This is a genomic window from Mycolicibacterium sarraceniae, from assembly GCF_010731875.1.
GTDB lineage: Bacteria > Actinomycetota > Actinomycetes > Mycobacteriales > Mycobacteriaceae > Mycobacterium > Mycobacterium sarraceniae.
In genome coordinates this window covers 3,127,271-3,354,571 of record NZ_AP022595.1, presented here as the reverse complement: position 1 = coordinate 3,354,571, position 227,301 = coordinate 3,127,271, and the positions used below count along the sequence as shown (strand labels likewise).

228 protein-coding genes, 4 tRNA genes and 21 pseudogenes (2 of these 253 only partly in view) are annotated in these 227,301 nt (G+C 66.5%); 112 read left to right on the top strand and 141 right to left on the bottom strand.

All coding sequences use genetic code 11. From position 1 onward, the window contains the following. Together G6N13_RS16780 and G6N13_RS16775 are read left to right on the top strand one after the other, a co-directional pair. Positions 1-416 carry the 3' portion of a DUF1990 domain-containing protein gene (locus G6N13_RS16780; RefSeq protein WP_163698771.1) on the top strand. Its footprint begins 82 nt before the window's first position, so the window shows 416 of its 498 coding nt (coding positions 83-498); the start codon falls outside the window, past its left edge; the stop codon is at positions 414-416. Positions 417-454: 38 nt separating this feature from the next. Then, on the top strand, positions 455-1,111 hold the full coding sequence (locus G6N13_RS16775) for a GAF and ANTAR domain-containing protein (RefSeq protein ID WP_163698769.1): 657 nt from the start codon (positions 455-457) through the stop codon (positions 1,109-1,111). Between the two features lie 156 nt (positions 1,112-1,267). Here G6N13_RS16775 and G6N13_RS25255 read toward each other — a convergent pair whose 3' ends face one another. From G6N13_RS25255 to G6N13_RS16740, 6 genes are all read right to left on the bottom strand, one after another. Beyond that, positions 1,268-1,477 (bottom strand): hypothetical protein, encoded by a 210-nt coding sequence (locus G6N13_RS25255; protein ID WP_235677793.1) that lies wholly within the window; start codon positions 1,475-1,477, stop codon positions 1,268-1,270. A 494-nt stretch (positions 1,478-1,971) separates the two neighbouring features. Beyond that, positions 1,972-2,211: a microaggregate-binding protein 1 gene (mbp1, locus tag G6N13_RS16765; protein WP_163698767.1), complete on the bottom strand. Its 240-nt coding sequence runs from the start codon at positions 2,209-2,211 to the stop codon at positions 1,972-1,974. 185 nt (positions 2,212-2,396) lie between these two features. Further along, the gene (locus tag G6N13_RS24355; protein ID WP_179965000.1) at positions 2,397-3,869 is read right to left on the bottom strand and encodes a DUF7159 family protein; all 1,473 of its coding nucleotides are present in this window, start codon (positions 3,867-3,869) and stop codon (positions 2,397-2,399) included. Between the two features lie 61 nt (positions 3,870-3,930). Continuing rightward, positions 3,931-4,587, bottom strand: coding sequence for a TetR/AcrR family transcriptional regulator (locus G6N13_RS16750; RefSeq protein WP_163698761.1), 657 nt, complete (start codon positions 4,585-4,587; stop codon positions 3,931-3,933). A 1-nt stretch (position 4,588) separates the two neighbouring features. Continuing rightward, complete coding sequence (locus G6N13_RS16745) at positions 4,589-5,656, bottom strand: NAD(P)H-dependent amine dehydrogenase family protein (protein WP_163698759.1); 1,068 nt, start codon at positions 5,654-5,656, stop codon at positions 4,589-4,591. Beyond that, positions 5,653-6,519 carry an SDR family NAD(P)-dependent oxidoreductase gene (locus G6N13_RS16740; RefSeq protein ID WP_163698757.1) on the bottom strand — a complete coding sequence of 289 codons (867 nt, stop codon included), beginning with the start codon at positions 6,517-6,519 and terminating at the stop codon, positions 5,653-5,655. Before G6N13_RS16740 ends, G6N13_RS16745 begins: the two co-directional genes overlap by 4 nt. A 91-nt stretch (positions 6,520-6,610) precedes the next feature. Between G6N13_RS16740 and G6N13_RS16735 the strand changes: the two genes are divergently transcribed. Together G6N13_RS16735 and G6N13_RS16730 are read left to right on the top strand one after the other, a co-directional pair. Beyond that, positions 6,611-7,816 carry a thiolase family protein gene (locus G6N13_RS16735; RefSeq protein ID WP_163702221.1) on the top strand — a complete coding sequence of 402 codons (1,206 nt, stop codon included), beginning with the start codon at positions 6,611-6,613 and terminating at the stop codon, positions 7,814-7,816. Between the two features lie 2 nt (positions 7,817-7,818). Then, the gene (locus tag G6N13_RS16730) at positions 7,819-8,229 is read left to right on the top strand and encodes a Zn-ribbon domain-containing OB-fold protein (protein WP_163698754.1); all 411 of its coding nucleotides are present in this window, start codon (positions 7,819-7,821) and stop codon (positions 8,227-8,229) included. A gap of 1 nt (position 8,230) precedes the next feature. Here G6N13_RS16730 and G6N13_RS16725 read toward each other — a convergent pair whose 3' ends face one another. Both G6N13_RS16725 and G6N13_RS16720 read right to left on the bottom strand, forming a co-directional pair. After that, positions 8,231-8,701, bottom strand: a complete 471-nt coding sequence (locus G6N13_RS16725) for an ATP-binding protein (protein WP_163698752.1) — start codon at positions 8,699-8,701, stop codon at positions 8,231-8,233. Between the two features lie 30 nt (positions 8,702-8,731). After that, the gene (locus G6N13_RS16720; RefSeq protein WP_163698750.1) at positions 8,732-9,121 is read right to left on the bottom strand and encodes an STAS domain-containing protein; all 390 of its coding nucleotides are present in this window, start codon (positions 9,119-9,121) and stop codon (positions 8,732-8,734) included. A 311-nt stretch (positions 9,122-9,432) separates the two neighbouring features. Between G6N13_RS16720 and G6N13_RS16715 the strand changes: the two genes are divergently transcribed. After that, a complete protein-coding gene (locus G6N13_RS16715; RefSeq protein WP_163698748.1) occupies positions 9,433-10,791 on the top strand; it encodes a cytochrome P450 in 1,359 nt (452 codons plus the stop codon). 101 nt (positions 10,792-10,892) lie between these two features. Here G6N13_RS16715 and G6N13_RS16710 read toward each other — a convergent pair. Further along, positions 10,893-11,706, bottom strand: a pseudogene (locus tag G6N13_RS16710) (IS1595 family transposase). A 113-nt stretch (positions 11,707-11,819) separates the two neighbouring features. Here G6N13_RS16710 and G6N13_RS16705 point away from each other — a divergent pair. Next, positions 11,820-12,242, top strand: a complete 423-nt coding sequence (locus tag G6N13_RS16705) for a DUF6319 family protein (protein WP_407663743.1) — start codon at positions 11,820-11,822, stop codon at positions 12,240-12,242. 74 nt (positions 12,243-12,316) lie between these two features. Continuing rightward, positions 12,317-12,592 (top strand): hypothetical protein, encoded by a 276-nt coding sequence (locus tag G6N13_RS16700; RefSeq protein ID WP_163702217.1) that lies wholly within the window; start codon positions 12,317-12,319, stop codon positions 12,590-12,592. Positions 12,593-12,762: 170 nt separating this feature from the next. On the opposite strand, the gene G6N13_RS16695 is transcribed toward G6N13_RS16700, so the two are convergent. Then, positions 12,763-12,834: transfer RNA gene (locus G6N13_RS16695), tRNA-Val, on the bottom strand. 175 nt (positions 12,835-13,009) lie between these two features. Between G6N13_RS16695 and G6N13_RS16690 the strand changes: the two genes are divergently transcribed. The 3 genes from G6N13_RS16690 to G6N13_RS16680 all read left to right on the top strand — a co-directional run bounded on the left by G6N13_RS16690 (position 13,010) and on the right by G6N13_RS16680 (position 13,268). Beyond that, positions 13,010-13,082 (top strand) — tRNA-Gly (locus G6N13_RS16690). Between the two features lie 26 nt (positions 13,083-13,108). Beyond that, positions 13,109-13,182 (top strand) — tRNA-Cys (locus tag G6N13_RS16685). 11 nt (positions 13,183-13,193) lie between these two features. Beyond that, positions 13,194-13,268 (top strand) — tRNA-Val (locus G6N13_RS16680). A 26-nt stretch (positions 13,269-13,294) separates the two neighbouring features. On the opposite strand, the gene G6N13_RS16675 is transcribed toward G6N13_RS16680, so the two are convergent. From G6N13_RS16675 to G6N13_RS16660, 4 genes and pseudogenes are all read right to left on the bottom strand, one after another. Continuing rightward, positions 13,295-13,849, bottom strand: coding sequence for a GNAT family N-acetyltransferase (locus tag G6N13_RS16675; protein ID WP_163698746.1), 555 nt, complete (start codon positions 13,847-13,849; stop codon positions 13,295-13,297). Continuing rightward, positions 13,846-14,121: a type II toxin-antitoxin system TacA family antitoxin gene (locus G6N13_RS16670; protein WP_163698744.1), complete on the bottom strand. Its 276-nt coding sequence runs from the start codon at positions 14,119-14,121 to the stop codon at positions 13,846-13,848. Before G6N13_RS16670 ends, G6N13_RS16675 begins: the two co-directional genes overlap by 4 nt. A gap of 191 nt (positions 14,122-14,312) precedes the next feature. Continuing rightward, positions 14,313-14,561: pseudogene (locus tag G6N13_RS16665) on the bottom strand (IS1634 family transposase); the annotation flags it as partial. Between the two features lie 487 nt (positions 14,562-15,048). After that, entirely contained in the window at positions 15,049-15,558 is a 510-nt protein-coding gene (locus tag G6N13_RS16660; protein ID WP_163698742.1) for an Rv2253 family sensor-like surface protein, read from the bottom strand. A 126-nt stretch (positions 15,559-15,684) separates the two neighbouring features. Here G6N13_RS16660 and G6N13_RS24350 point away from each other — a divergent pair, with 126 nt between their 5' ends. Together G6N13_RS24350 and G6N13_RS24345 are read left to right on the top strand one after the other, a co-directional pair. Then, positions 15,685-15,825, top strand: a complete 141-nt coding sequence (locus G6N13_RS24350) for a hypothetical protein (protein WP_179964999.1) — start codon at positions 15,685-15,687, stop codon at positions 15,823-15,825. A gap of 103 nt (positions 15,826-15,928) precedes the next feature. Then, the gene (locus G6N13_RS24345; RefSeq protein ID WP_179964998.1) at positions 15,929-16,150 is read left to right on the top strand and encodes a hypothetical protein; all 222 of its coding nucleotides are present in this window, start codon (positions 15,929-15,931) and stop codon (positions 16,148-16,150) included. A 53-nt stretch (positions 16,151-16,203) separates the two neighbouring features. Here G6N13_RS24345 and G6N13_RS25245 read toward each other — a convergent pair. From G6N13_RS25245 to G6N13_RS16645, 3 genes and pseudogenes are all read right to left on the bottom strand, one after another. Next, positions 16,204-16,452: pseudogene (locus G6N13_RS25245) on the bottom strand (EF-Tu/IF-2/RF-3 family GTPase); the annotation flags it as partial. A 9-nt stretch (positions 16,453-16,461) separates the two neighbouring features. Continuing rightward, a complete protein-coding gene (locus G6N13_RS16650; RefSeq protein WP_163698740.1) occupies positions 16,462-16,953 on the bottom strand; it encodes a hypothetical protein in 492 nt (163 codons plus the stop codon). Positions 16,954-16,955: 2 nt separating this feature from the next. Beyond that, entirely contained in the window at positions 16,956-18,794 is a 1,839-nt protein-coding gene (locus G6N13_RS16645) for an AMP-dependent synthetase/ligase (RefSeq protein WP_163698738.1), read from the bottom strand. Positions 18,795-18,919: 125 nt separating this feature from the next. Here G6N13_RS16645 and G6N13_RS16640 point away from each other — a divergent pair, with 125 nt between their 5' ends. Beyond that, the gene (locus tag G6N13_RS16640) at positions 18,920-19,654 is read left to right on the top strand and encodes a Clp protease N-terminal domain-containing protein (protein WP_163698736.1); all 735 of its coding nucleotides are present in this window, start codon (positions 18,920-18,922) and stop codon (positions 19,652-19,654) included. Between the two features lie 111 nt (positions 19,655-19,765). Here the strand turns inward: G6N13_RS16640 and G6N13_RS16635 are convergent, their stop codons facing one another. Further along, on the bottom strand, positions 19,766-19,963 hold the full coding sequence (locus tag G6N13_RS16635; RefSeq protein ID WP_163698734.1) for a hypothetical protein: 198 nt from the start codon (positions 19,961-19,963) through the stop codon (positions 19,766-19,768). 10 nt (positions 19,964-19,973) lie between these two features. After that, on the bottom strand, positions 19,974-20,081 hold the full coding sequence (locus G6N13_RS24585; RefSeq protein ID WP_322789273.1) for a DUF6307 family protein: 108 nt from the start codon (positions 20,079-20,081) through the stop codon (positions 19,974-19,976). Positions 20,082-20,343: 262 nt separating this feature from the next. Here G6N13_RS24585 and G6N13_RS16630 point away from each other — a divergent pair, with 262 nt between their 5' ends. The 3 genes from G6N13_RS16630 to G6N13_RS16620 all read left to right on the top strand — a co-directional run bounded on the left by G6N13_RS16630 (position 20,344) and on the right by G6N13_RS16620 (position 26,160). Next, complete coding sequence (locus tag G6N13_RS16630) at positions 20,344-21,525, top strand: N(5)-(carboxyethyl)ornithine synthase (protein WP_179964997.1); 1,182 nt, start codon at positions 20,344-20,346, stop codon at positions 21,523-21,525. A gap of 211 nt (positions 21,526-21,736) precedes the next feature. Beyond that, on the top strand, positions 21,737-25,849 hold the full coding sequence (locus tag G6N13_RS16625; protein ID WP_163698730.1) for a SpoIIE family protein phosphatase: 4,113 nt from the start codon (positions 21,737-21,739) through the stop codon (positions 25,847-25,849). Next, a complete protein-coding gene (locus G6N13_RS16620; RefSeq protein ID WP_163698727.1) occupies positions 25,846-26,160 on the top strand; it encodes an STAS domain-containing protein in 315 nt (104 codons plus the stop codon). The genes G6N13_RS16625 and G6N13_RS16620 overlap by 4 nt, the downstream gene beginning before the upstream one ends. 3 nt (positions 26,161-26,163) lie before the next feature. Here G6N13_RS16620 and zapE read toward each other — a convergent pair whose 3' ends face one another. After that, a complete protein-coding gene (gene zapE, locus G6N13_RS16615) occupies positions 26,164-27,180 on the bottom strand; it encodes a cell division protein ZapE (protein WP_163698725.1) in 1,017 nt (338 codons plus the stop codon). Positions 27,181-27,215: 35 nt separating this feature from the next. On the opposite strand from zapE, the gene G6N13_RS16610 reads away from it, so the two are divergent. From G6N13_RS16610 to msrB, 4 genes are read left to right on the top strand one after another with little or no spacing between them, the layout of a single operon-like run. Next, positions 27,216-28,001 (top strand): pyrimidine reductase family protein, encoded by a 786-nt coding sequence (locus G6N13_RS16610; protein WP_163698723.1) that lies wholly within the window; start codon positions 27,216-27,218, stop codon positions 27,999-28,001. A 36-nt stretch (positions 28,002-28,037) separates the two neighbouring features. Continuing rightward, the gene (locus G6N13_RS16605; protein ID WP_163698721.1) at positions 28,038-29,612 is read left to right on the top strand and encodes an alpha/beta fold hydrolase; all 1,575 of its coding nucleotides are present in this window, start codon (positions 28,038-28,040) and stop codon (positions 29,610-29,612) included. A gap of 20 nt (positions 29,613-29,632) precedes the next feature. Further along, positions 29,633-30,928: an arabinofuranan 3-O-arabinosyltransferase gene (gene aftC / locus G6N13_RS16600; protein ID WP_163698719.1), complete on the top strand. Its 1,296-nt coding sequence runs from the start codon at positions 29,633-29,635 to the stop codon at positions 30,926-30,928. A gap of 4 nt (positions 30,929-30,932) precedes the next feature. Next, positions 30,933-31,352: a peptide-methionine (R)-S-oxide reductase MsrB gene (msrB, locus tag G6N13_RS16595; protein WP_163698717.1), complete on the top strand. Its 420-nt coding sequence runs from the start codon at positions 30,933-30,935 to the stop codon at positions 31,350-31,352. On the opposite strand, the gene G6N13_RS16590 is transcribed toward msrB, so the two are convergent. The 4 genes from G6N13_RS16590 to hemE form a co-directional block, all read right to left on the bottom strand. After that, positions 31,312-31,602: an EAL domain-containing protein gene (locus G6N13_RS16590; RefSeq protein WP_163694289.1), complete on the bottom strand. Its 291-nt coding sequence runs from the start codon at positions 31,600-31,602 to the stop codon at positions 31,312-31,314. The genes msrB and G6N13_RS16590 overlap by 41 nt on opposite strands. A gap of 163 nt (positions 31,603-31,765) precedes the next feature. After that, entirely contained in the window at positions 31,766-32,470 is a 705-nt protein-coding gene (hemQ, locus tag G6N13_RS16585; RefSeq protein WP_163698715.1) for a hydrogen peroxide-dependent heme synthase, read from the bottom strand. 60 nt (positions 32,471-32,530) lie between these two features. After that, positions 32,531-33,883: a protoporphyrinogen oxidase gene (locus G6N13_RS16580; RefSeq protein ID WP_163698712.1), complete on the bottom strand. Its 1,353-nt coding sequence runs from the start codon at positions 33,881-33,883 to the stop codon at positions 32,531-32,533. A 37-nt stretch (positions 33,884-33,920) separates the two neighbouring features. Next, positions 33,921-34,967, bottom strand: a complete 1,047-nt coding sequence (gene hemE, locus G6N13_RS16575; RefSeq protein WP_163698710.1) for a uroporphyrinogen decarboxylase — start codon at positions 34,965-34,967, stop codon at positions 33,921-33,923. A gap of 131 nt (positions 34,968-35,098) precedes the next feature. Here hemE and G6N13_RS16570 point away from each other — a divergent pair, with 131 nt between their 5' ends. After that, complete coding sequence (locus tag G6N13_RS16570) at positions 35,099-35,680, top strand: DUF3000 domain-containing protein (RefSeq protein WP_163698708.1); 582 nt, start codon at positions 35,099-35,101, stop codon at positions 35,678-35,680. Position 35,681: 1 nt separating this feature from the next. After that, complete coding sequence (locus G6N13_RS16565) at positions 35,682-36,971, top strand: HRDC domain-containing protein (protein WP_163698706.1); 1,290 nt, start codon at positions 35,682-35,684, stop codon at positions 36,969-36,971. A 10-nt stretch (positions 36,972-36,981) separates the two neighbouring features. On the opposite strand, the gene dxs is transcribed toward G6N13_RS16565, so the two are convergent. Genes dxs through G6N13_RS16545 form a run of 4 tightly spaced genes read right to left on the bottom strand, consistent with a single transcriptional unit; the run spans position 36,982 to position 43,431 of the window. Further along, on the bottom strand, positions 36,982-38,901 hold the full coding sequence (gene dxs / locus G6N13_RS16560; RefSeq protein ID WP_163698704.1) for a 1-deoxy-D-xylulose-5-phosphate synthase: 1,920 nt from the start codon (positions 38,899-38,901) through the stop codon (positions 36,982-36,984). A 28-nt stretch (positions 38,902-38,929) separates the two neighbouring features. Beyond that, entirely contained in the window at positions 38,930-40,231 is a 1,302-nt protein-coding gene (gene nhaA, locus G6N13_RS16555) for a Na+/H+ antiporter NhaA (protein WP_163698701.1), read from the bottom strand. 1 nt (position 40,232) lies between these two features. Continuing rightward, positions 40,233-41,453 carry a class I SAM-dependent RNA methyltransferase gene (locus G6N13_RS16550; protein ID WP_163698699.1) on the bottom strand — a complete coding sequence of 407 codons (1,221 nt, stop codon included), beginning with the start codon at positions 41,451-41,453 and terminating at the stop codon, positions 40,233-40,235. Further along, entirely contained in the window at positions 41,428-43,431 is a 2,004-nt protein-coding gene (locus G6N13_RS16545; protein WP_179964996.1) for an APC family permease, read from the bottom strand. The genes G6N13_RS16550 and G6N13_RS16545 overlap by 26 nt, the downstream gene beginning before the upstream one ends. 78 nt (positions 43,432-43,509) lie before the next feature. Here G6N13_RS16545 and G6N13_RS16540 point away from each other — a divergent pair, with 78 nt between their 5' ends. Then, the gene (locus tag G6N13_RS16540) at positions 43,510-44,187 is read left to right on the top strand and encodes a potassium channel family protein (protein ID WP_163698695.1); all 678 of its coding nucleotides are present in this window, start codon (positions 43,510-43,512) and stop codon (positions 44,185-44,187) included. Continuing rightward, entirely contained in the window at positions 44,187-44,870 is a 684-nt protein-coding gene (locus G6N13_RS16535; protein WP_163698693.1) for a potassium channel family protein, read from the top strand. Before G6N13_RS16540 ends, G6N13_RS16535 begins: the two co-directional genes overlap by 1 nt. Here G6N13_RS16535 and G6N13_RS16530 read toward each other — a convergent pair. Both G6N13_RS16530 and G6N13_RS16525 read right to left on the bottom strand, forming a co-directional pair. Then, positions 44,860-45,561 carry a DUF3159 domain-containing protein gene (locus G6N13_RS16530; protein WP_163698691.1) on the bottom strand — a complete coding sequence of 234 codons (702 nt, stop codon included), beginning with the start codon at positions 45,559-45,561 and terminating at the stop codon, positions 44,860-44,862. The two genes, G6N13_RS16535 and G6N13_RS16530, sit on opposite strands and share 11 nt — an antisense overlap. Further along, positions 45,558-45,929 carry an OB-fold nucleic acid binding domain-containing protein gene (locus G6N13_RS16525; protein WP_163698689.1) on the bottom strand — a complete coding sequence of 124 codons (372 nt, stop codon included), beginning with the start codon at positions 45,927-45,929 and terminating at the stop codon, positions 45,558-45,560. The genes G6N13_RS16530 and G6N13_RS16525 overlap by 4 nt, the downstream gene beginning before the upstream one ends. 142 nt (positions 45,930-46,071) lie before the next feature. Here G6N13_RS16525 and G6N13_RS16520 point away from each other — a divergent pair, with 142 nt between their 5' ends. Next, entirely contained in the window at positions 46,072-46,791 is a 720-nt protein-coding gene (locus G6N13_RS16520; RefSeq protein WP_163698687.1) for an alpha/beta fold hydrolase, read from the top strand. Here the strand turns inward: G6N13_RS16520 and G6N13_RS16515 are convergent. Continuing rightward, positions 46,788-47,588 (bottom strand): DUF3710 domain-containing protein, encoded by an 801-nt coding sequence (locus G6N13_RS16515; RefSeq protein ID WP_163698685.1) that lies wholly within the window; start codon positions 47,586-47,588, stop codon positions 46,788-46,790. The genes G6N13_RS16520 and G6N13_RS16515 overlap by 4 nt on opposite strands. Continuing rightward, positions 47,588-48,052 (bottom strand): dUTP diphosphatase, encoded by a 465-nt coding sequence (gene dut, locus G6N13_RS16510; RefSeq protein ID WP_163698682.1) that lies wholly within the window; start codon positions 48,050-48,052, stop codon positions 47,588-47,590. Before dut ends, G6N13_RS16515 begins: the two co-directional genes overlap by 1 nt. Before the next feature lie 25 nt (positions 48,053-48,077). Here dut and G6N13_RS16505 point away from each other — a divergent pair, with 25 nt between their 5' ends. Next, positions 48,078-48,554 (top strand): DUF3093 domain-containing protein, encoded by a 477-nt coding sequence (locus tag G6N13_RS16505; RefSeq protein WP_170310454.1) that lies wholly within the window; start codon positions 48,078-48,080, stop codon positions 48,552-48,554. Positions 48,555-48,563: 9 nt separating this feature from the next. On the opposite strand, the gene G6N13_RS16500 is transcribed toward G6N13_RS16505, so the two are convergent. Continuing rightward, positions 48,564-48,866: a DUF4193 domain-containing protein gene (locus G6N13_RS16500; protein WP_163698678.1), complete on the bottom strand. Its 303-nt coding sequence runs from the start codon at positions 48,864-48,866 to the stop codon at positions 48,564-48,566. A gap of 168 nt (positions 48,867-49,034) precedes the next feature. Between G6N13_RS16500 and cei the strand changes: the two genes are divergently transcribed. After that, positions 49,035-49,685: an envelope integrity protein Cei gene (gene cei / locus G6N13_RS16495; RefSeq protein WP_163698675.1), complete on the top strand. Its 651-nt coding sequence runs from the start codon at positions 49,035-49,037 to the stop codon at positions 49,683-49,685. A gap of 20 nt (positions 49,686-49,705) precedes the next feature. Here the strand turns inward: cei and G6N13_RS16490 are convergent, their stop codons facing one another. Beyond that, entirely contained in the window at positions 49,706-50,566 is an 861-nt protein-coding gene (locus G6N13_RS16490; protein WP_163698673.1) for an inositol monophosphatase family protein, read from the bottom strand. A gap of 81 nt (positions 50,567-50,647) precedes the next feature. Between G6N13_RS16490 and ppgK the strand changes: the two genes are divergently transcribed. The 13 genes from ppgK (at position 50,648) to G6N13_RS16425 (ending at position 61,200) form a co-directional block, all read left to right on the top strand. Further along, positions 50,648-51,427: a polyphosphate--glucose phosphotransferase gene (gene ppgK, locus G6N13_RS16485; RefSeq protein ID WP_163698671.1), complete on the top strand. Its 780-nt coding sequence runs from the start codon at positions 50,648-50,650 to the stop codon at positions 51,425-51,427. Positions 51,428-51,596: 169 nt separating this feature from the next. Further along, the gene (locus G6N13_RS16480) at positions 51,597-53,108 is read left to right on the top strand and encodes an RNA polymerase sigma factor (RefSeq protein ID WP_407663742.1); all 1,512 of its coding nucleotides are present in this window, start codon (positions 51,597-51,599) and stop codon (positions 53,106-53,108) included. Between the two features lie 92 nt (positions 53,109-53,200). Then, positions 53,201-54,109 carry a tyrosine-type recombinase/integrase gene (locus G6N13_RS16475; RefSeq protein WP_163698667.1) on the top strand — a complete coding sequence of 303 codons (909 nt, stop codon included), beginning with the start codon at positions 53,201-53,203 and terminating at the stop codon, positions 54,107-54,109. Further along, complete coding sequence (locus G6N13_RS16470; protein ID WP_163698665.1) at positions 54,106-54,597, top strand: hypothetical protein; 492 nt, start codon at positions 54,106-54,108, stop codon at positions 54,595-54,597. Before G6N13_RS16475 ends, G6N13_RS16470 begins: the two co-directional genes overlap by 4 nt. 113 nt (positions 54,598-54,710) lie before the next feature. Then, on the top strand, positions 54,711-54,971 hold the full coding sequence (locus G6N13_RS16465) for a hypothetical protein (protein WP_235677790.1): 261 nt from the start codon (positions 54,711-54,713) through the stop codon (positions 54,969-54,971). A 349-nt stretch (positions 54,972-55,320) separates the two neighbouring features. Beyond that, positions 55,321-56,415 (top strand): AAA family ATPase, encoded by a 1,095-nt coding sequence (locus tag G6N13_RS16460; protein WP_163698663.1) that lies wholly within the window; start codon positions 55,321-55,323, stop codon positions 56,413-56,415. A 298-nt stretch (positions 56,416-56,713) separates the two neighbouring features. Next, positions 56,714-57,271: a helix-turn-helix domain-containing protein gene (locus G6N13_RS24340; RefSeq protein WP_179964995.1), complete on the top strand. Its 558-nt coding sequence runs from the start codon at positions 56,714-56,716 to the stop codon at positions 57,269-57,271. A gap of 23 nt (positions 57,272-57,294) precedes the next feature. Continuing rightward, positions 57,295-57,561 (top strand): recombinase family protein, encoded by a 267-nt coding sequence (locus tag G6N13_RS16450; protein ID WP_163698661.1) that lies wholly within the window; start codon positions 57,295-57,297, stop codon positions 57,559-57,561. 291 nt (positions 57,562-57,852) lie between these two features. Next, positions 57,853-58,959 (top strand): phage major capsid protein, encoded by a 1,107-nt coding sequence (locus tag G6N13_RS16445; protein ID WP_163698659.1) that lies wholly within the window; start codon positions 57,853-57,855, stop codon positions 58,957-58,959. A 164-nt stretch (positions 58,960-59,123) separates the two neighbouring features. Beyond that, positions 59,124-59,270, top strand: a complete 147-nt coding sequence (locus G6N13_RS16440; protein ID WP_163698657.1) for a hypothetical protein — start codon at positions 59,124-59,126, stop codon at positions 59,268-59,270. Positions 59,271-59,533: 263 nt separating this feature from the next. Beyond that, positions 59,534-60,058, top strand: coding sequence for an HK97 family phage prohead protease (locus G6N13_RS16435; RefSeq protein WP_235677789.1), 525 nt, complete (start codon positions 59,534-59,536; stop codon positions 60,056-60,058). Between the two features lie 183 nt (positions 60,059-60,241). Then, positions 60,242-60,463: a hypothetical protein gene (locus G6N13_RS16430; protein ID WP_163698655.1), complete on the top strand. Its 222-nt coding sequence runs from the start codon at positions 60,242-60,244 to the stop codon at positions 60,461-60,463. Continuing rightward, positions 60,448-61,200 (top strand): phage major capsid protein, encoded by a 753-nt coding sequence (locus tag G6N13_RS16425; protein WP_163698653.1) that lies wholly within the window; start codon positions 60,448-60,450, stop codon positions 61,198-61,200. The genes G6N13_RS16430 and G6N13_RS16425 overlap by 16 nt, the downstream gene beginning before the upstream one ends. Before the next feature lie 399 nt (positions 61,201-61,599). Here the strand turns inward: G6N13_RS16425 and G6N13_RS16420 are convergent, their stop codons facing one another. Continuing rightward, entirely contained in the window at positions 61,600-62,217 is a 618-nt protein-coding gene (locus G6N13_RS16420; protein ID WP_220096759.1) for a hypothetical protein, read from the bottom strand. A gap of 143 nt (positions 62,218-62,360) precedes the next feature. Here G6N13_RS16420 and G6N13_RS16415 point away from each other — a divergent pair, with 143 nt between their 5' ends. After that, positions 62,361-62,768: a RidA family protein gene (locus G6N13_RS16415; RefSeq protein WP_163698649.1), complete on the top strand. Its 408-nt coding sequence runs from the start codon at positions 62,361-62,363 to the stop codon at positions 62,766-62,768. On the opposite strand, the gene G6N13_RS16410 is transcribed toward G6N13_RS16415, so the two are convergent. Further along, positions 62,717-63,082, bottom strand: coding sequence for a DUF952 domain-containing protein (locus G6N13_RS16410; protein ID WP_163698647.1), 366 nt, complete (start codon positions 63,080-63,082; stop codon positions 62,717-62,719). The genes G6N13_RS16415 and G6N13_RS16410 overlap by 52 nt on opposite strands. A 161-nt stretch (positions 63,083-63,243) precedes the next feature. On the opposite strand from G6N13_RS16410, the gene G6N13_RS16405 reads away from it, so the two are divergent. Continuing rightward, positions 63,244-63,435 (top strand): DUF7455 domain-containing protein, encoded by a 192-nt coding sequence (locus G6N13_RS16405; protein ID WP_163698645.1) that lies wholly within the window; start codon positions 63,244-63,246, stop codon positions 63,433-63,435. A 60-nt stretch (positions 63,436-63,495) separates the two neighbouring features. Then, a complete protein-coding gene (locus G6N13_RS16400) occupies positions 63,496-64,491 on the top strand; it encodes a YihY/virulence factor BrkB family protein (protein WP_163698643.1) in 996 nt (331 codons plus the stop codon). Here G6N13_RS16400 and G6N13_RS16395 read toward each other — a convergent pair. Then, positions 64,478-64,717: a DUF3039 domain-containing protein gene (locus G6N13_RS16395; protein WP_163698641.1), complete on the bottom strand. Its 240-nt coding sequence runs from the start codon at positions 64,715-64,717 to the stop codon at positions 64,478-64,480. The two genes, G6N13_RS16400 and G6N13_RS16395, sit on opposite strands and share 14 nt — an antisense overlap. A 59-nt stretch (positions 64,718-64,776) precedes the next feature. Here G6N13_RS16395 and G6N13_RS16390 point away from each other — a divergent pair, with 59 nt between their 5' ends. From G6N13_RS16390 to G6N13_RS16380, 3 genes are all read left to right on the top strand, one after another. Further along, entirely contained in the window at positions 64,777-65,190 is a 414-nt protein-coding gene (locus G6N13_RS16390) for a DUF3099 domain-containing protein (RefSeq protein WP_163698639.1), read from the top strand. 147 nt (positions 65,191-65,337) lie between these two features. Continuing rightward, positions 65,338-66,297: a sigma-70 family RNA polymerase sigma factor gene (locus tag G6N13_RS16385; protein ID WP_163698637.1), complete on the top strand. Its 960-nt coding sequence runs from the start codon at positions 65,338-65,340 to the stop codon at positions 66,295-66,297. 121 nt (positions 66,298-66,418) lie between these two features. Beyond that, on the top strand, positions 66,419-67,108 hold the full coding sequence (locus tag G6N13_RS16380) for an iron-dependent transcriptional repressor DtxR (RefSeq protein WP_163698635.1): 690 nt from the start codon (positions 66,419-66,421) through the stop codon (positions 67,106-67,108). A 6-nt stretch (positions 67,109-67,114) separates the two neighbouring features. Here G6N13_RS16380 and G6N13_RS16375 read toward each other — a convergent pair whose 3' ends face one another. Next, complete coding sequence (locus tag G6N13_RS16375) at positions 67,115-68,173, bottom strand: DUF4192 domain-containing protein (RefSeq protein ID WP_163698633.1); 1,059 nt, start codon at positions 68,171-68,173, stop codon at positions 67,115-67,117. A 181-nt stretch (positions 68,174-68,354) separates the two neighbouring features. Here G6N13_RS16375 and sthA point away from each other — a divergent pair, with 181 nt between their 5' ends. Further along, on the top strand, positions 68,355-69,767 hold the full coding sequence (sthA, locus tag G6N13_RS16370; RefSeq protein ID WP_163698631.1) for a Si-specific NAD(P)(+) transhydrogenase: 1,413 nt from the start codon (positions 68,355-68,357) through the stop codon (positions 69,765-69,767). 1 nt (position 69,768) lies between these two features. On the opposite strand, the gene G6N13_RS16365 is transcribed toward sthA, so the two are convergent. Further along, positions 69,769-70,554 carry a trypsin-like serine peptidase gene (locus G6N13_RS16365; RefSeq protein ID WP_163698630.1) on the bottom strand — a complete coding sequence of 262 codons (786 nt, stop codon included), beginning with the start codon at positions 70,552-70,554 and terminating at the stop codon, positions 69,769-69,771. A 189-nt stretch (positions 70,555-70,743) separates the two neighbouring features. Here G6N13_RS16365 and G6N13_RS16360 point away from each other — a divergent pair, with 189 nt between their 5' ends. From G6N13_RS16360 to G6N13_RS16350, 3 genes are read left to right on the top strand one after another with little or no spacing between them, the layout of a single operon-like run. Next, positions 70,744-71,718 (top strand): proteasome assembly chaperone family protein, encoded by a 975-nt coding sequence (locus G6N13_RS16360; protein WP_163702212.1) that lies wholly within the window; start codon positions 70,744-70,746, stop codon positions 71,716-71,718. Positions 71,719-71,749: 31 nt separating this feature from the next. Further along, positions 71,750-72,772, top strand: coding sequence for an alpha/beta fold hydrolase (locus G6N13_RS16355; RefSeq protein ID WP_163698628.1), 1,023 nt, complete (start codon positions 71,750-71,752; stop codon positions 72,770-72,772). A 52-nt stretch (positions 72,773-72,824) separates the two neighbouring features. Then, entirely contained in the window at positions 72,825-73,511 is a 687-nt protein-coding gene (locus G6N13_RS16350) for a PhzF family protein (RefSeq protein ID WP_163698626.1), read from the top strand. A gap of 7 nt (positions 73,512-73,518) precedes the next feature. Here the strand turns inward: G6N13_RS16350 and nrdR are convergent, their stop codons facing one another. After that, the gene (gene nrdR, locus G6N13_RS16345) at positions 73,519-73,983 is read right to left on the bottom strand and encodes a transcriptional regulator NrdR (RefSeq protein ID WP_163698624.1); all 465 of its coding nucleotides are present in this window, start codon (positions 73,981-73,983) and stop codon (positions 73,519-73,521) included. A gap of 164 nt (positions 73,984-74,147) precedes the next feature. After that, positions 74,148-74,639: a LysM peptidoglycan-binding domain-containing protein gene (locus tag G6N13_RS16340; protein ID WP_163698622.1), complete on the bottom strand. Its 492-nt coding sequence runs from the start codon at positions 74,637-74,639 to the stop codon at positions 74,148-74,150. Positions 74,640-74,860: 221 nt separating this feature from the next. On the opposite strand from G6N13_RS16340, the gene lexA reads away from it, so the two are divergent. Further along, positions 74,861-75,529: a transcriptional repressor LexA gene (gene lexA / locus G6N13_RS16335; protein WP_163698620.1), complete on the top strand. Its 669-nt coding sequence runs from the start codon at positions 74,861-74,863 to the stop codon at positions 75,527-75,529. Positions 75,530-75,532: 3 nt separating this feature from the next. Here lexA and G6N13_RS16330 read toward each other — a convergent pair whose 3' ends face one another. Beyond that, positions 75,533-77,623 carry an LGFP repeat-containing protein gene (locus tag G6N13_RS16330; protein ID WP_235677788.1) on the bottom strand — a complete coding sequence of 697 codons (2,091 nt, stop codon included), beginning with the start codon at positions 77,621-77,623 and terminating at the stop codon, positions 75,533-75,535. A 261-nt stretch (positions 77,624-77,884) separates the two neighbouring features. After that, complete coding sequence (locus tag G6N13_RS16325) at positions 77,885-79,057, bottom strand: acyl-CoA dehydrogenase family protein (protein ID WP_163698616.1); 1,173 nt, start codon at positions 79,055-79,057, stop codon at positions 77,885-77,887. A gap of 109 nt (positions 79,058-79,166) precedes the next feature. Here G6N13_RS16325 and G6N13_RS24580 point away from each other — a divergent pair, with 109 nt between their 5' ends. After that, on the top strand, positions 79,167-79,433 hold the full coding sequence (locus G6N13_RS24580) for a hypothetical protein (RefSeq protein WP_220096788.1): 267 nt from the start codon (positions 79,167-79,169) through the stop codon (positions 79,431-79,433). Here the strand turns inward: G6N13_RS24580 and hflX are convergent. From hflX to G6N13_RS16300, 5 genes are all read right to left on the bottom strand, one after another. Continuing rightward, positions 79,378-80,778 carry a GTPase HflX gene (gene hflX / locus G6N13_RS16320; RefSeq protein ID WP_163698614.1) on the bottom strand — a complete coding sequence of 467 codons (1,401 nt, stop codon included), beginning with the start codon at positions 80,776-80,778 and terminating at the stop codon, positions 79,378-79,380. The genes G6N13_RS24580 and hflX overlap by 56 nt on opposite strands. Positions 80,779-80,841: 63 nt before the next feature. Then, positions 80,842-81,720: a diaminopimelate epimerase gene (dapF, locus tag G6N13_RS16315; protein ID WP_163698611.1), complete on the bottom strand. Its 879-nt coding sequence runs from the start codon at positions 81,718-81,720 to the stop codon at positions 80,842-80,844. A gap of 4 nt (positions 81,721-81,724) precedes the next feature. Continuing rightward, a complete protein-coding gene (gene miaA, locus G6N13_RS16310; protein ID WP_163698609.1) occupies positions 81,725-82,645 on the bottom strand; it encodes a tRNA (adenosine(37)-N6)-dimethylallyltransferase MiaA in 921 nt (306 codons plus the stop codon). After that, positions 82,642-83,328, bottom strand: coding sequence for a class III extradiol ring-cleavage dioxygenase family protein (locus tag G6N13_RS16305; RefSeq protein ID WP_163698607.1), 687 nt, complete (start codon positions 83,326-83,328; stop codon positions 82,642-82,644). The genes miaA and G6N13_RS16305 overlap by 4 nt, the downstream gene beginning before the upstream one ends. Before the next feature lie 20 nt (positions 83,329-83,348). Further along, complete coding sequence (locus tag G6N13_RS16300; protein WP_163698605.1) at positions 83,349-84,236, bottom strand: DMT family transporter; 888 nt, start codon at positions 84,234-84,236, stop codon at positions 83,349-83,351. Between the two features lie 216 nt (positions 84,237-84,452). On the opposite strand from G6N13_RS16300, the gene G6N13_RS16295 reads away from it, so the two are divergent. Then, positions 84,453-85,781 (top strand): DUF349 domain-containing protein, encoded by a 1,329-nt coding sequence (locus G6N13_RS16295; RefSeq protein ID WP_163698603.1) that lies wholly within the window; start codon positions 84,453-84,455, stop codon positions 85,779-85,781. Here G6N13_RS16295 and G6N13_RS16290 read toward each other — a convergent pair. After that, the gene (locus G6N13_RS16290; protein ID WP_163698601.1) at positions 85,778-86,407 is read right to left on the bottom strand and encodes an Rv2732c family membrane protein; all 630 of its coding nucleotides are present in this window, start codon (positions 86,405-86,407) and stop codon (positions 85,778-85,780) included. The genes G6N13_RS16295 and G6N13_RS16290 overlap by 4 nt on opposite strands. Beyond that, positions 86,404-87,930: a tRNA (N6-isopentenyl adenosine(37)-C2)-methylthiotransferase MiaB gene (gene miaB, locus G6N13_RS16285; protein ID WP_235677787.1), complete on the bottom strand. Its 1,527-nt coding sequence runs from the start codon at positions 87,928-87,930 to the stop codon at positions 86,404-86,406. The genes G6N13_RS16290 and miaB overlap by 4 nt, the downstream gene beginning before the upstream one ends. 117 nt (positions 87,931-88,047) lie before the next feature. Between miaB and G6N13_RS16280 the strand changes: the two genes are divergently transcribed. The 9 genes and pseudogenes from G6N13_RS16280 to G6N13_RS16245 all read left to right on the top strand — a co-directional run bounded on the left by G6N13_RS16280 (position 88,048) and on the right by G6N13_RS16245 (position 93,891). Beyond that, positions 88,048-88,776, top strand: a complete 729-nt coding sequence (locus G6N13_RS16280) for an amino acid ABC transporter ATP-binding protein (protein WP_163702208.1) — start codon at positions 88,048-88,050, stop codon at positions 88,774-88,776. Positions 88,777-88,796: 20 nt separating this feature from the next. Further along, the gene (locus G6N13_RS16275; RefSeq protein WP_163698600.1) at positions 88,797-89,615 is read left to right on the top strand and encodes a glutamate ABC transporter substrate-binding protein; all 819 of its coding nucleotides are present in this window, start codon (positions 88,797-88,799) and stop codon (positions 89,613-89,615) included. 12 nt (positions 89,616-89,627) lie between these two features. After that, the gene (locus tag G6N13_RS16270) at positions 89,628-90,308 is read left to right on the top strand and encodes an amino acid ABC transporter permease (protein WP_163698598.1); all 681 of its coding nucleotides are present in this window, start codon (positions 89,628-89,630) and stop codon (positions 90,306-90,308) included. Then, positions 90,305-91,168, top strand: coding sequence for an amino acid ABC transporter permease (locus G6N13_RS16265; RefSeq protein WP_163698596.1), 864 nt, complete (start codon positions 90,305-90,307; stop codon positions 91,166-91,168). Before G6N13_RS16270 ends, G6N13_RS16265 begins: the two co-directional genes overlap by 4 nt. Positions 91,169-91,208: 40 nt before the next feature. Next, positions 91,209-91,676 (top strand): annotated as a pseudogene (locus G6N13_RS16260) (IS630 family transposase); the annotation flags it as partial. A 5-nt stretch (positions 91,677-91,681) separates the two neighbouring features. Further along, positions 91,682-92,008, top strand: a pseudogene (locus G6N13_RS16255) (MMPL family transporter); the annotation flags it as partial. 92 nt (positions 92,009-92,100) lie between these two features. Continuing rightward, a complete protein-coding gene (locus G6N13_RS16250; protein ID WP_163698594.1) occupies positions 92,101-93,387 on the top strand; it encodes a cytochrome P450 family protein in 1,287 nt (428 codons plus the stop codon). An 88-nt stretch (positions 93,388-93,475) separates the two neighbouring features. After that, positions 93,476-93,637: pseudogene (locus G6N13_RS25240) on the top strand (DJ-1/PfpI family protein); the annotation flags it as partial. Further along, positions 93,614-93,891 (top strand): annotated as a pseudogene (locus G6N13_RS16245) (hypothetical protein). The pseudogenes G6N13_RS25240 and G6N13_RS16245, both read left to right, overlap by 24 nt. On the opposite strand, the gene recX reads toward G6N13_RS16245, so the two are convergent. From recX to G6N13_RS16225, 4 genes are all read right to left on the bottom strand, one after another. After that, positions 93,888-94,406 carry a recombination regulator RecX gene (gene recX, locus G6N13_RS16240; protein ID WP_163698592.1) on the bottom strand — a complete coding sequence of 173 codons (519 nt, stop codon included), beginning with the start codon at positions 94,404-94,406 and terminating at the stop codon, positions 93,888-93,890. The pseudogene G6N13_RS16245 and the gene recX overlap by 4 nt on opposite strands. Further along, positions 94,375-95,427 (bottom strand): recombinase RecA, encoded by a 1,053-nt coding sequence (recA, locus tag G6N13_RS16235; RefSeq protein ID WP_163698590.1) that lies wholly within the window; start codon positions 95,425-95,427, stop codon positions 94,375-94,377. Before recA ends, recX begins: the two co-directional genes overlap by 32 nt. Before the next feature lie 145 nt (positions 95,428-95,572). After that, positions 95,573-95,767, bottom strand: coding sequence for a DUF3046 domain-containing protein (locus G6N13_RS16230; protein ID WP_163698588.1), 195 nt, complete (start codon positions 95,765-95,767; stop codon positions 95,573-95,575). 9 nt (positions 95,768-95,776) lie between these two features. Next, positions 95,777-96,949, bottom strand: a complete 1,173-nt coding sequence (locus G6N13_RS16225; protein ID WP_163698586.1) for a glycosyltransferase — start codon at positions 96,947-96,949, stop codon at positions 95,777-95,779. 42 nt (positions 96,950-96,991) lie between these two features. On the opposite strand from G6N13_RS16225, the gene G6N13_RS16220 reads away from it, so the two are divergent. After that, the gene (locus tag G6N13_RS16220; protein WP_163698584.1) at positions 96,992-97,435 is read left to right on the top strand and encodes a limonene-1,2-epoxide hydrolase family protein; all 444 of its coding nucleotides are present in this window, start codon (positions 96,992-96,994) and stop codon (positions 97,433-97,435) included. On the opposite strand, the gene pspM is transcribed toward G6N13_RS16220, so the two are convergent. The 4 genes from pspM to pgsA all read right to left on the bottom strand — a co-directional run bounded on the left by pspM (position 97,432) and on the right by pgsA (position 100,456). Next, positions 97,432-98,262: a phage shock envelope stress response protein PspM gene (gene pspM / locus G6N13_RS16215; protein WP_163698581.1), complete on the bottom strand. Its 831-nt coding sequence runs from the start codon at positions 98,260-98,262 to the stop codon at positions 97,432-97,434. The two genes, G6N13_RS16220 and pspM, sit on opposite strands and share 4 nt — an antisense overlap. 14 nt (positions 98,263-98,276) lie before the next feature. After that, complete coding sequence (pspA, locus tag G6N13_RS16210; protein ID WP_163702206.1) at positions 98,277-99,077, bottom strand: phage shock protein PspA; 801 nt, start codon at positions 99,075-99,077, stop codon at positions 98,277-98,279. A gap of 110 nt (positions 99,078-99,187) precedes the next feature. Continuing rightward, positions 99,188-99,523: a transcriptional regulator ClgR gene (gene clgR, locus G6N13_RS16205; protein ID WP_163698580.1), complete on the bottom strand. Its 336-nt coding sequence runs from the start codon at positions 99,521-99,523 to the stop codon at positions 99,188-99,190. A gap of 327 nt (positions 99,524-99,850) precedes the next feature. Beyond that, positions 99,851-100,456 carry a CDP-diacylglycerol--glycerol-3-phosphate 3-phosphatidyltransferase gene (pgsA, locus tag G6N13_RS16195; protein ID WP_163698578.1) on the bottom strand — a complete coding sequence of 202 codons (606 nt, stop codon included), beginning with the start codon at positions 100,454-100,456 and terminating at the stop codon, positions 99,851-99,853. A gap of 54 nt (positions 100,457-100,510) precedes the next feature. On the opposite strand from pgsA, the gene G6N13_RS16190 reads away from it, so the two are divergent. Continuing rightward, positions 100,511-101,011 carry an amino-acid N-acetyltransferase gene (locus G6N13_RS16190; protein ID WP_163698576.1) on the top strand — a complete coding sequence of 167 codons (501 nt, stop codon included), beginning with the start codon at positions 100,511-100,513 and terminating at the stop codon, positions 101,009-101,011. A 6-nt stretch (positions 101,012-101,017) separates the two neighbouring features. Here the strand turns inward: G6N13_RS16190 and G6N13_RS16185 are convergent, their stop codons facing one another. Continuing rightward, a complete protein-coding gene (locus tag G6N13_RS16185; RefSeq protein ID WP_163698574.1) occupies positions 101,018-103,540 on the bottom strand; it encodes an FtsK/SpoIIIE family DNA translocase in 2,523 nt (840 codons plus the stop codon). 198 nt (positions 103,541-103,738) lie between these two features. On the opposite strand from G6N13_RS16185, the gene G6N13_RS16180 reads away from it, so the two are divergent. Genes G6N13_RS16180 through G6N13_RS16160 form a run of 5 tightly spaced genes read left to right on the top strand, consistent with a single transcriptional unit; the run spans position 103,739 to position 107,311 of the window. Beyond that, a complete protein-coding gene (locus G6N13_RS16180) occupies positions 103,739-104,053 on the top strand; it encodes a putative quinol monooxygenase (protein WP_163698571.1) in 315 nt (104 codons plus the stop codon). A 3-nt stretch (positions 104,054-104,056) separates the two neighbouring features. Further along, a complete protein-coding gene (locus G6N13_RS16175; RefSeq protein ID WP_163698569.1) occupies positions 104,057-104,872 on the top strand; it encodes a mycofactocin-coupled SDR family oxidoreductase in 816 nt (271 codons plus the stop codon). A 17-nt stretch (positions 104,873-104,889) separates the two neighbouring features. After that, the gene (locus G6N13_RS16170; RefSeq protein ID WP_163698567.1) at positions 104,890-105,402 is read left to right on the top strand and encodes a dimethylamine monooxygenase subunit DmmA family protein; all 513 of its coding nucleotides are present in this window, start codon (positions 104,890-104,892) and stop codon (positions 105,400-105,402) included. Continuing rightward, complete coding sequence (locus G6N13_RS16165; RefSeq protein ID WP_163698565.1) at positions 105,399-106,322, top strand: PDR/VanB family oxidoreductase; 924 nt, start codon at positions 105,399-105,401, stop codon at positions 106,320-106,322. The genes G6N13_RS16170 and G6N13_RS16165 overlap by 4 nt, the downstream gene beginning before the upstream one ends. A gap of 5 nt (positions 106,323-106,327) precedes the next feature. After that, the gene (locus G6N13_RS16160) at positions 106,328-107,311 is read left to right on the top strand and encodes a heme-dependent oxidative N-demethylase family protein (RefSeq protein WP_163702204.1); all 984 of its coding nucleotides are present in this window, start codon (positions 106,328-106,330) and stop codon (positions 107,309-107,311) included. Here the strand turns inward: G6N13_RS16160 and G6N13_RS16155 are convergent. The 3 genes from G6N13_RS16155 to thyX all read right to left on the bottom strand — a co-directional run bounded on the left by G6N13_RS16155 (position 107,298) and on the right by thyX (position 110,653). Beyond that, positions 107,298-108,977 (bottom strand): ribonuclease J, encoded by a 1,680-nt coding sequence (locus G6N13_RS16155; protein WP_163698563.1) that lies wholly within the window; start codon positions 108,975-108,977, stop codon positions 107,298-107,300. The two genes, G6N13_RS16160 and G6N13_RS16155, sit on opposite strands and share 14 nt — an antisense overlap. Beyond that, positions 108,974-109,822, bottom strand: coding sequence for a 4-hydroxy-tetrahydrodipicolinate synthase (gene dapA, locus G6N13_RS16150; protein ID WP_235678087.1), 849 nt, complete (start codon positions 109,820-109,822; stop codon positions 108,974-108,976). The genes G6N13_RS16155 and dapA overlap by 4 nt, the downstream gene beginning before the upstream one ends. Positions 109,823-109,900: 78 nt before the next feature. After that, positions 109,901-110,653 carry an FAD-dependent thymidylate synthase gene (gene thyX, locus G6N13_RS16145; protein ID WP_163698559.1) on the bottom strand — a complete coding sequence of 251 codons (753 nt, stop codon included), beginning with the start codon at positions 110,651-110,653 and terminating at the stop codon, positions 109,901-109,903. Positions 110,654-110,881: 228 nt separating this feature from the next. Here thyX and G6N13_RS16140 point away from each other — a divergent pair, with 228 nt between their 5' ends. After that, positions 110,882-112,534, top strand: a complete 1,653-nt coding sequence (locus G6N13_RS16140; protein ID WP_163698557.1) for a purine-cytosine permease family protein — start codon at positions 110,882-110,884, stop codon at positions 112,532-112,534. Positions 112,535-112,542: 8 nt separating this feature from the next. On the opposite strand, the pseudogene G6N13_RS26220 reads toward G6N13_RS16140, so the two are convergent. From G6N13_RS26220 to G6N13_RS16120, 4 genes and pseudogenes are all read right to left on the bottom strand, one after another. After that, positions 112,543-112,683, bottom strand: a pseudogene (locus tag G6N13_RS26220) (type I restriction enzyme endonuclease domain-containing protein); the annotation flags it as partial. Between the two features lie 171 nt (positions 112,684-112,854). After that, the gene (locus G6N13_RS16130; RefSeq protein ID WP_163698555.1) at positions 112,855-114,063 is read right to left on the bottom strand and encodes a winged helix-turn-helix domain-containing protein; all 1,209 of its coding nucleotides are present in this window, start codon (positions 114,061-114,063) and stop codon (positions 112,855-112,857) included. Further along, positions 114,060-114,539 carry a dihydrofolate reductase gene (locus G6N13_RS16125; RefSeq protein ID WP_163698553.1) on the bottom strand — a complete coding sequence of 160 codons (480 nt, stop codon included), beginning with the start codon at positions 114,537-114,539 and terminating at the stop codon, positions 114,060-114,062. The genes G6N13_RS16130 and G6N13_RS16125 overlap by 4 nt, the downstream gene beginning before the upstream one ends. Continuing rightward, positions 114,536-115,336, bottom strand: a complete 801-nt coding sequence (locus tag G6N13_RS16120; protein WP_163702202.1) for a thymidylate synthase — start codon at positions 115,334-115,336, stop codon at positions 114,536-114,538. The genes G6N13_RS16125 and G6N13_RS16120 overlap by 4 nt, the downstream gene beginning before the upstream one ends. Positions 115,337-115,379: 43 nt before the next feature. Here G6N13_RS16120 and G6N13_RS16115 point away from each other — a divergent pair, with 43 nt between their 5' ends. Further along, positions 115,380-116,123, top strand: a complete 744-nt coding sequence (locus G6N13_RS16115; RefSeq protein WP_163698551.1) for a dienelactone hydrolase family protein — start codon at positions 115,380-115,382, stop codon at positions 116,121-116,123. Here the strand turns inward: G6N13_RS16115 and G6N13_RS16110 are convergent. After that, positions 116,112-116,567 carry a hypothetical protein gene (locus G6N13_RS16110; protein ID WP_163698549.1) on the bottom strand — a complete coding sequence of 152 codons (456 nt, stop codon included), beginning with the start codon at positions 116,565-116,567 and terminating at the stop codon, positions 116,112-116,114. The genes G6N13_RS16115 and G6N13_RS16110 overlap by 12 nt on opposite strands. A 198-nt stretch (positions 116,568-116,765) precedes the next feature. Here G6N13_RS16110 and G6N13_RS16105 point away from each other — a divergent pair. The 6 genes and pseudogenes from G6N13_RS16105 to G6N13_RS16080 all read left to right on the top strand — a co-directional run bounded on the left by G6N13_RS16105 (position 116,766) and on the right by G6N13_RS16080 (position 122,027). Further along, positions 116,766-117,219: pseudogene (locus G6N13_RS16105) on the top strand (carboxymuconolactone decarboxylase family protein). Then, entirely contained in the window at positions 117,216-117,503 is a 288-nt protein-coding gene (locus G6N13_RS16100; RefSeq protein ID WP_163694288.1) for a hypothetical protein, read from the top strand. The pseudogene G6N13_RS16105 and the gene G6N13_RS16100 overlap by 4 nt, the downstream one beginning before the upstream one ends. A gap of 103 nt (positions 117,504-117,606) precedes the next feature. Then, a complete protein-coding gene (locus G6N13_RS16095) occupies positions 117,607-119,283 on the top strand; it encodes an HsdM family class I SAM-dependent methyltransferase (RefSeq protein WP_163698547.1) in 1,677 nt (558 codons plus the stop codon). Beyond that, a complete protein-coding gene (locus tag G6N13_RS16090; protein ID WP_197746802.1) occupies positions 119,270-120,013 on the top strand; it encodes a hypothetical protein in 744 nt (247 codons plus the stop codon). The genes G6N13_RS16095 and G6N13_RS16090 overlap by 14 nt, the downstream gene beginning before the upstream one ends. A gap of 628 nt (positions 120,014-120,641) precedes the next feature. Next, complete coding sequence (locus G6N13_RS16085; RefSeq protein ID WP_197746801.1) at positions 120,642-121,238, top strand: TetR/AcrR family transcriptional regulator; 597 nt, start codon at positions 120,642-120,644, stop codon at positions 121,236-121,238. Positions 121,239-121,250: 12 nt separating this feature from the next. Next, complete coding sequence (locus G6N13_RS16080; protein WP_163698545.1) at positions 121,251-122,027, top strand: hypothetical protein; 777 nt, start codon at positions 121,251-121,253, stop codon at positions 122,025-122,027. On the opposite strand, the gene G6N13_RS26215 is transcribed toward G6N13_RS16080, so the two are convergent. The 5 genes from G6N13_RS26215 to dapB form a co-directional block, all read right to left on the bottom strand. After that, entirely contained in the window at positions 122,008-122,187 is a 180-nt protein-coding gene (locus tag G6N13_RS26215; protein WP_220096758.1) for a hypothetical protein, read from the bottom strand. The genes G6N13_RS16080 and G6N13_RS26215 overlap by 20 nt on opposite strands. Positions 122,188-122,393: 206 nt before the next feature. Then, positions 122,394-122,693, bottom strand: a complete 300-nt coding sequence (locus tag G6N13_RS16070) for a hypothetical protein (RefSeq protein ID WP_163698543.1) — start codon at positions 122,691-122,693, stop codon at positions 122,394-122,396. 83 nt (positions 122,694-122,776) lie between these two features. Then, positions 122,777-123,229, bottom strand: a complete 453-nt coding sequence (locus tag G6N13_RS16065) for a flavodoxin family protein (protein ID WP_163698542.1) — start codon at positions 123,227-123,229, stop codon at positions 122,777-122,779. Further along, on the bottom strand, positions 123,226-123,648 hold the full coding sequence (locus tag G6N13_RS16060; RefSeq protein ID WP_163702193.1) for a tetratricopeptide repeat protein: 423 nt from the start codon (positions 123,646-123,648) through the stop codon (positions 123,226-123,228). The genes G6N13_RS16065 and G6N13_RS16060 overlap by 4 nt, the downstream gene beginning before the upstream one ends. A gap of 35 nt (positions 123,649-123,683) precedes the next feature. Continuing rightward, entirely contained in the window at positions 123,684-124,418 is a 735-nt protein-coding gene (dapB, locus tag G6N13_RS16055; RefSeq protein WP_163698540.1) for a 4-hydroxy-tetrahydrodipicolinate reductase, read from the bottom strand. Between the two features lie 305 nt (positions 124,419-124,723). Between dapB and G6N13_RS25730 the strand changes: the two genes are divergently transcribed. Further along, a complete protein-coding gene (locus G6N13_RS25730) occupies positions 124,724-128,176 on the top strand; it encodes a hypothetical protein (RefSeq protein ID WP_163698538.1) in 3,453 nt (1,150 codons plus the stop codon). A 149-nt stretch (positions 128,177-128,325) separates the two neighbouring features. After that, a pseudogene (locus G6N13_RS16045) lies at positions 128,326-129,695 on the top strand (HNH endonuclease signature motif containing protein). A 25-nt stretch (positions 129,696-129,720) separates the two neighbouring features. Here the strand turns inward: G6N13_RS16045 and G6N13_RS16040 are convergent. Next, the gene (locus G6N13_RS16040) at positions 129,721-129,948 is read right to left on the bottom strand and encodes a hypothetical protein (protein WP_163698536.1); all 228 of its coding nucleotides are present in this window, start codon (positions 129,946-129,948) and stop codon (positions 129,721-129,723) included. Between the two features lie 125 nt (positions 129,949-130,073). Here G6N13_RS16040 and G6N13_RS16035 point away from each other — a divergent pair. Both G6N13_RS16035 and G6N13_RS25205 read left to right on the top strand, forming a co-directional pair. Beyond that, positions 130,074-130,490 (top strand): annotated as a pseudogene (locus G6N13_RS16035) (ISL3 family transposase); the annotation flags it as partial. Positions 130,491-130,836: 346 nt separating this feature from the next. Then, positions 130,837-131,124 carry a hypothetical protein gene (locus tag G6N13_RS25205; protein ID WP_235677783.1) on the top strand — a complete coding sequence of 96 codons (288 nt, stop codon included), beginning with the start codon at positions 130,837-130,839 and terminating at the stop codon, positions 131,122-131,124. On the opposite strand, the gene aldR is transcribed toward G6N13_RS25205, so the two are convergent. Continuing rightward, positions 131,121-131,636 (bottom strand): HTH-type transcriptional regulator AldR, encoded by a 516-nt coding sequence (gene aldR, locus G6N13_RS16025; RefSeq protein WP_163698534.1) that lies wholly within the window; start codon positions 131,634-131,636, stop codon positions 131,121-131,123. The genes G6N13_RS25205 and aldR overlap by 4 nt on opposite strands. Before the next feature lie 94 nt (positions 131,637-131,730). On the opposite strand from aldR, the gene ald reads away from it, so the two are divergent. Continuing rightward, on the top strand, positions 131,731-132,846 hold the full coding sequence (ald, locus tag G6N13_RS16020) for an alanine dehydrogenase (protein ID WP_163698532.1): 1,116 nt from the start codon (positions 131,731-131,733) through the stop codon (positions 132,844-132,846). A gap of 79 nt (positions 132,847-132,925) precedes the next feature. Here the strand turns inward: ald and G6N13_RS16015 are convergent. The 6 genes and pseudogenes from G6N13_RS16015 to rpsO form a co-directional block, all read right to left on the bottom strand. After that, positions 132,926-133,284 (bottom strand): annotated as a pseudogene (locus tag G6N13_RS16015) (VOC family protein); the annotation flags it as partial. Positions 133,285-133,451: 167 nt separating this feature from the next. Continuing rightward, positions 133,452-134,366 (bottom strand): class A beta-lactamase, encoded by a 915-nt coding sequence (bla, locus tag G6N13_RS16010; RefSeq protein WP_163698530.1) that lies wholly within the window; start codon positions 134,364-134,366, stop codon positions 133,452-133,454. Beyond that, positions 134,363-134,865, bottom strand: a pseudogene (locus G6N13_RS16005) (hypothetical protein). Before G6N13_RS16005 ends, bla begins: the two are co-directional and overlap by 4 nt. 2 nt (positions 134,866-134,867) lie before the next feature. Then, positions 134,868-136,214: a M16 family metallopeptidase gene (locus G6N13_RS16000; protein WP_163698528.1), complete on the bottom strand. Its 1,347-nt coding sequence runs from the start codon at positions 136,212-136,214 to the stop codon at positions 134,868-134,870. Next, on the bottom strand, positions 136,192-138,453 hold the full coding sequence (locus tag G6N13_RS15995; RefSeq protein WP_163698525.1) for a polyribonucleotide nucleotidyltransferase: 2,262 nt from the start codon (positions 138,451-138,453) through the stop codon (positions 136,192-136,194). Before G6N13_RS15995 ends, G6N13_RS16000 begins: the two co-directional genes overlap by 23 nt. A gap of 302 nt (positions 138,454-138,755) precedes the next feature. Next, on the bottom strand, positions 138,756-139,025 hold the full coding sequence (gene rpsO / locus G6N13_RS15990; RefSeq protein WP_163698523.1) for a 30S ribosomal protein S15: 270 nt from the start codon (positions 139,023-139,025) through the stop codon (positions 138,756-138,758). A gap of 164 nt (positions 139,026-139,189) precedes the next feature. On the opposite strand from rpsO, the pseudogene G6N13_RS15985 reads away from it, so the two are divergent. Then, positions 139,190-139,396, top strand: a pseudogene (locus G6N13_RS15985) (ArsR/SmtB family transcription factor); the annotation flags it as partial. Continuing rightward, positions 139,386-139,696, top strand: a pseudogene (locus G6N13_RS15980) (SRPBCC family protein); the annotation flags it as partial. The pseudogenes G6N13_RS15985 and G6N13_RS15980, both read left to right, overlap by 11 nt. On the opposite strand, the gene G6N13_RS15975 reads toward G6N13_RS15980, so the two are convergent. Beyond that, the gene (locus tag G6N13_RS15975) at positions 139,697-140,674 is read right to left on the bottom strand and encodes a bifunctional riboflavin kinase/FAD synthetase (protein WP_179964994.1); all 978 of its coding nucleotides are present in this window, start codon (positions 140,672-140,674) and stop codon (positions 139,697-139,699) included. It lies immediately after the preceding pseudogene. Positions 140,675-140,754: 80 nt separating this feature from the next. Here G6N13_RS15975 and mntR point away from each other — a divergent pair, with 80 nt between their 5' ends. The 3 genes from mntR (at position 140,755) to G6N13_RS15960 (ending at position 142,339) form a co-directional block, all read left to right on the top strand. Further along, the gene (gene mntR, locus G6N13_RS15970; protein WP_163698519.1) at positions 140,755-141,459 is read left to right on the top strand and encodes a manganese-binding transcriptional regulator MntR; all 705 of its coding nucleotides are present in this window, start codon (positions 140,755-140,757) and stop codon (positions 141,457-141,459) included. 242 nt (positions 141,460-141,701) lie between these two features. Continuing rightward, on the top strand, positions 141,702-141,878 hold the full coding sequence (locus tag G6N13_RS15965) for a hypothetical protein (protein WP_163698518.1): 177 nt from the start codon (positions 141,702-141,704) through the stop codon (positions 141,876-141,878). Further along, complete coding sequence (locus G6N13_RS15960) at positions 141,875-142,339, top strand: hypothetical protein (RefSeq protein WP_163698515.1); 465 nt, start codon at positions 141,875-141,877, stop codon at positions 142,337-142,339. The genes G6N13_RS15965 and G6N13_RS15960 overlap by 4 nt, the downstream gene beginning before the upstream one ends. Before the next feature lies 1 nt (position 142,340). On the opposite strand, the gene truB is transcribed toward G6N13_RS15960, so the two are convergent. Genes truB through G6N13_RS15945 form a run of 3 tightly spaced genes read right to left on the bottom strand, consistent with a single transcriptional unit; the run spans position 142,341 to position 144,831 of the window. Further along, positions 142,341-143,180: a tRNA pseudouridine(55) synthase TruB gene (gene truB / locus G6N13_RS15955; protein ID WP_163698513.1), complete on the bottom strand. Its 840-nt coding sequence runs from the start codon at positions 143,178-143,180 to the stop codon at positions 142,341-142,343. Positions 143,181-143,230: 50 nt separating this feature from the next. Next, positions 143,231-143,899: a 4'-phosphopantetheinyl transferase PptT gene (gene pptT / locus G6N13_RS15950; protein ID WP_163698511.1), complete on the bottom strand. Its 669-nt coding sequence runs from the start codon at positions 143,897-143,899 to the stop codon at positions 143,231-143,233. Continuing rightward, positions 143,896-144,831, bottom strand: coding sequence for an ACP phosphodiesterase PptH (locus tag G6N13_RS15945; protein WP_163698508.1), 936 nt, complete (start codon positions 144,829-144,831; stop codon positions 143,896-143,898). The genes pptT and G6N13_RS15945 overlap by 4 nt, the downstream gene beginning before the upstream one ends. 72 nt (positions 144,832-144,903) lie before the next feature. Between G6N13_RS15945 and G6N13_RS15940 the strand changes: the two genes are divergently transcribed. Continuing rightward, positions 144,904-146,580, top strand: a complete 1,677-nt coding sequence (locus G6N13_RS15940) for a CocE/NonD family hydrolase (RefSeq protein ID WP_163698505.1) — start codon at positions 144,904-144,906, stop codon at positions 146,578-146,580. Here the strand turns inward: G6N13_RS15940 and G6N13_RS15935 are convergent. Then, positions 146,539-147,084, bottom strand: a complete 546-nt coding sequence (locus G6N13_RS15935; RefSeq protein ID WP_163702191.1) for a DUF1802 family protein — start codon at positions 147,082-147,084, stop codon at positions 146,539-146,541. The genes G6N13_RS15940 and G6N13_RS15935 overlap by 42 nt on opposite strands. Positions 147,085-147,105: 21 nt before the next feature. After that, positions 147,106-147,186, bottom strand: a pseudogene (locus G6N13_RS15930) (DUF2277 family protein); the annotation flags it as partial. Positions 147,187-147,290: 104 nt separating this feature from the next. On the opposite strand from G6N13_RS15930, the gene G6N13_RS15925 reads away from it, so the two are divergent. Next, a complete protein-coding gene (locus tag G6N13_RS15925; RefSeq protein ID WP_163698503.1) occupies positions 147,291-147,833 on the top strand; it encodes a TetR/AcrR family transcriptional regulator in 543 nt (180 codons plus the stop codon). A gap of 50 nt (positions 147,834-147,883) precedes the next feature. Then, entirely contained in the window at positions 147,884-148,642 is a 759-nt protein-coding gene (locus G6N13_RS15920) for an enoyl-CoA hydratase (protein ID WP_163698501.1), read from the top strand. Between the two features lie 7 nt (positions 148,643-148,649). On the opposite strand, the gene G6N13_RS15915 is transcribed toward G6N13_RS15920, so the two are convergent. The 8 genes from G6N13_RS15915 to rimP all read right to left on the bottom strand — a co-directional run bounded on the left by G6N13_RS15915 (position 148,650) and on the right by rimP (position 159,711). Then, positions 148,650-151,184, bottom strand: a complete 2,535-nt coding sequence (locus G6N13_RS15915; protein ID WP_235677782.1) for a Calx-beta domain-containing protein — start codon at positions 151,182-151,184, stop codon at positions 148,650-148,652. Positions 151,185-151,325: 141 nt separating this feature from the next. After that, positions 151,326-152,660, bottom strand: coding sequence for an MATE family efflux transporter (locus tag G6N13_RS15910; RefSeq protein WP_163698497.1), 1,335 nt, complete (start codon positions 152,658-152,660; stop codon positions 151,326-151,328). Beyond that, positions 152,653-153,651, bottom strand: a complete 999-nt coding sequence (locus G6N13_RS15905) for a DHH family phosphoesterase (RefSeq protein ID WP_163698495.1) — start codon at positions 153,649-153,651, stop codon at positions 152,653-152,655. The genes G6N13_RS15910 and G6N13_RS15905 overlap by 8 nt, the downstream gene beginning before the upstream one ends. Continuing rightward, a complete protein-coding gene (gene rbfA, locus G6N13_RS15900; protein WP_163698493.1) occupies positions 153,626-154,117 on the bottom strand; it encodes a 30S ribosome-binding factor RbfA in 492 nt (163 codons plus the stop codon). Before rbfA ends, G6N13_RS15905 begins: the two co-directional genes overlap by 26 nt. Then, positions 154,117-156,906 carry a translation initiation factor IF-2 gene (infB, locus tag G6N13_RS15895; RefSeq protein ID WP_163698491.1) on the bottom strand — a complete coding sequence of 930 codons (2,790 nt, stop codon included), beginning with the start codon at positions 156,904-156,906 and terminating at the stop codon, positions 154,117-154,119. The genes rbfA and infB overlap by 1 nt, the downstream gene beginning before the upstream one ends. 80 nt (positions 156,907-156,986) lie before the next feature. Continuing rightward, on the bottom strand, positions 156,987-157,688 hold the full coding sequence (locus G6N13_RS25200) for a YlxR family protein (RefSeq protein WP_235677781.1): 702 nt from the start codon (positions 157,686-157,688) through the stop codon (positions 156,987-156,989). A gap of 482 nt (positions 157,689-158,170) precedes the next feature. Next, the gene (gene nusA, locus G6N13_RS15885; RefSeq protein WP_163698489.1) at positions 158,171-159,184 is read right to left on the bottom strand and encodes a transcription termination factor NusA; all 1,014 of its coding nucleotides are present in this window, start codon (positions 159,182-159,184) and stop codon (positions 158,171-158,173) included. Continuing rightward, entirely contained in the window at positions 159,181-159,711 is a 531-nt protein-coding gene (rimP, locus tag G6N13_RS15880; RefSeq protein ID WP_235677780.1) for a ribosome maturation factor RimP, read from the bottom strand. The genes nusA and rimP overlap by 4 nt, the downstream gene beginning before the upstream one ends. Before the next feature lie 125 nt (positions 159,712-159,836). On the opposite strand from rimP, the gene G6N13_RS15875 reads away from it, so the two are divergent. Then, the gene (locus G6N13_RS15875) at positions 159,837-160,364 is read left to right on the top strand and encodes a hypothetical protein (protein ID WP_235677779.1); all 528 of its coding nucleotides are present in this window, start codon (positions 159,837-159,839) and stop codon (positions 160,362-160,364) included. Continuing rightward, positions 160,361-160,846, top strand: a complete 486-nt coding sequence (locus tag G6N13_RS15870; RefSeq protein WP_163698486.1) for a ferritin-like domain-containing protein — start codon at positions 160,361-160,363, stop codon at positions 160,844-160,846. The genes G6N13_RS15875 and G6N13_RS15870 overlap by 4 nt, the downstream gene beginning before the upstream one ends. Before the next feature lie 124 nt (positions 160,847-160,970). On the opposite strand, the gene G6N13_RS15865 is transcribed toward G6N13_RS15870, so the two are convergent. Both G6N13_RS15865 and G6N13_RS25915 read right to left on the bottom strand, forming a co-directional pair. Continuing rightward, complete coding sequence (locus G6N13_RS15865) at positions 160,971-162,719, bottom strand: proline--tRNA ligase (RefSeq protein WP_163698483.1); 1,749 nt, start codon at positions 162,717-162,719, stop codon at positions 160,971-160,973. A 23-nt stretch (positions 162,720-162,742) separates the two neighbouring features. Continuing rightward, positions 162,743-163,165: a VOC family protein gene (locus tag G6N13_RS25915; protein ID WP_163698481.1), complete on the bottom strand. Its 423-nt coding sequence runs from the start codon at positions 163,163-163,165 to the stop codon at positions 162,743-162,745. Positions 163,166-163,345: 180 nt separating this feature from the next. Between G6N13_RS25915 and G6N13_RS15855 the strand changes: the two genes are divergently transcribed. From G6N13_RS15855 to G6N13_RS15845, 3 genes are all read left to right on the top strand, one after another. Then, entirely contained in the window at positions 163,346-163,999 is a 654-nt protein-coding gene (locus G6N13_RS15855) for an ATP-binding cassette domain-containing protein (RefSeq protein ID WP_179965160.1), read from the top strand. A gap of 2 nt (positions 164,000-164,001) precedes the next feature. Beyond that, positions 164,002-166,008 (top strand): YhgE/Pip domain-containing protein, encoded by a 2,007-nt coding sequence (locus G6N13_RS15850; protein ID WP_179964993.1) that lies wholly within the window; start codon positions 164,002-164,004, stop codon positions 166,006-166,008. 107 nt (positions 166,009-166,115) lie between these two features. Next, positions 166,116-167,450 (top strand): purine-cytosine permease family protein, encoded by a 1,335-nt coding sequence (locus G6N13_RS15845; protein ID WP_163698477.1) that lies wholly within the window; start codon positions 166,116-166,118, stop codon positions 167,448-167,450. Positions 167,451-167,455: 5 nt separating this feature from the next. Here the strand turns inward: G6N13_RS15845 and G6N13_RS15840 are convergent, their stop codons facing one another. The 8 genes from G6N13_RS15840 to mqo all read right to left on the bottom strand — a co-directional run bounded on the left by G6N13_RS15840 (position 167,456) and on the right by mqo (position 177,730). Beyond that, on the bottom strand, positions 167,456-168,949 hold the full coding sequence (locus tag G6N13_RS15840) for an MFS transporter (RefSeq protein WP_163698475.1): 1,494 nt from the start codon (positions 168,947-168,949) through the stop codon (positions 167,456-167,458). Positions 168,950-169,036: 87 nt separating this feature from the next. Beyond that, positions 169,037-170,602: an MFS transporter gene (locus G6N13_RS15835; protein WP_163698473.1), complete on the bottom strand. Its 1,566-nt coding sequence runs from the start codon at positions 170,600-170,602 to the stop codon at positions 169,037-169,039. Between the two features lie 22 nt (positions 170,603-170,624). Continuing rightward, positions 170,625-171,854, bottom strand: coding sequence for a uroporphyrinogen-III C-methyltransferase (gene cobA, locus G6N13_RS15830; protein ID WP_163698471.1), 1,230 nt, complete (start codon positions 171,852-171,854; stop codon positions 170,625-170,627). Further along, a complete protein-coding gene (locus tag G6N13_RS15825) occupies positions 171,851-173,227 on the bottom strand; it encodes a cobyrinic acid a,c-diamide synthase CobB (RefSeq protein WP_163698468.1) in 1,377 nt (458 codons plus the stop codon). Before G6N13_RS15825 ends, cobA begins: the two co-directional genes overlap by 4 nt. A gap of 2 nt (positions 173,228-173,229) precedes the next feature. Continuing rightward, positions 173,230-173,844, bottom strand: coding sequence for a cob(I)yrinic acid a,c-diamide adenosyltransferase (gene cobO, locus G6N13_RS15820; protein WP_163698466.1), 615 nt, complete (start codon positions 173,842-173,844; stop codon positions 173,230-173,232). Positions 173,845-173,862: 18 nt separating this feature from the next. Then, positions 173,863-175,692 carry a magnesium chelatase subunit D family protein gene (locus G6N13_RS15815; protein ID WP_163698464.1) on the bottom strand — a complete coding sequence of 610 codons (1,830 nt, stop codon included), beginning with the start codon at positions 175,690-175,692 and terminating at the stop codon, positions 173,863-173,865. Beyond that, complete coding sequence (locus G6N13_RS15810) at positions 175,689-176,162, bottom strand: GNAT family N-acetyltransferase (protein ID WP_163698463.1); 474 nt, start codon at positions 176,160-176,162, stop codon at positions 175,689-175,691. Before G6N13_RS15810 ends, G6N13_RS15815 begins: the two co-directional genes overlap by 4 nt. Next, positions 176,159-177,730 carry a malate dehydrogenase (quinone) gene (gene mqo, locus G6N13_RS15805; protein ID WP_163702184.1) on the bottom strand — a complete coding sequence of 524 codons (1,572 nt, stop codon included), beginning with the start codon at positions 177,728-177,730 and terminating at the stop codon, positions 176,159-176,161. Before mqo ends, G6N13_RS15810 begins: the two co-directional genes overlap by 4 nt. Positions 177,731-177,923: 193 nt before the next feature. Here mqo and G6N13_RS15800 point away from each other — a divergent pair, with 193 nt between their 5' ends. Beyond that, a complete protein-coding gene (locus G6N13_RS15800; protein WP_163702182.1) occupies positions 177,924-178,886 on the top strand; it encodes an alpha/beta hydrolase in 963 nt (320 codons plus the stop codon). Between the two features lie 10 nt (positions 178,887-178,896). Continuing rightward, positions 178,897-180,309 (top strand): mycothione reductase, encoded by a 1,413-nt coding sequence (gene mtr, locus G6N13_RS15795; RefSeq protein ID WP_163702179.1) that lies wholly within the window; start codon positions 178,897-178,899, stop codon positions 180,307-180,309. 107 nt (positions 180,310-180,416) lie between these two features. On the opposite strand, the gene G6N13_RS15790 is transcribed toward mtr, so the two are convergent. From G6N13_RS15790 to G6N13_RS15765, 6 genes are all read right to left on the bottom strand, one after another. Then, the gene (locus G6N13_RS15790; protein WP_163698461.1) at positions 180,417-180,782 is read right to left on the bottom strand and encodes a hypothetical protein; all 366 of its coding nucleotides are present in this window, start codon (positions 180,780-180,782) and stop codon (positions 180,417-180,419) included. A gap of 164 nt (positions 180,783-180,946) precedes the next feature. Beyond that, positions 180,947-181,687, bottom strand: coding sequence for an energy-coupling factor ABC transporter ATP-binding protein (locus tag G6N13_RS15785; protein ID WP_163698460.1), 741 nt, complete (start codon positions 181,685-181,687; stop codon positions 180,947-180,949). Continuing rightward, entirely contained in the window at positions 181,684-182,460 is a 777-nt protein-coding gene (gene cbiQ / locus G6N13_RS15780) for a cobalt ECF transporter T component CbiQ (RefSeq protein ID WP_163698458.1), read from the bottom strand. Before cbiQ ends, G6N13_RS15785 begins: the two co-directional genes overlap by 4 nt. A gap of 4 nt (positions 182,461-182,464) precedes the next feature. Continuing rightward, positions 182,465-182,821, bottom strand: coding sequence for a PDGLE domain-containing protein (locus G6N13_RS15775; protein WP_163698455.1), 357 nt, complete (start codon positions 182,819-182,821; stop codon positions 182,465-182,467). After that, positions 182,818-183,501, bottom strand: coding sequence for an energy-coupling factor ABC transporter permease (locus G6N13_RS15770; RefSeq protein WP_407663933.1), 684 nt, complete (start codon positions 183,499-183,501; stop codon positions 182,818-182,820). The genes G6N13_RS15775 and G6N13_RS15770 overlap by 4 nt, the downstream gene beginning before the upstream one ends. 128 nt (positions 183,502-183,629) lie before the next feature. Beyond that, positions 183,630-183,962, bottom strand: coding sequence for an ArsR/SmtB family transcription factor (locus G6N13_RS15765; protein ID WP_163698451.1), 333 nt, complete (start codon positions 183,960-183,962; stop codon positions 183,630-183,632). A gap of 79 nt (positions 183,963-184,041) precedes the next feature. Between G6N13_RS15765 and G6N13_RS15760 the strand changes: the two genes are divergently transcribed. Then, positions 184,042-184,767, top strand: a complete 726-nt coding sequence (locus G6N13_RS15760; protein ID WP_163698449.1) for a zf-HC2 domain-containing protein — start codon at positions 184,042-184,044, stop codon at positions 184,765-184,767. Between the two features lie 10 nt (positions 184,768-184,777). Here the strand turns inward: G6N13_RS15760 and G6N13_RS15755 are convergent, their stop codons facing one another. Then, positions 184,778-185,437 (bottom strand): DUF5134 domain-containing protein, encoded by a 660-nt coding sequence (locus G6N13_RS15755; RefSeq protein ID WP_163698447.1) that lies wholly within the window; start codon positions 185,435-185,437, stop codon positions 184,778-184,780. Positions 185,438-185,543: 106 nt separating this feature from the next. Here G6N13_RS15755 and G6N13_RS15750 point away from each other — a divergent pair, with 106 nt between their 5' ends. After that, complete coding sequence (locus G6N13_RS15750; protein ID WP_163698444.1) at positions 185,544-187,454, top strand: cytochrome c oxidase assembly protein; 1,911 nt, start codon at positions 185,544-185,546, stop codon at positions 187,452-187,454. A gap of 74 nt (positions 187,455-187,528) precedes the next feature. On the opposite strand, the pseudogene G6N13_RS15745 reads toward G6N13_RS15750, so the two are convergent. From G6N13_RS15745 to G6N13_RS15735, 3 genes and pseudogenes are all read right to left on the bottom strand, one after another. Next, positions 187,529-187,761, bottom strand: a pseudogene (locus tag G6N13_RS15745) (hypothetical protein); the annotation flags it as partial. Between the two features lie 36 nt (positions 187,762-187,797). Then, a pseudogene (locus G6N13_RS15740) lies at positions 187,798-188,002 on the bottom strand (SDR family NAD(P)-dependent oxidoreductase); the annotation flags it as partial. A 115-nt stretch (positions 188,003-188,117) separates the two neighbouring features. Continuing rightward, a complete protein-coding gene (locus G6N13_RS15735; RefSeq protein WP_163698440.1) occupies positions 188,118-188,744 on the bottom strand; it encodes a TetR/AcrR family transcriptional regulator in 627 nt (208 codons plus the stop codon). Positions 188,745-188,810: 66 nt separating this feature from the next. Between G6N13_RS15735 and G6N13_RS15730 the strand changes: the two genes are divergently transcribed. Beyond that, positions 188,811-189,836 (top strand): Rieske 2Fe-2S domain-containing protein, encoded by a 1,026-nt coding sequence (locus G6N13_RS15730; protein ID WP_163698438.1) that lies wholly within the window; start codon positions 188,811-188,813, stop codon positions 189,834-189,836. 86 nt (positions 189,837-189,922) lie between these two features. Further along, positions 189,923-190,951, top strand: coding sequence for an NAD(P)H-dependent amine dehydrogenase family protein (locus G6N13_RS15725; RefSeq protein ID WP_235678086.1), 1,029 nt, complete (start codon positions 189,923-189,925; stop codon positions 190,949-190,951). Between the two features lie 6 nt (positions 190,952-190,957). On the opposite strand, the gene G6N13_RS15720 is transcribed toward G6N13_RS15725, so the two are convergent. Together G6N13_RS15720 and G6N13_RS15715 are read right to left on the bottom strand one after the other, a co-directional pair. Beyond that, positions 190,958-191,176: a heavy-metal-associated domain-containing protein gene (locus G6N13_RS15720; protein ID WP_163698433.1), complete on the bottom strand. Its 219-nt coding sequence runs from the start codon at positions 191,174-191,176 to the stop codon at positions 190,958-190,960. A 19-nt stretch (positions 191,177-191,195) separates the two neighbouring features. Next, on the bottom strand, positions 191,196-193,364 hold the full coding sequence (locus tag G6N13_RS15715; protein WP_407663932.1) for a heavy metal translocating P-type ATPase: 2,169 nt from the start codon (positions 193,362-193,364) through the stop codon (positions 191,196-191,198). A 215-nt stretch (positions 193,365-193,579) separates the two neighbouring features. On the opposite strand from G6N13_RS15715, the gene sigC reads away from it, so the two are divergent. Both sigC and G6N13_RS15705 read left to right on the top strand, forming a co-directional pair. Beyond that, positions 193,580-194,131: an RNA polymerase sigma factor SigC gene (gene sigC / locus G6N13_RS15710; RefSeq protein ID WP_163698429.1), complete on the top strand. Its 552-nt coding sequence runs from the start codon at positions 193,580-193,582 to the stop codon at positions 194,129-194,131. A gap of 104 nt (positions 194,132-194,235) precedes the next feature. Next, a complete protein-coding gene (locus tag G6N13_RS15705) occupies positions 194,236-194,991 on the top strand; it encodes an ABC transporter permease (RefSeq protein ID WP_163698427.1) in 756 nt (251 codons plus the stop codon). Between the two features lie 234 nt (positions 194,992-195,225). Here G6N13_RS15705 and zwf read toward each other — a convergent pair whose 3' ends face one another. After that, complete coding sequence (gene zwf, locus G6N13_RS15700; protein WP_235677778.1) at positions 195,226-196,740, bottom strand: glucose-6-phosphate dehydrogenase; 1,515 nt, start codon at positions 196,738-196,740, stop codon at positions 195,226-195,228. A 49-nt stretch (positions 196,741-196,789) separates the two neighbouring features. Further along, a pseudogene (locus G6N13_RS15695) lies at positions 196,790-197,275 on the bottom strand (DUF222 domain-containing protein); the annotation flags it as partial. Positions 197,276-197,489: 214 nt separating this feature from the next. Here G6N13_RS15695 and G6N13_RS15690 point away from each other — a divergent pair. Then, positions 197,490-198,500 (top strand): hypothetical protein, encoded by a 1,011-nt coding sequence (locus G6N13_RS15690; protein ID WP_456320135.1) that lies wholly within the window; start codon positions 197,490-197,492, stop codon positions 198,498-198,500. A 4-nt stretch (positions 198,501-198,504) separates the two neighbouring features. Beyond that, positions 198,505-198,981, top strand: a complete 477-nt coding sequence (locus G6N13_RS15685; protein WP_179964992.1) for a putative immunity protein — start codon at positions 198,505-198,507, stop codon at positions 198,979-198,981. 114 nt (positions 198,982-199,095) lie between these two features. Here the strand turns inward: G6N13_RS15685 and G6N13_RS15680 are convergent, their stop codons facing one another. Genes G6N13_RS15680 through G6N13_RS15660 form a run of 5 tightly spaced genes read right to left on the bottom strand, consistent with a single transcriptional unit; the run spans position 199,096 to position 204,077 of the window. After that, positions 199,096-199,824 carry a FadR/GntR family transcriptional regulator gene (locus G6N13_RS15680; RefSeq protein WP_163698425.1) on the bottom strand — a complete coding sequence of 243 codons (729 nt, stop codon included), beginning with the start codon at positions 199,822-199,824 and terminating at the stop codon, positions 199,096-199,098. 5 nt (positions 199,825-199,829) lie between these two features. Next, on the bottom strand, positions 199,830-200,603 hold the full coding sequence (locus G6N13_RS15675; protein WP_163698423.1) for a 3-oxoacyl-ACP reductase: 774 nt from the start codon (positions 200,601-200,603) through the stop codon (positions 199,830-199,832). Further along, entirely contained in the window at positions 200,604-201,965 is a 1,362-nt protein-coding gene (locus G6N13_RS15670; protein ID WP_163698421.1) for an aldehyde dehydrogenase family protein, read from the bottom strand. It lies immediately after the preceding gene. Beyond that, on the bottom strand, positions 201,962-202,705 hold the full coding sequence (locus G6N13_RS15665; RefSeq protein ID WP_163698419.1) for a gamma-glutamyl-gamma-aminobutyrate hydrolase family protein: 744 nt from the start codon (positions 202,703-202,705) through the stop codon (positions 201,962-201,964). Before G6N13_RS15665 ends, G6N13_RS15670 begins: the two co-directional genes overlap by 4 nt. Further along, positions 202,692-204,077 (bottom strand): glutamine synthetase family protein, encoded by a 1,386-nt coding sequence (locus G6N13_RS15660; protein ID WP_407663740.1) that lies wholly within the window; start codon positions 204,075-204,077, stop codon positions 202,692-202,694. Before G6N13_RS15660 ends, G6N13_RS15665 begins: the two co-directional genes overlap by 14 nt. A 215-nt stretch (positions 204,078-204,292) precedes the next feature. Here G6N13_RS15660 and G6N13_RS15655 point away from each other — a divergent pair, with 215 nt between their 5' ends. From G6N13_RS15655 to G6N13_RS25190, 3 genes and pseudogenes are all read left to right on the top strand, one after another. Next, positions 204,293-205,849 carry an amino acid permease gene (locus G6N13_RS15655; protein WP_163698417.1) on the top strand — a complete coding sequence of 519 codons (1,557 nt, stop codon included), beginning with the start codon at positions 204,293-204,295 and terminating at the stop codon, positions 205,847-205,849. A gap of 10 nt (positions 205,850-205,859) precedes the next feature. Next, positions 205,860-206,008: pseudogene (locus tag G6N13_RS15650) on the top strand (hypothetical protein); the annotation flags it as partial. Between the two features lie 91 nt (positions 206,009-206,099). After that, positions 206,100-206,329 (top strand): annotated as a pseudogene (locus G6N13_RS25190) (N-acetylglutaminylglutamine synthetase); the annotation flags it as partial. Between the two features lie 16 nt (positions 206,330-206,345). On the opposite strand, the gene G6N13_RS15640 reads toward G6N13_RS25190, so the two are convergent. The 5 genes from G6N13_RS15640 to G6N13_RS15620 form a co-directional block, all read right to left on the bottom strand. Beyond that, complete coding sequence (locus G6N13_RS15640) at positions 206,346-206,909, bottom strand: alpha/beta hydrolase (RefSeq protein WP_163698415.1); 564 nt, start codon at positions 206,907-206,909, stop codon at positions 206,346-206,348. 64 nt (positions 206,910-206,973) lie between these two features. Beyond that, positions 206,974-207,639, bottom strand: coding sequence for a hypothetical protein (locus G6N13_RS15635; RefSeq protein WP_163698413.1), 666 nt, complete (start codon positions 207,637-207,639; stop codon positions 206,974-206,976). Between the two features lie 10 nt (positions 207,640-207,649). Beyond that, a complete protein-coding gene (locus G6N13_RS15630) occupies positions 207,650-209,155 on the bottom strand; it encodes a cobyric acid synthase (protein ID WP_163698410.1) in 1,506 nt (501 codons plus the stop codon). Then, positions 209,152-210,012, bottom strand: a complete 861-nt coding sequence (gene map / locus G6N13_RS15625; RefSeq protein WP_163698408.1) for a type I methionyl aminopeptidase — start codon at positions 210,010-210,012, stop codon at positions 209,152-209,154. The genes G6N13_RS15630 and map overlap by 4 nt, the downstream gene beginning before the upstream one ends. Positions 210,013-210,021: 9 nt before the next feature. Further along, entirely contained in the window at positions 210,022-210,597 is a 576-nt protein-coding gene (locus G6N13_RS15620; protein ID WP_163698406.1) for a DUF1707 SHOCT-like domain-containing protein, read from the bottom strand. A 69-nt stretch (positions 210,598-210,666) separates the two neighbouring features. Between G6N13_RS15620 and G6N13_RS15615 the strand changes: the two genes are divergently transcribed. Beyond that, positions 210,667-211,056, top strand: a complete 390-nt coding sequence (locus G6N13_RS15615; RefSeq protein WP_163698404.1) for a QcrA and Rieske domain-containing protein — start codon at positions 210,667-210,669, stop codon at positions 211,054-211,056. A gap of 187 nt (positions 211,057-211,243) precedes the next feature. Here G6N13_RS15615 and G6N13_RS15610 read toward each other — a convergent pair whose 3' ends face one another. From G6N13_RS15610 to dxr, 5 genes are all read right to left on the bottom strand, one after another. After that, entirely contained in the window at positions 211,244-213,067 is a 1,824-nt protein-coding gene (locus tag G6N13_RS15610; RefSeq protein ID WP_163698402.1) for a penicillin-binding transpeptidase domain-containing protein, read from the bottom strand. Positions 213,068-213,246: 179 nt separating this feature from the next. After that, positions 213,247-214,101, bottom strand: coding sequence for a GNAT family N-acetyltransferase (locus G6N13_RS15605; RefSeq protein ID WP_163698399.1), 855 nt, complete (start codon positions 214,099-214,101; stop codon positions 213,247-213,249). A 45-nt stretch (positions 214,102-214,146) separates the two neighbouring features. Further along, positions 214,147-215,286 carry a flavodoxin-dependent (E)-4-hydroxy-3-methylbut-2-enyl-diphosphate synthase gene (ispG, locus tag G6N13_RS15600; protein ID WP_163702174.1) on the bottom strand — a complete coding sequence of 380 codons (1,140 nt, stop codon included), beginning with the start codon at positions 215,284-215,286 and terminating at the stop codon, positions 214,147-214,149. Positions 215,287-215,316: 30 nt separating this feature from the next. After that, positions 215,317-216,555, bottom strand: a complete 1,239-nt coding sequence (locus tag G6N13_RS15595; protein WP_163698397.1) for a M50 family metallopeptidase — start codon at positions 216,553-216,555, stop codon at positions 215,317-215,319. Beyond that, positions 216,552-217,718 (bottom strand): 1-deoxy-D-xylulose-5-phosphate reductoisomerase, encoded by a 1,167-nt coding sequence (gene dxr, locus G6N13_RS15590; protein WP_163698395.1) that lies wholly within the window; start codon positions 217,716-217,718, stop codon positions 216,552-216,554. Before dxr ends, G6N13_RS15595 begins: the two co-directional genes overlap by 4 nt. Positions 217,719-217,794: 76 nt before the next feature. Between dxr and G6N13_RS15585 the strand changes: the two genes are divergently transcribed. Beyond that, a complete protein-coding gene (locus G6N13_RS15585) occupies positions 217,795-219,153 on the top strand; it encodes a cryptochrome/photolyase family protein (protein ID WP_163698393.1) in 1,359 nt (452 codons plus the stop codon). Positions 219,154-219,217: 64 nt separating this feature from the next. Then, positions 219,218-219,472: a DUF2631 domain-containing protein gene (locus tag G6N13_RS15580; RefSeq protein WP_163698391.1), complete on the top strand. Its 255-nt coding sequence runs from the start codon at positions 219,218-219,220 to the stop codon at positions 219,470-219,472. A 3-nt stretch (positions 219,473-219,475) separates the two neighbouring features. Here the strand turns inward: G6N13_RS15580 and rlmN are convergent, their stop codons facing one another. From rlmN to G6N13_RS15550, 6 genes are all read right to left on the bottom strand, one after another. Then, the gene (rlmN, locus tag G6N13_RS15575; protein ID WP_163698389.1) at positions 219,476-220,567 is read right to left on the bottom strand and encodes a dual-specificity RNA methyltransferase RlmN; all 1,092 of its coding nucleotides are present in this window, start codon (positions 220,565-220,567) and stop codon (positions 219,476-219,478) included. Positions 220,568-220,599: 32 nt separating this feature from the next. Beyond that, the gene (locus G6N13_RS15570; protein ID WP_163698386.1) at positions 220,600-221,490 is read right to left on the bottom strand and encodes a phosphatidate cytidylyltransferase; all 891 of its coding nucleotides are present in this window, start codon (positions 221,488-221,490) and stop codon (positions 220,600-220,602) included. Next, complete coding sequence (gene frr, locus G6N13_RS15565; RefSeq protein WP_132163407.1) at positions 221,490-222,047, bottom strand: ribosome recycling factor; 558 nt, start codon at positions 222,045-222,047, stop codon at positions 221,490-221,492. Before frr ends, G6N13_RS15570 begins: the two co-directional genes overlap by 1 nt. Positions 222,048-222,059: 12 nt before the next feature. After that, complete coding sequence (gene pyrH, locus G6N13_RS15560; protein ID WP_163698384.1) at positions 222,060-222,797, bottom strand: UMP kinase; 738 nt, start codon at positions 222,795-222,797, stop codon at positions 222,060-222,062. 125 nt (positions 222,798-222,922) lie between these two features. Next, positions 222,923-223,276: a Fe-S protein gene (locus tag G6N13_RS15555; RefSeq protein ID WP_163698382.1), complete on the bottom strand. Its 354-nt coding sequence runs from the start codon at positions 223,274-223,276 to the stop codon at positions 222,923-222,925. A 31-nt stretch (positions 223,277-223,307) separates the two neighbouring features. Continuing rightward, positions 223,308-223,991, bottom strand: a complete 684-nt coding sequence (locus G6N13_RS15550; protein ID WP_163698380.1) for a class I SAM-dependent methyltransferase — start codon at positions 223,989-223,991, stop codon at positions 223,308-223,310. A gap of 46 nt (positions 223,992-224,037) precedes the next feature. On the opposite strand from G6N13_RS15550, the gene G6N13_RS15545 reads away from it, so the two are divergent. After that, positions 224,038-224,454, top strand: a complete 417-nt coding sequence (locus tag G6N13_RS15545; protein WP_163698377.1) for a MarR family winged helix-turn-helix transcriptional regulator — start codon at positions 224,038-224,040, stop codon at positions 224,452-224,454. Between the two features lie 3 nt (positions 224,455-224,457). Here the strand turns inward: G6N13_RS15545 and G6N13_RS15540 are convergent, their stop codons facing one another. Next, a complete protein-coding gene (locus tag G6N13_RS15540; protein WP_163698375.1) occupies positions 224,458-226,437 on the bottom strand; it encodes a primary-amine oxidase in 1,980 nt (659 codons plus the stop codon). 6 nt (positions 226,438-226,443) lie between these two features. Further along, positions 226,444-227,301, bottom strand: partial view of an APC family permease gene (locus tag G6N13_RS15535; RefSeq protein WP_163698373.1) — the 3' portion only. Its footprint extends 663 nt past the window's final position; only the last 858 of its 1,521 coding nucleotides appear in the window; the start codon falls outside the window, past its right edge — the gene reads right to left on this strand; the stop codon is at positions 226,444-226,446.

The following is a 227,301-nucleotide window of genomic DNA, read 5'->3' as shown; positions in this document are numbered from 1 at the left end:
ACCATGTGCGGCTGTCCTCGCGGATCGGCGACGGCCGGGCCCGGTTCGAGCAGGCGGCCGACGCGGTGATGCGGTACGCAATGTTGCGCGGAGCGGGGCTGCGGGTCACCGCGACCACCGAGGTGGCGCAGGTCGGCACCGACGTGCTGGGCCGGCTGGGGCCCTTTTCCGCGCCCTGCCGTGTGGTCTATGTGGTCGATGAGCCCCATCGCCGGGGGTTCGCGTACGGCAGCCTCCCCGGCCACGCAGTGTCCGGGGAGGAGATGTTCGGGGTGCGCTTCGAGCCCGCCGATGAATCCGTGCATGCCGAGGTGGTGGCGTTCTCCACGCCCGCGACGTGGTGGAGCCAGATCGGGGCACCGGTCGCCTCGATCGTTCAGCGGGTGATCACCCGGCGCTATTTGTCGGTGGTGTGAAGGTTGGGCTTGGCCCGGCGATGGGTATGGGCTGAACCATGCCGGCCGACCATGGTGCCCTACCTCCGGATACCGCCAGTCGAATCGCCGAGATCGCCCACCATGCGGCGGCCGAATTACCCGGTGCCGACTACGTGAACGTCACGGTGACATCTGGCCAGTACGGCATCGACACTCCCGCATCAACGCATCCGTGGGCGGAACGCATCGATGCAATCCAGCGCCGCCACCGGGAGGGCCCCTGCGTGTCCTCGAGTCGGCAGCCCCACCCCGTTCACGTCGAAGACCTGACGCTTGAGACCCGCTGGCCGAGGTTTCGCGCCGAAGCCCTGGACAGCACACCGGTGCGCAGCATCATGGGCTTCCCACTGTTCGTGAACGGCGAATCCATGGGGACGCTGAACGTGTTTGCCGAACGCCCCCATGCGTTCGGCGAACGCACCCGGCAGCTGGGTTCGCTGTTCGCCGACCACGTGGCGCTGGTGTGCGAAGCGGCTCGGCGCGAGTCGCAGTTCCAGGAGGCGCTGGCCAGTCGCGACATCATCGGGCAAGCCAAAGGCATGATCATGGAGCGCTACTCGATGGACGCCGATCAGGCATTCGAGATGCTGCGCCAACTGTCGCGCAATGCCAATGTTCCGCTGGCGGAGGTGGCCGCCAAGATCATCGAAGCGGCACAAGCGAATCGGCGTTGAGTCGGGTTGTGCTGCCGGTCCCCGGCATGGCCTTGCCCGCGGCGACGTCGAGTTGATAGGCCAGGATCGCCAAGCCGAACAGGCCGATCGACAGTGTGATCAGGGCCGCGAATCCCTCAGTGGCGAAGTGGACGAGGGCGCTGAGAAGCGTGAACGTCAGCGCCGCGCTTCGCAGAAAGCGCAGCGGCCACAGCCGCGAGCCATTCTGTCAGCGGCGATCGAGGCGGCCGACGCCAGGCATTCATGCGCGCGAAGCGGCCGGCCGCCGCCGATTTGCGGGTAGCCAGTGAGCCTGAGATAGAGCCGGGTCAGCAGGATCGTCGTGATGGCAATGCTGACAAACGCTTCGGCGTTCGCCGGCCCCACGGCGTTACGGGCGATCGGGCCACGGCGGGCGTGACGGTGGTTGTCGGAAAGTGATCGTCATCCCCGCACACAATGACGTGAAAGCGCTGCCGGATTGCCTGGCCGCCGTCCTGGCGGCAGCGCGCTCGTAGATCGGTTCGGTACGACCCCAGCGTCGAGGGCGCATACGGGCGCTCGAAGAGGGTGCCCATCGCGCCGTGGCGCAACAGGGCCATGTCATCGATGCTGTCGGCGCCGGCCACCATCCCCGCAGATAGTCACATCTACGAGATGGCCTTCGTTCTGGCCGAATGTCACAGTGATCGAGGCGCATTGGCGTCATCCGGTGGCTGACTACCCCGCTCTCCAGTGACGTTGCCACTGGGATCATCAGCGCCACCAGGCGTCTACCCCAGATCTGCGTTGCGTGATCGCAAAGGTTCTGCGCCCTCAGCCGCAACAACGTCAACAATCCCGGCACCGTATCGGGTGCCGGGCTTGTTGACTGTGAGTTATTAGTTCTGCTCAGCCTTTTCGCGCGCTTCGCTCACCTTCGCGGCGGCGCGGGCGCTCTCGGCCTCTGCTTCCTTCTGCGCAGCCTCACGCTGAGCATCGGCCTTGTCCTGCTGGGCCTGCCCCTCGCGCTGGAGATCATCGCGGCCGGTGACGGCGCCGACGACTTCCTTGGCCTTACCCTTGACACCTTCGACGATGCCCTTGATGGCTTCTTCCGGTCCGCTATTGTGCTCGCCCATATCGGTTTTCCTCTCGGTGTGGCGCCACGCCCGTAGAGCGTGTTGGGGAGATTCCCCGCTGGCCTTGATCTCGTCTTCCCGTCAACGGGCCGGCGCAAACGGCTTCACCGCGCTTGAGCGCGTGAAATCAGCTGTGGCGTCCCACACATCACCCGTCTAGCTGCGGGTTGTCGGAATCGAGCCGCTCAGCTCACGTTGAGGTTTGGCAGCGGCGGCAGCCCCGGGATGTGCGGTGGCGGGGGCAGCCCGGGGATCAACGGCTTTCGCGTCGTCGTGGTGTCCCACTCCATGGTGGTGGTCGTCGGCGTCGTCGTGGTCGGAGTCGTCGTGGTCGTTGTTGTCGTCGTGGTGGTCGTCGGCGGCGTCGTCGTTGTTGTCGTGGTCGTGGTCGTGGTCGTCGGTTCCACAGTCACGATGGTGGTGTGAGGTGGCGGCGCCTGCTCAGTGATGGTCTGGATCGGCGGATTGGTCATCGTGACGGTCTCGGTCGGCACCGGTGGTGGCACTGCAGGACTCTGCTGCACCGGGGTCACCGCGGTGACGGGGGTCGCCGGCGCCGGGTTCACCGATTGGGTGGTCGGGGTGTCGGGAGTGCTGGTGCCGGTGAGGGTGTAAGCGAAACCGCCGACGGCCACGGCCGCGACCGCTGCGGCACCGCCAAGCAGCAGCGGCACGCTGCGAGTCAGGCCCGACTCGGGCCGGGCGGGTGGGTCACCGCCCAGGATGGACAGCTCGTCGTCGGTCTGGTCATCCCCGTAACCGCGATAGTCGAAGTCGTTGTAGGCATAGGACTGGTCTTGCGGGAGTGGCTCATCGGGGGTGTCGTCACTCGACCAGGCCAGGGCGGCGGCCATGGTCTGCGACTGCGGGCCCACGTCCGCGATCAGCGGCGCGGGCGCCAAACCGGTCGGCGCGTCAGCCGCCAGCTGTCGGGCGGCGGCCAGGCCCGCACCCAATGCCGCGTCGAGCTGCGGGTGCGCCGACACAGTGACCGGAAGCTGCAGATGGCTCGAGATTTGTTGAGCGACAACAGCTATTCCCTGGCCATCACCGATTGCGGCGACGGCGCTGATGGTTTCGCGGGAGACCCTGGCCTGGTTCAGAGCGTCATCGATGAACGCCGCGAAATCGGCGGGCAGGCCAGGCCGATGCACGGTCTCACCGATCTGGCGGTAGTCGGCACCGGCGTCTGCCACAGTCACCGAGCTGTCGTCGGCGTCGATACCGCATACCACGACCACTCCGTGGCGCGGCAGTCCAGGATCGCTCTGCAGCGAGCGCAGCGCGGCAGTCGAGTCCGACACCAGAAGCGGCGGTGCCGCGACACCGGCCAGCGCGGGCAGGCGCCACATGGCCTCACGCAGCGCATCGCGACGGCCCGGCCCCCAGTGGGCGGGAACCGCCACGGCCGCCACCGCAGCGAGACCGGCGCCCGCGGCATCAGCGAGCGCGGACAGGGCTAGGGCCAGCAGCTGTTCGGCGCGGTAGACGACCCCGCCCTCGCCGACCAGCGGCGACGGGTCGCCGACCCGCTCGACAAAACCGGTCCACACCTGATCGCCAAGCACCAACTCGGCGGGGCAGATGAACGGGGGGTCCCCAGCTCGGGCGGCAACCAGGCTGGTTGCGCCCACGGAGATACCCAGTGGTGCAGTCATTCAGCCATGATCACCACGGCGCACAACGAATGTCACTCAGGCGCGCCGATTGGCCGCAGGCCTATGACCTAACTGTGACTGTGCTTGGTAAGCATTGCGTTTGCCCATGTCGATCGAGGTATGAGCAGATCACGTCGACCAGCGCGGTCAGTTCTCGGCTGTTGCGCATCGGGCCCGCCATCACCAGTTGCGTGATCACCAGACCGCGCATGGTGGCCCAGATCAGATCCCCGATGGCCGCCGCGTGTGGGCTGTCCAGCCCCTCGGCGATATCACCACTCAAATTGGTTATGGCCCTTTGCAACTCGACGAGATGGCGAGTCGCTCGTTTATCTCGCATCGCTCGGGTGCCGATGAGGATCTCCAGCGAGGCGCGCGACGTCGGGCTGGAGAACGCCTGCCAGGCGGCGTGCACCACCAGCTCGACCCGTTTGCGGTGGGTTTGCGTCGGTGACGGGGGCGGCAAGCTGCGCAGCAACTCGAGCATTTCGGTGAATCCCCGATCGACGACGGCCATCAACAGGGCGTCGCGATCGCCGAAGTGGTACTGCACCACACCCCAGGTCACCCCGGCTCGTTCCGCGATGTGCTTGGCGCTGGCCGCGGCGAAGCCCTCCTCCACCACGCAGCGCACCGTCTCGTCCAGAACCGCCTCGCGGGTCCGGTCGGCACGCAGCTGGCTGCCGCCAGGTGGGCGGCGCGGCGCAATCTTCGTCACGTCACCACATCACCGTGTCAGCGTGTGCGGTCGGCAAGTCCTTGACGGACAAGACACCTGGCGGTGCGGCACATACCGCGTCGATCGCGTTGACCGCGCGTGCGGCGGTGGAGATCACTCCGCCGTCGTTGTGGTCGACACCGCCGAGGCCGAGGTGGGTGTTGATCTCGACCCCCGGGTTGCCGTGGACGACCACCCGGTGCACACCGAGTCGGCCGTCCGGCGGGTAGGGCCAGTGCGGTGCGGTCACCGGGGTGAGCCGGTTGACGTGCTCCATGGTGATCACCGGTTGCCCGTCGCGGATGCCCTCGACCGCGAAGCGGACGGCGGCCACATGCCCGGGCGCCACGCTCATCATCGTGCAGTCGATCGGCTCGGGCGTCACCCAGCTTTCGTGCCGCTCGCGCACCTCGTCGAGGGTGACCCCAAGAACCTCGGCCAGCGAGCGGACCTGCCCTCCCCACAGCGAGGACAACACGCCGGGGGCGAACATGATCGGGGTGTGGTCTGGCGTGGTGCCGAAACCGAAACTGACACCGGTGAATTCGGCATCATCGTAGCTTCCGTAGTCGCAGATCTCTGACACCGTGACCGCGGTGGCCCGCCCGGCGAGGGTCAGCGCGGTGTAGACCAGGCTGTCACCGGAATAGCCGGGGTCGACGCCGTTGATGTACAGCGAGGTGCCACCTTCTGCGCAGGCCGCGGCCAGCGGATCGCGAATCCACGCGTCGGCGTGGTACGGGGCGACCAGCCACACCATCGACGTGCCGACGACGTTGGTGCCGGCCCGCAGGAAACGGCAGATCTCGGCGATGGCTCGTTGCGGCCGCATCTCGGCCTGCGAGGTGTAGACCACGCAGTCGGCGCCCAGCTCCACCAGCGCGTCGATATCGTTGGTGGCGATGACGCCGGTGGGCTCGGATAGCCCGCAGATTTGTGCGGCGTCGCGACCCACCTTGTCGGCGCCGTGGGCGTGTAACCCGACAAGCTGCAGGTCGGGCCGCTCGATGATCATCGGCAGGGCATGCTTGCCGACATTACCGGTGGCGAACTGAATCACCCGATTCACAGCAGGTCCGTAATGGTCTTAAGCCCTGCCTCGTACAGCACGCCAGGCATCATTCCTCCGTCTATCTCGATAGTGGTGCCGTTGATGAAATCGGCTGTGCCACCGCATAAAAAGACAACCGCACGGCCCACCTCGGCGGGCTCACCGGCCCGATTCATCGGCACGGCGTGGAAGTACCTCTCCCCCGTCGGGTCGTCCTTGGGTAGCACGAACGATTTGAAGTTGTCGGTCATCGTCGGCCCCAGCGCCAAACAGTTGACTCGCACTTTCGGTCCCCATTCCTCGGCAAGTGATCGGGTGAGATGGTTCAGCCCGGATTTAGCCGCGCCGTAGGACACCAAGGTCGGCGATCCGGCGGGATGGCCCGCGCCGCTGGAGATGTTGACGATCGAGCCGACGCCGTCCTGTTCGCGCATCTGTCGAAACACCCTGATGGCAAACCACATCGGGCTGATCAGATTCATCTGAATGGCGAAGGCGTGGAACAACACCGTGCGCTCGTAGTCGCAGTCGGCCGCGGGCGCGCCCTGGATACGCGAGACGAGTTCCGGGATGTCCTCGACATGCGGTGCGGGAACCGTGCCGCCGGCGTTGTTCACCAGGATGTCGATACGACCGTAGTCGGCCACCACTGCGTCAACGAACGCGTCGATGGCCCGGTAGTCGCCCTGATCGCAGACCCGCTGCGATGAACGGGCCAGCCACTGTGGGTTGTCGGCCGTGCCGGGGATGGCATCCAACGGCCCTCGCGAGCAGCCGATCACCGTGGCCCCGGCCCGCAGCAGCTCGTGCGCGATACCGAGTCCCACGCCGCGGCTGGTGCCGGTGACGACGGCGACCTTGCCGTCCAACGGTGTTGACACTGTGAGCTACCCGTCCCGCAATTCTCAATGAGTGCCCAATATGATTACATGCTTAATGTTCTTGGGCAACGACGTGATGAAGGGCGGCGGCATGGGTCTGCGCGGAGAGGCCGCGATCGTCGGCTACACCGAACTCCCCTCCACCAAGCGACCGACCGGTCCGCTGGAGTTCAACCTCGAGCAGTGGGCCCGGCTGGCGGCGGCGGCGCTCGCCGACGCGAGCCTGTCGGCCTCCGACGTCGACGGTATCTGCACCACACACCTGGCCGAGTCGCAGATCTTCGTGCCCTCCACCGTCATCGAATACCTGGGCATCAAAGCCAATTTCGCGGAGAAGGTCGACCTCGGCGGAGCCAGCGCGGCGGCGATGGTGTGGCGAGCGGCAGCGGCGATCGAGCTGGGGCTGTGCAACGCCGTGCTGTGCGTCATCCCCGCTACGCCGATGACGCCGGTGAGTGCGCAGAAGCCGCTGGACCTGACCGAGTTGATGTACTTCGGGGCGTCGAGCAACCGATACGGTTCGCCGCAAGCCGAGTTCGAGATCCCTTACGGCAATCTCGGCCAGAACGGGCCCTATGGCCAGGTTGCCACCCTCTACGGCGCGACCTACGGCTATGACGAACGCACGATGGCCAAGATCAGCGTGGACCAGCGCGTCAACGCCAATCACACGCCGGGATCGATCTTCTACGACACCCCGATCACCGTCGATGATGTGGTGAACAGCCCCGTCATCGCATCTCCGCTGCACATGCTGGAGATCGTCATGCCGGTGATGGGCGGTTCAGCGGTCGTCGTGACTAATGCCGATCTGGCCAGTCGCAGCACGAACCGACCGGTGTGGATCAAGGGATTCGGCGAGCGCGTGCCCTACAAGACGCCCACCTACGCACACGAGCTACTGCAGACACCGATGATCAAGGCTGCTGCGCAAGCGTTTTCGATGGCCAACCTGACGCCGGGCGATATGGACATGGTGTCGATCTATGACTGCTACACCATCACGGTGCTGCTCAGCCTGGAAGACGCGGGCTTCTGCCAGAAGGGCAAGGGGCTGCAGTTCGTCGCCGAGCACGACCTGACGTTCCGCGGCGACTTCCCGATGAACACCGCGGGCGGTCAGCTCGGCTACGGCCAGGCCGGCACTGCCGGGGGGATGCACCACATTTGCGATGCGACCCGCCAGATCATGGGCCGCGCCTGTGCCACGCAGGTGGCCGACTGCAATCGTGCGTTCGTCTCCGGCAACGGCGGCATCTTGAGTGAACAGACCACCCTCGTTCTGGAAGGCGATTAGTCATGGGCGATTTCGACAGGCCGATGCCGATCCCGACACCGACCACCCAGCCGTTCTGGGATGCGCTGGCCGAGCACAAGGTTCGTATCCAGTATTCGCCATCGGCGCGGCAGTACGTGTTCTATCCGCGAGTGCTGGCGCCGGGCACACTGGCCGATGACCTGGAGTGGCGAGAGATCTCCGGGGCGGCTTCGCTCTACACCTACACCGTGGCCTACCGGCCGACGGCGCCGCACTTCGCCGGCGATGTGCCGCAGTTGCTGGCCGTGGTGCAGTGGGATGAAGGTCCGCGATTCTCCACCGAGATCGTCAACGTCGAGCCGGGCGGTCTGGAAGTCGGGATGCGGCTACGACCGGTGTTCTACGACTATCCCGATTCCGGTGTGACAATGCTGCGCTACGAACCGGCCTGAACTAGCCGAGGATCGAGTCCGCGTCGTCGCGACGGATGACATAAATATGCTCGAAGCGCAGGCACATGGTGGTGCCCAGCGCTGATGAGTCGATGGTGAGGTCGTCGGACAGCGCCCGCATCAGCGGGATGCCGCGACCGCGCGAGCGGCTCTGATTGGCCGGCGTTGATTCACGCCAGCGACCCTGGTCGGCGATGGTGATGGTGAGAGTGGCGCCGTCACGGACAGCTTCCACATCGATAGTGCCGGGCCCGCCGTTGTTCAGATAGGCGAACTCGGCTGTATTGGCGAGCGCTTCGTTGACTGCAAGGACGACGTCACTGAACCGACCCCCGTCAAGATCCCCGCGCGCCCGCAGCCAGGTGGCGAACTCGTCACGGACCCTGGCTGCGTTGTACGCATTAGCGACGACATCGTTACGAATGAAACGGTCACCGTCAGCTGAAGGGCAGGGGTAGCTCGGCGTCGTCATGGCAAATCTCTTGTACCCAACTTCCGAGGATTACTCACCCAATGCGGCGCGTGCCTCTTTCAGAGTCTCGTACAAGCCGACGATATCGGCCAAACCGACGAGTTTCAGGGGCCGGCTTGTCGCGGGCCCGCTGGCCACGACGCCGAAGCCGATCTCCGCCGAAGCTTTGTCGCGGGCCGCGACCAGGACGCCCATGCCTGCCGATGCCAGGAAGTCGACGTCGGAGAGGTCGACGATGATTGCCTTCGGGTCCTTCGTCAGCGCGCCAGCAATGCTGGTCTCCAGTTGCGGTGACGTCAGCATGTCGACGACGCCTGCGGCGGAGATGACGACGGTGCGGCCGAACCACTCCTCGGAGATCTCGCACCCGGTGTTGGCAGCGGTCGTCGTGCCCGTGGCCGCAGTGGCTTGCTCGTCCAAGATTCACCTCATTACCGCGCGCCGGACGGCGCACTCGCGGATCGATTGTGTCTGCGAGGCTGCCGTCTGAACCTGGCAATTACGTAGGAGCGGTTGTGCGCCGGCTTTTCTTGCGGCGCGAGTCAGCATCGGAAAAAACCGGCGAGACCACCAAAGGCTAACGTACACCGCCTTCAAACGTGGGATCGAGGGCGCATGCCAGCGCGCCCGACCGGTCCGCCCAATCCGACAAACCGCCGCCTTTGTCCCAGTAAAACGGGCCTTTTTATCGATCTCGGTGAGTGAACCTGTGTGGTTCCTATGCTGACGTCATGGCTAATTCTCCGACGCCGACGCTGCCGCCGGGACCTTCACTTCCACCTGTTGTTCAGGCCGTGCTGATGTTGCGCTACTGGCCGCGCTTCGTGTCCGCCTGCCGGCGCCGTTATGGGCGGACCTTCACACTGCGGATCGCCCAGATGGGCACGCTGGTCTATCTGGACGACCCGTCCGACATCAAAGAGGTGTTCGCCGGGGATCCGGCGGTCTTCCATGCCGGCGAGGACAATTCCATGCTGTCCGGGCTGCTGGGCCCGGCTTCGGTGCTGGTGGTCGATGACGAGGTGCACCGCGATCGCCGGCGGTTGATGTTAGCGCCGTTCCATCGCGACGCAGTAGCGCGCCAGACTGAGCTGATGGCGCAGATCGCTGCGTCCAACATCGCCGGCTGGCCGGTGGGCAGGCCGTTTGCGGTGGCACCGAAGATGTCGGAGATCACCCTCGAGGTGATTCTTCGGCTGGTCATCGGCGCGAGCGACCCCGCCCGGTTGGCCGCGTTGCGCGAGGTCCTGCCCAAGCTGCTCAACCTGACGGCGTTCGAATTACTCGCAATCGGTGCGCCCAGCCTGCAGCGGCGACTGCCGTGGCGTGGGGTGCGCCAGCGCATCGAAGAGGCCGACCGGCTGCTGTACGCCGAGATCGCAGAACGCCGGGCTGATCCAGCCCTGGCCTCGCGCACTGATGCGCTGGCCATGTTGGTGCTCGCTGCCGATCAGGATGGGCGCACGATGACCGATGCGGAGTTGCGCGACCAGCTGATGACGCTGCTGGTGGCTGGGCACGACACCACGGCCACCGGTTTGGCGTGGGCGCTGGAGCGGCTGACGCGGCATCCGGCGGCGCTGGCCAAGGCCGTGCGGGCGGCCGAAGCGGGCGACGACGAGCACCTGGATGCGGTGGCCAAGGAAACGTTGCGCAGCCGGCCCGTGGTCTTCGACGTGGGCCGGATCTTGAAACAGCCGGTGGAGATCGCGGGCTATCGGCTGCCCGCCGGGGTGATGGTGGCGCCGGGGATCGGACTGGTGCATTCCGATGACCGGGTCTATCCGGACGCGGATCGGTTCGATCCGGACCGGATGATCGGGGCAACGCTGAGCCCGACGACCTGGCTGCCGTTCGGTGGCGGGGCGCGGCGGTGTCTCGGGGCGACGCTCGCGATGGCCGAGATGCGGGTGGTGCTCGGTGAGGTATTGCGCCGTGTTGATCTGGCGTGCACCTCTGCACGTGGCGAGGGTCAGCGGGTCAAGCATGTGATTCTCACGCCGAACCGCGGTGCGCGAATCACGGTGTCGCGGTTACGAACCCTGCGACAACACCGAAAGCCGCTCAGCGACAACGCCATTCATCAGTAATCTGATGCGAACTCTTCGCGACAGGCCAGCGCGAGTCGCTTGGCCTCGAATCGAACGTGTGCGCTGCTTATCTGCTTATCTGCTTAAGCGGACTTCGCGGTTCAGAAGTCGCCGAATGTGTCTCTGGCTAGGACTTCTTTGTCAGAGGCGTCATCGTGAACCGCAGCGGTCGGCGGCGTGTCGGTGCCGCCGATGAGTTCGTGCAGTGGGTGTGAGTCAGTGTTGACGCTTTGTTGCAGCAGGCGGTAGAAGAGCATGCCGCGGGCGGGGTGACATGCCCGGGTTCGGGTGAGCTGTAGCCGGAGGTGTCTTCGTGGGTGTAGCCCTCGGTGGCCAGCACGCGGAACATCCGGGCACCGTCGGTACGGATCAGTGACCCCGGTGCGGCGGTCGCGCGGGCGAAGTCGACCACTTGCTTGGAGCCCGGACTGTCCGCGACGCCGAGGCGCACGCGCCCCAGCCGTAGTTCCCTATTCACTTGTTTACCAACATTTTCCACCGAGATCATGACGGGAACCTTGTCGGTGGACGCGCCCTGCTTACCGGTCGCGCGCCCACCGACGAAGGACTCGTCAACTTCGACCACGCCGGACAGCAGCTCACGATCCGGGCGCACCATGGCTCGGCGCAACGTGTGTAACCACGCCCACGCGGTCTCATAGGAGCCCAGGCCGAGCATGCCGTGCAGGTTCTGGGCAGAGGAACTGTTGCGCTGCGAGGTCACCAACCAGATCGCGGCGAACCACGTGCTCAACGGGGTGCGGTCGAGGTCTGCCAGGCCCGATCACCGTCGCAGACCGGACACCGGAAACCATCTGGCCAGCGCAGAACCGCCAAATACGCTGCGCACGAAGCATCGTCGGGAAACCACGCGCGGAACTCCTGGTAGGTCCGCGGGTAGTCCACCCCGCCCACCGGATCGGTACCCGCACCCACGCTGACCAGCATAAGTCCACTTAAGCAGTACGTGTGTACGGCTGATCTCAAGCGAGCTCGCGACCGCGGGCCCAGTTCAGGAGGAGATCGGCTTGACCATGACTGTAGACACGCTGCTAGTCGAAGCGCCGGCCACTGGCTCCGGCAGCCCGGAGCCGCTGCTTAGCCCGCTCGGAACTGAGATGCCGAAGATCACGCCGGCACCGTCGCCCGCTCCCACCGAGCACACGAGGGGTCCCGCCAAGAAGACCAAGACGCTCGAACTCACCCTCACGGTCACCGGCACTGCCGACGGTGAATGGCACGCGGAGCTCAAGCGCGGCAGCACGTGTCTCGCACGCAATCTCGCCGTCGCGGCGGCCGCGGTGTCCCGAGCGGCCAAGGAGTTGCATGAAGACCTGGCCACGCCGATCGACGAGATCATCAAGGAAGCACGGTCGGAACAGGCCGCCCGAGTGGCCGCGCTCGAGGCTGAGCTGGAAGCGGCACGTGAGGCACTCGCGAATTTGGATTGACGTTTCGATTCGCCGAATTCTGTGAATCATCGGCGAGCAGTTTCCCCAGCGAGAGAAGGTTCACAGTGAAGCGAATCGTCCACTCCATCCTTGCAGTGTCGGCGGCGGCAGCCGTTCTGAGCGGTTGCTCGGCCTCGGAGGTCATCAACACCGGCGGCGACACCAAGTGCAAGGACTTCCTCACGCAAGACGAGAAGAAGCAGAACGACGAGATCAGCAAGATGCTCAAGGACAAGAGCGGCCAGGATCCGTCGAACTTGGAAATCACCGCAACGAAGGCCTCGGCCACGATCTACTGCCAGACCCTCGGCAAGGAAGACACCAAGATCTCTGAGGCTCCGCACGGCTAATCGGCTCGTGGGCTGATTTCGGGCGATGAGCATGCCCCGAGATTCATGAACGTGGTTGCCGCCCAGTTGAATTCGCTGGGCGGCACGGGGTGGAGAGGTGATACGAGACCGGGGCTGATGGTGATGATGACGCGCGGAGCGAAACGGCGCTCCGCCGGCGATGATCTGAGTGGTCCCGGCTGGTATCGAACCAGCGACCTTCCGCGTGTGAGGCGGACGCTCTCCCACTGAGCTACGAGACCCGGGGCGGCGGACACCATCAGAGGTGGCGTGCTCGCCGGATTGGAACACTAGCACGGCACGAGCATCCAGCCGGAAATGCGCTCTCGAAGGCGTGTGGACGACGTGATTTGTGCGGCTTCGCTTTTGTGGTCTATTGTCGTTTTTCGCAGCGGGCGACGATCTCGTCCGAGGCGCGCGGACGTAGCGCAGTTGGTAGCGCATCACCTTGCCAAGGTGAGGGTCGCGGGTTCGAATCCCGTCGTCCGCTCGAAGATGTTAGGGCATCAGACCCACGGTGGAGTGGCCGAGTGGTGAGGCAACGGCCTGCAAAGCCGTGCACACGGGTTCGATTCCCGTCTCCACCTCCAAGATGAGGCCGGCGCGATTAGCTCAGCGGGAGAGCGCTTCCCTGACACGGAAGAGGTCACTGGTTCAATCCCAGTATCGCGCACCAGAGTTTGTGCAGGCTGACTTAGGTTTTTAATCCCTGTCGATAAATTCGCCGCGTTGGTCGGCCGCGTCGTTTTCTCCCCGCAAGCTCGCCACGCTCGCCTTGACGTCTTTGACCAGCAGCATCAGTTGCAGTGGGTCGGTGGGCGACGGCTCGAACCCGTAGCGGAGGTAGAACTGACGGGCCTCGTCGTGAAGTGCATGCACGAGGATGGCGCGAACACCTACTTGCTCGGCGACTAAGACGCTGCGCGCAATGGCATCGCGGAGGAGGCTCTCACCCAGCCCACGGTGCTGGTGCTTGACGTCGATAGCCAGGCGCGACAACAGGATCACCGGGATCGGATCAGGCATGTTGCGACGAAATCTTCCGCTGCAGCCATCGTGCGACACCGCTCCCGTTGCGAGCGCGTAGTAGCCGACGACGCGACCATCGCAGCATGTGACGAAGCAACGAGATGCACCGGTGACATGGTTGGCCAGAGCCCTCTTGCGCAGATACGAGTCCAGGCTGGACGCGCCGCTGTCGAATGTGGTGGAGTCGTCGCTGTCAGTGATCGGCCGCGGGAGGCTGTAGCGGCTCACAGCTCGGGATCGAACAGCGATGGCTTCGCGAACAGCTTCGCCAACGCAGGCTTGTACTGAACGGGGCGCTCGAGCAACGCGTTGAACTCGGTCCATGCCGCGTCGTCGAGCTGAAAGTGCCGGCGATCTGCGAGCACGTCGCGGGCGTGAGCGACGGTCGCACTCACGGTGAACGTGGTGAGATCGATGCCTTCGACCTCGGCGGCATGGCGAATCAGTGCGTCCTGCGCGGGAGTCAGGCGCACCGCGAATCGTTCGGACTTCGTAGCCATGCCTCCATTGTGTGCCCGATAGGCGTACACGTCAATCGGGCCTCGCGCGCGTGCGCTAGCCTGCGCACGCCAGCGCGAAATCTTGGCCGCATGAGTCTGAGTGTTGATTTCAACCAAGGGGAAGACCCGATATTCAGGAATCCAAGCCTGCGTCGACGTCGTATTCGGCGCGCTGCATCGCCGGTAAACCATCATTGACCTGCTCGTAGACCGCGAAGATGCCATCTAGCGGCGTGGAGGTCGTCTGGTAGCGGGTCGGCGGCGGTCAAGGTTTGGTTGCCTGCCTTGATTCTCACCGTGCGGTAGCGGCGTGTGGTTCGGACGAATTTCTCGATGCTCCCGCCAGTTTGGTGCTCAATGTAGTGGCTGACGGCCATCGCGCCGACGACGATGCTCAGGCGGGCTTCGATCGTGTCACGGGTCCGGTGGTAGATCAGGCGGCCGTTTCCCCAGGCCGCTCGCCGAACCCGCCGTGCGACTTTCATCGCAATGGGCTCTCCATGGTTTCTGCGGTCGGGTCGGTTCAGGCAGCGGCCCAGGGACTCGGGATGCGGTTGCCCCGGTTACCCGCGACCCGGTCCCACGCCACGATCAACGTGGCCGGCTCACACACGAACGTGAACAGATCGTCGAACCGGCGACCAGCAAGCGGCCGCCGCCCAACAGTGAAGCTTGGCCAGACCACGAATGCCCAGTCCTCAGGGACTGAGAACAACCGTGCCGCGATGACTTGGCACAACGCGGCGCGGGGTGGCCTCACCGAAATGCGCGCGTATCCCCAGCGGATGGTTTTGCGGCACTACAGGAGCTGGTGATAGATGAGGACACTCCGCGTTGCTGGAGCCGGACACCGCCGCGCCCAGTCTCTTGACCTCGACGCGCAGTTTCGCGACTCACGACTGACAGCAGTTTGCGGAACACCAGGACTCAGGTGCGCTCAGCCGTCATGTTCATATCGACGCTGCCCTGGCACGCGCCGCTGAGGATCTCGGTGTGCATGCTGCCGGCAAGAGACCCGTCAGCCTGAGGCGTGTACCGCACCTGAGCGTGGGCTGGATTCCACTGAGCCGTCTCGTCGGGCATCCTGCATTCCCATTGGAAATCGCTGGCTTGCGTCCACGACGACCCATCCCAGGTGAACGTGACGGGCTGGGGAACCGTCGGGTTGCTGGGCGGCGGACCGCTCGTGATGGTGGCAGTGCACGTCCCACCCGCACAGCTCGATTGGAACCCGTAGGTCTCGGTGTGCTGCTGCTCGGGCTGACCGGCCGCCATACTCGTTCCGGCTTTGGGGCCCACGATGAATGTGATCGCGTATTGACCGTTCCAGGACGGCGGCTCCGCGGTGGCAGGCGCGGGAGGGCAGACGGCGATCGCCAGCGCGGCGGCGCTCAGCCCGACGACAGTGCCCAAACTGCGCCGATCCCTGTGAGCCACGGCTCGATACTAAAGGCCCCCCACCAAACAAGAGTCTTAAACATTCATCGCCGAGCGCCCGCCCCGTCGTACGCCGCCCACCATGACCGCCACCGGGCAGTTGCCGTTCCGAGAGGCAGGGAACTGGTGACCGCCAAGCGCGCGCACCCCGACGGCGACGTCATCTCCCGGTTGTGCGACGAGCCCGACCTCGCCGATTTCGAGATCGCCACGCTGGCGATGCAATTGCTGTTCGCCGGACACGAGACCACGGTGACCCAGATCTAGGTGGGCTCACTGCTGTTGCTCACCAATCCCGACCAGTGGCAGACCCTGCTCGCCGACCCCGACGTGATCCCCCAAAGCCGTCGAGCAAATCCTGCGCGCCGGCATGACGGGCGGCGTCGGGGTCCCCCGCCACGCGCGAGCCGATATCGACGCCGAGTTCTTCGCCCACCCCGACCGTCTCGACCTCACCCGCACCGGCGCGGCCCACGTCGGCTTCGGCTACGGCCTGCACTACTGCGTCGGGGCGGCGCTGGCGCGGCTGGAGCTCAAGACCTTCCACTCCCCGCTCATCCCCCGGGTTCCCGACCCTGCAGCTGCGCGCTGACCCCTCGACGATGACCGCGGGTTTCCATTCCCTGTCTCACGGTCTGGTCGCACTGCCGATGTCAGCACCGCGCCCGGCGACAGCTCACTGCGCTGCAGGCTGGAGAACAACAATCCGATGTTGTCCCCGGCCACCGTCTCGTCCACCTTCTTGCGGAACTGTTCGATGGCCTCGACCCGGACCGCGCGCACCGTTGATCCGGACCTCGTCGCCGACGCGGAGCTCTCCTTGTTCGACGCGGCCCGTCGCGACGAGGCCGCGATCCTTGATGAAGAACACGTCTGAACCGTCAGACGAAACATGTGCGGCAGCTACCCGCTCGCCTGCACCCATAGGCAGTTACCGCTGAGCACGATCGTGAACAGCTTGGGCAGCACCTCTAGCTCCAACGGCTGGCCCGGTTGCCCCTGCGAATGCACCAGGGGGGCAAGCTCTCCCGCAGCCACCACGGTCACCTGGTCGGCACCACATACCGTCGCCGGGTCAAGCGGGGTGGCGGTCCACCGGCCCGAGCGCAGGTTGGGGTTGCGAAACCCCTGCCCGTGCAACGTGATCTCCGGCCCGTAGCTCAGCCACCGGCTGCTCGGATCGAATGGTGCCAGGACCGGCGCCCAGCGTCCCGGCCGATCCGGAACAGCCTGGCACACCAGGTACTCCGCGCCGCCGGGCAACTGCGTCATGACATCGCTGAGTTCCCGCGGACACGTAGCACCGGCCTGCGGGACGTCAGCGTCGGCACCGGCGGGCCCCGAGAACGACAGCGCGGCAGCCGCCACCGCGATCAGCGCGCCCCACCGTCGCACGGCTATGCGTAGAGCCTGTCGATGTTGTCGGAGAAGTTTTCCACGACAGCCTTGCGCTTGAGCTTCAGGCTCGGCGTCAAATCGCCCGCCTCAACCGTCAATTCGCGATCGATGATGGCCACGCGCTTGACCTGCTCCCAGCGATTGAGATGCTTGTTGAGGGTCTCCACGTAGCCTTCGACCATCGCCTTGGTCTTCTCATGACGCGCAACCTCATCGAACGGCTTGCCTTCCAAGCCATTTCGGTCAGCCCACTCTCGGATGGCGTCACCGTCCAGACTCACCAGCCCGACGCAGTACGGCTTGCCCTCGCCGTAGACGATGATCTCGCTGGCGAACGGGCACAAACCCCTGAACGACGCCGAGATCGCCGAGGGCGCCACATACTTGCCCTGCGAAGTCTTGAACATGTCCTTCTTGCGGTCGGTGATCCGCAGGTATCCCTCTGCGTCGAGCTCACCGATATCGCCGGTGTGGAACCAACCGTCACTGGTGATGGACTCGGCAGTGGCCTCGGGCAGGTCGTGATAGCCGCTCATCACGCCAGGCCCCTTGAGCAGCACCTCGCCGTCGTCGGCGATCTTGACGTCGGTCCCCGGTAACGTCCAGCCCACGGTGCCGAACCGGTAAGCCTCCGGGCGATTCAGCGTCGACGCCGCCGACGTCTCAGTCAGGCCGTACCCCTCCAGCACGACGGTGCCCACGGCATCGAACCACTGGGCGACATCGCGATCCAGCGCTGCCGATCCGGAGATGAAGAAGCGCAGCCGTCCACCGAATCGCTGACGAATCGTGGAGAACACCAGCCGGTCGGCGATCGTGCGCTGCAATGCCAGCCCCGCACCGATCCGGTGACCGGCCTGATTGGCGCGCGAGACCCGCAAGCCGACATCGATCGCCCAGTCGAAGAGAGTCTTCTTGAATCCGCCCTCTTCCTCGATCGTCTCGTTGATCCGGCCGTGCACCTTCTCGAAGATGCGCGGTACCGCGCCCATGAACGTCGGCTTGATGATCGCCAGGTTCTCGACGATCTTGTCGACCCGGCCGTCGATGACGGTCGGGAACCCCATCACCAGCGGCATGGCCAGCATCACCTTGCCGAACGAGTGCGCCAACGGCAGCCACAGATAGTTGAGGTCCTTATCCGACAGCACATTCAATGACTGCAACGCGGCCGCGGTGTAGGTCCAGGCCTCATGATTGAGCCGGACGCCCTTGGGCTTGCCGGTGGTGCCGGAAGTGTAGATCAGGGTGGCCAGCTGACCGGGCGGGATCGCGTCGATCCGATCGGTCACCGCACTGGGGTTGTCGGCCAACAGCTGCTTACCCAGCTGTTCGAGATCCTCGAGCGTGATCACCCAGTCATCGGCGCTCGTGCCGTCGATGATCACCACCTTCTCGACGGCCGGCAGGTCAGCGCGGTGCGCGACCAGCTTGTCGACCTGAGACTGGTTCTCCGCCACCACAACCCGGCTGCCCGAGTTGGCCACGATGAACGCGGTGTCTTCGGCGTTGGTGCTCGAATACACCGTCGTCGTGGCCGCTCCCGCCGCCAAGATGCCGAAGTCGACGACCACCCAGTCGTAGCGCGTCCCCGATGCCAGTGCCACCCGATCCTCGGGGTTGATCCCTAAGGCGATCAAGCCAGCCGCGATCAGGTCGACGCGATCACGGACCTGCTGCCAGTTGACGCTGGTCCACCCGTCATTGTCGGGGTAGCGGAACGCTTCGTTCGTGGGCGTTGCCGCGACGCGGTCAAGAAACATCCGGGGCACCGACGCCGCCCGGTTGTCGATCTTGCTCAAGTCGGGCTGCTCTTGGGATTTACGCAGGCATGCCATGACGCGAGTTTATGGACTTTCGCCGCGCGACCGGTAGCAAATCGGGAAGCGGGTCGGACGCGCGCCGAACAAGCCTCCGTCAACTTGTAGTTGACGGACCACTACCGTCAACCTACGGTTGACGCATGGAAGAGCCGGCCCGCATTGCCCACCCCGTCCGCCTCGACGATCTCATCGACGGGGTCAAACGCGTTCACACCGGTGCCCTCGAGCAGTTGAGCGATGCCGTGCTGACCGCTGAAGCCCTCGGGGACCTCGCCGATCACCTCATCGGTCACTTCGTCGACCAGGCCCGGCGCTCGGGTGCCTCGTGGACCGATATCGGTAAGAGCATGGGCGTCACCAAACAGGCGGCACAAAAACGCTTCGTACCTAAGATGACCAACCTGAACGCCAACGACCTCGACCCGGCCCAGGGCTTCGCCCGCTTCACCCCCCGGGCCCGCGGCGCCGTCGTCGCCGCACAGAACGCCGCTCGCCAGGCCGGCAACGCCGAGATCACCCCCGACCACCTTCTGCTCGGCCTCCTCACCGACCCCGCGGCCCTGGCCACCCCCGTGCTGCGCGCCCAACAGATCACCCCCGACGCGGTTCACCAGGCCATCACACTCCCGCCGCCTGCCGCCGAGATGCCCGCGCTGATCCCGTTCGACGCCCCTGCGCGCAAGGTTCTGGAGCTGACCTTCCGCGAAGCACTTCGCTTGGGCCACAACTACGTCAGCACCGAACACCTGCTGCTGGCGCTAGCCGAAGCCGAGGACGACGGCGGTACCCTGCACCTGCTCGGATTCGACAAGGCGCGCGCCGAGGCCGATATCGCCGAGACCTTCGCTGCGATCACCACCGCCCGGGAGTCCTGAGTCGAGCTACCACACGGTAGGGCGTCCGCCGCTGGTCGCGGTCGCCGATCTGTTATCCCATCACTGCGATGTCAGTGAATCTGTTGATTCCCAACACCTTTGATATGGTAATCAGCCAAAGAGCCGGGGTTTCTTCCACGCCTTCGCGTCCCCCGACACGTCGGTCCACTGCCCCGTTTCGTACCGGTGCGGCTTTCTCTCACCGCGGCGGACGACATCGAGAGAGCCGTCGTGGTGCTTCACATACGAGTCACCGAAGCGCATGTACGCGTCGCATTCGCCACCGGGCAGCGTCACAGTAACGGTCATGCCGGATACCTCAACGAATCTTCTCGGGGACCGAATTGAGCACGCGCAGGACCTGCACGGCCAATTCGTTCGCATCCTTGTCGCCAAGCTTGGCATGGGTCTTGATGACGTCCGTCACGAGGTCAACTCGATGAAGGTAGGGCGAACGGACGGTTGTTGGCGAAGCCATGAGGTTCCTTCTTTGTCGGGCATCTTGGCTCGTAATCGAGCTGCCCGGTACTGCTGACACTACGCGCATTCTCGCGTTGGCGATGACGATCAGCGGTACGAATCGCCTTGGTTGTCAAGATCTCTCAATACACGGCGTAGAGTCAAATCATCGGCGCCACCGAGGCCTCGTGATCGAGGTCTACAAAATCATTACTGCACAACCGCTTTCGATGGGCATTCTCGCCCACTCCCGCAAGGAGAACGAGCGACGATTGCCGATCCATCCCGCACATATCAGCAGGATCGATCCACAGCTGCGGTCGCGGATATTCCTGGAACACGGCTACGGCTCCGACTTCGGTGCCACGGATAACGCCCTGAGCCGTCTCGTTGGCGGCGTCGGCACCCGCGCGCAACTCCTCGCCGACTGCGACGTGATTCTGTTGCCCAAGGTCCAGGCCGAGGACCTCGCGGAAGTCAAAGAGCGGCAAGTAGTTTTGGGCTGGCCGCATTGTGTGCAGGATGCCGCGCTCACTCAGGTCGCCATTGACCGGCGGTTGACGCTGATCGCATTCGAGTCCATGAACCACTGGCGACCCGACGGCGGATTCGGGTTGCACGTCTTTCACAAGAACAATGAGCTCGCCGGCTACTGCTCGGTCTTGCACGCTATGCAACTCACCGGCGTCACCGGCAGCTACGGTCGCCGGCTACGGGCCGCCGTCATCGGCTTCGGCGCGACCGCACGCGGCGCCGTCACCGCGCTCAACGCCCACGGCGTCGACGACGTTCGGGTGCTGACCAACCGCGATGTCGCCGCCGTCGGCTCGCCGATCCCCTCAACCCAGATCATCCAGATGGGCCACCACCCGGATCGGCCGGAGCGGGTCTGGGCCGACGCGGGCGACGGTCCAATCCCGGTGGCTCGGTACCTCGCCCGCAACGACATCGTCGTCAACTGCGTTCTTCAGGATCCGGTCGCGCCGCTGACGTTCGTCACCGAAGACGAACTGGGGGCGTTCGCACCCGGCAGCCTGATCATCGACGTCTCCTGCGACGTGGATATGGGCTTCAACTGGGCGCGCCCGACCTCATTCAGTCATCCGATCGTCGAACTGGGCGATGGCGTGCAGTACTACGCCGTCGACCACAGCCCCTCGTACTTGTGGAACTCGGCGACGTGGGAGATCAGCGAGGCGCTGGTGCCACACCTGGAGATCCTCTTGGCCGGGGCGGCGGCGTGGACGACGAGTCCGACGATCTCGCGGGCCGTCGAGATCCGCGACGGGATCGTGCTCAATCCGAAGATCCTGTCGTTCCAACATCGTGACGAGTCCTATCCGCATGCGGTACGTATCGGCAGGCACCGCCCGCCCGGGTCAAAGTCGTTGGGCGCGTCGGCTGTGAACTGACCGCTATCAACGGTGCCCTACCAAGAGCGGCTTGACCATTGCCGGTACCAAGACGTTCACGCTGGCTGCGCACGCCGACCATGACTTCGTGCTGATTCGCCTGCTCTAGTCCCACACGCTGCGCCGACTGGCCCCTGGTTGAGCGATCTGGCCGTAATGTGAACTCCGTTGCCTGATCGCACAACGCCGGATCCGGTCGAAAGGACGCGTGGTGGACGTTGGCTCGGCTTCGGGCCCCAACGATCCCGTGGGTCGCGATCTGTCGCACGTCGACTGGACAGCGACCCCACTGGGGGCATCCGACGGTTGGCCGCAGAGCCTGCGAACCGCGGTCAGCATCCTGCTGTCCTCCCGTTTTCCCATGTGGATGGCCTGGGGATCCGACCTGACGTTCTTTTGCAATGACGCCTACCGGCGCGACACGCTCGGCCGTAAATACCCGTGGGCGCTGGGCCGGCCCGCCCGGGACGTGTGGGCCGAGATCTGGGACGACATCGGCCCCCGGATCGACCATGTGCTGTCGTCGGCCGAGGCGACCTGGGACGAAGCCCTGCTGCTGTTCCTCGAACGCTCGGGCTACCCCGAGGAGACCTACCACACGTTCTCCTACAGCCCGCTGCGCGACGACGCCGGAGACATCGTCGGCATGCTGTGCGTCGTCAGCGAGGACACCGACCGGGTGATCGGCGAACGCCGGATGTCCACGCTGCGCCACCTCGGCTCCGATCCCTCGACGCTGCGCACCGAGCGGGAAACGCTGACCTTTTCGTCCCGTCAGCTCGAGCGCAATCCGCGAGACCTGCCGTTCACCCTGACCTACCTGCTAAACGACGACGGCACCGCCCGCCTGGCCGGAGTCACCGGATTCCGGGCCGGCCACCCCGCCGCACCGGCTGTGCTCCCCGCAGATGGGTCGAGCATCTGGCCCATCGACAAGCCGGCGCACGGCCATGTGGTGGTCGTCGACCTCGACGGCGACGGATTCTCCGACCTGCCGACCGGTGAATGGGCGGAGCCGCCCCGCCAAGCGTTCGTGACACCGCTTCTGACACAAGGCGGGACGCCGTCCGGCTTTCTGGTCGCCGGCCTGAATCGCTTCCGGCCGTTCGATGACCAGTACCGCGGTTTCATCGACCTGGTCGCGGGCCATATCGCGAGCGGGATCTCCAGTGCCCGCAACTACCGCGAGCAGCAGCGGCAAGTCGAGGAACTCGCAGAGCTGGACCGCGCCAAGACGACGTTCTTCTCCAACATCAGCCACGAGTTCCGCACACCGATCACCCTGATCCTGGGCCCGGTCGCCGAGCTGCGCACCCGCACACCAGCGCTCGACGAACACGCCCAAAAAGAGCTGGACGTGATCCAGCGCAACGGGTTACGCCTGGCCAAACTGGTGAACACGCTGTTGGACTTCTCCCGGATCGAGGCCAACCGGGTGCAGGCCCATTACGAGCCGGTGGATGTGGCCACCGTGACGGCGGAGCTGGCCAGCGTGTTCCGCTCGGCTATCGACCGAGCCGGCCTGCAGCTGATCGTGGACTGCCAGACCCTGGACGAGCCGGTCTACCTCGATCACGACATGTGGGAAAAGGTGGTCCTCAACCTGCTGTCCAATGCGCTGAAGTACACCTTCGACGGCACGATCACAGTCCGGGTGTTCCGCGACGGCGACGACGCGGTGGTGAGCATCGCCGATACCGGTATCGGTGTGTCCGTCGCCGAGATGCCCCGGCTGTTCGAGCGCTTCCACCGGATCGAAAATGCCCGCGCCCGCTCCACCGAAGGCAGCGGCATCGGGCTGGCGCTGGTGAAGGAGCTCGTCGGCTTGCACGGTGGCACGATCGGCGCCGAGAGCGTCGCGGGTGCGGGCACGACCTTCACCGTCCGGCTGCCGATCGGAGCGGGGCACCTGCCCGCCGACGCAGTGACCTCGCCTGGTGAAGGCTGGGGATCCTCCGGGATCGCCGAACCCTATGTTCAGGAAGCTCTGCGCTGGCTGCCGAACAACGACACCGCAGACATGTCACACGTCCCGGACCCCCCGCCAGGGGGTGCCGCGCCGCGCCGCGTACTTGTCGCCGACGACAACGCCGATATGCGCGAATACCTGGTCCGGCTGCTGCGCGGCGCCGGCTACCAGGTCGACGCGGTGGCCGACGGTCAGCAGGCACTGGAACGAATCTGGACCGAACTGCCCGACCTCGTGGTCAGCGATGTGATGATGCCCCGACTCGACGGGCTGGCGCTGGTGGCCGCGCTACGCACCAACAGCCGCACCGTCGGCGTCCCTGTTCTGCTGCTGTCGGCGCGGGCCGGCCAGGAAGCGTCCAGCGAAGGACTGCGAGCAGGCGCCGACGACTATCTGGTGAAACCGTTCGCTGCGGCCGATCTGCTGGCTCGGGCGCGGGCCAATATCGAGCTGGCCCGCCTGCGCACCCACCACACCCGCTGGCGCGCGGCGCTGGTCGAGTCTCTGCAGGAGGCGTTCTTCGTCTGCAACGAAGTCGGCGTGGTGATCGAGATCAACAACGCCTTCACCGATATCCTCGGTTTCGGCCCGGAGGATCTGCCCTATGCCCCGCAGCATCCATGGTGGCCCGACGCCGAGACCGAACCCGACGCACATCAGCAGATCGTCGAGGCCTTCGCCGGTATCCCCACTCACCCGCACGGTAGCTACACCGTTCCGGTGAATCACCGAGACGGCCACCGGGTGTGGATCACGGCGAACATCGCACACGCCGAGGATCCCGACACCGGCCGAGGCGTCATGGTCGGAACCTTCCGCGATGTCACCGCCGAGCATTACAGCGGTCAACGCCAAGTCGCCCTCGCGACCTTGAATCAGCAACTAGCACAGGCCGATACCGCTGACGGTGCGCTGCGCACCGCGATCGAACAGCTGCGTGGCCAATGGTCGGCCCGACGGATACTGGGGGCCATCTTCTCGGGACCGGATACCCGGGAGCTGCTCGGCGACGTTGACGATGCGCAGTGGGCTGCGCTGCCGGATGAGGTTCGAGACCGCATCACCGCGCTGGGCAGCAGCGGGGACCTGCTGACCGCGGATACTACCGTCAACGGTTCGGCGGGTATCGCACTGCAGCACCCGCGCGGCACCCTGGTGATCTGGATCGATCTTCCCAACGAACGCCCCTTCACCTCCGAAGACCAGACCTTGCTGACTGTGCTGGCCGGCCGACTCGGACAAGGCCTACAGCGTGTCCACCAAGTGGATCAGCAGCGCGAAACTGCTCTGGCACTACAACATTCAATTCTGGGACCGGCCTATCTGCCCGCCGGTTTCGCGGTCCGCTATCAGCCCGCATCACACCCGCTACAGGTCGGTGGCGACTGGTATGACGTCATCGCCCTCGACGACGGCCGCATCGCCCTGGTCGTCGGCGACTGCGTCGGCCACGACCTGAGTGCCGCGACGGTGATGGGCCAGCTCCGTAGCGCCTGCCGCGCATTGCTACTGGAAAACTCAAGCCCCGCTGCGGCATTGGCCGGTCTAGACCGCTTCGCGGCCCGCCTCCCCGGTGCCCAATCCACCACCGCGTTCTGCGCAATTCTGGACCCCGACACCGGAGAACTGACGTACTCCAGTGCCGGCCATCCGCCGGCCATCCTGGTGAACGCCGACGGCACCACCCAACTGCTCGAGGGCGGGCATTCCATCGCACTCGGCATCCGCCCGGACCGGGAGCGCCCCCAGGCTCAGGCGACCGTACCGGCGCAGGCCACCCTGCTGCTCTACACCGACGGGCTGGTCGAGCGCCGGCGTAGTTCGCTCGACGACGGAATAGACCGGGCCGCCAACCTCATTCGCGATGACAGCGTGCTCGATCTCGACCCGCTGGCCGATCAGATCATGGAACGCCTGGCACCCGAGGGCGGATACCAGGACGATGTCGCCATGTTGCTCTACCGTCATCCCGCGCCGCTGGAAGTGACGATCCCCGCCGACCCATTGCACCTGGCTCCTGCGCGGGCGGCGTTACGCGATTGGCTCAATGCCGCGGGCATCGACCAAGATCAGGCGCAGGATGTGTTGGTCGCCGCCGGCGAAGCGGTCACCAACTCCATCGAGCACGGTTATCGCCACAGCCAGGGCAGCGGAACGATCACCCTGCAGGCCATCTCGGAGGTCGACCAGCTGCGCCTCACCATCATCGATGCCGGGTCGTGGAAACCCAAGGACACCGGGTATAGCCACCGCGGCAAGGGTATTCAGATCATGCAAGCACTGATGGAGGACGTCTCGATCCTGCGAGACACCACCGGCACCATCGTGCACCTCGCGACCAGGATCCGCCGATGAGCACGCCATTGACAGTTCGTATCGACCGCGCAGCCGACGGCCAACTGGTGCTGTTCGCCACCGGCGAGATCGACGCCAGCAACGTGGCCGACTTCGCCAAGGCCCTTGACGCCGGTATCGATAGTGACGCCGACAGCCTGACCGTGGACCTCAGCGCCGTCGAGTACCTGGACAGCGCGGCGATCAATGCCCTTGCGCCCCATGCGGAATCGCTGGAGATCATCGCGAACCCCGTGTTGATGCGGGTGCTCATGGTCAGTGGCCTCACCGAGCTGGCCAAGATCCGGCCCGCTCCTGACGCGGACAGCTAGCAGCTAGAGTCCGCCGGGGCTCGTCAGCGCAAGCAGTCGTGACGTCGCGCGCAGGTACTTTTTGCGGTAGCCGCCGGCCAGCATCTCCTCGGAGAAGACGGTGTCCAGTTTGGCACCCGATGCCACTACCGGAATGCCCGCGTCGTACAGCCGGTCGGTCAACGCGACGAGGCGCAGGGCCACATTCTGGTCGTCGATCGGGTGGACGCCGGTGATGAAAACCCCCGGTACGCCTTCGATCAGGGTGAGGTAGCGCGAGGGGTGCATGGTCGCCAGGTGCGCGCAGAGCGCGTCGAAATCGTCGAGGGTGGCCCCGGACACCTCGGCTGCCCGAGCGGCCACCGCTTCGTCGGACAGCGGTTCGGGTGCCGGCGGCAGACCACGGTGCCGGTAGTCCGGGCCTTCGATCCGTACGGTGGTGAAAATGCTTGCCAGGGAGCTGATTTCACGGAGGAAGTCCTGGGCGGCGAAGCGCCCCTCGCCGAGTTGCTCGGGCAGCGTGTTCGACGTCGCCGCGATAGACACCCCGCGCTCGACGATTTGCGACAGCAGCCTCGAGACCAGCGTGGTGTTGCCCGGATCATCGAGCTCGAACTCATCGATGCAGACCACCACGTAGTCGGCCAGCAAGTCGATGCACTCGAGGAAGCCGAAGACCCCGGCCAGCTGGGTGAGCTCGCCGAATGTCGCGAACGCCTTGGGGTGTTCGGCCGCGTCCGGCAGCTGCCGATAGATCGACGCCAGCAGGTGCGTCTTGCCGACACCGAACCCGCCGTCGAGGTAGATGCCCACCCCGGGCAGGGTCTCCCGCTTGCCGAACAGCTTCTTCTTGCCGGCCCTGCGGCGCTGCGCCTCGGCACAGAAGCCGCGGCAGGCGTCCACGGCGGCGGCTTGGCTGAGTTCGGCAGGATCGGGCCGATACGTGTCGAAGCGGACGTCGGCGAAGGTGGGCGGCGGGACGAGCTGGGCCACCAACCGGTCCGGGGAGACCGTCGGATGCCGATCGACAAGGCGGTCCATGACAGGCACCCTATCCGCGTGCTGCAATCGTGCGTATGCCCGACCCAATCCCCACTGATCTCGATGGGACGCACTTCACACTGCTCGGCGAAAACGCCGTCGTCGATGACGACCGCCTCACCGCGCTCTACGCCTACCCGGCCGGACTGACCCGCTGCTTCGTCCGCGGCAACATGATCGCCAGCCTGGACGGCGGTGCCGCAACCGACGGAAAGTCGGGCGGGTTGGGCGGCGCCGGCGACCGGCGGGTATTCCGGACCCTGCGCGAGCTCGCCGACGTCATCGTCGTCGGCGCCGGTACCGCCCGCGCCGAGAACTACTCCGGCGCGCAGATGACGCTCGCGCAGCGCGCGCAGCGGCAACGGCGCGGCCAGAGCGAGGTCCCTCCGATCGCGTTGGTCACCCGCTCCGGGCACATCGAGCACGACTTACCCGTACTGACCCGCACCGAGGTGACACCGCTGGTGCTCACCTGTGCCGACGCCGCCGATGACACCCGCACCCGGCTCGCCGGTGCGGCCGAGGTGATCACCTGCTCGGCAACCGATCCCGCCGAGGTCGATCCCGCCGCCATGCTGGCCGCACTCGGCGACCGCGGATTATTGCGGGTGCTGTGCGAAGGCGGACCCACCCTGACGGGGACGTTCGTCGACCACGAGCTGCTCGACGAGCTGTGCCTGACCACCGCGCCCAAGCTCGTCGGCGGCGCGGCGCCGCGGATCGCGACCGGCTCCGGTCACGTGCTGACGTCGATGCACCGCGCGCACCTCATCTCCGATGCCGACGGCTATCTGTACAGCCGCTACACGCGCGTCGGCTGACCGGTATCGCGCAGCCGTATCGCTACTGTGGTGGGCATGCGCGATCGTCGGGTCTGGGCCTCCCAGGCCATAGTCGGCCTCGGCACCGCGGTACTAACCGCTTTGCTGACCGGATGTGCCCCGTGGCTGGCTGCCAACCCGCAGTTCGCCAGCGATAAGGCGTACAACCCGGCGGCCCCGGCCACCGCCACAACAGCCGGTGGCCCGCCGGCCATCGCCGCCCCCAAGAACGAGCTCGGCTGGAAAGACTGCACCTCGAAGGTCTTCGGCGACGCCGGCACGCCGCCCGCCCCGGGGGTGACCCTGGAGTGCGCCACCTACGACGCCGACCTCGACCCGGTCGCCGGCGCGACCGGCACCGTGAGCGTCGGAGTGGTGCGCGCCCGGTCCGGGCAGACCCCGCCCGACGCCGGCCCGCTGGTGTTCACCACCGGCACCGACATCCCGTCGTCGATGCAGCTACCGGTGTGGCTGTCGCGCTCGGGTGCCGATGTGCTCAAGAGCCACCCCATCGTCTCGGTGGACCGTCGCGGCCTCGGGATGTCCAGCCCGGTCGACTGTCGTGACGCGTTCGACCGCCAAGAAATGCGCGACCAGGCCCAGTTCGAGTCCGGTGACGACCCGGTGGCCAACCTCGGCGCGATCACCATGACCGCGACGACGAGCTGCACCGACACCATCGCCCCCGGCGACTCGGCCTACGACAATGCCCGCGCCGCCGAGGATCTCGAGCGGCTGCGCAGTACCTGGGACGTGCCGTCGCTGGCACTGATCGGCGTCGGCAACGGCGCGCAGATCGCGCTGGCCTACGCCGGCTCCCACCCCGACAAGGTCGCCCGCCTGGTGCTCGATTCGCCTGTGCCGCCCGGCGTCAACGCCGAAGCAGCCGCCGAAGAGCAGGTCAAGGGCCAGCAGGCCGCACTCGATGCGTTCGCACAACAATGCGTCGCGGTCAACTGCGCGCTCGGCCCCGACCCCAAGGGCGCCGTCGACTCGCTGCTGGCCGCCGCCCGTGCCGGCCGCGGCCCCGGCGGGGTATCGACCGCGGTGCTCGCCAATGCGATCGTCACCGGTATGGGCTTCCCCAGCGGCGACCGCGTCGGCAGTACCGTCAGCCTGGCCAACACTCTGGCCGCGGCCCGGGGCGGCGACACCAACCAGCTCAACAGCCTGATCAACCAGGCCGAGGCGATGCGCGACAGCGACGGCCAGTTCATCAATTCGTGCAGTGACGCCCTGAACCGCCCGACACCGGACCGGGTGCGCGAACTCGTCGTCCAATGGGGCAAGCTCTACCCACAGTTCGGTACGGTCGGCGCACTCGGCCTGGTCAAATGTCTCAACTGGCCCAGCGGCTCGGCGCCCAAGGAACCCAAAGACCTCAAGGTCAACGTGCTGCTGCTCGGCGTGCAGAACGATCCGATCGTCGGCAACCAGGGTGTCCCGGCGTCAGCAGCCACCGTCATCAACGCCGGCGCGGCCAGCAAGCGGGTGATGTGGCAGGGCCTCGGGCACGGCGCCAGCGTCTACTCGGCGTGCGCACTGCCACCGATGATGGGGTATCTCGACAGCGGCAACATGCCGCCCACCGACACCTACTGCCCCGCCTAAGCGTCTGACGCATCGCGCCGGTGTACGGTGCGGACGTGGCGCCAGCTGACTCATCGCGATCCGGCCTGCTGGCCGTATTTCGCTCCCGGACCAGCCCACCCTCGGCGGCGGCGGTCCTACGTTCTGCACTATGGCCGATCGCCATCATGTCGATCATTCACCGCAGTTACGTGCTGTCGACCAACGGCTACATCACCGATGACTTCGGGCCCGTCTACCGCGCGGTGTCCAATTTCCGCCGCGGACTCGCCATCTACAACGAGCACTTCGACTACGTCGACCCGCACTACCTGTACTTCCCGGGCGGCACGCTGCTGCTCGCGCCGTTCGGGTACCTGCCCGTGTTCGCCTCGCACAACTGGTTCGTGTTCTTCAACACCGCGGCCATGATCATCGCCGCCTGCCTGCTGGTGAACCTGTTCAGGTTCTCGCTGACCTCGGTGGCCCTGCCCGCCCTGCTGCTGGCGATGTACTGCACCGAGTCGGTGACCAACACCCTGGTGTTCACCAACATCAACGGCTGCATCCTGCTGTTTGAGGTGCTGTTCTTCCGCTGGCTGCTCGACGGCAAGGTCAGCCACCAGTGGTGGGCCGGTGTCGCGATCGGGCTGTCGCTGGTACTCAAACCCGTGCTTGGCGTGCTGCTGCTGCTGCCGCTACTCAAAGGGCAGTGGCGGGCCGTGGTGGCGGCCATCGCCGTGCCGGTGACGTTCAACCTGGCGGCCTGGCCGCTGGTGGCCGATCCGATGAACTTCGTCGAACGCACGCTCCCCTACATCTTCTCCACCCGGGACTACTTCAACAGCTCGGTGCTGGGCAACGGCGTCTATTACGGCCTGCCGGGGTGGCTGATCCTGGCGCTGCGCGTGCTGTTCCTGGCACTGGCCGTGGCCAGCCTGTGGCTGCTGCACCGCTACTACAAAGACCGCGACCCGCTGTTCTGGATGCTGACCTCATCCGGTGTGCTGCTGATCGCGTCGTGGCTGGTGCTGTCCCTGGCCCAGGGCTACTACTCGATGATGCTGTTCCCGTTCCTGATGACCGTTGTGCTGCCCAACTCGGTGGTGCGTAACTGGCCGGCATGGCTGGCCACCTACGGGTTCTTGACGATGGACCGCTGGCTGATGTGGCGCTGGCCGACGACCGGACGCTTCCTGGAGTACATGAAGATCACCTACGGCTGGTCGCTGATGCTGGTGGTGGTGTTCTGCGTGTTGTACTACCGCTATTCCGACGCCAAGGCGCAGGGCCGACTGGCCGACGGTATCGATCCGCCGTGGATGCGTGAACCCCGCGCCGACCCCGCGGTAACGTGAACGCATGAGCTCGATTCCAGCCCCGAAGCTCGAACTGGCCGACGACGAGTGGCGCAAGCGGCTCAACCCCGCCGAGTACGCGGTGCTGCGTCAAGCCGGCACCGAGCGCCCCTTCACCGGTGAATACACCGACACCAAGACCGAAGGCATCTACGCCTGCCGCGCGTGCGGGACCGAATTGTTCCGCAGCACAGAGAAATTCGAGTCCCACTGCGGCTGGCCGTCATTCTTCGACCCATCGCACTCCGAGGCGGTGATCCTGCGGCCGGACGACTCCGGGGGTATGCACCGGGTGGAGGTGCTGTGTGCGAACTGCCACAGCCACCTGGGCCACGTGTTCAGCGGTGAGGGATACCCGACGCCGACCGATCAACGCTATTGCATCAACTCGATCTCGTTGAAACTGGTGCCGTCGCAGGAGTAGTCAGCGGCGAGGTGCTCGTGCCGTCGGCGCGCGCTGTGACCAGAGGCAGCACCTCTTCGGGCGGTAGGTCGCGCAGATACGACAGCGCCGAGTAGCCGCTGCCGAAATCGTCGATGGCGATGATCGCGGGCAGGCCGGCGTTGGCTATCGCCGGGGCGAACACGTTGACCGCCACCGGCACATCGGCACCGGCACGGTGCCAGGTCAGCGCGTGCCGGGTCCGCGACGTACGGCTGAATCCAGACGACACAGCAGCAACAGCGCGATCGCACTGGCGATCGGGAGCAACAGATAGGCAGCGTCCGCCCCCCGTCATGCGGGCCTCCCGATAGTCCCGGCCGCGCAAAAAAAAGACGGCCCGACAGTCGTAGCGAACTTTTGTTTCCCGGACGGTGATGACGCAGCTGGGTCAGCTACGGCAACTTGGCGACGAGTTCCTCGACACCGATACGGGGCCCGGTGAAGAACGGGATCTCTTCGCGCACATGGCGGCGAGCTTCGGTGGCCCGCAGGTCGCGCATCAGATCGACGATGCGGTAGAGCTCAGGGGCTTCGAACGCCAGGATCCACTCGTAGTCACCCAGAGCGAAGGCCGGCACCGTGTTGGCGCGGACGTCCTTGTAGCTGCGGGCCGCCATGCCATGGTCGGCCAGCATCTTGCGGCGCTCGTCATCGGGCAGCAGGTACCAATCCAGCGAACGCACGAACGGGTACACGCAGATGTAGTTGCCCGGCTCCTCGCCGGCCAGGAACGCCGGGACATGGCTCTTGTTGAATTCGGCCGGTCGGTGCAGCGCTACCGCACTCCACACCGGCGAGACCGACCGCCCCAGCGTGGTGGTGCGACGGAAATCGCTGTAGGTGGCCTGCAGCGTCTCGATCCGCTCGGCGTGCGTCCAGATCATGAAATCGGCGTCGGCACGCAGGCCCGCGACGTCGTACAGACCGCGCACCACGACACCGTTGTCCTCCTGCTGCTTAAGGAATGTCGCGGTCTCGTCGACGACGGCGGCACGGGATTCTTCGTCGTACCCCAGCTCACCGGGCTCCGCTGCGAACACCGAAAACATGATGTAGCGGATTGTGGCGTTGAGCTCGTCGTAGTCCAGTTTGGCCATGGCAGCTATCGTGCCACGCAGGGGTGCAGCTATCGGCGAATGGTGGCGGCCACGCGGTGTCTATCTTTGTGTGGCGGCCGCCACGGTATCGGCCGCCCGACCTGCCACCGCCACGCAGGCGGGCACTCCGATGCCATCGAGATAGTTGCCCGCAAGCGCCAACGTGGGCGGCAGATCCGTTCGCAAACCGATGGTCAGCTCACGATGACCTGGGCCGTACTGCGGCATCGCATCCAGCCAGCGGTGCACCAGGACCTCGATCGGATCGACCGTGATGCCGAACACCGACCGCAGGTCCGCCACCGCCCACGCCTGCAGGTCGGCATCGGAAGTCTTCTGCGCGATATCGTCACCGAACCGGCCGAACGACAGGCGCAACAACTCCGCGTTGCCGCGTGCCCCCCACTTCCGGGTGGACAGCGTAATTGCCTTGGTGTGCAAGCGTTCTCCGCTGGCAACCAGTACACCGGACTGCTGCGGCAGCGGCGTTGCGCCGGGCACGGCCAGTGCCAGTACCGCCGCTGACGCCATCGGGATCGCCGCGGCCGCGGCGGCCGCATTCGGTGCGACGTCGGCCAGCAGCGGCACCAGCCGCGGCGCCGGTACGGCCACGATCACCGCGTCGGCATAGTGGTGCCGATTGTCGTCATCGCGCAGGGTCCAGCCGTGGGCGTCGGGCGCGATATGCGTTACCGACGTCTGCAGCCACCGCAGCCGGCTGCGCGCCACCAACTCGTCCAGCAGCACCTGATAGCCGCCCGCGATGGCACCGAATACCGGCCCGCTCGTGCTGCTCGGCAGCGCGCGCCGGCCGGCGTCGGTAAGGCTGGTGGCACCGGCGTCGAGGGCGGCGGCCAGCGTCGGTGCCGCGGAGCGGATGCCGATGGTGGCCGCCGAGCCGGCGTAGACGCCGGACAGCATCGGGTCCACCGAGCGGGCGACGACCTGGTCGCCGAAGCGGTCGGCCACCACCGCGCCGACGGCCGGGTCGGCACCCGGTTGCCAGCGCAGCGGCCGGTTGGGCTCGGCGGCCATCTGTGCGATCGTCGCGTCGTCGACCAGTCCGGTCACCGAGGAGGCCGAGGTCGGGACGCCGTTGACGGTGTCCGCAGGTAGCGGGTGGATACGGCCCTGGCTATAGATCGTCGGGCGCACCCCGGTGGTGCTGATCTGGCGGCCGGCCAGGCCGAGCTCGGCCAGTAGTGCAGGCACCTCCGGGCGACGTACGACGAAAGCTTCCGCGCCGACGTCCATGGGCTGGCCACCCAGGCGTTCGGTGCGCAGGATCCCGCCGAGCCGGTCGGCCGGGTCGAACACCGTGATATCGGCGTCGCCACCGGCCAGCACGCGGATCCGATAGGCCGCGACAAGACCCGAAATGCCGCCCCCGACAACGCAATACCGTTTAGTCACGATAATCCCCGGTCGCTTCGCGCCTGCCCGCCGGACGTCACAGCGAATGCAGGAGGCCGACCAGATCTGTCAGCACACCCGGATCGGTGCCCGGCAGCACACCGTGACCGAGGTTGAAGATGTGTCCGGCAGCGCCGGCATCGACCGCCAGCCGGCCGTCGTCGACCACCGAACGCGCGGCGCGCTCGACCGCCGGCCACCCGGCCAGCAGCACGACGGGGTCCAGGTTGCCCTGCAGAGCCTTGGGGCCCACACGTCGCGCGGCGTCAGCCAACGTCGTCCGCCAGTCAACGCCGACGACGCCGGCGCCCGCCTCCCCCATCGCGCCGAGCAGTTCGGCGGTCCCGACACCGAAATGGGTCATCGGCACGCCGTAGTCCACCAGCGCGGCGAACACCCGCGAGCTGTGCGGCAACACCTGGCTGCGGTAGTCGGCCAGCGAGAGGGTGCCCGCCCAGGAGTCGAACACCTGGATGGCGTCCACCCCGGCGTCGAGCTGCACCTTCAGGAAGGCGATGGTCACATCGGTCAGCAGCTCCATCAGCGCATGCCAGGTCGACGGGTCGGCCAGCATCATCGCCTTGGTCCGCTCGTGGAGCTTACTGGGTCCGCCCTCGATCAAGTACGACGCGAGAGTGAACGGGGCACCGGCGAAACCGATCAGTGGCACCTCGCCGAGCTCGGCCACCAGCAGGCCCACCGCATCGGATATCGCACTGACCCGCTGCGGCTCAAGGCCTTTCATCGCAGCCACATCGGCGGCCGTGCGCACCGGATGGTCGATCACCGGGCCGACGTCGGGCACGATGTCCAGATCGATGCCCGCGCCACGCAACGGCACGACGATGTCGGAGAACAGGATCGCCGCGTCGACCCCGTGGCGGAGGATCGGCTGCATGGTGATCTCACAGACCAGCTCCGGGTCGAAGCAGGCTTGCATCATCGTGTTCCTGGCCCGCAGTTCGCGGTATTCGGGAAGTGATCTCCCGGCCTGGCGCATGAACCACACCGGGACACGGCTGGGTTTGCGGCCAGTGGCGGCGGCCAGATAGGGCGCCTCGGGCAGCTGGCGACGGGTACTCATCGCGTCCATGGTCCCATGAGCCCGGGAACCCAGCCCACGAGACCGCCGACCCCATCCCTCAAGGCACCCGATGTCACGAAATCGGCGCGCCTGCGCCCTCGACCTCGACGATGGGACTAGCGTCAATTGCCGTGACCACTGCGGAACCGGATCAATTCCGCGAGGCGGTGGCGGCAATGAACACCGCCGAGGTACGGCCGGAGATCGAACTCGGTCCCATCCGCTCACCTCAACGTCTCGCGCCGTACAGCTATGCGTTGGGCGCGGAGGTCAAGCACGCCGAGACCGAAATTGTCCCCGAGAACTCCGACGGTGATGCCTTCGGCCGGCTGATCCTGCTGCACGACCCGGACGGCTCAGAGGCCTGGGACGGCACCATGCGCCTAGTCGCCTACATCCAGGCCGACCTGGACTCCAGCGAGGCCGTCGACCCGCTGCTGCCCGAAGTGGCCTGGAGCTGGCTGGTCGGCGCGCTGGAAAGCCGCTCCGAACACGTCACCGCCCTCGGCGGCACCGTCACGGCCACCACTTCGGTGCGCTACGGCGATATCTCCGGCCCGCCACGCGCCCACCAGCTCGAAATGCGCGCATCCTGGACGGTCACCACAATGGCATTCGACACCCATGTCCAGGCCTTCTGTGAGGTCCTCGAGCACGCCGCGGGCCTGCCTCCGGTGGGCGTGACGGATCTGAGTTCCCGCTCCCGCGCCTGACATGTCCGAACTCGATGATGACGCCGCAGCCTCGGTGTCCGATACCCCTGCCGATGATGCCCCCGAGGCGACTCCCCTGCTGTGCCCGGCCGAGGGCGTGCCGCCGCTGTCGACCAGCGTCGACGAGATCGCCCGGGCGGCAGAGCAGCTGGCGAAGGGCACCGGCCCGTTCGCTGTCGATGCCGAGCGGGCGTCGGGTTTCCGCTATTCCAACCGCGCATACCTGATCCAGATCCGGCGCACCGGCGCGGGCACGGTGCTGATCGACCCGGTCAACCACGGCAACAGCCCGATCGACGTGTTGCGACCGGTGGCAGAGGTACTGGCCGAAGACGAATGGATCCTGCACGCCGCCGACCAGGATCTGCCGTGCCTGGCCGAGGTCGGGATGCACCCGCCCTCGCTGTACGACACCGAGCTGGCGGGCCGGCTGGCCGGCTTCGAACGGGTGAACCTGGCGGCCATGGTGCAGCGCCTGCTCGGGCTGGGCCTGGCCAAGGGGCACGGCGCGGCGGACTGGTCCAAGCGCCCGCTGCCCGACGCCTGGCTGAACTACGCCGCCTTGGACGTCGAGGTGCTCGTCGAGCTGCGCGACGCCATCGCCGGCGTGCTGGCCGAACAACACAAAACCAGCTGGGCGGCCGAGGAATTCGAGTATCTCCGATGCGCCGACCCGACACCCACGCGGCGCGACCGGTGGCGGCGCACGTCGGGGATCCACAAGGTCCGCAACCGGCAGGCACTGACCGCAGTCCGGGAGTTGTGGACCGTGCGCGATCAGATCGCCCGCCGCCGCGATATCGCCCCCGGCCGCATCCTGCCGGATTCGGCGATCATCGCCGCCGCGCAGGCCGATCCCAAGACTGTCGACGACTTGGTCAAGCTGCCGATCTTCGGCGGGCACAAGCAGCGCCGCAGCGCTGCGGTCTGGCTGGCCGCACTGGAGTCGGCCCGCACCAACCCGGAACCCCCGGACACCACCGAGCCGCAGAACGGTCCGCCGCCCGCGGTGCGCTGGGCCAAGCGCAAACCCGAGGCGGCCGCCCGGCTGGATGCCGCGCGCGCGGGACTGGCCGAACTCTCCGAGAAGGTGCACGTCTCCACCGAGAATCTGATCTCCCCCGAACTCATCCGCAGGCTGTGCTGGGACTGGCAGGACAACGCCGATACCCGCGGGACGATCGAAACCATCCTGCGCGACGGCGGGGCCAGGGAATGGCAACGCACACTTGTGGTTCCGGTGCTGGCGGCGAAGTTGGCGCCGGCCGCTGAGGCCAACGAGTCAGTGTGACTCGACGTGGCTAGTCGAGATGCTCGCTGGCCTGGTGCTCGTCCGCGTCGATCGCACCGAGTGCGGCCACCCAGCCAGTGACCTGGCGGGCGATGTTCTGCTCGGTCAGGCCGACCGACTCAAGCACCTCACCACGGCCGGCGTGATCCAAGAACTGTTGCGGCACAGCGATATCGCGGCATGGGACGTCGATCTCGGCAGCACGCAACGTGGCGGATACCGCTGAGCCCACTCCACCCCGAACGCCGTTGTCTTCCATCGTGACGACCAGCTTGTGCGACTTGGCAAGGGGCGCAACCGGATCAGGCACCGGAATCACCCAGCGCGGATCGACGACGGTCACCCCGATCCCCTGATTACGCAGCCGTTGGGCGACCTTCAATGCCATCGGAGCGAATGACCCCACCGCGACGAGCAGCACATCCTTGCTCAAACCCTCCGCCGGGCGAGCCAGGACGTCGATACCACCGGACACTCGCTCGAGTGCGGGAATATCTTCGCCCACTTCACCTTTGGGGAAGCGGATGGCGGTCGGGCCGTCGTTGATCTCCAGCGCCTCGCCGAGCTCCTCGCGCAGCCGGGTGCCGTCACGCGGCGCCGCCACCCGGATCCCGGGAACGACGTTCAGCAGCGACAGGTCCCACATACCGTTGTGGCTGGCGCCGTCGTTGCCGGTCACTCCGGCCCGGTCGAGCACCATGGTGACGGGAAGCTTGTGGAGCGCAACGTCCATCATGATCTGGTCGAAAGCACGGTTGAGGAACGTCGAATAGATGGCCACCACCGGATGCAGCCCGCCCATCGCCAGCCCGGCGGCCGACGTCATCGCGTGTTGCTCGGCGATACCGACGTCGAACAACCGGTCCGGGAAGCGTTCCCCGAACTTCGATAAGCCGGTCGGGCCGGGCATCGCGGCGGTGATCGCGACGATATCGCGACGCTTGGCGGCATAGGAGATCAGCGATTCGGAGAACACCGACGTCCAGCCGGGCGCCGCGGACGTGGTCGCCAGCCCGGTATCGGGATCGATGACGCCGCAGGAATGCATCTGCTCGGCCTCATCGTTCTCGGCCGGCGCATAGCCCATGCCCTTACGGGTCACCACGTGCACGATCACCGGGGCGTTGAAACCGCGGGCGTGGCGCAACGCGGTCTCCACCGCGTGCTCGTCGTGTCCGTCGATCGGGCCGACGTACTTCAGACCCAGGTCGGTGAACATCACCTGCGGGGACAACGCGTCCTTGATACCGGCCTTCACACTGTGCATGGCCTGATAGCAGGCCTCACCGACGACCGGCACCCCGCGCACCGCAACCCTGCCGCGCTCCAGGAACCGCTCGTAACCCGGCTGCAGCCGCAACCCGGCCAGGTGATCGGCCAGACCACCGATGGTCGGGGCGTACGAGCGCCCGTTGTCGTTGACGACGATCACGACCGGCCGACGCGCCGCCGCGATGTTGTTGAGCGCCTCCCAGCACATGCCGCCGGTGAGGGCACCGTCGCCGACGACCGCGACGACGTGGCGGTTGCGGTGGCCGGTCAACTCGAAGGCTTTGGCCAGCCCGTCGGCGTAGGACAGTGCGGCCGAGGCGTGGCTGGACTCGACCCAGTCGTGCTCGCTCTCGGCCCGCGACGGGTAGCCCGACAGACCATCACGCTTGCGCAGCGTGTCGAAATCGGCCGCGCGACCGGTGAGCATCTTGTGGACGTAGGCCTGGTGTCCGGTGTCGAAAAGAAGAGGGTCGTGCGGAGAATTGAAGACTCGGTGCAGCGCCAGCGTCAGCTCGACAACCCCGAGGTTGGGCCCGAGATGTCCGCCCGTGGCAGCGACCTTGTGGATCAGGAACTGGCGAATTTCGGCCGCCAGCTCGGTCAGCTGCGCTTGGGACAGGTGCTGCAGATCGGCGGGGCCGCGAACCTGTTCAAGCATTTGGCCAGTCTACGCACCCGTCCGTAGGTCAGTCCTGATGAGACTCGTAGATGTCGGGCACACCGTCGTGGTCTTCGTCGCGGTTCTCCAGCTCCCACACGCTGCGGTAATGCCGGTTGCGCAGGCGCAGTACGACCGCCGCGAACACCGCGGCCAGCAAACTTCCGGTGAGCACCGCCACCTTGACGATGTCATGGCGCGGCGAACCCGGTTCGTAGGCTAATTCGCCGATCAGCAGGGATACCGTGAAACCGATCCCGGCCAGCATCGAGATGCCGAACACGTCGATCCAGCGCAGTGCCGAGTCCAGACTCGCCCGGGTCAGTTTGGCCAGAGTCCAGGTGGTGCCGAACACGCCGACCGTCTTACCGGCGACCAGGCCGAACACGATGCCCATCGCAATCGGATCACTCAGAGCTGTGATCAAACCGTGATAGCCGCCGAACGTCACACCGGCGGCGAAGAATGCGAACACCGGGACCGCAAAGCCCGCCGACAGCGGCCGCATCCGGTGCTCAATGTGCTCGGCGAGTCCGGGCCCGGCGTCGGGGCCGCCGGCCGCGGCACTGCGCAGCACCGGCACAGTGAAGCCGAGGAGCACCCCCGCCACCGTGGCGTGCACTCCGGACTCGTGGACGAATACCCACGTGAGCACCGCTAGCGGGATGAGCAGCCACCAGGGGCTGATCCGGCGCTGGACGAGGACCGCGAACAACGCCAGCGGGATCAGCGCGACCAGCAGCGCGACGATGTTGATCTTGTCGGTGTAGAACACCGCGATCACGGTGATGGCCAGCAGGTCGTCGACGACAGCCAGCGTGAGCAGAAACGTGCGCAGGGCCCCGGGCAGGTGGGTCGACAGGACGGCCAGCACGGCGACCGCGAACGCGATATCGGTGGCGGTCGGGATGGCCCAGCCGCGGGTGGCGCCGCCACCCTCGTGCACCGTGAAGGCTACGTAGATGGCTGCCGGTACGACCATGCCACCCACCGCAGCGGCGATCGGCAACGCGGCGCGGCTGGGGTCACGCAGATCGCCGGCGACGAACTCCCGCTTGAGTTCGAGCCCAACGACGAAGAAGAAGATCGCCAGCAGCCCGTCGGCCGCCCAGTCGCCCAGGCCCAGGTCCAGGTGCAGCCCGAGCCGGTCAGTCCCGACGTGCAGGTCGCCCAGGCGGTCGTAAGCCGCCGACCACGGCGAGTTGGCCCAGAACAGGGCGATCGCGGCGGCCAGCAGCAGCAACACCCCGCCGACGGTCTCCTTGCGCAGGATCGACGAGGTACGCGAGGTCTCCGACCACGACCCTCTGGCGAATAAGGAGTGACGCATCTCACCGCACCAGTAGCGCCACGCACTCGACGTGGTGCGTCAGCGGGAACGAGTCGAATACCCGGATCTGTTCGACGGTGTAGCCGCGGGCCCGGTACAGGCCGATGTCACGGGAGAAGGATGCGGCCTCGCAGCCGATGTGGATCACCCGCGGCACCCCGGCCTCGGCGAGCAGGTCGATGATCTCGCGTCCGGCGCCCGAGCGCGGGGGGTCAAGCACGGCGATATCGGCGCCCTTGCGCTGCGCGGTCAGCGCCCGGCGCACCGAATCGGTGAGCACCTCGACCCCGGGCAGGTCGGCCAGTGCGGCACGCGCCGCGCCGGAGGCCGCCCGTGAGGTGTCCACCGTCAGCACCCGGCCGCCGTCGCCCACCGCGTCGGCAAGCACCGCGGCGAACAAGCCAGCGCCGCCATATAGATCCCACGCCGTCGAACCCGCTATGCCTTGCGCCCAGCCGCCAACCAACGCGCTGTAGGTCGTCGCGGCGTCGCGGTGCGACTGCCAGAACCCGGTCACCGGCACCTGCCAGGCCCGGCCCCCCACGCGCTGCACCGACTCGAATTCACCCTCAGCGCGGTGACCGCGCCGCTGCTGCTTGTTGTTACACACCACATGCCGGGTGTCGTCGTCGTCGGCGACCACGTGGATCTGATCGCCGGGCTTCCAGCGCGGTCCGTCCAGACCGTCGATCAAGCCGTCGCGCAGCTGACCGCAGCGCAGGTCGGTGACCAGTTCGGCACTGTGGTAGCGGTGAAATCCCGCGTGGCCTGCGGCATCCACGGCCAGCCTCACCCGGGTGCGCCAGCCACGGGCTGCGCCGTCACCGAGTGGTTCGGCCACCCCCTCCCAGGCGAAGTCACCGAGGCGGGCCAGCTGATTGGCCACCACCTGACCCTTGAGAACACGAGCGGCCTCGGGCCTCGCGAAAGCCAGGTCGCAGCAGCCTGCCTTGCCGACACCGGCGATCTCGCACAAGGATTCCACCCGGTCCGGAGACGGTTCGTGGATCTCGATTGCCTCAGCGTGCCAATAGGATCCGCGGTCACCTGTCACCCGGGCCCGCACCACTTCGTTCGGCAAGGCGTAGCGCACGAACACGACACGCCCTTCATGGCGTGCCACGCAACTGCCCCCGTTGGCGGCCGCGCCGGTGGTGAGCACCAGCTCGACCGCATCCCCCTGCGTCACTGTTGATTCACTCCAGGAATCCTCGGCGCACATCGCCGGGTGCGTTCTGCGCCTCCAAATCATGCACCCGCTCCGACGAATTGAGTTGCCACGGAACCGAAGTCACCATCACGTTGGGCATGAACAGCAGCCGGCCCTTGAGCCGCAACGCACTCTGGTTGTGCAGCACCTGCTCCCACCAATGGCCGACGACGTACTCGGGGATGAACACCGTCACCACCGTGCGCGGGGCTTCCTTACTGATCCGCTTGACGTAGTCCAGCACCGGTCGGGTGACCTCACGGTACGGGGAGGCAACGACTTTCAGCGGGACAGTGATGTCACTGTCCGCCCATTTGTGCACCAGCTGACGGGTTTCGGAATCGTCAACGTTGACGGTGATGGCCTCCAGCACGTCGGGCCGGGTTGCCCTGGCGTAGGACAACGCCCGCAGCGTCGGCATGTGCAGCTTGGAGACCAGCACGACGGCGTGGTTGCGGCTGGGCAAGATCACCTCGCCCTGTTCGGCCTCCTGCTCGGCCAGCTCGCGCGCCACCGTGTCGTAATGCTTGCGGATCGCCTTCATCAACACGAAAAGGCTTGACATGGCCAGGATTGCTATCCAGGCACCGGCGACGAACTTGGTGACCAGGACGACGATCAGGACGGCACCGGTGGCGATGAAGCCGATGGTGTTGATCACCCGTGAGCGCATCATGTGCCGGCGCATCCGCGGGTCGGTCTCGGTACGCAGGTGCCGCGTCCAGTGCCGGACCATGCCGATCTGGCTCAGTGTGAACGATACGAACACACCCACGATGTAGAGCTGGATCAGCGCGGTGACTTCGGCGTTGAATGCGACCACGAACGCGATCGCGGCCGCCGCCAGGAACAAGATGCCGTTGGAGAAAGCCAGCCGGTCACCGCGGGTGTGCAGCTGGCGCGGCAGGTAGCGGTCCTGGGCCAGGATCGAGCCGAGCACCGGGAATCCGTTGAAGGCGGTGTTGGCAGCCAGTACCAGGATCAGCGCGGTCGCACCAGCGATCAGCCACAGACCCAAGGGGAAACCGGCGAACACCGTCTCGGCGAGCTGAGCCACCAGCGTCTTCTGGTGATAGTTGGCCGGCGCCCCACCGAGTTGCTCCTCCGGCCGTTCGGCGATCTTCACGCCGATCTTGGTCGCCAGCACGATGATGCCGATCAGCAGCGCGACCGCGATCGTCCCCAGCAGCAGCAGCGTGGTCGCGGCGTTCTTGGACTTGGGCTTGCGGAACGCCGGCACGCCATTGCTGATCGCCTCCACGCCGGTCAGCGCGGCACAGCCCGACGAAAACGCCCGCGCCACAAGGAAGACCATCGCGAAACCCATGACGTCGCCGTGCTCGGAGTGCATCGAGAACTTGGCCGACTCGGCCTGCAGATTGTCACCAAGCACGTAGATCTGGAAGAAGCCCCAGATCAGCATGATGAACATCCCGACGATGAAGGCATAGGTCGGAATCGCGAACGCGGTGCCCGACTCCCGGATACCGCGCAGGTTGGCCGCCGTCAGGAGCACGATGGCCACAACAGCGAACCACACTTTGTGCTGGGCGATGAACGGGACCGCCGACCCGATGTTCGACATCGCCGAGGCCATCGACACCGCGACCGTCAGCACGTAGTCGACCAATAGCGCGCTGGCCACCGTCAGGCCCGCTGTCGGCCCCAGATTGGTGGTCACCACCTCGTAATCGCCGCCGCCGGAGGGGTACGCGTGCACGTTCTGCCGGTAGGAGGCCACCACCACGAGCATGACCAGCGCGACCATGACGCCGATCCAGGGCGCCATCGCATAGGCCGACAGACCCGCCACCGAAAGCACCAGAAAGATTTCCTCGGGTGCGTAGGCCACCGATGACATGGCATCGGAGGCGAAGACCGGCAAGGCAATGCGCTTTGGCAGCAGCGTGTGCGCGAGCTTGTCGCTGCGGAACGGCTGCCCTAGGACCAGCCGACGGGCGGCGGTCGAAAGCTTAGACACGAGTGCCAAGAGTAGGCCCATGGCGGTTTGGCTGTAGCGTTCCCCGTACGGTCGGGTCGGCGCGCAGCGAAGTCGAGAGGACGCCAGGTGCGGGTAGTGGTGATGGGATGCGGCCGAGTAGGCGCCTCGCTGGCCGACGCGCTGTCCCGGATCGGCCATCAGGTGGCCGTCATCGACCGGGATGCGACGGCGTTTCACCGGCTGTCGCCGGACTTCTCCGGCGAGCGGGTGCTCGGTATGGGATTCGACCGAGAAGTGCTGCTGCGCGCGGGAATCGAAGGCGCCGACGCTTTCGCCGCGGTCTCCTCCGGCGATAACTCCAACATCATCTCCGCACGGCTGGCCCGCGAGACGTTCGGGGTACAGCGGGTCGTCGCGCGGATCTACGACGCCAAGCGGGCCGCGGTTTACGAGCGGCTCGGCATCCCCACGGTGGCGACGGTGCCCTGGACCACCGATCGGCTGCTCAACGCGCTCGTGCGCGACACCGAGACGGCCAAATGGCGTGATCCGACCGGCACGATGGCCGTTGCGGAAGCCACACTGCACGAAGGCTGGGTCGGGCATCGGCTGACCTCTCTGGAGGTAGCCACCGCCGCGCGGGTCGCCTTCGTGATCCGGTTCGGCACCGGCATCCTGCCCGAGCCCAAGACCGTCGTGCAGGCCGGCGACCAGGTCTACATCGCGGCGGTGTCGGGGCGCGCCGCCGAAGCGCTGGCGATCGCCGCGCTGCCACCCGGCCCGGACGTCGGAGAGGGGCACTGATGGGCGAGAAACGGCTCAAAGTGGCGATCGCCGGTGCGGGTGCGGTCGGCCGCTCGATCGCCCGCGAGCTGCTCGAGAGCGAGCATGAGGTGACGCTCATCGAGCGCAACGCCGAACATCTCGATGTCGACGCGATCCCGGCCGCCCACTGGTGCCTCGGTGACGCCTGCGAGATCAGCCTGCTGGAATCGGTTCACCTGCATGATTTCGACGTCGTCGTCGCCGCCACCGGTGATGACAAGGCGAATGTGGTGCTGTCGCTGCTGGCCAAGACCGAGTTCGCGGTGTCGCGGGTGGTGGCCCGGGTCAACGACCCCCGCAACGAGTGGCTGTTCGACGACTCCTGGGGCGTCGACGTCGCGGTGTCCACACCGCGGATGCTGGCCTCATTGGTGGAAGAGGCCGTCGCGGTGGGCGATCTCGTGCGGCTCATGCAGTTCCGCCAGGGTCATGCCAACCTTGTCGAGATCACCCTGCCTGACGACACCCCGTGGGGCGGGCGGCCGGTGCGCAAACTGATCCTGCCGCGCGATGCCACGCTGGTGACAATCCTGCGCGGCCCGAGGGTGATCGTGCCCGAAGCCGACGAACCGCTGGAAGGCGGTGACGAGCTGTTGTTCGTCGCGGCCCCTGAGGTGGAAGACGAACTGCGCACGACGGTGCTATCGGCCGCTACGGGCTAGTGTCGCCGGCCTGAGCCGCGTGGACCGCCTTCTGCGCGACGCGGATCGCCAGGTAGGTGACCAGCGCGGCCACGCCGGTCAACGGCCAGCCCATCGCGATGCGGGCCACCCCCAGCCAGCCGGTCTGGTCAAGGTCGTAGAGGTGACGCTGCACCACGAATCGGGAGGCGAACACCAGCACCCACGTGACCGTCGCGATATCGAAAGCAATGACGGCACGGCGGCTGCTGCGCCAGCTGCGGTCATGGCTTTGAATCCAGCTCCAGGCGTAACCCACGATGGGCCGGCGGATCAGCACGGACACCGCGAAGACCGCCGCCCAGATCAGCGACGTCCAGATGCCCAGCAGGAAGTAGCCTTTCGACGCCCCGACCAGCCAGGCGATCAGCGCACTGATCCCGACGCCGATGAAACCGGAGATCGCGGGCTGTACGGAGTCGCGGCGGATCAGGCGCCACACCAGGATCAGGGCGGCGACGCCCAGTGCCGCAGAGATCGCGGGCACCAGACCCCACGCGGTGTTCACCGGAACCAGCACGGCGACCGGCAGGGCCGAATAGATCAGTCCGCTGACCCCACCCATCTGAGCCAGCAGCGCCTGGGCCGGGGTCTTCTCGGCAGGCGTCGGCTCGAGGGCGTCCGGCTCTAGGGAATCCGGGGAGCGATCGCTATCTTCGACGGGAAGGCTCAAGTCTGAATCTCGTAATGCGGGTTGTAGATGGCCTTGGTGCCGCCCTCCAGCGTGCCCAGCCGACCGCGCACACGCAGGGCGCGACCCGATTCGATGCCCGGGATGCGGCGCTGCCCCAGCCATACCAGCGTCACGGTGTCGGTGCCGTCGAACAGCTCGGCGCGCACTCCACCGGCGCAGCCTTTGGCGTTCATGTCCACACTGCGCAGGGTGCCCACCATGGTGACCTCTTGGCCGCGCTGACAATCGATGGCTCGCTGCGCGCCGGTCTGGGCGGCCTCATCGGTGAGTTCTTCGACATCGCGCTGCTCAGGATTCTCCGTCAAGCGACGGGTGAGACGGCGGACAAAACTTTCGGCCGTAGCCATGGCCTCTCCTGATGCTCCAGCGGATCACAATGCCAACGCAACGGTAGACCTGTTGGTTCCGCGGCGCCATCGCGCGTGGCCGCGGGTCCATGCGGCATACCCGCGGCGACCATTGCCAATCCGTCACGGGCAGGATCATGAGATGACCATCACACTCCGCGGCGCCACAGCGGTGCTTCTGGCCGGGACGGGTTCCGACGACGACTACGTCTACCGGGCCTTCGCTGGGCCGCTGCACGGGGTCGGTGCGTTGGTGACGACGCCGCCGCCGCAGCCGGCCCGGCTGGTCGCCGGCTACCTCGACGCGCTCGATAACGCCGCTCGTCAGGGGCCGATCATCGTCGGCGGGGTGTCCATCGGAGCCGCGGTGACGCTCGCGTGGGCGTTGGCGCACCCGAGCCACGTGGTCGGGGTGCTGGCCGCGCTGCCGGCCTGGACCGGCGCCGCCCCGTCGGCGCCCGCCGCGTTATCGGCCCGGCACACCGCCCACCAGTTGCGCACCGTGGGTTTGGTCGCCACCACGGCGCAGATGCGGGCGTCCAGTCCGGCCTGGCTGGCCGACGAGCTCACCCGCAGCTGGCTGGGCCAGTGGCCCGAATTGCCCGACGCGATGGAAGAAGCCGCCGGCTATATCGCGCCGAGCGTCGCCGAATTGGAACGGCTGAGCGCGCCGATGGGCGTGGTGGGCGCATCCGACGACCCGATCCATCCCCTTGAGGTGGCGCTGGAATGGGCGTCGGCAGCGCCGCGCGCCGCGCTGCGGACGGTCAGCCTGGATGATTTCGGTCCCGAGCCGTCCGTGCTGGGCGCGGCGTGTTTGGCGGCACTGGAAGACGCGGCAGGCTCAGCCGGGACGAGCTAGCCGCCCGTGCTGGTGCTGCGCAGCTGCTGCATGGCCGATCCCGACGCGCTGCGCCGCTCGCTCGGCGGCTGGCTCTGCGCCTGCTGCTCCTGCACCAGCGCCTGCTGGGCGGCCGCCATCTGAGCCTGCTGAGCGGCGGCCTGACGCAACTGCTCGAGCATCGGCTCGGGCAGGTTGACCGGCAGCGGGGTACGCACCGGCAACGGGGTCTCACCTCGCCGGACGACGGTGTCGGCCAACGCTTCTCGTGCTTCGGCGACCAGGTTCGACATGGCTTCGGGGGCGCCGTTGACCACGCAGCGGATCATCCAGCGGTAGCCGTCGACCCCAATGAACCGCACTACGCCCGCACCGGTGCCCACCACCTCACGGCCCCAGGGACCGGTCTCGATGGACACCTGGGCGTTGTCCTTGCGCAGGGAGTCGGCCAGCTCCTTGGCCACTTCGCGCCACAGGCCGGGCGACTTCGGCGCCGCGTAGGCGGCGATGGTGAACCGGCCGTTGGACGTGACCACCCACACCGCGCTCGGCACGCCCTGCTCGTTCAGCTCCACCTGAATCTGGCCACCCGCCGGCATCGGGACCAGCACCGAACCGAGGTCGAGCCGTGCTTCCGCGGCGTGGTCGGGGTTGTCGAAATCCTCGACATCGAATGGCCCGCCCTCGAAGTCGCCGTCGACGTCATCGTCGGGCTCGTCGGCCGCGGCCGCCTCGGTGATCTCCGTGGCGTCAGCGCCGTCTTCGGGCTTGTCCTCCGCCTTGACCTGAGGTTCGTTCTTACGTCTGCCGAATGCCATCACAAACTCGCATGTCCGCCGGAGGATCCGTGGCCGCCCTCGCCACGAGTGGTGTCAGCCAGTCCGGCCTCGTCGAACGAGGCCACCTCGACCAGCTCTGGAAGTTCGACCCGCTGGACCAGCAATTGGGCAATGCGGTCACCGCGCCGGATGGTGATCGGCGTAACGGGGTCGAGGTTGATCACGGAAATCTTGACTTCGCCGCGATAGCCGGCGTCGATCGTGCCGGGGCTGTTTACAATCGAAAGTCCTACGCGCGCAGCCAAACCGGAGCGCGGATGGACCAGACCGACCATGCCGTGCGGGATCGCCACGGCGATCCCGGTGCGCACCAGAGCACGATGACCGGGCGCGAGGTCGATGTCTTCGGCACTAAACAAATCCGCGCCCGCGTCGCCATCGTGGGCGCGACTGGGCATCGGGAGATCGCGGTCGAGGCGAACCACCGCGAGACTGATTGGCACGATGGCACAGACTACCCTTGGCCCCGTGTCTGGTTCGCGTGTGACCTCGCAAACCGTGCGGTACCGCGAGCGGCTATGGGTGCCGTGGTGGTGGTGGCCGCTCGCTCTAGCGGTGGCGGCGTTGATCGCCAAGGAAGTCACCATGGGTGTGCGCACCCTGCCCATCTGGCTGCCCTACACGCTGCTCGGCGCGGTCGCGGCGGGTGTGCTGCTGTGGCTGAGCCGTACCGAGGTGCGCGTCGTCACCGATGGCGCCGAGACGCAGCTGTGGGCAGGTCAAGCCCATCTGCCGACATCGGTGGTGTCCCGCTCGGCCAAGATCCCGCGAACGGCGAAGTCAGCGGCTCTAGGCCGCCAGCTCGATCCGGCCGCCTACGTGCTGCATCGTGGCTGGGTCGGGCCATTGGTCTTGGTTGTGCTCGACGATCCCGACGATCCGACGCCGTACTGGCTGGTCAGCGCCCGACACCCAGATCGGGTGCTTTCAGCGTTGCGAAGCTGACGTGCGCCGTCAGGCCGCGCAGTCGGTACAGATCAGCACGCCGTTCTTATCGCTGGCCAGCCGGCTGCGGTGATGCACCAGGAAACAGCTCGAGCAGGTGAACTCGTCGGCCTGCTTGGGAACCACTCGTACCGAGAGCTCTTCGCCAGACAGATCCGCGCCGGGCAGCTCGAAATTCTCCGCGGAATCGGTTTCGTCGACATCGACAACCGCCGACTGCGCCTCATTGCGGCGAGCCTTCAGCTCCTCGAGCGAGTCCTCGGACAGCTCATCGGTCTCAGTGCGCCGTGGCGCGTCGTAATCGGTAGCCATCGTTGTGCCCTCCAAACCTCAGCATGGCTTTGTATCAGCGTCGAACGGATCCGCCAAACGATTCGTGCCAAGATCGGCCATATTTGGGTGTGATTTACATCACATAGATTGATCTGAATCGACGGGCGTGTTCGGCCGGCACCCATCAGGTGCCTCTAGAGTGCATCCGTGGTCGCTCACATCACCGAGGGCACGGCCTTCGACAAGAACGGTCGTCCGTTCCGTCGGCGCAACTACCTGCCCGGCATCATCGCCCTTGGTGTCATGTTCGCCATTACCGCGGTGGTGTGGGCTTTTGTGCTGACCCGCCCGGTCGATGTGCGGGAGGCAGCGGCCTGCAACCCGCCCCCGCCCGCGGCCGATCCGGGTGCCCCCACACTCGGCCAGCAGGTGTCGCACGCCTCGATGCTCGATGTCTCCCCGGCCAAGCTCGTCGACACCAAGATCAGGGTGCTCAACGCCAGCGGCCAGAGCGGGCAGGCCGGTGAGGTAGCCGGCGCTCTGCGGGACGTCGGCTTCGCCCAGCCCACCGCGGCCAACGACCCGATCTACGCCAGCACGCGGCTGACCTGCCAGGGGCAGATCCGCTTCGGTTCCAGCGGCCGGGCCGCCGCGGCCGCGGTGTGGCTGGTGGCGCCCTGCGTCGAACTCTTCCAGGACGACCGCAAGGACGACTCGGTCGACCTATCGATCGGCACCGACTTCACCACCCTGGCGCACAGCGACGATATCGACGCCGTCCTGGCCGGCCTGCGCCCGGACGCCACCGCACCCGCCGACTCGGCGCTGATCAGCAAGATCCACAACGGCACCTGCTGAGTCGACTACCGCTGGGCCAGCTATCCGAGGGGGCGCAGTCCCCCGGCCCGGTCCAGGGCGTCGATGAGTGCGGCCGCGATGCCCGGCGCGGCGGCCACCGCCAAGCCGCCCTCGTCCTCGACGGGCGGCAGCACCGCTACCGCACCCGCCTCGGCAGCGATCAGCGCACCCGCCGCCCAGTCCCAGACGTGCAGGCCGTGCTCGTAGTGGGCGTCGAGGCGGCCCGCGGCGACCAGACACAGGTCCAGGGCGGCCGACCCGATCCGCCGCACGTCACGCACCTGCGGCAGCAACTGGGCCAGCAACGCCGCCTGTTTGGCGCGCCGATCTGCCGCGTAGCCGAATCCGGTGCCCACCAACGCCATCGATAACTCGGTCACCGTGCTGCAGCGCAGCGTCCGGCGCTGGGCGCCGCTGAGCACGTGAGCGCCGTGACCGGCCGCCGCCGAATAGACCTCGCCACTGACCACATCGGCGACCGCACCCGCCACCGACGCGCCGTCGATCTGTGCGGCGATCGAAATCCCGTACGCCGGAATGCCATAGACGAAGTTGACCGTTCCGTCGATCGGGTCGAGCACCCAGCAGACCGAGCCGTCGGCGGTGGGCGCCGGCCCGCCGCCTTCCTCGCCGAGGATCGCGTCGGCCGGCCGCAGCGCGCCCAGTCGATCTCGCAGCAGCAGTTCGGTTTCGGTGTCGACGATCGTCACCGGGTCGGTCGGCGTGCTCTTGGTTTGGACCAACCCAGCGTGGGCCGACGCCGGGATCATGTCCTCTCCGTCGCCGAGAAGCTCCGCCCGGCGCCTGCGGACGAAGGCGCCGGCTTCGGCGGCCAACTGCTCGGCCACCACCCGCAATTGCTCAGGCCGGCTGTCGGTCACCGGACTATCGCAGCACAGACCGGCGCGCAGCCACTAGTGTGGGCAATCGCGCGAACCCCCCGCCTCGCCGAGGAGCAGCCCATGCCCAAGACCGAATCCCCCACCCCTGGACAGAATTGCGGCTTTGGCGTCGATGTCGGTGGCAGCGGAGTCAAGGGCGGCGTCGTCGATCTCGATACCGGCCAACTCATCGGCGAGCGCTTCAAGGTGCCCACCCCACAACCGTCCACCCCGGAAGCGGTGGCCGCGACGATCGCCGAGGTGGTCCGCCACTTCGACTGGACCGGCCCGCTCGGCGTCACCTACCCCGGGGTGGTGGTCAACGGCGTGGTGCAGACCGCGGCCAATGTCGACAAAGGCTGGATCGGCACCAACGCCGCCGAGGTCATCAGCGGCGCGCTGGGCGGTCAGCGTGTCACCGTCCTCAACGATGCCGACGCCGCCGGCCTGGCCGAGCAGCGTCACGGCGCCGGACGCAATAAGGACGGCGTCATCGTGCTGCTCACCTTCGGCACCGGAATTGGCTCGGCCGTGATTCACAACGGTCAGCTGCTGCCCAACACCGAGTTCGGCCACCTGGAGGTGGGCGGCAAAGAGGCCGAGCACCGCGCTGCCTCCTCGGCGAAGGAACGCAAGGACTGGAGCTACGAACGCTGGACCGAGGAAGTCACAAAAGTACTGGTCAGCATCGAGAATGCGATCTGGCCTGATCTGTTCATCGCCGGCGGCGGTATCAGCCGCAAGGCCGACAAGTGGATCCCGCTACTGAAGAATCGGACTCCGGTGGTGGCCGCGGAACTCCTGAACGAGGCGGGCATCGTGGGCGCAGCAATGGCCGCCCACGCTGACGCCACACGCTGATTTTCGCCGCTCGGCGCGGTAGCGGCTCTCAACTGTCGTTACAATGGTCGACGGCGGCCGCCTACCGGATAGCGGCGAGAATCCGCAACCGAGATCCACGCCAACAGTCCTCATAGCCGACGCTTTCGGTGGAGCCCCGCGCCCACCGCGAGCCAGCACGACCGAAAGGGTGTACGTGGCAGCGACCAAAGCAAGCCCGGCAACCGACGAGCCGGTGAAGCGCACCGCCACCAAGACTCCCGCAAAGAAGCCTGCAGCCAAGGCCGCCAACGGTCCCGCGCCCACCAAGCGCGTCACCAAGGCCGCGCCGCGCGCGGCCGCTGCGGGAGCCGACGACTCCGAGATCATCGGCGGCGCGGACGCCCCCGCCAAGGCCCGCGCCACCAAGGCTCCTGCGAAGAAGGTGCCGGCCGCTGTCGGTCGCGCCAAGAAGGAGACCGCGGCCGACGGCAGTGCCGAGGCTGGCACCGATGAGGATGTCGACACCGATCTCGACGGCGAACCCGAAATCGACGTCGTCGAAGACGACCTGGAGCTCGACGATCTCGAAGTAGTCGTCGACGACACCGAGGACACCGAGGAAGCTGCCGACGAGGACGGCGAGGAAGCGACCGCCGCCCCGAAGAAGGCCCCCGCCACCGCAGGCGAAGACGAGGACATCTCCGAGCCGTCCGAAAAGGACAAGGCCTCCGGCGACTTCGTCTGGGACGAAGAGGAGTCCGAGGCGCTGCGGCAGGCCCGCAAAGACGCCGAGCTGACCGCATCGGCCGACTCGGTTCGCGCCTACCTCAAGCAGATCGGCAAGGTCGCGCTGCTCAACGCCGAGGAGGAGGTCGAGCTCGCCAAGCGGATCGAAGCCGGCCTCTACGCCACGCAGCTGATGGCCGAGAAGACCGACAAGGGCGAGAAGCTGCCCGTGCAGCAACGCCGCGATATGCAGTGGATTTGCCGCGACGGCGATCGTGCGAAAAACCATCTGCTGGAAGCGAACCTGCGTCTAGTGGTGTCGCTGGCCAAGCGCTACACCGGCCGCGGCATGGCGTTCCTGGATCTGATCCAGGAGGGCAACCTCGGTCTGATCCGCGCGGTGGAGAAGTTCGACTACACCAAGGGCTACAAGTTCTCCACGTACGCCACCTGGTGGATTCGTCAGGCGATCACCCGGGCCATGGCCGACCAGGCCCGCACCATCCGTATCCCGGTGCACATGGTCGAGGTCATCAACAAGCTCGGTCGTATCCAGCGTGAGCTGCTTCAGGATCTGGGCCGCGAGCCCACCCCCGAAGAGCTGGCCAAGGAAATGGACATCACGCCAGAGAAGGTGCTGGAGATCCAGCAGTACGCGCGTGAGCCGATCTCGCTGGACCAGACCATCGGCGACGAGGGCGACAGCCAGCTGGGCGATTTCATCGAGGACTCCGAGGCTGTGGTGGCCGTGGACGCGGTGAGCTTCACCCTGCTACAGGATCAACTGCAGTCGGTGCTCGAGACGCTGTCTGAGCGTGAAGCCGGCGTGGTCCGGCTGCGGTTCGGCCTGACCGATGGTCAGCCCCGCACGCTCGACGAGATCGGTCAGGTCTACGGGGTCACCCGTGAGCGGATCCGTCAGATCGAGAGCAAGACCATGAGCAAGCTGCGCCACCCCAGCCGTTCCCAGGTGCTGCGCGACTACCTGGACTGAGCGACACTCCGGTTAACGGTCCTGACCTGCATGTTTGCTGGTCAGTCCAGAAATAGTAGACACGCACAGCGCTCTAAGTCAAGATATTCGGCATGGCGCGCCGTGTTTCTGCACCCCTCGATCTTGCCGTCCTGCTGCCCTCCTGGGAGCTTGCGCTGCGTTCTGAACGCAAGTCACCGGCCACGGTCAAGGTCTACGGCGACGCGGTCCGGGCGTTCCTAAGGTGGTGCACCGAGCACGACCACTCCCCTGCGCTGGACCGCGAACTGATGAAGGCGTTCGTGGCCGATCTCCTCGACGCCGGTGCCGAGGCGGCCACTGCCCGCTCGCGCCAGTTGGGCATGCGCCGGTTCTCGGCGTGGCTCGAGGAGGAAGGCGAGATCGCCGAGGATCCACTGCTCGGACTCAAGGCGCCCAAGCTCGACGCCAAGGTGACCGAATCGCTGTCCGAAGACGAGCTACGCAGGCTGATCAAGGCATGCGGCGGCAAGGAGTTCCGGGACCGCCGCGACGATGCGATCGTGCGACTGATGACAGAGACAGGGATGCGCGCCGGTGAAGTCGTCGGGCTCACCGTCGATGACGTCGACCTGACCCGTGGGCTAGTCACCGTGCGCCGCGGCAAGGGCGGTAAGGGCCGGGTGGCGCCGTTCGGCCCGCAGACCGGGGTCGCGATCGACCGCTACGTCCGGATGCGCCGCAGCCACCTGCTCGCCGATACCGCGCCGCTGTGGCTCGGTGACCGCGGCAAGGGATTCAACTACGACGGCCTGCACAAGTCGCTGAAATACCGTGCCGAGCTGGCCGGGCTGAAAAACTTCCATCCGCACCTACTGCGCCACACGGCGGCATCGCGCTGGCTGGCCGCCGGCGGATCTGAGGGCGGCCTGATGGCAGTAGCCGGCTGGTCGACCCGCGACATGATCGACCGCTACACACGGTCGACTGCATCCGACCGCGCTGCGGCCGAGGCACGCGGGCTCGGGTTGGGAGACCTGTGAGCGGCGGCGTCGGCCCGTTCGAGGGCATGCAGGACGAGAAAACTGGCGAGATCACCGTGTTCTGCGATGCGCAGTCGCACCAGCTGTGGGAGCTGGTGTTGTCACGGCGCGGCGACGGACCGTGGATGCCTGACCCCTTCGAGTCAATCGGCGAGGACCATATCAGGACCACGCGCCGCGGCGGAGGTATCGAGTTCATCGACGCGGCCGGCCAGGTGGTCCGGTTCTGGGATTCCGGCCGCGGCATCAATGATCGCGCAGGGATGGCTCGAATTATCGCCGAGGTCGACCGCGCCCGAAAGATGGCCGGAATGGATGCTGAGGCTTTTCTTCCGCTCGGTCGGCGATACCAGCTGCGCTGTCCGCTCTGTTCCGACACGGTTCGACGCGCGGAGCCCAAGCTCCGCGAACACCTGAATCATCTTTGGGAACAAGACATTACGAGAATTTCGCTGAACGGCCTGCGGGAGCTCGACAGGCTGTTGTGAGTTCAGCTGCATAGCGTTGGTGTACGCTATGCAGCTAGCGAGCCGGATGTCCCTCCGGCCGGAGCCTCCGAAGAAGGTGTGGTCAATCACGCCTGAAAGCCGGAGGCATTTTCATGCCAGATACCCACGAACGGTCTCTGCGCGCGCAGATCGCCGCTCACGAATCTTGGGCAAAAACCGAAAACCGTTCCGCGCGAACCGCACCCGCACGAAAAGCTCTGCTCGACAAGTTTGAACGGCAAGTCGACCCCCATGGCACGCTCACCCCCGCCGAACGCGCCACCAGAGCCGAGCACGCGCGTAAGGCCTATTTCAAGCGGCTCGCGCTCAAGTCCGCCCAGGCTCGCCGCAACCGCAAGGGCGGTGCCGCGTGACATACGAACGAGGAAGCCGCCCCACGGGCAGCGAGGCGGCTTCATCAGAATCCACGGCAGCGGATACCCCACAGCATAGCGGCGTCGCAGCCTGGAAACGCCGCCACGACACCTCTTGCCGCCTGGTGCCGCTCGACTGCGGGTGCCCCGATCCTTGGCCCTGCACCTGCACCGAACCGCCCCTGTCGGACAAGACGATCGACGGCGGTCGGGATGCTGCGCTGCATGTCCTGGAATCCGGACGGATTCCCTTACTTGAAGCTGAAGTGCTGCAATCACTTTGGAGACGCGGGGGTAAGGATCGCGAACTTGCCGAACTGTTGCACCAACTGTCGGGCGGTGCGCTCGCGTGACCGCCCGCGTTGACCCCGGCCTCGCCTCTGCGCGGCGCATGGCCGCGGTCGTCGACTTCGATCCCGGCCCACCCGAACCGCCACCCGACGACGGCAACGGTTCCGCGATCGTGTCGGCGGCCGCGACGTCGGCGCACAAGCGATACCCGGTCGTTGACTGGCAGCGAGCATTCGACGGCGCCCGCGATGAAATCGATTGGCTGGTAACCGACTTCATCGCTCGCGGCCAGTCCTACGCCCTGGTGTCGACGGCGAAGGCCGGCAAGAGCCTGCTGATGCTCGACGTCGCCGCCGCGATCGCGGCGGGCCGCCCGGCCTTCGGCCAGAAGCCACAGCCACCAGTCCGAGTCCTCTACGTCGATCACGAGAACACCGACTTCGACATTATCGAGCGGCTACGCGACATGGGTTACGGCCCAGCTGATCTGAGTAACCTGCGCTATCTGTCGTTCCCGTCGATGCCGCCCCTCGACGGCCCAGTCGGGGGACTCGACCTCGCGGCGGTTGCTGAGCACCACGGCGCCGCCCTGGTCGTCATCGACACCGTGGCCCGTGTCGTCGCTGGCGAAGAGAACAGCGCCGACACCTACCGGGCGCTGTACCGGCACACACTGGCCCCACTGAAAGCCGCTGGCCGCGCCGTCGTGCGGCTCGACCACCGCGGCCACGGCACCAAGACCACTGCCCGCGGATCAAGCGCCAAATCCGATGATGTGGACGCGGTGTGGACGCTCGACACCCAACCCGGCGGCGAAGACGGAGAAGTGTTCGTCAACCTCGGCCTCGAACGACAGCGCGGCAACGCCCACCCTGACCGCATTCTGGTGCTCCGCCAGTACGACCCGCACCTGCGGCACATCATCCGGCCGAAGTCGCTGCCGGACGCTGAACGCCGCCGGATCGGCGCGTGTATCGACGCGATGATCCAACTTCGATTGCCCGTCGAGGCGGGCAACCGCAAGGCACGGGAGGCACTTCGCCTGGCGGGCCACACGTTTCCGAACGCCACGATCGCCGAAGCTGTGCGCACACGAAAGTCCGTTCCAACGTTTCCGGGAGTGGGCGCGGAAACGTCAGAAGGGATGTTCTGACGATGGTTCGGGCGAACGCAAAAGGCCAGGTCAACGTTTCCGTCGATCGGCGCGGAAACGTCGGAACGGACGTTTCCGTGATGTCAGACACCGGCTTTTCACGCTGGCCCGTAAAAAGCCTGGTCAGGCGTTTCCGTGGATGGGCACGGAAACGTTGCGGAACCGTATGCGTCGCAGCGTCTCCAACGTTTCCGCGGGGGGTGTGTCTCTTAAGAGACACCCCGCGGACGAGGACGCACGGCCGGTGCGCCGCCGGCCTGGGTTGCGTTTCAAACGCGACCCTTCCGAAGTCCGGGCGGTGGAAGTGAGCTGCACGACGTGCAGCATCGACGGATGCGGCAAGGCGCCCTATGCGCGCGGTATGTGCTGCGCCCACTACAAGAAATTCCTCAAGGCCCGCTCGCCCGGTACCGCTCGGCCGCGGCCCGCCGCCACTGAAGCCGAGCCGGCCCTGACCGCTCGGGTATCGCTGCCCGAGTTCCTGGCCGGCTTGGCTGCCGCGTGCCCGCCGTTGCCTGGCGCCCGCTGTCGCGACCAGGTCGACCTTTTCGACCGCACGGCCGCGAAGGACCAAGCGGCCAGCACAGCCGCGCTCGCACTCTGCCGCGCCTGCCCAGCCAGGGAAGCCTGCCGTGCTTGGTTCGACAACCTGCCGCCCGACCAGCGACCCATCGGTGTCGTCGCCGGCCAGATCGTGGCAGAAGACAAGACCACGAGCGGATTCCAACGCGAGAAAGCAGAGCGCGACAAGCGCATCGCCGAGCTGCACGCGGCCGGCCTCACCAACTCCGAGATCGCGGCCGTGACCGGGTGCTCCAAGACGACAGTGCTCCGAGCACTCACCGGCCACCGATGACAACCCCACCCAAAGGAGATCTGATGCCTGACCCGAGAATCCCCACGAACAAAGACCGCGCCCGCGCGATGCGCGCCGTCATGGCGATGCTCCACAACGACGGGACGACGCTGCGATTCGTCATCGACGAGGCCAGAACACCGGAGGAAATCGACCGGCTGTTCCTGGCGCTCATCGACATGTTCGCCGCGTTCATGCGACGCAAGCTCAAAGATCCCCACGGCTACGCCGCGTCGTGGATCGCGCACGAGCTCATGCAGGACACTGACACGCCGGGCAAGCCGTCGTGATGGCAACTTGTCGCCGCGGCGCGCTATGGTCGGAATCGTCCCTTTCGGAGGGATGGTGGTGGTTTCGACCAAACCCGTCGCCGAGACTGGCCCGTACAGCCAGGTCTCGCAGCGACCACATACGGTCGAGCCGCCGCCATCTCCGAACCGCGGGGATAAGACTTGGCCTGACCAGCGGTAAGGAACCGTCCCTCGTACAAGGGACCACGCCGAATCCGTCCGTCCTCCAAGCGAATCCACTTCAGTGCGCGCATTCGGCGCGCGGATTTCGCGTCTAGGAGGCGCTCAACCATGAACCCCAAGGAAGAACTCGAGTCGCTGAAGAAGGCGGCTCTGGCCATCGCGACCAAGGCCAAGAACGAGAACCGCAACTTCACGCCCGAAGAGCAGACCGACATCGACGCCAAGATGGCGCGCATCGAGGAACTGAGGGGCATCATCGCAGAGGCCGAGAAGTCCGCGGCGACGCTGGCCGCGCTCGACGCCATGGCCGGTGGTCGGAACATCGACGGTAATGCCGAGTTCCTCAGCTTCGGCAAGTCGTTCGGCACCAAGGCCGTCGACAAGCTGATGCCGATCGGCCAGAAGTCGCTCGCCGCCAACTCGTCGGTGTTCGTCGATGTGGAGCTGACGCCGACGCCAATCCCGATGGGTCGGCCGGCCACCTCGCTGCTCGACCTACTGCCGGCCATCCGCCACAGCCAGCCGGCCTACTCGTACATCCGTCAGACGGTGCGCACCAACAACGCCGCGGTCGTCGCTCCGGGCGCTGTCAAGCCGACATCGACGTACACCATCGACAAGATCGACGGCGCGCTGAGCGTCATCGCCCACATGTCGGAGCCCGTGCACCGGTACTGGTTCGAGGACGCCGCATCGCTGCGACCCTTCATGCAAGAGGAGCTCGCATACGGAATCGGCCTTGCTGTCGAGGCCAAGGTACTGGCCGACATCCACGCCACATCAGGACTTCAGACCCAGGCATTCGACACCAGCGCACTCGCCACACTGCGTAAGTCGATCACCAAACTGGAGACATTCGGATACAAGCCCGCGGCGGCCGTCGTGCACCCGAACGACTGGGAATCCATCGAGCTCGCACTGACCACGACCACAGCCGTCGAGTACCGGGGCCTGCCTTACGATCCCGTGGCCCGCCGCCTCTTCGGTGTCCCGATCGTCGTCGCCAACGTTCAAGCCGCCGGCACCGCAGACGTCATCAGCACCGGCGCCGTCGCCGTCGACACCGACAGCCTCGGCGTGCTCGTGCAATGGACAGAGACCAGCAACGCCGACGACTTCAGCAAGAACCTGGTCAGAGCGCGAATGGAAGGCCGCTTCGGCACATCGGTCTTCACACCGATGGGTGTCGTAAAAGCAACGCTCGTCGACGACTGACGCTCACCGTGGCACTCGGGGCCAGCACGGCAGCTCCCAGCACAGGTAAGGGGGTTGCCGCCACAGGAGGTCCGTCGGCGGCCCCCCGCCACGGTGGGCTTGCATTTTTCTGCACAACCCCGCGACATGGGGGGGTTACCCAACAACCCGGAAGGACAACGGCATTGAGCGCCGAGCTTGACATCACGATCACCCCGACCCACCAACGCTGCGCGGCCACACTCGCGCAGGGCTTCGTCGAGCTCGTCGGCACCGAAGCCGCGTTGCGGCAACTCGAACGAACTCGACTCGACGCCGCTGTAGCCGAATGAGTCAACCCGACGAAACAGATGCCGATGATGACGAGTCGTCGGTGCCCACAGTTTTGGTGCCGACGCGGTACGGATGGCGGCAGGTGCCGGAGGACACTGCCTCGCAATGGTCCGAGCAGGTGTGGCACGACAGGCCGCCACGGTGATCCGGTTCTGTCTCGGTGCGGCGGTGAAGGTGCCGGTGGCATCGTCAGCGGTCTTGATCGACAACGCAACAGACTTGCGTTTCATGGGACGTCCTCTCGGACAACGGTCTGGCATCAGTGTTCGACAACGTCGACGCGCACGGCGACATCGTTCGCCCCGGCGCATTCACGAAATCGATTGCCGCCGGCCAACCGATCCCACTGTTGTGGGAGCACAAGGCCGACGACCCGCGCAACTACGTCGGTGACGTGATCGCGGCGGCCGAAACCGCCGAAGGATTAGCGATCACCGGGAAGTTCGACCTCGACACCGATCACGGTGCCGCCGCCTACCGAAACGTCAAGGGCCGCCGCGTCGGCGGCCTGTCGATCGGCTACGGCATCCGCAATTCAACCAAGACCGCGGCCGGCAACGAGCTGACCGAACTCGACCTGATCGAGATCTCGGTGGTCGCTCGCGGCGCCAACGACCGGGCTCTGATCGGCGCCGTCAAGTCCGCCGGCCGACCCACCGCCCCTATCCGCTCGGCGCTGGCCAAGGCCAACGCCACCCGTTACCTCCAGGAGACACCCGACATGATGACCACCGCGAAACTGCAAACCCTAACGAAGGACCGCGACAGCCAACTGGCGCTCGTTTAAGCAGATCATCGACACCGCCGACGAACTCGGACGGGACCTGACCGCCGACGAGTCCGGCAGGGTCGACGAAGCCACCAACGAGGCGAAGTCGCTCGACTCGCAGATCATTACCGCCAAGGCCCGATCTGGCCATCCTCGACGGCGCGAAGTCGCTCGCTGGCGACATCGGCAAGCCGCTCGTTGATGGTGCGGACCCGGCCGCCGCGGGCGATGGGCACCTGGCCCCTCAACGGCAAGCACACCAAGACACTGGCCGCGAAGATGGTCAAGGCATGGCCGCGCCAGGCCGTCAGTGACGGCACCGTGAACGGCACCCGAACCAAGGCACTGGCCTCGGGCCAGCAGACCACCAGCACGATCGTGCTGCCCGAGATCGTCGAGCTCGGCCGGTGGTCTCGCTGCTAGACGTGCTGCCCGCGCGCATCGTGCCGCCGAGCTACACGTTCATACGGCAGTCGACGCGCACCAACAACGCGGCCCCCGTCGCGGTCGCTGGCACGAAGCCGACGACCGTCCTGGGCATCACCTCGGTGGAGAACCGCCTGCGGGTCGTCGCCCACGTGTCCGAGCAACTCGACCACTACATGCTCAGCGACGCACCGAACCTCGAAAAGTTCGTTTCCGACGAGATGCTCTACGGTCTGCGCAAAGCCGTTGAGACAGAGGTTATCTCGGGCGATGGCACTGGTGAGCACTTCACCGGCATCCTGAACACCAGCGGCGTCGTCACGCAGGCGTTCGCCACCAACGCACTCACCAGCATCCGCAAAGCACTGACCGCACTGTCGGTGTCGGACTACGCACCGGCGGCAATCGTCCTCAGCGCCGGCGACTGGGAGGCCATCGAACTCCTCGCGGTGACCAGTGGAGCCACCGACGTGCAGGGCGCGCCGATCGACCCCACCGCCCGACGACTCTGGGGCGTGCCGGTGGTCCTGAATCAGGGCCTCGGCGCCAAGACCGGGCTGGTGCTCGGTGAGGGCTCGGTGACGATCGACCACGACGGCGAGCTCGACACCCGCTGGTCTGAGAACGTCGGCACCGACTTCACGTCGAACAGCTTGCGCTGCCGCGTGGAAGGCCGGTTCGGAGTCTCGGTCAACCAGCCCGGTGCCGTCGTCAAGGTCGCCACCGCAGCATAAGGACCGGGTGCGGCGGGCAGGCTCAACACGGGGTGGTTCCCCTCCAGCGCGCCACCCGCCGCACCCACCCGGGGAGTAGGGGTCCAGATCGCTAAGGCCCGACACCGGTGCCACCTTCCACCGGTTAGGGGTCCTCTCCCCCCGAACGAAACTGGACATGGGAAGGGGGCGCGACGGGTGCGGACAGCGGAACGGCTTGCGCGCGATGATCGGAGTGCTGTGGCTGTTCTTCGCGGGCGAGAGTTACCGGGCGATCGCGCGGGAAGTGGTAATGACTGACCGAGGTGGGGGCACCTGGACTATCACGGAGAAACCGGGCTTCCAACTGACGCTGGTCACCGACTAACAGAACAGCCACCGAAGCAATTGCTTCGGTGGCTGTTCGATGTCTGCGCCGTGTCAGGTGGTCAGTCGCTCAAACTCGTCTGCGGTGTCGGTCAACATCACCGCATACTCGCGGATCTGCTCTGGTGTGACTTCGTCGTCCTTCGCATATGCGGTGACCCACCAGCGGACCGATCCATCTGCGGACTGCACGCCGCCAATGCTGACCGACAGCGGACCGGTCGAACGACTGCGGCCATCGACGACTCGCGACCAGTTGCCGTCACCGTCGTCATTCCACAGGTCGGCACACCCGGTTGCCGCTGCTGGCAGCGCCACGTGGGCGAACGACACCTGATTCCTCGCCTCCTCGAACAGCATTTGCCGGTCCTTGCGGATGACCTCTGTGGGGTCTTCTCCGGGGAATGCGAGGGGTCCGTGAAGCTCGGTCAACAGTTCGTGTCGCTCGAAACGCTGGATCACGTGGGGCGGCAGCTGTTCGGCGAAGTCGCGCCAGGTGGTCGCGTTGTCGGGTGTGGTCAGTGCGGTCATGGTGCCGCCTTCCTGTTGGGGAGGCTCACCGTCGCACCGCGCACCGACAACCTCGGAGGGCGTAGTGCAGTCGCGTGCGTGCCGGCCGATGCCGCGGCAGCAGGTGTGGGCAGTTGAGTCGACGGGGTACTTGGTGGTCATTGGTACGCTCCCTTGCTATTGGCCAGGGAATGCAGTCAGTCCAAGATATTCAGGCTCTCCACGCTCTGAGCCGAACAGCATTTATACAGGTCAGGTACAGCGCAAAGTCGCCCCTAGTGCGCGACTACCTGGACTAGCCCGGCATGTCGTCACAGCGGGTGAACATCGGATCGGGCTCCGAATTCGAGGAATTGGTCGGGTACTCCCGTGCGGTGCGCACGGGCCCGTTCGTGGCCGTCGCGGGCACGACCGGTGCCGGCAAGGACATCGCCGATCAGACCCGAAATGCGTTGCAGCGCATCCAGACAGCGCTATCCGATCTGGGCGCCGGCCTGCCGGATGTGATCCGCACCCGGATCTACGTCACCGACATCTCCCGGTGGCGGGAGGTCGGCGTCGTGCACGAGGAGTTCTTCGGTGCGGTCCGGCCGGCTGCCACCATGGTGGAAGTCTCGGCCCTCGTCGAACCCGGGCTGCTGGTGGAGATCGAGGCCGACGCCTACGTCGCGGACTCGAACGCCGGAAACGTGCCGTCGGGCCCCGTACGGTAGCGCGTGACGTTCGTCACGGCCGCGGTGGGCAACGCGCCGTACAGATGCGGGAACCGCATCGACTCGGGATCCGTTGACGCTCCGGGTTCCCACCGCACGGGCGCGTCCAGTCTTTGCGGGTCGATATGCAGCAGCAGCACATCAGTTCGATCGGCATAGAGCCGGTTAGCGGGCAGGTGTACCTGCTCGCGTGTCGACAGGTGGACGAACCCGACTTCGGTCAGTGACTCGGGGCAAAGCCGGCCGACGGCTTGGGCGGCTTCCCAGTCCCGCTGTCCGCACAGGTGGAGTAAGAATTCCGGATTCGGGTACATACGAACACACTGCACCACCCGCAACAGCACAGGGCGTGAGACACGACACAGCGTTAAACCCCCGGGGAACAAGGCCGAAACGAAGAACGTCTGAGACAGTGGACATACGTGACGATGACGCCAAGCCACCGAAGCGCTGAGCACCTTACGGAGGAGCCCAAATGAACGCGACCCTGACCAGTCCGGAATTGACCAAGGCTGATCGCTGCGACCGCTGTGGTGCGGCTGCTCGGGTCCGCGCGAAGCTCCCCTCTGGCGCCGAACTCCTGTTCTGCCAGCATCACGCCAACGAGCACCAGGCCAAGCTTGTCGAACTGGCCGCGGTGATCGAAGTCGCGACGTCGGAGGCATAACCGCAACTCACGGCCGCGGTGCTGGGCAGGATCGCTGTCGTCAGGAATGCTGGTCTGGTCATGACCGACCAACCCGCTAAGCCATCTCGCCATCACATATGGCGGATCTCCAAACGGACATTGTCCAAGAGCTGGGACGACTCGATCTTCGCGGAGTCGGCCCAGGCTGGATTCTGGTCGGTGCTGTCGCTGCCCCCATTGCTGCTCGGGATGCTGGGCAGCCTCGCCTACATCGCGCCGTTGTTTGGGCCAGACACCCTGCCCACGATCCAGAGCCAGCTGATCAAATTCGCCGACAGCTTCTTCTCCAAGAACGTGGTCAACGAGATCATCGAGCCGACCGTCCACGACATCGTCCAGGGCGCGCGCGGCGAGGTGGTCTCGTTGGGCTTCGTGATCAGCCTGTGGGCCGGTTCGTCAGCCATCTCGGCGTTCGTCGACTCGGTGGTGGAAGCCCATGACCAGACACCGCTGCGCCATCCGGTGCGGCAGCGTATCTTCGCGTTGGGCCTCTATGTGGTGATGCTGGTGTCCGTCATCGCGGCAGCGCCATTCATCGCGGTCGGTCCGCGCAAGATCTCGTCTTACCTGCCTGACAGCTGGGACAACGTCCTGCAATACGGCTACTACCCAATGCTTACGCTGGCGTTGATCGTGGCGGTGACCATCCTCTACCGGGTGTCGCTGCCCAGCCCGCTGCCCACACATCGCCTGGTGTGGGGCGCGCTACTGGCGGCGACGGTGTTCGTGGTCGCCACCATGGTCCTGCGCTTCTACCTGACCTGGATCACCAGCACCGGTTACACGTACGGGGCGTTGGCGACACCGATCGCGTTCCTGCTGTTCGCATTCTTCCTCGGCTTCGCAATCATGATCGGCGCTGAGCTCAATGCCGCCATCGAGGAGGAGTGGCCGGCCCCGACCCCGCACGCCGATCAGGTGCGCAGGTGGTTGCGGCACAAGGCGAAGTCGTTGGGCGACAAGGATGCCGAACACCGCAACCAGGCGCCGCGGTCCGAACAGCCCGACGAGAAGGCCCCGGTCAGCCCTTCTTGAGGCCTTCGTAGACGCGCTTGCAATCGGGGCAGACCGGCGAGCCCGGCTTGGCCGCTTTTGTCACCGGGAACACCTCACCGCACAGCGCGACGACGTGGGTGCCCATCACAGCGCTCTCGGCGATCTTGTCCTTCTTCACGTAGTGAAAGACCTTAGGCGCGTCATCATCGGTGCCGTCGTCGACGCGTTCGTCGGAGTCGGGGCGCTCGATCGTCTGGGTCCGCATGGAAGACATTGTGCCCGGTTGAGCGGCTGTAAGAAACTACCCTGCATATCGAGCACGGAATGTGGAACAGTGGAGCTATGAAGCGTGAGCTGGGGTTCGACGACGAAGGTCGGCCCGTGCTCATCACCGCGGCCGCGACTCCCTATGAGGAGCAGCATCGTGCGCGGGTGCGAAAGTACTTGACGATCATGTCATTTCGGATCCCGGCGCTCATTCTGGCTGCGGCGGCCTACGGGTTGTGGCACAACGGGCTGATCTCGCTGGCGATCATCGCGGGGTCGGTGCCGCTGCCGTGGATCGCGGTGCTGATCGCCAACGACCGGCCGCCGCGCAAGGCCGAGGAACCGCGCCGGTTCAATGACACCCTGCGCCGGACTCAGCTGTTCCCGCGCCCCGAACCTCCTGCTCTCAATCCCGGTATCTCCGCGGCGCAACCGCATACCGCCGGCGGCGGCAACCACAGTTCCCACTGACCGTCAAGGGCGTTGTTTCTCAGGACATTCTCAGGGCCTCGCAGCATTCCTGCACTTCAGAGGGTGTGAGATAGCGACCTCGTGGGAACTCTTTGCTCCGATCGAACGTTGAACCGTTTGACAGTTGCAGCCGATCAGGAGGCCACCATGGCAAATGCCACCACTAGCCGATTTGACAGCGACCTGGACGCCCAGAGTCCGGCCGCGGACCTGGTGCGCGTGTATCTGAACGGGATCGGCAAGACCGCTCTACTCACCGCCGAGGACGAGGTCGAGCTGGCCAAGCGCATCGAAGCGGGCTTGTTCGCCGCGCATCTGCTGGCGACCCGCAAGCGCCTATCCGACAACCGCAAACGTGACCTGGCCACCGTGGTTCGCGATGGGCAGGCCGCCCGAAGCCACCTGCTCGAGGCCAACCTGCGCCTGGTGGTGTCGTTGGCCAAGCGCTACACCGGACGCGGTATGCCACTGCTGGATCTCATCCAGGAGGGCAACCTGGGCCTGATCCGGGCGATGGAAAAGTTCGATTACACCAAGGGTTTCAAGTTCTCCACCTACGCCACCTGGTGGATCCGTCAGGCAATCACCCGCGGTATGGCCGACCAGAGCCGCACCATCCGGCTGCCAGTGCACCTGGTGGAACAGGTCAACAAGCTGGCGCGGATCAAGCGTGAGATGCACCAGAGCCTGGGGCGCGAGGCCACCGACGACGAACTGGCCGAAGAGTCGGGCATCCCGGTCGAGAAGATCAACGACCTGCTCGAGCACAGCCGCGACCCGGTGAGCCTGGATATGCCGGTCGGCAGCGACGAGGAGGCTCCGCTGGGCGACTTCATCGAAGACTCCGAAGCCATGTCGGCCGAGAACGCCGTCATCGCCGAGCTGCTCCACACCGATATTCGCCACGTGCTCGCCACGCTCGATGAGCGTGAGCAGCAAGTGATCCGGCTGCGGTTCGGTCTCGATGACGGCCAGCCACGCACTCTCGATCAGATCGGCAAGCTGTTCGGCCTGTCTCGCGAACGGGTCCGCCAGATCGAGCGCGAAGTGATGTCCAAGTTGCGCAACGGTGACCGGGCTGACCGGCTGCGGTCCTACGCCAGCTAAACAAGCAACCCCCTAAGTGTGCCCGTCGGCGATGCCGGCGGGCACGCTGCTTCCCCCGATGGTGTTGCACAACCATTTCCGCAGCTAGCCAAGTAGACTCGGGACCGACGAAGGGTGCCTTATGAACGACCTGGTCGATACCACCGAGATGTATCTCCGCACGATCTACGACCTCGAAGAAGAGGGCGTGATTCCCCTGCGCGCGCGCATTGCCGAACGGCTCGATCAGAGCGGCCCGACGGTCAGTCAGACCGTGGCCCGCATGGAGCGCGACGGCCTGCTACATGTGGCCGGCGACCGGCACCTCGAACTGACCGACAAGGGCCGCGGACTTGCCGTATCCGTGATGCGCAAGCACCGGCTGGCCGAACGGTTGCTCGTGGACGTCATCGGACTGCCCTGGGAAGAGGTGCACGCCGAAGCCTGTAAGTGGGAGCACGTCATGAGCGAGGACGTCGAGCGCCGCTTGGTGCAGGTTCTCGACGACCCCACGGTGTCCCCCTTCGGCAACCCCATTCCGGGTCTGTCCCTGCTGGGTCTGGAGATGGGCCTGCACGAGGACGCCCATCTGGTGCGGCTGACCGAGCTCCCGCCAGGCACGCCGGTCGCGGTGGTCGTGCGCCAGCTGACCGAACACGTCCAGGGTGACGTCGAGCTGATCGGCATGCTCAAGGCCGCCGGCGTTGTACCCAATGCCCGCGTGCAGGTCGAGAACAACACGACCGGCAGCGTGACGATCGTGATCGCCGGCCACGAGAACGTCGAGCTCCCCCACGAAATGGCGCACGCGGTCAAGGTCGAGAAGGTCTGACCCGACTCACACGGCGCGGCGGCCGAACGACCGCCGCGGCGGAAGCCTCACCCCAAGCTGTTTGGCCAGCCGATACCCGGTGACGGCCAACTCGCGAATCTGCTCGGGCCGCATAACGGATTGCAGCGCGGTGTCGAGCATGCTTGCCATCCGATGGTCGGGATCGCCGCGCAACGCCGCTTCCAGCGACAGCCCGGCCAGCGGGCCATCACCACGGGCGTAGGCCGAAAAAGCCAGCAGCACAAGCGCTTCCGCTCGCCACGGATCAGGAAGTGTGCGCGCCAGCAGGGCCCACAACGCCTCGGCGGCTGCCGCGCCGGTGCCCACGGCCAACGCGTACAACGTATCGCGCACATTGACATCGGTGAGTGCGCACGCCAGCGCTGCCAGCTCGCCGTCGCCCAGCGTGCCGCCGTCGCTCACCCAGCCACCCCAAGCGATCGCCGCCTCCACGTCGCGCCGGCCGCAGCCGTCGGGATCGGCTCGCCAGTCCGCCTCGCGCAGCTCGGCGTGGTCATTGATCGCCGGAACCAGTGCCGCACTCCGATTTTCGTCGGCAACCGCGATCACCGCCTGCAGATCGCCCCGGCGCCGGTACAGCCGCCGGCCATCGAGAACGGCGGCAGCTGCCAACGGAGACGCCATCGGATCCTCCACCGCGCCGGCGGACCCGCACCCGTCGACGCAATGCCAGCGACCGCCCGCTTCGACCCGGTCGACGATATGGCCCGCGCACAGGTCCATGCCGTGGGCGGACAGTGCCGCCGTCAGCTCGTCGCACAGGTCACGGTAATTCTGGTTGCACATGGGGCACCCCGCGCCATCGTCGTCCACGATCACCGCCACCATCGTGTCCGCACCCGAAGCCGACGCAAGCTCGGCCAGGTGGCTGAGGTCACCACCGAGCGCCTGGGACAGGTCGAGGCGCATCACCGCACCCATCTCGCCGCGTTCGAGGGATACCAGCACCAGCGACTCTTCGGGCACGAAGCCGAGCACAGCGGGCAGGGCAGCGATCAGCGCGCCGGGTCTGGTGAAGCGGAAGTCAGGTTCGTGTGTGGTCATGGGCGTGACGCTGTCAATCAGCACCGACGAGACCGCTCGGCCGACGCCTACAGAGGCCCGCCCCTGTGGATGAAATCGAGGCTGGGGATCAGCGCCGATGCGCGCGGTAGAGCGGATTGTTCATGTCGTATTGACATCGTCGGCATGCGAGCTTCGGCAAACCGGCGTACACCTTGTCCTCATGGGTTTGGAATACGACCTCGTCGTCATCGGCTCGGGACCCGGCGGCCAGAAGGCCGCCATCGCCGCGGCCAAGCTGGGCAAGTCGGTAGCCATCATCGAGCGGGGCCACATGATCGGCGGTGTCTGCGTGCAGACCGGCACCATCCCGTCCAAGACGCTGCGCGAGGCCGTCCTGTACCTGACCGGAATGAGCCAACGCGAACTCTACGGAGCCAGCTACCGAGTCAAGGACAAGATCACCCCTGCTGATCTCCTCGCGCGCACCCAGCATGTGATCGGCAAAGAAGTCGACGTCATCCGAAACCAGTTGATGCGCAACGGGGTTGAGCTCTACATGGGCCGTGGCCGGTTCCTGGACGAGCACAATCTGATCATCGAGGACCCCACCCGCGCCGAACACTTCACCATCAGCGGCCGCTATATCGTCATCGCCACCGGCACCAAGCCGGCGCGACCGGCCGGCATCGAATTCGACGAGAACCGGGTGCTGGACTCCGACGGCATCCTCGACCTGAAGAACATCCCGAGCTCGATGGTTGTCGTCGGCGCCGGAGTCATCGGCATCGAGTACGCCTCGATGTTCGCCGCGCTGGGCACCAAGGTCACCGTTGTGGAGAAGCGCGACACGATGCTGGACTTCTGCGACCCCGAGATCGTCGAGGCGCTGCGCTTTCATCTGCGCGATCTGGCGGTGACCTTCCGGTTCGGTGAGGCAGTGACCGCCGTCGACGTCGGGGCGGCGGGCACCGTCACCACGCTGGCCAGCGGCAAGCAGATTCCGGCCGAGACCGTCATGTACTCGGCCGGCCGGCAGGGCCAGACCGATCACCTGGATCTGGAGAACGCCGGCCTGGAGGCCGATAACCGCGGCCGGATCTTCGTCGACGAGAAGACGTTCCAGACCAAGGTCGACCACATCTACGCCGTCGGCGACGTCATCGGGTTCCCGGCCCTGGCGGCGACCTCGATGGAGCAGGGCCGGCTGGCCGCCTACCACGCCTTCGGTGAGCCGACGGCCGGTATCACCCAGCTGCAGCCGATCGGCATCTACTCGATCCCCGAGGTGTCCTACGTCGGTGCCACCGAGCAGGAGCTGACCAAGGATTCCGTTCCCTACGAGGTCGGGGTGTCCCGCTACCGCGAACTGGCCCGCGGCCAGATCGCCGGCGACTCGTACGGCATGTTGAAACTGCTGGTGTCCACCGAGGATCTCACGGTGCTCGGTGTCCATATCTTCGGCACCGCCGCCACCGAGCTGGTGCACATCGGCCAGGCTGTGATGGGCTGCGGCGGGACGATCGAATACCTCGTCGACGCCGTCTTCAACTACCCGACGTTCTCGGAGGCCTACAAGGTCGCGGCGCTGGACGTGATGAACAAGCTGCGGGCGCTCAACCAGTTCCGCAAATAACTCAGCACGTGCCATCCAGCGCCGTGGGCGCGTCGTCACCGGCACCGCCCGCCTCGGCACGGGTCAGCAGGGCGGCTGTCGCCGCGCCGAACGGCGCCGAGTAGGAGATGTTGTCCTGGCAACCGCCGCCGTCGCGGCCGCCGATCACACCGATCACCGTCGAGCCGGTGATCCACGGACCGCCGCTTGTGCCGTCGACCAGACCGCCGCAGCGCAGCCAGGGATATCCGCCCGAGGCCATGGCGGCGCTGGTCTCGCAGCCGATCGGCGGTCCCCCGACGCCGAACGGGTACCCGATGACCGTCACCGGGGCGGAGCCGCCAGGCGCCACCCCAAGGGTCAGCGCCTGCCCGGCCACAGATTCGACATTCCCACCCGCGGAGCGGCTGACACGCGCGAACGCGTAGTCGGTCTTGGGGTCCTGGGAGGCGACCCACCGGGGGTCGAGGTAGACGGCGTCGACGGTCCACACAGCGTCGGGGGCCGCCTCGTCGTTGAACCCCGGCACGAACGTGGCCGGCACGCCCGGTGTGAGGCAGTGCGCCGCGGTCAGGATCAGATCCTGGGTCGTGGAGTGGACCACCGAGGCGGTACAGGTGTGGGCATCGGTGCCGCCGAGGAACAATGCGCCCACCGCCGGTTGAGGCGAGACCGGCCGCGCATTCTTGGTGACCGAGCGTGCGACAGCGGCCTCGGCGGCTTTGACCGGCGACTGGTTCGACAGCTGGCAGCCCGCCAGCAGCGCGGCGGCCACCGCCAGGTTGAGTGCCACCGAAACCGTCCGCATCAGCACGATCTTGCCTGATGCGGAGGCTGTGGGCTGGTCCCGATCACAGCCTGCGGGGAACGACGGGCAGCACGCCTGCGTTGTGCAACACAGGCGCTATCGATAGCGCGGGCCCGAATCTAAGAGACACTGGTTGTCATGGTACAAGGACACGGCACCGTGCCCGAGCACCGCGAGGAGGCGGAGACGATGACTGACGAGCAAGGACAGCAGTACCAACCCGAGCAGACCGGAATGTATGAACTGGAGTTTCCGGCCCCTCAACTGTCCGCGCCCGACGGGCGCGGACCGGTGTTGATCCATGCTCTGGAAGGGTTCTCCGATGCCGGCCATGCCATTCATCTGGCCGCTGAACACCTGAAAAGCAAGCTCGACACCGAGCTCGTCGCCTCATTCGCGATCGACGACCTCCTGGACTACCGGTCCCGTCGCCCGCTGATGACGTTCAAGACCGACCACTTCACCGACTATGACGATCCGCAGCTCAACCTATACGCCCTGCGCGACAGCCTCGGCACGCCGTTTCTGTTGCTCGCCGGTCTGGAGCCGGACCTGAAGTGGGAGCGGTTCGTCACCGCTGTACGGCTGTTGGCCGAGCGGCTCGACGTGCGGCAGACGATCGGCCTGGGCACGATCCCGATGGCGGTGCCGCACACCCGCCCGGTCACGTTGACAGCGCACTCCAATAACCGCGAGCTGATCACCGAGTTCACCCCGTGGGTGGGCGAGGTGCAGGTTCCCGGCAGCGTGTCCAACCTGCTGGAATACCGGATGGCCCAGCACGGCCACGAAGTGGTCGGGTTCACCGTCCACGTGCCGCATTATCTGGCCCAGACCGATTTCCCGGCGGCCGCGGAGGCGCTGCTGGAACAAGTGGCCAAACTGACTTCGCTGCAGGTGCCGCTGCGGGCCCTGACCGATGCCAGTGAGGGTATCCGAACCAAGATCAACGAGCAGGTAGAGGCCTCGCCGGAGGTCTCTCAAGTGGTGAGCGCACTGGAGCGACAGTACGATGCTTTCGTTGCCGCTCAAGACAACCGGTCGCTTCTGGCTCGCGACGAGGATCTGCCCAGCGGTGACGAATTGGGTGCGGAGTTCGAGCGATTCCTGGCCCAGCACGCCGACGAGTTCAAAGACGGTTTCACCGATAACGGGGATACCTAAGGAACTCCACCGCACAACGACGGGGTTGCCCATGACGCAGCGAAAGCCGAATCTGCAGCCCGTGCGGGAAATGACGCCCACGCTGCATTTCCGGACCATTCACGGCTACCGCCGGGCGTTCAGGGTGGCCGGGTCGGGCCCCGCGTTGCTCCTGATTCACGGAATCGGCGACAACTCGACGACGTGGCATTCGGTGCACAGCAAGCTGGCTCAGCGGTTCACCGTCATCGCCCCGGATCTGCTCGGACACGGCCAGTCCGACAAACCGCGGGCCGATTATTCGGTGGCGGCCTATGCCAACGGCATGCGCGATCTGCTCAGTGTCCTCGAGGTCGACAAGGTCACCGTCGTGGGACACTCCCTCGGCGGTGGCGTGGCGATGCAATTCGTCTACCAGTATCCGCAATTGGTGGAACGGCTGATCCTCGTCGGTGCCGGTGGTGTGACCAAGGACGTCAACATCGCGCTGCGGGCCGCCTCACTGCCGATGGGCGGCGAGGCACTGGCACTGCTGCGACTGCCCCTGGTGCTGCCTGCCATGCAGGTCGCCGGACGGGCACTGGGCACCGTGTTCGGTTCGACCGGGCTGGGCCGCGATCTGCCTGATGCGCTGCGCATCCTGACCGATCTGCCCGAGCCCACCGCGTCGTCGGCATTCACCCGCACGTTGCGCTCAGTGGTGGACTGGCGCGGGCAGGTGGTGACCATGCTCGACCGCTGTTATTTGACTGAATCTGTTCCTGTGCAACTAATTTGGGGTGATCAGGACGCGATGATCCCGGTCAGTCACGCACGGATGGCCCATGCCGCGATGCCCGGCTCCCGGTTGGAGATCTTCGGCCGGTCCGGGCACTTCCCCTTCCACGACGACCCCGACCGCTTCGTCGAGGTCGTCGAGCGATTCATCGATTCGACCGCACCGGCCGAGTACGACCAGGACGTGCTGCGTGAACTGTTGCGCACCGGACTGTCCGAGCGTTCGGTCACCGGCACGCTCGACACCCGGGTGGCGGTGCTCGACGCCATGGGCGCCGACGAGCGCAGCGCCACCTGAGCACCTCACCCGGGCGGCGTCGCAAAATCTCAGAGCGTCGTAGTGTCGGAGCATGACCATCGACGTAGCCGTGTTGCGGGTGTTCACCGATTCCGATGGCAATTTTGGTAATCCCCTTGGCGTCATCGACGCGGCGACCGTTCCCGCAACTGAGCGCCAACGCATCGCCGCTGAATTGGGTTACAGCGAAACCATATTCATCGATGTGCCGTCCAACGGGGCGACCACCGCGCACGCACGCATCTTCACCCCGGCCACCGAGCTGCCGTTCGCCGGGCACCCGACCGTGGGTGCGGCCTGGTGGCTGCGGGAACGAGGCACGCCGATCCGTACCCTCCAAGTGCCTGCCGGCATCGTGCAGATCAGCTATGACGACGCACTCACCACGGTGCGGGCCCGGGCGGAATGGTCACCGGAGTTCGCCATCCACGAGCTGGATTCGGTGGAGGAGTTGCTGGCCACCGATCCCGGCGACTACCCCGACGACGTCGAGCACTACGTGTGGTCTTGGCTCGATCGCGATCGCGGGCATATTCGTTCGCGGATGTTCGCCACCAATCTCGGCGTTCCGGAGGACGAGGCGACCGGTTCAGCGGCAGCTCGCCTGACCGACTATCTGAGCCGGGATCTGATGATCACGCAGGGCCAGGGATCGCAGATCTACACGACCTGGAATGCTGAAGGGTGGGTTCTAGTGGCGGGCCGCGTGGTCAGTGACGGTGCCCGCCAGCTGGGCTGACGACCAGTCAGCCGGAGGTGCCGACCGCGCGATGGGCGCGCAGCGCCTCGATCTCGCGTTCGAAATCCTCAGCGGAGCTGAAGGAGCGGTACACCGAGGCGAAGCGCAGGTACGCCACCTCGTCGAGTTCGCGCAGCGGCCCAAGAATGGCCAGGCCGACCTCGTGGCTCGGGATCTCGGGAGAACCGGCCGCCCGCACAGCGTCTTCGACCTGCTGGGCCAGCATGTTCAGCGCATCGTCGTCGACGTCTCGACCCTGGCAGGCCCGGCGCACGCCGCTGATGACCTTCTCGCGGCTGAACGGTTCGGTGACGCCGCTGCGTTTGACGACCGCCAGCACGGCGGTCTCGACGGTGGTGAACCGCCGGCCGCACTCCGGACAGGATCGGCGCCGCCGAATGGCCTGACCCTCGTCTGCTTCACGGGAATCGACCACTCTGGAATCAGGATGGCGACAGAACGGGCAATGCATGGCCGCTCCTTCGCCTCCGCCGCAGCTCGATGCTTCGGACCACCCAGAGACTACCTGTGCTGCCCTGCCGACGGCCACGCCCCGAAAACTCGGGCGAGCGAGACCGCCACCAGCAAGGCCGCTTGTCCGGCACACGTTGTGGCCGACCGTGATGCGTCGCGCGATCACCCCATCGGGGCGATGAGCGTCTGTCCGGCATCCAACGTGGCTGAATCGAGCTTGTTCAAGTCGCGGATGCGCGCCATCACCTGCCCGGCGGGCGCATCGGGGGCCACCCGGCCGGCGAGCTGCTGCAGCGTCTCCCCCGCCTGGACCTGGACCACCGCAAGCTGATCGGGCACCTGGTCGGTGGCCGCCGACGTGCCACTGAGATGACCCACCAGACCCAGCCACAGGGTGATCAGAGCGGCCACCCCGGCCAGCGCGATCGTGACGGCGGTGCTCACCGGCCGCCGCACGTGCGGCGCCCGCGAGAAGGTGACGCCGGTGCCGGAGTAACGCATCGGGGCGATGGCCGGGCGAGCCGGGTACGGCCGTTGGCCGCGGGGCCCGGCGGGACGGGTCCGAACGGGGGTGTTAGCCCTGACCGCCGCACGGGGGCGCATCGGCCGCACCGGTGCGGATGGGAAAACCTGCCGATCGTCGATGACTGTCACGTCTGTTTCCTTCCTCCAAGACGCCCACTGTTCGCCCTTGTGTTCGAACTGTACTCGACCATGCGTTCGAAATACGAACATGTGAGCGAGCGTGTCTGGAGAATAAATCCGCCCACCGACACGTTTTGGCGGTGCCGATCACCTGCACGATTGACGGCGGCGACACGCCGCGGTCGAACAAGTGTTTGATTATCTGCTGCCCCGCGACTACATTCGGGCCCATGAGCGACCGCAGTGAGACATCAGGTGCCGACTCCGGACTGACCGAGCGGCAGCGAACGATCCTCGAGGTGATCCGCGCCTCGGTCACCACCCGCGGCTATCCACCGAGCATCCGCGAGATCGGCGACGCCGTCGGCCTCACCTCGACGTCCTCGGTGGCGCACCAGCTGCGCACCCTCGAGCGAAAGGGCTATCTGCGCCGCGACGCCAACCGCCCGCGCGCCGTGGATGTGCGCAGCGCCGACGAGGTGACCGCCGTGACCACCGATGTCGCCGGCTCGGACGCCCTTCCCGAACCGACGTTCGTGCCGGTGCTCGGCCGCATCGCCGCCGGCGGCCCGATCCTGGCTGAGGAGGCCGTCGAGGACGTCTTCCCGCTACCCAAGGAACTGGTCGGTGAGGGCTCGCTGTTCCTGCTCAAGGTCGTCGGCGAATCGATGGTCGATGCCGCGATCTGCGACGGTGACTGGGTGGTCATCCGTCAGCAGAACGTGGCTGACAACGGCGATATCGTCGCGGCGATGATCGACGGCGAAGCCACTGTGAAAACGTTCAAGCGCACCAATGGTCAGGTATGGCTGATGCCGCACAACCCTGCATTCGACCCGATCCCCGGTAACGACGCCGCCATCCTCGGCAAGGTCGTCACCGTCATCCGCAAGATCTAGGGGCTACTCCGCCTTGACGAACCCGTTCGCCTGAGCGAGTTCCTCACTGGCGAACCAGACTTCGGGCACGGTGTGGTCGTAGAGGGCCGAATCCGGGGCGTAGTAGAGCCCCGAGTGGGTGTTGGCCTTGATCACGTAACCCTCAGGTGCCTGGTACGGATCAGAGAGCGGAAGGTGGATCGCCGGGCGCGATGAGGCGGTGCCGGCCGCCACATCGGACTGCAGAACCTCCGCCGGCTCGGTGACCGGTTTGCCCTCATCCTCGAGATCCGCAGGGAAGTACTGCTCGACGATCTCGGCCTCGGCGTACTCCTCCGGCGCTGGCTCGTCGTCCGGCTTCGCGGCGCGGCGACGCCGACCCGGCCTACCGAATTCGCCCACATCGAGTCGCCACATCGACTGCGACTCACCAAGATTCACCACCGCGTGCCGCCCCGAATCGGCAACCTCGTCGATCTCGACGTACGTATGACCGTCGGGCGCCTCGGCTGCGTCCACCTCGTCGGCATCGACCGGCCCAGCGGGAATGCGTGTCGGCGTGGTGTCGATGGAGTCCTCGTCGCCGTCGAACACATCCCCGAGCCCGGGCTGCGACTTGTCCTCGCCACCCGGTTGCGCCCAAGAGAACCCGGGCGCCTGGGCGACCTGCACGACGCCGCCGTCGTCGGGGTAGGTCGAAAAGCGTTCAGTCGAAGGAGCACCCGCGGGACCCTCATGCTCATCCGGCCAGTAACCGTCATCGTCGTCGTAATCGGGATCGTGGAAGTCGTCGTCGATCTCGATATCGCTACCACGGCGCCGCCGCAGCCAGAGCACACCCAGCGCGATCACCGCGACCAGCAGCAGCACCGGAATGATGATCAGCAACCACCACAGGTGGAAGGTGAAACCCGTGCCGGACTTCGGTGCGGCCAGACCGGACTGCGGCCCGGTCCCGTTGGGCACCTGCAGCCCGGCGAGTTGTCCGGCCAGCTCCGGCGGTTTGGTGGTGAATTTGCTGGCGGATTTGTTCCAGGAGATCTCGCCACCGCTGAACTTCTGGGTCACGGTGTCGCCGTTGACACTCTGCTCGCCGGTCGGAGCACCGAGCTCGCCGCCTGCCCCGCCCAACTTCGCCCATGCGGCGTTGATCGCGCCCCGCACCACGATGGCACCGTTGTCAGGCGTCCAGAAAATCACCGGCTTATCGGAGGCACTGAACGCGCTGACGCGGCTGTTCGGGGCACCCCCGTCCGCCTCGGTTCCGGTCGGCAGGCCGAGATCACCCGTCGGTCCGCCCTGCGCCTCGTACTTCGTCAGGATCGCGCCGGTCACAGCGTGCGCACCGGTCGCCGGCGAGTAGAAGATCTTGCCGCCGGCGTAATCCTGCACGGCACCGTCGGTCCCGACGGGACTCTGCGCACCCTGCCGGGCACCGAGCGGGCCCGCGAGCCCGCCCACGGCTCGCCACGCCTCATTGATCGCCGTCGTCGCATCCGTCGGCACTTGGAGACCGGCCAGGTTGCCGGCCAGTTCGGGCGGCACCGTGGTGAACGTGTTGGAGCTGTTGTCGTAGGAGATCTCACCGCCGGTGAACCTCTGGTTCACCACGTTGCCGTCGAAGGTCTCGTCGCCGGTGGGGACGCCCATCGTGCCGGCCGAGCCGCCGAGTTTGTCCCAGGCCGCGTTGATCGCGCCGCGCACCACCCACGCGCCGGTGTCGGGCGTCCAGAAGATCGCCGGTTTGTCGCTGGCACTGAACGTGCTCACCCGGCTGTCGGGGCCGACCAGGCCCGCAACCTCGTCGATGGTGGGGAAACCGAGATCGCTGTCGGCCGGGCCGCCTTGGGCCTGGTACTTGTCCAGGATGGGCCCGAACAACAGGTGGGCACCGGTGGCCGGGGTGAAGAAGATCTTGCCGCCACTGAAGTTCTGGGCGAACCCATCGCCGACCGCGTAGACGTCGCCGTCCTTGGCACCGACCGGAGAACTGGTGCCGCCAGCAGCCTGCCAGGCCTGGTCGATGGCACCACTCGCATCACTGTCGGGGGTCGCGATCGCCCCGGGCGCCGACAGCAGACCCGCTGTAGCCGTCGCGACGACGACGAGCGCCATTCGCCCGACGCCTCTACTGAGGCGACTTCCAAGCCAGGTCATGCGCTCTCCCCGCAGTTTCGGTCAAGATGATTCCCCTTATCCTCCGTGTCAACTTTGCGTCAGCACTTCGCGACACGCGGCATTTCCTTAGATATGCCGCACTCGGGGAAGGGGTAAAACTCCGGAAAAGTCGAGCACAAAGCCGAGCTATTCGGGTAACCGGGTACCGAATGGCGGCTGAGCGGTCCTAGAAATGCCAGCTCAGACCCCATGCCTGGGTTAGACGCCCAGGCTGCGACCAATGATCTCCTTCATGATTTCGGTCGTGCCGCCGTAAATCGTTTGGACCCGGGCGTCGAGGTAGGAGCGGGCCACCGGATACTCGCGCATATAGCCGTAGCCGCCGTGTAATTGCAGGCACCGGTCGATCAGGTACACCTGCTTCTCCGTGGAGTACCACTTCGCCATCGATGCCTGCTCGGCCGAGAGTTTTCCGTCAAGGTGAAGGCGAATGAACTCGTCGACCATGATGCGCACGGCGGTCGCCTCGGTGGACAGTTCGGCCAACAGGAAGCGGCTGTTCTGCTGGCTGCCGATCGGCTTGCCAAACGCCTTGCGTTCCTTGGTGTATCGCAGCGTCTGCTCGAGCACGTTTTCCATCGCCGCGGCTGCCATCACCGCAATGTTGAGGCGCTCCTGCGGCAGGTTCTGCATCAGGTAGATGAAGCCGAAGCCCTCCTGACCCAAGAGATTCTCGGCCGGGACCTTGACGTCGGTGAAGGACAGTTCCGCGGTGTCCTGCGCGTCCAGGCCGATCTTGTCGAGGTGCCGGCCGCGCTCGAAGCCCTCCATACCGCGCTCAACGACCAGCAGCGAGAAGCCTTGCGCACCCTTTTCGGGGTCGGTTTGGGCCACCACGATCACCAAGTCGGCGTGGATGCCGTTGGTGATGAACGTCTTGGATCCGTTCAGGATGTAGTGGTCACCTTCTTTGACCGCCCGGGTCTTGATGCCCTGCAGGTCACTACCGGTGCCGGGTTCGGTCATCGCGATGGCAGTGATGTGCTCACCGCTGCAGAACTTGGGCAGCCAGCGCTGCTTCTGCTCGTCGGTGGTCAGCTCCAGCAGATACGGCGCGACGATGTCGTTGTGCAGGCCGAACCCGAGGCCGCTGTACCGGCCGGCCGCGGTCTCCTCGGTCAGGATCACGTTGTAGCGGAAATCGGCGTTGCCCCCGCCGCCATACTTTTCCGGCACGGCCATCCCGAGAAAGCCCTGCTTACCGGCCTCGAGCCAGACCTCGCGCTCGACGATCTTGTCTTTTTCCCACTGCTCGTGGAACGGCGCGACATGCCGATCGAGAAACGCCCGGTAGGACTCGCGGAACAGGTCGTGTTCGGGCTCGAACAGGGTCCGCTCGTACTTAACGGTGGCGTTCTTCTCGAGAGCCATTGACTTCCTTCCGGAGGGCACTGTGGGTTTGCGAACGAGGATAACCAACCGGATGGTTGGTCACCAAAGTCACAGGCAGCGGCACCGCCGCATCGGAACGTTGCCGATCATGTGGCCGCTGCTGGACATCGGTGCTGCGTCCGGCGCCACCGCGCTGATCAAGCCGCTCGTGGATCTGATGTCGCCGTTCACCATCTTCACGCCGATCAATCCGGTGAAGCTGATCGTCGACCTGGCCAGCAGCCCGTCACCCAGGTCGGGGAACCCGGCACACCCAAGAACGAAAGGCCTGCAGCCGCAAGCACTTTCCGGCACGCCGCCTAGCTGCTGTAGTCGCGCAGGCTCGCTGCCAGCGCCGCGGGCACCCGTGCTGTGAGGCGTGTGCCCGCGTCGGTGTGCTCGACGGCGTCGACGTGCCCGTCGCTGTGCAGGCGGGCCACCAGATCGCCCCGGTCGTACGGGATCGTCACGTCGACGGTGATCTCTCGCGGTTCGACGAGTTCGCCGAGCCGAGCGCGCAGGCGCGACAGGCCATCGCCGGTGTGCGCCGAGACGAAGACAGCGCCTGGTAGCGCGCGGCGCAGCTGGGCCAGCATGAGGTCTGTCGCAGCGTCGATCTTGTTGACCACCAACAGTTCCGGTGCCGGTGGCGCGTGGTGGTCGTTCTGAACCTCGCGGATGACCTGACGAACGGCCTCGATCTGGGCGAGCGGATTGCTGTCGGATCCGTCGACGACGTGCACCAGCAGGTCGGCGTCGAGGACCTCTTCCAGGGTGGAGCGGAACGCCTCGACCAACTGGGTCGGCAGGTGCCGGACGAACCCGACGGTGTCGGTGAGCACGAAAGGCCGGCCGTCATCGAATTCGCCACGGCGAGTGGTGGGTTCGAGTGTGGCGAACAACGCGTTCTGCACCAGCACCCCGGCGCCGGTCAGCGCGTTGAGCAAGCTGGACTTGCCGGCATTGGTGTAACCGACGATCGCGACGGACGCCATATCGCTGTGCAACCGGCGGCTGCGCTGGGTGTCGCGGATCTGCTTCATATCTTTGATCTCGCGGCGCAACTTGGACATTCGCTCGCGGATGCGGCGCCGGTCGGTCTCGATCTTGGTCTCACCGGGACCGCGGGTGCCCACGCCGCCGCCACTGCCGCCGGCGCCACCGCCCTGGCGGGACATGGACTCACCCCAGCCGCGCAGCCGGGGCAGCATGTACTCCATCTGCGCGTACGCCACCTGCGCTTTGCCTTCCCGGCTGGTGGCGTGCTGGGCGAAAATGTCCAGAATCAGGGCGGTCCGGTCGATGACCTTGACCTTCACCACTTTTTCCAGCGCGTTGAGTTGAGCGGGGCTGAGCTCACCGTCGCAGATCACGGTGTCGGCGCCGGTTGCGATCACGACCTGGCGCAACTCTTGGGCCTTGCCCGAGCCGATGTAGGTGGAGGGGTCCGGCTTGTCGCGGCGCTGGATCAGTCCTTCGAGGACTTCGGAGCCGGCGGTCTCGGCCAGTGCGGCCAGCTCGGCAAGGCTGGCTTCGGAGTCGGCGGCGCTGCCGTCGGTCCACACCCCCACCAGGACGACCCGCTCGAGGCGCAACTGGCGGTACTCGACCTCGGAGATATCGGTGAGTTCGGTCGATAGCCCGGCGACGCGTTTGAGGGCGGCGCGGTCTTCGAGCGCGAGGTCGCCGAGGCTCGGGTCGGGGAAGTCAGATTTCGTCATAGGCCTTACGTGTCATAAACGGTGGGTCGATGGTGTCACGAGTGGCAGCGTCATGCACTCCAATTACGTGCCGCACACCTGGGCCGCCCACCACGAGTCGGCTACCTCACCGTGCGCCACCAGGCACGACGGCCCGCGCAAGGTGCTGCTGGTATCGCTGATCCCGACGGTGACTTCGCCACCCGGGATGCGCACTCGCAGCGTGCCGGTCGCGAGGTTGAGGTGATCCAAGGCCGCGACGGCGGCGGCCACCGTCCCGGTGCCGCAGGAGCGGGTCTCGCCGACGCCGCGTTCGTGCACGCGCATGCTGACGCCCCCATCGCGCACGATCGTCAGCACCTCGACGTTGACCCCGTCGGGGAACTGTTCGTGGTCGAACTGGACGGGCCCGGCGACGTCGAGGGCGGCCAGCGCGGCTTCGGACAACCCGGGATCCAGGCAGGCCAGATGCGGGTTGCCGACGTCGACACCGACGCCGGTGAAGTGCCGGCCACCGACGGTGGCGGTGCCGGATCCGAGCATGTTGACCTTGCCCATGTCCACGGTGACCTCGGCGTCCAGTGCGTCGGCGTGGTGCACGATCACCGGCCGCGGCCCGGCCAGCGACCCGACAACGAACTTGTCGTGCTGCTCCAGACCGCTGGCCCGCAGGTAGTGGGCGAACACCCGGACGCCGTTACCGCACATCTGGGCGATCGAGCCGTCGGCGTTGCGGTAGTCCATGTACCAGTCGTCGGCGGCGACGCCTTCGGGCAGCCGCTCCAGCACACCGGCAGCGACGACCGCGCCGGCCGTGGTGACTCGCAGGACACCGTCGGCGCCCAGCCCCTGGCGGCGGTCGCACAGCGCGGCGACCGCGGCGGGTGCCAGGTCCAGCTGCGCGTCCAGGTCGGGCAGCAGCACGAAATCGTTCTCGGTGCCATGCCCCTTGGTGAAGATCACCTGATCAGGATACGTGCCGCCACCGCGTGATCACCTCGTCGGCGAGGCCGGCACCCGCCCCGTCGAGCCAATGGATGCGATGGTCGCGGTGAAACCACGATCGCTGCCGTCGCACATAGCGCCGGGTGCCGATGAAGGTCAGCTCGCGGGCCTGGCCCAGCTGCGCGTCGGCGCCACCGGCATCCAGGGCGTCGAGCACCTGCGCGTAGCCCAGCGCCCGGGCGGCGGTGACGCCCTCACGCAGCCCGTGATCCAGCAGCCCCCGCACCTCGTCGACCAGACCGGTGTCGAACATCGCGTCGGTGCGTTGGGCCAGGCGTTCATCGAGAATCTCTGTGGGCCAATCCAATCCGATGATCAGAGTGTCCCAGCGGGGCTCGCCGATCCGGGGTGCCGACGCGGCGAACGGTTGGCCCGTCAGCTCGACCACCTCCAGTGCCCGCACGATCCGGCGGCCGTCGGTGGCCAGGATCGCCGCCGCGGCGGCCGGGTCGCGGCGGGCCAGTTCGGTGTGCAGAGCGGCCACTCCGATCTCCGCGAGCTGCTGTTCCCACCGGGCGCGGACTTGCGCGTCGGTGGCCGGGAAGGCCCATTCGTCGAGCAGGGATTGGATGTAGAGCATCGAGCCGCCGACGATGACCGGCGGCACGCCGCGGGCGGCGATGGCCTCGATGTCGGCGGCGGCGGCCACTTGGTAACGCGCGACGGTGGCGGTCTGGGCGATGTCGAGGACGTCGAGCTGGTGATGCGGGATACCGCGGCGCTCGGCGACGGTGAGTTTGGCGGTGCCGATATCCATGCCGCGGTACAGCTGCATGGCGTCGGCGTTGACGATCTCGCCGCCGAGACGCTCGGCGATATCGAGGGCCAGCGCCGACTTGCCGGCACCGGTCGGCCCGATGACCGCAATCGGTCGGGCGCTCATGGAGTCCAGACGCCCACGAAGTACCCCACCCCGTACGGCGCGCCTCGCATCAGCTCCTTGGCTGCCCGCGGCCCGGGTTCGGTGAGTCCGGCCAGCACCTGGTAGCCGACGCGGCCGACGATGCCGCTGGGCAGCCGGGTCAACGTCGCACCATCGCCAGAGGCCAGTGCGTCATCGAGCACGGCCTGTACCGTCACCGATTCCGGGTCGTGACCGCCCGGTGCGGGCGGCGTGAGCGTGTTGGCGCCGTCGGCCACGACGAGCACCCCGACCGGATCGGCGGCGTCGTCGATCTCGGCGCGCAGCGCCCGACCCAGTGCCACCGCCGTGTCGGCGTCATGGTCGGTGCGGTAGACCCGGACCTGCACCCGGGCCGACGGGTTGGCCTGCTCGCGCAGCCAGCCGGCGAACAATGCGCACAGCGGCAGCGCACTGATCTCCGACGACTCCTCCGGCGACAGCGCGACGGGGATATCCACGCCGTAGCCGGCGAACGTTCCCCTGGCGTCGGGGCTGATGACCTGGTCGTCGGCCCCCACACCGATCGCGATCCAGCGAGCAGGCAGCTCGGCGGCGGCAGTCAGTGCCGCGACACGGAAGTCGGCTACCTCGGCTGCCGCCGCGCCGGCCAACTCGGGCACCAGGACGGGCGCCGACGGGCTCAGGGCGATGGCGGACAGCACGCCACACACGGTAGTGGCCGTCAGCCGGACACACTCTCGGCGGCAGGTGCGTTCTTGGCCGCGACCTCACCGCGGGCCAGCGCGGCCGTCGCGACCACCATCACGGCCACCGCGACGATCAGCAGGAACCAACCGGAGTCACCGGGCCGCAGTGTCTCGCCGAGGACGAAGATGCCCAGGACCGAGCCGACGATCGGTTCGGCAACCGTCATCGTCGGCAACGACGCCGCCATCGACCCGGCTCGGAACGACGATTGCTGCCACATGGTCGCGGCCACGGCCACCAACGCCCACGCGTACAGCTCCGGGCTGACCAGCATCGCCACGATGCCATGGTCCAGACGTCCGACGACGCCCTTGGTCAGGACCGCGAACAACCCCCACAGTGAGCCGGACACCAGCGCCAGCAGCACCGCGGCCACGGGTCTGCCGGACCAGATCCGCGAACCCAGGACACCCAACGCCATCGCCGGGCCCATGATCGCGGCCACCCAGATCCACAGTTCGAGGCCGGCGCGAGAATGCCCCTCGGTGGGATTGCCGACGGTGACGATCACCGCCACCGACGCCGCGAGCAGCACCGCCCACAACCACTGGGACCGGCTGACCCGCCGATGCGCGAAGTAGGCGCTCAACGGCAGGGCGAACAGCAGCGAGGTCACCAGCAGCGCCTGAACCAGCAGCACCGACCCGAAACCCAGCGCGGCAGCCTGGAATCCGAATCCCGCGCCGCCGACGATACTGCCCACCCACCACGTCTTGTCGCGCAGCAGTCGCCCGAACAACTCGATCGGGCTGAGCTTTTCGACGGTGACTTCGTGAGTCGTGCGCTGCTGGATCACGTCGCCGATCGCGATGAAAAACGCGGCGCACAACGCAAGCAGGACTGCGATATCCGCCTTTGCCACGAGCGATCTCCTCCACCCTAGAATCCGCCAGCCTGCCCGCCGGTCGCGGGCGTCGCAACCTCAGACCAGCCAACCCGGGCGCATGTAGGGCATCGACCTGGTTCAATACCAACGGGGACGGCTGCCCGCGCGTGGGGTGTCGTCTATGCACCAGTGGCGCCGCATCGCGCGGCAGATGCGCGGGACGACCGCGTGGAGGGTAGGTGAGGCGAGTCCATGACCATCGACGAACCCAGCGCCGGCGGACCCCCGAGACCGGGACCGAGACCGAGACCGGGACCGCCGCGTCCCACACCCAAACCCCACCCTCCCGCTGCCCCGCTGGCGGTGCCGCCATCCAGTGACCCGCACCGGTTCGGCCGCATCGACGACGACGGGACCGTGTGGCTGATCACGTCATCGGGTGAACGGTCCATCGGCTCCTGGCAGGCCGGTGACACCGAAGCCGCCTTCGCGCACTTCGGCCGGCGCTTCGAGGATCTGGCCACCGAGATCACGCTGATGGAAACCCGGCTGGCCTCGGGCACCGGCGACGCCCGCAAGATCAAGGCGGCGGCGGCCGCACTCGCTGAAACTCTGCCTACCGCAAGCGTTCTCGGCGATCTCGACGCGTTGGCCGAACGTCTCGCCGCGATCCGCGACCACGCCGAAGAGACCGCCGCTGCTGACCGTGCTCGCCGCGACGAACATCGCGCCGCGCAGACCGCCCGAAAAGAGGCGCTCGCCGTCGAGGCCGAGGAACTGGCCAACACCTCGACGCAATGGAAGGCGGCGGGCGACCGACTGCGTACCATCCTCGACGAGTGGCGCACCGTCACCGGCCTGGACCGCAAAACCGACGACGCGTTGTGGAAGCGGTATTCGGCGGCCCGGGAGACCTTCAACCGCCGGCGTGGCTCGCACTTCGCCGACCTGGACCGTGAACGCGCCGGCGCCCGGCAGGCCAAGGAAGCGCTCTGCGAGCGTGCCGAGGAGCTGTCCAGCTCCACCGACTGGTCGGCGACGGCGACGGCGTTCCGGGATCTGCTCACGCAGTGGAAGGCGGCCGGGCGGGCGGCCAAGGACGTCGACGACTCGTTGTGGCATCGATTCAAGTCCGCGCAAGACACGTTCTTTGCGGCGCGCAACGCAGTGAACGCAGAACGCGACAGCGAGTTTGCGGCCAATGCCACCGCGAAAGAGGCATTGCTGGCCGAGGCCGAGAAGCTCGACACGTCCAATATCGACGCGGCCCGCTCGGCGTTGCGGACGATCACCGACAAGTGGGACGCGATCAGCAAGGTGCCGCGGGAGCGGTCCGCCGAGCTCGAGCGCCGGCTGCGCGCGGTAGAGAAGAAGGTGCGCGACGCGGCCGACTCCGGCCGGATCGATCCGCAGGCCAAGGCTCGCGCCGAGCAGTTCCAGGCCCGCGTCGAACAGTACGAACGGCAGGCCGAGAAGGCGGAGGCCGCGGGCCGTACCAAGGATGCCCAGGCGGCCAGGGCCAGCGCCGAGCAGTGGCGGCAGTGGGCCGACGCGGCGGTCGAATCGCTGGGTAAGCGCTAGCTAGGATCCGGCCGCGGGGGCTGTTGTTTGCCCTCGCGACGGTCCACATCCTCCAGCAGAGTCCGCGCTTGCCGCTCGGTTGACGTGGCGCGGCGTTGCTCCTCAGCGGCCAGCTGCACGGCTGTGCGGGTCCAGACGATCCGCGCCCAGTGGAATGTCAGCAGGATCACCGCGAACCAGCCCACCAGCAGTCCGATGCCGGGGCCGGGATGACCGTGCACGGCGGTCTGACGTGACCAGACTGCGAGCAGACCGACCGCGCTGGACAGCGCGGAGCCGGCCAGTGCCACCCAGGCCAGTACCCAGCGCCGAGTCAGAAGCGCCAGCATCGAGACGCCGACGCCGAACACCAGGGCCAGCCAGACGAACAGCCGCGACGGCACGGCGATCGCCACACTGATGGCCTTGCTGTCCCCCATCAGCACGTCGACACCGCGCGCTCCGCCGGTGTGCGGCAGGATCAGCGATACCAGCAGGACGAACACCAGGATCGCCACGACCATCGCGCGGGCACCCGGCTGAATCTCACCGGCGACCTTGCGTTCGGCGGCCTCGATATCGGATCGGTATGCCTCACTTCCGTCCTCGTGTGGGCGATCGTGTGGGTAGTCATCTGCGCGACTCATCGCGAACATCCCGTCGTCTCTTCGATGCGCGGCCGGCCCACCGGGGGCAGCCCCAACCCGACCGTGCGGGGCCGGGTACCTGCGGCGTGGGCGTCACCCGCCCGGGTGCGCCGGTGGCTGAGCAGCGGCGCATCGGCGATCAGGTGGTGCGGGGCCGCGCCGGTCACCGTCGTGGTGACGACATCTCCGGGCCGCGGCTCGATCCCGCCCGGCGTGAAGTGCACCAGGCGCCCGTCGCGGGCACGTCCGCTCAACCGGGCGGTGCTGGCATCCTTACGGCCCTCGCCGGTGGCCACCAGAAGCTCGACTTCGGTGCCGATCCGAGCGGTGTTCTCCTCGAAGGAAATCTGCTCCTGCAGCTCGATGAGGCGTTGATAGCGTTCCTGCACAACAGCTTTGGGAAGCTGGCCGTCCAGTTCGGCGGCGGGCGTGCCGGGCCGCTTCGAGTATTGGAAGGTGAAGGCGGTCGAGAAACGGGCCTGGCGCACGACGTCGAGCGTGGCGGCGAAATCGTCCTCGGTCTCGCCGGGGAAGCCGACGATGACGTCGGTGGTGATCGCCGCGTGCGGCATGGCCGCGCGGACCCGGTCGATGATGCCGAGGTATTTCTCGGCACGATAGGAGCGCCGCATCGCCCGCAGCATGCGGTCGGATCCGGATTGCAGCGGCATGTGCAGGGCCGGGCAGACATTGGGGGTCTGCGCCATGGCTTCGATGACATCATCGGTGAACTCGGCCGGGTGCGGTGAGGTGAACCGGACCCGCTCCAGCCCCTCGATGCGCCCACAGTCACGCAGCAGCGCGGCGAAGGCACCCCGGTCGCGTGGGGTGTCTGGGTCGGCGAATGAGACCCCGTAGGCGTTCACGTTCTGGCCAAGCAGGGTGACCTCCAGTACGCCCTGGTCGACCAGCGACTGCACCTCGGCGAGGATATCGACCGGGCGGCGATCCACCTCTTTGCCGCGCAGCGACGGCACAATGCAGAACGTGCAGGTGTTGTTGCAGCCAACAGAGATGGAAACCCATGCCGCATAAGCAGATTCGCGGGCGGCGGGCAGAGTGGACGGGAATTCCCGCAGCGACTCTTCGATTTCGACCTGAGCCTGCTGGTTGTGTCGCGCCCGCTCGAGTAGCGCCGGCAGGGAGCCGATGTTGTGGGTGCCGAACACGACGTCGACCCACGGCGCCTTTTTCAGCAGGCCGTCACGGTCCTTCTGGGCCAGGCAGCCGCCGACGGCGATCTGCATATTCGGATCGGCCTGCTTGCGGGGGGCCAGATGGCTGATGTTGCCGTACAGCTTGTTGTCAGCGTTTTCGCGCACCGCGCAGGTGTTGAACACCACCACGTCGGCGTCGGAACCCTCGGGCGCGCGCTCGTATCCGGCGGCTTCGAGCAGCCCGGACAGCCGTTCGGAGTCATGGACGTTCATCTGACAGCCATAGGTACGGACCTGGTAGGTGCGCCCAGCCCCCGAACTGGGCACTTCGCCCGCCGGGTGGTCAGTGGTCAGCACCGATGTCACACACCCATCGTACGGAGCGCTTGGTGCAGTGGAGAAATCGCGGATCGGCCAACGCTCGGCAATCTGGAGATTACCTGGGTAGGGTCTGAACGCATGGGACGCAGCGGCGACGAGCCGATGATCTCGGTCAAGGGCGTCAACAAGCACTTCGGCGAGCTCCACGTGCTCAAAGACATCAACCTCGAGGTCGACCGCGGCCAAGTAGTGGTGGTGTTGGGTCCGTCGGGTTCGGGTAAATCGACGTTGTGCCGCACCATCAACCGCCTGGAGACCGTCGATTCGGGAACGATCACCATTGACGGTGAGCAATTACCTTCGGAGGGGCGCAAACTCGCGCAGTTGCGCGCCGATGTCGGCATGGTCTTCCAGTCGTTCAACCTTTTTGCGCACAAGACGATCCTGGAGAACGTTGCTCTGGCACCGGTGAAGGTGCGCAAGGTCGGCAAGGACAAGGCGCGCGAGAACGCCTTGGCGTTGTTGGAGCGGGTCGGGGTGGCCAACCAGGCCGACAAGTACCCGGCGCAACTGTCCGGCGGTCAGCAGCAGCGGGTCGCGATCGCCCGATCGCTGGCGATGAACCCCAAGGTGATGCTGTTCGACGAGCCGACCAGTGCGCTGGACCCGGAGATGATCAACGAAGTGCTGGCGGTGATGACCTCGCTGGCCACCGAGGGCATGACGATGGTCGTGGTCACCCACGAAATGGGTTTCGCCCGCAAGGCCGCCAACCGGGTGGTCTTCATGGCCGACGGCGCGGTCGTCGAGGACGCCGCGCCAGGAGAGTTCTTCGACAATCCGCGCTCGGAGCGCGCCAAAGACTTTCTCGGCAAGATCCTCAACCACTAGGGCGAAAGGAACACCCGACTATGCGTTCTCCTCTTTTTTCTTGGCGGCTCGTCGGCGCCGCTGTTCTTGCTGTCGCGTTGCCGTTCGCCGCGACTGGGTGCGGTGGCGGTAGCAGTAGCGACAAGCTGGTCATCGGAACGAAATTCGACCAGCCCGGCCTGGCGTTGAAGAACCCCGACGGGACGATGACCGGATTCGACGTCGACGTGGCCAAGTACGTCGCCAAGGAGCTCGGCTACCCCGAGGACAAGATCGAATGGAAGGAAGCGCCGTCCGGGCAGCGCGAGAACCTGATCCAGAACGGCCAGGTGAGATACATCGTCGCGACCTATTCGATCACTGACGCGCGCAAGCAGAAGATCAGCTTCGCCGGGCCGTACTTGTTGACCGGGCAGAGCCTGCTGGTACGCGCCGACGACACCGATATCACCGGCGCGGACTCGTTGCAGAACGGCAAGAAGCTGTGCTCGGTCAGCGGGTCGACGCCGGCGCAGCGAATCAAGGACAAGTACCCCGGTGTTCAGCTGCAGCAGTACGACACCTATTCGGCGTGCGTCGAGGCGCTGAAGAACGGCGCGATCGACGCGGTGACCACCGATGAGGTGATCCTGGCCGGCTATGCCGCGCAGTCCCCCGGCAAGTTCAAGATCGTCGGGCAGCCGTTCTCCGAGGAGCGCTACGGTATCGGGCTGACCAAGGGTGACACCGCCACCTGCACGAAGATCACCGACGCGTTGAAGAAGATGGAGTCCGACGGCTCGTGGAAGGCCGCGTTCGACAAGAACCTCGGCCCGGCCGGTATCACTGCACCGGCGCCGCCGGCGCTCGACGGCTGCTGAGGCCGCACCGACGTGGAGGTCTTCAGCGAGTTTCGCGGCCAGATCTTCGAGGCGTTCTGGACGACGATTCAGCTCACGGTGCTCTCCGCGATCGGAGCGCTGATCCTCGGTACCGTGCTGGCCGCGATGCGGCTGGCACCGGTGCCGATGCTCAACTGGCTGGGCACCACCTACGTCAACGTGGTGCGCAATACCCCACTGACGCTGATCATCCTGTTCTGTTCGTTCGGACTGGCGCAGACGCTGGGAATTACGCTGGTGGACCCTAAGTCCGCAACATCTATCGCGGACAGTAACTTTCGGCTGGCGGTGCTCGGGTTGACGGTCTACACCGCGTCATTTGTCTGCGAGACGGTGCGGTCCGGAGTGAACACAGTGCCGCTGGGCCAGGCCGAGGCGGCTCGTTCATTGGGGTTCACGTTCAGTCAGAACCTGCGAATGATCCTGTTGCCGCAGGCTTTTCGGTCGGTACTCATCCCGCTGGGTTCGGTGCTGATCGCGTTGACGAAGAACACGACGATCGCCTCGGCGATCGGGGTGGCCGAGGCGGCACTGCTGATGAAGGAGATGACCGAGAACACCGCGGCGCTGGTGACGGTGGGCACGATCTTCGCGCTGGGCTTCGTGATCCTGACCCTGCCGCTGGGCCTGTTGTTCGGCTGGCTGGGTAAGCGGCTGGCGGTGGCCAGATGAGCACAGTGTCGGTCCTCTTCGATGCGCCGGGGCCACGGGCCCGGGTCCGCAATCGGATTATCTCCGGGGTCACGATTGTCATTGCCGCACTGGTGGTCTGGGCGGTGGTCGCCAAACTGTCCAGCAAAGGTCAGCTGACCGAGGCCAAGTGGCAGCCGTTCCTGACGGCCAATCTGTGGAAGACCTACGTACTGCCCGGCATCGAGGGCACGCTGACCGCCGCGGCGCTCTCGATCGTGCTGGCCCTGGTCCTCGGCTTCCTGCTGGGGGTGGGACGTCTCTCGCAGGTCGGCTTCATCCGCTGGCCGTCGGCGGTGATCGTCGAGTTCTTCCGCTCCGTGCCGGTGCTGATCATGATGATCTTCGCGTACTTCCTGTTCGCGCTGTACGACGTCTTCCCGTCGAAGTACCTGGCGCTGGCCGGCGTGGTGACGGGGCTGACGCTCTACAACGGTGCGGTGATCGCCGAGATCGTGCGCGCCGGGGTGAATTCGCTGCCCCGGGGCCAGGGTGAGGCGGCGTCGGCACTGGGCTTACGTTCCGGACAGACGATGCGGGCAATCCTGTTGCCGCAGGCCATTACCTCGATGCTGCCGGTGCTGGTGTCGCAGTTGGTGGTGGTGCTGAAGGACACCGCGATCGGCTATCAGATCACGTTCGTCGAGATGGTCCGCCAGGGCACGGTCGTCGGGTCGTCCTACGGCAATTACGTGCCCGCGCTGATCGTGATCGCGGTGCTGATGATCAGCGTGAACTTCGCACTGTCGGTGGCGGCGACAAAGCTGGAGAAGCGGTTACGGCGCTCCAAGCGCGCGCCTGCCCCGATGCATGCGGATGCGGCGTTGGAGCCTGGGGACTAGGTTCCTAGCGTTAATTCGCGGTCTCTTGTTAGGGTGGGTGATGCCGTCTCCGCATGCTGCGCAGATCGTGTTGACTGATGCCGAGCGAGCCGAGTTGGAGGGGTGGACGCGTCGGCGGACTACTGCGGCGGGGTTGGCGTTGCGGGCGCGGATCGTGTTGGCGGCCAGCGATGGTGGCACCAACATTGAGGTGGCCGATCGGTTCGAGGTCCATCGGAGCACGGTGCGCAAGTGGCGTAACCGGTTTGTTGAGTACCGCTGCGACGGGTTGCTCGATGAGCCTCGACCGGGCCGGCCCCGGGTGGTCGGTGACGAGCGAATCAAGGACTTGATCACCGCGACGTTGGAAACCACGCCACCGGATGCCACGCACTGGTCGACCCGCTCGATGGCCGAGCACCTGGGCTTGAGTCAGTCGATGGTCTCGCGGGTGTGGCGAGCATTCGGATTGGCGCCGCACAAACAGGATTCGTGGAAACTGTCCAAAGACCCGCTGTTCGTGGAAAAGGAGATGCCGGCCTTCATACCGGGAACATCCGGGCCATCTCCGGCAGCGGCAGCGTGGTGACCTCGGCCGGTCTGGTGTTCGCGTTCACGATGATGTCCTTCGCCATCAGTGACCTGAAAGTGATGGCCCAGGTCGGGACGACCATCGGCCTCGGCCTACTGGTCGATACGTTGGTGATCAGATCCTTCATGACACCGTCGATAGCGACACTCCTGGGCCGGTGGTTCTGGTGGCCCCAGAATGTCCGAACCCGGCCCGCCCGCCGTCCCGCTCAGCTTGCGACTGAGGGGAACCGCGACCTCAGCGAGGCGGCTCAGCTCGCGCACGACTAAGACGGAACCGCACGCGCATCGAGAATGGCTGTCCCGCAACAGATCGCCGGATCGGAGGCCATCCGTCCGAACGAGACGGTATCGTCAGCGCCGTGGCAAACCCGCTCGATGTCTTGCCGGTCGCCGACGGTATCGGGCTGCCATGGGATGTCGCAGTTGACGATGCGGTAGGTGCGATCGCCACGGCACGCGCACGCTACGGCGACACGTTCGTAGTCGAGAGCGGCGGCGGGCGATACCTCTTCACCTTCTCACCCACCGGCGTCGAATCGTTCTACGCACTCGGTGAAGAAACCGCGAGCAAGGGCGTCGCGGATTTCCTCATGCTGCGGCGCAAGCTGCCCGACGAGGTGTTCGCCGGCAGACGACTACTACCGAGTTCGCTGTTTCGCCGCGACGACGTCACCTCCTACCTCGCGAACCTCGACGGTGCTCTCGACGCGACCGAGGTCGAACTCGGCGAGAGCGGCACCGTCGACCTGTTCGCGCTGACCCGACGGCTCGGCCATCGCATGGGGTTGGCGTCGTGGGCTGGGCCGGGCTGCGCCGACGGGGACGCGTTCGAGCGGCTCGTGCGCGCATTCGACGTGCTCGACGGTTCGGACGCCTTCGTTCACCCGGACGCGATGGCGGCCGTGGCCGCCTCGGGTATGCGGGCCGAACGAGCCGCCTTGACGGAGGTTTCCGAGGTGATCGAAGCATCACTGCGGCAGCATGATTCGACGCCCGAGGTCCGCGCGGGGTTGTTCAGCCGAATCGTCGATGCCTGGGCTTCGGAACCCCCGGACGTCCGCAATCGCGGTATTGCAATGGATATCGCCCTCATCCACATCGCCTCGATGTCGAACCTGATGGCAGCGCTCGGCTGGGCTCTCGTTGACGTGATCGTTCATCCCGATCAACTCCGCCTGGTCGCGGACGGCGACCGTGAGCTCGCGTCCAGCTGTGCTCTCGAAAGCACCCGACTGGCGCAGCGTTCGATCATGGCCCGCGTTGTCCTAGAACCGGTCGCATTCGATACTGGAGTCGGCGTGGTCGACGTGCCGAAAGGCTGGACCATCGCGACGCTCCTACCGCTGCTGAACACGTCGGCGGCGGCGGGCTTAGAGGATTGGGATCCCAGTCGGTGGCACCGACACCGGCTCGTCGATGCACATGCGTTGCCGTCACCGATGCTGGTGACCGCCTTCGGACACGGCAGGCATTCCTGTCCGGCACAACCGTTTTCGTTGGCCGCGATGACGATGGCGATGACCCGCCTCGTGGGCCGCTACGACATGAGGCCCGAGTGGGTCGGATACCCACGTCCGGTGTCCGCTCAGATTGGCGGCGTGGCACGCGCGGCCGATCCCTGTCCGGTCGGCTACACAAAGCGCTGACACCGGAACACTGCGGTGGCCAAATCCCATCGCCAGTTGTCGACACCGCCGCTGTTGGTGACGGACTGGTACGACCGACGATGTCAGCATGCACGCACAGATAGTCCTGTTCGACGGATTCGATCCCCTCGACGCCATCGCTCCGTTCGAAGTCCTGGCCGCCCGAAGCGACGCGATCGGCGGCGAACTGGTGGTCGAGATGGTGACCGCCGAAGGCCCCCGCCCGGTGACCATCGGCACGCTGCACGTGGTGTACAGCTTCGCCGAACGTGATCAGGCCATTGTCGGCAGCGCCGCCGGCAAGGACGAAACCGTCTCGCTCAACGACATTGTCATCGTCCCGGACGCCGACGGCCAACGGGCTACCTGGCGTCAATCAGTCACCAAGCCGATGCGGTTGAAGCTCGACTTCGACGTGCTGGTGCGCGGCGATGAACTCAAGGCCATTCCCGTGCCGGACGACTCCCCCGAACGGCGGTCACCGGTCAACGCCGACTCGGCTAGACCCGCCGGCGTTCCCGCTCGGCCGCCAAGCCCTCGTTGACCACGGTAACGGCCATGCTTTGGCTGTAGCCGCGACGGGCCAGCATCCCGATTAGCCTGCGCATCACCTTGACGTCGTCGTCGCCCTCCAGTCTCTCGCAGCGCAGCTTCTGCTCCACCAACTCCTCGGCGCGCAGCCGCTCGGCACCGGCGTCAATACCGTCGAGCGCGGCGGCGATCACCTCGTCGTCAACACCCTTGGTCCGCAACTCAGCAGCCAAGGCGCGCTTACCTTTTCCGGCCCGTTGTCGTCGCGATCGGACCCACTGTTCGGCGAAGTCAGCGTCATCGATCAGTCCGACTGCGGCCAGCCGGTTCAGTACCGTTGCCGCGACCTCGTCGGAGTATCCCCGCTTGGCCAGCTGCGCGGCCAACTCCGATCGAGTCCGCGACCGCGCGGTGAGCAGGCGCAGACACAGCGCGTGCGCCAGCTCTTCACGGGTCTCAGAAGTCGACTGGGGCTGGCAGGACGTCATCGATAGGCCCATCGGTCACCACCGCGCCGATACCGAGCTTCTCCTTGATCTTCTTCTCGACCTCGTTGGCCACATCGGGGTTCTCGATCAGGAAGTTGCGGGCGTTCTCCTTGCCCTGTCCGAGCTGCTCACCCTCATAGGTGAACCACGATCCGGACTTCCGGATGAAGCCCTGGTCAACGCCCATATCGATGAGCGAGCCTTCACGGCTGATGCCCTTGCCGTACAGGATGTCGAATTCGGCCTGCTTGAACGGCGGCGACACCTTGTTCTTGACGACCTTGACGCGAGTGCGGTTACCCACTGCGTCGGTGCCGTCCTTGAGTGTCTCGATCCGCCGAACATCCAGACGCACCGAGGAATAGAACTTCAAAGCCTTACCGCCCGTTGTGGTTTCGGGCGAGCCGAACATCACACCGATCTTCTCACGCAGCTGGTTGATGAAAATCGCGGTGGTACCAGAATTGCTCAACGCACCGGTGATCTTGCGCAGCGCCTGGCTCATCAACCGGGCCTGCAGGCCCACGTGGCTATCGCCCATCTCGCCTTCGATCTCGGCGCGCGGCACCAATGCGGCCACCGAGTCGATGACGATGATGTCGATGGCTCCCGAACGAATCAGCATGTCGGCGATCTCCAGCGCCTGCTCACCGGTGTCGGGCTGGCTGACCAGCAGTGCGTCGGTGTCCACGCCGAGCTTTTTGGCGTAGTCCGGATCGAGCGCGTGCTCGGCATCGATGAATGCCGCGATACCACCGGCCGCCTGCGCGTTGGCCACGGCATGCAGAGCCACCGTGGTCTTACCCGAGGATTCCGGGCCATAGATTTCGACGACGCGACCGCGGGGCAGCCCGCCGATACCCAGCGCTACATCCAAGGCGATGGATCCGGTCGGGATGACCGAGATGGGTTGACGAACCTCGTCGCCCAACCGCATCACCGAGCCTTTGCCGTGACTCTTTTCGATCTGCGCAAGCGCGAGCTCGAGGGACTTCTCGCGATCGAAGGCTTGTGGCGCCATAGAAAACCTCTTCCGGTAGTCGTCTTCTGACCGTGTTGGTCAATTGGCCGTGACGCTAGAGGGGGCCTCTGACAAAACTCGGTCGAACGCCCCCCAGATTAGCGAACAGGTGTTCGAAAGCAAGCCAACGCGCCGCGCGTGTCAGTCACCACTGATCGCGCGGTACGTCGAAGTCCGCGCACAACGCCCGCCACACGTCGCGGGGGTCCAGACCGTCCTCGATAGCCTGCGTCGCAGTACGTCCACCCAGCTGCGTCAGCACGTGATCGACCAGCAGCGACCGACCACGAGCGCGGCCGAACTGCCCATCGACCAGTTCGTGGAATTCCGTCAGCCGCACGTCACCAACCTACCCAGCCACCCGCGCCGCTTCATGGCACACCTGTACCGGATCGGTGACGTCCCGGACGCTCTCACCGGCGCGCCGGGCCGCCTCCCGATACCCCGGCGACGACAGCACCTCACCTACCTCGGCCACCAACGACTCAGCCGACAGCGGCCGGATCAGCCGCGCACTTCCTTGTCGCACAACACGATTGGCTAGTTCCCACTGATCACCTCCGCCAGGGAGCACCACCAGCGGAACACCGGCGAGCAGGGTCTTGGACAGCATGCCGTGACCCCCACCGCAGATCACCAGATCGGCATGGGTCAGCAGCTCGTCCTGGCGGCCGAGCCCGACGTTCACCCACGGCGGAACGTCAAAGTCGTTGCCGCCGAGCCGGGAGATCACCACTCGCGAGCCCACCGGCAGGGTGCGGCCGGGGATCAGGTGTTCCAGCACCAATTCGACGGCGCCGACGACTCCGGTGGCGGCCGTCGACGGCGCCACTACGACGACCGGGCCGTCGCCGGGCGGGATCGGCAACACTGCGGCCGTCGGCTCGAAGTGCAGTGGTCCGACGACGACAGCCTCGGCCGGCCAGTCGGGGCGCGGCACCTCGAGTGCGGGCAGGGTGGCGATCAGCCGCCGTGCCGGACCTGGTTCGGCTGCCGGCAGCCCGATCTCGACCCGCGCCGCCGACCGCTGCCGCTGCCCCTCTTTGAGCGACCGCGCGGTCAGCGCGCGCAGAACCGCGTCGCGCATCCGGCCGCGCAGGCCGGTTCCAGGCGCCAGCCCGCTGCCGATCGGGGGCAGGCCCCGCGACGGCAGGTACAACGGCTGCGGGTTCAGCTCGACCCACGGAATGCCCATCAACTCGGCTGCCATGCCGCCACAGACCGTGATGACATCGGAGACGATCAGATCGGGCGTCAGCTCGCGCAGGACCGGCTCGTTGAGCACCGCCATCCGCGCCGCACGCCGGTGGATCTTCTCCCCCGCGTCGGTGTCGTCGTCGCCGTCTTCGAGTTCGAGCCCGGCCAATTCGACGAACTCGATGCCGGCCGTCCGCGCCGTCTCGCGCCATTCGGCGCCGGTCAGCAGGACGGGATCGTCCCCGGCGGCGGCCAGACGCAGGCATATCGCGATCGCGGGGAAAGCATGGCCCGGATCCGGACCGGCCACCACTGCGACGCGCACGGGCCTACCCTGCCACAGGGCACAAAGCCTAGGCTGGCGAGCATGACCGAGCAGACCGCCAATGTGAGCTCCGACATCGACAACGCCCATACCGTCGAGGTCTTCCTGTCCGCACTGCAGGCCCAGGACCTGACGACCGCCGACGCCCAGCTGGACGACAACCTGGTCTATCAGAACGTCGGCTTCCCGACCATTCGCGGCCGTAAGCGGGCAATGAAGATTTTCAAGGGGTTGCAGCGCCCCAGCTTCGGCTTCGAGGTCAAGATCCACCGCATCGCGGTCAACGGGCCGGTAGTGCTGACCGAACGCACCGACGTGCTGGCGATCGGCCCGGTGCGGCTGCAGTTTTGGGTATGCGGGGTGTTCGAGGTGCATAACGGCCGAATCACGCTGTGGCGGGACTACTTCGATATGTATGACATGCTCAAGGCGACGGTGCGCGGCCTCATCGGCGCCGTGTTGCCAGGCTTGCGTCCGACTCTCTAGGCCCGGCGGAGCTGGCCCAGCTCGTCGAAGGCCTGCGCCCAGCCCGTCAGCCGGTCGGTCGCACCGGCCAGCTCGCTGCGATAACGCTGCTGCGACATCGGCGAGCTCGACATCGAGCCGGTGTTGGCCGCCGATACCAGTTGAGCTGCGGCAGTGACCATTTCGTTGTACTGCCGCACCCCGGCGTTGAGCTGAGTGGTGAAGGCGTTGATCGTCGGTGCCAGGTAGGACTGCGACTGCGGCGTCTCGATGGCAGCCCGCTCCATCGAGACCACTTCGGCGGCAGTCGCCGCCATGGTCACCGCGGTGCGGTCCGCAGCTGCGGTCAACTCGCGAATCTCCTCCGGCGGCAGCATGTTCCCGCGCGTCATGACGCCCAGAAGTGAATGGAATCCCCGTTCGGAAGCGCCCAGCGCCGACATCGACGGCCGGGCCACCGAACCGTGCGGTGGCAGCCGGCGGCCGCTGACCTGACGCTGCGGCGGCAGTGGCTCGGCCCGAAGCCAGCGGTAGCGCAACAAGAGCAGCGTCGCGGGCACCGCGGCACCCGCGGCGATCACACCGGTGATGATCAGCCCCCACACCGGCGTGCTCCACGTCGCGAGCAGTCCGGTGACCGCCACCCAGAACACGGTCGCAAACGAGAAGAACAGACCTAGCCGCAATGACCAGCGCCGCTTACGCAGCAATCGGGCGCGCGGATCCGCTGCGGCACTAAGCTTTTGGGCCGCCACGTCGGCGTACTCGCTGACGGTGTCGATACCGCGCTGGATGGCCGAACGCCATGGGCGCGATACGGACCCCGGTTTGTCCGGTGTCACCGCCATCGAATGTTCGCCTCCTACAGTCCGAGCGGCTGCTCGGGCTCGGGTGTGTTGGCAGGAGTTGCCGGGGCGGCAGCGCCGCCGGCGGGCAGCGCGTCGCCGCGCATCGAGGCCCGGATCTGCTCGAGCCGAGAGTGGCCGGCCATCTGGACACTGGCCTGCTGCACCTCGAGCATGCGGCCCTGCACCGAGTTCTGGGCCAGCTCCGCTGAACCGATCGCGTTGGCATAGCGGCGCTCGATCTTGTCGCGCACCTCATCAAGGCTGGGGGTGTTACCCGGGGCGGCGAGGTCGCTCATCGACCGCAGTGACGCGCTGACCTGCTCCTGCATCTTGGCCTGCTCGAGCTGGCTGAGCAGTTTGGTGCGCTCGGCGATCTTGGTCTGCAACATCATCGCGTTCTGTTCGACGGCCTTCTTGGCCTGACCCGCGGCCTGCAGGGCCTGGTCATGCAGGCCCTTGAGGTCTTCCACGCTCTGCTCGGCGGTGACCAACTGGGCGGCGAACGCCTCGGCGGCGTTGTTGTACTCGGTGGCCTTGGCACCGTCACCGGCCGCGGTGGCCTGATCGGCGAGGGTGAGCGCCTGGCGGACGTTGACCTGCAGCTTCTCGATGTCGGCAAGCTGACGATTCAGGCGCATCTCGAGCTGGCGCTGGTTTCCGATCACCTGGGCGGCCTGCTGAGTCAGCGCCTGATGCTGCCGTTGGGCCTCTTCGATCGCCTGCTGAATCTGGATTTTCGGGTCGGCGTATTCGTCGACCTTGGAGTTGAAAAGCGCCATCAGGTACTTCCACGCCTTGGTGAACGGATTGGCCATCAGTTGCCCCGCCTTCGTGTCGAGTGCCGCAATGTGGTGGTCGTTGGTGCCCAACTTATCGGTTCACGATGCCAGCACACACCTCTGAGGGCATCCACCCCCGGACAGGGTCAGGCGACCGCCATCGCAACGGGATGCGGGATGACCACCTTCGTGGCGACGTCGATCACGCTGTCGGTAGCCGGCACGGCGGTCAACCGGGCAATGCGCTCACGGTCGGCCATTTTCTCACCCGCATCGGTCAGCACCCGCGACAGCGGGACAGCGAGTGCGGTGCAGATCGCACTGAGTAATTCACTGGAGGCTTCCTTGCGGCCACGCTCCACCTCGGACAGGTAACCGAGGCTGACACGGGCCGAATCGGACACCTCGCGAAGGGTGCGTCCCTGCGAAGTACGGGCGTCACGAAGTACGTCGCCGATCACCTCACGCAGCAGTACGGCCATCGAGCTGTCCTCTCCAAGAGTTGCAACACCTACTGCAACGCCGCGAAGCGGCGATTTGGTTCCCAGGAAACCTCAGGTTCGCTCGACCAGGCCGGACAGCCGGTCGATGGCCTGACGCGCCGCAGCCAGCCGGATCTCCCAGCGGGAGCCATCCAACCGCAGCTCAGCGACCTCGGTAGGCCCCGCCCCGGACCGGCCAGTCCGAGGTAGACCGTGCCGACCGGATACCCGCCGTGGGGTTCCGGGCCTGCGACCCCGGTCAGCCCGCCGGTCAGCGATTCCGCGGTGGCGACCGTTTGACCGCGTGCGACCAGCGCGCGGGCGGCATCACCGACCAGCGGATCTCTCACGGGAGTCCTTGACCGCGCACACCACGTAGTCGATACCGGTGAGCACCGTGAGCACGACCGCGGCCCACATGATCGCCCACGCCACGGTCAGCCAGGGCGATGACCAGTTGTGCAGTGGCAGCACGAACAGTCCGATCGCGACGGCCTGCACCAGGGTCTTGAGCTTGCCCCCGCGGCCGGCCGGAATCACTCCGTGGCGCAGCACCACCAGCCGCAGCACTGTGATGCCCAGCTCACGGACCAGGATCACCACCGTCACCCACCAGGGGACGTCACCGAGCATCGACAAGCCGATCAGCGCGGCCCCAATGAGCATCTTGTCGGCGATCGGGTCGGCGAGCTTGCCGAACTCGGTGACCATCCCGTAGGTCCGGGCCAGCGCACCATCGAAGCGATCGGTGATGACCGCCACCGCAAATATGGCGAAAGCCGTTATCCGGTAACCACTTTCGTGACCATTACCGGCAAAGAGGGCAAGCAGGAAAATCGGGACCAGGACGAGCCGGACCCCCGTAAGCAGGTTGGCGACGTTGGCCACTCGCACACGCGGGACCACTGGACCGCTCTGGGGTTGTCCCGACACGGCACCAGAATATCGGTTGGCGGCAAGGGGCCCGACGCCCGATACTCTGCACCCGTGAGTCCTGATGTCGTCGTCCGCCGTGCCCGCACCTCGGATGTCCCCGATATCAAGCGTCTGGTCGACACCTACGCAGGCCGGATCCTGCTGGAGAAGAACCTGGTCACGCTCTACGAGGCGGTCCAGGAATTCTGGGTGGCCGTGCTCGACGACGAGGTCGTGGGGTGCGGAGCGCTACACGTGCTGTGGGCCGACCTGGGCGAGGTGCGCACTGTCGCCGTCAACCCGAAGGTCAAAGGGCGCGGTATCGGGCACGCGATCGTCGACCAGCTGCTGACGGTAGCCCGTGAGCTGCAACTACAGCGGCTGTTCGTGCTGACGTTCGAGACGGAGTTCTTCACCCGGCACGGCTTCGCCGAGATCGAGGGCACGCCCGTCACCTCCGAGGTCTACGAGGAGATGTGCCGCTCCTACGACATCGGTGTCGCGGAGTTCCTCGACCTGTCGTACGTGAAGCCCAACATCCTCGGCAACACCCGGATGCTACTCACGCTCTGACGCCGGCTAGAAGTCGTCGTCGTCATCATCATCGTCGGCGGAGCCACCACGGATCAGCATGAGCGTGCCGGCCAGCTCCTCGGGCTTGACCAGCACCTCGCGGGCCTTGGATCCCTCCGAGGGCCCGACGATGTTGCGGGTCTCCATCAGGTCCATCAGACGACCAGCCTTGGCGAATCCGACCCGCAGTTTGCGCTGCAGCATCGACGTCGACCCGAATTGCGATGACACCACCAGCTCGACGGCCTGCAGGAAGACGTCCATATCGTCGCCGATATCGGGGTCGACGTCGGTGCGCTCTCCGGTCGGCTTGGCGGCGGTGACGCCCTCGGTGTATTCGGGCTCGGCCTGGTCCTTACAGGCCTGCACGACGGCCTGGATCTCCTCGTCGCTGACGTAGGCGCCCTGCAGCCGCTCCGGCTTGCCTGCGCCCATCGGCAGGAACAAGCCGTCGCCCATGCCGATCAGCTTCTCCGCGCCCGGCTGGTCGAGGATCACTCGGCTGTCGGTCAGCGACGACGTCGCAAACGACAACCGGGACGGCACGTTGGTCTTGATCAGGCCGGTGACGACGTCGACTGATGGCCGCTGCGTGGCCAGAACCAGGTGGATACCGGCCGCGCGGGCCTTCTGCGTGATCCGCACGATCGCTTCTTCGACGTCACGCGGTGCGGTCATCATCAGGTCGGCTAGCTCGTCGACGACGGCCAGGATCAGCGGGTAAGGCTTGTACACCCGCTGGCTGCCCAGGGGCGCGGTGATCTCCCCGGAGCGCACCTTGGCGTTGAAATCCTTGATGTGACGCACCCGCGAGGCCTGCATGTCCTGGTAGCGCTGTTCCATCTCCTCGACCAGCCAAGCCAGCGCTGCGGCGGCCTTCTTGGGTTGGGTGATGATCGGCGTGATGAGGTGCGGAATGCCCTCATACGGCGTGAGTTCCACCATCTTCGGGTCGATGAGGATCATCCGCACTTCTTCAGGGGTGGCACGGGCCAGCAGCGAGACCAGCATCGAGTTGACGAAGCTGGACTTGCCCGAGCCGGTCGAGCCGGCCACCAGCAGGTGTGGCATATCGGCCAGGTTGGCCGAGACGAAGTGGCCCTCGATGTCCTTGCCCAACCCGATCACCAACGGGCGATGGTCGCCGCGGGTCGACGGCGCGGTGAGAACGTCCGCAAGACGGACCGTTTCGCGGTCGGTGTTGGGCACCTCGATGCCGACGGCCGACTTACCCGGGATCGGTGCCAGGATCCGGACGCTTTCGGTGGCCACCGCATAGGCGATATTGCGTTGCAGCGCAGTGATTTTCTCGACCTTGACGCCGGGTCCGAGCTCGACCTCGTAACGGGTGACAGTCGGCCCTCTGGTGCAGCCCGTCACCGACGCATCGACCTTGAACTGCTGCAGGACCGACGAAATCCGTTCCACCATGTGGTCATTGGCGGGGCTGCGGCGTTTCGGCGGGTCACCGGCCACCAGGAGATCCAGCGAGGGCAGGGTGTAGGGCCCTTCGACCACCCGATCGAGAACCTTGGTGTCTTGCTTGGGTGCGTCATCGATGACGGCGTCCGGCGTGGGCACCGACTTCTTGCGCCGAGCTTTGACCGGCTCGGGCGCCGTCGGCGCATCCTCTTCCAGCGGATAGTTGTCCAGCGGCGTACCTACCGGCCCCTTCGCCCCCGGCCAGGTGGGCGCCTCGTCGACGGTGTAGGACCGCGGGTCGTCGTAGTAACCATCGGAGAAGTCTTCTGGCTCAGCAGGTTCGACGGCCTCAGGTTCGTCGCACTCCTCGTCGTACTCGTCGTCCTCGTCATAACGGCCGCGGGTGCTGAACATAGCGTAGAGCGTCTCGGGCACTTCGCGAATCGTGGTGCCCGTCAGCAGCAGCACGCCGAACAGTGCGGCGATGATCAGCAGCGGCGTGGCGATCCACGCGGACAACCCGTCGGATAGCGGTCCACCGATCGCGAAGCCGATGAAACCGGCGGCACGCTGCCGGGCGGCCGGATCCTGCGGGGCACCCGACCACAGATGCCACAGGCCCAGCACCGGCAGCGCGATCATGGCGCAGCCCAGGATCAGCCGCGGGCGGGCGTCGGGGTTGGGTTCGGAGCGCATCAGCGACACGGCGATGACAGCGATGGCGACAGGCAGTAGCACTACCGCCCCACCGACGAGCGTGCGCAGCACCGAGTCAGTCCAGGCCCCCACCGGGCGGGCGGCGTCGAACCACGAACTGGCGGCGATCACGACCGCGACGGCCAGCAACCCGAGCGCTATCCCGTCGCGACGATGACCGGGCTCGATGTCACCAGCCCGACCGACCGATCGGGCGGTCGAGCCGGCCCCCTTGGCCAACATCAGCCAGGTCGCCCGCGCAGCCCGCCCGGAGGCTACTGCGGCGGTGGCGACTGGCGAGGAGGTGCGCTTCTTGGCGGGCTTGCGCCGCGCAGCCGGCTTTGCCGGTCGCGACGTACCCTTTGACCTGGTCGTTCGCGCGCTTGAGCGAGCGGCCGTCTTGTTCGCCATGCGGGCAAGCCTAGTCGCAATTACCCCATCTGCACCACCCACAACACCCGTAACACTGCGCGTCGTTGCCAGACTGCGACAAAGGCCGGCAGCGGCCGATTATGCGGCCCTCACACCCCTCGCCGGGACCCCGTCGTGCGCCGATACGAAGCACGGCTAACGTAAGCCCCGTCACACCTACTTTCGAGGAGCTCGCTCATGCCCGTCGTCGTCGTTGCCAGCTTCACCGTCAGGCCTGAATCCGTCGACGCTGTGCGTGAGGCCTGCAAGACGGCCGTCGCGGCGGTCCATGAAGAGCCTGGTTGCGACCTGTATGCGGTCCACGAAGGCGATAAGACGTTTGTGTTCGTCGAGCAGTGGGCCGACGAGGAGGCGCTCAAAAACCACAGCACCGCGCCTGGCGTGACGGCTCTGTTCGGCGCGATCGGCGAGCACCTCGACGGCGCACCCGACATCAAGATGCTGCAGCCCATCCCGGCCGGCGATCCGGCCAAGGGACAGGTCCGCCCCTAAGCCATGGGTGAACTTGACGGCAAAGTCGCGCTGATCACCGGTGCCGCCCGCGGCCAGGGTCGCGCGCACGCGGTGAAACTGGCCTCGGAGGGTGCCAACATCATCGCGGTGGATCTGTGCGATCAGATCGCCAGCGTGCCCTACCCGCTGGCCACCCCCGAGGACATGGCCGCCACGGTCAAGCTCGTCGAGGACCTCGGCGCGCGCATCATCGCCCGCGAGGCCGACGTCCGGGACCGGTCGGCGCTCAAGGCAGCCGTGTACCAGGGCATCGAGGAACTGGGCCGGCTCGACATCGTGATCGCCAACGCCGGTATCGCCCCGATGGCCGATGACGGTGCCTGGCAGGACGTCATCGACGTGAATCTGACCGGCGTTTATCACACCGTTGACGTGGCGATGAAGCCGATGATCAAGCAGGGCGACGGCGGCGCGATCGTGCTGACCAGCTCGGTGGCCGGACTGGTCGGCATCGGCGCCCCCGTCGCCGGGTCGCTGGGTTATACGGTCGCCAAACACGGTGTGGTCGGCCTGATGCGGGCATACGCGAATTTCCTTGCGGCATTCAATATCCGGGTCAACTCGGTGCACCCCGCCGGGGTAAACACACCCATGATCGACAACGAGTTCACCCGATCCTGGCTGGAGGGCTTCGCCCAGCAGATGCAGGGCGGCCCCGACATGAGCAACGCGCTGCCGGTGCAGACGCTGGAACCCGAGGACGTCGCCAACGCGGTGTACTACCTGGTTTCCGGCGCTGGACGGTACGTCACCGGGGTCACGCTGCCCGTCGACGCCGGGTACACCAACAAGCGCTGACATACCATCGGGTGACGATGACACCCGATCTGGACCTCACCAGCGTCCCGTCCTGGGCCGTCGAACCCGCTTGTCCGAGGCCCGATCTGACCGGCCGCCAGTACACAGTGCTGGCGATCGGTGCCGACGCCGCCGAGATCGCCAGAGGGTGGATCGCCGAGATCAGCGCTGAGCCTCGGGTGCATCTGGTCGCCGATACTGCCGAGGCATGCCGTGCGCTGGACGCAGATCTCGCCGATGCTCTCGTCGGCTGGCGGCTGCTGCTGGCCGGCCCCGCCCATGCCTGCCTTCGGGTCCGTGCCCGCGCACTGGAACTGGGCGCCGGTGACGACGAGATCACCGTCGCCAGTACCGAAGTCGCCACCCGCGAGATCTATTGCCCGCACTGCCGGACCACCACGACTGCGCCCGTGGGACTGGCCGACGAGGTCTGCTGCCCCGGCTGCCGGCGCCAGTTGTTCGTCTACCACCACGTCTCCCGCCGGCTCGGTGCCCATCTCGGGTTCGCGACCCGCGCTGACCCGTCATGACCACCCTGACGTTGGAGGTCGTCGCGGTCGACGATCAGGTTCCCGGGATCCGGACCCTGCGCCTGGCCGGCGCCGGCCGAGAGGTGTTGCCGTCATTCACGCCGGGTAGCCACATCGTGATCCAGTGCGCAGAGGGCGCCAACGCCTACTCGTTGACCGGCGAGACCACCTCGCCTCACGAATACGTGGTGTCGGTGCTGGAATGCCCACAGGGCCGCGGCGGATCCCGCTGGATTCACCGAGCTTTAGCGGTCGGCGACACGGTCATGGCCCATCCACCGCGCAGCGCATTCGCCCCGGTGCTGCGCGCCACGCGACACCTGCTGATCGCCGCCGGAATCGGCATCACCCCGATGGTGTCGCACCTGCGTAGCGCCCGGCGCTGGGATCGAGACGTGCGCTTGCTCTACGTCCACCGCGAGGGCCGCGGCGCCTATGTCGACGAGATCGGATCCCTCACCGACAACGCATCGCTTTTCACCGACCGCGCCTCCTTCCTATCCGAGCTGTCCTCCGCGCTGGCCGGCCAGCCATTCGGCACGCACGCCTACATGTGCGGCCCAAGCCAATTCATCGACGACGTCGTCACCACCGCCACAGCGCTGGGCTGGCCTGGCAGCCGCATCCATATCGAGCACTTCGGCGGCGAGCTGGCGCCCGGCGACCCATTCGAGGTCGAGTTATCCTGCAGCGGCGATGTTTTCACCGTTGAATCGGGTGTCTCCCTGCTGGAGTCGTTGACGGCTCGCGGCCATGCCGTGCCGAGCCTGTGCCACCAGGGAGTCTGCGGTGAATGCCGGGTGCCGGTGCGTTCCGGGCAGGTGCTACACCGCGACCTCTATCTGAGCGACGACGAGCGCGCCGACTCGATGATGGCCTGCGTGTCGCGCGGGTCCGGCCGGGTGGAGCTGGAGCTATGAGTGGGCTGGTCTCGGCACCGGATCTGCTCGCGACGTTCCCTTTTCCCTACACGGCTGACTCCTACCGCTACAGCACGAACATCGCGCCGGCCCGCGGTGTCGTCGCCACCGCGACCGGGCAGTGGGGCCAGCGGGTGGTGAACATCGACAGCGAGTACGCCCACGAAATCGCTGAGCGGCGCCGCATCCTGACCGCGGACACGTCCCGTCATGTGGTGCTGCCGCATATGCGGATCGCCTGCTGGGACACCATGGTGGCGTTGATGACCGAAATGGCCACTGCCTACCCGGCGAGCATGTCGTTGACGCGCGACGGCGACACCTGGCATTGGCGTAACGAACTGCTGGATATCACACAGGATTTCACCATCGGCGACGAGTCGAGCCTGCCCTGCGACCCGCTGGCATACATCGCGGGTCAGGTGCAGGAGGACATCGTTCTGCTCGATCAGCGCGACGGCGACCTGTTCGCCGATGCCGGGGTAGTCACGTTCGCCGCGGGTTGGTCGTTCGGGTTCGACGTCGGGATGACGTTCCTGGAGATCCACGGCCCGGTCCCCCGACTGCGGGAAACCGGGGTGATCACCCGAGCCCGAGAGTTCCTGATGCGCTTGGCACCGAACGACATCTACCGGCGCACCAACTGGTCGATGACGGTGGGACGCCGGCTGGATGTGTCCACCGAAGCCTTTCCCGAGTGGCTGCCCGACCGCGACCGCCTCGACGCGCTCGACGACGAGACGTTCGGCCGGCTGATCCACCTGCGGGTGGAGGTCCAGCACCTGATCCGACTGGCGGAGTCCGGCGCCATCTGCTTCCTGATCCGCAGCTACATGCTGCCGCTGGCTGATATCGCCACCGTCGACGAGTGGCGGGACCGCACCGCGTCGGTGCTGGCCGAATTGCCTGACGACATGGTCGAATACAAGGGTCTGAGCGCCTACCGGGACCGCGCGGTCAGATGGCTGCGGACCGCTAAACCTCGATGACCGTTGGCACAATCATCGGCTGACGCCGATAGGTCTCCCCCACCCATTTGCCGACCGTGCGCCGCACCACTTGGGCGATACGGACCGGGTCGGTGACATTCTTGCCGGCAAGCGATTCCAGCTCCGCCTCGACCTTACGCATCACGGGCTCCAACGCCTTGGGATCCTCCGAGAAACCTCGCGAGAACAGGTGCGGCGGTGCGGCCAGCCGTCCGGTTTCCCGCTTCACCACAACCGTAGCCGCAATGAATCCCGAACTCAGAATCAGGCGTTCACCCAGCGTCGCCTCGCCGACATCGCCGGTGATCAGCCCGTCGACGAACATCTTGCCGACGGGCACCGCACCCGCGATGGCGACCCGGCCACCAACGAGGTCGACGCTGACACCGCTCTCGGCAACCACAATGTTCTCCTCGGGCACGCCGCTGCGCGCCGCGAGTTTGGCGTTGGCGCGCAGCATGCGCCAGGTGCCGTGCACCGGCATCACGTTGCGCGGGCGCACTCCGTTATAGAGGAACAGCAGCTCACCAGAATAGGCGTGGCCCGAAACATGCACCCGGACTTGCTGATTGGTGACTACCCGGGCGCCGATCTGAGCGAGGTCGTCGATGACGCCGTAGACCGCCTCCTCGTTACCGGGGATCAGCGACGACGACAGGATGATCAGATCGTCGGAGGTGACCGTGATGCTGCGGTGCTCCCCGCGCGACATCCGCGACAACGCCGCCATCGGCTCGCCCTGGGTACCGGTGGTGATCAGCACCACCTGGCCAGGCGCCATCTCCTCGGCCATCGCGATGTCGACGACATCGCGATCCTCGACATGCAGGAAGCCCAGCTCGCGGGCGATAGCCATATTGCGCAACATCGATCGGCCGACGAACGAGACCCGTCGCCCCAATGCGAGTGCGGCGTCGATGATCTGCTGCACCCGGTCGACGTTGGACGCGAAACACGCCACGATGACCCGCTGCCCCTCGGCGCTGCGCATCAGGCGGTGCAGGTTGGGGCCGATTTCGCTCTCTGACGGCCCCACCCCGGGGATCTCGGAGTTGGTCGAATCGCACAAGAAAAGGTCCACCCCGGCATCGCCGAGCCGTGACATACCTGGCAGGTCCGTCGGGCGACCGTCCAGCGGCAGTTGGTCCAGCTTGATATCACCGGTATGCAGGACGGTGCCCGCCGCGGTGTGGATGGCGATCGCCAGCGCGTCGGGGATCGAGTGGTTGACCGCGAAGTACTGGCACTCGAACACTCCGTGTGTACTGCGCTGCCCCTCGGAGACCTCGATGAACACCGGGTTGACCCGGTGCTCACGGCATTTGGCGGCCACCAGCGCGAGCGTAAACTTCGATCCCACTACCGGGATGTCGGCCCGCATCTTCAGCAAGTACGGGATGGCGCCGATGTGGTCCTCGTGGGCGTGCGTGAGGACCAGTGCCTCGATATCGTCGAGCCGGTCGGAGATCAGCCGCAGGTCCGGCAGAATCAGGTCGACACCGGGTTCGTCGTGGTTGGGGAACAACACCCCACAGTCGATGATCAACAATCGGCCGAGATGCTCGAAAACGGTCATATTGCGGCCGATTTCGTTGATGCCGCCCAGCGCGGTGACGCGCAGACCTCCCGGGGCCAGTGGCCCGGGAGGCGAGAGCTCTTCGTTCACCGTAAGACGCCTGCCGCACGCAGGTCGGCGGCCAATTCGTCGACCTGCTCGGGGGTGGCGGGCATCTGCGGCAGCCGCGGCTGGCCTACCTCGATGCCCTGCAGCCGCAGACCCTCCTTGGCGAAGGTGACCCCGCCGAGGCGGGTTTGCGCGGCGTTCAGCGGCGCCAGCGTCAGACCGATCTTGCGTGCCGTCGCAATGTCACCGGAATTGAAGGCGCTCAACATGTCTCGTAGCTGGCTGGCGGCCACATGCCCCCACACACTGACGAAACCGACCGCACCCATCGCCAGCCAGGGCAGGTTCAGGGCGTCGTCACCGGAGTAGTAGGCCAGACCAGTCTCGGCCATGATCTGCAGACCGCCGTGCAGATCGGCTTTGGCGTCCTTGACCGCGACGATATTGGGGTGCGCCGCCAGCGTGCGGAGGGTGTCCCACTCGATCGGGATCACCGATCGAGGCGGAATGTCGTAAAGGAGCACCGGCAGATCGGTGGCGTCGGCCACCGCGGTGAAGTGTGCGAGCAGACCCGATTGCGGCGGTCGCGAGTAGTACGGCGTGACGACCAGCAAACCGTGGGCGCCCTCGGCGGCCGCAGTCTTGGCCTGATGCACGCTGTGCGCGGTGTCGTAGGTTCCGACGCCGGTCAGGATGCGGGCCCGATCGCCGACGGCCTCGAGGACTGTGCGCAGCAGCGCCAGCCTCTCCCCGTCGGTGGTGGTCGGCGACTCGCCGGTGGTACCGGAGAGCACCAGCCCGTCGCAGCCGGAGTCGACGAGATGGGTAGCCACCCGCGCCGCGGCGATGGTGTCCAGCGTGCCGTCGGGCTTGAAGGGGGTAACCATCGCGGTCAGAACGGTGCCCAACTGGGCGCTGACGTCGATTCCGCTGGTGCTCACGGTCCCCTAGATTACCCGCTTCGGCTATGCCTCCGTAGCCAGCGGGGATGTCGCGACCTCGGTGCCATCCGCCAGCTCGGTGATCTCGAAATCGGCGAAGACGGCGGGGGCGACATCAGCCAACTGACGCAGGCAGGCGATCGCTAGCCGGCGGATCTCCACGTCGGCGTGTTCACTAGCCCGCATCGCGATGAAATGCCGCCAGGCCCGGTAGTTCCCGCTCACCACGATGCGGGTCTCGGTGTCGTTGGGCAGCACCGCGCGCGCCGCCTGCCGAGCCTGCTTGCGCCGCAATACGGCGTTGGGCTGGTCGGCAAATTTTGCCTCCAGGCGGGTCAGCAGCTCCAGATACGCGGTGCGGCTGGCGTCGGCGGCCTCGAGCAGGATCTGCTGCAGCTCCGGGTCGTCTTCCAGTCCGGGCGGCACGACGACCTGGGCGTCGTTCTCGGGCACGTACCGCTGGGACAGCTGCGAGTACGAGAAGTGCCGGTGCCGGATGAGCTCGTGGGTACACGACCGTGAGATACCCGTGAGGTAAAACGACACCGTTGCGTGCTCGAGCACCGAGAAATGGCCGACGTCGATGATGTGCTTCAAGTACAAGGCATTGGTGGCAGTCCGGGGATTCGGCTTGGACCAGCTCTGATAGCAGGCGCGCCCGGCGAACTCGAGGAGTGCCTGTCCGCCGTCGGCGTCGGTGCTCCAGGGCACGTCCGCGGGCGCCAGGAACTCGGTCTTGGCGATCAGCTGCACGCGCAGCGGCGCGGTCTCGGCCACGGGCTCACCTTAGTGGGCCAGGCCACGCCAGCAGTGGAGGCCACCACTTGCAGCCCTCGGCGACGTGCTGCGCCACCTCGATCGATGAGCTTCAGGTCGCCACGCGACACAGTCGCGTATGGGCCAAAATCACAGGGCGGCAACACTGTTCCGCATGCATGGTGAACACACAGCTCGACGAAACGTCGGTGTGATGGCCCGGTAACAAGGGCCACCTAGGTTGCCGTCATGACGCAAGAAGCCGAACGCATCGACATCGACACCGCTGCCCCTTCAGCGTCAATCGCCGCTACCAAGGAAACACTGGAGGACTACACGCTGCGGTTCGCTCCCCGCAGCTACCGGAAGTGGTCGACGCGGGTGGTCGGCATCTCCGCGCTGGGCGGCATCGCCTACCTCGCCGACTTCGCGATCGGCGCCAACATCGGCATCTCGTACGGCACCACCAACGCGTTGTGGGGCATCGCGATCTTCGCCGTGGTCATCTTCTCCACCGGATTTCCGCTGGCCTACTACGCCGCGCGCTACAACATCGATCTCGACCTGATCACCCGCGGTGCCGGGTTCGGCTACTACGGCTCGGTGGTCACCAACGTCATCTTTGCGACGTTCACGTTCATCTTCTTCGCCCTGGAAGGGTCGATCATGGCCCAGGGCCTCAAACTGGGGTTGGGCGTGCCGCTGGGGCTCGGCTACGCGGCCTCGACGCTGATCATCTTCCCGCTGGTGATCTACGGCATGAAAGTGCTGTCCACACTTCAGGTGTGGACGACTCCGCTCTGGCTGTTCCTTATGGTCTTCCCGTTTGCCTACCTGGTGATCAGCCATCCCGAGTCGATCGGCCAGTTCTTCGACTACCAAGGTGAACATGGCAGTGGCACAACCAATTTCGGCTCAATCCTGCTGGCTGCGGGTGTCTGCCTGTCGCTGATCGCCCAGATCGCCGAGCAGATCGACTACTTGCGTTTCATGCCACCGCGCACACCGGACAACGCCCGCAGCTGGTGGACCTGGATGGTGCTGGCCGGCCCCGGCTGGGTGATCTTCGGCGCCATCAAACAGATCATCGGCCTCTTTCTGGCGGTCTACCTGATCGCCAACGTCGCCGACGGCGCGACGATCGCCAACCAGCCGGTGCACCAATTCCTGGAGATCTACCAGAACTTCATGCCGGGGTGGCTGGCGATGACACTGGCCGTGGCGCTGGTCGTGATCAGCCAGATCAAAATCAACGTCACCAACGCCTACTCGGGGTCGCTGGCCTGGACCAACTCTTTCACCCGGGTCACCAAGCACTACCCGGGGCGGCTCGTCTTCCTCGGGGTGAACCTGGTGATCGCGCTGATCCTGATGGAAGCCAACATGTTCGACTTCCTCAACACGATCCTGGGTTTCTACGCCAACTGCGGCATGGCCTGGGTGGTGGTGGTCGCTTCCGACATCGCGATCAACAAATACCTGTTGAAGATCTCGCCCAAGGAGCCCGAGTTCCGCCGCGGCATGCTCTACGCCATCAACCCGGTCGGCTTCTGCTCGATGCTGCTTGCCGCGGGCGTCTCGATCCTGGCCTTCTTCGGCGGTCTCGGCGAGACGCTCCGGCCGTACTCGCCGCTCGTCGCGATCGGTTTGGGTCTGGTGCTGCCGCCGATCTTCGCGATCGCCACCAAGGGCAAGTACTACCTGCGTCGCGATCACGACGGCATCGACCTGCCGATGTATGACGACCACGGCAACCCCGTCGACATGCATCTGCTCTGCCACGCCTGCGGCATCGAGTACGAGCGCCCCGACATGGTCGCCTGCGAAACCCACGATGCGCACGTGTGCTCGCTGTGCCTGAGCACCGACAAGTCAGCGGATTGCGTGCTACCCGCGCACTGACCGGGCCCGGGCGGTCCCACCTCCATCTGCTCAATCACGAGCTTGATGGCACCCGGCTGTTTGTCGGGCGGGTACTTGTATTTGACCAACAACCGCTTGATCGACGAGCGCAGTTTGGCGCGCACATCGTCGCGGACCGTCCAGTCCGTCTAGGTGTGACTGTTGGTCTTCGAAGAAGATATGCGGACGAACCGCTCTGAGCACTTTGGACCGGGCGGGGCAGGCACATCCCGCAGCAGCCTTACTTGTGCCCGTGCGGGATGTTCCACCTAACACACGCCCGCCGCCGTGTTCGCCGACCCTAACGTCGATCTCGCGGGCTACACGAACGCCCGCAGCGGCGCGGCCAGTTCGCCTCGCTGGCCGATGCTGATCGCCGGCAACCCCAGCCAGCTGGCCATCGCCTGCAGCTCGGCGCCCAGGGCAGGAGCCACCCGCGACGCGTCGGCCCCGGGTTCGGCGAACGCCCCGATCACGTTGAGCACATCCGCATTCCGGTCGGCCTTGAGATCCACCCGGCCCACCAGGCGACCGTCGAGCAGGAACGGCCACACGTAGTACCCGAACTTCCGTTTGGGCGCAGGGGTGTAGATCTCGATGCGGTACTCGAAGCCGAAGAGCCTCTCCACCCGCGGCCGGAAGAAGATCAGCGGGTCGAACGGGCACAGCAGTGCGGTCCCCCGCTCGGTGCGCGGCACGGACACTCCGGCCCGCAGGTAGGCCGGTGCCGACCAGCCGTCGACCTCGACCTCCTCCAGCTCTCCCTGCGCCACCAGCGCGGCGACCGCGGGCTTGCTCTGTTTCGGACTCAGCCGGAAGTAGTCGCGAAGATCGGGTTCGGTGGCCACCCCGAGCGCGCCGGCTGCCCGCAGTATCAGCTCCCGGACGGCCTCGACATCATCGACCTCACGGGCGAACACCTCGGGCGGCAGCACCCGCTCGCTGAGGTCGTAGTGCCGGGCGAAGCCGACCCGGGTGGCGGTCGTCAGCGCCCCCGACGACCACAGCGCCTCGGCCACCCACTTGGTGTCGCTGCGATCCCACCACGGTCCCTTGCGCCCACGTGGCTCGGACTCCATGTGCGCCTCGATCTGACCCGCAGTGCTGGGGCCGAGTTCGGCGACGGTGGCCAGAATGTTCTCGGCCAGCCGCAGATTCTTTTTGACGATCTCGGTGCCCCAGCGGCCGTGGCTGTATTCCCGCATCCGCCAACGCATCAGCGGCCAATCCTCGACGGCCATCAGCGCGGCCTCGTGCGCCCAGTACTCGATGAGCAGCCGCGGTGAACGGGCGCGGTGGCTCCAGGCAGCCTTGTCCAGGACTTCGCGGTCGTACGGGCCGAGCCGGCTGAACACCGGCGCATAGTGGGCGCGGACCGCCACCGACACCGAATCGAGTTGCAGCACCTGGATACGCGAGATCAGCCGGCGCAGATGAGCGCGGGTGACGGGCCCGCTCGGCTTGGGTTCGGCCAGGCCCTGGGCGGAGATCGCGATGCGGCGGGCCTGGTCGGCGGTCAGCCGGGTCATGCCCGCATAAAGTGGTGGAACCGGTAGCGCAGACCCGAACTGCTGTCGTGCCAGTCCCCCGTCGTGCCGATCCACGATTCGTCGAGCATCGGCGCCAGGGCGTCGTCGTCTTCCAGCCGCAGGTCGATCTCGACCTCGGTGACCTCGCAGCGGGTCGCCAGCGGCAGTGCCAGGTGATAGATCTCCGAACCGCCGATCACCCACGCCTCGGGGTCGTCCACCTCTTCGAGCCAGCCCACCACCGTCGCTCCGGGCGCCATGTAGTCAGCTTGCCGGGTCAGTACGACATTTCTGCGGCCCGGCAGCGGGCGGACCTTGGCCGGCAGCGATTCCCAGGTGCGACGGCCCATCACCACGGTGTGGCCCATGGTGACGTCCTTGAACCGGGCCAGGTCCTCGGGCAGGTGCCACGGGATGCCCCCGTCGCGGCCGATGACACCTGAGGTCGACTGCGCCCAGATCAGGCCAACACTCATACCGCGACCGGCGCTTTGATCGCCGGGTGCGGATCGTAATTGCGGATCTGGATGTCGTCGTAGGTGTAGTCGAAGATCGAATCACGCTGAGCCAAAACAAGTTCCGGATACGAACGTGGGTCACGGCTGAGCTGTTCGGTGACCTGCCCGACGTGGTTGTCGTAGATGTGGCAATCACCGCCGGTCCAGACGAACTCGCCCACATCCAGCCCGGCCTGGGCGGCCATCATGTGGGTCAGCAGCGCGTAGCTGGCGATGTTGAACGGGACGCCCAGGAACAGGTCGGCGCTGCGCTGGTAGAGCTGGCAGCTCAGCTTGGCGTCGGCGACATAGAACTGGAAGAACGCATGACACGGCGGCAGCGCCATGTGCGGGATTTCGCCGACGTTCCAGGCTGACACGATGTTGCGACGCGAGTCGGGGTCGCTCTTGAGCATTTCGAGCGACGCGCTGATCTGGTCGATGTGCCCCCCCGACGGGGTCGGCCAGGACCGCCACTGCACTCCGTAGACCGGCCCGAGATCGCCAGTGGGAGAAGCCCATTCATCCCAGATGCTGACCCCGTGCTGCTGCAGCCAGGCCACGTTGGAGTCGCCGCGCAGGAACCACAGCAACTCGTAGACGATCGACTTCAGATGCACCTTCTTCGTGGTGATCAACGGAAACCCAGCCGACAGGTCGTAGCGCAGCTGATGACCGAACAAGCTGCGGGTGCCGGTGCCGGTCCGATCGGATTTCGGGGTGCCTCGCTCGAGCGCAAGTCGCAGCAGATCCTCGTATGGCGTGGCGATCGGCACGCCCGTCAGCTTACGTCCATGGCGCAGGCGTAGAACGGATGCCATGCCGACCATCACCGACACCGTGACCACGCCCGATGGCACCTGTCCCGTCACCTTCACGACCCCCGACTGGGCCGGCCGGTGGCCCGGGGTTCTCATGTACCCCGACGCCGGCGGCCCACGCCCGGTGTTCCGCGAGATGGCCGCCCAGCTGGCCGGCTACGGCTACGCGGTCCTGGTGCCCGACATCTACTACCGCAGCGGCGACTGGGCACCGTTCGACCTGAACACGGCGTTCACCGACCCCGACGAGCGTCGGCGGCTGATGACCATGATGGGTGGCATCACCCCGGACAAGATGGCGTCGGATGCCGTGGCGTTCTTCGACTACCTCCAGTCCCGCCCCGAGGTCAACGGCACGACGTTCGGCACCACGGGCTACTGCATGGGCGGGCGGACATCGCTGATCGTCGCGGGCCGCCTGCCCGAGCGTGTCGCGGCGGCGATGTCGTTCCACGGCGGCGGTCTGGCCACCGATGATCCGAGCAGCCCGCACCTGCTCGCCGACCAGATCCAGGCCGCCGTGTACGTCGGCGGGGCTCGCGACGACGCTTCCTTCACCACCGAGGCTGCCGAGACACTCGATAAGGCGCTGACCGCCGCGGGCGTCGAGCACACCATCGAGTGGTACGACGCGCTGCATGGCTACGCGGTGGCTGACCACAGCGCCGCCTACGACGAGGCCGCCGCGCAGCGGCACTGGGACGCGATGAAGGAAGTCTTCGGGGCGCACTTACCCCGCTGAATCGTGCCGGTGGCGGATGCTGCTCAGCACGCGGATCACGCCGCGCGAGGCGTACAGCGCGACCACACCGGAGAGCACGATCAGGAAGATGAACGTCACCAGCCAGTTGCTGCGACTGTGCGGCACGTTCCACCAGACGATCGTGAACAAGACGGCGCAGACGAACACGACGATATCGCGCCAGTTGCCCTTGTAGGACGTGGCGATCTCGCGCAGTTCGCGGGTCTTCTCGGTAGCGGCGATGAGGTCGACGATGCGCTCGTCGATGCTCTTGCGCAGCGCCTCGCGCAGCTCGACGTTCTCCTCGGGGATCTTGTCCAGAAGCTCGATGTCGTCCTTGATCGCGCCGCGGACATCGGGGCCTCTCAGGCTGCCCGCAGCGACGCCGAGCAGCGCACCGCCGGCGATCGGGGCGGCCCCCAGTGCGATATCAGCGATGCCCATGCCCACAGACGGTAGAACCGACCGGGCCGCCGGTCCAGAAACGGGGCCAGATCGTGACGCGAATGCGGGCCTCGACGGGTTAAGCCGGTCACGCAATCAGGCGAGGTTGCACGCGCGATGACGTAGTTTTGCTGGGCGGCGCTTGCCCAAATTGGCCAGGTTTCCCGCGCCGAGGTCACCGACGACTTCACCCGCCGGATGTACGACTTCATGTTCGGTGACCGCGACCCCGTCGCCGAACCCGGCACGGCCGGTGGCACCACAGGTGACTGGCGGACGGTCATGGCCCAATCCCCCGCCGCCTTACGACACGCCGTTCGCGGATTCCGCTTACACCGCCAGGAGATGGGCATCCGCTGCGACCATCGCGAACTCGGCCAGATCCGGGCCGGCTGGGTGGTCGGCAGCCAGTTCGTGTTCTCCCAGCACTGCAAGGCCTCCCGGTCGGCAGGCCTGTCCGAGGAGCAGATCGCGGCGATTCCGTCCTGGCAGACTGCCGATTGCTTCGACCACATCGATGTACGTGATGCACGCGATCATGTCGCGGGCGCTGCGGCGGGAATTCGACGACCGCGACGATCCCGTGGTCGAGGTCGAGGATCCCGACGGCGGCGGCGTCCTGGACGTCGGCGGGGCGACCTCCGGGGCGTGAGCGAGCTGACCGAGGACTCGCACGGACGATCCGAACGCGCCAACCAGCTGATCCGGGCCGCAACCGTCGAGGGTGGCTACAAGATCATTCGCGACCCCGAGACCGGCAAGGCAATCGAACGGGTGCCTGATCCAGTGCGCGCCCCCTGGTGGCCGAGGCTGCCCGCCGGGTTGACCCACAACCATGGCGAGCATCCACACAACTCACCCCGACCACCTCGACCGCGATCCCTACACACATCCGACACCCGCACCACTCGAAACGTCACCGACCCACGCTCCTAGCCATGGCGTGGGCGTGGGCGTGGGCGTGCTCGTCACCACGCGGCCTAGCTCGGCACAGTGGGTCTACCGCAACCTGTCACAACCCCAAGGCATGATGCACCACATGGTGCTCAGGTCGGCCGGGGGCGACACGGCGGCATTGCGCAAGGCGCGCGGCGCGTTCTTCACGCCCGCTCCGGTCGCGCGGTACGTCACCGAGTGGGCCGTTCGCTCTACTACCGAGCGCATCCTGGAGCCCTCATGCGGTGAGGCATCGTTCCTGCTCGCCGCCGTCGACCGGCTGACCGAGCTGCGCGGCACAGCCGACGACGGCCAGCCAGCGGCGCTCGACGGAATCGAGATGCACGACGCATCGGCCCGTGCCGCGCGAACGCTGCTGCGCCAGGCGGGCGTGGCCGCCAAGGTGACCGTTGGTGACTTCTTCTGCGTGGAGCCGACCGCCTCGTATGACGTGGTGATTGGGAACCCGCCCTACATCCGCTACCAGGACTTCGCTGGACTCGCGCGCGCTCGCTCCCGCGAGGCTGCGCTACGGGCGGGCGTCGGGCTGACCAACCTGGCATCCAGCTGGGCGGCGTTCGCGGTGCACTCGGCGTTGTTCCTGCGGCCCGGTGGTCGCATGGGCCTGGTGCTACCCGCTGAACTGCTCAGCGTCAACTACGCCGCCGAGGTGCGTCGTTTCCTGTTGCAGTCGTTCGCGCATGTCGATCTGGTGCTGTTTACCGAGCGCGTATTCCCCGACGCCCAGGAGGACGTGCTGCTGCTCCTAGCTGATGGCTACGGGCAGGGGCCGACCGACCACGCCTCGATCTACCAGGCGCGCAACGCCGCTGAGTTGGCCACCATCGCGGCCGGACGAACCTGGACGCCGCCGAGTCCCGGTGACAAGTGGACGCCGTCGCTGCTGTCGGCCGACGCACTCGACGCTTACACCAACCTGCTGTCCGGCGGTGGGTTCACCGTGCTGGAAACCTGGGGCGACACGACGCTGGGCATGGTCACCGGCAATAACAAATACTTCGCCCTGTCACCGGCGCGGGTGGCCGACCTTGGGCTCGAATCGACTGACATCCTGCGACTTTCGCCGCCGGGCAGCCGACACCTGCGCGGTCTCGCCTTCGGCACCGCGGCGCTCAACGAACTTGGTCGCAACGGTTCTGCCACGTGGCTGTTCCGGCCAGCCGGTGAACCCTCACCAGCTGGGTGGGCATACATCGCCGCCGGGGAGGCCGCAGGCGTCAACACCGCCTACAAGTGCCGCGTTCGCAAACCGTGGTGGCGTGTACCTCCACTGGCCCCCGCGGATCTGCTGCTCACGTACATGAACGCCAACGCCGACACGCCTCGGCTGTCCACCAACGCCGCCAGGGCCGCACACCTCAACTCGGTGCACGGCGTGTACCTGGCGCCCAAGGTGCGCAAGCTGGGCAAGGCGCTCCTACCGCTGGCCTCTCTAACCTCCATGACCCTGGTCGGCGCCGAGACGGTTGGTCGCGCGTATGGCGGCGGAATGCTGAAAATTGAACCGCGCGAGGCAGATCGACTGCCGGTGCCCTCGGAGGCTGTGGTGCAGGCGGCCTCTGAACGGCTGACGAATATGCGCCCGAAGGTCGCCGGTCTGTTGCGCAGCGGCAAGCTGATCGAGGCCTCCAAGATCGTTGACGACGTGCTGCTGGTCGGCGAACTGGGCATGTCGCGCCCTGATGTCCGCGTGCTGCGAGATGCGCACGCCGAGTTGACGGCACGACGAGTCGCGCGAGGCCGCCGTGGCACGGATTGACGACTCGCTGGTCGAGGCCATCAAGGCAGTCGGACCAAAGCCAGCCGACGATGCACCTCAAAAAGAGAAGAACCCATGGGGCAACAGGATCAGTAACACGCTGGCGTTGGCTATCGCTCACGAGCTTCGCGAGCGAGGCATGGACGGCGCGCGACCGGGCGAGCCGGGCGACCCTGGCCTCTCCGGCGCCGAGCGACGACTGGCGGGCGGCCTCGGCGCCAAGAAGGTCGACGTTACTTGGGCGACCGAGGAATCCGGCCTGATGCTGGCGTGCTCGGTGAAAACGATCATGTTCCGCGACAACCAGAGTGGCGGCTTCCAGAAGAACCTGACCAACCGACGCGGCGACCTGCTATTCGAGTCGACCACCCTGCACCGCCGGTTCCCATTCGCCGTGGTCGCCGGGTTCTTCTTCTTCGACAAGGACGCGGCGACCGACGACACCCCGCGACGCAACAGCACCTTCGAGAACGTCTTCCCGCGGTTCCGGCTGTTCACTGGGCGCGCGGATCCGGCCGACCGCGACGAACAGTTCGAACGGCTCTACGTGTTGTTGGTCGACTCCAACCAGTTCAAGCCGTCGGTCATCTGCCACGAGGTGAACAGTCCCCTCGAACCGGTCGAGTTGGAGACCGTGTTCGATGAACTGGTCGCGCTGACCGCGGAGCGAAACTTCGACATGTACGAGTCAGTCGGTGACGGCACGATTCGCAAGTCGCGCAGCAAGTAGCGATTCGATGGCATTGGTGCACAAGAGAACACGTGACGACGGCGGCATTGTCCCGGTTCAACCTGCCTGGCCAGGGCCACCTTTCGGTACATAGGGCACAGCCGGCAACGTGGTTGTATCGGTAAACATGTTTTCCCACAATGGATTACGGCGAAAGGCCGGTGACGTTCTAGGCAATGCCACAGCGCATGCGGGCCGACTAGTGTGGCCCACATGGCAGCAGCGCAGACCCCGACAAATCCCTCGCTGTTGCCGCCCTCGTCCTGGCGGGCACGACGGGCCGGACTGATCTCCCCCGGTTCCCAGCTGGACGATCCCGGCGTGATCGAGTGCGACCAGGCGATGGCTTTGTGGCGGTGCCGCAAGGTGATTGATTCTCAACGCGACACCCTGCACCCCGACTGCGGCGGCCCGTCGTTCCACTACAGAGGCGACCACCACATAGCAGCAGGGCCAACACCAGGACCACCCCAACGATCAACACCACCAAGGAGATGTCCCAATGCCCCAGCCATTTAGTAAATCCCCTAGTGTGACCGTGCTAACGCTGGAAGGGCTTGCGTTACGCGCCGCAACTGCTGCATGCTAAACGCATGATCGACCTGCGTTTAAATCGGGGCCGGCTATCGTGACCGGCCAGGTGCGCCGCCGCCCCGGTGGTCGATCCGCTCGCATCGCACAAGCGGTCGCCGACGCCACGCTGGCCGTGATGGCCGAGAAGGGTCTCGCCGACTTCACCGTCACCGACGTGGCCGTGCGGGCAGGTGTACACGAGACGTCGATCTACCGTCGATGGGGCAGCCGGGAGAACCTCATCGCCGACACGCTCCTCGCCTATAGTGAGCGCCTCATTCCGGTTCCCGACACCGGGTCCATCAGAACCGATCTGCGGGAACTCCTGGCAGCCGTCGCCGACTACCTCGCGACGCCCATCGGCAAGGCCATGAGTCACGCTCTCGCGTTCAGCGGTGATGAAGGCCGCTGGGAGAAGGTTAGATTCGACTTCTGGACGACTCGGTTGCAGTTGGCCCGCTCCATCGTGGACCGGGCCGTCGAACGACAAGAGGTGCCACCCGATACCGACGCCCGACTCCTGCTCGAAACCCTCATCGCGCCCCTACAGTTCCGCGTTCTCGCCACGCGGGAAGCCATCGACAGCGACTTGTGCGAGCGCCTCACCAACCTGGTGCTCGACGGCATCCTGCCGCGCCCCGAACACAACTAGAAAGCAGTGCCTGTGACCACACACGACGCCATCGACACCTACATCGACGGTCGCCTCGTCGCACCTGCCGAAGTCCATAGCTGGGAGTCCCGGCGGGCTTCGGCGGTCCTCAAGAAGCTGACCTCTCGCGTCGGCAAGCTCGCCATGGCCGACCTGCTTCCCGGCGTCGACCTCTCCGCGCTAAACACCACCGATGCGCAGATGATGCGCGACCTACTCGTCACGGTCAAGCTGCACCTGGGCCACGCCGGTCTCTACGCCATCGTGAAGCACGAACTCGCCCTGTCCGAACGCATCGCCCGCATCGCCGTCGCCGCGAGTCGCGGCGGCAACACCTACAGCACGATCCGGCTCGTCGTGCCCCACTGCTCGGCCTCGCAGTTCGGAGCATGGTTCGACGGTCTCACTGCCACTAACGCCGAAGCCGACATGATCGGCGCGTGCCCCGACCACTACCTCCTGCGTGGATTGCCAGACGGACGCCAAGAAGTCGTAGAAACCACCGGCGGATCACCCACGGCTACCAGATTCCTCGTCGACTACAGCAGCGGCGAACAGGTGTCGGTACCGGCGAATCCCGACTATCCAGTTCAAATCGCCGGTCAAGCCGTCCTGGACGATGGCCTCGTCATCGGCGGTGTCCGCCACCAGTTCCGCGACCTCGACGGTGCAATGGAAGCTGTGCTGACCGTCGAGTTCCCGCGTCTGTTTCCGTCCAAAATGATTACCGAACACCGCTGGCACCTAGCCACCGAGTTCGGCAACTGGATCACGGCTTTTCAGCAATAGCGCGAACCAACCCAAAGAGTTTGTCGTATTGGGTCGCCAGGGCGCGCCATTGTTTGAGTAGAGCGAACGAAGGTTCGACGAGGTTGCGCTGGCCGCCGGTGATCACTACTGCCAGCGGGCGACCGTTGCCCTCGACGGCGGTGTGGATCGTGGTAGTCACCCCACCCCGTGACCGTCCAATCCAACTGACCCTGGGCATCGGCCATCGCCAACAACGCCCGTCTGCCACGGCCCGAACTCCGATCGGGGCAGATCCCCGCCACGGAATCCCGGTCCGGTACCCGTAGATGATGCCCTCCACAACGCGACGATCATCGCCGAACGGGTGACCCCACCGCCCCTCATTGGAGGGCAACAACTCCGAAATCAACTCCCCCTGAGCATCGTTGAACTGATAAACCCCGATCTGAGAGTTTTCGCCCGGCCGTGCCGGTGTACTGGCGTTGCACCACGTTCCAGATTCGACATCAAACCCAGCATCAACCCCGCCGCATGGCGAGCGGGCTCACAGCGGACGAACCGAGGCCGGACACGATCCATCAGCGCGACGAACTCATCGAGCCAGTCGCCGGGATCTATGCTCAACGGCGCGGTCAGCGCCGCGTTCTTCGTTGTCTTCACCACCAACGATGATCGCGCGCTGACCGCCTCCACCAGCGCAAACACGCCGCAACCCGATCTACAACTGTAGTACTGGCACACGCTCGACAGCGGACATCCAGGGTGGCGGATCAAGGCCCCTGCGCCGGTCACTCCGTCAGCGTCGCCGCCACAGTCGCACCAAGATTCCAGCTGGCCTCCAGGTCGGCCTTGGTCGGCTTGCCCAACACCACTACAGTCTCAGCTGCCTTAACCCAACCCAGCCCGGCAGTGATGCCGTCGATGGCGCGCTCAGCTCCCTCGGTGCCCTCGTTGCCGTGCAGCCAGACACCGAACGGCCTGCCCCGTGTCGAATCCAGTAGCTGGTAGTAGCTGACATCGAAAGCATGCTTGAGAGCGCCGGAGACATACCCGAGGTTCGCCGGGCTGCCCAGTAGGTAGCTGTCGGCCTCCAACATCTCGACCGGCGAGACGGTGAGCGCCGGACGCCGAACGACTTCTACGCCTTCGATTTCGGGATCGGTGGCGCCGGCGAGCACCGCCTCGAATATCTCGTGACAGTGCGGTGACGGCGTGTGATGCACAATCAGCAGACGCTTCATCGATTCTGCTCCGTTTGCAGCACAACAGCTTTGCGCATGGTCTCGCGGGCTCGGCCGCGATCGCCGGCATAGTCGTAGGCCCGAGCCAGTCGATACCACCGCTGCCAGTTGTCCGGGTCGGCTTCCAGTTCGGCTCGCACAGTGTCGAACAGGACGTCGGCGGCGTCGCGGTCGATACGCCCCGACCGATTCCGCGGTAGCGCGCTCACATCGAGTTCCATCCCGCTCTCGACGGCCAGGCGGGCCAACCTTTGATGGGCGAACCCGGCCCGCAGCGTGGCGACCATCGCCCAGGCCCCGACGACGGGCAAGATCAACACCCCGATGCCCAGTGCGATCGCGACCGGCGTTCCCGAGCCGATCAGCGTGATCCCGGTGCGTCCCAGCAGTACGAAATACACCACCAGGGCCGCACACATGAAGCCGATGAGCAGCTGGACACGCAGTGCGGGATTCACAGGTCGAGCAGCGGTTCGATTCCGATGGTGAGCCCGGGCCGCGCCGCAACCTGACGGACGGCGAGCAGGACGCCGGGAACGAACGAGGTGCGGTCCAGGCTGTCGTGCCGGATGGTCAACGTCTCGCCTAGTGTGCCGAAGAGCACCTCTTGGTGCGCGACCAACCCGGTCAGCCGAATGGAGTGCACCGGAATGCCGTCGACGTCGGCGCCACGCGCGCCCTCGAGTCCCGTGCTGGTGGCATCGGGGTTGGGCGGCAAGTCTTTTCGCGCGTCGGCAATCAACTTGGCGGTGCGCGTCGCGGTCCCCGACGGGGCGTCGGCCTTGTGCGGGTGGTGCAGTTCGATGACTTCCACCGATTCGAAGTACGGCGCGGCCTTCTGCGCGAAGTGCATGGACAGCACCGCACCGATCGCGAAGTTGGGCGCGATCAGCACAGCGGATTCGGGCTTGTCGGCCAGCCACGAGCGAACCGTGCCGATGCGCTCGTCGGTGAAGCCGGTGGTGCCGACGACGGCGTGGATTCCGTTGTCGATGAGGAACTTCAGGTTATCCATCACCACGTCGGGGTGTGTGAAGTCGATAACCACTTCGGTATCGCTGTCGGTAAGTAACTCCAGCGCGTCACCGGCGTCGACCTCGGCGCTCAGGGTGAGATCGTCGGCCGCGCGCACTGCCTCGGACATGGTGGTTCCGACTTTTCCTCTGGCTCCCAGGACCGCAACTCGCATGTGTGCAGCTTAACGAGATACCCCATCAGGTCGGATAGACCCGTGAATGCATCGCCCCCGCCGACATCGTCGACTCGGGCAACCCGACCCGCGCCGGCCTTGAGCGGAACGACTGTGGCTAACTACCCAACGAGCTCGCCAGGAGCAACGATGCCCCGCGGCTGGGATCCCCGAGAGGACCTGCATGATTATTGGATAGTTATAGACGCGAAAGGCAAATCCTTTTATGCTGCTAACTCGCTGCCAGCAACCTAAGTGCTGGCCAGCGACTTGATTCTGGCTACTACCGGGGGGAAGTCGCCCATATGAGTTCGACTCCGCGTCACCTCACGACCACCGACGCCGCGGACACACTGCGGATGCTGCCGGCTCGATTCGGCGGCATAGCCGCACCGAAGTCGGACGCTTCCGGGCATCTGCGGGTGCTGACGTGGGTGGGCGCCTCTGCTATTGCGCTGAGCCTCGGCGCCGCAATCGCTTCGACGGCACCAGCGGCCTCTGCAGACACCGGCGCGTCGACCGGGAAGAGCGAATCCGCTTCCTCGAGTGGCCCGTCGCCCGACCGAACATCATCGAAGTCGACCGGACACGCTGGTCCCGCTCGCCCGGCGAAGACTCCTTCCCAAAGCAAGATCGCGACACGCGGGTTTACGGTCGGCGCCAAGCAGACCGTCAAGTCCAACTCCCCTGCCAGCGCAGTGTCGGCGCAGACCAGTCCCACGAGCGTCGTTGCCCCGACCACGGATACGAGCGCCGAGGTGGCCAGCCCGTCGCCGACGGCCACCCCGACCGTAGCGGTGACCAAAACACCGAAGTCCGAGCAGTTCGCTGTCGGTGGCGGCCTCCAGTCGCTGCTCAGCGTCTTCTTCAGCAATGGCACGGCCGCCCATCCCAACGGCGGCATCATCATGGGCAATGGCTTCTCCTACACCGCCGATACCTGCCCGACGAGCGCATGCAACGGCGGCCGGGCTGGTCTGCTCGGCAACGGCGGAAACGGGTTCAACGGCGGAAACGGCGGCGCCGCAGGCTGGTTCGGCGACGGGGGCAAGGGCGGCTCCGGTGCCGCCGACATCAACAACGGTGCCGGCGGCGACGGGGGCAGAGGCGGCCTGATCGCGGGCAATGGCGGCGCTGGGGGCAACGGCACGCAGACCCTGGGCGGGGCCAGTGGCGGCAACGGCGGATCGGCCGGCCTGTTCGGCAAGGGCGGTAAAGGCGGAAATGCCGGCGTGGCCTTCGGAGCCGTGGGCGCCAACGGTGGCAGAGGCGGCAACGGTGGCGCCTTCGTGGGCAATGGCGGTACCGGCGGCATCGGTGGCGACGCCATCGAATACGGCGGCAAGGCAGGCGCGGGCGGCAACGGTGGCAATAGTGGGGTGATGTCGCTGGGTGGTGTCGCCGGAAACGGCGGCGTCGGCGGCAAGGGCTCCTACGGCGGAAACGGCGGAAACGGCGGAAACGGCGGCATTTTCGCCCTGTACGCCACCGGTGGCGTCGGCGGAACTGGTGGCGAGAGCCCATTTCTTGGCCACGGAGCCGACGTCGGTGGCGACGGCGGCCACGGTGGACGCGGCGGTCTGTGGATGGGCAACGGCGGTGACGGCGGCGCCGGCGGCTACGGCGGCGGTGACGGCGGTGCCGGCGGTGACGTGGGGGGCTTGTCGGTGTTCGGCCGAGGTGGCGCCGGTGGCGCCGGTGGTATCGGCCAACAAGGGCGCGCCGGCGACAACGGCACCGCGGAGGATCCGAATGGCTACACCGGGTTCTCCGGCACCGAAGGGGGCAGCGGCGGCGACGGCGGCAACGGGAGTCTGCTTTTCGGCGTCGGCGGCAACGGCGGCAACGGCGGCAAAGGCGGCTGGGGCGGCACCGGCGGTAAAGGCTTCAGTTACTGGACGGCCGCCTACAACGTCAGCACCGGCAACGGGATAAACGCCGGCGATGGTGGCGCCGGGGGCGACGGCGGACCCGGCGGAGCCCTGGGTGGAAAGCCTGGCCGCGGCGCCTACCTGTTCGTGATGCCGTCGGGCGGGTCGGCCGGCGCCAGCGGTGTCGGCGGCCACGGTGGCCAGGGCGGCGGTGGGGGCAACGGCGGAATCACCAACGACTCCAATGGGACTGGCGGTCTCGGCGGCCGGGGCGGGGACGGCGGAAACGGCGGCTCAGGCGGTCAGAATAGCGACGGCGGAATCGGCGGCTGGGGCGGCAGCGGTGGGCGAGCAGGCTGGGGCATAGGCGCCGGCGGCCAGGGCGGCAACGGCGGCAACGGCGGCAAGGGTGGTGCCGGTGGCGCCGGAACCGCCACCACCGCCGCCGGCGACGGCGGAACCGGCGGTGACGCGGGAGCGGGTGGCCAAGGCGGTCAAGGCGTCTACAGCAGCGGCGGCGACGGCGGCAATGGTGGCAACGGCGGTGACGGCGGAGCTGGGGGCACCGGTGGCCCCCGCCAAAGCAGCGGCGGTGGCGGCGGTAGCGGCGGTGGATACGGCACCGGCGGCATCAGCACGAACGCCACGGCGGGCGAGAACGGTCGGTACGGCAACGGCGGGAACCGGGGCCCGGACGATGCCACAGCTGCGGCGTACGCCGCAGCTGTGATGACCGTAAGTGACTCTGCGACAGCCAAACTGACTCGTGCTGCAGCGGCAGCCCCGGCGTCCCCGTTTGCCGCGCTGCAATCAATGTGGACCGCGATGACCCACCAGTTGTCCTACATCTTCTTCAACCAGGCACCCACTGTGGCACCGAGTGTGTGGAGTCAGTGGGGCCCCACCAAGCTGATCACCGTCGACCTCAACGCGGCCGCCAACAACGGCTTCCCGGTCACCTACTCCATCAAGACGCAGCCGAAGTACGGCACGCTCACGTTCGACGAGAAGACCGGCCGCTACAGCTACGTCGCGAATCCGGAGTTCGTAAACTCAGGCATCAGTGACAGTTTCGTGATAACCGTCAACAATGGTGATAGCGCCACGTTGCCCGGCTTCGCCGGCTTCGTCCAGTCCACGCTGCACTCGGTCGCGGTCGCGCTCGGGATAGCCAAGCCGGACAGCATCGACCGGAAGGTCAACGTGACCGTCACCGGCACAGGCGTTTACGGCGGCAACGTGGTGGAGCTGGCGCAGCTGTACCGGCTACAAAGCTATGGCAACTGCCTGTTGATGGCGTCGGCTATGGCGGCGGCTCAAGTCACCGGATCCTCAACCGTGGCCGAGGACACCGTCGTTCGGTGGGCCAAGGAACTGGACAGCGTCGCCTCCCCTGGGCGGAAGATGTACCTCAGCGAGCGGATCGAGCTGGGCGCCTCACCCAAAGATGCCCCGCGGTTGTTGGAGCAGCACTGGGCGGTCACAGCGGTTAACACCGACTACGCGACCTACGACGCAAATGGCAACCGGATCGCCAGGGCGACCAACGAAGACGGGCAGCGTGCGCTCAACGATATGGACGCCGCTCTGGCACAAGGCAGCGCGATCACAGTGGGGATCAACAACATCTCGCTGTATTCGTCGCGGTCCGACTGGCGCCCATCTTCGGCGAATCCCGACTTCACCACCTACAACCACCAGATCCAAGTGCTCAGGGTGGACGTGACTAACGGCAAGGTGTGGGTCAACGACAGCGCGCTGCCCAGCGGAGGCCAGGAATTCAGCCTCAGCGGATTCATGAAGGCGTGGGGGGCAACGGACTACAACCTGACGATCGTCACGGCACTTCCCCAGTCCGCCAGCGACTCCGCGATCAGTGCAGCCTGACCGACCTGCGCGGATTTACGCCGCCCACCGCCCACCGTGGATTGCCGGGTCAAGCATCTGCCGTGGGGAGGTCGGGGATGTTCAAGAAGGCTAGCTTTGCCGCTCGCTGACGCTGATTCTTGTCGTTGGCCCGGCGTAGTCTTTCGCACATGGGTTCGATCGATGCGGCACGCAAGGCGCTCGTCGCTGCGATCGACACTGTCGCCCCTCTTGATCTCGGCGCCCCCGACCCGCCCGAGCGGTTCGCGGTGTTGGAGTGGGGGAAACGGCTCAGCGTCGGCTGACGGCGGTCTCTCATACCGGGGTGGCGCGGTTGGAGCGGTTTGAGGGGTGCCCGCCGGTGGGGATTGCGTTGGCGGATGTGTTGCGGATCAGCCGCAAGGAGGCCAACCGGCGGATCCGCAACGCCGAACAACTCGCGCCACGGACCACGCTGACGGGGCAACTGTTGCCGCCCATGCTGCCCAAGACTGCGACGGCGTGGCACGACGGACAACTTGATGGCGAGCACCTGCGGGTGATTCAGAAGTTCTTCCGTGATCTGCCCGACCATGTCCCGCCAGTCGAGATCGAGAAGGCCGAGCAGTCCTTAGCCCAGCATGCGGTGAATCTGCGCCCGGATCAGCTGGAGAAACTCGCCCACCGGCTCGCACTGCATCTCAATCCCGATGGCACGTTTTCCGATGAGGACCGCGCCCGCAAGCGCGGGTTTGTCTGGTGTGGGGGTCAACAGGTCGACGGGATGAGCGTCGACCGGTTGATCGCCGACCCCGAACTACGCTCGGAACTCGACGCCTGGTTCGCCAAGTTCGCCGCCCCCGGCGTGGGCAACCCCGCCGACGATAACCCGACCGTCGCACCCTCGGATGAGGTCCAGGAGCGAGACCGGCGCAGCTGTGGGCAGCGTCAGCATGATGCGCTGACAGCCTTGGTACGTGGACGGCTCGGCGATCCGAAGTTCGGCCAGCACAACGGGCTACCCGTCACCGTGATCGCCACCGCCACCGTCCACGACCTGCAGAACAAGGCCGGGCATGCCGTCACCGCCGGAGGCACCTTGCTGCCGATCCCCGATCTGATCCGGATGGCCAGCCACGCCCACCTCTACCTCGCGTTGTTCGACGGGCCAAAGGGGCGAGCGTTATGGCTGGGCCGCACCAAACGGAACGCCTCCGCCGATCAGTGAATCATCCTGCACGCCAAGGACCGCGGCTGCACCCGACCGGGTTGCGACGCCCCCGGCCACCACAGCGGCGTCCACCACGCCGCCCAAGACTGGAAAAACGGCGGCAACACCGATATCGACGACCTCGGCCTGGCCTGCCCACCCGACAACAACCTCGTCGAAACCGGCAGCTGGAACACCCGCACACTCGCCAACGGCGACACCCAATGGATCCCACCACCTGGACTACCCATGCTCACCGGCGGCGTCAACGACTACCACCACCCCGAACGGCTACTGGACAACGACAGCGACCCACCAGCCGATGATGCGGGCGCGGCCTGGACCGCGTGACATCAAGTGCAACAAGCGAATCCGATTAGGGGACGCGCCACGCTAACGCGGCGATGGTGACCGCTGCGACAGCGAAGAACAGTAGCGGGTGCATCCCGACAGCCAAGAGTTTGTCGGCTCGCGTCACGTGCTCGATCGCTGCAGTGAACGCCGCGACGTACGTCGGGTAGTCGGGAGCAAGTCGCAGAGACGTGCGATACAGCCAGGCGTTGAACCACAGGAAACTGACGGGATAAATCGCAACTGCCGTCACCGCCCAGGGCAGCACCGTGCAGCACCTGAAGGCCGCCGTGACGGTAGATATCGGGATCTTCGCAGTTGAGGGTGTAGAGGTGCTCGGCGTGTTGGTGCCAGGGTTGAGGTCGAGGTCTTTCGAATCTGACGACTTTCTGCCGCCTCGACGAGCTCGGACTGGAGGTGACCGGCCAACGGCTGGAGCCTGATCGGGCGGTGCTGGCATGCCGGGTCGCCGCGGAAGACCGTTGGTGCCGTCGCTGCGGTGAGGAAGGCACCCCGCGTGACAGCATCACCCGTGCGTTGGCTCATGAGCCGTTCGGGTGGCGGCCCACCACCCTGCTGGTCACGATCCGCCGTTATCGGTGTGCGGGATGCGCTCATGTGTGGCGTCAGGACACCAGCAAGGCCGCCGAACCCCGCGCCGAGCTGTCCCGCACTGCTCTGCAATGGGCACTGAAAGCCCTTGTCTGCCAACATCTGACCGTGGCTCGGGTCGCCGAGGGGTTGGCGGTGTCGTGGAACACCGCCAACAACGCGGTGCTGGCCGAGAGCCCGCGGTGAACGGCTCGGGCCACTGCTGCAGCAGCACAGCGACCAGCGCCAAAACGCAGGCCGCGACAGCCCACGGCCGACTCACTGCTCGTAAGTGGTTGTCGCTGAGCCGCACCCGTCCATTCGCATATGAAGCATCGGTTACAGTCAGCGTGCCCCGTCCGATCGATCACGCCAAGCGTGAGGACTTGCCCGCGACAGCGGATGTGGTTCTCGCGCGCACCGGTGTGGTCGGCACATTCCTGCGCGAGCCGGCGTCCCAGATGGGTACCAGCGCTCGCATGCACATCGCATTTGGCGTTTCAACGACTGGTACGGGTGCACCCGGGGCGAGCGCCGCAACAACCGTCGGGTGATCTTTCAGGTGTTCGGCGCGGCCTGCGCCATCGACAGCCCGTACCGGGACTACATTTGGGACACTCGGTCATTGTTGACCCGCAATTCGCGCGCTCATCTCGAATCCCTCGACATGCCCGGACACGTCGCCGAGACCCGCTCCCGCATCGCGCTGGCAGCCTTTCAAGGCTTGATCATCGATTACTTCACCGCCGAAGACGCCTCGTTCGTCGACGACACGTTCACGCGCTTCGTCGACGAGTTCCTCCTTGCCCCATGCCAAGCCGACCAGGAGCTCACCTAAAGCGGAGCGGCACCCCGCAGGTGCTCGAAGATCAGCGACGTCTGCGTACCTGCCACATCGGCGTCGGCGTTGAGATTCTCCACGACGAACGATCTCAGGTCGTCGGTGTCCCGGGCGGCCACGTGAATGATGAAGTCGTCGGCACCGGCCAGGAAATAGACATCCATCACCTGCGGCTTGCGCCGGATCTGCTGAATGAACGTCAGGATCTTGCCGCGGGAATGCGCCTGCAGGCTCACCGATATCATCGCCTGCAGCGACAGCCCGATCGCGGCGGGATCGATATCGGTATAGAAGCCCCGAATAACACCGAGCTCTTGCAACCGGCGCACCCGCCCGTGACAAGTCGACGGAGCGATCCCCACCAGGTCGGCCAGCGCACTGTTCGAGATGCGCGCATCGGCATGCAGCGCCGCGAGAATGCGCCGGTCGACCTCATCGAGGTCGGCGGCCCGAACATCCTTCGGCGCGCCCCCGGAACGTACAGTTGTTTTCGTCACTCCTTCGGACATCGAGCCATTCTAGCGAATCTTTGTCGTCTCGATTGCCTTCGTGCCGATATTTCTTCACAATTCTCATAAGCCAATTCCCGAACAAGGAGCGATCATGCGTGTCGGCATCCCGACCGAGATCAAGAACAACGAGTACCGCGTCGCCATCACCCCAGCGGGCGTGTCCGAGCTGGTCCGCCGCGGCCACGAGGTGGCCGTCCAGGCCGGCGCCGGTGCCGGATCAGCCATCCACGACGCCGACTTCAAGGCCGCCGGCGCACAGATCATCAACAGCGCCGACCAGGTGTGGGCCGAAGCCGATCTGCTCCTGAAGGTCAAGGAACCCATCGAGCCCGAATACCCGCGCATGCGTAAGGGCCAGACCTTGTTCACCTATCTGCACCTGGCCGCCTCGCGGTCCTGCACCGACGCCCTGCTGGCGTCGGGCACCACCTCGATCGCCTACGAGACGGTCCAGACCGCCGATGGCGCGCTCCCGCTCCTGGCCCCGATGAGTGAAGTCGCGGGCCGTCTCTCGGCTCAGGTCGGCGCCTACCACCTGATGCGTACCCAGGGCGGTCGCGGCGTGCTGATGGGCGGCGTCCCCGGCGTCGCCCCGGCCAAGGTCGTGGTGATCGGCGGCGGGATGGCCGGCGATAACGCCGCCGCTGTCGCATGGGGCATGGGCGCTCACGTCACCGTGTTCGACCTCAACGTCAACACCCTGCGCAAGATCGACGCCGAGTACGGCGGCGCGATCGAGACCCGCTACTCCTCACAGCTCGACCTGGAGGACGCCGTCAAGCAGGCGGACCTGGTCATCGGCGCGGTCCTGGTGCCCGGCGCCAAGGCCCCCAAGCTTGTCACCAATGCGACTGTGGCACAGATGAAGCCGGGCGCAGTGCTGGTGGACATCGCGATCGACCAGGGTGGCTGCTTCGAGGATTCCACGCCCACCACCCACGACAACCCGACCTTCAACGTGCACGACGCGGTGTTCTACTGCGTCGCGAACATGCCGGGCGCGGTCCCGCGGACCTCGACGTACGCGCTGACCAACGCCACGATGCCGTATGTCATCAAGCTGGCTGACAAGGGCTGGCAGGACGCCTGCCTGTCCGATGCGGCGCTGGCCAAGGGCTTGTCGACCCACGAGGGCCATCTGCTCAGCCGCGAGGTCGCCCACGATCTCGGCCTGTCCTACACCGATCCGGCCGGCCTACTCACGTAAACCTTGGTGAGCCAACGGCTCACCCGCACACAGCGGACCGGGATAGCTCATCGAGCGTCCCGGTTCGTTGGCGTTGGGGTCACGGATGACCCAGGCAGATCAACGCGCCCAGCGGATCCCGCAGCGCCGCCTGCCGTGGGGAGTGTCCTCGCCGGGCATCAGGATCTCCGCGCCAAGCGCCTCGGCCTGCTTCACCGTTGCGGCGACGTCGTCGACGGTGATGTACACCTGCCAGAACGACGGCCGGACCGCATCCGGGGCACCGCCGGTTCCGATCTCGTCGATGCGGGCGCCCAGGACCGCGCGGTAGAACGCCAATGAGGCGTCCTAGTCCTTGCTCTGACATTCGAACCAGTAGGGCGTGCCGTGCTGACCCCACTCGGTGAATCCCGGATGCGTGCCGGGCTGCCAGAATCCGATGACGGCACCGGCGACGTCGACGTCCCCGTCGACGTAGAGCCAGCGACGAGCTCGCACGGCGAATCGGGACCGCTCATGCAGCGTCGCACTTCGTCGGCCGTCCCGGGGCAAGGGCAGGCAGCGACGGCCAAACGACTCACCCGATCCGCATGGGCACCCGTCGGTGGGCAGCACCCTGGTCGTGCTCAACCCTGGCCGAGCAACGCCGGCACCGCCACCGTCGCCACCTCGCCGACGAGATCACGCAGCGCCGGGGTGTTCGCATTGTTGGATTGGGTACGGGTCATGATCGCCAGAAGTAGCCTCTCGCCGCCCGGCCCGAATGCGATTCCGACATCGTTAGTGCTGGCGAAGTCGCCGGACCCGGTCTTGTCGGCGGTGGTCCAGCCCGGCGGCAGACCGGCCCGCATGCTGGACGTGGTGTTGGCCCGCATCCAGTCCTCAAGCTGCTTGCGATGCGGCGGGTCCAGGACGTCACCGGTGAGCACGGTCAGGATGCCGCCGCCCAGCGCGCGCGGGGTGCTGGTGTCGCGTGGGTCGCCGGGGAGGGCCGAATTCAGCTCGGTCTCCCACCGATCCAGCCTGGTGCGGTCATCACCGATGGAGCGGGCGAACGTGGTGATGGCCGGCGGGCCGCCGATGACCCGCAGCAAGAGGTTGGCCGCGGTATTGTCGCTCACTTGCAGGGCGGCCGCGCACAACTCCGAAAGTGCCATCGGCTTACCGACATTCGGCTCGGTACGCGGGGAATTGGGCCTCAACAACTCCGTATCGACCAGCACCGTATCGGTGAGCCGCAACTCCCCCGCCTGGGCCTTCTGCAGCACCCGGGCCGACAGGTAACCCTTGAACGTCGAGCACATCGCGAACAGATCGCCGTCACGGTGCGCCACCTCGACCTTCGAATCCAGGTTCTGCCCGTACAGACCCACAAAAGCGTTGTGCCGCTTTTCGAGTGCCTCGATGCGCGTTCCGATCGGCGGCAGCGGTTCGGCCGGATCGCTGGCGGTCGGGCGGGCTGCGGTCTTGGCGCCACACGCCGCTGCGGTCAACAGCACCGCGCCGCTCGCGGCGAGAAAACCCCTACGCGAAAGGCTCACCCAATCTCACCGACCAGCGGCGCGACGATATCGGCGGCGCGGCCGGCGCTGATCGCGCGCCACGACGTACCCGCCCACAGATTGGTGCCGTTCGGGTCGCGGGCGGCGACCGCGGCCCTGCGCATCGGACCGGTCATCTGGTTGACCTCGGGATGGCTCATCACCGGGCAGGGCGACGGGATCGAACGTGCCGCGATGTCCGCCCGCCTCCGGGCCCTGCACCGCCAGTGCGTCCGCACCCGGGCTGCCGAAGGTGAACGACGCCACCTCCGGCGCGGTGTCGGCAACCACCTCAAGCTTGGCCTGCCATGCGTCGTCGTCGGGATGGGGCTTCGGCAGCCATGGTGCCGTAGTCTTCGGCCAGCGGGGCCAGCAGGTCGCGGTAGCGCTCCAGCCCACCGGGGTTGGATACCGCCGCAGCCAGAGCGGGCGTACTTGGACCTCCTGCCATTGGTGCACCGAGAATAGGTAGCGCCAAATCCCGCAGGCTGAGGGCCACGACTAGCTCCTGATTGTCCGAAGTGGCTGTGGCAGTGAGCGTTTGGATTTGTGCGGACCGAGGATGGCCGCACCGAAGGGTTTGGTGAGCACCTGGCGGGCGATCGCGTTGACCTCGTCGAGCGTGACATCGTCGATGCGCTGCAAAGTGGTGGAGATGCTGCGGTATTCGCCGTAGTTGAGCTCGCTGCGGCCCAGGCGATGCATCCGCGATGCGGAGTCCTCGAGTCCGAGCACCAGGCCGCCGCGGATCGACCCTTTGGCGATCCGGCATTCGGATTCGGTGATGCCGTCGCGAGCCACCTCGTCGAGCACCTCGGTGGTCAACCGCACCACCTCGTCGAAGCGTTCTGGAAGGCAAGCCGCATACACCGACAATGCCCCGGTGTCGGAGAACGTGTCCACCGAGGAGAACACAGAGTACGCCAGTCCGCGGCTTTCCCGAATCTGTTGGAAAAGACGGGAACTCAGGCCACCGCCGAGGGCGGTGTTGAGCACCGACAGAGCCCAGCGGTGTGGCCAGTGCCGACCCGGCACCCGTACGCCGAGCGACAGGTGGGTCTGTTCGCCGTCCCGGTTGATCAGTTGGAGGCTGGGTGGGCTGGTCAGCCGGCTGGTGCCCTTGCGAGGCGGCTGCGGTGCGCGGCCTTTGACCAGGCGGCCCTTGAAGTGCTTGCGCACCAGCCGCAGCACCTCGTCGTGGTCGACATTGCCGGCCACCGCCACAACCATCCGCTCGGGGGTGTACCGGCGGACATGGAACGAGTGCAGCTGCGAGCGGGTCATCCCGGAGACTGAGTCGACGCTGCCGATCACCGGGCGCCCGACGGGATGGTGCCCGAACATGGCGGTCAGGAAGACGTCGCCCAGCGCGTCTTCGGGATCGTCGTCGCGCATCGCGATCTCTTCGAGGACCACGTCACGTTCCAGTTCGACGTCGCGCGACGCGCATACACCGTTGAGCACCACATCGGCGACCATGTCGACGGCCAACTCGAGGTCGTCATCGAGCACGTGGGCGTAGTAGCAGGTGTGTTCCTTGGCGGTGAACGCGTTCAGCTCGCCGCCAACTGCGTCGATGGACTGCGCGATGTCCACCGCTGTGCGGGTCGGGGTCGCCTTGAACAGCAGATGTTCCAGGAAGTGCGCGGCACCGGCGACTGTGGGGCCTTCGTCGCGGGAGCCGACGTCGACCCAGACGCCGACCGAGGCCGAGCGTACCGACGGCACGTATTCGGTGACGACCCGCAGGCCGCCCGGAATTACGGTGCGCCGCACCGCAACCGGCGCCTCAGTGCTGAGGCGCCGGCCGCGGCGCAGTGCGGGGTTAGGCGTCGGCGGTCGCGGCATCGGCATCAACAGGAGCCGGTGCTTCTTCGGACGCGTCTGCTCCTTCTTCAGCGACCAGGACTAGCGAGATCTTGCCGCGGTTGTCGATGTCGGCGATCTCCACGCGGAGCTTGTCACCGACCTTGACGACATCCTCGACCTTGTTGATCCGCTTGCCACGGCCCAGCTTCGAGATGTGGACCAGGCCGTCACGGCCCGGCAGTAAGGACACGAAAGCTCCGAAGTCAGTGGTCTTCACCACTGTGCCGAGGAACCGCTCGCCGACCTTGGGCAGCTGCGGGTTAGCGATCGCGTTGATCATGTCGATCGCCGCCTGCGCCGACAGTCCGTCGGTGGCGCCGACGAACACGGTGCCGTCGTCCTCGATCGAGACCGAGGCACCGGTCTGCTCGGTGATCGCGTTGATCATCTTGCCCTTGGGGCCGATGACCTCGCCGATCTTGTCGATCGGGATCTTGATGGCCGTGACGCGCGGTGCGTATGGGCTCATCTCGTCCGGCGCGTCGATGGCCTCGGCCATCACCTCGAGGATGGTCAGGCGCGCATCCTTGGCCTGCGCCAGCGCACCGGCCAGCACCTGCGACGGGATGCCGTCGAGCTTGGTGTCGAGCTGCAGGGCGGTGACGAACTCTTTCGTGCCTGCGCACTTGAAGTCCATGTCACCGAAGGCATCCTCGGCACCGAGGATGTCCGTCAGCGTGACGTAACGCCGTTCGGACTCACCGGCTTCATTTTTCACGTCGTCGGACACCAGGCCCATCGCGATACCGGCCACCGGGGCCTTCAACGGCACACCGGCGTTCAGCAGCGACAGGGTGGACGCGCACACCGAGCCCATCGAGGTAGAACCGTTGGAGCTCAACGCTTCCGACACCTGCCGGATCGCGTACGGGAATTCCTCGACGCTCGGCAGCACCGGCATCAGAGCGCGCTCGGCGAGTGCGCCGTGGCCGATCTCGCGACGCTTGGGCGAGCCGACGCGGCCGGTCTCACCGGTCGAATACGGCGGGAAGTTGTAGTGGTGCATGTAGCGCTTGGCGGTCTCGGGTCCCAGCGAGTCGATCTGCTGGGCCATCTTGACCATGTCCAGCGTGGTCACGCCCATGATCTGGGTCTCGCCACGCTCGAACAGCGCGCTACCGTGCGCCCGCGGGATGATCGCGACCTCAGCCGACAGGGCACGGATATCGGTGACACCGCGGCCGTCGATGCGGAAGTGATCGGTCAGGATGCGCTGGCGCACAAGCTTCTTGGTCAGCGAGCGGTAGGCCGCGCCGATCTCCTTCTCGCGCCCGGCGTACTGCTCGCCCAGCTTCTCAAGCACCTCGCCCTTGATCTCGTCGGTGCGCTCGTCACGCTCGTGCTTTCCGGCGATCTGCAGAGCCTTGGACAGCTCCTCGGTTGCCACCGACGCCACCGACGCGTACACGTCGTCCTGGTAATCGGGGAACAGTGGGTAATCGGCGACCGGCTTTGCGGTCTGGTCCGCCAAAGCTTTCTGGGCATCGCACAACGCGGCGATGAACGGCTTGGCGGCTTCGAGCCCCTCGGCCACCACGGCCTCGGTCGGCGCGCCGGCACCACCGGCGATGAGCGCGATGACGTTATCGGTGGCCTCGGCCTCGACCATCATGATCGCCACGTCGTCACCGGCCTTACGACCCGCGACGACCATGTCGAACACAGCGTTCTCGAGCTGCTCAACGGTCGGGAACGCAACCCACTGGCCGTCGATCAGGGCAACGCGGACGCCGCCGACCGGGCCGGAGAACGGCAGACCCGAAATCTGGGTGGAGGCCGAGGCGGCGTTGATCGCCAGCACGTCGTACAGGTCCTGGGGATCCAGGCTCAGGATCGTCACCACGACCTGGATCTCATTGCGCAGACCCGAGACAAAGGTCGGGCGCAACGGCCGGTCGATCAGGCGACAGGTCAGGACCGCGTCCGTGGACGGCCGGCCTTCCCGCCGGAAGAACGAGCCGGGGATACGCCCGGCAGCGTACATCCGCTCCTCGACATCGATCGTCAAGGGGAAGAAGTCGAAATGATCCTTGGGCGACTTGCTGGCAGTGGTCGCGCTCAGCAGCATGGTCTCGTCGTCGAGGTACGCGACGACGGCGCCGGCGGCCTGCTGGGCAAGCCGGCCGGTCTCGAAACGGATGGTGCGGGTGCCGAAGCTCCCGTTGTCAATGACGGCGGTCGACTCGAAGACGCCTTCGTCGATTTCAGCTACAGACATAGATGCCCGTTCAGCCTTTCTGGATTCACTGTTCAGCTGTTTCGCGTCGTCACAGAGGAACCCAGGCAAACCCTGAGCACTACGAGGCTTGGGCCTGTATGCGGCTACGGCCGTCGATCGAAGCGGCCGGGCTCGCCCCCAATGCTGTGGGGCCCGGCAGCCACTACCGAAGACCGCCCGCGCAGGGAAGCTTCGCTATGACGCGCAGGAACGGGACACGCGGATATGCATGAACCGCACCCGATGTTCGAGCCGGAAAACGGCTCACAACGGCCCCTATGTTACACGGCGGGTCATACCGCTCAGCGGCGCAGACCCAGGCGCTCGATCAAAGAGCGGTAGCGCGCGACATCGAGGTCAGCGACGTACTTGAGCAGCCGGCGGCGGCGGCCGACCAGCAGAAGCAGCCCGCGACGGGAGTGGTGATCGTGCTTGTGCTGCTTGAGATGCTCGGTGAGGTCCGAGATGCGCTTGGTCAACAGCGCCACCTGCGCCTCCGGCGAACCGGTGTCGGTCTCGTGCAGACCGTAAGAGCCCAGGATATCTTTTTTCTGCTCGGCGGTCAGCGCCACGAAACATCTCCATCAATCGGTGCCGCGTACAAGAAAATGTGCGTGACCACCGCGGACTGCAGTACACGCCAGGATGGCCACTTTAGCAGCGGGTACGCCGGGATCCGAAATCGCGGAAGGTCGGCCTCTTGATATCTGCAACCACTTGGTTGTGCGTTAGGCGAGTGATCGTCGACCAGGAGGACCGGGCCGACGCCCTGTTCCACGCGCTCGCCGACCGGACCCGGCGCGACATCGTGCGCCGGGCGCTGGCCGGCGAGCACTCGGTTTCGGCACTGGCGGGTAAGTACGACATGAGCTTCGCGGCAGTACCGAAGCACGTCGTCGTTCTGGAAAAAGCCGGCCTGATCACCAAGCGACGCAGCGCCCGTGGCGCGCATCTGGCAGGTCCACGCTGACCCGCGTCAGCTGGAGAAGGTGTGGGGGCCGCCGTCGACGAACCGACGAGCTTCGCCTTCCTCGACGGCTTCGCCGACGCGGACCTGAACCCGAATCCCGATATGCCGATCTCGCAGAACACCTTCACTTTCACCGAGCACGATGGCGGCGCCCGCGCGGTCTACGTGAGCACGTTCGCGTCCGCCGACGGTCGTCACCAGGTACTGGATATGGGTGTGGTTGAGGGCTCGACGTCTGCGAGCGACCAGATCGACGACCTGATCGCGTCCTGACTAGTCCTGCGCCGACAGGATCGTGCGGGCATTCTCGGTGTCCTTGCCCATCGCCTCGACCAGGTCATGCACCGAGTCGAACTTGAGCTGGCCGCGCAACCGGGCGACGAAGTCCACCGCGACGTGCTGGCCGTAGAGATCGGCAACGGTGTCCAAGACGAAGGCCTCCACCGTGCGGGTACGCCCAGAGAACGTCGGATTGGTGCCCACCGAGACCGCGGCCTGATAGCGCTCCCCCGGCGTCACCGAGCCGGTGACCGGCCCGTGGCCCAGCACCGTGAACCATGCGGCGTAGACACCGTCGGCCGGAATCGCGGAGTACATCGGCGGTGCGAGGTTGGCGGTCGGGAAACCCAGCACCCGGCCACGTCCGTCGCCGCGCACCACCACACCTTCGACACGGTGCGGACGGCCCAGCGCCTCGGCGGCCGTCACGACATCACCGGCGTCGACGCAGGAGCGAATGTAGGTCGACGAGAACGTGACCGTCTCGCTCTGGTGGTGTTCGGCAACCAGCGACATGCTCTCGACGGCGAAGCCGAATCGGTCCCCGGCCTTGCGCAGGGCCGCAACGTTGCCGGCCGCTTTCTTGCCGAACGTGAAGTTCTCGCCGACGATCACCTCGACCACGTGCAGCCGTTCCACCAGCAGTTCGTGGATGTAGCGGTCCGGGGTGAGCTTCATGAAATCGGTGGTGAAGGGCACGACGAGGAAGACATCGATACCCAGTTCCTCGGCCAATTCGGCACGTCGGGCCAGCGTCGTCAGCTGCGCGGGATGGTTGCCGGGGAAGACGACTTCCATCGGATGCGGGTCGAAGGTCATCAGCACCGCCGGCACACCGCGGGTCCGGCCGGCCTTCACCGCGCGGGCGATCAGCTCGGCGTGACCACGATGCACTCCGTCGAAGACGCCGATGGTCACCACACATCGGCCCCAGTCCGAGGGGATCTCGTCCTGTCCGCGCCACCGCTCCACGAGGGCAAGCCTACGGCGCGCTGGCATGGCCGGGCACGCCAGATCCCCAGATCAGGTGATGATTGCCTAAACTTTTGGGTGTGAGTCCTGACGGCAGTACCAACCCCGCGGCACACGACCTGACGACGGTCGCCCAGGACTACCTCAAAACCATCTGGAGCGCCCAGGAGTGGTCGCAGGACAAGGTCAGCACCAAGCTGCTGGCTGAGCGCATCGGGGTATCGGCCAGCACCGCCTCGGAGTCGATCCGAAGGCTCGCCGATCAAGGTCTGGTGGACCACGAGAAGTACGGCGCGGTCACACTCACCGAACGGGGCCGGCAGGCCGCGCTGGCAGTGGTCCGCCGGCACCGCCTGCTGGAGACTTTCTTGATGCGCGAACTCGGCTACAGCTGGGACGAGGTGCACGACGAGGCCGAGATCCTCGAACACGCGATCAGCGACATGATGCTCGCTCGTATCGACGCCAAGCTGGGTCACCCGACGCGTGACCCGCATGGTGACCCCATCCCGTCGGCCGAGGGCCTGGTGCCCACTCCGCCGGCCCGCCAGCTATCGGCCTGCGTCGACGGCGAACTCGGCACGGTGGCACGGATTTCCGACGCCGACCCCGAGATGCTGCGCTATTTCGACACCGTCGGCATAAGCCTCGACTCCCGCCTGCGCGTGCTCGCTCGGCGCGACTTCGCTGGTGTGATCTCTGTGTCGGTGGAGTCGTCCGACGGTGCAGCAAACACCGTTGATCTGGGCAGCCCTGCGGCCCAGGCGATCTGGGTTGTCGGCTGAATCAGCCGCCTGGCAAACATCGCCTTCGGAGCGCGGAAATCGCCTGCTCACCGCCATAATTCCGTAAGACCTCTCATCCACGGGAGGGACGGGGCGGATGGCGTGGTTTCCTGTCGACCCCATGTCTGTGACGGCGGGCTGGGTTAGCGAAATCCTGGGCGCCGACGTTCGACAGTGCCGACCCTGGACGAGCGGGCCCGTCGGACGGTGCGCGAGCCCTTGGAGTTCTACCTCAGCGAGGTGTGCTCGCCGGAACCTTCGAGGCCGCCTGGCCCCGCTTTCTGGACAGAATCAGCGCTGACCTCTCCCCCGAAATACGGGGATTCGGTGAACGATTCCCGTCCCTGGTGCCGTGGTACCTCGACCAGCAGATCTCTTTGAACTCGATGACCGCCGAGGCTGGAGCGGCAACCTATTGACGAGCAAGACCGCCCTACGCGGCGTCGTGGAGCGAATGCTCCAGCAGTTCAGTGGGTTCGAGCACCGCATTATGGCGGTGCGTGGCGAGAACGTCGCGTTGACCTGGAGCCGGTGGTCAGACGTCAGCGGGAATCAGGCAGCCTGTTATCACACCTACGAACTCGACGACGACGGACACCTGGCGCGTAACGACCGCTCGGCTGATGATCTGCGCGCCAGCCTCGAACAGCTTTACGGTATGGTCGCCGCGGTTCGGTCATGGTTCCCTGCCCTCAGGTGGCTGTCGCCGACCTTGTTGGTCGCTCGACTCGACCGCGAGGGAACCGGCCCCGACGGAGAAAGGTACTCCTGGGTGCGGATCCTGGTCATCAGTTATCGGGACGGACTCCTCGCCTCGATCGGCGAATTTGATGCCGACGACGACGCCGCCGCGTTCGCCTACGCGAGCGAAATGCCCTGACCTAGAGCGTCGCGGGGCGGATCACCACAACGGATTTGGTCCGCCCACCCTTGTCCTCGAGCAGCGCGACCACCCGCCCGTCGGGATCGGTTGCGGCATAGACCCCGTCGACTCCCGCCGCGGTCAGCGACCGGCCGTGGCTGGCGTCCTCGGCTTCATCCGAGCTGATGTCGCGACGAGCGAAACCCAGCAGGCACGCCTCGTCGAGGGAGTAACTCAGCTGCGGGCGTTCGGCGAGTTCGTCCAGTGACCGGGCGTGGTCGAGCCCGTAGCCACCGACCCGAGTCCGCCGCAACGCGGTCAGGTGTCCCCCGACGCCGAGCGCCTCGCCGAGATCACGTGCCAGGGCCCGAACATAGGTGCCCGACGAGCAGTCGACCTCGACATTCACGTCAACGAACAGTCCTTCGCGCAAGATGCCGTTCACCTCGAACCGGTCGATGCGGACCGCGCGCTCGGCCAGCTGCACATCCTGGCCTTCGCGTACCAACTGGTAGGCCCGCTTGCCGCCGATCTTGACGGCGCTGACCGCCGATGGCCGCTGCGCGATCTCACCGCGCAGGTTCGAAATCCCGGCCTGAATGTGTTCATCGGTCACGTACTCAGCGGAGACATCCTGCAGCACTTCACCTTCGGCGTCATCGGTGGTGGTAGACCGTCCCAGCCGGATGGTCGCGACATAGGACTTGGTCGTGGCCGTCAGCAGGCCGAGGATCTTGGTGGCCCTTTCGATGCCGACGACAAGCACGCCGGTAGCCATCGGGTCCAGCGTGCCGGCGTGGCCGACCTTGCGGGTACCGAAGATCCGTCGGCAGCGGCCGACCACATCATGGCTCGTCATGCCGCCAGGCTTATCCACGACGACAATCCCGGGCAAGGGACTGAGCGCGCTCACAGCACGATGGCCGTCAAAGCCAGTCCACCACCCACCGACCACCGGCCGGCCAGCTCGTTCAGCGGCGGGCCGGAGCGGGCGGCCGGGTCGATCAGGACCCGCGACACAAATGTCCCGGCGAGCCCGGAGGAGTCGACGCCGAAGGTGATGTGGGCATCTTCGAAACCCAGCCAGCGCTGCGTCAGCGGAAACCACGCCTTGTACGTCGCTTCCTTGGCGCAGAACAGGATCCGGTCCCAATGCAGACCATCTGGCAGGCCGGATATCTCATCGCGTTCGGCGGGCAGGCTGATCGCGTTGAGCACACCGTCGGGCAGCGCGCCGTGCGGCTCGGCGTCAATACCCACCGAACGGACGCTCGCACTGCGCCCGACCGCCGCGCCGCGATAACCCTGCGTGTGGGTGAGGCTGCCCACCACGCCGTCGGGCCAGCACGGTTCGCCCTTGTCGCCCTTGAGGATCGGCACCGGCGGCAGCCCCAGTTGCTGCAACGCCAGGCGGGCGCAGTGCCGTACCGTGACGAACTCGTTGCGCCGCTTGTCCACCGACTTCGCGATCAGCGACTCTTCCTCGGGCAACGGGGTCAGGCCCGGTAGATCCTCGAACATCTCGGCGTACACCAGGTCGGTGATGTGTGGCAGTACCGCTGCCATGAGTTCGCTCATTCGCGTCGGCTGCGCAGACGCTCGCGCATTTTCTCCGACTGCTCCTTCATCTCCTGCGTGATGACGAAGTGTCCACCGAAGTCGTTCAGGTAGCCGGGCGCATACTGCGGGTCCGGCAGAATCTGACGCAGCCATCGATAAGGCTTGCGGCGCCGCCACTCTCGTGGATAGCCCACCGAGACCTCCTCGAACCGGACGCTGTCATACCAGGTGGTTCGCGGAATATGCAGATGCCCGTAGACCGAGCAGACCGCGTTATAGCGAGTGTGCCAGTCAGCGGTCTCCACCGTTCCGCACCACAGCGAGAACTCCGGGAAGAACAGCACATCGCACGGTTCGCGCCGTAGCGGGAAGTGGTTCACCAACACCGTCGGTGTCATCCAGTCGAGTTGGTCGAGCCGGGCTCTGGTGTGCGCCAGCCGATCCCGGCACCACGCATCGCGGGTAGCGTAGGGCTCACTGGACAAGAGGAATTCATCGGTCGCGACGATGTTGCGATCTCGGGCGATCGCCAAGCCCTCGGCTTTGGTGGTCGCTCCTGCGGGCAGGAATGTGTAGTCGTACAGCAGGAACATCGGCACGATGGTCGCGGGCCCACCCTGTTCGGTCCATACCGGAAAGGGATGTTCGGGAGTGACGATGCCCATCTCGTCGCACATGTTGACCAGGTAGTCGTAGCGGGCGCGGCCGAACACCTGGGCCGGGTCTTTGCCAGTAGTCCACAGCTCGTGATTGCCCGGCACCCAGATCACCGTGGCGAAGCGCCGGCGCAGCAGATCCAGCGACCAGCGGATGTCGTCGGTGCGCTCGGCGACATCGCCGGCGACGATCAGCCAGTCGTCCGGCGAGGAGGGATACAGCGATTCGGTAACCGGTTTATTGCCGGTGTGACCTGTATGCAGGTCACTGATCGCCCAGAGCGTGGGTGCCACAACTCGCCAGACTACTTGCGCGCCGCCGGTTAGGCTTCCTACGGTCGGGTCTGACCGCAGAGAGGCAGAGACATGGTCGCCGCAGTGCGCCTGTCTGAGCGCGCTCTGTCCCGGTTCTTTCGGATTGCGGTGCCGACCACCGACTACACCATCCATCGCAGCCTCGGCATCCCGATGCGCGATGGTGCCATCCTGCGCGCCACGCACTACGCGCCCGCCGTCGACACCCCGCTGGGCACGATCCTGGTCCGCGGCCCGTATGGCCGGTCCTTTCCGTTCTCACTGGTCTACGCGCGGTTGTACGCCGCGCGCGGCTATCACGTACTGCTGCAGAGCGTGCGCGGCACGTTCGGATCTGGCGGCGACTTCGTGCCGATGGTTCACGAAGCCGACGACGCCGCCGACACGGTGGTGTGGCTGCGCCGGCAGCCGTGGTTCACCGCAACATTCGCCACCATCGGCCTGTCCTACCTGGGCTTCACCCAATGGGCGTTGCTCTGCGATCCCCCGCCCGAACTGGCCGCCGCGGTCATCACCGTCGGCCCGCACGATTTATACGCCTCGTCGTGGGGCACCGGCTCATTCTCACTGAACGACTTCCTGGGCTGGTCGGACTCGATCGCTCACCAGGAGGAGGCGATCGCACGACGGCTGGCGTTCCAAACTCGTGATGCACGGCGGCTGGACCAGGCCATGCACGGGCTTCCGCTGGGCAGCGCGGGCCGCGATCTGCTGGGCACTCAGTCACGCTGGTACGAGTCGTGGATCCAGCACCCGCGCAGCGATGACCCGTTTTGGGCGGATATGCGCATGACCTCCGCACTCGACCGAAGCGACGTGCCGGTACTGCTGATCACCGGCTGGCAGGACCTGTTCCTCGACCAGACCCTGCTGCAATACCGCCACCTGCGCGACCGGGGCGTCGAGGTCGCGATGACGGTCGGGCCCTGGGCCCATGGCGATATGGTCACCAAGGCAGCGGGGATCGCCGCCGGGGAGACACTTGACTGGCTCGGCGCCCACTTGGCCGGTGTCCCCGCCCCAACGAGACGCAGCCCGGTACGGACGCACGTCGGCCGGCACGGCTGGATCGACCTAACGGATTGGCCCCCGGCGACCGGCGAGGGTGTGCTGTACCTGCAGCCGGCGGGCCGACTGGCCGCATCGGCGCCGCCCGCTGATGCGATGCCGTCCAGCTTCCGCTACGACCCCGCCGACCCGACACCGACGGTGGGTGGCCGGTTCTTGGCCCGTAACAGCGGCTATCGGGACGACTCCGCTCTGGCCCGGCGGGCCGACGTGCTGAGCTTCACCAGCGGGCCGCTGGACGCCGACCTGTACGTGTTCGGCAACCCGGTCGTCGAACTGGCCCACGAATCCGACATCGACCATGTCGACCTGTTCGTACGGGTCAGCGAGGTGGACGCCCGCGGACGCTCGCAGAATGTCAGCGACGGCTACCGCCGGTTGAGTGCGCCGGCGCAGGGCCCGATTAGCATCGAACTCGACGCCATCGCGTACCGCTTTCGTGCCGGCACCCAGATCCGGGTGCTCGTTGCCGGCGGATCACATCCCCGATTCGCCCGCAATCTCGGCACCGGCGAGCCGGCGCTCACCGGGCAGCGGATGGTGCCGGCAGTGCACACCGTGCACCACGGCGCCGGCGGAGTGTCCAGGCTGCTGCTGCCCGCTTCGGGCCGACTGCCATCACCCGACGGCAGCGCAGACCCGGCCGGCGATCTCGTCTAACGCTGAGGCATCGTGCACTGGTGGCCCCAGGTCGGCCGTCGCGGGCAGCTGTACCCAGCTGGTGCAGCCGCGGTACTGCGGTTCACGGTTCAGCCGGATCGGCGCGATCAGCGGGGCGGCCGCAACCACCAGTACGGTCAGCCGGTGGCGCGGCCGGAAATCCAGCCGGTCGGCCTGCACCGACTCGGCGGTCCAGATGTGCAGATCTTGTATCCCATACAGCCCGTCGGAGTTCGATACCGCAATGGCGGCAACAACTTTCGCCGCGCCCCGGATCACCACATGCTCGTCGGCGCTGTCGGCTGCGGCGTCGGCGAGCAGGTCGCGATGCTCCGGACGCACCCGCTCGGCGTGGCTGTGCGCGACCGTCGGGAACAACAGAAATTCCTCGGCGGCAACGGAGAACCGTCTCTCGTGGACACCGCCCTTGCGCAGCAGCACGGTCTGCCTGCCGGCGAGCAGCGCATGCACCGCCGCGCTCCACTCTTTGAGCGCAGCGGTCATGTCGTCAGAGGCGCGCGCACCTCGGGCCGGCGCAGCGATGGAATGGTTTTCGGCGGTCTCCGCCGGCTCCAGGCCGCGCAACTCAGTGATGTTTCGGCACATAGCTTCCAGCATGCCCGGCTGTCGAGCCGAGTTCACAGGGGCCTACACCGGATTGATATCCAGCACCCATCTCACTCACACGTTCCGGCCCTAGCCTGGCGGGCATGTCTGCCGGACTCGCGCCGGCCCGGCCGAACAAACGGGCACTGGGGCGGCCGCGCGGTTCGAACACCGACGCACGCCGCGAGATGATCATCTGCGCAGCCGTACGGGTGTTCGCCTACCGCGGATACGACGCCGCCACCTTGCAGGACGTCGCGGATCTCGTCGATATCACCCGCCCCGCGGTGCACCACTACTTCCCGGGCAAGGCGCCGCTCTACCGAGCCGCCCTGGACCGGGCCTACGACATGGTCGTGCCGCCGATGGCCGAACACCCGTTGGATAGGTTCACCGCCCCGCCACACGGCGACTTGCGCTTGGCGTGCGCACTGCTGGGCACGTCGCTGGCGCAAACGCATCGGATCGCCGACATCGCGCCCCGGATCAGCAGTGTCTCCGCAGACCTGCGCCGGCTGTGCGAGGAGGCGGTGGGCGCCGACGAAAACCGGGCCGAGCTGCTCGTCGCCGTGATCGTCGGGCGCTGGGTGCTGACCGCCGCCGAACTCACCTGGTTGGACGTCGTGGCCGGTGCGGATCCGTTGTGAGCGGGCCGGCGGCACTCTGGGGTGGTTAGCGGCCCCATTACGGTGTCCCTATGACCGCCGACGACATCCTCCTCATCGACACCACCGACCGGATCCGGACGGTGACGCTGAATCGGCCAGGTGCCCGCAATGCGCTCTCGAGCGCGCTGCGCAGCCGATTCTTCGGTGCGCTGCGCGAGGCCGAAGCCGACGAGACCGTCGACGTCGTCATCGTCACCGGGGCCGACCCGGTGTTCTGCGCGGGCCTCGACCTGAAGGAATTGGGCGATACCACCGAACTTCCCGACATCTCGCCGAAGTGGCCGCCGATGACCAAGCCCGTCATCGGGGCGATCAACGGCGCCGCGGTCACCGGCGGGTTGGAACTGGCTCTCTACTGCGACATCCTGATCGCCTCTGAGAACGCGCGCTTCGCCGACACCCACGCTCGGGTCGGGCTGTTGCCGACCTGGGGCCTGAGTGTGCGGCTGCCGCAGAAGGTCGGCGTCGGAATGGCCCGTCGGATGAGCCTGACCGGTGACTACCTGTCCGCGCAGGATGCGCTGCGGGCCGGCCTGGTCACCGAGGTCGTCGCGCACGAGGAGCTGTTACCGGCAGCCCGCGCGGTGGCCACATCGATCGTCGGGAACACCCAGAAGGCTGTGCGCGCGCTGCTGGGCTCCTATCACCGCATCGACTCCGACCAGACCGACTCCGGGCTGTGGATCGAGGCCATGTCGGCCCGCGCCTGGATGGCCCAGACCTCCGGGGATGACATTGCCGCCAGCCGCGCTTCGGTGATCGAGCGCGGCCGCTCGCAGGTGAACTAGTCTCGGGTCACACGGCTTTCGCGCTGCTGATGAGGCTTTGCCACTTCGCCAGCGTGCCGGCATCCTTGGCGATGATGTTGCCGATCTGCAGTTGGCTCAGCCTCACCCCCGCCAAGGTGTAGCTGCTGTTGTTGCCGACGATCGTGATGACCGTCGACCCGGACGTGTCCGAAACGTCGAATTCTTTCGCCTGCATCCAGACGAAGTCCAGGATGTCTTTGGCGGGGTCGAACGTCAGGACCGGGTTGGCTCCCCAGGCCCAGCCGATGGTCGTCGAAATGCCGCCGCTAACTGGGGTTCCGCCGCCACCAGCGTTGGTGTAGTCGACGATGTTGATCGTGCCGTAGTCGTTGAAGACATGGCTGAACGAGCCAACCGGATCACTCAAACCCGAAGCGCTGGTAGTGGATTGGCCAAGGGTACCGGGGGTGTCGCGAAGAACCTGCCACATCGACAGCATGCCGATGCCCTTGGTGCGGGCGAAATCCTCGAGAGCCTGCGCGTCGGCGACGGTGAACACCTCGGAGCGGACGTCGTTGACGCCGAGCATCGGGGTGACACCGATCTGACTCCAGCTGAATGTCTTTGATCGTGCGGCGTACAGCGCCGAGACCTGGGCGTAGGTGGATTCGGCGGCGTCGATCGCGTAGGCGCCCATCGTCTTCGCGCCCGGTCCGCTGGTGGGCGCGGCGGATTCGCCGTAGTCCATCGCCATCACATTGACGCCGGCCAGGTTGACCCCGGCCGCCAGGGCGGTATCCACGACATTGACACCGTCGGCGGTCAGCCCGGTCGGCAAGACCGGCAGGGTGTACCAGATCTGCACCTCGGGCTTGGTCTTCTGCAGCAGCGCCAGCGCTTGAGCATTCAGAGTGACCGAGGCCGGGTCGGCCACCGCGGCCCCCTCGATATCGAAGTCGAGGCGGGTGACGCCGTAGGTGTCCACGACGGCGGCGTAGGCGTTGGCCAATTCCTGGGCGCTGCGACCTTTAGAGGCGTAGTACTGCGCGAGGCTGGTGCCGGCTTGGCCGCCGAACGAGATCATCACATCACCGCCGGCCGACTTGAAATCGGCGATCGACTTATTGATCGCGATTGCCTGCTCGTTGGTCGAATGTGGTTCCAGCGCAGCCAATCCCGCCCAAGCGAGGTTGCCGTTCACGTCGGCCTGCATGAAGCCCAACGTCACCAGGGAAGTGCCGAAGGTCTTGGACAGCGCCAACAGATTCGGCACCGGGTATGCGCCCATGTCGATGTAGGGCGCGAAGAAACTCTTGCCCCACTGGGCGGTTCCGCCGGGCGTCGTCGCGGTGTCGTCATTGACGATCGTGCCGGCCGCCGACGCCGTGGCGATGGTGGCCCCGGTCGGATTGGACAGCGTGACCGTGAGGGTCTCGTTCGGTTCGACGGTCGTGTCACCGGTGACGCTGATGGTGATCACCTGCGACACCGCACCCGGCGCGAACGTCACCGTGCCGGTGGCGGCGGTGTAGTCCTGGCCGGCGGTCGCCGAACCGTTGGAGGTCGTGTAGGTGAGGGTGATCGTCGTCGTCGACGGCTTGGACAGGGTCACGGTGAACGGCAGGGCGGTCGTTCCACTGTCGCCCTCGGGCACTGTGTCACCGGCGATCGACACCGTCGGCAGTTTTACCTCGGTGGCATCGTCGTTGGTGATGGTGCCGGTGGCGGTGGTCCGGCCGAGGGTGGCGCCGGACGGGCTGGACAGCACGACGGTGAAGGTTTCGTCCGGCTCGACCGTGGCGTCACCAAGCACGCCGACGTTGATCACCTGCGAGACCACCCCGGGGGCGAATGTCACCGTGCCCGTGCTCGCCGTGTAGTCCTGGCCGGCCGTCGCGGTACCGTCTGCCGTCGTGTAACTCACCGTCACCGTCTTGGTGCTCGCCTTGGACAGTGTCACGGTGAAGGCGGCGGAGTTCGTGCCGGCGTTGCCTTCGACCAAGGTGGTGTCGGTGATCGAGACGCTGGGATTGGCGGTCGGCGGGCGCAGGAAGGAATCGATCTCACGGCGGATCAGGGCCAGCACGCCAGTCAGCAATTGCACTGGCGACGCCGGCAAGCCTTTGATCCCGAACAAGGACAGGAACCGCGAGACGATATCGCCCGGACTGAGCGCGGCGGTCGCAGTCTGGCGAGCGATCAGCGCCTTCGGCGCCGCTGAGGCGGTCTGCTTCGGGGCGGATGCGACCGAAAGTGGCTCTCTATCAGCCGATTCGGCTGTCACGGCCGTGGCAGTGGGGCGGACCGGCTCGCTCGAATCCGGGGCCGTGGCGGGTGCGGAATTCACGGCCACCGGCACCGGGGCGGCGACCCGGGCTGCCGCGGCCGCCCGTGACGGCGATGGCGTACGAGCGGGCTTGCTGGGCGCGGCGCCCGTGGTGCGGGCTGCCTCCTGCGCAGGGCGCCGCGACGCGCCCACCGGGGACTTCGACGGCTTCGACGGCTGTGCGGACGAGCCGCCGTCGGTCGTGTCAGCTACCGCGATACCGGGGCTGCCAGCTACCGCCAGTCCGAGGCTCATCGCAAACGCAGCCGAACCCATACGTAACCCAAATGCTGTCGAGCTCATGGTGCCCCCGGCCCTAGACGATCTGTCAGCAACGTTCAGTATTAACGCACAAATGGGGCTCACAGAGCCAACTCAGCAAAAATTCAGTTTGCTTCAGGCAATACCCGGCACCAGCCAACGCCCCGAGAACGCCCGCCAGCCGACGAACACCAGCCGCAGCACCATGAACGTGCTCAGGCCCGACCAGATGCCGAACAAGCCCCAGTCGTACGCCAGCGACAGCCAGATCAGCGGCAGGAAGCCGACCAGCGCGCTGGCCAACGTCGCGGTGCGCATGAACGCGGCGTCGCCGGCGCCCAGCAGCACACCGTCGAGGGCGAACACGATCCCGGCGATCGGCAATTGCGCCACCATGAACCACCACGGCACCCCGATCGCGGCGAGCACCGAGCGATCGTCGGTGAACAACGACGGCAGCACCGAAGCGCCGACCGCCACTGCGCAAGCCAATGCCGCGGCGGCGATCGCCGAGAACGCCGTCACCCGCCACGCCACCGACTTCGCATGCGCGGTCCGGCCCGCGCCGAGTGCGGCGCCGACCAGCGACTGTGCGGCAATCGCGAGCGAATCCAGCACCAGCGCAAGGAAATTCCACAACTGCAGCACCACCTGGTGGGCGGCAACAGCGGCCGCCCCGAACCGTGCGGCCACCGCCGCCGCCGAGACGAAACAGGCCTGGAACGCCAGCGTGCGCAGCACCAGATCGCGGCCCATCACCACCTGAGCCCGCAACACCGAGGTGTCCAGCCGCAGCGGAACCTTCTCAGCCAGCAGCGCGCGGCAGAACAGCACGGCGGCCAGCCATTGGCCCACCAGGTTGGCGATCGCCGAGCCGGCCAACTCCAGCCGCGGCATGCCCAGCCAGCCGTACACCAGCACCGGGCACAACACCGCCGAGACGCCGAAGCCGACCAGCACGTAGCGCAGTGGTCGCATGGTGTCCTGTACGCCGCGCATCCAGCCGTTGCCAGCGGCCGAGACAAGAATGGCCGGCACCCCGAAGATGGCGATGCGTACCCACGGCATCGCAGCCGTGGCGATGTCACCCCCGCCGGACGTGCTGCCCACGATCGCCGAGACCAGCGGGACGGCACTGAGGTGCACCGCGGTCACAATCACCGCACCGATTGCCAGCGCCAGCCAGGTGGCTTGCACTCCCTCGCCCACCGCGGCAACCCGGTTGCCACCACCGTAGAAGCGCGCCGAGCGCGCCGTCGTGCCGTAGGACAGGAACGTCAGCTGCGCACTCACCACCGACAGGATCAGCCCGCCGATCGCCAGGCCCGCCAGGCTCAGTGCCCCGAGACGCCCGACGACCGCCAGATCGAACAGCAGATAGACCGGCTCGGCGGCCAGCACACCCAATGCGGGAAAGGCCAGTGCGGCGATCCGCCGGCCCGTCACGGCGGCGTCTGGCCCGTCAGTCAAGAGCGGCGGTCAGCTGCTTCACGACGTCGTCGATCGGTCCGGACACGGAGTAGCCCGCAGCCAGCGTGTGCCCGCCGCCGCCGAAACCACTGGCGACCTTGGCCAGGTCGTAGCTCTTGGCCCGCATCGACACCGACCAGTGCAACGGCTCGATCTCTTTGAAGACCGCAGCGACCTCGGCTTCGTGGGTGGTACGCACAATGTCGACAATGCTCTCGACCTCTTCAGACCGGTTCTCCATCCAGTCCTCGTGGGCCACCACCGCATAGACCAGCCCGCGCCCGTTGGCCGCCTCAGGCACCAACTGGGCACTGGACAGCACCCGAGCGAGCAGGGGCAGCCAGACAAACGGATGGGTGTCGAACAGTTCCCGGCTGATCGCGGCGTTGTCCACGCCGAGCTCCACCAGCCGCGCCGCCAACCGCAGTGCCCGCGGCGACGCCCACCGGAACGAACCGGTGTCGATGGTCAACCCGGCGTACAAGCAGGTGGCAACATCCCGATCGATCGTCTTGCCCCACGCGTCCAACAGTTCGGCGACCACCATGGTTGTCGAATCCGCCCGTGCGTCAACAAGATTGGTGCTGCCGAACAGGGTATTCGACTTGTGGTGGTCAATGACCAACACCTCGCGCCCGCGCGGAGTCAGCTCAGCGAGCGCGCCAAGGCGGTCGACACTCGGGGCATCGACGGTGACCACCAGATCGGCGTCGCGGCGCATGTCGCCGGGCGCGACCAACAGGTGGCCGCCCGGCAGCATGTGCAACGACTCCGGCAGGTTCGACGGCGTCGCGAAACTGACCTGCACATCGACACCGTCGCGCTCGAGGATCAAAGCGAGCGCCAGCCCGGCGCCGATGCTGTCGGCGTCGGGGTGCACATGGCAGATCACGCTGACCGACTCGGCGCCGCGCAAAATCTCAACGGCGCCGTGTGAATCCACCCGCCTGCCGAGGCGGGTGATTTCAGTCGTCGAATCGATCGCGGTCACCGGCGTCCTGGTCGTCCTGCGTAGAAGTTCCCTCTTCTCCTACCACACGGTACGGCTGCGCGTCTCCCGCAGGAGTGGCTCCGGCCCGAATCCGCGCGACATCGGCGTCAGCGGCACGCGCCTTGGCGAGCAGCTCCTCCATCTTCTGCGCGGTGTCGGGCACCTTGTCCAGAACGAAGGACAAGGTCGGCGTGAACCGCACGCCGGTGCCGGCTCCGACCTTCGTGCGCAGCGTGCCCTTGGCCCGTTCCAGTGCCGCAGCCGCGCCGGCATAGTCCGGCTCCTCATCGAGGGTGTTACCGCGCACCGTGTAGTACACGGTGGCGTCGTGAAGGTCACCGGTCACCTTGGTGTCGGTGACCGTCACGAACGCCAGCGGCGGATCCTTGATCTCGAACTCGATCGCCGAGGCCACGATCGTGGCGATGCGTTTGGAGAGCCTTCGGGCCCTGCCTACATCAACCACTAGACCCGCTCCTTCTCCACAAGCTCGTAGGTCTCGATGACGTCGCCTTCCTTGATGTCGGAGTACGTCAGCGTCAGACCGCATTCGTAACCCTCGCGCACCTCGGTGGCATCATCCTTCTCCCGCTTGAGCGAGGAGACGGTGAGGTTTTCGGCGACGACGATGTTGTCACGCAGCAACCGCGCCTTGGCGTTGCGCCGCATGATGCCGGACTGCACAAGGCAACCGGCGATGTTGCCGATTTTCGACGACCGGAAGATCGCCCGGATCTCGGCACGGCCGAGTTCCTTCTCCTCGTAGACCGGCTTAAGCATGCCCTTGAGCGCGCTCTGGATCTCGTCGATGGCCTGGTAGATCACCGAGTAGTACCGGATGTCGACACCCTCGCGGTTGGCCAGCTCGGTGGCCTTGCCCTCGGAACGCACGTTGAAGCCGATGATGATGGCATTCGACGCCGACGCCAGGTTGACGTTGGTCTCGGTGACACCACCGACACCGCGGTCGATGACGCGCAATTCGACCTCGTCGCCGATCTCGATACCCAGCAGGGCCTCCTCCAGCGCCTCGACGGTGCCGGAGTTGTCGCCCTTGAGGATCAGGTTCAGCTGCGCGGTTTCCTTCAGCGCGGCATCCAGATCGTCCAGGCTGATGCGCTTGCGGCTGCGTGCGGCCAGCGCATTGCGCTTGCGCGCACTGCGACGGTCGGCGATCTGACGGGCAATGCGGTCCTCGTCGACGACGAGCAGGTTGTCACCCGCGCCGGGCACCGACGTGAAGCCGATGACCTGGACGGGCCGCGAGGGCAGCGCCTCGTGGATGTCCTCGCCGTGCTCATCGACCATGCGGCGCACCCGTCCGTAGGCGTCGCCGGCCACGATCGAGTCGCCAACCCGCAGCGTGCCGCGCGCGATGAGCACGGTCGCAACGGGGCCACGGCCACGGTCCAGGTGCGCTTCGATCGCCACGCCCTGGGCTTCCATCTCGGGGTTGGCCCGCAGATCCAGCGAGGCATCGGCGGTCAACAGCACCGCTTCTTCCAGCGCCTGGATATTGGTGCCGTTCTTGGCCGAGATGTCGACGAACATCGTGTCGCCGCCGAATTCCTCGGCCACCAAGTTGTACTCGGTGAGCTGCGCCCGGATCTTGCCCGGGTCCGCGCCCTCCTTGTCGATCTTGTTGACCGCCACCACGATCGGCACATCGGCCGCCTGTGCGTGGTTGATGGCTTCCACCGTCTGCGGCATCACACCGTCGTCGGCGGCGACCACCAGGATCGCGATATCGGTGGCCTTCGCACCACGGGCACGCATGGCGGTGAACGCCTCGTGACCGGGGGTGTCGATGAAGGTGATGAGGCGCTCGACGCCGTCATGCTCGACGGCGACCTGGTAGGCACCGATGTGCTGGGTGATGCCACCGGCCTCGCCCTCGCGAACTGTGGCGTTGCGGATCGTGTCCAGCAGGCGAGTCTTGCCGTGGTCGACGTGACCCATGACGGTGACCACCGGTGGGCGGACCTCCAGGTCGTCCTCGTCGCCCTCGTCCTCGCCGTAGGTGAGGTCGAACGATTCCAGCAGCTCGCGGTCCTCGTCCTCCGGCGATACGACCTGCACGACGTAGTTCATCTCGCCGCCGAGCAGCTCGAGGGTCTCGTCACCCACAGACTGGGTGGCGGTCACCATCTCGCCGAGGTTGAACAGCGCCTGGACTAGTGCGGCCGGGTTCGCGTCGATCTTCTCGGCGAAATCCGACAGCGACGCACCGCGGGCCAACCGGATAGTTTCGCCGCTGCCGTGCGGCAACCGCACGCCACCGACGACCGGGGCCTGCATGCTCTCGTACTCGGCGCGTTTTGCGCGCTTCGACTTACGGCCACGGCGCGGGGCACCGCCGGGACGACCGAACGCACCGGCCGCGCCACCGCGCTGACCGGGACGGCCGCCGCCGCCACCGGGACCGCCGCCACCGGGACGGCCTCTGAAGCCGCCGGCAGCCGCGCCGCCACCGGTGCCGCCTGCACCACCGGGAGCGCCGGGGCGGTAATTACCCCCGCCACCACCGCCACCGGGACGGCCGCCACCACCGGTGCCGCCGGGCCGAGGCCCGCCACCCGGACGTGGAGCTCCCGGACGACCGGGCGCACCGGGACGGGCGCCGGGCGGACGTGGAGGCATGTTGCCGGGCGTGGCACCGCCGGGACGCGGACCGCCACCGGGGCGCGGGGCGCCAGGGCCGGGCCGCGGGCCGCCGGGGCCAGCGGGAGCGCCGGGGCCTTGCGGACGCGGCACCGGGCGCTCGACCGGCTGAGCTGAGGAGAACGGGTTATTACCGACTCGCGGCGGGCGGGGCATGCCCGGCTTCGGCGCGGCGGGTCCGGGACGCGGGCCCGGGGTCGGAGCCGGTCCGGGACGCGACGGCAGCGGCGCGGACGCCGCGGGAGCAGGCGGGGCTGCCGGCGCAGGCGGAGGCGGCGGCGGCGGCGCTGCCGGGGCGGGGGCCGCCGGCTTGGGGGCCGCGGGCACCGGCGGCGCAGCCGCGACAGCACTGCCGGGGGCTGGCGCCGGCTTCGGCGCACCGTTTCCGGCGGCACCGGCCGGTGTGGGTTTAGCTGGCGCCTTATCGGGCTTGCCGCCGCCGAACGATTCGCGCAAGCGGCGCGCAACCGGAGCTTCCACCGTCGACGAGGCGGATTTGACGAATTCGCCCTGATCGCTCAGACGGGCGAGAACTTCCTTGCTGGTAACACCGAGTTCCTTAGCCAACTCGTGTACGCGGGCCTTACCTGCCACTACATCTCCTACTCAAGAGGCGACAGCGGTGGTAGGCCGCGCCTCGGGTTTAGCTTTGACGCATGGTCATCGTCGGAACTTCACGGTGTGCTCATGTTCTTCGCTGCCTGTTCTCTTACCGGGCTGGCCGAGCCGGTCAGTGCCTGTTGGGCCCTGATCTCCTCGACCACCTCGGAGGTGTCCGGTGAACCGGTGATGCGCAACGCTCGGCCGAAAGCTCGCCGCCGAATCGCTGCCTCAAGGCACCGATCAGTGGGATGCAGCCAGGCACCCCTGCCCGGGAGGTTACCGGCTTGGTCAACGGTTACGGCGCGTTCGCCGTTCCCGTTCGACATCGCCACCACTCGGAGCAGATCGACGGCCAACTCTCGCTTCCGGCACCCGACACATGTCCGCACCGGTCCTTCGGTGCGGCGATGCGGTCTCTCGGGGATCGGAGTCTCGCGCTGGATCACGACGTAGTCTACCGTCATCGCCGCGCCGCCCAGAACCACCCTTCGCGGGCCGAATTCGAGCTGTGCCCCACGGTCGGCCGCCTCCGGTGGTCGGCCCACCTTGTCCTGATACGGCGAGTACTCGTCTCGTCCGACGACACCTGAGTACCGGGCCGGCATCGCCGCGACCCGGACACCCAGCCGCATCGCCTGGTCCAGGTTGATGTAGGTCCCGGCCCCCTGCCGTCCAGTACTGACGATTCCGCCTCCGAACGAGCGCAGCGCCTTGTTGAGGAGACACAGCTGGTCGGGGAAGGCATCGAAGTTCGCGTAGGCGTCGACAGCCACTTCGGAGCCGAGGAAAAATGCGCCCGGACGCCGGTGTCATGGGTGTAGAGCCACTGAAATCCGCGCCAACTGGCCGGGCAGTCACGGACCTGCACCACGCCGACGGTGAGGTCGCGCCGGACGACCGGTGGAGATGATCCTGTTGCACGAGACGCTGACGTCCCCGCCAGGACCCGCCACGGTGACCGAGATGCGGCCGTCAAATCGTCGCCGGATTTAGAAGCGACCACCGATGGCCGTTCTGTGCGTGAAAAGGCTTGCCGCCGAGCGGATAACGACCGTCAACACATGCCTGCACTGACAAGACACTACAGTGCCGAAGTTGTGTCTAAATGCCGAAATCGATGAGCCAATTGCCGCAAACAACACCAGCCCGACGCCGCCCACGGAACGGCACAGAAAACTTCGCTCGCGCGACACGCAAATGAAATTTATGCATTTCATGCTGCGCAAGGCGGCGAGCTAGAAATCTGCTCAAACGTCTACGCCCCGGACTCCGCGCCTTCCGGTGCCGCGGCATCGCTGCGAATGTCGATGCGCCAGCCGGTCAGCCTGGCGGCCAGCCGGGCATTCTGCCCTTCCTTGCCGATCGCCAAAGACAGCTGGAAATCGGGCACGACCACCCGCGCCGCGCGCGCGCCCGCGTCGATAACTGACACTGAGACCACCTTTGCCGGCGATAGGGCGTTGGCAACGAAGCGAGCGGGATCGTCGTCAAAGTCGATGATGTCGATCTTCTCGCCGGATAGCTCGCTCATCACATTGCGCACCCGTTGACCCATCGGTCCGATACAGGCGCCCTTGGCATTGAGCCCCGGCACCCGCGATACGACGGCGATCTTCGACCGGTGCCCGGCCTCGCGGGCCACTGCCACGATCTCCACCGTCCCGTCGGCGATCTCGGGCACCTCCAGTGAGAACAGCTTGCGGACCAGATTGGGGTGCGTGCGCGAGAGCGTGATCAACGGCTCGCGCGCGCCGCGACTGACCCCGACGACATAGCAGCGCAGCCGATCACCATGGTCATAGCTTTCACCGGGCACCTGCTCGGCGGACGGGATGACGCCCTCGGCGCCTTTTGTCTCACTGCCGAGCCGCACGACGACCAGCCCGCGGGCGTTGGCGCGGGCGTCCCGCTGGATGACACCGGCGACGATGTCGCCTTCCCGCGCCGAGAACTCGCCATAGCTGCGCTCGTTTTCGGCGTCACGGAAGCGCTGCAGCATGACCTGACGGGCCGTTGTCGCCGCGACGCGGCCGAATCCCTCTGGGGTGTCGTCCCATTCGCTGATCAGGTTGCCGTCTTCGTCGGTCTCACGGGCCATCACCTGCACGAAGCCGCTCTTACGGTCGATCTCGATGCGCGCATCGGGCTGGTGACCCTCGGTGTGCCGATAGGCGGTCAATAGGGCCGACTTGATGGTGTCGAGCAACTCGTCAACTGAAATGCCTCGATCGATCTCGATCGCATGCAGGGCGGTCATATCGATATTCACGCTCCGGCCTCCCTTCCTGATGCTCCGGCCAGCTCTAGCTCGCGCGGCTTTGGTGGTGAAAACTCAACCTGGACAACGGCTTTGACAATCTCGGTAAGCGGGATCCGGCGCACAGCCCAATCGTGGCGATCCCGGACCACCAGATCGACCGCGCCGTCGGCCACCGGGCCCAGCCGGCCGGTGACAGTGGTTCCGTCCGCGAGCTCGGCGTCGACCAAGCGGGCGTGCGCGCGACGGAAATGCTTCTCGGTGGTCAGCGGCCGCTCCACCCCTGGTGAGGTGACTTCCAGGGTGTAGGCATCGTCGCTGTCGAGGCCGTCCAGCAGGGCCGACGCGGACCGGGACAGCTCGGCCACGGTCTGCAGATCCAGGGGGTTGTCGCCGTCGGCGATCACGGTGATACGCGGCGGTCGGGTGCGGGCGTCGATCAGAACGTCTTCGATTTCATATCCGGCGCGCAGGAACTCACCAGCGAGTAGCTCGATCACCTGCTTCTGGGTTGGTAGCCCCGTAGAACGGCCAGCCACGGCGAGCTCCTCATCTTGAGTTGTCCTGTATCTGCCTCGAATCGCAGGGCTCCCCACAAAGGATCGCAGCGAGCCAGCCCTCAACGATACGCCAGCGCACGCCACCGCAATGGCAGGATGTTGGCGTGCAGAGCCCAGACCGCAGGCCATTCGGCGGCATCACCCGGCGACGGGTTCTTCTCGAAGGCGCCCGCGGGCTGGCATTGTTCGCGCTGCTCGGCGTGGCCAGCACCGCGTGCGGAACGAAACCGCCGCCCGAACCCGATCCGCTGGAGCAGCAGGCCGAGCTCGCCCGCCACGACAGTGCGCTAGCCGCGGCGGCGGCGAAGGCAGCACCACCGGCCCTGGTGCCCGCGCTGACCGAGGTGGCTGCCGAACGTGGGCGCCACGCCACCGCGCTGGCCGAAGAGATCGCCCGGGTCGCCGGCAAACCCACAACGAGCACGTCACCGACCACCACCTCATCTGCCGCGGCACCACTACCACCGCCCGCGGTGGCCGACGTCGTCACCGCGTTGCGCAGTTCGGCCGACAGCGCCACCAAACTGGCGCCCACCCTGTCCGGTTACCGGGCCGGGCTACTCGGTTCGATCGCGGCGTCCTGCGTCACCGCGTACACCGTGGCGCTGCCGCCAGGAAAGGCCGAGCAATGACGTCACCGCAGCCCACGCCGTCGACTTCACCGGACCCCGATCGTCCGTCGGATGCTGCTGCGGCAGCACTATTCGATGCCGTGGCCGCTGAGCACGCCGCGATCTACGGCTACGGCATCGTGTCGGCGCACAGCTCCCCCGATGAGAACGACCTGGTGTCGGCGGAGTTGGCCGAGCACCGTGAGCGCCGGGAGGCGGCGATCGCGATGCTGACCGGCCGTGCGGCCAAGGCGCCGCTGCCTGCCGCGGGCTATCAGCTGCCGATTCCGGTCGACAACCCCAGTGACGCGGCCAGCCTCGCGGTGCGTATGGAGAACGACTGCGCGGTGGCCTGGCGGGCGGCGCTCGAACATGCCAGTTCCGACCAGGACCGCGAGTTCGCGGTCACCGCGCTCACCGAAGCGGCGGTCGCCGCAGCACGCTGGAAGCAAGTCCAAGGCATCGAGCCGGTGACGGTCGCGTTCCCGGGCGGCACCGAGTAACTACAGTGTCGGGCCGCAGTACCTACTGCCGAAGTTGCGTCCGATCGCCGCGGCATCGCGCTCGCCCGTCGCGACGGTCACGGGAGCGCATTCGGCCAGACACCCGGGTCGATGATCAGCGGCGTCAAACCTCTCGACAAGCTGCGTGGACGGCGGATGCGGCACCATCGACGCTGATCTCGCGCCTGTCACCGGTGAAGCGGTTACGCAGCTCGACGACACCGTCGGCCCAGCCCCGTCCGACTACGACAATCCACGGCACGCCGAGCAGTTCGGCGTCCTTGAACTTCACCCCCGGCGAGGCGGTGCGGTCGTCGAGCAGAACGTCCAGGCCCAACCGGTCCAGATCGCGGGTCAGCTCTTCGGCGCCGGTCCGAGCCTGCGCATCCTTGTTGGCGATCACCACATGCACATCGAACGGCGCCACCGACGACGGCCAGCGCAACCCCAACTCATCGTGCTGCTGCTCGGCGATCACCGCGACGAGCCGGGAAACCCCTACGCCATACGAGCCCATCGTCAGCCGCACCGGCTTACCGTCTTCACCGAGCACATCGGCGGAGAACGCATCGGTGTACTTGCGGCCCAGCTGAAAGATGTGGCCGATCTCGATACCACGCGCCGACACCAGCGGTCCGGCGCCGTCCGGTGACAGGTCCCCGTCGCGCACCTCGGCCGCCTCGATGGTGCCGTCGGCAACGAAATCCCGGCCGGCCACCAGACCGACGACATGCTTACCGGTTTCATCGGCGCCGGTTATCCACGTCGTCCCGTCCACCACCCTCGGATCGACCAGGTAGCGAACACCGTTGGCCAGCAAGCTTTTCGGGCCGATGTACCCCTTCTTCAGGAAGGGGTGCCTGGCGAAATCGGCATCGTCGAGCAGCGTGTATTCCGCGGGCTCCAGCGCGGCGCCGAGGCGCTTATCATCCACTTCACGGTCGCCGGGCACGCCGATGGCGAGCAACTCCCACTCGCCGCCCGGTACCCGTGTCTTCAGCAGCACGTTCTTGAGCGTGTCGGCCGCCGCCACCTCCCGGCCCAGATCCGCGGAGTTGGCCCACTCCACCAGAGCCGCGATCGTCGCGGTGTCCGGGGTGTCGTACACCGTGGCATCCGGCAGACCCTCGAGCGGCAGGGACTCGGGAACCGCGGTGATCACCGCCTCGACATTCGCCGCGTATCCAGACTGCAAGCAGCGCACAAACGTGTCCTCGCCGACCTCGCTTTCGGCAAGGAATTCCTCGGAGGCCGACCCGCCCATCGCACCGGACACCGCCGAGACGATCACATAGCGAATTGCCATGCGCTTGAACATCTTCTGGTAGGCCTCGCGGTGCGCGTGATACGCGGTCTTGAGGCCGTCGTCGTCGACGTCGAACGAGTACGAGTCCTTCATGACGAACTCGCGTCCGCGCAGGATGCCGGCCCGGGGGCGGGCCTCGTCGCGGTATTTGGTCTGGATTTGGAACAAAACCAGCGGGAAGTCCTTGTAGGAGCTGTACTCCCCCTTGACCGTGAGGGTGAAGAACTCCTCGTGGGTGGGGCCGAGCATGTAGTCGTTCATCCGGCGGTCCTTGAGCCGGAACACCCCATCGCCGTACTCGGTCCAGCGGTTGGTGGTCTCATACGGCGCCTTCGGCAGCAACGCGGGAAACAGGATCTCCTGCCCGCTGATCGCAACCATCTCCTCGCGCACGATCTTCTCGACCTTGCGCAGCACCCGCAGGCCCAGCGGCAGCCAGGTGTACAGCCCGGGCGCCACCGGCCGGACGTAGCCGGCGCGGATCAGCAGTTTGTGGCTGGGCACTTCGGCGTCGGCTGGGTCATCGCGCAACGTGCGCAAGAACAGCTCGGACATGCGGGTGATCACAGTGGGCAAGCCTAGCGATGCCCTCAGTCGCGCCCCTGCCAGGTGCAGATGCAGGCCTCGTTGCCCTCCGGGTCAGCCAGGACCCAGAACGCCGGCGCCGCCGAATCCGATAGCACCGTGCCGCCCGCCGCGATCGCCGCGGCGATGCGTTCGGTCGCCGCGTCGTGGGGCACATCGATATCGAGGTGGATGCGGTTGCGCTGCGGGCGCGGGGCGTCCATCTGCTGAAACCAGAGCGCCGGACCGCGCCCCGACGGGTCGATGGCGTCGATGACGTCGATGGCGTCGATGGCGATCTGCACGGCCAGCGCAGCCACCTGACTGGCCTGCGCGAGGGACGGCACCGGGACTTCGGTGTAGATGGCACCGAGTACCAACCGCGAGCCCAGTTCGGCGATGGCGTCGGAGATCTCCTGGCGGCTCGGCCGATCCGACGATGCACTCATCGAACTGAGCCTAACGATGCCGGGGTCAGTAGTCTCCGGGGTGTGATTTCGCGCGCGGACCATCTTCACGGCATGTTGTGATGTACGGGCACAGATCAACGGGAGGGCGCAGTGGAACCGGAAAGTCCTGATAGCCGTACCGACGATGGGCCGTCCGCAGTCGTCGCCCGCGATATCAGGATGCGCGGCCCGTGGGGTCCGGTGTATGGACCCGTCGATCTCGACATCCCCAGCGGCGGCCTCAACGTATTGGTATGCCCGGCCGGATCCGGGCGCACCGCGCTGCTGATGACGATCGCCGGGCGGATGACACCCCAATCCGGGACCCTGACAGTGTTCGGCGCCACCCGCGCGCGCGACATCTTTTCGCAGTCGGCCCTGGCGGGCATCGACGAACTCGATACGGTGCCCGAATCGGTGACCGTCCGCGATCTGATCACCGAGCAACTCCGTTGGGATTCAGCGTGGTATCAGATGGTGCCCAAGGCAAACGAAGCCACTCTGAGTGCGGTATGCGCGCCGGTGTTCGGACCACACCGGCTCCCTCCCCTCGACGAGTACTTCGAGGAACTCACCGAACTCGATCGACTCCTGTTGCGAATCGCGCTGGCCAACACCGGTCGGCCGCCGCTGCTGGTCGTCGGGCACCTGGACTTCGTCACCAGCGACGTCAATCGGGACCTGCTCATCGAGCGGCTCATCGATCTGGGCCGCGACCAGACGGTCGTCACCGCGACGGTCAACGACGTAGATCGCCACGCCGTGCGGTCACAAATCCCGGTGGCAAACGCAGACCGCGCTGAACTGTCGGAAACGCAGAAAGGGACTGGCTGATCATGCTCGCCGGACTGTCGCTTGGCACCGATCTCAAGCGTTACTCCCGGGGTGTCCTCCCCCGAATCGCGCTGATCACGATCATCCTCATGCCGCTGCTGTACGGCGCAATGTATCTGTGGGCGTTCTGGAATCCGTTCGCCGCGGTCAACAAAGTGCCCGCCGCGCTGGTCAACGAAGACACCGGCACGCACGTCCAGGGCAAGCCCCTTCGTGCCGGCGATCAGGTGGCCGGCGCCCTCAAGAATTCGGGCCAGCTGCTGCTGCACGAAGTGTCCGCCGCCGACGCCGCCAAGGGTCTGGCCGACGGCACCTACTACTTCACCATCACGATCCCGGCCGATTTCAGCGCCGATATCGCCTCGCCCTCCGGCGGCGATCCCGCGCAGGCCAGCCTGCGGTTCACGTTCAACGACGCGAACAATTACCTGGGCTCGATCATCGGGCAGAACGCCGCCCGCGAGGTGATCAACCAGGTCAACAGCGCCGTGGGCGAGCAGACCGTCGGGACCGTGCTGAGCGGGTTGACCGACGCGGGCGCGGGATTGGTGGCCGCCGCCGACGGCGCCGACCGGCTGGCGTCAGGTTTGGTCACCGCCGATGGCGGGGCGCATCAGTTGGCCACGGGCTCGCAGACATTGGCCACCAGCATGGCCACCGCTCGGGATGGTGCGGCCCAGCTTTCATCGGGCACCCAGCAGCTGAGCACCGCGGTAACGACGGCGACGGACCCACTCATCGATGTCCTCTCGCGCGTCGACGGGCTGGGACTCGACCCGGTCGAAGTCGGTGCGGTGGCCGAACGCCTCAGCGGGGCGGTGCGCTCGACAACTGATCGCCTCGCCGCGCTGCACGTCGACCAGACGCAAGCGGCCGCCATCATCGACCAGGCGGTCGCCACGTTGTCGGCCAACCCCGACCCGACGATCCGTGACGTCGGTGGAGTCCTGGCCGGGGCGCAGCGGCTGTTACGGGCGCAAGGGATCGATCCCGCCACTGATGATGGACTTACCCGGTTGCGCGACAGCGCATCTCGCCTCGAGGGCGATCTCGGCGACCCCAACAGCAAGCTGCGGAAGTTCCTCACCGCCGCCGTCGACGGCCACCTGCGCACCGATGTGGTGAAGCTGCGCGACGGGGCCCAGCAACTCAACTCAGGCGCACAGCGCCTCAGCGCAGGCCTTGTCGCGCTGACCAACGGCAGCAATCAGCTTGCCTCGGGTGCGCAGCGCTTGGCCGACGGGACCGGACAGTTGCGCGACGGCAGCCAGGAACTCGCCGCGAAGCTGCGCCAGGGGTCTACCCAGGTGCCGTCGTGGACGCCACAACAGCGCACAGAGGTGGCCAGGACCGTCGCCGCTCCGGTGAATTTGGACATGGTGACGCACAACCCGGCCGCAACGTTCGGCACCGGGTTCGCCCCGTTCTTCCTACCGTTGGCACTGTTCATCGGCGCCCTTATCATCTGGATGTTGTTGACCCCGTTGCAGTCCCGCCCGATCATCAACGGGCTCGGTGCCCTGCGGGTGGTGCTGGCGTCCTATTGGCCGGCACTGCTGGTGGCGATCTGCCAAGTCGTCGTGATGTATGCGGTGGTGCACTTCGGAGTCGGGTTGAAGGCCCAATATCCGGTGTTCACGGTGGCGTTCCTGATCCTGGTGATCGCCGCGTTCCTGGGCATCATCCAGGCATTCAACGCGGTGTTCGGAGTCGCCGTCGGACGGGTGGTGACGCTGGCGTTCCTGATGTTGCAGCTGGTCTCGGCGGGCGGGATCTATCCCGTGGAGACCACCGCGAAACCCTTCCAGTTCATCCACCCGGCGGATCCAATGACCTATGCCGTCAACGGTTTACGCCAGCTCATCAACGGTGGGATCGATCACCGGCTGTGGGTGGCCGTGGCGGTGCTGACCGGAGTGCTCGCGGCTGCACTGGCTGCGAGCGCGTGGGCAGCACGGCGCAACCGGCAGTACACGCCTGCACGGCTACATCCACCCATCGAGGTGTAGGCAGCATGGTCGGCAGACCGGCCCTCTAGGGTGAACGGGTGACACCTGAATCGTCGCCCACAGCGTCTGCTGGGTCTTCCCTGGCGGCCCCTACCTACTCCGGCCGGATGCCATCGCACGTCGGCGACATGGCGGTCGAGACGCAGGGCATCGCCCCGATCCCGCCGGGCAACCGGTACGGCGGTGCGCGGCGGCTGTTCACCGTGTGGTTCGCGCCCCAGGTGAACATGACGGTGGTGTTCACCGGCACGCTGGCCGTGGTGCTGGGGCTGGGGTTCTGGCTCGGTCTGCTCGCGATGGTGATCGGTACGGTCGTCGGTTCGCTGGCGGTCAGCTATCTGTCCACCTGGGGTCCACGCACCGGCGCGGCTCAATTACCCAACGCGCGCATGGCATTTGGCGGAACCGTCGGGGTGGTGGCGGTGATCCAGTGGTTGTCGTCGATTGCCTGGGATGGGCTGGTCGGGTTGTTCGGCGGTGAGGCGCTGGCCGAGCTGTTGGGCATGCCGTTCTGGCTCGCGGTGGTCATCGTGCTGGCCGCGCAAGGCGTCGTCGGCGTCTTCGGCTACGAGGTGATCCATCGCGTACAGGCAGTGATGACCGTCATCCTCATCGCCACATTCGCAGTGTTCGCCTGGAAATTGATCAGCGGGCATCCGGTGATCTCGCTACCCACACTCAGCGGTGCGGATCTGGCCGGGGCGTTCGTGCTGGAGATCACGATCGCGCTGAGCCTGGCGATCTCGTGGGCCAGCTACGCCTCGGACTACAGCCGCTACCTACCGGAGAACACCTCACGAAAAGCGGTGTTCGGCTACACATTCGGCGGCCTGGCGGTGGCGTATATCGCCGTGCAGGCCATCGGGGTGGCCGCCGCAGGCACGCTCACCGATCAGACCGCCCAGGGCGTACGCGAGATCATGGGCGGTGGCGTGCTGGGTGCGGTCGCGCTGTTGGTGATCGCACTGGGTTCGGTGGCCTCCAACGCGATGAACGACTACAGCGGCTCGCTGGCGCTGCAGACCGTCGGGGTTCGGGTGCGCCGGCCGGTGTCGGCGGTCGTGGTGGTGATGATCGCATTCGCACTGATCATGTGGCTGCATTCCGGCGACCTGGCCACCCGCTTCCAGGGTGTGCTGCTGTTCGTCAGCTACTGGATCCCGGCATTCGTCGCGATCGTGGCCATCGACTGGCGCTATCGCAGCGCCGGGCGCGACACCGTCAACCCCGCCGCCGAGCTGACACCGCGTACCGACGCCCTCATGGCGCTTGCGGCTTTCTTCGTGGCGTTCGCCGTGGCAATCCCGTTCATGCACACGAACCTGATCGTCGGCCCGGTGGCCACTGCGCTGCACGGTGCCGATCTGGCATACTTCGTGAATTTCCTTGTCGCAGCGGCAGTTTACGGCGGCTATCGGCTGATGCGGGCCCGCCGAGCCTGAACCGGCTACAGCTCGCCGGCCTCGACCGCTTCGCGGGTGTGCTGGGCCGCGGCGATATCCCTGGTCGAGAATCCGATCCCGAGTGCGGCCACCCCGACGAGCAGCGCGATACCAGCCACCCACAGCAGTGAGTAGGTGTAGCCGTAGCCGAGCGCGTCGAGTTGGGCGGGCGTCATGTACTTCACCGGCCCGGTGGTGCCGCCCAGATACAGCGTGCGGGAGGTCTGCACAGCCTGGATGACCACCAACACCAGCGGCCCGCCGAGGTTGAACATCATCAGCGTGATCGAGGACACCGGGCCGACCTCGCGGGGGCCGATGTTGGCCAGTGTGCACAGCGGCAGGATCACCGAGATGATCCCGATTCCCAGGCCGCCGATGACGATCGGGACGAACAGGTCCGGGAAATAGGGGATCTGGCGGTTCAGCGTCGAGCCGTACAGCATGGCCGCGAGCACCAGCAGTCCCCCGCCGAGGATCACCCACCGCGGCGGGATCCGCAGCGCCAGCTTGGTGGCCACGACATTGCCGACCACGAAGGCGGCGGCGAACGGCATGAAGCAGATCCCGGCCCGCAGCGGCGAATAGCCCAGCACGTCCTGCACGAGGAGGCCGATCATCACGCTCAGGGTGAGCATCACGCCGCCGGCCAGAAAGTACGCCGCGAAGGAGGCGACCCGGCTGCGGCTGTCGAATACCGAGAACGGCACCAGCGGGTTATCGGCACCGCGCTCGACGATCAGGAAGGCGACCAGGAATACCACCGCGGCCACGCCCGCTCCGATCACCCACGGATCAACCCAGCCGCGCGGCGGGCCCTGGGTGAAGACCAGCACAGCCGCGGTGCACGCCAGCGTGGCCAGCAGTGCGCCGGTGATGTCGAGTTTGAGGCGTTCGTGCCGGGTTTCCTCGAGGCGGGTCAGCGCGACGACGATGATGAATATGCCGATCGGCACGTTGACCAGGAACGCCAGCCGCCAGGACAGGCCGGTCAGCGCACCGCCGAGGACCAGCCCCAGCACCGAGCCGAGGCCCTGCATGGCCGCCGATACCGCCAGCGCCTGATTGCGGGCATGACCGACGGCATATGTGGTGGCGATGAGCGCCAGCCCGGTCGGGGCCGCCACCGCGGCACCCATGCCCTGCACCGCGCGCGCGACGATCAACGTCCACTGCTCGTTGGCCAGCCCGCAGGCCAGCGAGGCGATGGTGAAGACCCCGACGCCGGAGATGAACGCCCGCTTGTGGCCGACGGCGTCGCCCACCCGCCCGCCGAGCAGCAGCAGGCCGCCGAAGGTGAGCACGTAGGCGGTGATCACCCAGCTTTTGGAGGCGTCCGACAGCCCCAGTTCGGACTGCATGCGCGGCAGCGCGACGATCACGATCGTGCCGTCCAGCGTGGACATCAACTGCATGCCGGTGATCGCGACGATCGCCAGCCCCAGCACTCGGGAGGCAAGCGGTCTGGTGGCCGGTAGCGGACCGCTCGCGCCAGACATGGGAAGCAACCCTACCGCTCTGGACTGGGCGCGCTTTCGTGCGTAGGGCGCACGAAAGCGCGCCGAAACGGAAAGGAGATCGCAGAGCTACAGCTCTCCGGCGTCGATCGCGTCCTTGACTTCCTGCGCGTGCGCGACCTGCGCCGCGGTATAGCCGATGAACAGCGCGACCGCGCCGACGATCACCGCGACGGCGGCGACCCACAGCAGGCCGTAGGTATAGCCCTGGTCCAGGGCATGCAGTTGCGCTTCGTTCATCTTCTTCACCGGGCCGGTGGTGCCGCCCAGGTATAGCGTGCGCGAGGTGATCACGGCCTGAATGATGGCCAGCACCACGGGTCCGCCGAGGTTCTGCAGCATCAAAGCGATCGCCGAAACCGGGCCGATCTGGTCGAATCCGACACCGGCGATGGCCGACACGGTGAGCGGCACGACGATCATGCCGATACCGAAGCCACCGACCGTGATCGGGATGACGAGGTTCGGGAAGTACGGAATACCGCCGTTGAGCGTGGAGCCGTAGATCATGGCGGTCAGCACCAGCACGCCACCGCCGATCACCAGGATCCGCGGTGGGAACCGGGACACCAAGGCCGAGGACAGCCCAAGGCCGATACCCAGGGCCACGACGAACGGGATGAAGCCGATACCGGCCTTCAAGGCGCTGTAGCCCATGATGTCCTGCACGTACAGACCGATCAGCACGGTCAGCGTGAACATGACCCCGCCGGCGAGGAACACAGCGGCGAACGTCGCCAGCCGGTTGCGGTCGCGGAACAGGCTGAACGGGACGACCGGGTTCTCGGCAGTGCGCTCCACCACGACGAACGCCAGAAACGCCACCGCGGCAAGCGCGCCCGAGGCCAAGGTGACCGGGGTGAGCCAGCCGTTTTCCGGCCCCTGGGAGAAACCGAACACTGCAGCCGTGCAGCCCACGGTGGCCAGTAGTGCGCCGGCGGCGTCGAGCTTCATCCGCTCTCTGTGCGTTTCGCGCAGCGTCTTCTGAGCCAGGTACAGCATCAGCAGGCCGATCGGGACGTTCACCAGGAAGGCGAGTCGCCAGGAAACCTCAACCAGCGCACCGCCGACGACCAGGCCCATCACCGAGCCGACGCCCGTCATCGCGGCGAAGACCGCGGTCGCGGCGTTACGGGCCGGCCCCTTGGGGAAGGTGGTAGCCACCAGCGCCAGGCCGGTCGGCGAGGCGATCGCCGCGCCGACGCCTTGTAACAGGCGCGCGATCACCAGAGTCGTTTCGTCCCAGGCGATACCGCACAGCACCGAGGCGATGGTGAACAGCGCGACGCCGGCAATGAAGGTGCGCTTGCGGCCGATGGTGTCGCCGAGACGGCCGCCGAGCAGCATCAGTCCGCCGAAGGTCAGGACGTAGGCGGTGATGACCCAGCTGCGGCCGGCATCGGACAGGCTGAGTTCGTCCTGGATCTTGGGCAGCGCCACGATCGCGACGGTGCTGTCCATCGTGGCCAGCAGCTGCATGCCACCGATCGCGGTCACCGCGGCGAGGAAGCGCTTCGACGGCAGCCAGGCGGGGTACCGGCTGGTGCGCTCGAGGGACGTCGACTCGAGGCGCATGGGAACAGCGCGCTCTGAGCTGTTGGCGGTCGCCCGAGCAGCGTCGTTGAGGGCCGTCATAGCGGCCAACCCTACAGGAATCTTAAGAAGACGTTAAGTGCGAGGCGCCGCAGACCCCCACAACGGGACCGATCACGATGATCGCCGGAGGCTTAATACCGTCTCCTCGAATGCGTTCCGGTGCGTCACGCAGCGTCGTCCGCACAATTCGTTCGGCGGCGGTGGTCCCGTGCTGCACCACCAGAACCGGCGTTTCCTCAGGTCGGCCGCCTCCAATCAGTGCTTCGGCAAACAATTCGATGCGTTCGACCGCCATCAGCAGCACCAGCGTTCCAGACAACTGCGCCAGCGCATTCCAATTCACTAACGATTCCGGATGATCAGGTGCCACATGGCCGCTGACCACCACGAATTCGTGATTGACGGCCCGGTGGGTGACCGGAACGCCCGCCATCGCGGGCACCGCTATGGCACTGGTCACACCCGGCACAACTGTGACGGGTATCCCAGCCTCGGTGCAGGCGAGGACTTCCTCATAGCCGCGGGCGAACACGAACGGGTCCCCGCCCTTGAGCCGCACGACGAAGCGGCCTGCTTTGGCCCGTTCGATAAGAACGTTGTTGATGGCTTCCTGGGCCATCGCCCTCCCGTACGGGATCTTGGCGGCGTCGATGACCTCGACATGGGGGCCGAGCTCGGCGAGCAGCTCGGGCGGGGCCAGCCGGTCGGCGACGACGACGTCGGCGCGGGCCAAGAGGCGCCGGCCGCGCACGGTGATCAGCTCCGGGTCACCGGGCCCGCCGCCCACCAGTGCGACACTGCCGGACACGATATCGCTCGTATCGGCGGCGATCAGCCCTTGCTGGAATGCCTCGCGGATGGCCGAGCGGATGGCCGCCGAGCGGCGGTGTTCCCCGCCGGCCAGTACGCCCACCACGAGTCCGTCGTGGTCGAAGGACGCCGGGGTGACCGCGGACCCTTCCACGGCAATGTCGGCGCGCACACAGAAAATCTGCCTGCGCTCGGCCTCGGCTACGACCGCCGCGTTGACGTCCGGGGCGTCGGTGGCGGCGATCGCGTACCAGGCGCCGTCGAGATCGCCGTCGCGGTAGTCGCGCAGCTGCAACGTGATCCCCGGTGACGTGGTGGATAGCACCTCCACCGCCGGGGTCGCGGCGCGGGCGATGACGTGGACGTCGGCGTCGCTTCCGATGAGCAGCGGCAGCCGTCGTTGAGCCACCGTGCCGCCGCCGATCACGACGACCTTCTTCCCGGCCAGGCGTAAGCCGACGAGGTAGGCGTTCTCGGTCACCGGGCGAGCTTAAAGCGTGTCGCCGCGCGTTCGACAAACCCAGCGACCGAACGAGGCTGCGCCGCGGGGTGGGTATGGAGGTACGACGCGTGCACGCCGGCGCACACCGCACCCTCGCGTACCGGTTGCCCGTCGCTTCCGCGGAATCCCCAGGCCGGTTCGACGGCGCCGGTGAATTCGGCTGTGGTGCGGTGGAATTCGTGACCGACGACCCGCTCCCCCGCGGTGTGCAGGGACGAGTCGGACAGCGCCACGGCTTCCCGGTAGCCCAGGGTCAGCCGCTGGGTGAACCGGGCCGAACCGGCCAGCACCCCGCACATCGCATGCCCGTCCAGCTCATCCATGAGGTAGGCCAGCCCGCCGCATTCGGCCTGCACCGGCGCGTGGGCGGCCAAGTCGCGGATCTGGGCCCGCAGTTCGCTGTTGGCCGACAGGTCGGCCAGATGCTGCTCGGGGAAACCGCCCGGCAGCACCAGGGCGGCGGTGTGCGCGGGCAGTGCATGGGTGAGTGGATCAAATTCGACGACGTCGGCACCGGCGGCAGCCAGCAGCTCGGAGTGTTCGGCGTAGCCGAAGCTGAAGGCCTTGCCGGCAGCCACCGCGACCAGCGGGCGTCCGCCGGTGGGCCGCCCGATGACGTCCTCGGGAGCCCAGGGCGGCGCCGCCACTCGGGATCCACCCAGCGCGACGACCGCGGGCAGGTCGACGTGGCGGGCAACGAGCGCGGTCATCGCGGCGACCGCGGCCCGCGCCTGCTCCCCGTGCTCGACGGCGGTGACCAGACCCAGATGCCGAGACGGCACCGACAATTCGTCATCGCGAGGTATCGCACCGAGCACCGGCACACCGACTGCTTCACTGGCCTGGCGCAGCACCTGCTCATGGCGTGTGGTGCCGACCCGGTTGAGGATCGCCCCGGCGATGTGAATGCCGGGGTGAAACGTCGTAAACCCTTGCAGCACAGCTGCGATACTCTGGCTCTGACCGCGGGCGTCGACCACCAGCAGCACCGGGGCGCCGAGCAGTCCGGCGACGTGTGCGGTGGAGCCGCGGGCCGGGGTGACGATGCGCTCGTCGATGCGGCCGTCGAAAAGGCCCATCACCCCTTCGATCACGGCAATATCCGCGTCGCGGGTGCCGTGCCGGTACAGCGGCCCGATCAGCTCTTCGGGCACCAGGACCGGGTCGAGGTTACGGCCGGGCCGGCCGGCGGCGAGCGCATGGTAGCCGGGGTCGATGAAGTCCGGACCAACCTTGAACGGCGCGACCCGATGGCCGGCCGCCCGTAGTGCGCCGATCAAACCCGTTGCCACCGTGGTCTTTCCGCTCCCGGATGCGGGGGCGGCGATCACGACGGCCGGAATGGACACCATGCTCACCACTCAATACCGCGCTGGCCCTTGCGGCCGACGTCCATCGGATGTTTGACGCATCCCATCTCGGTCACCAGGTCGGCGGCATCGATCAGCCGCTGCGGCGCATCACGTCCGGTGATCACCACGTGCTGGCCACCTGGCCTCGACATCAGCACCTCGACCACATCGTCGACGTCCACCCACCCCCATTTCAGCGGGTAGGTGAATTCGTCGAGGACGTAGAAGTCATGGCGGTGCTCGGCCAGCCGTGCGGCGATCTCGGCCCAGCCTTCGGCCGCCGCCGCGGCGTGGTCATCGTCCGAGCCGGTCTTACGAGTCCAGGACCACCCCGACCCCATCTTGTGCCACTCCACCGCACCGCCGATGCCTTGTTCGGTGTTCAGTGTGCCGAGCGCGGCGAAGGCCGACTCCTCGCCGACCTTCCACTTGGCGCTCTTGACGAACTGGAACACCGCCACGCTCATCCCGGCGTTCCACGCCCGCAACGCCATTCCGAAGGCCGCGGTCGATTTACCTTTACCGGGCCCGGTGTGCACCGCGAGCACCGGGGTGTTGCGCCGGGCCCGCGTGGTCAGGCCGTCATCAGGCACGGCGATCGGCTGGCCTTGCGGCATGGTCGGTCCCCTTCTGCTTCAGGCGGCGCGGCGCAAAGCCTGTGCCAGATACTCTGCGCGCAGCTGCTCCAACTGCAGCAGCGGGGCTTCCAGATTCTCGGCCAGATCCGCGGCCAAACCCAGCCGGATGTACGACGTCTCGCAATCCACCACCACCGCGGCAGCACCCTCCGCCACCAGTTGGCGAGCCGCGGAACGGCTGCGCCCCAACGGATCCGGTCCACCAGTCGCGCGGCCATCGGTCAGCACAACCACCAGGGGGCGTCGAGTCCGATCGCGCACGCGCTCACGGATCACGATGTCGCGAGCGGCCAGCAGCCCCTGCGCCAGCGGCGTGGCACCGCCGGTGTCGAAACGGGTCAGCCGCCGCGACGCGATATGCGCCGACGTCGTCGGCGGGAGCAGGACTCGAGCGCCATCTTGGCGAAAGGTGATGACGGCGACCTTGTCTCGGCGCTGATAGGCATCGCGCAACAGCGACAGTGCCGCCCCGGTCACCGCAGACATCCGGTCGCGTGCGGCCATGGACCCGGAGGCATCGACGACGAAGATCACCAGGTTGCCCTCGCGGCCGACTCGGATCGCCCGGCGGATGTCCTCGGGCTGCGGGCGCAGCCGGCCGTTGCCCGCCGCGCCCAGCACGGTGGCGAACAGATGCAGCCCGTGGCCCTGCCCAGGGGCGTCGGTGGCGGTGATCACCGCCCCGGACCTGTTGCGAGCCCGGGAGCGCCGGCCGGGGTTTCCCTCCCCGACCCCGGGCACGGTCAGTGCGCGGGTGCGAAACGTCGCAGCGGGCGGCGCAGATGGCTTAGGCGGTGCCGACGACGCATTACCTTGCGGCGCAGACGGTGGCGACGATCCGTCATCTACCTGCCCGCCACCCGGCGGATCTGAATCGGGATCGGGCTCAGGCTCGGGGTTGGGATCGGTGCTGGCCAGCGCCTCGTCGAGCTGAGCGGGGTCAAGACCCGGGTCATCGAACGGATCGCGCCTGCGCCGATGCGGTAGCGCTAGCTCGGCGGCCACCCGAATATCTTCCTGCACAACGGATTCCGCTCCACGCCACGCCGCGTGCGCTACCGCCGTACGGGCCACCACCAGGTCGGCGCGCATCCCGTCGACGTCGAACGCCGCACACAGCGCCGCGATCCGGGTCAGCTCGGCATCGGGCAGCACAACGTCAGCGACCCGGTCTCGGGCCGCCGCGATCCGGCGGGCCAGCTCGCTGTCCTGCTCGGCGTGCCGGGCGGCGAATCCGGCCGGGTCGGCCTCGTAGGCCAACCGCTGGCGGATCACCTCACTGCGCACCGTCACATCGCGGGAGGCATGCACGTCCACGGTCAGCCCGAACCGGTCCAGCAGCTGCGGACGCAGTTCGCCCTCTTCGGGATTCATGGTGCCGATCAATACGAAGCGCGCCTCATGCGAGTGCGAGATCCCGTCGCGCTCGATGTGGACCCGGCCCATGGCGGCGGCGTCGAGCATGATGTCTACGAGGTGGTCATGCAGCAGGTTGACCTCGTCGACGTAGAGCACACCGCCGTGCGCGCGGGCCAACAGGCCCGGCGAGAACGCATGCTCACCGTCGCGTAGCACCTTCTGCAGGTCCAGCGAGCCGACCACCCGGTCCTCGGTCGCTCCGATGGGCAACTCGACCAGCCGTGAATCCGCGTCGACCTGGCTCAGGACCGCCGCCAATGCCCGCACCGCAGTCGATTTCGCGGTGCCCTTCTCGCCACGGATCAGCACGCCGCCGATCTCGGGACGCACCGCGCACAGCACGAGAGCCAGCCGCAGCTGGTCGTGCCCGACGATCGCGCTGAACGGGTACGGGGCTGCCGAGCTCACGATCGTTCGGTTTCGGTACCGCCGGTGCGGCGCACCATCGGCACGTGCGGAATGCCGTCCTCGACGAATTCGGCTCCGGCGGCGACGAAGCCGTGCCGGGCATACATATCGGCAAGGTACGTCTGGGCGTCGATCCGGCACACGTAGTCGCCCACCTCGGCGATCGCGGCCTGCAGCAGCCGGGTGGTGTGGCCCTGGCCGCGGGCGGCGCGCTGGGTGCACACCCGGCCGATGCGGAACGTCTTCCCCCCGCCGACGTGCTCCTCCATCAGCCGCAGCGTGGCGATCACCGTGCCGTCGGGCTGCTCGAGCCAGAAGTGCCGGGTCTCGGCGAGCAGGTCACGGCCGTCGAGCTCCGGATACGGGCAGGCCTGCTCGACAACGAACACCTCGACCCGCAGCTTCAACAGCTCGTAGAGAGTCGCCGCATCGAGGTCCTTGGCCCAGAAGCGGCGCAGGGCGACCGTCACACCACTCCCGCGGGTTCCGGGCTTCCGGAACCCGAAGCGGCGCGCGCGATATCCGCCCCGGCGGCCAGTGCGGCACGGCTGGCGTCGGCCCGGCTTTCCAGCCCAAGCACCTTGGTGCCATGCGCCCACACCTCGGCGAACAGCTCCGGATTCTCCGAGAGCTTGACGCCGAGGGAGGGCACCATCTCCTTGAGCTTGGGCAGCCAGCCCTGGTAGCGATCGGCGAAGCAACGCTGCAGGACGTCGATCATGGCCGGGACGGCGGTGGATGCGCCCGGGGACGCACCGAGCAGGCCGGCGATCGAGCCGTCGGCGGCGGTCAGCACGGCGGTGCCGAACTCGAGCACACCGAGCCTCTTGGCATCACGTCGGATTACCTGCACCCGCTGGCCGGCGATATCGATCTCCCAGTCGGAATCCCTTGCCGTGGGCGCGAATTGGCGCAGATCGTTGACCCGGTCGGCCTCGCTGAGAGCCAGCTGGCCGATCAGGTACTTCAGCAGACCCATCTCGGTGAGGCCGACGCCGATCATCGAGGCGAGGTTATTGGGCTTGACCGACAGCGGCAGGTCGGTGACCTTGCCTTCCTTGAGGAATTTCGGCGACCAGCCGGCGAACGGACCGAACAACAGCCACTCCCGGCCGTTGATGACGCGGGTGTCCAGGTGCGGCACTGACATCGGCGGGGCACCCAGCGGCGGGGCGCCGTAGACCTTGGCGTGGTGAGCGGCGGCCAGCTCGGGGTCGCCGGTGCGCAGCCACTGGCCGCTGACCGGGAATCCGCCATAGCCCTTCGCCTCGGGGATCCCGGCCTTCTGCAGCAACGGCAGCGCACCGCCGCCGGCGCCGACGAACACGAACTTCGCCGACAGCTTGCGCCTCTGGCCGGTGCGCCGATTGTGGACCTTGACTGTCCACCCGCCGTCGGACTCCTTGTGCAGGTCGAGCACATCATGGCCGAACAGCGTGGTCATTCCACGTTCGGCGCCGTAGCCGAGCAGCTGGCGGGTCAGCGAACCGAAGTCCACATCGGTGCCGTCTTCGGTCCAATTCAGCGCGACCGGCTCGGAGAAGTCCCGACCCTTGGCCATCAGCGGCAAGCGGCGGGTGAACTCGTCCTGGTCGTCGATGAATTCCATGGTGGCGAACAACGGGTTGCGCACGAGGGTGTCGCGGCGGCGGCGCAGGTAGTCGATGTGGTCGGTGCCCTGCACGAAGCTGACGTGCGGGATCGGGTTCAGGAAGCTGCGGACGTCAGGCAGGATGCCATTCTCGTGCGCGTAGCTCCAAAACTGGCGGGTGACCTGGAACTGTTCGTTGACGTTAATGGCCTTGGCGATGTCGATCGTGCCGTCGGCCTTCTCCGGGGTGTAGTTGAGCTCACACAGCGCCGAGTGGCCGGTGCCGGCGTTGTTCCACGGATCGGAACTCTCGGCAGCGGCCGCGTCGAGGCGCTCGATCAGCGTGATCGACCAGTCCGGTTGCACCAGTCGCAGCAGGGCCCCCAGCGTCGCGCTCATGATTCCCGCGCCAACCAGCACCACGTCGGTCTTGGTCGTATCAGACACCGCTTTGTCGTCCTTTACTTCAGACACCTGTACAGATGGTCAAGGTTATCCCGCCCGGCACCGACTTATTCGTGAGAGTCGCCAGCACCACACCCCGATGTAGCCAGCGCCACACCCGGTTAGGGTAGAGCGTGTGACGGCAGCTCGGGCCGAATGGGCCGACGATGTCCTAGCCGGCTACCAACAGACCACCATGGCGTTGGGGCCGGACCCCGATGGTGAGGGCGATCTGTTCGCCACCCTGGTGCGCCGCGCCGGCGGCGGGCCCGCGGCGCAGACCGTGCTCGCGGTGCACGGTTTCACCGACTACTTCTTCAACACCGAACTGGCCGATCATTTTGCCGCCGCCGGATTCCGGTTTTACGCCCTGGACCAACACAAGTGCGGCCGGTCCTGGCGCGAGGGCCAGACCCCGCACTTCACCACCGACCTCGCCCGCTACGACCGTGAGCTGGAGCGGGCGGTCGAGATCATTGCCACCGAGAATCCCGGCTCGACGATGCTCGTGTACGGCCATTCCGCCGGCGGGTTGATCGTCTCGCTGTGGCTGGACCGGGTGCGTCGGCGTAACGCGACGGCGGCGCTGTCGCTGGGTGGTTTGGTGCTCAACAGTCCGTGGCTGGACTTGCACGGCCCGGCGGTCCTGCGGACCCGGGTGACGTCGACGGCCATCGGCGCGCTGTCGCGGGTGCGCAAGACCAGAGTGGTGCGCGGCACCAGCAAGGGCGGCTACGGGCTGACGCTGCACCGCGACTATGACGGCGAGTTCGATTACAACCTGCAGTGGAAGCCGCTCGGCGGCTTCCCGGTGACCTTCGGCTGGATCCACGCCATCCGCCGCGGCCACGCCACACTGCATCGCGGCCTGGATGTCGGTGTGCCGAACCTGATCCTGCGTTCGGATCACAGCGTGACCGAGAGCGCGGACGCGCCGAGCATGCAGCGGGGCGACGTGGTCCTCGACGTCACCCAGATCGCGCGCTGGGCGGGTTGTATCGGTAACCGCAGCACCGTCGTTCCGGTCCGTGACGCCAAACACGACGTGTTCTTGTCGCTGACCCAGCCCAAGCTCGAGTCCTATCGCGAGCTGGACTCCTGGCTGGATTTCTACCATGCGCATCTGGAATCGGCCGCGCCATCCGCGGGGCGGGGATAAGGGGATTTCGTTGCAGCACTTCGATATTGCGATCATCGGAACCGGTTCGGGCAATTCGATCATTGACGAGCGCTACGCCGGTAAAAAGATCGCGGTCTGCGAGCAGGGTGTGTTCGGCGGCACCTGCTTGAACGTGGGTTGCATCCCCACCAAGATGTTCGTCTACGCCGCCGAGGTGGCGCAGACCGTGCGCGAGTCCGCCCGATACGGCGTCGACGCCCATATCGACGGGGTGCGCTGGTCCGATATCGTCTCGCGGGTCTTCGGGCGTATCGACCCGCTGGCATCCGGTGGCGAGCACTACCGGCGTTCGTCGCCGAATGTGACGGTCTATGACAGCCACACCCGCTTCACTGGCCGCACCGAGAACGGCTACGCGCTGCGCACCGACAAGGGCGAGGAGTTCACCGCCGATCAGGTGGTGATCGCCGCGGGCGCACGGGCGATGATTCCCGAAGCCATCGCGGGCTGCGAGGTGCAGGTCCACACCAGCGACACGATCATGCGCATCCCCGAATTGCCCAAGCACCTGTTGATCATCGGCGGCGGGTTCGTCGCCGCCGAGTTCGCCCACGTGTTCTCCGCACTGGGCTCACGGGTGACGATCGTGATCCGCGGCAGGGGCATGCTGTCGCACTGCGACGACACGATCTGCGAGCGGTTCACCGACATCGCCGCTAAGAAGTGGGAAATCCGTAGTCACCGCAACATGATCGGCGCGCACCACGAGGGTTCACAGGTCGTGATCGAACTCGATGACGGCTCGTCGGTGTCGGCCGACACCGTGCTGGTGGCTACCGGCCGGATTCCCAACGGCGACTTGATGGACCTGGATCTGGCCGGGGTGGACGTCGACGAGGACGGCCTTGTCGTCGTCGATGAATTCCAACGGACCACGGCGCGAGGCGTTTTCGCGCTCGGCGACGTGTCCTCGCATTATCAGCTCAAACACGTCGCCAACCACGAGGCGCGAGTGGTGCGCCACAACCTGTTGCAAGACTGGGACGACACCGAGAATCTGATGCCGTCGGATCACCGTTTCGTGCCATCGGCGGTGTTCACCGATCCGCAGGTCGCCTCGGTCGGGTTGACCGAAAACGAGGCCCGTGCCGCCGGTCACACGTTCAAGGTCACGGTGCAGGACTACGCCGACGTGGCCTACGGCTGGGCGATGGAGGACACCACCGGCATCGCCAAGATCATCGTCGAGGCGGACACCGGAGAGATCCTGGGCGCGCACATCATGGGGCACCAGGCGTCAACGTTGATCCAGCCGCTGATCCAGGCCATGAGTTTCGGGTTGTCCGGCCAGAACATGGCCCGCGGACAGTACTGGATCCACCCGGCACTGCCCGAGGTGATCGAGAATGCGCTGCTATCGTTGTGCGGCGAGCCGCCCTGGCCCAAAGTGCGCCAGCATTAGACATCATCTGCCACACGAGTGGGCCGGAATCACCAAGCGCCAAAAATAGGGAGTTCCCCCCAGGTACTCACCGAAGATCGGTCCGTAGTGTCCGTCCCGATGAACCGTTACGCCTCAACCGCGCCCACCACGCCTGCGATCGCCATCGACGCGACAATGCGGAAGCGGAGGCCATCGGGACGTTGGGTGCGGCAATCACGTTGGGCGACAGCAGTAGTGCGGTCGCGACCAACCTCGGGATCGCCATCGCGGTCGGATCGCACTCCGCCGCGCACGCCGGCACCGCCCAGACCAATTTTTTCTCTGTCGCCGCCTCGATTGCAAACGACTCCGAGGCCGAAGCCTTGGGCCAGGGCAAGGTGGCCGTCAATCGGTTTGGCACCGACGCGAAGGTGCACGCATGTGGCACCGATCTCCTGGCCTTCAACACCGATCTCCTGGCCTTCAACACCGGCAACAAAGAGCACCGTCACCGCGTGGGGGCACACTGAGCAGTGCCCTGAGTCTGGGTGGATATCAAGTAATTGTGGAGACGGCAGGTGACGGTCACGCCAGCTCGGCCTTGCACGTATTGGGTTCCGGTAACGCGGTTGCACCGCCATGGTAGGCGCGGATCACGTTGAGCCAGTGAGGTTATTCACCGCGCAGGAACGGTGAATCCCCAGGGCAATTCGAGCCGGTGGGCGGCCAGTAGCTCGGCATCGGAGAGCACCGCGGCGATGGTGCCGTCGGCGACCACCGTGCCGTGATCCAGGACGATCGCCCGGTCGCACAGCTGCGCGGCATAGGGCAGGTCGTGGGTGACGACCAGCATGGTGGCAGGCAGGGTGGCCAGCGTCTCGGCTAGTTCGCGCCGGGCAACCGGATCGAGGTTGGCCGAGGGCTCGTCGAGCACCAAAATCTCTGGCTCGCAGGCCAGCACGGTGGCCAGCGCCGCGCGCCTGCGCTGACCGCCGGACAGGTGCGCGGGGCTGCGCTCGGCGTGCTCGGTCATCGACACCACAGCCAGAGCGGCGGCAACCCTGGCAGCCAGTTCGTCGCCGGCCACCCCGAAGTTGGCCGGGCCGAACGCGACATCCTGAGCCACAGTCGGCATGAACAGCTGGTCGTCGGGGTCCTGGAACACCAGTCCGACCCGGCGCCTGATATCGCGAAGAGTGTTGCGGGTCAGAGTAATACCGCTTATTTCTATCGCACCCGAGGTGGCGGTCAACACGCCGTTGAGGTGCAGCATCAGCGTGGTCTTGCCCGCCCCGTTGGGTCCGAGAATGGCCACCCGCTCCCCCGCGTTGATGCAGAGGTCGACACCGTAGAGGGCAACGCGCCCGTCGGGATAGCGGTAGTGCAGGCCCTCAACCCGGATCGCCGGATCCCTCATCGCAACGCCCACGCCGAGGCTGCCACCGCGGCCGCCGCCATCGCCGGCGTCAGCGCGTAGGCCCACTGGGCACCCGACGCGCGTGGCCCGGCACCGACGATCGCCAGCTCGGGGACCTTGCCGTCGAATCCACGCGACACCATGGCCAGGTACACCCGTTCGCCCCGCTCATAGGACCGAAGAAACAGCGCACCAACGCCTTTTGCGGTCGCACCGATCTGATGGATGGCCCGTGGGGAGTCGCCGCGGGAGATCCGCGCCATCCGCATCCGGCTCACCTCGGCCGACAGCAGGTCGATGTAGCGGATCATCAGCACGAGCATCGATGTCACCAGACCCGGTACACCGAGCCGGCTCAGCGCCAGCGGCAACTCCCGCGCCGATGTCGTCGCCGCGACGGTCAGCGAGGCAGCCACACCGAGCGTGCCCTTGATGACGATCCCCCACGCCGCCCACAGCCCGGTCACCGACAACGCCACGCCCGCAACCTCGACGCGTGCACCACCTTCGGCGAACGGCAGCAGCACCGCCAGCACGATGAAAGGCGCTTCGATGAGCATCCGCGGCAGAATCCACCGCAATGGGATACCGGCAACCCGCCAGACCCCCAGCACGATCACGGCGTAGAGGGCGAACGGCCAGACCATCTCCCGCGGGGTGGCCACCACCGCGAGGACGAACAGCACCAGACCGGCGATCTTGACTTCGGCGGGTGCGCGGTGCACCACCGATTCGCCGTCCCGGTACAGCGGGTGGGAGTGCCCGGCACCCATCGCGTCAGCCCTTGGTACGGCGAGTGCGCGCGATCAGCCAGAACGCCCCGAAGGCGATGGCTAGCACGACGACCGCGCCGATGATGCCGGCCAGCCCGCTGGTGGCGGGGTGGCCCAGGATTGTGTAGTCGGCCAGCGGCGACACCGACATGACGTGCTCGGTCGCGTGTTGGGCGATGCAGCTGCCGGTCAACTGTTCACCATGCTCGGTTTCGACGACCCGGCAGCCCTGCAGCGTGGCCGAGTCCAGACCATCCGGGCTCGAGCTGGCGAAGTAGGACACCACGCCGGCGATCAGCAGAATGGCGGCCCCGAAGGCCACCCAGAACTGCCAGTGCCGAGCGACTCCCGCGGCGTTCATCCGGCCACCGCCGCGCGCTCACGATCGCGGCGCAGCAGATACACGAGGTCGGGGCGCGACCGGGCGACCGCCATCACCGTCACTGCGGTGATCAAGCCCTCCCCGATACCGATGAGCACATGGGTGCCCAGCATGTAGGTTGCCACCGTTGTCAGCGATGTCGGCGCGGCGCCGCCGATCGCATATTCGACGACGAATCCCATTGAGGCACAAACTGTTCCGATTAACGCAGCGAGGAAGCCGACGACTCCGAGCGCAGGTACCGATCCAGGACGGCGGCGGCGCACGAGTCCGTAGAGCACCAGCGCCGCCGAGTAACCGGCAGCAACACCGATGACGGCCATATTGGTGATGTTCATCCCGAGCGCGGTCACTCCGCCGTCGGCGAACAGCAGCGACTGCACCACCAGCACGATCGTGATGCAGAGCACGCCGGTGTAGGGACCAACCAGGATCGCGGCGAGCGCGCCGCCCAGCAGGTGACCGCTGACCCCCGGCAGGATCGGGAAGTTGATCATCTGGACCGCGAAGATGAAGGCCGCGACCAGGCCGGCCAACGGGACCGTGCGCTCGTCGAGCTCGGTTCGCGCCCGCCAGCCGCAGAACGCCACGACGGCGATGGCCAGGATCCCGAAAACCACCGAGGTGGATGCGTTGACCAGACCGTCACTCATGTGCATGGCCGTGATCTGGACGCTCAAGCGTGCCTCCTCGCGATGCGACCGGGAATTCCCGGTCCCGCTTCGGAAGCCTAGGCGGCCCACCCGATACCTGTCTACCTGTACAGATATTCGAATGACCAACCAGCTCATTCGGTATGCGCCGCGCCGATCCAGTGCAGGAGGTCGTGCACAGTGTGATCCTCGAGGCGATAGCTGGCCTGCCGGCCGACCCGCGTCGAGGTGACCCAGCCCTGTTGGCGCAGCACCCGCAGCGCTTGGGACACGGCGTTTTCCGACCTGCCGATGGCCGCTGCGAGATCACCCACGCAGATGCCGGGCGCCCGATGCAGCCCGAGCAGGATCTCCAGCCGGTGCGGGTCCGACAACAGGTCGAAGCGCTGGGTCCAGCTGTGGATGTCGACATCGGCCAGCGCGGACGAGGCGCGCTCGACCTTGACCTCGTCTCCTGGCCCATCCATGCCTAGGAATCTAGCCCAGGAACGACATTGCGCCGGAGATGCGGGAACGATCCGGGCCGGATAGACGACTATTGACAACGTGGACTGCCCTGTCGCCCGGGAGGCGTTGTCAGCCCGGATCGACGGCGAACGTGAACCCGTTCCCGCCGCCCGGGTCGACGAGCATGTCGCCGGCTGCGCGGACTGCCGCGCCTGGTACGCCCAGGCCGTCGAGCAGACTCAGCAGCTGCGGCGACTGGCCGGGCGATCCCAGGTGGCGGCCGTCGCCGCCAGCGACCGGGCCGCGATGTCCCGCACGCCCCGCCCGCTCCCCTCGATCAGCACCTGCCTGCGCGCGACTCTGGCGCTGACCGGGCTGGTGCAGATGGGGCTGGCCATAGCCCAGGCCGCTGGCGTCAACGTCGGGACGTCGGCTGCCGCGCATCACATGATGATGGGCGGGCACCTGCTCAACGAGTCGACGGCATGGTCGGCGGCGCTGGGCGTGATCATGGTCGTCGCGGCGGTGCGCCCGGCCGTGGCGGCCGGCCTGGCCGGAGTGCTCTCGGTGTTCACCGCGATCCTCACCGGATATGTGGTCAGCGACGCTTTGACGGGCGCGGTGGGCCTCGACCGGATCCTGTCGCATCTGCCGGTGCTGGCCGGGACGGTCCTCGCGCTGATCGTCTGGCGCAGCGCTCGCCCGTCGGGGCCCGAACCGCGCTCTGATGCCGCGCCGGTCACCGCGGACGTGGTGCTGCCCGACAAGGCCTCTCGCGGGCGTCGGCGCGGGCACCTCTACCCCACCGACGGCTCCGCCGCCTGATCTTGACGCGCTACAGCATCACGCCGAACATGATCGCCATACCGGCGGCCATCATCGACTGGCACAGGGCTCCCAGCGGCACGCCGGCACCCGGGGTGCGGCTCATCCGCACGGTCAGGTACCGATAGAGCCAATACACCGTGGCGACCGCGAAACCGATGGTGCACAACCAGTTCAGCGCATCGATGTAGGGCGGATAGCCACCCCCGGACGCGGTCACCGCGGTGTCCGACCCCGACATGTCCATGCCCGGCATGGTCATCCCGGCATGCCCCGAGTGCCCGGTCTGCGCCGGGGTGGCGTCACCGACGTAGGACGCTTGACCCGGCAGCAGGCGCCCGTTCATCACCGCGTACATCCACGCCATCGCCAGCATCATCAGCGCGTGATAAGCACCGGCGACCCGGTGACCGGCCCCGAGCGGGCTCACCGTCACACCGATGAACCAGCCCGTCGCGAGCAGAAAGAACACCATCGGCGCGACGGTGGGCAGGGCGGCACCCGATGGCCACGCCATCACCGCCATCGCCACCGCCATCACCACGTGCAGCAATTGACTGACGACGGCGGCGGGTCGCCGATCCCCCGCGGCGAGCGCATACCCGCACTCCGCGGCGCTCAGGACGAACAGGATGGTGACGAACCATCGCAGCGCGAGATCTCCGATCACCGGTGAGTTCCTCCGTTCGGCCGGCCTGAGCATTGGTCGATCCGTCGCACCAGAAAGTTCCCACCACGGCGATTCCACTACGACGGCCAGTCCTAGACTGGCCGCGATGGAGTCGACGCAGGCAGGCGCCCGGCCGGCGGGTCGGTGGATCTTCGTCGGCTACCTGAGCATGGTTGCCGCACTGATCGGCTATGCCCTCGTCACCGGTGAGCGCCGCTTCACCGTCACCGGTGACTCCTACCCCGGCAGCGTCACCAGCGTCGCCGAGGTAATCGGCTATTTCACCGCGACGCTGGCCGCCGCGATCTGCCTGGGCGCGCTGGTCTTCGTCGTCATCACCGCTGAGCCCGACGAACGTGGCACGCTCGATGCCACCTCGTTCCGGGTCCACCTGTTGGCCGAACGCCTGGCGCCGCTCTGGCTGGTGACGGCGCTGGCGATGGTGCTCATCCAGTCGGCTAACGCCGCTGGGGTCCCGATTTCCCGGCTCATCGGTGGCGGCGGCATCGGAAGCGCGCTCGGCGCATCGGAAATGGCTCGCGGATGGATCGTCGTCGCGGCGATGGGCACGGTGGTCACCGTCGTGGTGCGCCTGACGGTGCGCTGGGTGTGGCATGCCGTACTGGTGATTCCGGCCTTCGTCGGGGTGATCGCGCTGCCCGTGAGTGGCAATGCCGGCCAGGGCCCCGACCACGACTATGCGACCAGTGCCGTCATCGTGTTCGCACTGGCACTGGCGGTACTGGTCGGTGTGAAGGTCAGCGCCGTCATCGCCCCGCCGAAAGCTGAACTGCGCCGGCGGGTTCTGCTGGTCGAGATTGCTGCCGGCGCGGTGGCGCTGGGATATGGCGCCCTGCTGCTGGTGCTGCTGGCCACCCCGGGCGGGCTGACCGGCTCCGATTACAGCCGGCTTGGGCTACTGGCCGGGGCGGCTCTGCTGCTCAGCATGCTCGGCGCGCGGCACCCGCGGACCGGTGCGCTGGCCGCGATGGTGGCGGTCGCCGCCATCTCGGCCATGGCCGTTCAGACCGCGCCGCGGCTGCTGACCCACCAGTTCACCGCATGGGATGTCTTCCTGGGCTATCAGCTACCCGACCCCCCGAATGTGCTTCGCCTGCTGACCGTCTGGCGCTTCGATACCCTGCTCGGAGTGGCGGCCGCGGCGCTGGCGGTGGCCTACGTGATCGCAGTGCTGCGGCTACGTCGGCGCGGCGACAGCTGGCCGCCAGGGCGGCTGGTGGCGTGGCTGTTCGGCTGTGCGGCCTTGGTGTTCACCACCGGGTCAGGTGTACGCGCCTACGGGTCGGCGATGTTCAGCGTGCATATGGGTGAACATATGACGCTGAACATGTTCATCCCGGTGTTCCTGGTGCTCGGCGCGCCGATCACGCTGGCGCTGCGGGCCCTTCCCGTCGCCGGCACCGGTCACCCACCCGGCCCGCGGGAATGGCTACTGTGGCTGGTGCATTCGCCCGTATCGCGGTTCTTATCCCATCCCGCAACGGCTTTCGTGCTATTCGTCGGCTCATTGTATGCCGTGTACTTCACCCCATTGTTCGACACACTCGTGCGCTACCACTGGGGTCACGAGTTCATGAGCCTGCACTTCCTGATCACCGGATACCTGTTCTTCTGGGGCATCATCGGCATCGACCCCGGGCCGAAGCGTCTGCCGTTCATCGGCCGCCTGGGCCTGCTGTTCGCGGTGATGCCGTTCCATGCGTTCTTCGGCATCGCGACGATGACGATGACTTCGATCCTCGGCGGCACGTTCTACCGGAGCCTGCACCTCCCGTGGCTGAGCAACCTCAACGACGACCAACATCTGGGCGGGGCGCTGGCGTGGGGGTCCAGCGAGCTACCGATCATCGTGGTGGTCGTGGCGCTGGTGGTGCAGTGGGCGCGACAGGACCGCCGTGCCGCCGTGCGCTCGGACCGGCACGCCGACGCACACTACGACGACGACCACGACGCGTATAACGCGATGCTGGCCGAGCTGGCCAAGAACCGGCGCTAATCGCTCACTGGATCGGTTCTTCGCCTAATACCCTGGTGCGCAACATCAATCGGCCGGAGTCATCCGCATATCCGCATGTCGGCCGCCATCGCCACCATGATGAGCGAATAGATCAGGTACAGCAGGTTTGTCGCGTCCTGCGGCAGCTCGTCCAGCGAGAACGTGTCGCAATACTCGATGGCCTCTTCCAGCCGCGGGAAAAGGCATTGTAGAACTGCTCCATCTCGGCCATGCTGCTGTTCACCCGCTGGTCCCACCGCTGCGTCTCGGTGGGCAGAGACCACAGTGGGGCGAACTCCTTGAGCACACCAGCCGCCGTAGATCAGGATCTCGATATCGGGGAAGAATCTGGCATCGCGAGACGGTCGGTCACGTCGGCCCCGACTCCGAACGCGGTCACACCCTGTGCGCGCAGATAGTCGGCCACCGTTGGCCGCAGCCTCATTGAGGTCGAGGACGGCGACCTTGTGGCCGCACCGGCCGAGCTCGTGGCACGCCGCCGCGCCCATGCCCGAACCCCCGGCGGTGACCACTGCTACCTGACTCATTCCGACCACCTCCTCGTTACTCATAGACGATCCCAACGGTCTTCGTCGTGGGCATCGCCTGACAGGTCAGCACCAAGCCTCGGGCGCAACACCCAAGACCTTTGTCAGACGCGCCCTAGGTCGAGCCCTCGTTGAGGTAGGCGGCGATGGCGTTGGTCAAGCCTTCGCGGGCCTCGTCGAGATCGGCATAGCTGCCAAGTTGCTTCTCGGACACCAGGCCACGCATCGCGCCGGGGATGAACGCCGCGACGTGGTGAACGCGCACCGGGTTGACGTGCAGGTCGGCGAAGGCCTTCTGGCACGTCTCATTCCAGCTCTGGCCCCAGGATCGCAGCTCGGCGGCGGTGGCGGGATAGAGACGATCCAGGTCGTCGGGGTTACGAGGCAATGCGGCGCGCAGGTTCTCGATGGCACGGGAGTCCGGAGCGTCCAGCCCGCTGAAGAGGGTGTCCACGATCCCGGCGACCCGCGCGCGCAGCGGGGCACCGCTGTCGGTGCTGGCGAACAGACCGGCACGGCGCTCGGCGGTGTGGTGCAGTACCGCCGCCCAGAACCCGTCCGCATCGCCGAACTGGTATTGCACTGTCCCCCACGTGACGCCGATCTGCTTGGCGATCCGGTTGGCCGAGACGGCAGCCGGGTCACCAGTCGCCAGCGCCTCGACGGCACCATTGAGCATCGCCTCGCGCGTGGCCATGCCCCGCCGATTCGACGTTCTACGTGCACTGTCCGGCTCTGCCATCGCTGTAGCTTAAGCGATTTCGCGCTTTCATTGACACTACTATGACGATTTCATAGGCTCCACGACATGGCGAAGCCACCGCTCTCGATGAAGCCGACCGGCTGGTTCCAGGTGGCGTGGTCCGACGAGATCGGCATCGGCGACGTCCACACGATGAAGTACTTCGGCCACGAGCTGATCGCCTGGCGTACCGAGTCGGGCACCATCACCGTGATGAACGCCTACTGCGAACATCTGGGCGCTCACCTGGGCTTCGGCGGGCACGTCGAAGGTGACGTGCTGCAATGCCCGTTTCACGGCTGGCAGTGGGACACCGAGGGTCGCAACGTCTGCATCCCCTACGACAAGCGACCCAACCGGGGCAGGCGCATCAAGACCTATCCGACGGTGGAACGCAACGAGTCGGTCTACCTCTGGTACGACGACAACGGACGCGAGCCGTTCTTCGAGGCTCCCGACGTCTTCGCCTCGTTCGGCGATGACAGCACCGTGGCGGACTATTACCCGCAACGCCGGCTGTTCGAGCGGGGCCACGAGATGCACCCGCAGTACGTGCTGGAAAACGGCGTGGACTTCGCCCATTTCAAGTATGTGCACCACACGCCGATCAACCCGATCTTCACCCGCCACGACTTCGACGAACCGGTGTCCTATGTCGACTTCACGATCACCTTCGAAGGTGATGACCAGCAGATCATCGACGACGTCCAAAGCGGCGTCGAGGCGATCAACGGCGGCTTGGGAATCGCCGTCACCAAGAGCTGGGGCATGGTCGACAACCGCACGATCTCGTGCATCACGCCGGTCGACGACTACACCTCCGATGTCCGATTCATGGTCTACATCGGCCGTACCCCGGGCAAGGACACCGAGCGCGCCGCCGCCAAGGCCGCTGACTTCGGCAACGAGGTCATCCGCCAGTTCCGCCAGGACATCTACATCTGGTCGCACCAGCGCTACTCGGATCCGCCCGCTCTGACCGGCGATGAGCACTCCGGCTTCACGGCAATTCGCCAGTGGGCCAAGCAGTTTTATCCCGACGGCATCGGCGGCAGCGCCGCCGAAGTGTATGCCGCATTAGAGAGAGGCTGACACCCCCGGTGCGCACCAACAAAGCTGGCAACAACAGCAAGCCGATCCGCGTCTTCCAGGTCGCCACCGGCAATGTCGGCTCGGAGATGATCAAGCGCATCGCAACCCGGCCTGATCTGGAACTGATTGGTGTGCACTGCTATTCACCCGAGAAGGTGGGCAAGGACGCCGGCGAGCTGGCTGGCCTGGCCCCCAACGGGGTGATCGCCACCGGCACCATCGAAGAGATCATCGCCGCCAAACCCGATGTCCTCACCTTTCACGGGGTGTTCCCCGACGAGGATCTCTACGTGCAGATCCTCGAAGCCGGTATCAACATCGTCACCACCGCGGACTGGATCACCGGCTGGCACCGCGATAAGAACCACCCGCACTCGTCGGGCAAGAAGGTCAGCGAGCTGCTGGCCGAGGCCTGCGAGAAGGGCGGTTCCACGTTCTACGGCACGGGGATGAACCCGGGCCTCAACCAGATCCTGGGCGTGGTGTGTTCGGCAGACGTGGCCGATATCGAGAACATCACCACCATCGAATCCGTCGATGTGTCCTGCCATCACAGCAAAGACACTTGGATCGAGGTGGGTTACGGTCTGCCCGTTAATGATCCGAGCATCCCGGGAAAGCTGGAGAAATACACGCGCGTCTTCGCCGACAGCGTCTACATGATGGCCGACTGTTTCGACATCAAGCTCGACGAGGTCACCTTCAGCTACGAACTCGGTGCGTGCACCGAAGACGTCGACCTGGGGTGGTATGTGCTACCGAAGGGATCGTTGGGCGGCAACTACATCAAGTACCAGGGCATGGTGAACGGTGTGCCGCGGGTCGAGACGCACCTGGAGTGGCAGATGACACCGCACACCAGCCCGAGCTGGCGCATCAAGGGTTGCTACATCACCCAGGTCAAGGGCGACCCGTGCGTTTACAACAAGCACATGATCTTCCCGAAACCCGATGTGGACCTGTCGGATCCGGCGAACTTCGCCTCGATCGGCATGACGGTCACCGGGATGCCGGCACTGTCGGCCATCGCATCGGTGGTCGCCGCACCGCCCGGACTGCTGACGAGTGCCGACCTGCCGCTACGTGGATTCGCGGGGCGTTTCGTCGACGGGTGAGCCCACTCAGCTCACGACGATGTAGTCACCCTCATCGGCGAGGGCGGCCCGAACCTGCTCGGTGGTGAGATGTGCGGCGGTGTCGACTCGGACGGCCGAGGCACCCTCGGCGTCAAGGTCCACCTCGACCGCGCCGACCCCGGGCAGTTCGGTCAGCGCGCCGCTGACCACCCGCACGCAGCTCTGGCAGTGCAGGCCGGTGACCATGAATGTCTGCTGTGACATGCGCTGTTCCTTTCGGTGACTAGCGAGCGCCGAAGTTGCGCAGCCGCAAGCTGTTCGAGACGACGAAGAACGACGAGAACGCCATCGCCGCGCCGGCGATGAGCGGGTTGAGCAGCCCGGCCGCGGCGATCGGGATAGCCGCCACGTTGTAGCCGAATGCCCAGAACAGATTGACCCGGATCGTGCGCATGGTGGCCTTGGCCAAGTCGAGAGCTTGCGGGACGATGTCGAGATCGTCGCGCACCAGGATGATGTCGGCGGCGCCGATCGCCACATCGGTGCCGCGTCCGATCGCCAGCCCGAGATCCGCCGACGCCAGCGCGGGCCCGTCGTTGATGCCGTCGCCGACCATCGCGACCACCCGACCCTGCTCGCGCAGCTGCTCGATGACGTCGACCTTGCCTTCGGGAAGCACCTCGGCGATAACTTCGTCGATACCGACCTGCCCAGCCACCGAACCCGCCGCCGCGGCGTTGTCACCGGTCAGCAGCACGGTGCGCAGACCCCTGCGATGCAGGGCCGCCACTGCGTCGGCCGCGGACTCCTTGACCGCGTCGGCGACTGCGATCACCCCACACACCTGACCGTCGACCGTGACGAAAACGACTGTTTCACCTCGGGATTCACCGGTACGCCGGGCCGCATGCAGACGCTCGGCCACCTCGGCCTGTTCGGCGGCCCACGATGGCCGGCCGACCACCACCGTGCGCCCCGATACCGTGCCGGTGACACCCCGCCCCGCATGGGAACGGAAGTCATCCACCGGGCGACGCTCGTCGGTGGCAGTCGAAATAGCTACGGCAACAGCATGTTCGGAGGCCATCTCGACGGCGGCGGCCAGCGCCAGGACCTCGGCGGGCTGCCAGCCGTCGGCGACGGTCACTTCGGTGACCGCCAGATGTCCGGTTGTCAGGGTGCCGGTCTTGTCGAACACCACGGTGTCCACCGCGCGGATCGCGTCCAGCGCGCGGTAGCCCTTGAGGAAGATGCCCAGCTGCGCGCCGCGCCCGGAGGCCACCATCATCGCCGTCGGGGTGGCCAGCCCCAGTGCGCACGGACAGGCAATCACCAGCACGGCCAGCGCGGCGGCGAACACCCGGTCGGCGTCCGCTCCGGCCAGCAGCCACCCGACCGCGGTGAGCGCAGCGATGCCGAACACCGCGGGCACGAAGACTCCGGCGATCCGGTCGGCCAGTCGTTGGGCGTCGGCCTTCTGCGCTTGCGCTTCTTCGACCAGGCGCACCATTCCGGCGAACTGGGTGTCGGCCCCCACCGCAGCGGCCTCGACGATCAGCCGGCCGTCGAGCACCACTGTCCCGCCGATCACCGGGCCGCCGGGGTGAGCGCGCGACGGTTTGGCTTCACCGGTCATCGCACTCATATCGATGGCGGCGCTGCCCTCGACCACCAGACCGTCGGCGGCGATGGTCTCCCCGGGCCGCACGACGAAGCGCTGTTGCTCCTTGAGTTCATCGGCGGGCAGCACCATCTCGCTGCCGTCGGCCAGCAACACCGACACGTTTTTGGCACTCAGCGCCGCCAACGCCCGCAGCGCGCTCCCCGCACGCGATTTGGCCCTGGCCTCGAAGTACCGGCCGGCCAGGATGAACACGGTGACGCCGGCAGCGACCTCCAGGTAGATGGCGTCGCTGCCCAGCAGCGCCTCCCGGATGCCGTGCACCTGCCGGTCGTGGTGATCGAAGAAGATCGTGTACAGCGACCACAGGGTGGCCGCGGTGACCCCGACCGAGATCAGCGTCTCCATGGACGCGGTACCGTGCCGCGCGTTGCGCAGGGCCACCCGGTGGAATGGCCACGCCGCCCAGGTGACGATCGGTGCCGCGAGCGCGGTCAGCAGCCACTCCCAGCCGGTGAACCGGGTGCTGGGGACGACGGCGAACATCACTGACAGATCGGCGAGCGGCACGAACAGCACCGCCGCGATCGCCAGCCGCAGCAGCAGGTTGCGGGCCTGCCGGTCGTCGGGGTCCACCGCATCGGCGAGCGATGCCGAGCGGGGCGCCGCGTCGTAGCCGGCCTTGCGGATCACCGCGCACAAGTCTTCGGCGGGAAGCGACTCGGGGGCATCGACACTGGCCACGCGGGTGGCGAAGTTGACCGAGGCGCGGACGCCGTCGAGCTTGTTGAGCTTGGTCTCCACCCGTGCCGCGCAGGCCGCGCAGGACATTCCCGCGACGTCGAGTTCGACGCGGTGCGAGACGCCCGGCGCGTTCGGGTCGGTCGAACCGCCCACGACCGATGCGGTCATCGCCCTCCTTGGCTGAGTTGAGTGCCCGACCGATAGTCGGCCGAAGGGGCCATCGGGTTCCCGGCCACCCAAAATACGCTGGGACCCAGACCTGCGGATGTGCTGGATCCGCTGATCCCCTAGTCTCACTGAACGTGAGCGAACGCGACGACGACCAGGTGACCGTGCTCGCCCTGGCCGCCGGTCGGGGCGATTCCGCCGCGCTCAACGCGTTCATCAAGGCCACGCAGCGCGATGTCTGGCGGACCGTCGCCTTTCTCGGTGATCCCGGTCACGCCGACGACCTCACGCAGGAGACCTTCCTGCGCGCTCTGAGCGCAATCCCCCGGTTCTCGGGGCGTTCGTCGGCCCGTACCTGGCTGATGTCCATCGCCCGCCGCGTGGTCATCGACCAGATCCGCCGCAATCGGGCCCGCCCGCGCACCGCGTCGGCCATCGACATGGATCAGTTCCTCGACACCCGGCCCAGCGCGGCACGGTTCGAGGACATCATCGAGATCAGGATGCTGCTCGACGGACTCGACAGCGACCGTCGCGACGCCCTGATGCTGACCCAGGTACTCGGGCTGTCTTACGCCGAAGCCGCCGAGGTGTGCGGGTGCCCGGTCGGCACGATCCGCTCCCGCGTGGCGCGGGCTCGCGAGGACCTCATCAGCGCTGCCCGTCGCGACGATCAGGTGGGCTAAGCGAGCGGGCCGAGGTCGACTGTAAGAGTCCTGCTCGTCGAGGACGGGACGGTTACGTAGGCCGCGGTGCCTGTGTTCCTCGACGGTGTTGCCGCACTGAACCGATGACATCCGCGGTGCTGGGACCGACACTGGTCGTGGTCTGCGCCGTGATGGCGCTGCTCGCCGCGCTCGTCTACCGACTGAGCGGCCTGGGCTCCTGGTGGGTGGTACCCAGCGCGACGATGCGAGCGGTGGCGCAACTGGCGGCGGTGGCAGCGGTCTTGACAGCCGCGATGGCGCGGCTGTGGTCGTCCCTGATGATTCTGGTGGTGATGTTCACCGTCGCCGCCGTGACGGCGGCACGGCGTAGCAGGGCCGCTGAGGGCTCGTCGTGGTTGGCGGCGCCGTTGGCTGTCGGCCTGGCGTCAGTACTGCCGCTGCTTCTGGCCACCGGACTCGTTCCCATCGCAGGCATTGCGCTGGTCCCCATCACCGGAATCCTGTTGGGCGGCACGATGACCGCGGTCGCGGTGGCAGCCCGGCGCGCACTGGATGCGCTGAGCACCCGCGCCGGCGAGGTGGAGGCCGCGTTGAGCCTGGGTTACCTGGAGCGAGATGCGCGGCTGCTCGTCATTGCGCCCACGGCCCCGGACGCGTTGTTGCCCAACGTCGATCAGGCACGAACCGCTGGACTGGTCACCTTGCCCGGCGCCTTCGTCGGTGTGCTGCTGAGTACCGGCTCCGCAGCGCAGGCCGGTGCCGTCCAGATTCTGGTACTGGTCGGGTTGCTGTTGTCACAGGCCTGCGGGGTCGCCTTGACGATCGAACTCGCCGCACGTGGCCGCTTCGCCAGACGGGGCCCGGCACCAACGCACTGACGCACGCCCACACCATCTACGGGTTCGGCGCTCGTGACTGCCCGGCAGGCCGCCTAGCCACACCGGGCATCACGCCGAACCAGCGACAGGGCCGCCACGATCACCGCTCCGGACACCAGACCGATCCGACAATCGCATCAGCCAAGCGTCCCACCTTCACGCTGAGCGCTATCGGCGACCCACGTTCGTCGCCTCAAACCGGTTGGGCCACAACATAGTGACCGCCCTGAGGGATCAACCCTGGGACTTCTTCTCCCGCCATACCCGTTCGAAGGGAAGCCGCCAGGCATTCGGGGCGATGAGTTGATGGATGGCATTGGGACCCCACGTGCCGACCGGGTAGCTCTTGACCGGCGGCGGGTCGTCCAGGAGCTGCGTCGAGCGTTCCCACAGTGACTCGATGCCTTCGGCTGTGGTGAACAGAGTGTGGTCGCCCCGCATGGCATCCAGGATCAACCGTTCGTACGCCTCCAACACATCGCCTTGGGAATCGGTTTCCTGGGTAGAGAACTGCATGGAGAGCTTGTCGAGCTTCATGCCCGGCCCGGGGCGCTTGCCGTAGAACGACAGTGACACCTTGGAGCTGTCGGCCAGATCGAAGGTGAGGTGATCGGGTCCCTGGGAGCCGACTCCGGAGCCCGCGGGAAACATGGTGCGCGGCGCTTCCTTGAACGCGATCGAAATGATGCGCTGACCCTCGGCCATCTTCTTGCCGGTGCGTAGGTAAATCGGCACCCCGGCCCAGCGCCAGTTGTCGATACCGACCTTGAGGGCGATGAATGTCTCGGTGTCGGAATCCTTTGCGACTCCGGCCTCTTGCCGATAGCCGGTGTATTGACCGCGGACCACGTGGTCGCAGTGGATCGGCAGCATGGACCGGAAGACCTTGTTCTTCTCCTCGCTGATCGCACGCGGCTCCAGGGCGGTCGGCGGCTCCATCACCACGAAGGCCATCACCTGCAGCAGGTGGGTGACCACCATGTCCTTGTATGCGCCGGTGCTCTCGTAGAAGTTGGCCCGCTGGTCAAGGCCGAGGGTCTCCGGGATATCGATCTGAATGTGATCGATGAAGTTGCGGTTCCAGATCGGCTCGAACAGCCCGTTTGCGAACCGGAAGGCCAGAATGTTCTGGGCGGCTTCCTTGCCGAGGAAGTGGTCGATGCGGAAAATCTGACGTTCGCGGAACGTCTGGTGCACGAAGTCGTTGAGCTCGATCGCGCTGGCGAGGTCGGTACCGAAGGGTTTTTCCATCACCACCCGTGACCGCTCGACAAGGTCGGCCTCCTTGAGCATGGTGATGACCGACTTGGCGGCTTTGGGCGGTACCGACAGGTAGTGCAACCTGTGCACGTCCGGGCCGAGTTGCGCTTCGGCGTCGGCCACTGCGGCGGCCAGCGCGGCAGGGCCGGCACCCTGCGGGACGTAGGTGACCCGGCTCGCGAAGTTGGCCCACTGCTCGTCGGTCAGCTTGTGGGTGCCGAAGTCTTCAACGGCCTTCCTGGTGATGGCGCGGAACTCGTCGTCAGTGAGCTCCTCGAGTGAGGTGCCGACCACCCGGATCTCGGGCGCGAGCGCCGACTGCACGAGATAGGCCATACCGGGCAGCAGCTTGCGCTTGGCAAGGTCGCCCGTGGCCCCGAAGAGCACGATGACATGGGGTTCGAGGCTCTCGGCGTCACGGCGGTTCGGACGAGATCCGGCTGCGGGGTACGCGATGGTCTGCAACTTGTCGGTGGCCACACCGCGCATGATCGCATCCCTACGTGACCAGTGCGAGTCTTCGTCTAGGCTCTTTCGTCGCCTTTGGGGAGGAGTCGTTCTCCGGTGGTGGTAGTCGTTGGTGCCGCCTCTGAGTGGGCAGCTCTGTGAAGAACTTCTGGATCACCCGTAGGTGCTCGCCGTCGAGACACCCGGCCGCCCAGGCCTTCGCCGTCTCCGGCAGCAGCGGTGCTAACCGCTCGCCGGTCAGTGTGGTGCGCGCGGTGAGTTGTTCGGCATCACGGACCCGGCGCCTGGCCGCCGGGCGGCTGATCCGCAACACATCAGCCAACACGATCGGGATCGGCGGGCACCCCTCGTACCGTTCGAGATGGGTGATCTGCTCATGGCAGACGGCGACCTGACGACGCACCGCCGTCTCCAGCCGCTCAAGGACCGCGAACCGCTCAGGTCCGGGCAGCTCCTCGATATCGGCGGCACCCACGAGTTCGACCGCGGCGTCAAGCGCATCCAGCGCCGCAGAACCGAACTCATACCTCCGAACACTAGTGCGACCCACCGACATTTAGATTGGGTGAGTGCTCGCGGGCGGTCGAACCCACCGACTGGAACCGCTCGGATTCCTGAGACTTGAGTGGCCGTCCGCGAGCACGACCCGCGGCCAGTGGGGTGTCCCTGTTCGGGAACTTGGTGCCGCTGACTGGCGGACTCCTGCTTATGGAGTGTCTGGGCAATGCCGGCGCTGGCCTCGCGTCTACACCTTCTCCTGAAAGGATGTCGTGGAACTCATCTTGGGTATCGACCTGGCGTGTCGGGCGGCGCATCAGGCGTCGCTTGCGCGACCTGATGGCACGTTCGTCTGGACCGGCCGCCGGTTCTTCACTCGGCCTGACGAACTGGAAAAGATTTGGGCTGCTTGCGGTTTGGGTGACGACGACGCGTTGCGAGTGGTGATGCTGGCCCGGCTGCCGCTGCTGCATCCTGAAGGGCTTCGTGATCACACCAGCGACGGCCCTGCCGATCCGTTGCGCCGCATCGTGAAGATGCGCTCCTCGATCGTCAAACGCCGCACCGCGGTCTTTCAGCGTCTGGATGCCCAGCTCGAACTGCTCGGGCCGGCCTGGTACGACGCGCTCGGGACCCGTTACGGCAAGGCGACGTTGGCGTTGTTGGCCCGCTACGCCGATCCGCAGACCGTAATCCGTCTCGGGCATGCCCGGCTGACGCGGTTCTTGATTCGGCACTCTCGCGGCGCCTGGCGTGAACCGCAGGCCACACTGATCTTGGCCGCAGCCCAGGAATCGTTGCAGTTGTGGGGCGCTGGAGCGGATGCCCGCATCGACTTCGCCGAGTTGGCCGCCGATATCGCCATCGAAGCCGAGCAGGCTCAAGCATTGACCGATCAGATCGATGATCTCGACGAGCGAGCCGCCAACCTGTATGCCGAGGCCGATCCCACCGGCATCATCGCCTCAGCGACCTGCCACATCGCCACGATGCTGCTCACCCGCATCGCCAGCTGTTGGCGCACCGGCCAGCCCTATCAGCTACGCAACACCGACGGCCGACTCATCGACGCCGACGAAGGCCGACGCCTCGTAGCCGCACACCATCGCGTTGATCGGCAGACCAGGATCAACGCCGCCAACACCCGCCAATCCCAGCGACTCAAAGGCAGGACGGGCCGGGGACAACAGGAGTCGCCAAGCGCTCCAATCCACCGGCCCGTCATCCCCACACTAGAACTCGTCAGCGCAGCCCAACAACGCCGCAGCGGCGTGAGAGCATGACACGGTGACCGACCCCGCCAAGAAGGGGACGAACCCCGATCCACTCACCCACAAGGCGCTCGCTCGATGGGCCGCCGAATGCGCAGAGCGCACGCTCCCGATCTTCGAGAACACCCGCCCCGGTGATGCTCGCCCGCGCACGGCCATCGACACACTGCGAGCCTGGATCGACGACAAAGTCCCGATGACCGCATGTCGCAGTGCAGCGTTCGCAGCCCATGCCGCTGCACGCGACGCCGAACAAGCCGGTGCACCCGCAGCCGTAGCCGCCGCGCGAGCAACAGGCCAAGCAGCAGCGGTGGCACACATGGCCAACCACGCCCAGCACGCCGCAACCTACGCGACCAAAGCCGCCGGCCTGCACACCTCCGACAGCCAGAGCAACCAAGCCGAACGCGACTGGCAGTGGAACAACATCAACCCAGAAATTCGCCCGCTCGCATTCCCAAGAAGCAACAACAAACCGCTTGACTCCGGTTAGGAACTCAAAAGATGGCCCACGGAAACACCTTGTGGATGAGCCAGAATCTGTGAAAAAGCTTGATCTGCTTCGCAACTGGGGTGCGCTGCACGGAACCTATTGGTAAGGCGTGCCTTAGTCCAAGAAGCCGTGCAGCAGGGCGGCTGAGCCCGCAACGTGGGCCTGCATCGCAGACCCCGCCGCATCGGGGTCGCCGGCTAGGATCGCGATGATGATCGCCTCGTGCTGTTCGTCGGAGTGGGCGATATTGCGGCGCAGCAACGGGATCTGGTCCAGCAGGGCGTTCAAGCGCATCCGGTTCTCGGCCACCAGCGGCACCAGCGACGGAGACCCGGCCGCCTCGGCGATCGCCAGGTGCAGCCTCGAATCGAATCGCCGATAGTCGTCGGCGCACGCGCACCGTACGTCGGCCATCCGGGACCACAGCCCTTCCCGCTCGGCCGCGGTCAGCGTGCGGGTGGCGGCCAGCCGGGCCGCACCGACTTCGAGGATCTCCCGCAGCCGCAGGGCGTCATCGATATCGGTGCGGCTGAACCCCACCACTCCCGCGGTCGGCGCGGGCAGTGACTCGGCCAGGAAGGTACCGCCGTAGCGGCCGCGCCGCGATACCAGGTAGCCCGCCTCGGCCAGCGACTTGATCGCCTCTCGGACGGTGTCGCGGCTGACGCCGAGCCGGACGGCGAGTTCACGTTCGGGCGGTAGCGAATCGCCTGGTGCCAGCACACCGAGCTTGATGGTCTCCAACAACCGGCCGACGGTGTCCTCGAAGGCGTTGCCCAGGCGCACCGGACGCAGCAGTGCCTCAGAGGCCTGCCGCGGTTCCGGAGCGCCGGTCAAGGTCATCGCCTCTACAGCGGTGTCACGTAGTGGCCGCTGATCCCGCCGTCGACCAGGAAGGTCGACCCGGTGATGAACGACGAGTCCTCACTGGCCAGGAATGCCACCGCGGCGGCCAACTCCTCGGGTTCGGCGAACCGGCCCATCGGTACGTGCACCAGCCGGCGGGCGGCCCGCTCGGGATCCTTGGCGAACAATTCCTGCAGCAGCGGGGTGTTCACCGGTCCGGGGCACAGCGCGTTGACCCGAATCCCCTGGCGCGCGTATTGAACTCCGAGCTCGCGCGACATGGCCAGCACGCCGCCCTTGGATGCGGTGTAGGAGATCTGGCTGGTCGCCGATCCCATCACCGCCACGAACGACGCGGTGTTGATGATCGAGCCCTTCTGCGCGGGCACCATGTGCCGCAGCGCGGCCTTGCAGCAGAAGAACACCGACTTGAGGTTGACGTCCTGCACCTTGTCCCAGGCGTCGATACCGGTGTTCTCGATGAGATCGTCATCGGGTGGGCTGATACCGGCATTGTTGAACGCGATGTCGATACCGCCGTGCGTCTCAAAAGCGGTGTCGAACAGGTTATCCACGGCAACCTGATCCGCGACGTCGACCTGGACGAACTGGACGTTCAGGTCATTGGCAACCGACTGGCCGGTCTTCGGGTCGACGTCCCCGATGACGACGATCGCACCCTCGGCCCGCATCCGCTTGACCGCGGCCAGCCCGATACCGCTGGCGCCACCGGTGACGACCGCGACCTTGTCCTTGAGTCGCTGGGACAGATCCATCTAGCTCTCCTCTACTGCGAAGAAGACGTTCTTGGTTTCCGTGAAGTGCAGGGGCGCATCGGGTCCGAGCTCGCGGCCCAGACCGGATTGCTTGAATCCGCCGAACGGAGTGTTGTACCGCACCGACGAATGGGAATTCACGCTCAGGTTGCCGGCGTCGACGGCGCGCGACACCCGCACCGCCCGCGACAGGTTACCGGTCCAGATCGAGCCGGACAGACCGTATTCCGTGTCATTGGCCAGCGCGATGGCATCCGCCTCGTCCTCGAACGGCAGCACGGTCACGACCGGGCCGAAGATCTCCTCGGTGACAGTCCGGTCGGTGCGTTCCGGGGTGAGCACCGTGGGCGGGAACCAGAATCCGGGGCCGCTAGGTGCCGAGCCGCGGAAGGCGACGTTGGTGTCGTCGGGGACATAAGCGGCCACCGAGTCGAAGTGCTTGCGGCTCACCAACGGACCCATCTCGGTGTCCCGGGCTGCCGGATCACCGACGACCAGGCCCTTGACGGCCGGCTCGAGCAGCTCCATGAACTTGTCGAACACGCTACGCTGCACCAGAATTCGGCTGCGAGCACAGCAATCCTGCCCGGCGTTGTCGAACACCCCGTAGGGCGCGGTGGCGGCCGCCTTCTCGAGGTCGCAGTCGGCGAAAACGATATTGGCGCTCTTGCCACCCAGCTCCAGCGTCACCCGCTTCACCTGCGTGGCGGCCCCGGCCATCACCATGGTGCCGACCTCGGTCGAGCCGGTGAACACGATCTTGCGGACTCCCGGGTGGCTGATGAACCGCTCACCGACCACCGAACCCTGCCCGGGCAGTACCTGGAACAGGCCCTCGGGCAGGCCGGATTCCAGGGCGAGCTCACCGAGCCGGATGGACGTCAGCGGAGTCCACTCGGCCGGTTTGAGCACCACCGCATTGCCCGCGGCCAGCGCGGGGGCGAAACCCCACACCGCGATCGGCATCGGGAAGTTCCACGGCGTGATCACCCCGATCACACCCATCGGCTCGTTGAAGGTGACGTCCAGCCCGCCCGCTACCGGAATCTGCTTGCCTGACAACCGTTCCGGAGTCGCCGAGTAGAACTGCAGGACATCGCGCACATGCCCGGCTTCCCACTCGGCAGCGCCGATCGGATGCCCGGAGTTGGCGACCTCCAGGGCGGCCAGCTCACCGACGTGGGCGTCGACCGCGGCCGCGAACGCCCGCAGAGCGGTCGCGCGTTCGGCGGGAGCCGCAGCCGCCCAGCCCTTTTGCGCGATCTTCGCCCGGGCGATCGCGTCGTCAACCCCGTCGACATCGGTCAGCTCAACCGTACGCAACGCCTGCTCGGTGGCTGGATTGACCAGCTCAGTTATCACAGTCCTGCTCTCTCTGTCGTGTACAACCTTGCCGCCTCGACCAGTCCGGCGAACAGCCGCAGGTCGTCCAACGTCTCCTCGGGATGCCACTGCACGGCCAGAACGAAGTCGTCGCCCGGGATTTCGACGCCCTCGATCACGCCGTCATCGTCCAGTGCGCTGATCATCAAACCATCACCGAGCCGGTCGATCGCCTGGTGGTGGTAGCACTGGGCATTGGTGTTCTCCCCCACCAACCCGGCCAGCCTGCTGCCGGCCACGGTCCGGATCGCCGACGTGCTGAACACCGCGTTGCCCTGCTGATGGCGGGTGTGCCCGACGATATCGGGCAGATGCTGGTGCAGCGTGCCACCCAGCGCGACGTTGAGCACCTGGGCCCCACGACAGATGCCGAGCACCGGCAGATGACGCTGCAGCGCAGCGGTTATCAGCGCGAACTCCCAGACATCGCGACCGCGGTCGGGTTCATCGGTCCTGGGGTGCGGGTCGTGGCCGTACGTCGACGGGTCGACGTCCCTGCCGCCGGTGACGATCAGACCGTCGATCCCGTCGAGGACCTGGTTGGCGATATCGGTGTCCACCGGCTGCGGCGGCAGCAGCATGGGGATACCGCCGGCCAGCGTCACGCCCTCGATGTAGATACCCGGCAGGAAGGCCGCCTTCTTGTCCCAGATGCCCGATTTGGCCTGCTGCAGATAGGTGGTCAGCCCGAGTTTAGGGCGAGAACTAGAGGCGTTCAAAGCCGCGTACCCTTTCCCAGTCGGTGACCGCAGAATTGAACGCGCTCAGCTCGACGCGAGCGTTGTTGAGGTAGTGCTCGACGACCTCATCGCCGAACGCCTCGCGCGCGATCGCCGAACTCTCGAACAGTGCGGCGGCCTCGGCGAGCGTGGTGGGCAGCCGCTCGGCGCCACTGGTGTAGGCGTTGCCGGCGTGGGCATCGGGCAATTCCAGCCCGTTGTCGATGCCGTGCAGACCACCGGCGATCAGCGCAGCCACCGCGAGATATTGGTTGACGTCGCCACCGGGCGCGCGGCATTCCATCCGCATGGAATGGCCATGGCCCACCACCCGCAGTGCGCAGGTCCGGTTGTCGATCCCCCAGGCGATGGCCGTCGGGGCGAAGCTTCCTTCGACAAATCGCTTGTAGGAGTTGATATTCGGCGCGTAGAACAGGGTCAGATCACGGAGGGTGGCCAACTGGCCGGCGATGAAACTCCGGAACATCGGCGACATGCCGAGTGGCTCGTTGTCGTCGGCGAACACCGCCGAACCGTCCTCGCCGCGCAGCGAGATGTGGATATGACAGCTATTGCCTTCGCGCTCATCGAATTTCGCCATGAACGTCAGACTCTTGCCGTGCTGATCGGCGATCTCCTTGGCACCGTTTTTGTAGATGGTGTGGTTATCGCAGGTCACCAGCGCGGTGTCGTAACGGAACGCGATCTCCTGCTGGCCGAGGTTGCACTCCCCCTTGACTCCTTCGCAGTACATGCCGGCACCGTCCATGCCCAGACGGATATCACGCAACAGCGGTTCCATCCGGGTGGAGGCGTGGATGGCGTAGTCCACGTTGTAGTCGGTTGCGGTGGACAGTCCCCGATAGCCGGCCGCCCACGCATCACGGAAAGTGTCATCGAAGACCATGAACTCCAGCTCGGTTCCGATGAACGCTTCCAACCCGCGCTGCGCCAGCCGGTCGAGCTGAGTCCGCAGGATCGAGCGCGGCGCCGGCGCCACCGGGCCGCCCTCGACGAATGACAGGTCGGCCATCACCAACGCGGTACCGGGCAGCCACGGCAGCAGACGCAGGGTGTCGAAGTCGGGCATCATCACCATGTCGCCGTAGCCGGACTCCCAGCTCGACATCGCGTAGCCGCTGACGGTGTTCATATCGACGTCGACGGCCAGCAGGTAGTTGCAGCACTCCGCGCCGTGTGCGGCCACTTCTTCGACCCACAGCCGGGCGGCGACCCGCTTGCCGGTCAACCGCCCTTGCATATCGGTGAAGGCCACGATCACCGTGTCGATCTGCCCGGCGGCCACCAGGGCATCCAGTTCGGCCTGCTCCAATAGACCAGGCCGGCGGCGGCCCACACCATCAGGTGTCACAGGTGCCCCTCTCGATAGCGCCGGTTCGAGAATGATTCGACGGAAAGTCAACCATTGGACGTCGCCGCAGCGGCAGCGTCACCCACCAGATTTACATAAACGTCACTGCAAAGGTAGGACACCAGACCAATAGCGGCCTATTGTCCCTACTCAGAGAGCGCCGGTCGACGCCTCTCCGCCACCGGCGCCCAGAACGGACCAGAAGGAGCAACGCCGTGCCAGAGGGTCACGAACTTCTCGACGATGACGAAAAGCACCTCGCCAGCCTCGGCTACACCCAGGAGCTACACCGGTCTTGGTCCGGGTTCAGCAACTTCGCCATCTCGTTCTCGATCATCTCCATCCTGGCCGGCTGCTTCACCTCGTTCGGCCTGGGCTGGAACAACGGCGGCCCGGCGGCCATCGCCTGGGGCTGGCCCATCATCTCGGTCTTCATCCTGATCATCGGGCTCTGTATGTCCGAGCTCGTCTCCGCCTTCCCGACGTCGGGTGGAATCTATTGGTGGGCAGCCAAACTCGGCGGCCCGAAAGCCGGCTACTACACCGGTTGGCTGAACCTGATCGGCCTGATCGCCATCCTGGCCTCGGTGGCCTACGGCTCGGCGACGTTCCTCGATCTCACGCTGGGGACGTTCAGTGAGAGCTGGCTGGCCGGCTACAGCCTGACCCGCACATTCATCCTGTTCTTGGTCATACTGGTGATCGTCGCGACGATCAACATCTTCTCCAGCCATCTGCTGGCCGTCATCAACAACATCTCGGTGTGGTGGCACGTCATCGGCGCAGCTGCCGTCATCGTCATCCTGTGGGCGCTGCCCGAACAGCACGCCAGCTTCTCCACGGTGTTCGCCACCACGGTCAACAACACCGGCTTCTTCGGCGGCTCCACCTCCGGGTTCACCTTCCTGCTGTTCGTGCTGCCGATGTCGGCGATCCTCACCCAGTACACGATCACCGGCTATGACGCGTCGGCGCACCTGTCCGAGGAGACCAAGAGCGCGGCCGATGGCGCCGCCAAGGGCATCTGGCGCTCGATCTTCTACTCAGCGATCGGCGGCTGGATCTTGTTGCTGACCTTCCTGTTCGCCGTGCAGGACGTTGACGGGGTGACCTCCGGCGGCGGTGCGGTCGCCACGATCTTCAGCCAGGCGCTGACGTCCAAGTGGGCCGGCATCGTGCTGCTGATCTCCACCGCAGGCCAGCTGTTCTGCACCACGGCCTGCCAGACCAGCGCCTCGCGCATGCTGTTCGCGTTCAGCCGCGACCGGGCGGTGCCCGGCCACCAGCTGTGGTCGAAACTCAACGCCAAGAAGGTGCCGGCCAACGCGGTCATCGTCACTGCCTCGATCGCGGCGATCCTCACGCTGCCCGCACTGGTCAAGGTCGATATCAACGGCGCCCCGGTGCCGGTCGCATTCTTCGCGGTGGTGTCGATCGGCGTGGTGGGCCTATACCTGTGCTTCGCGGTGCCGATCTACTACCGGTGGAAGGCCGGCGATTCGTTCCCGATCGGCAAGTGGAACCTGCGCGGTCACCACAAGTGGATGGCGCCGGTCGCGTTGATCGAAATCATCGTCACCTCGATCATCGCGATGTTCCCGACCTCGCTCGGTGGCGCACCGTGGGACGCCAGCTTCGAGTGGAAGTTCGTCAACTACACCCCGCTGTTGGTGGGCGGCGTGCTGATCCTGCTCTACATCTACTGGCATGTGTCGGTGAAGAACTGGTTCACCGGGCCGATCAAGCAGGTCGACACCCCCGCGCGGTCCTGACGGGTCCGGGGTGTGGTCTCAGGGCCGGGTGCCGCCCGACCATCGCTGAAACTCAGCGGTCTGTCCGAGGCTGGTGGGCAACCCATGGTCGACGCCGACCTCGGGTTGACGATCGCCTGGAACGGCTGCATCGACAACTACGAAGCCCTGCGCGACAAGTGATCCCGGCTGAAGTGATCGACCGGCCGAAGGGCTATTGCCCGGTGCCCGCGCTCACCCACCTGGAGGGGCCTGGTCCGCGATGCGCTGGACGCGGGAGTCGTCGAGCGAATACACCTCGGCGGTGGCGATGAGCCGGTGCGATAACAAACGCCTCACCTGCCGGATCGTCTCCCAAGCCGGAATCATGGTGCCCCGCGGCAGGCTGGCCACCTTCGATTCCGACGAGCACGCATTCCCGGCCGAGGTGGGCGACATGGTCGTCACACCACCCGCGGCGAGCAGGGCAAGGGCGTCACCGTCGGGGTCGACGGACCCGAAGCGCCGTCGCACGGACTCACCAAGTACTGGTGCGCAGCACTATCTCAGCGGCGAGCTGCGCGGTGGATTCCGCGGCATTGCGCCGGCCGGTGAACTCCACCAGGCGGAAATCGCTGTACACGTAGCGCTGGCTGGCTCGGGCCAGCGCCCGGGCGGCCGGCGTACTGACCAACGCGGTGGTGTTGATCTCCACCGGCGGGCACTCCTCGTCGCGGACCACGCCGTTCTGATCCGGGACCTTGGGATGTCCACGGTCAATGACGACCAGACCGGTGAACCGATCGAGCCGGGTGGCGGCCAGCTCCCAGGCGAGCTCCGCGCCGGCGCGGTCGCCCACCAAGATGCCCCACCGGACATCGAGCGCATCGAGGATGCCCACCACCGCTTTGGGATGCAACCGTGGATCAGCGCCGATGACGACCGTGCGCACGGACGCGGTGTGCAAGCGTTGGCAGACCCCGTCATAGGCGGCCGGTGCGTGCTGGGCCGCTCCCAGCACAACGACGAAGGGGCCCTTCTCCGGGCCGGTCACGCTGACTGGCACGGGAAACCCATCGACAGTCACCATTGTCGACAGCATTTCGCCACGTTACTGTGAACGCGGCTTTCAGCGGGCGGTTTTCGCAGGGTCTCTCAACTCCTACTCAGATGGCGCGACGAATCTTGGCGGCCTGCTTGGCGAAAACGTCCAGGAACGTCTGCGGCAGTGTCGCTTTGGCTTCAACCCTGGGATCGGGCGTGGGAAAGGCGATTCCGAACATTCCGTACCTGCCAACATTCTGGAATGCCATGTAAACACTATTGGGCGAACCCATCAGCTGCATTGTTTGCTGATACGCCAGCATGTCGTCCCCCAAAGGGGGTAGCTCAGTGGTCGTAATGGGAATGCCCTTGCTTCGCGGATCGAAAAACGCTTCAAATTTCGCACACCGGCCGGCCGCCGCCTCCAGCTTCGCAAGGTCCAGTGGGGACGACAGCACGGTCATCACGATGCGCGCGCCGTTGTAGGTGGCGACGTATTTCGCCGCGGCGCCTGGGCCGCGCTCAGCCGACTCCGCGATGACGTTGGTCATGGCGTTGGCGCAGCCCTCGGGGCGCGACAGCATCGACGGCGGGCTGCCGGCGTTGTCAGGCTGACCGGCCTGCTCGATGATGCGGTCGTACTGCACTCCCGGCGGGAAATCGGCCGCGCCCAGCGTGGCTTTCTCCAAGGTGGCCCCGGGCCACGTCGCCGTGCCGGTGAGCGTCGATCCGCAGCCGGCGACCAGCACCGCGGCAACACTTGCGACCAGCACCGTCCGACCCGACATGAGTTTCAGGCTACCGACTCAGTCGTGTGCTCACCGTGGGGCGCACTGGCGCGCGCGTGTCCAGCAGCGCCATCAGCGCGTCGATATCGAGGTGGGCGGCCAACAAATCGGCCATGACATCGAGTTGAGCATCCCGGCGGGCGGGCACGCTGACATCGTCGGCCACCCGGAAATCCACCCTTCCGGCCGCAGCGGCAGCGGTGGTGAGCCAGCCGCGACGGAATTCGTCGTTGTCGAGCAGGCCGTGCCAGTGGGTGCCGAACACGGCGCCCCGGACGTAGCCCTGCACGGCACCGTCGGCCTCGAACCAGGCGTCCTCGACGCACCGTGTCACCCGGCCGTGGTGGATTTCGTAACCGCCCAACGGACTCGGCCAGCGCCGCAGCACTTTGTCCGCCGCGAAGTCGATATCAGCGTCCAACAGTCCCAGCCCCTCGACATCACCGGTGCGGGTCTCGACGGTGTCGCCGACGCGGCGGCACAGCATCTGGAAGCCGCCGCAGATACCGAGGACAGCGTGCCCGGCACGCGCGTGTGAGGTAATCGCGTCGGCCAGTCCACGCTCGCGCAGCCAGCCCAGGTCGGCGACGGTGGCCTTACTGCCCGGGATCACGACGATATCGGCGTCGGCCACCTCGGCCGGCTCGGACGCCCAGCGGACCAGGACTCCGGGTTCGCAGGCCAGCGCCTCAATATCGGTGGAGTTCGAGATTCGCGGCAACCGGATCGCCGCAACCCGCAGCCCGCGCTCCCCCCGCGGTGGCGACGGCATCCCAACCACGTGGCCGGCCACCACCGACACCGAATCCTCGGCGTCCAGCCACAGCTCGTCGCTATAAGGCACAACCCCATACGTAGGGCGGCCGGTGAGCTCGGCCAGCTGGTCGAGGCCCGGTGCGAGCAGTGCAGGATCGCCGCGGAATTTGTTGACGATGAAGCCGGCAATCAAGGCTTGATCCTCTGGCGAGAGCACCGCGACGGTGCCGAACAGGTGGGCCAGCAAGCCACCGCGGTCGATATCGCCGACGATCACCACGGGCAGGTTCGCCGCGCGCGCCAGGCCCATGTTGGCCAGATCGGTTGCGCGCAGGTTGATCTCGGCGGGTGATCCAGCGCCCTCACACACCACGACATCGAATTCGGCTCGCAGTGAGCTCAATTCGTCGGCAACCACCCCGGCAAGCCAGTCGCGGTGTCGGATGTAATCCTTCGCGCCGACGCTGCCGACCGGATGACCCTTGACCACCAGCTGCGAGGTGCGGTCACTCCCGGGTTTGAGCAGGACCGGGTTGAAACGGATGCTGGGTTGCAGACCCGCTGCACGTGCCTGCATGCCCTGGGCCCGGCCGATCTCGCCGCCGTCGACGGTGACCACCGAGTTGTTGCTCATGTTCTGGGCCTTGAACGGCGCGACGTTAATTCCCTTGCGCGCCAATAGCCGGCACAGCCCGGCGACGACCATCGACTTGCCGGCATCCGAGGTGGCGCCGGCGATCAGCAGCGCGCGGCCGGTCACGGGGCCAGGGTCAGGATTTCCGCGCCGTCCTCGGTCACGACCAGGGTGTGCTCGAACTGCGCGGTCCACTTGCGGTCCCTGGTGGCCACCGTCCAGCCGTCGTCCCAGATCTCGTAATCCAGTGCGCCGAGATTGATCATGGGTTCGATGGTGAACGTCATGCCCGGCTCCAGCAGGGTCTCGACCTCGGGTTGGTCGTAATGCAGCACCACCAGACCGTTGTGGAAGGTGGTGCCGATGCCGTGTCCGGTGAAGTCGCGAACCACGTTGTAGCCGAAGCGGTTTGCATACGCCTCGATGACCCGGCCGACCACCGACAGGGCGCGGCCCGGCTTGACGGCCTTGATGGCCCGCATTGTCGCCTCGTGGGTGCGGTCCACCAGCAGCCGGTGCTCTTCGCTGACGTCACCGGCCAGGAACGTGGCATTGGTATCGCCGTGCACACCGTGGATGAACGCGGTCACGTCGATGTTGACGATGTCGCCGTCCTGCACCACGGTCGAGTCCGGGATGCCGTGGCAGATGATCTCGTTCAGCGAGGTGCAGCACGACTTCGGAAAACCCTTGTAGAACAGCGTCGACGGGTAGGCGCGGTGATCGATCATGTAGTCGTGGGCGATCCGGTCGAGCTCGTCGGTGGTCACCCCCGGCGCGACGGCCTTACCGGCCTCGGCGAGCGCGCCGGCCGCGATGCGGCCGGCGATACGCATGTTCTCGATGACCTCGGGCGTCTGGACCCAGGGTTCGGCGCCTTCGGCGACCGTGGACTTACCGACATATTCGGGACGCTCGATCGCCCTGGGGACCGGCAGGGTCGGTGCGATCACTCCAGGCCGGAGTGCAGTGCGTACGGGCATCTAGCCAGTTTAGTGGCGACGCAGCAGCGGACGCTTGGGGCCGCGGACGTTCACCGATCCCATGACCACCCGGCCGGTGAGCACCACGTGCGGGGTGCCCTCGGCCGGTGCGTCCTTGCGACGGTCGCGAGCGCTGCCGGCGTAGACGGTGATGTCATCGATGGACGCGCTCGCCCCGTCGGGCAGCCGCAGGTCCACCGAGCCCCGCACCATGTCGAGTTCGATGACGACGACCGGTCCGGCGAAGCGGGCGTTGGTGAGGTCGAGTTCGACCGAGCCCATCCGGCGCACCAGCGCCAGCCGGGTCGGCACAGTCCACTCCCCATGCCGCTTCAGCGACCCCATCCAGCCACGCAGTTCCACCCGATCGGCGGCGGACGTGACGATGGCGCCCGGTCCGGGCAGGTCGTCGACCAGAGTCTCGAGGTCGGCGTGCATCCGAGCCGCCGACACCTGCGCCGAGCGCTCCTCGAATTCGCCGATATCGATCAATCCCAGTGCGACGGCATTGTGCAACCGCCGCAGCGTCCCGTTGCGGTCGGCATCGGACACCCGCAGTGCTGGTGTGTGGTCGATTCCGGTCATAGCCACTCCACGGTACCTGTTAGCCCTGGCCACAGGTCTGTGTCGGCGGCGCTGGGCTAGCCTGTTCCCATGTTCGACTTGCCGCGCCGGACCGTCCTGATCGGGGCCGCCATCGCGCCGATCGCCGCCTGCAACACCAACACCGGTGACCTCACCACGGCGCCGACATCGATGGCGCCCGGTCAGGTGCTGGCCGCCACCGCGGACATCCCGGTGGGTTCGGGCAAGGTCGTCGGCGACACCGTGATCACCCAGCCCACCGCCGGGGTGTTCGACGGATTCGTCGCCCGCTGCACCCATGCCGGCTGCGCGCTGCCTGCGGTCACCGACGGCACGCTGAACTGCCCATGCCACGGCAGCCAATTCGGTCTGGACGGCGCGGTGCTGCGCGGGCCTGCCGTCGAGCCGCTGGTTGCGGTCGCGGTGAAGGTCCAGGGCCCCGACGTCGTCGCCGGCTGAGTCAGAAGCGGGCCTCGGCACCCTCGGTGGCCACCCGGCGTCTACAGCTTTACGGGCAGCGTTCAGCGAGCCGACGACGTGCACCACCGTCGTGCCCGTGTCGTGCAGCCGCGCGGTGAACAGACCGGGATCGAGCCGCCAATTACGTTGTCGTCAAATCAGTTTCATATGCCGACCTACACCCGCCTTAAGCCAAGTAACCGGCAGGCAGCTCGCTGAACATCATCTTGACCATCCGCACCGCGTATTCCGAACTACCGCCGCCCACGATCAGCGCCGCGAAGGCCAGGTCGCCCCGATAGCCGGCGAACCACGCGTGTGAACCGCCCGAGAACTCGGCCTCACCCGTCTTCCCCCGGACATCACCGGAATCGTTGATCTCCTTGGCGGTGCCGTTGGTGACCACCATGCGCATCATCGGCCGCAAACCGTCGAGCATGGCGGGTGTGATCGGCGGGTGGTCACCGGTCTCGGCAGTCTGGCTGCCCACGATCAGGTGCGGGTTGGGAGTCTTGCCGGCGGCGACGGTCGCGGCGGCCAGCGCCATCCCGAAGGGGGTGACCAGAACCTTGCCCTGCCCGAATCCGTCCTCGGTGCGCTCGGCCAGATTCACCGTCGGCGGCACGGTTCCCGTCACGGTGGTCAGCCCGTCGATCGTGTAGTCCGGGCCGATTCCGTACTGGGAGGCCGCCACCGTCAGCGCGGTCGGCGGCATCCGGCTGGCCAGTTCGGCGAAGGTGGTGTTGCACGAGTTCGCGAACGCCTTGGACATCGGGACCGTGCCGAGGTCGAACTTGTTGTAGTTCGGGATCGTGCGGTGGCCGATATCGAGCTCGCCCGGGCAGCCCAGCAGGGTGTTGGGGGTGGCCATATCGCGGTCGATGGCCGCACCAGCGGTGACGATCTTGAATGTCGACCCGGGCGGATACAGGCCGGTGGTGGCCGCCGGGCCGTCAGCGTCGGCGGCCGCGTTCTGGGCCACCGCAAGGATTTCACCGGTCGACGGCTTGATGACGACCATCATGGCTTTGCGGCCCTGAGTGTCGACGGCATGCTGGGCGGCGTCCTGGACCGAGCGATCCAGCGTGATCGAGATCGACGGCGCCGGTGTCGGCGCGACCTCTTGCAGCACGTCGACGTCGGAGCCGTTCTGGTTCACGCTGACCACCCGCCAGCCGGCCTGGCCGTCGAGCTCGTCGAGGACGGCCTTTTTCACCTGGCTGATCACGGCGGGGGCGAAGCGGTCGTCGGTGGGTAGCAGGTCGGCCTGCGGGGTGACGACGACGCCGGGCAGGGCGTCCAGCGCCGAACCGACCTTGTCGTGGTCGGACGGGCGCAACGTGACGAGGTCCAGCGGGTTGCTCGATGAGCTGGCCTGTTCGGCGAGTCGCTGCGGGTCCAGCGTGTTGTCGAACTGGCGCAATTGATCGGCGACCACTCGCGATGTCGACATCAGCTGGCTGCCGGCCTTGGCCGCGTCGAGCTGGTAGCGGTACAGGTTGGCGGGAGCCAGCACATCGGTGCCGCCGAGCTCATTGACCGAGGCCCGCCGCGGTGCATCGGCGCGCAACGAAAAGTGCTGGTGTTCACCGAGTTTGGGGTGCAACCCAGCCGGGGTCCAGCGGACCCGCCAGGTGCCCTCGTCGCGGATCATCTGCAGCACGCCGTCGTAGGTCCAGGTCCGCTTTTTGGGCAGCTGCCAGGTGAAGCGGTAATTCACGCTGCCGGTGTCCTCGGTATAGCGCGAGCCGAGGACCTGAGCGTCGAGGTGGGTCGCCTGCAGCCCGGCCCACGCCTCGTTGAGGGCGGCCTGGACGTCAGCGGGCCGGTCGGAGAGTTGCGCCGCACTGGCGGTATCGCCCTTGGTGAGGTCGGCGAAGAACTTCTCGGCGGCCGGACCCGGCCCGTCGGGGCGAGGCGTGCATGCCGACAGGGTCGCCGACGCGGCCACCACCGCCAAAATCGAGACGACGCCTGTGACTCGTGTTGCTAATGAGGTGCAAGTAGCCATTGGGACAAATGTTATGAGCCCGTGATCGGAAAGCGCCGCAAACACACCGGCGGCTCCGGCTGAAGGTAACGCCACCGACGCGTCAGAACCCCCTGAGACAACACGACTTATGTCGTGCTTCACCGATAGGAAGCGCAGATCGCGCAGGCTCGCCCCCGATCGAGCAAATTGATCTCAGGTCAGTCGAGCAGAACGGTGGCGAACATTCCGACCTCGGCGAAGCCCACCCGCGCGTAGGCCGCCCGGGCGACCTCGTTGAAGCTGTTGACGTAGAGGCTCGCGATCCGCCCGCTGGCGACCACGGCAGCGGCGACAGCCGCGGTGCCCGCCGTGCCCAACCCGCGACCGCGCCACTCCGGATGGGCCCAGACCCCCTGGATCTGGCCGACCACCGGGGACTGCGAACCGACCTCCGCCTTGAACACCACCTGGCCGTGCTCGAAGCGAGCATAGGCCCGGCCTGCCGCGATCAGACTGGCAACCCGGCGCCGGTATCCCCTGCCGCCGTCACCAATTCGCGGATCGATCCCGACCTCGCCGATGAACATATCGATGGCCGCCACCAGATAGGTGTCCAACTCGTCGACCCGAACTCGCCGCACCGCCGGGTCGGTCCGGCACGCCGGCGGCACACCGAGTGCCATCAACGGCTGATGGTCGCGCACATCGCGGGCCGGACCCCAGGCGTGCTGAAGGCGGTCCCACATCGGCAGGACCAGTTCGGCGCGGCCGACCAGAGCGGAACACCGCCGCGCGGTGCTCATCGCCTTATCGGCGAACGCGTGCAAGTCGGATTGCGCACCGCGCAACGGGATCAGGTTGGCCCCGGCGTAGGACAGCGATTCCTCAGCGCGCCCACGCGTCCAGAGCTCGCCGCCGATAGCCTGTGGCTCGACACCGTGATCGGCGACCCGTGCGGCCACCATGCAGGATCCGACCGGGTCATCGGCGAACACCCGAGCCACCGCCGCGGCGTCGCGCACCACCGAGACCCGTCGTTCGTCGGCCAGACGAAACAGTGGTGGAGCCGACATGCGGTTACTTTCTGCGGGGGGTCAAAACCCTGCGGGGTGTCGCGATCAGCTTACGGTGACCACCGGTGCACCGCTGGCAGATGCATCAGTGCCACGCTGACCTTCAGCGAGTCGCATCGCCTCTTCGATCAATGTCTCGACAATCATCGCCTCGGGCACCGTCTTGATCACCTCGCCCTTGACGAAGATCTGGCCCTTACCGTTGCCCGATGCCACCCCCAGATCGGCCTCGCGGGCCTCGCCCGGACCGTTGACCACGCACCCCATCACCGCCACCCGCAACGGCACATCGAGACCGTCGAGACCAGCGGACACCGCGTTGGCCAGTGTGTAGACGTCGACCTGGGCGCGCCCGCAGGAGGGGCAGGACACGATCTCGAGCCCGCGCGGCCGCAGGTTCAGCGACTCCAGGATCTGGGTGCCGACCTTGACTTCTTCGACGGGCGGGGCGGACAGCGACACCCGGATGGTGTCACCGATCCCCCGCGACAGCAGCGCGCCGAAGGCGACGGCCGACTTGATGGTGCCCTGGAACGCAGGGCCGGCCTCGGTTACGCCGAGATGCAGTGGGTAATCGCACTTTTCGGCCAGCAGCTCGTAGGCGGCGACCATCACGACGGGATCATTGTGCTTGACGCTGATCTTGATGTCGCCGAAGCCGTGCTCCTCGAACAGCGAGGCTTCCCACAGCGCGGACTCGACGAGGGCCTCCGGGGTGGCCTTGCCGTACTTCTGCATCAACCGCGGGTCCAGCGAGCCGGCGTTGACGCCGATGCGGATCGGGATGCCCGCCGCGCCAGCGGCCTTGGCGACCTCGCCGACCCGGCCGTCGAACTCCTTGATGTTGCCGGGGTTGACGCGCACCGCAGCACAGCCGGCGTCGATCGCGGCGAAGATGTACTTGGGCTGGAAGTGAATGTCAGCGATCACCGGAATGTTGCTGTGCTTGGCGATTTCGGCCAGTGCGTCGGCGTCCTCCTGGCGAGGGCACGCGACCCGGACGATATCGCAGCCGGCCGCGGTGAGCTCGGCGATCTGCTGCAGCGTGGTGTTGACGTCGTGAGTTTTGGTGGTGCACATCGACTGCACCGAGATCGGGGACTCACTGCCGACACCGACATCGCGCACCATCAGCTGGCGGGTCTTGCGTCGGGGCGCCAGTACGGGCGCCGGCGGTGCCGGCATGCCCAGGCCTATAGAGGTCACGGGAGTCTCCTACTGGAAAAGTCGGATGGGGTTGACCAGGTCGGCGGTGACGGTCAACAGCATGTAGCCGACCACCACGACGAGGATCACGTAGGTGGCGGGCATCAGCTTCAGGTAGTTCACCGGCGCGGCGGCGACCTTGCCACGGGCCGATCGGACGAGGTTGCGGATCTTCTCGAAAAGCGCGATCGCAATGTGGCCACCGTCGAACGGCAACAGCGGTACCAGGTTGATCGCCCCGAGCACGAAGTTGAGCTGGGCCAGGAAGAACCAGAACGCCACCCACAGGCCGTGGTCGACGGTGTCACCGCCGATGATGCTGGCGCCCACGACACTGATCGGGGTCTCGGGGTCACGCTCGCCGCCGCCGATGGAGTGGATCAGCGCCCCTACCTTGGTCGGGATCTTGGCCAGCGACTTGCCCAGTTCGACGGCCAGGTCACCGCTGAAGGCGAAGGTGGCCGGCACCGCCGTCAGCACGTTGTACTGCGTCGGCGGGAATGTCGCCGCGCCGACACCGACGGCGCCGACGCTGGTGGGAACTGGCTCGGCGCCCTTCTCTTTGGCGGCGTAGCGCTGCGTGGGGGTGACGTCGACGGTGGTGGTGAATTCGCGGGTGGCGCCGTTCTCGGTGCGCTGCACGACGAACGGCGTCGGGCCCGAAGCGCCGCGCACGGCGGTGACCATCTCGTCGAAATTCTTCACATCCGCGTTGCCGACTTTCACGACGACATCGCCGGGCTTGATGCCGGCCAGTGCCGCCGGGCCGGGGCCCGTGCAGTCGCCGAGCTTACCCTTGGTGACTTCCGGTGCCACACATTGCGTTTCGCCTACGACGGCGGTGGTCGGCGCGTGCAGGTTGGGTAGGCCCCAGATGACAGCGATCCCGAATATCAGCACCAGGCCGATGATGAAGTTCATCGCCGGGCCGGCGAACAGCACCGCGACCCGCTTCCAGGTGTCCTGCTTGTACATCGCGTACGGGCGGTCTTCGGGTGCGATCTCATCGACCGAGGTCATGCCGGCGATATCGCAGAAGCCGCCCAGCGGGACGGCCTTGAGCCCGTACTCGGTGGCACCGAGCTTGTTGGGCCGGTGGGTGGACCACAGCGTCGGACCAAAGCCCACGAAGTAGCGGCGCACCTTCATCCCGGTGGCGCGAGCCACCCACATGTGCCCGCATTCATGCAGTGCAACCGAGATGAGGATGCAGAGTGCGAACAGCGCAATGCCGATAACGAACATCATCGGATTGAAGCGACCTCCTGTGTGACGGCCTCTTGGGCGCGTTCCCGCGCCCATCGCTGCGCGTCAAGTACGTCTTCCACGGTAGCCGGTTCGGCGACCCACTGGTCGGCGGCGTGCAGGACGTCGGCAATTGTTCGCACGATCGCCGGGAACCGGATCTTCCCGTCGAGGAAGGCCGCGGCGGCCTCTTCGTTGGCGGCGTTGTAGACCGCGGTCAGGCAACCGCCGGCCTGCCCGGCGTCCCGAGCCAGGTTGACGGCGGGGAACACCTCGTCGTCCAGCGGCAGGAACTCCCAGGTAGCGGCCTTACTGAAATCGCAGGCCGAGGCCGCGGCCGGCACCCGGTCCGGCCAGCCCAGTGCCAGCGCGATCGGCAACTTCATATCCGGCGGGCTGGCCTGGGCGATTGTCGAACCGTCGGTGAAGGTCACCATCGAATGCACGATCGACTGCGGATGCACCACAACCTCGATGCGGTCATAGGGGACGCCGAACAGCAGATGCGTCTCGATCAGCTCGAGGCCCTTGTTGACCAGTGAAGCCGAGTTCAGCGTGTTCATCGGGCCCATGTCCCAAGTGGGATGCTTTCCCGCCTGATCAGGGGTGACGGTGTCGAGGTCGGCGGCCGACCAGCCGAGGAACGGACCGCCGGACGCGGTGAGCGCGATTTTTGCGACCTCGTCTGCCGTGCCGCTGCGCAGACATTGGGCCATCGCAGAGTGCTCGGAATCGACGGGCACGATCTGGCCGGGTTGCGCGGCCTTGAGCACTAGCGGACCACCCGCGACCAGCGATTCCTTATTCGCAAGCGCCAGGCGGGCACCGCTGGCCAGCGCGGCCAGCGTCGGTTGTAGTCCCAGCGCTCCGACCAGAGCATTGAGCACGACATCGGCCTGCGTGTTCTCGACCAGCCGAGTGGCGGCATCGGGACCGCGGTAGGTGACCTCACCAACCTTGTCGGCAGCGGCCGCGTCGGCGACGGCGATGTTCGCCACGCCGGTTTCGGCACGCTGGCGCGCCAGCAGATCGGGGTTTCCGCCACCGGCGGCCAGCCCGACGACTTCGAAGCGATCCGGGTTCTCGGCAATGACCTCCAGCGCCTGGGTTCCGATGGAACCGGTGCTGCCCAGGATCAGGACCTTCAGTCGCTTGTCGGAGCTCACCCATCAATTGTGCCGCCTCCGCAGGGGTGCTCTGACGCGAGTTTGTCGTTTGCACCCGACAGGGCAGCATGGAGACATGCCGCCGACTCTGTTGTGGTTCCGCCGCGATCTGCGCCTGCGCGACCTGCCGCCGCTGCTGGAGGCGGCCGCCGACGGGGCCGATGTGCTCGGGTGCTTTGTGCTGGATCCGCGGCTGGAGCAATCGTCGGGCCCGCGCCGGCTGCAGTTCCTCGGTGATTCGCTACGTGAGCTCTCCGACGCCATGGGCGGGCGGCTGCTGATCACCCGCGGTCGGCCCGAGAAGCGAATCCCGTTACTGTGCAAGGAAATCGGTGCCAGCGACGTCCACATCTCTGCCGACTTCAGTCCGTTCGGGGTGCGCCGCGACGAGGCGGTGGCCGCCGCGCTGGCCGAGATGGGCGCGCAGCTGCGGGCCACTGGTTCCCCGTATCTGGTCTCCCCGGGTCGGGTCACCAAGGACGACGGAACTCCCTACAAAGTGTTCACGCCGTATGTGGCGCGCTGGCGGGAAGTCGGCTGGCGCTCCCCCGCGCCGTCGGCGGAAGCTTCGGTGAGCTGGGTCGACCCGGCGGGCCTGGCATCGAAATTCTTGGTGGGCGCCCCCGATCCCGGCACCGACCTGGACCTCGCAGCCGGCGAGTCTGCCGCCCTGGATCGGTGGGCGGAGTTTCTCGATTCAGGCATGGCCGACTACGCCGAAGACCGCAATCGCCCGGACAAGCCGGGCATCAGCCGGATGTCGGCACACCTGAAGTTCGGCACAATCCACCCTCGGACGATGGCCGCCGATCTGAACGTGCGAGCTACCGGCCCCGGGGCTTACCTGCGGGAGCTGGCGTTTCGCGACTTCTACGCCGCGGTGCTGCACGAGTGGCCGGACAGCGCGTGGGGGAACTGGAACCGCAAGTTCGACGCCATCGAGGTCGACGAGGGGCCACCGGCCGGCGACCTGTTCGAGGCTTGGAAGCAGGGCCGCACCGGCTACCCGATCGTCGACGCCGGGATGCGCCAGCTGCGCGATTCGGGATTCATGCACAACCGGGTGCGGATGATCGTGGCGTCGTTCCTGGTCAAAGACCTGCACCTGCCGTGGCAGTGGGGCGCCCGGTGGTTTCTGGAACAGCTGGTGGACGGCGATATGGCCAGCAATCAACACGGCTGGCAGTGGTGCGCCGGTTCGGGGACGGACGCGGCGCCGTACTTCCGGGTGTTCAATCCGACCGCACAGGGCCAGAAGTTCGATCCCGCCGGCGATTACGTGCGGCGCTGGGTGCCTGAGCTGGCCGGCCCCGAACTGGCCGGCGCCGACGTCCACACCCTCAAGGGCGGCCGGCCCGCCGGTTATCCGGAGCCGATCGTCGAGCACGCGGCCGAGCGCGCCGAGGCGTTGCGACGCTACGGCCAGATCGGCTGAGCCCACGCCGGGTGGGTGTGCCAGAATTACGGCGATCGCCTATCTGAGTCCGACAGGAGCCGCAATGGTGAGCACCGAGGTGGAGCGCTACACAGAGGTTGACCCCGCCGACGTTCCCTCGGCCGCGTGGGGCTGGAGCAAGATCACCCCGCGCACCTGGCACGGTGTCGGCATCTTCGTCACCCTGTTCCTGCTGGCCATGCTGCGCGGCAACCACGTCGGCCATATCGAGGACTACGTGCTGGTGGTGTTCGCGGTGCTGGTCTTCGCCGCCACCGTCCGCGACTGGTGGGGACGTCGCCGCGGCTGGATCCGCTAGGGCCTAGTTCTCCGCGGCGAGCTGACCGCAGGCCGCCGCGATCTCACGCCCCCGGGTATCGCGCACGGTGCACGACACGCCGGCGGCCTTCACCCGGCGGACGAACTCGCGTTCGGCCGGCTTCGGGCTGGCATCCCACTGGCTGCCCGGTGTCGGGTTGAGCGGAATCAGATTGACGTGCACCAGCGGTCCCAGCGCCTTGTGCAGCTTCTTGCCCAACAGGTCGGCCCGCCACGGCTGGTCGTTGACGTCGCGGATCAGCGCATACTCGATCGACACCCGCCGGCCGGTCGCATCGGCGTAGTACCGGGCCGCACCAAGCACCTCGCTGACCTTCCAGCGGTTGTTCACCGGCACCAGGGTGTCGCGCAGCTCGTCATCGGGGGTGTGTAGCGACACCGCGAGCGTCACCCCCAGATGCTCGTCGGCCAGCTTGCGGATCGCCGGGGCCAGCCCGACGGTCGACACCGTCACCGACCGCGCCGAGATCCCGAACCCCTCCGGCGCCGGGGCGGTGATGCGCCGCACCGTGGCCAACGCCCGGGCATAGTTGGCCAGCGGCTCGCCCATCCCCATGAACACCACATTGGACAGTCGCTCGTCGAACTCGTCGCGCGATGTCACCGCCGCCGCGCGCACCTGCTCGAGGATCTCGGCGGTGCTCAGGTTGCGGGTCAGCCCGCCCTGACCGGTCGCACAGAACGGGCAGGCCATCCCGCAGCCGGCCTGCGATGAGATGCACACGGTGTTGCGGTTCGGGTAGCGCATCAGCACCGACTCGAACGTGGTGCCGTCGTGGGCGCGCCACAACGTCTTTCGGGTCTCCCCGGCGTCGCATTCGATCTCTTTGGCCACCGACAGCAGCTTCGGGAACAGTGCCTCAGCGACGGTGTCGCGGACCGCGGCGGGCAGATCGGTCATCTGCTGCGGGTCGGCGAGCAGCCGCCCGTAGTACTGCTGGGCCAGCTGCTTACCCCGGAACGCGGGCAGCCCGAGCTCGGCTACCGCGGCCGCCCGGCCGTCGGCGTCCAGGTCGGCGAGATGACGCGGCGGTAGCGCGCGCCGCGGCGCCTCGAAGACGAGCTCTTGTTTCATTGCGTCCAGTATCCCTGGACGGGCAAATCGGCTCAGGCCAGCAGCGTCAGGACGATCCAGCCGGCGACCGCCGACGGCAGCATCGCATCGATGCGGTCCATGATCCCGCCGTGGCCCGGCAGCAGCGTTCCCATGTCCTTGATGCCCAGGTCGCGCTTGACCTGGGACTCGACCAGATCGCCGAGCACACCGGTGATCACCAGCATCAATCCGAGCGGCAGACCGACCCAGGCGGGCTTGTGCAGCAGGAACGTCACCGACAGCACGGCGGCGCCGATACCGAACAGCAGGGAGCCGCCCAGGCCCTCCCAGGACTTCTTGGGGCTGATTGCCGGGGCCAGCAGGTGCTTGCCGAACAGCACACCCGCGGTATAGCCGCCGATATCGGCGAACACGACGGTGGCGATCACGATGAACACCCGGGCACCGCCGTTGTCCTGGAAGATCAGCAGCGCGGTGAAACTCGCGAACAACGGCACCCAGGTGGCCAGCAGAACGGTGGCGGCGATATCACGCAGATAATTGACCGGCTGCTCGCGCAGCCCTTGGCCGAGTAGGCGCCACACCATCGCGACCACGATCGTGCCGCCGTAGGCGCCCAGCGTCCCGGGGACGCCCCAGGGCCAGGCCAGCCAGATCATCGCCTGGCCGCCGAGCAACAGCGGCACAACGGGCAGCACGTAGCCGTGCTCACGCAACCGGCGGACCACCTCGTGGGTGGCGATCGCGATCGCGATGGCCAGCAGCGGAAACCACCATTTGGGCGCGAACAGCAGGCTGCCGATCGCCATCGCGCCGAGCGCGGCGCCGACGGCGATCGCGGCGGGCAGATCACGGCCGGCGCGAGAGGTCTTCTTCTCCGCCGCGGGACCGGGTGCGCCGGATTCGGTATCTGCCACAGGCACTGGTTGCTGAGCGGCCATCAGACCTCCAGCAACTCGCCTTCTTTGTGCTTGACCAATTCGTCGATCTGACCGACGTAGGTCCCGGTGGCCTTGTCCAGATCCTTCTCCGCGCGACCGACCTCGTCCTCGCCGGCCTCGCCGTCCTTGCGGATGCGGTGCAGTTCCTCCATCGCACGACGGCGGATGTTGCGCACCGAGACCTTGGCATCCTCACCCTTGGACTTGGCCTGCTTGACCAGATCCCGGCGACGTTCCTCGGTGAGCTGCGGGATCGACACCCGGATGATGTTGCCGTCGTTGGTGGGGTTGACGCCCAGGTCGGAGTTGCGGATGGCGTCCTCGATCGCGCGCAGCTGCGACGCCTCGTACGGCTTGATGACGACCATCCGCGCCTCGGGCACGTTCACGCTCGACAGCTGCGTGATCGGAGTCGGTGATCCGTAGTAGTCAACGACGACGCGCGCGAACATGCCGGGGTTGGCCCGTCCGGTCCGGATGGACGACAAGTCGTCGCGGGCGACCGCGACGGCCTTCTCCATTTTCTCTTCGGCATCGAAGAGAGCCTCTTCAATCACTTCCGCGCCTCCTCAGCTGACCAGGGTTCCGATCTTCTCACCTGCGACCGCCCGGGCGATATTCCCATCGGTCAGCAGGTTGAAGACCAGGATCGGCATACCGTTGTCCATGCACAAACTGAAGGCGGTGGCATCGGCCACCTGAAGGCCGCGGTCGAGGACCTCGCGGTGGCTGATCTCGGTGAGCATCTCGGCGTTCGGGTCTTGGCGAGGGTCGGCGGTGAAGACGCCGTCGACCGCCTTGGCCATCAGCACGATGTCGGCACGAATCTCCAGTGCCCGCTGCGCGGCGGTGGTGTCAGTGGAGAAGTACGGCAGCCCCATGCCTGCGCCGAAAATCACCACGCGCCCCTTCTCCAAGTGGCGCACCGCGCGCAGCGGAATGTAGGGCTCGGCGACCTGACCCATGGTGATGGCCGTCTGCACGCGGGTGACGATGCCTTCCTTCTCCAAGAAGTCTTGTAGCGCAAGGCTGTTCATCACCGTACCGAGCATGCCCATGTAATCCGAGCGGGTACGTTCCATCCCGCGCTGCTGCAATTGGGCACCACGGAAAAAATTTCCGCCGCCGATCACGACAGCAACCTGGGCGCCGCTGCGCACCACATCGGCGATCTGACGGGCAACCAGGGCGACAACGTCGGGATCCAGCCCGACCGACCCGCCGCCGAACATCTCGCCGCCGAGCTTGAGGACCACCCTGTTGAAATGCGGCCGCAGTTCCTGCGAATGCGTCGCCGTCTCCCCCATCAGACTCCTCCGAAATAGTCTCCGCTCCGGGCATGAGAGTGCCATCCCGGCGGCTTTCGAGACGGCACTTCCATCCTGCCTTATCGGCGAAGCTGGCGATTTTCCGGGTTATGCCTGGTGCACGGTCACCAAAGGACGGCGATGGCCGCTGCCGTCAGCGATAGGACCCCCACCGCGACGAACACCGGACGCGGGACGGGTTCCCCCGTGCGCCGCTGCCGGGCATTGCCCATGCCGAGCAGGCCACCAATCACGATCAGAATGATCAGCTTGACCCCAATCTTGGGATAGTTCAGGACAATTCCGGCCGGCCATGGTGCCGCCAGTGCGATCCCGGTGAGCAACGAAACCAGCAATCCGTAGTCCATCACCCGGGTGGTGCGGAATCGCCGGGCCGCCGCCTCGGCCACCCACGCGCCGAAGGTTGCGGCGAACCCGACGATGTGCAGCAAGATAACTACGTTGCGTAGTAGTTCCATGCGGCCAGCATACTTTCGCCCCCATCAACCCTTAGCCGAGGTGAGCCGACAACAGCCAGGCCGACAGCGACTTGCGGCCTCCCGCCTCGTCACGCAGGTCGCCACCGGCGAACTCGACCATCGTCGCCATCGTTTCCTCCGGCACATTGGCATGGATGCGCGCGGGACGGATCTCGTCGATCACCCAGTACGGCTCGACAGCGGCGCGCAACTCGGGCTCGGTCACCGGGTGCGCCGGCCCGTTGGCGGGCATCGTGGCAGCGTCGAAGACCAGCACAAAGTACGACGCCCCGGGAGCGGCGGCCCGCACGATCGAGCGCTGGTAGCCGTCGCGGAGCTCGACGGGCATCGCGTGGAACAGCGTGGAGTCGACGATGGTGCCGAACCGGCCGTCATAGCCGTCGAAATCGGCGATGTTGGCAATGTCAAAGCTGGCGTTGGTCACGCCACGCTTGGCAGCCTCGGCGCGGGCCAGCTCGATCGCCGTCGGCGAGAGGTCCAGGCCGACGGTGGTGAAGCCACGCTCGGCGAGGAACAACGAGACCGCACCCTCCCCGCAGCCGGCGTCGAGCACGTCGCCGTGGAACTTGCCCGCCTCGATGAGGGCGGCGATTTCGGGCTGCGGCTCGTCAATGCTCCAGGGCGGTCGGAAGCCCTCGAACTCGGTAGCCGTGCGTTGATATGCCGAATCGAACAGATCGTCAGGTGTGGTCATACCTCTACGAATATCAATCAGATTGATATATGTCAATATCATTGACATGAGCCAATGCCGTGACGAGCCGCTGGGGTACCTGCTGCACCGGGTGGCCTCAGCACTGCGCGCCGAAGTGACCGCCACCGCACTCGACCCGGTGGGCCTGTCGTTCCCGCAGTACATCTGCATGCGGATCCTGTCCACGTTGCCCGAGCGCTCCAATGCCGAGCTGGCCCGCGACACCGGGGTCTCGCCGCAGGCGATGAACATGGTGCTGCGCAGCCTCGAAGACCGCGAATTGGTCAGTCGCCCGGCCAGTGTGGAATCCGGACGCTCACTGCCGGCGAAGCTCACCCGCGCCGGCGCGGAGCTGTTGGCGCGCACCGACACCGGCGTGCGGGCCGCCGAGCAGCGGTTGATGGGGGATCTGAGCGCCGAGCAGCGGCGAGAGTTCCGCAGAATCCTCGCCGCCCTCGGCTAGCTGCTAGTGATGCGAGTGGCACGCCTTCGGCGGTGACGGCGGCAGGTCCAGCGCCGGGTTGCCGTCGAAGAAGCCGATCGGCTTCAGATGGAATCCCACGTACGCGCACGGCATCACCGGCCAGTCCTCCGGCCGCACGATGTGGTGGGCGCCGAGGGTGTACCAGAGCACCACGTCGGTGTCGTCCAGCGCAGCGTCGTCCGCGATGAACTCCGGCAGGCCCTGGGCGTCCGGTGACTGGTACATGTAGTCGCCCGCCGCGAATTTCTCGGCCGGGTCGTACTTCGTCACCCACAGATTGTGCTGGACGAATTTCGCCCGGTCATAGATGTAGGAGCCTTCCTGCACCATCACCGGAACGATCTCGCGCGGCACCAGCTTGTAGGCCACCGGGCTGCCGAGTTCGTTCTTCTTGGACGGGTTGGTCACCTTCCAGTACCGGCCGGTGTTCCAGTTCCAATCCCTGGCACCCTCGGCTTCCGAAGCCACCAAAGTGTCCTTCGTGATCCAGGCGTTCTTGTGCGGATTGCGCTCCGGATCTGGCTCCGGAATCGAATCCACTTCGTAGACGCTATTTTTCGCGCCATCGACGCTCATGTCGAGGCGGAAGTTGAAGAAGTGCTGGTGATTGGGGCCGTAGATACCGGGTGCGACCAACTTGCCCCAGCGCGGTGATTCCCCTTCTTTGATCGCGCCAGTGGTGAGCACGCCGGAGAGCTTGACCTCGACCTCGATGGACGCATCGTTGTAGAAGTACCAGAAAAACCCGTACTCGTAGTTGCCGACCGTGCAGATCATCGAGACGACGAGTCGCCGCGAGCGACGCACCTCCACCTCACCGGTGCGGAAATCCGTGTGCTTCCAGGAGATTCCGTAGTCCTCCTCATGCATGCAGATGGCGTTGGGAATCGTCACCGCATTGCCGTCGGAGTCGTTGACCGTGCCGTCGAAGTAGAAGATCTCGCCCAGACAGTCACACCCCAGGGTCAATGGATTGGCCGAAAAGCCCATGCCCACTTCACCCATGTCGAACACGTTCTTGTTCCAGTGGGTCGGTGAGGTGTCGCCGTAGGGCACCACCATTTCCGAGAGCGAACCGCGATACAGGATCGGACGGGTCTCGCCCCGGTCGGTGTAGGTCACCTCATGGATGGTGACGCCCTCCCGCGGATTGAAGCCCACCCGCAGAGACCACTTCTGCCACTGCACCTTCCAGCCGTCGACGGTGAAGCTCGGCCCTTCCGGCTGGGTGATGTCGATGGTCTTGACGTCATCACGGAACTGGGTGAACGCGGGCCGGTTATCCTCATCGAACATGAACTGCGCCGAATAGTTGCCCGCCTTCGGCGGCAGCGGCACCACCCCGTGATCCTCCACCTCGAGCACCGTCATCGTGTCCAGGTCGAACGTCACAATCACGCCTTCGACCGGGCGCGCATAACCGTGTTCGGAAGCCGCCGCCCGCATGAATGTCAGCGGCCGGCAGATCAGCGGCGAGTTCTGGTAGTGGTCCTGGGCACCGTAATAACCGGCCGGCCACGGATCGATCATCGCCAGGTCGAAATCGGTGATGCCGCGCTTGCGCATCGCCTCCCGCCAACGCGGGTCGGCGCGCACGACTTCCTCAACCCCGGTCATATGCTCGACCAGATACGACGGGAAGCGGCCCGGGATCGCGGTCCAGGTCTCCACCACCCGGGCCCCGATGTCGACGACCGATTCGTAAACCAGCTTGGCCGCCGCGTCGTACATCGTGACGAATGCCCGCCTCGGCACGTCGGAGACCGCCTGATACGTCAACTGGGCGTTCTTCTCCGGCTCCGCGAGCTGAATCATCACGAATTTCATTGTCGGACTGGCATATTCCGAGTCCTTGACGACTGCCGCGGCGGCCTCGATCTCGGCCCCGGTCAGCGGGTCGAGAGGATAACAGGCACGGTCGTCGGTCATCGCCGTGCTCAGCACGGTGCTATCCATGGTCATATCGAGCTAAACCGCCTCGGGGCTGGGGGTTTCGGATTTCTTGAGATCCAGCACGGCCAGGTGGGCCAGTGCATCCTCTTGGGTCATCTTGCGCGCTGAGCGGCGACCGAAGATGTAGACGATAACGCCGAGGGCGAACATGCCCGCCGCGATGCTGCCCGTCCACGTCATCCAGGTGCTGTCGGGCACATCGGCGATCCACGACTTGGCGAACGAGTAGTAGATACCACCGATGGTGCCCACCGAGCCGATGACGACGACGATCCAGACGCCCACCGTACCGCCGGGGATACGCCAGAACTTCTCTGCCGCATAGCGGTCGGCGTACTTCTTGCGGGCGATGATGACCGGGACCAGGAAGAAGAACCCCGAGATCAACCAGGCGATGGACAACCCGCCCTGCAGGAACACGGTGACGTTGGCCATGCTGCTCTGGGAGTACAGCCCCACGATGAGCAGCGACGACAGCACGCCCTGGATGAGGATCGCCGTCACCGGGTTGCGGGTGCGCGGATTGAGGTGAGTGAAGACCCGCGGCAGGTGACGCTCCAGACCGGAGACGAAGACCAGTCGCGAGTAGGTGACCTGGTAGCTCATCAACGCCACGAAGACGATGCAGGCCAACACGACAGCCGCCACCTCCATCACGCCCGTGGGCGCGGCGGTGCCGAGCATGCCGATGACCCCGGTTACCGGGTTCACCTGGTCGGCAGGCAGCACCATAATGGTGCCCAGCGTGGTCAACAGGTAGATGAGGATCAGCGCAATCGACCCGTACACCATCATCTTCGGACCGCTCTTGCGCACCGAAAGGAACTCCGCGCCCATGTTGTACGGCGTCTCGACACCGACCAGGTAGAGCAG

Bases quoted from the DNA above. Each gene is read 5' to 3' on its own strand.
- pptT (WP_163698511.1), bottom strand. From the start codon at position 143,899: ATGAGCGAACTCATGGCAGCGGTACTGCCACACATCACCGACCTGGTG.
- G6N13_RS16220 (WP_163698584.1), top strand. From the start codon at position 96,992: ATGACCGAGCAGACCGCCAATGTGAGCTCCGACATCGACAACGCCCAT.
- dapA (WP_235678087.1), bottom strand. From the start codon at position 109,822: ATGGTTACCCCCTTCAAGCCCGACGGCACGCTGGACACCATCGCCGCG.
- G6N13_RS15640 (WP_163698415.1), bottom strand. From the start codon at position 206,909: ATGCTGTCGACAATGGTGACTGTCGATGGGTTTCCCGTGCCAGTCAGC.
- G6N13_RS16065 (WP_163698542.1), bottom strand. From the start codon at position 123,229: ATGAAGCGTCTGCTGATTGTGCATCACACGCCGTCACCGCACTGTCAC.
- G6N13_RS16535 (WP_163698693.1), top strand. From the start codon at position 44,187: ATGGGCGAGAAACGGCTCAAAGTGGCGATCGCCGGTGCGGGTGCGGTC.
- G6N13_RS16280 (WP_163702208.1), top strand. From the start codon at position 88,048: ATGATCTCGGTCAAGGGCGTCAACAAGCACTTCGGCGAGCTCCACGTG.
- G6N13_RS16500 (WP_163698678.1), bottom strand. From the start codon at position 48,866: ATGGCTACCGATTACGACGCGCCACGGCGCACTGAGACCGATGAGCTG.
- G6N13_RS16475 (WP_163698667.1), top strand. From the start codon at position 53,201: ATGGCGCGCCGTGTTTCTGCACCCCTCGATCTTGCCGTCCTGCTGCCC.
- hemE (WP_163698710.1), bottom strand. From the start codon at position 34,967: ATGAGTACCCGTCGCCAGCTGCCCGAGGCGCCCTATCTGGCCGCCGCC.
- G6N13_RS16000 (WP_163698528.1), bottom strand. From the start codon at position 136,214: ATGCCGCGACCGCCGACGCCTAACCCCGCACTGCGCCGCGGCCGGCGC.
- ispG (WP_163702174.1), bottom strand. From the start codon at position 215,286: ATGCCGGCACCGCCGGCGCCCGTACTGGCGCCCCGACGCAAGACCCGC.
- G6N13_RS16395 (WP_163698641.1), bottom strand. From the start codon at position 64,717: ATGCGGACCCAGACGATCGAGCGCCCCGACTCCGACGAACGCGTCGAC.
- G6N13_RS15925 (WP_163698503.1), top strand. From the start codon at position 147,291: ATGTCTGCCGGACTCGCGCCGGCCCGGCCGAACAAACGGGCACTGGGG.
- hflX (WP_163698614.1), bottom strand. From the start codon at position 80,778: ATGACGAAATCTGACTTCCCCGACCCGAGCCTCGGCGACCTCGCGCTC.
- G6N13_RS16410 (WP_163698647.1), bottom strand. From the start codon at position 63,082: ATGTACCCGAATCCGGAATTCTTACTCCACCTGTGCGGACAGCGGGAC.
- truB (WP_163698513.1), bottom strand. From the start codon at position 143,180: ATGACGAGCCATGATGTGGTCGGCCGCTGCCGACGGATCTTCGGTACC.
- G6N13_RS16420 (WP_220096759.1), bottom strand. From the start codon at position 62,217: ATGACCACCAAGTACCCCGTCGACTCAACTGCCCACACCTGCTGCCGC.
- G6N13_RS16430 (WP_163698655.1), top strand. From the start codon at position 60,242: ATGGTGCGGACCCGGCCGCCGCGGGCGATGGGCACCTGGCCCCTCAAC.
- G6N13_RS16630 (WP_179964997.1), top strand. From the start codon at position 20,344: ATGGGCATTCTCGCCCACTCCCGCAAGGAGAACGAGCGACGATTGCCG.
- G6N13_RS15730 (WP_163698438.1), top strand. From the start codon at position 188,811: ATGGCGAAGCCACCGCTCTCGATGAAGCCGACCGGCTGGTTCCAGGTG.
- G6N13_RS15785 (WP_163698460.1), bottom strand. From the start codon at position 181,687: ATGAGGGATCCGGCGATCCGGGTTGAGGGCCTGCACTACCGCTATCCC.
- G6N13_RS15595 (WP_163698397.1), bottom strand. From the start codon at position 216,555: ATGATGTTCGTTATCGGCATTGCGCTGTTCGCACTCTGCATCCTCATC.
- G6N13_RS16610 (WP_163698723.1), top strand. From the start codon at position 27,216: ATGCCCGACCCAATCCCCACTGATCTCGATGGGACGCACTTCACACTG.
- G6N13_RS16165 (WP_163698565.1), top strand. From the start codon at position 105,399: ATGACCACCCTGACGTTGGAGGTCGTCGCGGTCGACGATCAGGTTCCC.
- G6N13_RS15580 (WP_163698391.1), top strand. From the start codon at position 219,218: ATGGTGAGCACCGAGGTGGAGCGCTACACAGAGGTTGACCCCGCCGAC.
- G6N13_RS16325 (WP_163698616.1), bottom strand. From the start codon at position 79,057: ATGGCTCTCGAGAAGAACGCCACCGTTAAGTACGAGCGGACCCTGTTC.
- map (WP_163698408.1), bottom strand. From the start codon at position 210,012: ATGCCCGTACGCACTGCACTCCGGCCTGGAGTGATCGCACCGACCCTG.
- G6N13_RS16400 (WP_163698643.1), top strand. From the start codon at position 63,496: ATGACCGACCAACCCGCTAAGCCATCTCGCCATCACATATGGCGGATC.
- G6N13_RS16180 (WP_163698571.1), top strand. From the start codon at position 103,739: ATGCCCGTCGTCGTCGTTGCCAGCTTCACCGTCAGGCCTGAATCCGTC.
- G6N13_RS16640 (WP_163698736.1), top strand. From the start codon at position 18,920: ATGGAAGAGCCGGCCCGCATTGCCCACCCCGTCCGCCTCGACGATCTC.
- nrdR (WP_163698624.1), bottom strand. From the start codon at position 73,983: ATGCATTGCCCGTTCTGTCGCCATCCTGATTCCAGAGTGGTCGATTCC.
- G6N13_RS16450 (WP_163698661.1), top strand. From the start codon at position 57,295: ATGCCTGACCCGAGAATCCCCACGAACAAAGACCGCGCCCGCGCGATG.
- G6N13_RS16330 (WP_235677788.1), bottom strand. From the start codon at position 77,623: ATGGCGCTCGTCGTCGTCGCGACGGCTACAGCGGGTCTGCTGTCGGCG.
- G6N13_RS16365 (WP_163698630.1), bottom strand. From the start codon at position 70,554: ATGCGGACGGTTTCGGTGGCACTCAACCTGGCGGTGGCCGCCGCGCTG.
- G6N13_RS15750 (WP_163698444.1), top strand. From the start codon at position 185,544: ATGGAGTCGACGCAGGCAGGCGCCCGGCCGGCGGGTCGGTGGATCTTC.
- G6N13_RS24355 (WP_179965000.1), bottom strand. From the start codon at position 3,869: ATGACTGCACCACTGGGTATCTCCGTGGGCGCAACCAGCCTGGTTGCC.
- G6N13_RS16170 (WP_163698567.1), top strand. From the start codon at position 104,890: ATGACACCCGATCTGGACCTCACCAGCGTCCCGTCCTGGGCCGTCGAA.
- G6N13_RS16775 (WP_163698769.1), top strand. From the start codon at position 455: ATGCCGGCCGACCATGGTGCCCTACCTCCGGATACCGCCAGTCGAATC.
- recA (WP_163698590.1), bottom strand. From the start codon at position 95,427: ATGGCGCCACAAGCCTTCGATCGCGAGAAGTCCCTCGAGCTCGCGCTT.
- G6N13_RS16095 (WP_163698547.1), top strand. From the start codon at position 117,607: ATGGTGCTCAGGTCGGCCGGGGGCGACACGGCGGCATTGCGCAAGGCG.
- G6N13_RS15775 (WP_163698455.1), bottom strand. From the start codon at position 182,821: ATGAACGCCGCGGGAGTCGCTCGGCACTGGCAGTTCTGGGTGGCCTTC.
- G6N13_RS16635 (WP_163698734.1), bottom strand. From the start codon at position 19,963: ATGACCGTTACTGTGACGCTGCCCGGTGGCGAATGCGACGCGTACATG.
- G6N13_RS16565 (WP_163698706.1), top strand. From the start codon at position 35,682: ATGTCCGAACTCGATGATGACGCCGCAGCCTCGGTGTCCGATACCCCT.
- nhaA (WP_163698701.1), bottom strand. From the start codon at position 40,231: ATGCGTCACTCCTTATTCGCCAGAGGGTCGTGGTCGGAGACCTCGCGT.
- G6N13_RS16060 (WP_163702193.1), bottom strand. From the start codon at position 123,648: ATGTGTGCGGCCCTGGTGGTGTATTTCGTACTGCTGGGACGCACCGGG.
- G6N13_RS15845 (WP_163698477.1), top strand. From the start codon at position 166,116: ATGCCATCGCACGTCGGCGACATGGCGGTCGAGACGCAGGGCATCGCC.
- G6N13_RS15635 (WP_163698413.1), bottom strand. From the start codon at position 207,639: ATGTCGGGTCGGACGGTGCTGGTCGCAAGTGTTGCCGCGGTGCTGGTC.
- G6N13_RS16735 (WP_163702221.1), top strand. From the start codon at position 6,611: ATGGGTCTGCGCGGAGAGGCCGCGATCGTCGGCTACACCGAACTCCCC.
- G6N13_RS15935 (WP_163702191.1), bottom strand. From the start codon at position 147,084: ATGACCGCTGCGCTCAAAGAGTGGAGCGCGGCGGTGCATGCGCTGCTC.
- G6N13_RS16125 (WP_163698553.1), bottom strand. From the start codon at position 114,539: ATGAGTGTTGGCCTGATCTGGGCGCAGTCGACCTCAGGTGTCATCGGC.
- G6N13_RS16670 (WP_163698744.1), bottom strand. From the start codon at position 14,121: ATGGCTACGAAGTCCGAACGATTCGCGGTGCGCCTGACTCCCGCGCAG.
- G6N13_RS15770 (WP_407663933.1), bottom strand. From the start codon at position 183,501: ATGCACATGAGTGACGGTCTGGTCAACGCATCCACCTCGGTGGTTTTC.
- mbp1 (WP_163698767.1), bottom strand. From the start codon at position 2,211: ATGGGCGAGCACAATAGCGGACCGGAAGAAGCCATCAAGGGCATCGTC.
- G6N13_RS15615 (WP_163698404.1), top strand. From the start codon at position 210,667: ATGTTCGACTTGCCGCGCCGGACCGTCCTGATCGGGGCCGCCATCGCG.
- G6N13_RS25730 (WP_163698538.1), top strand. From the start codon at position 124,724: ATGAGTTCGACTCCGCGTCACCTCACGACCACCGACGCCGCGGACACA.
- G6N13_RS16715 (WP_163698748.1), top strand. From the start codon at position 9,433: ATGGCTAATTCTCCGACGCCGACGCTGCCGCCGGGACCTTCACTTCCA.
- msrB (WP_163698717.1), top strand. From the start codon at position 30,933: ATGAGCTCGATTCCAGCCCCGAAGCTCGAACTGGCCGACGACGAGTGG.
- G6N13_RS15835 (WP_163698473.1), bottom strand. From the start codon at position 170,602: ATGACGGCCCTCAACGACGCTGCTCGGGCGACCGCCAACAGCTCAGAG.
- G6N13_RS16380 (WP_163698635.1), top strand. From the start codon at position 66,419: ATGAACGACCTGGTCGATACCACCGAGATGTATCTCCGCACGATCTAC.
- G6N13_RS15840 (WP_163698475.1), bottom strand. From the start codon at position 168,949: ATGTCTGGCGCGAGCGGTCCGCTACCGGCCACCAGACCGCTTGCCTCC.
- G6N13_RS16385 (WP_163698637.1), top strand. From the start codon at position 65,338: ATGGCAAATGCCACCACTAGCCGATTTGACAGCGACCTGGACGCCCAG.
- dapB (WP_163698540.1), bottom strand. From the start codon at position 124,418: ATGCGAGTTGCGGTCCTGGGAGCCAGAGGAAAAGTCGGAACCACCATG.
- G6N13_RS15620 (WP_163698406.1), bottom strand. From the start codon at position 210,597: ATGACCGGAATCGACCACACACCAGCACTGCGGGTGTCCGATGCCGAC.
- G6N13_RS15850 (WP_179964993.1), top strand. From the start codon at position 164,002: ATGCTCGCCGGACTGTCGCTTGGCACCGATCTCAAGCGTTACTCCCGG.
- G6N13_RS15555 (WP_163698382.1), bottom strand. From the start codon at position 223,276: ATGGAACTACTACGCAACGTAGTTATCTTGCTGCACATCGTCGGGTTC.
- zapE (WP_163698725.1), bottom strand. From the start codon at position 27,180: ATGGACCGCCTTGTCGATCGGCATCCGACGGTCTCCCCGGACCGGTTG.
- lexA (WP_163698620.1), top strand. From the start codon at position 74,861: ATGAGCGACCGCAGTGAGACATCAGGTGCCGACTCCGGACTGACCGAG.
- pspA (WP_163702206.1), bottom strand. From the start codon at position 99,077: ATGGCCAATCCGTTCACCAAGGCGTGGAAGTACCTGATGGCGCTTTTC.
- ald (WP_163698532.1), top strand. From the start codon at position 131,731: ATGCGTGTCGGCATCCCGACCGAGATCAAGAACAACGAGTACCGCGTC.
- G6N13_RS15735 (WP_163698440.1), bottom strand. From the start codon at position 188,744: ATGGCAGAGCCGGACAGTGCACGTAGAACGTCGAATCGGCGGGGCATG.
- G6N13_RS15570 (WP_163698386.1), bottom strand. From the start codon at position 221,490: ATGGCCGCTCAGCAACCAGTGCCTGTGGCAGATACCGAATCCGGCGCA.
- G6N13_RS15720 (WP_163698433.1), bottom strand. From the start codon at position 191,176: ATGTCACAGCAGACATTCATGGTCACCGGCCTGCACTGCCAGAGCTGC.
- G6N13_RS16130 (WP_163698555.1), bottom strand. From the start codon at position 114,063: ATGACCCGGCTGACCGCCGACCAGGCCCGCCGCATCGCGATCTCCGCC.
- G6N13_RS15540 (WP_163698375.1), bottom strand. From the start codon at position 226,437: ATGACCATGGATAGCACCGTGCTGAGCACGGCGATGACCGACGACCGT.
- G6N13_RS16290 (WP_163698601.1), bottom strand. From the start codon at position 86,407: ATGAGTCGCGCAGATGACTACCCACACGATCGCCCACACGAGGACGGA.
- G6N13_RS16295 (WP_163698603.1), top strand. From the start codon at position 84,453: ATGACCATCGACGAACCCAGCGCCGGCGGACCCCCGAGACCGGGACCG.
- G6N13_RS16350 (WP_163698626.1), top strand. From the start codon at position 72,825: ATGACCATCGACGTAGCCGTGTTGCGGGTGTTCACCGATTCCGATGGC.
- G6N13_RS16275 (WP_163698600.1), top strand. From the start codon at position 88,797: ATGCGTTCTCCTCTTTTTTCTTGGCGGCTCGTCGGCGCCGCTGTTCTT.
- G6N13_RS15705 (WP_163698427.1), top strand. From the start codon at position 194,236: ATGACATCCGCGGTGCTGGGACCGACACTGGTCGTGGTCTGCGCCGTG.
- G6N13_RS16445 (WP_163698659.1), top strand. From the start codon at position 57,853: ATGAACCCCAAGGAAGAACTCGAGTCGCTGAAGAAGGCGGCTCTGGCC.
- G6N13_RS16645 (WP_163698738.1), bottom strand. From the start codon at position 18,794: ATGGCATGCCTGCGTAAATCCCAAGAGCAGCCCGACTTGAGCAAGATC.
- pspM (WP_163698581.1), bottom strand. From the start codon at position 98,262: ATGGCGGTGACACCGGACAAACCGGGGTCCGTATCGCGCCCATGGCGT.
- G6N13_RS15610 (WP_163698402.1), bottom strand. From the start codon at position 213,067: ATGGCTACTTGCACCTCATTAGCAACACGAGTCACAGGCGTCGTCTCG.
- G6N13_RS15870 (WP_163698486.1), top strand. From the start codon at position 160,361: ATGACGTCACCGCAGCCCACGCCGTCGACTTCACCGGACCCCGATCGT.
- G6N13_RS15855 (WP_179965160.1), top strand. From the start codon at position 163,346: ATGCGCGGCCCGTGGGGTCCGGTGTATGGACCCGTCGATCTCGACATC.
- G6N13_RS16520 (WP_163698687.1), top strand. From the start codon at position 46,072: ATGACCATCACACTCCGCGGCGCCACAGCGGTGCTTCTGGCCGGGACG.
- G6N13_RS15765 (WP_163698451.1), bottom strand. From the start codon at position 183,962: ATGGATGGGCCAGGAGACGAGGTCAAGGTCGAGCGCGCCTCGTCCGCG.
- G6N13_RS15550 (WP_163698380.1), bottom strand. From the start codon at position 223,991: ATGACCACACCTGACGATCTGTTCGATTCGGCATATCAACGCACGGCT.
- dxs (WP_163698704.1), bottom strand. From the start codon at position 38,901: ATGCTTGAACAGGTTCGCGGCCCCGCCGATCTGCAGCACCTGTCCCAA.
- G6N13_RS15995 (WP_163698525.1), bottom strand. From the start codon at position 138,453: ATGTCTGTAGCTGAAATCGACGAAGGCGTCTTCGAGTCGACCGCCGTC.
- G6N13_RS24580 (WP_220096788.1), top strand. From the start codon at position 79,167: ATGTGGCCGCTGCTGGACATCGGTGCTGCGTCCGGCGCCACCGCGCTG.
- zwf (WP_235677778.1), bottom strand. From the start codon at position 196,740: ATGCGCGGTGTGGCCACCGACAAGTTGCAGACCATCGCGTACCCCGCA.
- G6N13_RS15680 (WP_163698425.1), bottom strand. From the start codon at position 199,824: ATGACCTTGACCGGCGCTCCGGAACCGCGGCAGGCCTCTGAGGCACTG.
- G6N13_RS16515 (WP_163698685.1), bottom strand. From the start codon at position 47,588: ATGGCATTCGGCAGACGTAAGAACGAACCTCAGGTCAAGGCGGAGGAC.
- pyrH (WP_163698384.1), bottom strand. From the start codon at position 222,797: ATGGGGGAGACGGCGACGCATTCGCAGGAACTGCGGCCGCATTTCAAC.
- cbiQ (WP_163698458.1), bottom strand. From the start codon at position 182,460: ATGGGTGCCGGGCACTCCCACCCGCTGTACCGGGACGGCGAATCGGTG.
- G6N13_RS16390 (WP_163698639.1), top strand. From the start codon at position 64,777: ATGTGGAACAGTGGAGCTATGAAGCGTGAGCTGGGGTTCGACGACGAA.
- clgR (WP_163698580.1), bottom strand. From the start codon at position 99,523: ATGGCCGTACTGCTGCGTGAGGTGATCGGCGACGTACTTCGTGACGCC.
- G6N13_RS16175 (WP_163698569.1), top strand. From the start codon at position 104,057: ATGGGTGAACTTGACGGCAAAGTCGCGCTGATCACCGGTGCCGCCCGC.
- G6N13_RS15800 (WP_163702182.1), top strand. From the start codon at position 177,924: ATGGCGTTGGGGCCGGACCCCGATGGTGAGGGCGATCTGTTCGCCACC.
- G6N13_RS15915 (WP_235677782.1), bottom strand. From the start codon at position 151,184: ATGAGCCTCGGACTGGCGGTAGCTGGCAGCCCCGGTATCGCGGTAGCT.
- G6N13_RS16550 (WP_163698699.1), bottom strand. From the start codon at position 41,453: ATGTGCGCCGAGGATTCCTGGAGTGAATCAACAGTGACGCAGGGGGAT.
- G6N13_RS15585 (WP_163698393.1), top strand. From the start codon at position 217,795: ATGCCGCCGACTCTGTTGTGGTTCCGCCGCGATCTGCGCCTGCGCGAC.
- G6N13_RS16620 (WP_163698727.1), top strand. From the start codon at position 25,846: ATGAGCACGCCATTGACAGTTCGTATCGACCGCGCAGCCGACGGCCAA.
- miaA (WP_163698609.1), bottom strand. From the start codon at position 82,645: ATGAGCGCCCGACCGATTGCGGTCATCGGGCCGACCGGTGCCGGCAAG.
- G6N13_RS16525 (WP_163698689.1), bottom strand. From the start codon at position 45,929: ATGGCTACGGCCGAAAGTTTTGTCCGCCGTCTCACCCGTCGCTTGACG.
- G6N13_RS16605 (WP_163698721.1), top strand. From the start codon at position 28,038: ATGCGCGATCGTCGGGTCTGGGCCTCCCAGGCCATAGTCGGCCTCGGC.
- G6N13_RS15725 (WP_235678086.1), top strand. From the start codon at position 189,923: ATGATCAAGCGCATCGCAACCCGGCCTGATCTGGAACTGATTGGTGTG.
- recX (WP_163698592.1), bottom strand. From the start codon at position 94,406: ATGACGTCCTGCCAGCCCCAGTCGACTTCTGAGACCCGTGAAGAGCTG.
- aldR (WP_163698534.1), bottom strand. From the start codon at position 131,636: ATGTCCGAAGGAGTGACGAAAACAACTGTACGTTCCGGGGGCGCGCCG.
- hemQ (WP_163698715.1), bottom strand. From the start codon at position 32,470: ATGGCCAAACTGGACTACGACGAGCTCAACGCCACAATCCGCTACATC.
- G6N13_RS15920 (WP_163698501.1), top strand. From the start codon at position 147,884: ATGACCGCCGACGACATCCTCCTCATCGACACCACCGACCGGATCCGG.
- G6N13_RS16730 (WP_163698754.1), top strand. From the start codon at position 7,819: ATGGGCGATTTCGACAGGCCGATGCCGATCCCGACACCGACCACCCAG.
- G6N13_RS16185 (WP_163698574.1), bottom strand. From the start codon at position 103,540: ATGGCGAACAAGACGGCCGCTCGCTCAAGCGCGCGAACGACCAGGTCA.
- G6N13_RS16360 (WP_163702212.1), top strand. From the start codon at position 70,744: ATGACTGACGAGCAAGGACAGCAGTACCAACCCGAGCAGACCGGAATG.
- G6N13_RS16725 (WP_163698752.1), bottom strand. From the start codon at position 8,701: ATGACGACGCCGAGCTACCCCTGCCCTTCAGCTGACGGTGACCGTTTC.
- G6N13_RS16465 (WP_235677790.1), top strand. From the start codon at position 54,711: ATGCCAGATACCCACGAACGGTCTCTGCGCGCGCAGATCGCCGCTCAC.
- G6N13_RS15545 (WP_163698377.1), top strand. From the start codon at position 224,038: ATGAGCCAATGCCGTGACGAGCCGCTGGGGTACCTGCTGCACCGGGTG.
- G6N13_RS16140 (WP_163698557.1), top strand. From the start codon at position 110,882: ATGACGCAAGAAGCCGAACGCATCGACATCGACACCGCTGCCCCTTCA.
- G6N13_RS24345 (WP_179964998.1), top strand. From the start codon at position 15,929: ATGACGGGCGGCGTCGGGGTCCCCCGCCACGCGCGAGCCGATATCGAC.
- G6N13_RS25915 (WP_163698481.1), bottom strand. From the start codon at position 163,165: ATGAGTGCATCGTCGGATCGGCCGAGCCGCCAGGAGATCTCCGACGCC.
- G6N13_RS15675 (WP_163698423.1), bottom strand. From the start codon at position 200,603: ATGGATCTGTCCCAGCGACTCAAGGACAAGGTCGCGGTCGTCACCGGT.
- sthA (WP_163698631.1), top strand. From the start codon at position 68,355: ATGGGTTTGGAATACGACCTCGTCGTCATCGGCTCGGGACCCGGCGGC.
- rlmN (WP_163698389.1), bottom strand. From the start codon at position 220,567: ATGAAACAAGAGCTCGTCTTCGAGGCGCCGCGGCGCGCGCTACCGCCG.
- G6N13_RS16110 (WP_163698549.1), bottom strand. From the start codon at position 116,567: ATGGGCATCGCTGATATCGCACTGGGGGCCGCCCCGATCGCCGGCGGT.
- G6N13_RS15605 (WP_163698399.1), bottom strand. From the start codon at position 214,101: ATGTCGGCTCCACCACTGTTTCGTCTGGCCGACGAACGACGGGTCTCG.
- G6N13_RS15825 (WP_163698468.1), bottom strand. From the start codon at position 173,227: ATGGTGTCCATTCCGGCCGTCGTGATCGCCGCCCCCGCATCCGGGAGC.
- G6N13_RS16415 (WP_163698649.1), top strand. From the start codon at position 62,361: ATGTCGTCACAGCGGGTGAACATCGGATCGGGCTCCGAATTCGAGGAA.
- G6N13_RS16355 (WP_163698628.1), top strand. From the start codon at position 71,750: ATGACGCAGCGAAAGCCGAATCTGCAGCCCGTGCGGGAAATGACGCCC.
- G6N13_RS16405 (WP_163698645.1), top strand. From the start codon at position 63,244: ATGAACGCGACCCTGACCAGTCCGGAATTGACCAAGGCTGATCGCTGC.
- G6N13_RS15940 (WP_163698505.1), top strand. From the start codon at position 144,904: ATGGTCGCCGCAGTGCGCCTGTCTGAGCGCGCTCTGTCCCGGTTCTTT.
- G6N13_RS15715 (WP_407663932.1), bottom strand. From the start codon at position 193,364: ATGTCCTGCGCGGCCTGCGCGGCACGGGTGGAGACCAAGCTCAACAAG.
- G6N13_RS16115 (WP_163698551.1), top strand. From the start codon at position 115,380: ATGCCGACCATCACCGACACCGTGACCACGCCCGATGGCACCTGTCCC.
- cobO (WP_163698466.1), bottom strand. From the start codon at position 173,844: ATGCCGCAAGGCCAGCCGATCGCCGTGCCTGATGACGGCCTGACCACG.
- ppgK (WP_163698671.1), top strand. From the start codon at position 50,648: ATGCCCAAGACCGAATCCCCCACCCCTGGACAGAATTGCGGCTTTGGC.
- G6N13_RS16375 (WP_163698633.1), bottom strand. From the start codon at position 68,173: ATGACCACACACGAACCTGACTTCCGCTTCACCAGACCCGGCGCGCTG.
- G6N13_RS16265 (WP_163698596.1), top strand. From the start codon at position 90,305: ATGAGCACAGTGTCGGTCCTCTTCGATGCGCCGGGGCCACGGGCCCGG.